Origin of the sequence: Leisingera daeponensis DSM 23529 (assembly GCF_000473145.1) — a bacterium.
In the GTDB taxonomy this organism is placed as follows: domain Bacteria; phylum Pseudomonadota; class Alphaproteobacteria; order Rhodobacterales; family Rhodobacteraceae; genus Leisingera; species Leisingera daeponensis.
In genome coordinates this window covers 1,114,313-1,338,631 of record NZ_KI421500.1, presented here as the reverse complement: position 1 = coordinate 1,338,631, position 224,319 = coordinate 1,114,313, and the positions used below count along the sequence as shown (strand labels likewise).

Annotated in this window: 204 protein-coding genes, 1 tRNA gene and 1 pseudogene (2 of these 206 only partly in view); 120 read left to right on the top strand and 86 right to left on the bottom strand. The window is 64.0% G+C overall.

What is annotated here, in order from left to right; genetic code table 11:
• Nucleotides 1–1,140 carry the 5' portion of a substrate-binding protein gene (locus DAEP_RS0106845; protein ID WP_027244142.1) on the bottom strand. It extends 207 nt beyond the left edge of the window, so only the first 1,140 of its 1,347 coding nucleotides appear in the window; it begins with the start codon at nt 1,138–1,140; its stop codon lies off the left edge, out of view.
• A 231-nt stretch (nt 1,141–1,371) separates the two neighbouring features.
• On the opposite strand from DAEP_RS0106845, the gene DAEP_RS0106840 reads away from it, so the two are divergent.
• The 5 genes from DAEP_RS0106840 to DAEP_RS0106820 all read left to right on the top strand — a co-directional run bounded on the left by DAEP_RS0106840 (nt 1,372) and on the right by DAEP_RS0106820 (nt 7,527).
• On the top strand, nt 1,372–2,670 hold the full coding sequence (locus DAEP_RS0106840; RefSeq protein ID WP_027244141.1) for a helix-turn-helix transcriptional regulator: 1,299 nt from the start codon (nt 1,372–1,374) through the stop codon (nt 2,668–2,670).
• 92 nt (nt 2,671–2,762) lie between these two features.
• Nucleotides 2,763–3,143 (top strand): response regulator transcription factor, encoded by a 381-nt coding sequence (locus DAEP_RS0106835; RefSeq protein ID WP_008555574.1) that lies wholly within the window; start codon nt 2,763–2,765, stop codon nt 3,141–3,143.
• A complete protein-coding gene (locus tag DAEP_RS22490) occupies nt 3,140–3,484 on the top strand; it encodes a hypothetical protein (protein ID WP_051337329.1) in 345 nt (114 codons plus the stop codon). The genes DAEP_RS0106835 and DAEP_RS22490 overlap by 4 nt, the downstream gene beginning before the upstream one ends.
• A complete protein-coding gene (locus DAEP_RS0106825) occupies nt 3,484–6,162 on the top strand; it encodes an ATP-binding protein (RefSeq protein ID WP_027244140.1) in 2,679 nt (892 codons plus the stop codon). Before DAEP_RS22490 ends, DAEP_RS0106825 begins: the two co-directional genes overlap by 1 nt.
• Nucleotides 6,163–6,246: 84 nt before the next feature.
• The gene (locus DAEP_RS0106820) at nt 6,247–7,527 is read left to right on the top strand and encodes a FliM/FliN family flagellar motor switch protein (protein WP_027244139.1); all 1,281 of its coding nucleotides are present in this window, start codon (nt 6,247–6,249) and stop codon (nt 7,525–7,527) included.
• Between the two features lie 286 nt (nt 7,528–7,813).
• Here the strand turns inward: DAEP_RS0106820 and DAEP_RS0106815 are convergent, their stop codons facing one another.
• The 4 genes from DAEP_RS0106815 to DAEP_RS0106800 are packed head-to-tail and all read right to left on the bottom strand — an operon-like array spanning nt 7,814 to nt 10,009.
• Complete coding sequence (locus DAEP_RS0106815) at nt 7,814–8,239, bottom strand: protein tyrosine phosphatase family protein (RefSeq protein WP_027244138.1); 426 nt, start codon at nt 8,237–8,239, stop codon at nt 7,814–7,816.
• An 11-nt stretch (nt 8,240–8,250) separates the two neighbouring features.
• Entirely contained in the window at nt 8,251–8,685 is a 435-nt protein-coding gene (locus tag DAEP_RS0106810) for a DUF6691 family protein (RefSeq protein WP_208855444.1), read from the bottom strand.
• Entirely contained in the window at nt 8,685–9,113 is a 429-nt protein-coding gene (locus tag DAEP_RS0106805) for a YeeE/YedE family protein (protein ID WP_008554962.1), read from the bottom strand. The genes DAEP_RS0106810 and DAEP_RS0106805 overlap by 1 nt, the downstream gene beginning before the upstream one ends.
• A 32-nt stretch (nt 9,114–9,145) precedes the next feature.
• A complete protein-coding gene (locus tag DAEP_RS0106800) occupies nt 9,146–10,009 on the bottom strand; it encodes an MBL fold metallo-hydrolase (protein WP_027244136.1) in 864 nt (287 codons plus the stop codon).
• Nucleotides 10,010–10,301: 292 nt separating this feature from the next.
• On the opposite strand from DAEP_RS0106800, the gene DAEP_RS0106795 reads away from it, so the two are divergent.
• Nucleotides 10,302–10,517, top strand: coding sequence for a hypothetical protein (locus tag DAEP_RS0106795; RefSeq protein ID WP_008556452.1), 216 nt, complete (start codon nt 10,302–10,304; stop codon nt 10,515–10,517).
• A gap of 35 nt (nt 10,518–10,552) precedes the next feature.
• Here DAEP_RS0106795 and DAEP_RS0106790 read toward each other — a convergent pair whose 3' ends face one another.
• A complete protein-coding gene (locus DAEP_RS0106790) occupies nt 10,553–10,771 on the bottom strand; it encodes a hypothetical protein (protein ID WP_008557112.1) in 219 nt (72 codons plus the stop codon).
• 193 nt (nt 10,772–10,964) lie between these two features.
• Here DAEP_RS0106790 and DAEP_RS0106785 point away from each other — a divergent pair, with 193 nt between their 5' ends.
• The gene (locus DAEP_RS0106785) at nt 10,965–11,228 is read left to right on the top strand and encodes a DUF2312 domain-containing protein (RefSeq protein ID WP_008553759.1); all 264 of its coding nucleotides are present in this window, start codon (nt 10,965–10,967) and stop codon (nt 11,226–11,228) included.
• A 93-nt stretch (nt 11,229–11,321) separates the two neighbouring features.
• Here DAEP_RS0106785 and DAEP_RS0106780 read toward each other — a convergent pair whose 3' ends face one another.
• Nucleotides 11,322–12,728, bottom strand: coding sequence for a hypothetical protein (locus DAEP_RS0106780; RefSeq protein WP_027244135.1), 1,407 nt, complete (start codon nt 12,726–12,728; stop codon nt 11,322–11,324).
• 233 nt (nt 12,729–12,961) lie between these two features.
• On the opposite strand from DAEP_RS0106780, the gene DAEP_RS0106775 reads away from it, so the two are divergent.
• The 8 genes from DAEP_RS0106775 to preA all read left to right on the top strand — a co-directional run bounded on the left by DAEP_RS0106775 (nt 12,962) and on the right by preA (nt 20,944).
• Nucleotides 12,962–14,371, top strand: a complete 1,410-nt coding sequence (locus tag DAEP_RS0106775) for a UbiA family prenyltransferase (protein ID WP_036760492.1) — start codon at nt 12,962–12,964, stop codon at nt 14,369–14,371.
• A complete protein-coding gene (locus tag DAEP_RS0106770) occupies nt 14,368–14,787 on the top strand; it encodes a GtrA family protein (RefSeq protein ID WP_027244133.1) in 420 nt (139 codons plus the stop codon). Before DAEP_RS0106775 ends, DAEP_RS0106770 begins: the two co-directional genes overlap by 4 nt.
• Nucleotides 14,784–16,112, top strand: a complete 1,329-nt coding sequence (locus DAEP_RS0106765; protein WP_027244132.1) for an FAD-binding oxidoreductase — start codon at nt 14,784–14,786, stop codon at nt 16,110–16,112. Before DAEP_RS0106770 ends, DAEP_RS0106765 begins: the two co-directional genes overlap by 4 nt.
• Nucleotides 16,109–16,846: an SDR family oxidoreductase gene (locus DAEP_RS0106760; RefSeq protein ID WP_027244131.1), complete on the top strand. Its 738-nt coding sequence runs from the start codon at nt 16,109–16,111 to the stop codon at nt 16,844–16,846. Before DAEP_RS0106765 ends, DAEP_RS0106760 begins: the two co-directional genes overlap by 4 nt.
• A gap of 121 nt (nt 16,847–16,967) precedes the next feature.
• Entirely contained in the window at nt 16,968–17,366 is a 399-nt protein-coding gene (locus DAEP_RS0106755; protein WP_027244130.1) for a RidA family protein, read from the top strand.
• 89 nt (nt 17,367–17,455) lie between these two features.
• Nucleotides 17,456–18,097: a cupin domain-containing protein gene (locus DAEP_RS0106750; protein ID WP_027244129.1), complete on the top strand. Its 642-nt coding sequence runs from the start codon at nt 17,456–17,458 to the stop codon at nt 18,095–18,097.
• 155 nt (nt 18,098–18,252) lie between these two features.
• Entirely contained in the window at nt 18,253–19,587 is a 1,335-nt protein-coding gene (locus DAEP_RS0106745) for an NAD(P)-dependent oxidoreductase (protein WP_027244128.1), read from the top strand.
• 52 nt (nt 19,588–19,639) lie between these two features.
• Nucleotides 19,640–20,944: an NAD-dependent dihydropyrimidine dehydrogenase subunit PreA gene (gene preA, locus DAEP_RS0106740; RefSeq protein ID WP_008557467.1), complete on the top strand. Its 1,305-nt coding sequence runs from the start codon at nt 19,640–19,642 to the stop codon at nt 20,942–20,944.
• A gap of 209 nt (nt 20,945–21,153) precedes the next feature.
• On the opposite strand, the gene DAEP_RS0106735 is transcribed toward preA, so the two are convergent.
• Nucleotides 21,154–21,768 (bottom strand): TetR family transcriptional regulator C-terminal domain-containing protein, encoded by a 615-nt coding sequence (locus DAEP_RS0106735; RefSeq protein ID WP_027244127.1) that lies wholly within the window; start codon nt 21,766–21,768, stop codon nt 21,154–21,156.
• A 270-nt stretch (nt 21,769–22,038) separates the two neighbouring features.
• On the opposite strand from DAEP_RS0106735, the gene DAEP_RS0106730 reads away from it, so the two are divergent.
• The 7 genes from DAEP_RS0106730 (at nt 22,039) to DAEP_RS0106700 (ending at nt 29,990) form a co-directional block, all read left to right on the top strand.
• On the top strand, nt 22,039–23,289 hold the full coding sequence (locus tag DAEP_RS0106730) for a Zn-dependent hydrolase (RefSeq protein WP_027244126.1): 1,251 nt from the start codon (nt 22,039–22,041) through the stop codon (nt 23,287–23,289).
• Between the two features lie 131 nt (nt 23,290–23,420).
• Complete coding sequence (gene hydA / locus DAEP_RS0106725; RefSeq protein ID WP_027244125.1) at nt 23,421–24,875, top strand: dihydropyrimidinase; 1,455 nt, start codon at nt 23,421–23,423, stop codon at nt 24,873–24,875.
• Between the two features lie 60 nt (nt 24,876–24,935).
• A complete protein-coding gene (locus tag DAEP_RS0106720; RefSeq protein WP_027244124.1) occupies nt 24,936–25,775 on the top strand; it encodes an ABC transporter ATP-binding protein in 840 nt (279 codons plus the stop codon).
• A gap of 99 nt (nt 25,776–25,874) precedes the next feature.
• Nucleotides 25,875–26,792: an ABC transporter permease gene (locus DAEP_RS0106715; protein ID WP_027244123.1), complete on the top strand. Its 918-nt coding sequence runs from the start codon at nt 25,875–25,877 to the stop codon at nt 26,790–26,792.
• 85 nt (nt 26,793–26,877) lie between these two features.
• On the top strand, nt 26,878–27,723 hold the full coding sequence (locus tag DAEP_RS0106710; RefSeq protein WP_027244122.1) for an ABC transporter permease: 846 nt from the start codon (nt 26,878–26,880) through the stop codon (nt 27,721–27,723).
• Nucleotides 27,724–27,872: 149 nt separating this feature from the next.
• Nucleotides 27,873–28,859 (top strand): ABC transporter substrate-binding protein, encoded by a 987-nt coding sequence (locus tag DAEP_RS0106705; RefSeq protein ID WP_027244121.1) that lies wholly within the window; start codon nt 27,873–27,875, stop codon nt 28,857–28,859.
• Nucleotides 28,860–29,153: 294 nt separating this feature from the next.
• A complete protein-coding gene (locus DAEP_RS0106700; RefSeq protein ID WP_245595063.1) occupies nt 29,154–29,990 on the top strand; it encodes an ATP-binding protein in 837 nt (278 codons plus the stop codon).
• 30 nt (nt 29,991–30,020) lie between these two features.
• On the opposite strand, the gene DAEP_RS0106695 is transcribed toward DAEP_RS0106700, so the two are convergent.
• The 8 genes from DAEP_RS0106695 to acs form a co-directional block, all read right to left on the bottom strand.
• Nucleotides 30,021–30,521, bottom strand: coding sequence for a flavin reductase family protein (locus DAEP_RS0106695; protein ID WP_027244119.1), 501 nt, complete (start codon nt 30,519–30,521; stop codon nt 30,021–30,023).
• Nucleotides 30,522–30,621: 100 nt separating this feature from the next.
• Nucleotides 30,622–32,031 carry a 3'-5' exonuclease gene (locus DAEP_RS0106690; protein ID WP_027244118.1) on the bottom strand — a complete coding sequence of 470 codons (1,410 nt, stop codon included), beginning with the start codon at nt 32,029–32,031 and terminating at the stop codon, nt 30,622–30,624.
• A 2-nt stretch (nt 32,032–32,033) separates the two neighbouring features.
• Nucleotides 32,034–32,552 carry a hypothetical protein gene (locus tag DAEP_RS0106685; protein WP_008555484.1) on the bottom strand — a complete coding sequence of 173 codons (519 nt, stop codon included), beginning with the start codon at nt 32,550–32,552 and terminating at the stop codon, nt 32,034–32,036.
• Between the two features lie 85 nt (nt 32,553–32,637).
• Nucleotides 32,638–34,461 (bottom strand): DUF294 nucleotidyltransferase-like domain-containing protein, encoded by a 1,824-nt coding sequence (locus DAEP_RS0106680; protein WP_027244117.1) that lies wholly within the window; start codon nt 34,459–34,461, stop codon nt 32,638–32,640.
• A gap of 107 nt (nt 34,462–34,568) precedes the next feature.
• Nucleotides 34,569–36,353, bottom strand: coding sequence for a sodium:solute symporter family protein (locus DAEP_RS0106675; RefSeq protein ID WP_027244116.1), 1,785 nt, complete (start codon nt 36,351–36,353; stop codon nt 34,569–34,571).
• A 1-nt stretch (nt 36,354) separates the two neighbouring features.
• On the bottom strand, nt 36,355–36,639 hold the full coding sequence (locus DAEP_RS0106670) for a DUF4212 domain-containing protein (RefSeq protein WP_027244115.1): 285 nt from the start codon (nt 36,637–36,639) through the stop codon (nt 36,355–36,357).
• 183 nt (nt 36,640–36,822) lie between these two features.
• Nucleotides 36,823–37,506 (bottom strand): adenylate kinase, encoded by a 684-nt coding sequence (locus DAEP_RS0106665; RefSeq protein ID WP_027244114.1) that lies wholly within the window; start codon nt 37,504–37,506, stop codon nt 36,823–36,825.
• Nucleotides 37,507–37,513: 7 nt separating this feature from the next.
• Complete coding sequence (acs, locus tag DAEP_RS0106660; protein WP_008556639.1) at nt 37,514–39,475, bottom strand: acetate--CoA ligase; 1,962 nt, start codon at nt 39,473–39,475, stop codon at nt 37,514–37,516.
• 502 nt (nt 39,476–39,977) lie between these two features.
• Here acs and DAEP_RS0106655 point away from each other — a divergent pair.
• From DAEP_RS0106655 to DAEP_RS0106645, 3 genes are all read left to right on the top strand, one after another.
• The gene (locus DAEP_RS0106655) at nt 39,978–40,994 is read left to right on the top strand and encodes a C4-dicarboxylate TRAP transporter substrate-binding protein (protein WP_027244113.1); all 1,017 of its coding nucleotides are present in this window, start codon (nt 39,978–39,980) and stop codon (nt 40,992–40,994) included.
• 77 nt (nt 40,995–41,071) lie between these two features.
• Entirely contained in the window at nt 41,072–41,737 is a 666-nt protein-coding gene (locus DAEP_RS0106650) for a TRAP transporter small permease subunit (RefSeq protein WP_027244112.1), read from the top strand.
• 5 nt (nt 41,738–41,742) lie between these two features.
• Nucleotides 41,743–43,146 carry a TRAP transporter large permease gene (locus tag DAEP_RS0106645; RefSeq protein ID WP_027244111.1) on the top strand — a complete coding sequence of 468 codons (1,404 nt, stop codon included), beginning with the start codon at nt 41,743–41,745 and terminating at the stop codon, nt 43,144–43,146.
• A gap of 211 nt (nt 43,147–43,357) precedes the next feature.
• Here the strand turns inward: DAEP_RS0106645 and DAEP_RS0106640 are convergent, their stop codons facing one another.
• Genes DAEP_RS0106640 through DAEP_RS0106610 form a run of 7 tightly spaced genes read right to left on the bottom strand, consistent with a single transcriptional unit; the run spans nt 43,358 to nt 49,182 of the window.
• Nucleotides 43,358–44,089, bottom strand: coding sequence for a GNAT family N-acetyltransferase (locus DAEP_RS0106640; RefSeq protein WP_027244110.1), 732 nt, complete (start codon nt 44,087–44,089; stop codon nt 43,358–43,360).
• Nucleotides 44,086–45,237: an o-succinylbenzoate synthase gene (gene menC / locus DAEP_RS0106635; protein WP_245595062.1), complete on the bottom strand. Its 1,152-nt coding sequence runs from the start codon at nt 45,235–45,237 to the stop codon at nt 44,086–44,088. The genes DAEP_RS0106640 and menC overlap by 4 nt, the downstream gene beginning before the upstream one ends.
• Nucleotides 45,238–45,263: 26 nt before the next feature.
• A complete protein-coding gene (locus tag DAEP_RS0106630; protein WP_027244108.1) occupies nt 45,264–46,022 on the bottom strand; it encodes an ABC transporter ATP-binding protein in 759 nt (252 codons plus the stop codon).
• Nucleotides 46,019–46,753, bottom strand: a complete 735-nt coding sequence (locus DAEP_RS0106625; RefSeq protein ID WP_027244107.1) for an ABC transporter permease — start codon at nt 46,751–46,753, stop codon at nt 46,019–46,021. Before DAEP_RS0106625 ends, DAEP_RS0106630 begins: the two co-directional genes overlap by 4 nt.
• Nucleotide 46,754: 1 nt before the next feature.
• Nucleotides 46,755–47,462, bottom strand: a complete 708-nt coding sequence (locus DAEP_RS0106620; RefSeq protein WP_027244106.1) for an ABC transporter permease — start codon at nt 47,460–47,462, stop codon at nt 46,755–46,757.
• Between the two features lie 33 nt (nt 47,463–47,495).
• A complete protein-coding gene (locus tag DAEP_RS0106615; RefSeq protein ID WP_027244105.1) occupies nt 47,496–48,272 on the bottom strand; it encodes an ABC transporter substrate-binding protein in 777 nt (258 codons plus the stop codon).
• A gap of 31 nt (nt 48,273–48,303) precedes the next feature.
• Nucleotides 48,304–49,182, bottom strand: a complete 879-nt coding sequence (locus DAEP_RS0106610; RefSeq protein ID WP_027244104.1) for a MurR/RpiR family transcriptional regulator — start codon at nt 49,180–49,182, stop codon at nt 48,304–48,306.
• Between the two features lie 947 nt (nt 49,183–50,129).
• Here DAEP_RS0106610 and DAEP_RS0106605 point away from each other — a divergent pair.
• Nucleotides 50,130–50,972 (top strand): DUF6544 family protein, encoded by an 843-nt coding sequence (locus DAEP_RS0106605; RefSeq protein WP_036760489.1) that lies wholly within the window; start codon nt 50,130–50,132, stop codon nt 50,970–50,972.
• A 244-nt stretch (nt 50,973–51,216) separates the two neighbouring features.
• Here DAEP_RS0106605 and DAEP_RS0106600 read toward each other — a convergent pair whose 3' ends face one another.
• The 8 genes from DAEP_RS0106600 to DAEP_RS0106555 form a co-directional block, all read right to left on the bottom strand.
• The gene (locus DAEP_RS0106600) at nt 51,217–52,302 is read right to left on the bottom strand and encodes an alpha/beta fold hydrolase (protein ID WP_027244102.1); all 1,086 of its coding nucleotides are present in this window, start codon (nt 52,300–52,302) and stop codon (nt 51,217–51,219) included.
• Nucleotide 52,303: 1 nt separating this feature from the next.
• Nucleotides 52,304–53,716, bottom strand: coding sequence for an amidohydrolase family protein (locus DAEP_RS0106595; RefSeq protein WP_161787055.1), 1,413 nt, complete (start codon nt 53,714–53,716; stop codon nt 52,304–52,306).
• A gap of 153 nt (nt 53,717–53,869) precedes the next feature.
• Entirely contained in the window at nt 53,870–54,835 is a 966-nt protein-coding gene (locus DAEP_RS22485) for an alpha/beta fold hydrolase (RefSeq protein ID WP_084204404.1), read from the bottom strand.
• 9 nt (nt 54,836–54,844) lie between these two features.
• The gene (locus DAEP_RS22480; protein ID WP_036761002.1) at nt 54,845–55,345 is read right to left on the bottom strand and encodes a flavodoxin domain-containing protein; all 501 of its coding nucleotides are present in this window, start codon (nt 55,343–55,345) and stop codon (nt 54,845–54,847) included.
• A 122-nt stretch (nt 55,346–55,467) separates the two neighbouring features.
• Nucleotides 55,468–56,559, bottom strand: a complete 1,092-nt coding sequence (locus tag DAEP_RS0106575) for an Acg family FMN-binding oxidoreductase (protein WP_027244099.1) — start codon at nt 56,557–56,559, stop codon at nt 55,468–55,470.
• 39 nt (nt 56,560–56,598) lie between these two features.
• Nucleotides 56,599–57,765 carry a serine hydrolase domain-containing protein gene (locus DAEP_RS0106570; RefSeq protein ID WP_027244098.1) on the bottom strand — a complete coding sequence of 389 codons (1,167 nt, stop codon included), beginning with the start codon at nt 57,763–57,765 and terminating at the stop codon, nt 56,599–56,601.
• Entirely contained in the window at nt 57,762–58,595 is an 834-nt protein-coding gene (locus DAEP_RS0106565; protein WP_027244097.1) for a CPBP family intramembrane glutamic endopeptidase, read from the bottom strand. The genes DAEP_RS0106570 and DAEP_RS0106565 overlap by 4 nt, the downstream gene beginning before the upstream one ends.
• Nucleotides 58,596–59,459: 864 nt before the next feature.
• Nucleotides 59,460–61,901, bottom strand: a complete 2,442-nt coding sequence (locus tag DAEP_RS0106555; protein WP_027244095.1) for an alpha/beta fold hydrolase — start codon at nt 61,899–61,901, stop codon at nt 59,460–59,462.
• 173 nt (nt 61,902–62,074) lie between these two features.
• On the opposite strand from DAEP_RS0106555, the gene DAEP_RS0106550 reads away from it, so the two are divergent.
• From DAEP_RS0106550 to DAEP_RS24520, 7 genes are all read left to right on the top strand, one after another.
• Nucleotides 62,075–62,413, top strand: coding sequence for a plastocyanin/azurin family copper-binding protein (locus DAEP_RS0106550; protein WP_036760485.1), 339 nt, complete (start codon nt 62,075–62,077; stop codon nt 62,411–62,413).
• A 15-nt stretch (nt 62,414–62,428) separates the two neighbouring features.
• A complete protein-coding gene (locus tag DAEP_RS23930) occupies nt 62,429–62,566 on the top strand; it encodes a hypothetical protein (RefSeq protein ID WP_154665035.1) in 138 nt (45 codons plus the stop codon).
• 17 nt (nt 62,567–62,583) lie between these two features.
• Nucleotides 62,584–63,780 carry an ABC transporter substrate-binding protein gene (locus DAEP_RS0106540; RefSeq protein WP_027244093.1) on the top strand — a complete coding sequence of 399 codons (1,197 nt, stop codon included), beginning with the start codon at nt 62,584–62,586 and terminating at the stop codon, nt 63,778–63,780.
• Nucleotides 63,781–63,838: 58 nt separating this feature from the next.
• Nucleotides 63,839–64,399, top strand: a complete 561-nt coding sequence (locus DAEP_RS0106535; protein ID WP_036760475.1) for a GNAT family N-acetyltransferase — start codon at nt 63,839–63,841, stop codon at nt 64,397–64,399.
• A complete protein-coding gene (locus DAEP_RS24140; RefSeq protein WP_027244091.1) occupies nt 64,399–64,998 on the top strand; it encodes a DUF5946 family protein in 600 nt (199 codons plus the stop codon). The genes DAEP_RS0106535 and DAEP_RS24140 overlap by 1 nt, the downstream gene beginning before the upstream one ends.
• A complete protein-coding gene (locus DAEP_RS24525) occupies nt 64,995–65,279 on the top strand; it encodes a pyridoxal-dependent decarboxylase (protein WP_027244090.1) in 285 nt (94 codons plus the stop codon). The genes DAEP_RS24140 and DAEP_RS24525 overlap by 4 nt, the downstream gene beginning before the upstream one ends.
• 66 nt (nt 65,280–65,345) lie before the next feature.
• Entirely contained in the window at nt 65,346–65,807 is a 462-nt protein-coding gene (locus DAEP_RS24520) for a hypothetical protein (RefSeq protein ID WP_027244089.1), read from the top strand.
• A gap of 268 nt (nt 65,808–66,075) precedes the next feature.
• Here DAEP_RS24520 and DAEP_RS0106515 read toward each other — a convergent pair whose 3' ends face one another.
• Complete coding sequence (locus tag DAEP_RS0106515) at nt 66,076–67,266, bottom strand: MFS transporter (protein WP_051337326.1); 1,191 nt, start codon at nt 67,264–67,266, stop codon at nt 66,076–66,078.
• Nucleotides 67,267–67,348: 82 nt separating this feature from the next.
• Here DAEP_RS0106515 and DAEP_RS22470 point away from each other — a divergent pair, with 82 nt between their 5' ends.
• Nucleotides 67,349–68,365 (top strand): GlxA family transcriptional regulator, encoded by a 1,017-nt coding sequence (locus DAEP_RS22470; protein WP_051337325.1) that lies wholly within the window; start codon nt 67,349–67,351, stop codon nt 68,363–68,365.
• Here DAEP_RS22470 and DAEP_RS24350 read toward each other — a convergent pair.
• Together DAEP_RS24350 and DAEP_RS0106500 are read right to left on the bottom strand one after the other, a co-directional pair.
• Nucleotides 68,290–68,982 carry a hypothetical protein gene (locus tag DAEP_RS24350; RefSeq protein ID WP_027244087.1) on the bottom strand — a complete coding sequence of 231 codons (693 nt, stop codon included), beginning with the start codon at nt 68,980–68,982 and terminating at the stop codon, nt 68,290–68,292. The genes DAEP_RS22470 and DAEP_RS24350 overlap by 76 nt on opposite strands.
• 486 nt (nt 68,983–69,468) lie before the next feature.
• Nucleotides 69,469–69,726 carry a pyocin activator PrtN family protein gene (locus DAEP_RS0106500; protein ID WP_027244086.1) on the bottom strand — a complete coding sequence of 86 codons (258 nt, stop codon included), beginning with the start codon at nt 69,724–69,726 and terminating at the stop codon, nt 69,469–69,471.
• A gap of 281 nt (nt 69,727–70,007) precedes the next feature.
• Between DAEP_RS0106500 and DAEP_RS0106495 the strand changes: the two genes are divergently transcribed.
• From DAEP_RS0106495 to DAEP_RS0106470, 6 genes and pseudogenes are all read left to right on the top strand, one after another.
• Nucleotides 70,008–71,201, top strand: a complete 1,194-nt coding sequence (locus DAEP_RS0106495) for a hypothetical protein (RefSeq protein ID WP_027244085.1) — start codon at nt 70,008–70,010, stop codon at nt 71,199–71,201.
• 103 nt (nt 71,202–71,304) lie between these two features.
• Nucleotides 71,305–72,271 (top strand): annotated as a pseudogene (locus DAEP_RS22465) (IS5 family transposase).
• Nucleotides 72,272–72,673: 402 nt separating this feature from the next.
• Nucleotides 72,674–73,039: a hypothetical protein gene (locus DAEP_RS23925; protein ID WP_154665032.1), complete on the top strand. Its 366-nt coding sequence runs from the start codon at nt 72,674–72,676 to the stop codon at nt 73,037–73,039.
• A 41-nt stretch (nt 73,040–73,080) separates the two neighbouring features.
• Nucleotides 73,081–86,364, top strand: coding sequence for an RHS repeat-associated core domain-containing protein (locus DAEP_RS0106480; RefSeq protein WP_154665031.1), 13,284 nt, complete (start codon nt 73,081–73,083; stop codon nt 86,362–86,364).
• Nucleotides 86,365–86,650: 286 nt separating this feature from the next.
• The gene (locus DAEP_RS0106475) at nt 86,651–88,381 is read left to right on the top strand and encodes an ABC transporter substrate-binding protein (RefSeq protein ID WP_027244082.1); all 1,731 of its coding nucleotides are present in this window, start codon (nt 86,651–86,653) and stop codon (nt 88,379–88,381) included.
• 117 nt (nt 88,382–88,498) lie between these two features.
• Complete coding sequence (locus DAEP_RS0106470) at nt 88,499–90,229, top strand: amidohydrolase family protein (protein ID WP_027244081.1); 1,731 nt, start codon at nt 88,499–88,501, stop codon at nt 90,227–90,229.
• Nucleotides 90,230–90,315: 86 nt separating this feature from the next.
• On the opposite strand, the gene DAEP_RS22460 is transcribed toward DAEP_RS0106470, so the two are convergent.
• On the bottom strand, nt 90,316–91,302 hold the full coding sequence (locus DAEP_RS22460) for a site-specific integrase (protein WP_245595060.1): 987 nt from the start codon (nt 91,300–91,302) through the stop codon (nt 90,316–90,318).
• Between the two features lie 297 nt (nt 91,303–91,599).
• Here DAEP_RS22460 and dusA point away from each other — a divergent pair, with 297 nt between their 5' ends.
• The 3 genes from dusA to DAEP_RS0106450 all read left to right on the top strand — a co-directional run bounded on the left by dusA (nt 91,600) and on the right by DAEP_RS0106450 (nt 94,357).
• Nucleotides 91,600–92,610, top strand: coding sequence for a tRNA dihydrouridine(20/20a) synthase DusA (dusA, locus tag DAEP_RS0106460; protein WP_051337323.1), 1,011 nt, complete (start codon nt 91,600–91,602; stop codon nt 92,608–92,610).
• A gap of 85 nt (nt 92,611–92,695) precedes the next feature.
• On the top strand, nt 92,696–93,550 hold the full coding sequence (locus DAEP_RS0106455; protein WP_027244079.1) for a sulfite exporter TauE/SafE family protein: 855 nt from the start codon (nt 92,696–92,698) through the stop codon (nt 93,548–93,550).
• A 9-nt stretch (nt 93,551–93,559) separates the two neighbouring features.
• Entirely contained in the window at nt 93,560–94,357 is a 798-nt protein-coding gene (locus tag DAEP_RS0106450; protein ID WP_027244078.1) for a hypothetical protein, read from the top strand.
• Nucleotides 94,358–94,592: 235 nt separating this feature from the next.
• On the opposite strand, the gene DAEP_RS0106445 is transcribed toward DAEP_RS0106450, so the two are convergent.
• From DAEP_RS0106445 to ccmI, 3 genes are read right to left on the bottom strand one after another with little or no spacing between them, the layout of a single operon-like run.
• Nucleotides 94,593–94,826 (bottom strand): DUF1289 domain-containing protein, encoded by a 234-nt coding sequence (locus DAEP_RS0106445; RefSeq protein WP_027244077.1) that lies wholly within the window; start codon nt 94,824–94,826, stop codon nt 94,593–94,595.
• A gap of 3 nt (nt 94,827–94,829) precedes the next feature.
• The gene (gene ruvX, locus DAEP_RS0106440) at nt 94,830–95,303 is read right to left on the bottom strand and encodes a Holliday junction resolvase RuvX (protein WP_008555767.1); all 474 of its coding nucleotides are present in this window, start codon (nt 95,301–95,303) and stop codon (nt 94,830–94,832) included.
• Nucleotides 95,300–96,538 carry a c-type cytochrome biogenesis protein CcmI gene (ccmI, locus tag DAEP_RS0106435; protein WP_027244076.1) on the bottom strand — a complete coding sequence of 413 codons (1,239 nt, stop codon included), beginning with the start codon at nt 96,536–96,538 and terminating at the stop codon, nt 95,300–95,302. Before ccmI ends, ruvX begins: the two co-directional genes overlap by 4 nt.
• Before the next feature lie 188 nt (nt 96,539–96,726).
• Here ccmI and DAEP_RS0106430 point away from each other — a divergent pair, with 188 nt between their 5' ends.
• From DAEP_RS0106430 to rarD, 10 genes are all read left to right on the top strand, one after another.
• A complete protein-coding gene (locus DAEP_RS0106430; RefSeq protein ID WP_027244075.1) occupies nt 96,727–97,971 on the top strand; it encodes a sarcosine oxidase subunit beta family protein in 1,245 nt (414 codons plus the stop codon).
• A gap of 33 nt (nt 97,972–98,004) precedes the next feature.
• A complete protein-coding gene (locus DAEP_RS0106425; protein WP_008553648.1) occupies nt 98,005–98,346 on the top strand; it encodes a sarcosine oxidase subunit delta in 342 nt (113 codons plus the stop codon).
• Between the two features lie 49 nt (nt 98,347–98,395).
• Nucleotides 98,396–101,428 carry a sarcosine oxidase subunit alpha family protein gene (locus DAEP_RS0106420; protein ID WP_027244074.1) on the top strand — a complete coding sequence of 1,011 codons (3,033 nt, stop codon included), beginning with the start codon at nt 98,396–98,398 and terminating at the stop codon, nt 101,426–101,428.
• On the top strand, nt 101,421–101,987 hold the full coding sequence (locus DAEP_RS0106415) for a sarcosine oxidase subunit gamma (RefSeq protein WP_027244073.1): 567 nt from the start codon (nt 101,421–101,423) through the stop codon (nt 101,985–101,987). The genes DAEP_RS0106420 and DAEP_RS0106415 overlap by 8 nt, the downstream gene beginning before the upstream one ends.
• Nucleotides 101,988–102,180: 193 nt before the next feature.
• Nucleotides 102,181–102,624, top strand: coding sequence for a hypothetical protein (locus tag DAEP_RS0106410; protein WP_027244072.1), 444 nt, complete (start codon nt 102,181–102,183; stop codon nt 102,622–102,624).
• A gap of 137 nt (nt 102,625–102,761) precedes the next feature.
• Entirely contained in the window at nt 102,762–103,178 is a 417-nt protein-coding gene (locus DAEP_RS0106405) for a hypothetical protein (RefSeq protein WP_027244071.1), read from the top strand.
• Between the two features lie 117 nt (nt 103,179–103,295).
• Nucleotides 103,296–103,898, top strand: a complete 603-nt coding sequence (locus DAEP_RS0106400; protein ID WP_027244070.1) for a superoxide dismutase — start codon at nt 103,296–103,298, stop codon at nt 103,896–103,898.
• A 154-nt stretch (nt 103,899–104,052) separates the two neighbouring features.
• Nucleotides 104,053–104,247: a hypothetical protein gene (locus DAEP_RS0106395; protein WP_008557427.1), complete on the top strand. Its 195-nt coding sequence runs from the start codon at nt 104,053–104,055 to the stop codon at nt 104,245–104,247.
• Between the two features lie 4 nt (nt 104,248–104,251).
• A complete protein-coding gene (locus tag DAEP_RS0106390) occupies nt 104,252–104,707 on the top strand; it encodes a host attachment family protein (RefSeq protein WP_008557062.1) in 456 nt (151 codons plus the stop codon).
• 71 nt (nt 104,708–104,778) lie between these two features.
• Nucleotides 104,779–105,690, top strand: a complete 912-nt coding sequence (gene rarD / locus DAEP_RS0106385) for an EamA family transporter RarD (protein WP_027244069.1) — start codon at nt 104,779–104,781, stop codon at nt 105,688–105,690.
• On the opposite strand, the gene DAEP_RS0106380 is transcribed toward rarD, so the two are convergent.
• Nucleotides 105,627–106,178 (bottom strand): LOG family protein, encoded by a 552-nt coding sequence (locus DAEP_RS0106380; protein WP_027244068.1) that lies wholly within the window; start codon nt 106,176–106,178, stop codon nt 105,627–105,629. The genes rarD and DAEP_RS0106380 overlap by 64 nt on opposite strands.
• A 124-nt stretch (nt 106,179–106,302) precedes the next feature.
• On the opposite strand from DAEP_RS0106380, the gene DAEP_RS0106375 reads away from it, so the two are divergent.
• The gene (locus tag DAEP_RS0106375; protein ID WP_245595059.1) at nt 106,303–107,886 is read left to right on the top strand and encodes a LysM peptidoglycan-binding domain-containing protein; all 1,584 of its coding nucleotides are present in this window, start codon (nt 106,303–106,305) and stop codon (nt 107,884–107,886) included.
• A gap of 97 nt (nt 107,887–107,983) precedes the next feature.
• The gene (locus tag DAEP_RS0106370; protein WP_036760469.1) at nt 107,984–109,813 is read left to right on the top strand and encodes an ABCB family ABC transporter ATP-binding protein/permease; all 1,830 of its coding nucleotides are present in this window, start codon (nt 107,984–107,986) and stop codon (nt 109,811–109,813) included.
• An 88-nt stretch (nt 109,814–109,901) separates the two neighbouring features.
• Here the strand turns inward: DAEP_RS0106370 and DAEP_RS0106365 are convergent, their stop codons facing one another.
• From DAEP_RS0106365 to DAEP_RS0106355, 3 genes are all read right to left on the bottom strand, one after another.
• A complete protein-coding gene (locus DAEP_RS0106365; RefSeq protein ID WP_027244065.1) occupies nt 109,902–112,061 on the bottom strand; it encodes a methyl-accepting chemotaxis protein in 2,160 nt (719 codons plus the stop codon).
• A gap of 454 nt (nt 112,062–112,515) precedes the next feature.
• Nucleotides 112,516–116,352: an efflux RND transporter permease subunit gene (locus DAEP_RS0106360; RefSeq protein ID WP_027244064.1), complete on the bottom strand. Its 3,837-nt coding sequence runs from the start codon at nt 116,350–116,352 to the stop codon at nt 112,516–112,518.
• Nucleotides 116,349–117,464, bottom strand: coding sequence for an efflux RND transporter periplasmic adaptor subunit (locus DAEP_RS0106355; RefSeq protein ID WP_027244063.1), 1,116 nt, complete (start codon nt 117,462–117,464; stop codon nt 116,349–116,351). The genes DAEP_RS0106360 and DAEP_RS0106355 overlap by 4 nt, the downstream gene beginning before the upstream one ends.
• 290 nt (nt 117,465–117,754) lie before the next feature.
• On the opposite strand from DAEP_RS0106355, the gene DAEP_RS0106350 reads away from it, so the two are divergent.
• The 5 genes from DAEP_RS0106350 to DAEP_RS0106330 all read left to right on the top strand — a co-directional run bounded on the left by DAEP_RS0106350 (nt 117,755) and on the right by DAEP_RS0106330 (nt 123,244).
• Entirely contained in the window at nt 117,755–118,426 is a 672-nt protein-coding gene (locus DAEP_RS0106350; RefSeq protein WP_027244062.1) for a hypothetical protein, read from the top strand.
• 52 nt (nt 118,427–118,478) lie between these two features.
• Complete coding sequence (locus DAEP_RS0106345) at nt 118,479–119,801, top strand: PQQ-like beta-propeller repeat protein (RefSeq protein ID WP_027244061.1); 1,323 nt, start codon at nt 118,479–118,481, stop codon at nt 119,799–119,801.
• Nucleotides 119,802–119,873: 72 nt separating this feature from the next.
• On the top strand, nt 119,874–121,337 hold the full coding sequence (gene der / locus DAEP_RS0106340) for a ribosome biogenesis GTPase Der (protein WP_027244060.1): 1,464 nt from the start codon (nt 119,874–119,876) through the stop codon (nt 121,335–121,337).
• Between the two features lie 320 nt (nt 121,338–121,657).
• Nucleotides 121,658–122,611 carry a fatty acid desaturase gene (locus DAEP_RS0106335; RefSeq protein WP_027244059.1) on the top strand — a complete coding sequence of 318 codons (954 nt, stop codon included), beginning with the start codon at nt 121,658–121,660 and terminating at the stop codon, nt 122,609–122,611.
• 69 nt (nt 122,612–122,680) lie between these two features.
• Complete coding sequence (locus tag DAEP_RS0106330; RefSeq protein ID WP_027244058.1) at nt 122,681–123,244, top strand: helix-hairpin-helix domain-containing protein; 564 nt, start codon at nt 122,681–122,683, stop codon at nt 123,242–123,244.
• 70 nt (nt 123,245–123,314) lie between these two features.
• On the opposite strand, the gene serS is transcribed toward DAEP_RS0106330, so the two are convergent.
• Nucleotides 123,315–124,607, bottom strand: a complete 1,293-nt coding sequence (serS, locus tag DAEP_RS0106325; RefSeq protein ID WP_027244057.1) for a serine--tRNA ligase — start codon at nt 124,605–124,607, stop codon at nt 123,315–123,317.
• 170 nt (nt 124,608–124,777) lie between these two features.
• Complete coding sequence (locus tag DAEP_RS0106320) at nt 124,778–125,194, bottom strand: SET domain-containing protein (protein WP_008556783.1); 417 nt, start codon at nt 125,192–125,194, stop codon at nt 124,778–124,780.
• A gap of 311 nt (nt 125,195–125,505) precedes the next feature.
• Here DAEP_RS0106320 and yajC point away from each other — a divergent pair, with 311 nt between their 5' ends.
• The 10 genes from yajC (at nt 125,506) to DAEP_RS0106270 (ending at nt 132,386) form a co-directional block, all read left to right on the top strand.
• Nucleotides 125,506–125,790: a preprotein translocase subunit YajC gene (gene yajC / locus DAEP_RS0106315; protein WP_008556864.1), complete on the top strand. Its 285-nt coding sequence runs from the start codon at nt 125,506–125,508 to the stop codon at nt 125,788–125,790.
• Nucleotides 125,791–125,823: 33 nt separating this feature from the next.
• Nucleotides 125,824–127,485, top strand: a complete 1,662-nt coding sequence (gene secD / locus DAEP_RS0106310; protein WP_008557979.1) for a protein translocase subunit SecD — start codon at nt 125,824–125,826, stop codon at nt 127,483–127,485.
• Nucleotide 127,486: 1 nt separating this feature from the next.
• Complete coding sequence (gene secF, locus DAEP_RS0106305; protein WP_008553242.1) at nt 127,487–128,455, top strand: protein translocase subunit SecF; 969 nt, start codon at nt 127,487–127,489, stop codon at nt 128,453–128,455.
• On the top strand, nt 128,448–129,200 hold the full coding sequence (locus tag DAEP_RS0106300; RefSeq protein WP_027244056.1) for a TSUP family transporter: 753 nt from the start codon (nt 128,448–128,450) through the stop codon (nt 129,198–129,200). The genes secF and DAEP_RS0106300 overlap by 8 nt, the downstream gene beginning before the upstream one ends.
• 11 nt (nt 129,201–129,211) lie before the next feature.
• Nucleotides 129,212–129,565 (top strand): Mth938-like domain-containing protein, encoded by a 354-nt coding sequence (locus DAEP_RS0106295; RefSeq protein WP_027244055.1) that lies wholly within the window; start codon nt 129,212–129,214, stop codon nt 129,563–129,565.
• Nucleotides 129,566–129,653: 88 nt separating this feature from the next.
• Nucleotides 129,654–130,268 (top strand): heme ABC exporter ATP-binding protein CcmA, encoded by a 615-nt coding sequence (gene ccmA / locus DAEP_RS0106290; protein ID WP_027244054.1) that lies wholly within the window; start codon nt 129,654–129,656, stop codon nt 130,266–130,268.
• Nucleotides 130,265–130,921: a heme exporter protein CcmB gene (gene ccmB, locus DAEP_RS0106285; protein WP_008556633.1), complete on the top strand. Its 657-nt coding sequence runs from the start codon at nt 130,265–130,267 to the stop codon at nt 130,919–130,921. Before ccmA ends, ccmB begins: the two co-directional genes overlap by 4 nt.
• A gap of 46 nt (nt 130,922–130,967) precedes the next feature.
• On the top strand, nt 130,968–131,699 hold the full coding sequence (locus tag DAEP_RS0106280; protein WP_008554610.1) for a heme ABC transporter permease: 732 nt from the start codon (nt 130,968–130,970) through the stop codon (nt 131,697–131,699).
• Nucleotides 131,699–131,854, top strand: coding sequence for a heme exporter protein CcmD (gene ccmD / locus DAEP_RS0106275; protein ID WP_008556119.1), 156 nt, complete (start codon nt 131,699–131,701; stop codon nt 131,852–131,854). The genes DAEP_RS0106280 and ccmD overlap by 1 nt, the downstream gene beginning before the upstream one ends.
• Complete coding sequence (locus tag DAEP_RS0106270; protein ID WP_027244052.1) at nt 131,847–132,386, top strand: DsbE family thiol:disulfide interchange protein; 540 nt, start codon at nt 131,847–131,849, stop codon at nt 132,384–132,386. The genes ccmD and DAEP_RS0106270 overlap by 8 nt, the downstream gene beginning before the upstream one ends.
• Before the next feature lie 15 nt (nt 132,387–132,401).
• Here the strand turns inward: DAEP_RS0106270 and DAEP_RS0106265 are convergent, their stop codons facing one another.
• From DAEP_RS0106265 to DAEP_RS0106255, 3 genes are all read right to left on the bottom strand, one after another.
• The gene (locus DAEP_RS0106265; protein ID WP_027244051.1) at nt 132,402–132,695 is read right to left on the bottom strand and encodes a putative quinol monooxygenase; all 294 of its coding nucleotides are present in this window, start codon (nt 132,693–132,695) and stop codon (nt 132,402–132,404) included.
• Nucleotides 132,696–132,768: 73 nt separating this feature from the next.
• Nucleotides 132,769–133,107 (bottom strand): DOPA 4,5-dioxygenase family protein, encoded by a 339-nt coding sequence (locus DAEP_RS0106260; RefSeq protein ID WP_027244050.1) that lies wholly within the window; start codon nt 133,105–133,107, stop codon nt 132,769–132,771.
• Between the two features lie 88 nt (nt 133,108–133,195).
• A complete protein-coding gene (locus DAEP_RS0106255) occupies nt 133,196–133,480 on the bottom strand; it encodes an antibiotic biosynthesis monooxygenase (RefSeq protein WP_008556115.1) in 285 nt (94 codons plus the stop codon).
• A 263-nt stretch (nt 133,481–133,743) separates the two neighbouring features.
• Here DAEP_RS0106255 and DAEP_RS23275 point away from each other — a divergent pair, with 263 nt between their 5' ends.
• Entirely contained in the window at nt 133,744–134,529 is a 786-nt protein-coding gene (locus tag DAEP_RS23275; RefSeq protein ID WP_027244049.1) for a substrate-binding periplasmic protein, read from the top strand.
• A 98-nt stretch (nt 134,530–134,627) separates the two neighbouring features.
• Here DAEP_RS23275 and acnA read toward each other — a convergent pair whose 3' ends face one another.
• Entirely contained in the window at nt 134,628–137,402 is a 2,775-nt protein-coding gene (gene acnA / locus DAEP_RS0106245) for an aconitate hydratase AcnA (protein ID WP_027244048.1), read from the bottom strand.
• 223 nt (nt 137,403–137,625) lie between these two features.
• On the opposite strand from acnA, the gene DAEP_RS0106240 reads away from it, so the two are divergent.
• Nucleotides 137,626–138,327: a DUF1223 domain-containing protein gene (locus DAEP_RS0106240; protein WP_027244047.1), complete on the top strand. Its 702-nt coding sequence runs from the start codon at nt 137,626–137,628 to the stop codon at nt 138,325–138,327.
• Between the two features lie 39 nt (nt 138,328–138,366).
• Here the strand turns inward: DAEP_RS0106240 and DAEP_RS0106235 are convergent, their stop codons facing one another.
• The 7 genes from DAEP_RS0106235 to dddP all read right to left on the bottom strand — a co-directional run bounded on the left by DAEP_RS0106235 (nt 138,367) and on the right by dddP (nt 146,324).
• On the bottom strand, nt 138,367–139,251 hold the full coding sequence (locus tag DAEP_RS0106235; RefSeq protein ID WP_027244046.1) for a lysophospholipid acyltransferase family protein: 885 nt from the start codon (nt 139,249–139,251) through the stop codon (nt 138,367–138,369).
• Nucleotides 139,252–139,404: 153 nt separating this feature from the next.
• The gene (locus DAEP_RS0106225) at nt 139,405–140,514 is read right to left on the bottom strand and encodes a flagellar motor switch protein FliG (RefSeq protein ID WP_008555775.1); all 1,110 of its coding nucleotides are present in this window, start codon (nt 140,512–140,514) and stop codon (nt 139,405–139,407) included.
• A 75-nt stretch (nt 140,515–140,589) separates the two neighbouring features.
• Nucleotides 140,590–141,123, bottom strand: a complete 534-nt coding sequence (locus tag DAEP_RS0106220; RefSeq protein ID WP_027244045.1) for a tetratricopeptide repeat protein — start codon at nt 141,121–141,123, stop codon at nt 140,590–140,592.
• Nucleotides 141,124–141,278: 155 nt separating this feature from the next.
• Nucleotides 141,279–142,583, bottom strand: coding sequence for an adenylosuccinate lyase (purB, locus tag DAEP_RS0106215; protein ID WP_008554435.1), 1,305 nt, complete (start codon nt 142,581–142,583; stop codon nt 141,279–141,281).
• A gap of 339 nt (nt 142,584–142,922) precedes the next feature.
• Entirely contained in the window at nt 142,923–143,180 is a 258-nt protein-coding gene (locus DAEP_RS0106210; RefSeq protein ID WP_027244044.1) for a DUF6455 family protein, read from the bottom strand.
• Nucleotides 143,181–143,428: 248 nt separating this feature from the next.
• A complete protein-coding gene (locus DAEP_RS0106205; protein WP_027244043.1) occupies nt 143,429–144,661 on the bottom strand; it encodes a bifunctional alpha/beta hydrolase/OsmC family protein in 1,233 nt (410 codons plus the stop codon).
• A gap of 319 nt (nt 144,662–144,980) precedes the next feature.
• Nucleotides 144,981–146,324, bottom strand: coding sequence for a dimethylsulfonioproprionate lyase DddP (gene dddP / locus DAEP_RS0106200; RefSeq protein WP_027244042.1), 1,344 nt, complete (start codon nt 146,322–146,324; stop codon nt 144,981–144,983).
• Between the two features lie 149 nt (nt 146,325–146,473).
• Here dddP and DAEP_RS0106195 point away from each other — a divergent pair, with 149 nt between their 5' ends.
• A complete protein-coding gene (locus DAEP_RS0106195) occupies nt 146,474–147,247 on the top strand; it encodes a heme-dependent oxidative N-demethylase family protein (protein ID WP_027244041.1) in 774 nt (257 codons plus the stop codon).
• On the opposite strand, the gene DAEP_RS0106190 is transcribed toward DAEP_RS0106195, so the two are convergent.
• From DAEP_RS0106190 to DAEP_RS0106180, 3 genes are all read right to left on the bottom strand, one after another.
• Nucleotides 147,244–148,005 carry a hypothetical protein gene (locus DAEP_RS0106190; RefSeq protein ID WP_154665030.1) on the bottom strand — a complete coding sequence of 254 codons (762 nt, stop codon included), beginning with the start codon at nt 148,003–148,005 and terminating at the stop codon, nt 147,244–147,246. The genes DAEP_RS0106195 and DAEP_RS0106190 overlap by 4 nt on opposite strands.
• Before the next feature lie 444 nt (nt 148,006–148,449).
• The gene (locus DAEP_RS0106185; protein ID WP_008555842.1) at nt 148,450–149,244 is read right to left on the bottom strand and encodes a lytic murein transglycosylase; all 795 of its coding nucleotides are present in this window, start codon (nt 149,242–149,244) and stop codon (nt 148,450–148,452) included.
• A gap of 94 nt (nt 149,245–149,338) precedes the next feature.
• Entirely contained in the window at nt 149,339–150,586 is a 1,248-nt protein-coding gene (locus DAEP_RS0106180; RefSeq protein WP_027244039.1) for an Hsp70 family protein, read from the bottom strand.
• Between the two features lie 227 nt (nt 150,587–150,813).
• Between DAEP_RS0106180 and DAEP_RS0106175 the strand changes: the two genes are divergently transcribed.
• On the top strand, nt 150,814–152,286 hold the full coding sequence (locus DAEP_RS0106175; protein ID WP_027244038.1) for a globin-coupled sensor protein: 1,473 nt from the start codon (nt 150,814–150,816) through the stop codon (nt 152,284–152,286).
• Nucleotides 152,287–152,367: 81 nt separating this feature from the next.
• Here the strand turns inward: DAEP_RS0106175 and glnA are convergent, their stop codons facing one another.
• Nucleotides 152,368–153,774: a type I glutamate--ammonia ligase gene (glnA, locus tag DAEP_RS0106170; RefSeq protein ID WP_008557020.1), complete on the bottom strand. Its 1,407-nt coding sequence runs from the start codon at nt 153,772–153,774 to the stop codon at nt 152,368–152,370.
• Nucleotides 153,775–153,821: 47 nt separating this feature from the next.
• Entirely contained in the window at nt 153,822–154,160 is a 339-nt protein-coding gene (locus DAEP_RS0106165; RefSeq protein WP_008554830.1) for a P-II family nitrogen regulator, read from the bottom strand.
• Between the two features lie 171 nt (nt 154,161–154,331).
• Between DAEP_RS0106165 and DAEP_RS0106160 the strand changes: the two genes are divergently transcribed.
• Nucleotides 154,332–155,975 carry a bifunctional ADP-dependent NAD(P)H-hydrate dehydratase/NAD(P)H-hydrate epimerase gene (locus tag DAEP_RS0106160; protein WP_027244037.1) on the top strand — a complete coding sequence of 548 codons (1,644 nt, stop codon included), beginning with the start codon at nt 154,332–154,334 and terminating at the stop codon, nt 155,973–155,975.
• Between the two features lie 6 nt (nt 155,976–155,981).
• Here the strand turns inward: DAEP_RS0106160 and DAEP_RS0106155 are convergent, their stop codons facing one another.
• Nucleotides 155,982–156,509, bottom strand: a complete 528-nt coding sequence (locus DAEP_RS0106155; RefSeq protein ID WP_027244036.1) for a Hint domain-containing protein — start codon at nt 156,507–156,509, stop codon at nt 155,982–155,984.
• Nucleotides 156,510–156,729: 220 nt separating this feature from the next.
• On the opposite strand from DAEP_RS0106155, the gene DAEP_RS0106150 reads away from it, so the two are divergent.
• From DAEP_RS0106150 to tig, 4 genes are all read left to right on the top strand, one after another.
• A tRNA-Leu gene (locus tag DAEP_RS0106150) sits at nt 156,730–156,814 on the top strand.
• 172 nt (nt 156,815–156,986) lie between these two features.
• Nucleotides 156,987–158,111 carry a porin gene (locus tag DAEP_RS0106145; RefSeq protein ID WP_027244035.1) on the top strand — a complete coding sequence of 375 codons (1,125 nt, stop codon included), beginning with the start codon at nt 156,987–156,989 and terminating at the stop codon, nt 158,109–158,111.
• A gap of 349 nt (nt 158,112–158,460) precedes the next feature.
• Nucleotides 158,461–159,579: a porin gene (locus DAEP_RS0106140; RefSeq protein WP_027244034.1), complete on the top strand. Its 1,119-nt coding sequence runs from the start codon at nt 158,461–158,463 to the stop codon at nt 159,577–159,579.
• Between the two features lie 198 nt (nt 159,580–159,777).
• Nucleotides 159,778–161,109, top strand: coding sequence for a trigger factor (gene tig / locus DAEP_RS0106135; RefSeq protein WP_008557069.1), 1,332 nt, complete (start codon nt 159,778–159,780; stop codon nt 161,107–161,109).
• 66 nt (nt 161,110–161,175) lie between these two features.
• Here the strand turns inward: tig and DAEP_RS0106130 are convergent, their stop codons facing one another.
• The 7 genes from DAEP_RS0106130 to rpsF form a co-directional block, all read right to left on the bottom strand.
• Nucleotides 161,176–161,859, bottom strand: coding sequence for an HTTM domain-containing protein (locus DAEP_RS0106130; protein WP_027244033.1), 684 nt, complete (start codon nt 161,857–161,859; stop codon nt 161,176–161,178).
• Nucleotides 161,856–162,329, bottom strand: coding sequence for a hypothetical protein (locus tag DAEP_RS22450; RefSeq protein ID WP_051337322.1), 474 nt, complete (start codon nt 162,327–162,329; stop codon nt 161,856–161,858). The genes DAEP_RS0106130 and DAEP_RS22450 overlap by 4 nt, the downstream gene beginning before the upstream one ends.
• A 163-nt stretch (nt 162,330–162,492) precedes the next feature.
• The gene (locus tag DAEP_RS0106120; protein WP_008557369.1) at nt 162,493–162,963 is read right to left on the bottom strand and encodes a lytic transglycosylase domain-containing protein; all 471 of its coding nucleotides are present in this window, start codon (nt 162,961–162,963) and stop codon (nt 162,493–162,495) included.
• Between the two features lie 403 nt (nt 162,964–163,366).
• Nucleotides 163,367–163,570: a hypothetical protein gene (locus DAEP_RS0106115; RefSeq protein WP_027244032.1), complete on the bottom strand. Its 204-nt coding sequence runs from the start codon at nt 163,568–163,570 to the stop codon at nt 163,367–163,369.
• A gap of 175 nt (nt 163,571–163,745) precedes the next feature.
• Nucleotides 163,746–164,360 (bottom strand): 50S ribosomal protein L9, encoded by a 615-nt coding sequence (gene rplI, locus DAEP_RS0106110; protein ID WP_008557548.1) that lies wholly within the window; start codon nt 164,358–164,360, stop codon nt 163,746–163,748.
• Nucleotides 164,361–164,372: 12 nt separating this feature from the next.
• Nucleotides 164,373–164,600, bottom strand: a complete 228-nt coding sequence (gene rpsR, locus DAEP_RS0106105; protein WP_005982441.1) for a 30S ribosomal protein S18 — start codon at nt 164,598–164,600, stop codon at nt 164,373–164,375.
• Between the two features lie 28 nt (nt 164,601–164,628).
• Nucleotides 164,629–164,982, bottom strand: a complete 354-nt coding sequence (gene rpsF / locus DAEP_RS0106100) for a 30S ribosomal protein S6 (protein ID WP_008554352.1) — start codon at nt 164,980–164,982, stop codon at nt 164,629–164,631.
• A gap of 334 nt (nt 164,983–165,316) precedes the next feature.
• Here rpsF and DAEP_RS0106095 point away from each other — a divergent pair, with 334 nt between their 5' ends.
• From DAEP_RS0106095 to DAEP_RS0106085, 3 genes are all read left to right on the top strand, one after another.
• Nucleotides 165,317–165,823, top strand: a complete 507-nt coding sequence (locus DAEP_RS0106095; RefSeq protein WP_027244031.1) for a hypothetical protein — start codon at nt 165,317–165,319, stop codon at nt 165,821–165,823.
• A gap of 155 nt (nt 165,824–165,978) precedes the next feature.
• Nucleotides 165,979–166,557, top strand: coding sequence for a YceI family protein (locus DAEP_RS0106090; protein WP_027244030.1), 579 nt, complete (start codon nt 165,979–165,981; stop codon nt 166,555–166,557).
• A 173-nt stretch (nt 166,558–166,730) separates the two neighbouring features.
• A complete protein-coding gene (locus tag DAEP_RS0106085; protein WP_027244029.1) occupies nt 166,731–167,060 on the top strand; it encodes a hypothetical protein in 330 nt (109 codons plus the stop codon).
• A gap of 130 nt (nt 167,061–167,190) precedes the next feature.
• Here the strand turns inward: DAEP_RS0106085 and DAEP_RS0106080 are convergent, their stop codons facing one another.
• Nucleotides 167,191–168,441, bottom strand: coding sequence for a cytochrome b/b6 domain-containing protein (locus DAEP_RS0106080; protein WP_027244028.1), 1,251 nt, complete (start codon nt 168,439–168,441; stop codon nt 167,191–167,193).
• Nucleotides 168,442–168,619: 178 nt separating this feature from the next.
• Between DAEP_RS0106080 and fabD the strand changes: the two genes are divergently transcribed.
• The 4 genes from fabD (at nt 168,620) to DAEP_RS0106060 (ending at nt 171,994) form a co-directional block, all read left to right on the top strand.
• Nucleotides 168,620–169,552 carry an ACP S-malonyltransferase gene (gene fabD / locus DAEP_RS0106075; protein WP_027244027.1) on the top strand — a complete coding sequence of 311 codons (933 nt, stop codon included), beginning with the start codon at nt 168,620–168,622 and terminating at the stop codon, nt 169,550–169,552.
• Between the two features lie 56 nt (nt 169,553–169,608).
• Nucleotides 169,609–170,346: a 3-oxoacyl-ACP reductase FabG gene (gene fabG, locus DAEP_RS0106070; RefSeq protein WP_008555001.1), complete on the top strand. Its 738-nt coding sequence runs from the start codon at nt 169,609–169,611 to the stop codon at nt 170,344–170,346.
• A gap of 416 nt (nt 170,347–170,762) precedes the next feature.
• Nucleotides 170,763–170,996, top strand: coding sequence for an acyl carrier protein (locus tag DAEP_RS0106065; RefSeq protein ID WP_005982462.1), 234 nt, complete (start codon nt 170,763–170,765; stop codon nt 170,994–170,996).
• A 254-nt stretch (nt 170,997–171,250) separates the two neighbouring features.
• On the top strand, nt 171,251–171,994 hold the full coding sequence (locus DAEP_RS0106060) for a 1-(5-phosphoribosyl)-5-[(5-phosphoribosylamino)methylideneamino]imidazole-4-carboxamide isomerase (RefSeq protein ID WP_008553362.1): 744 nt from the start codon (nt 171,251–171,253) through the stop codon (nt 171,992–171,994).
• Nucleotides 171,995–172,058: 64 nt separating this feature from the next.
• On the opposite strand, the gene DAEP_RS0106055 is transcribed toward DAEP_RS0106060, so the two are convergent.
• A complete protein-coding gene (locus tag DAEP_RS0106055) occupies nt 172,059–172,973 on the bottom strand; it encodes a PilZ domain-containing protein (RefSeq protein ID WP_154665029.1) in 915 nt (304 codons plus the stop codon).
• Nucleotides 172,974–173,215: 242 nt separating this feature from the next.
• Nucleotides 173,216–174,103 (bottom strand): PilZ domain-containing protein, encoded by an 888-nt coding sequence (locus DAEP_RS0106050; protein WP_027244025.1) that lies wholly within the window; start codon nt 174,101–174,103, stop codon nt 173,216–173,218.
• 477 nt (nt 174,104–174,580) lie between these two features.
• Between DAEP_RS0106050 and fabF the strand changes: the two genes are divergently transcribed.
• Nucleotides 174,581–175,846: a beta-ketoacyl-ACP synthase II gene (gene fabF / locus DAEP_RS0106045; protein ID WP_008553268.1), complete on the top strand. Its 1,266-nt coding sequence runs from the start codon at nt 174,581–174,583 to the stop codon at nt 175,844–175,846.
• A complete protein-coding gene (gene mltG, locus DAEP_RS0106040) occupies nt 175,846–177,003 on the top strand; it encodes an endolytic transglycosylase MltG (RefSeq protein ID WP_008557237.1) in 1,158 nt (385 codons plus the stop codon). The genes fabF and mltG overlap by 1 nt, the downstream gene beginning before the upstream one ends.
• 87 nt (nt 177,004–177,090) lie before the next feature.
• Here mltG and DAEP_RS23920 read toward each other — a convergent pair whose 3' ends face one another.
• Nucleotides 177,091–177,609, bottom strand: a complete 519-nt coding sequence (locus tag DAEP_RS23920; protein ID WP_281171947.1) for a HEPN domain-containing protein — start codon at nt 177,607–177,609, stop codon at nt 177,091–177,093.
• Nucleotides 177,610–178,674, bottom strand: a complete 1,065-nt coding sequence (locus DAEP_RS0106035; RefSeq protein WP_027244024.1) for a DUF262 domain-containing protein — start codon at nt 178,672–178,674, stop codon at nt 177,610–177,612.
• A gap of 341 nt (nt 178,675–179,015) precedes the next feature.
• Between DAEP_RS0106035 and DAEP_RS0106030 the strand changes: the two genes are divergently transcribed.
• The 20 genes from DAEP_RS0106030 to DAEP_RS0105935 all read left to right on the top strand — a co-directional run bounded on the left by DAEP_RS0106030 (nt 179,016) and on the right by DAEP_RS0105935 (nt 195,994).
• Nucleotides 179,016–179,384: a hypothetical protein gene (locus DAEP_RS0106030; RefSeq protein WP_051337321.1), complete on the top strand. Its 369-nt coding sequence runs from the start codon at nt 179,016–179,018 to the stop codon at nt 179,382–179,384.
• On the top strand, nt 179,377–180,663 hold the full coding sequence (locus tag DAEP_RS0106025; RefSeq protein WP_027244022.1) for a terminase large subunit domain-containing protein: 1,287 nt from the start codon (nt 179,377–179,379) through the stop codon (nt 180,661–180,663). Before DAEP_RS0106030 ends, DAEP_RS0106025 begins: the two co-directional genes overlap by 8 nt.
• Before the next feature lie 268 nt (nt 180,664–180,931).
• Nucleotides 180,932–182,176, top strand: coding sequence for a phage portal protein (locus tag DAEP_RS0106020; RefSeq protein ID WP_027244021.1), 1,245 nt, complete (start codon nt 180,932–180,934; stop codon nt 182,174–182,176).
• Nucleotides 182,169–182,393 (top strand): GTA head formation protein, RCAP_rcc01685 family, encoded by a 225-nt coding sequence (locus DAEP_RS0106015; protein WP_008553588.1) that lies wholly within the window; start codon nt 182,169–182,171, stop codon nt 182,391–182,393. Before DAEP_RS0106020 ends, DAEP_RS0106015 begins: the two co-directional genes overlap by 8 nt.
• A 27-nt stretch (nt 182,394–182,420) precedes the next feature.
• Entirely contained in the window at nt 182,421–182,984 is a 564-nt protein-coding gene (locus DAEP_RS0106010) for an HK97 family phage prohead protease (protein ID WP_008554214.1), read from the top strand.
• Nucleotides 182,985–182,986: 2 nt separating this feature from the next.
• Nucleotides 182,987–184,168 carry a phage major capsid protein gene (locus DAEP_RS0106005; RefSeq protein WP_027244019.1) on the top strand — a complete coding sequence of 394 codons (1,182 nt, stop codon included), beginning with the start codon at nt 182,987–182,989 and terminating at the stop codon, nt 184,166–184,168.
• A gap of 183 nt (nt 184,169–184,351) precedes the next feature.
• Nucleotides 184,352–184,951, top strand: coding sequence for a head-tail connector protein (locus tag DAEP_RS0106000; RefSeq protein ID WP_027244018.1), 600 nt, complete (start codon nt 184,352–184,354; stop codon nt 184,949–184,951).
• Entirely contained in the window at nt 184,948–185,280 is a 333-nt protein-coding gene (locus tag DAEP_RS0105995; RefSeq protein ID WP_027244017.1) for a head-tail adaptor protein, read from the top strand. Before DAEP_RS0106000 ends, DAEP_RS0105995 begins: the two co-directional genes overlap by 4 nt.
• A complete protein-coding gene (locus DAEP_RS0105990; RefSeq protein ID WP_027244016.1) occupies nt 185,277–185,684 on the top strand; it encodes a DUF3168 domain-containing protein in 408 nt (135 codons plus the stop codon). The genes DAEP_RS0105995 and DAEP_RS0105990 overlap by 4 nt, the downstream gene beginning before the upstream one ends.
• Nucleotides 185,685–185,730: 46 nt before the next feature.
• Nucleotides 185,731–186,144, top strand: a complete 414-nt coding sequence (locus DAEP_RS0105985; protein WP_027244015.1) for a phage major tail protein, TP901-1 family — start codon at nt 185,731–185,733, stop codon at nt 186,142–186,144.
• A 3-nt stretch (nt 186,145–186,147) separates the two neighbouring features.
• Nucleotides 186,148–186,468: a gene transfer agent family protein gene (locus DAEP_RS0105980; RefSeq protein WP_027244014.1), complete on the top strand. Its 321-nt coding sequence runs from the start codon at nt 186,148–186,150 to the stop codon at nt 186,466–186,468.
• The gene (locus DAEP_RS0105975; protein ID WP_027244013.1) at nt 186,465–186,680 is read left to right on the top strand and encodes a rcc01693 family protein; all 216 of its coding nucleotides are present in this window, start codon (nt 186,465–186,467) and stop codon (nt 186,678–186,680) included. The genes DAEP_RS0105980 and DAEP_RS0105975 overlap by 4 nt, the downstream gene beginning before the upstream one ends.
• Entirely contained in the window at nt 186,673–187,332 is a 660-nt protein-coding gene (locus DAEP_RS0105970) for a phage tail tape measure protein (protein WP_027244012.1), read from the top strand. Before DAEP_RS0105975 ends, DAEP_RS0105970 begins: the two co-directional genes overlap by 8 nt.
• 17 nt (nt 187,333–187,349) lie before the next feature.
• Entirely contained in the window at nt 187,350–187,982 is a 633-nt protein-coding gene (locus DAEP_RS0105965; RefSeq protein WP_027244011.1) for a DUF2460 domain-containing protein, read from the top strand.
• The gene (locus DAEP_RS0105960) at nt 187,979–188,866 is read left to right on the top strand and encodes a DUF2163 domain-containing protein (protein WP_027244010.1); all 888 of its coding nucleotides are present in this window, start codon (nt 187,979–187,981) and stop codon (nt 188,864–188,866) included. The genes DAEP_RS0105965 and DAEP_RS0105960 overlap by 4 nt, the downstream gene beginning before the upstream one ends.
• Nucleotides 188,863–189,429 (top strand): C40 family peptidase, encoded by a 567-nt coding sequence (locus tag DAEP_RS0105955; RefSeq protein WP_027244009.1) that lies wholly within the window; start codon nt 188,863–188,865, stop codon nt 189,427–189,429. The genes DAEP_RS0105960 and DAEP_RS0105955 overlap by 4 nt, the downstream gene beginning before the upstream one ends.
• Complete coding sequence (locus DAEP_RS0105950; protein ID WP_027244008.1) at nt 189,429–193,340, top strand: baseplate multidomain protein megatron; 3,912 nt, start codon at nt 189,429–189,431, stop codon at nt 193,338–193,340. Before DAEP_RS0105955 ends, DAEP_RS0105950 begins: the two co-directional genes overlap by 1 nt.
• Complete coding sequence (locus DAEP_RS0105945) at nt 193,337–193,645, top strand: DUF7742 family protein (RefSeq protein WP_027244007.1); 309 nt, start codon at nt 193,337–193,339, stop codon at nt 193,643–193,645. Before DAEP_RS0105950 ends, DAEP_RS0105945 begins: the two co-directional genes overlap by 4 nt.
• Before the next feature lie 168 nt (nt 193,646–193,813).
• Nucleotides 193,814–194,626 (top strand): serine O-acetyltransferase, encoded by an 813-nt coding sequence (gene cysE, locus DAEP_RS0105940; protein ID WP_008556177.1) that lies wholly within the window; start codon nt 193,814–193,816, stop codon nt 194,624–194,626.
• A gap of 303 nt (nt 194,627–194,929) precedes the next feature.
• The gene (locus DAEP_RS0105935; protein ID WP_027244006.1) at nt 194,930–195,994 is read left to right on the top strand and encodes a PLP-dependent cysteine synthase family protein; all 1,065 of its coding nucleotides are present in this window, start codon (nt 194,930–194,932) and stop codon (nt 195,992–195,994) included.
• Between the two features lie 367 nt (nt 195,995–196,361).
• Here DAEP_RS0105935 and DAEP_RS23515 read toward each other — a convergent pair whose 3' ends face one another.
• Entirely contained in the window at nt 196,362–196,889 is a 528-nt protein-coding gene (locus DAEP_RS23515) for a lysozyme inhibitor LprI family protein (protein ID WP_161787054.1), read from the bottom strand.
• Nucleotides 196,890–197,213: 324 nt separating this feature from the next.
• Here DAEP_RS23515 and DAEP_RS0105925 point away from each other — a divergent pair, with 324 nt between their 5' ends.
• A complete protein-coding gene (locus tag DAEP_RS0105925) occupies nt 197,214–197,846 on the top strand; it encodes a LysE family translocator (protein WP_027244005.1) in 633 nt (210 codons plus the stop codon).
• A gap of 114 nt (nt 197,847–197,960) precedes the next feature.
• On the opposite strand, the gene DAEP_RS0105920 is transcribed toward DAEP_RS0105925, so the two are convergent.
• The 4 genes from DAEP_RS0105920 to DAEP_RS0105905 all read right to left on the bottom strand — a co-directional run bounded on the left by DAEP_RS0105920 (nt 197,961) and on the right by DAEP_RS0105905 (nt 202,330).
• On the bottom strand, nt 197,961–199,292 hold the full coding sequence (locus tag DAEP_RS0105920) for a pyruvate dehydrogenase complex dihydrolipoamide acetyltransferase (RefSeq protein WP_027244004.1): 1,332 nt from the start codon (nt 199,290–199,292) through the stop codon (nt 197,961–197,963).
• A gap of 15 nt (nt 199,293–199,307) precedes the next feature.
• Nucleotides 199,308–200,681 (bottom strand): pyruvate dehydrogenase complex E1 component subunit beta, encoded by a 1,374-nt coding sequence (locus tag DAEP_RS0105915; protein WP_027244003.1) that lies wholly within the window; start codon nt 200,679–200,681, stop codon nt 199,308–199,310.
• 16 nt (nt 200,682–200,697) lie between these two features.
• A complete protein-coding gene (gene pdhA / locus DAEP_RS0105910; RefSeq protein WP_008554412.1) occupies nt 200,698–201,711 on the bottom strand; it encodes a pyruvate dehydrogenase (acetyl-transferring) E1 component subunit alpha in 1,014 nt (337 codons plus the stop codon).
• A gap of 319 nt (nt 201,712–202,030) precedes the next feature.
• The gene (locus tag DAEP_RS0105905; protein WP_008553375.1) at nt 202,031–202,330 is read right to left on the bottom strand and encodes an FtsB family cell division protein; all 300 of its coding nucleotides are present in this window, start codon (nt 202,328–202,330) and stop codon (nt 202,031–202,033) included.
• A gap of 231 nt (nt 202,331–202,561) precedes the next feature.
• On the opposite strand from DAEP_RS0105905, the gene DAEP_RS0105900 reads away from it, so the two are divergent.
• The gene (locus DAEP_RS0105900) at nt 202,562–204,196 is read left to right on the top strand and encodes an acyl-CoA dehydrogenase family protein (RefSeq protein WP_027244002.1); all 1,635 of its coding nucleotides are present in this window, start codon (nt 202,562–202,564) and stop codon (nt 204,194–204,196) included.
• Nucleotides 204,197–204,263: 67 nt separating this feature from the next.
• Here the strand turns inward: DAEP_RS0105900 and DAEP_RS0105895 are convergent, their stop codons facing one another.
• Nucleotides 204,264–205,454 (bottom strand): phosphoglycerate kinase, encoded by a 1,191-nt coding sequence (locus DAEP_RS0105895; RefSeq protein ID WP_027244001.1) that lies wholly within the window; start codon nt 205,452–205,454, stop codon nt 204,264–204,266.
• Between the two features lie 140 nt (nt 205,455–205,594).
• Here DAEP_RS0105895 and DAEP_RS0105890 point away from each other — a divergent pair, with 140 nt between their 5' ends.
• Together DAEP_RS0105890 and DAEP_RS0105885 are read left to right on the top strand one after the other, a co-directional pair.
• Complete coding sequence (locus DAEP_RS0105890; RefSeq protein ID WP_008555083.1) at nt 205,595–206,101, top strand: peptidylprolyl isomerase; 507 nt, start codon at nt 205,595–205,597, stop codon at nt 206,099–206,101.
• On the top strand, nt 206,094–206,642 hold the full coding sequence (locus DAEP_RS0105885; protein ID WP_008553450.1) for a peptidylprolyl isomerase: 549 nt from the start codon (nt 206,094–206,096) through the stop codon (nt 206,640–206,642). The genes DAEP_RS0105890 and DAEP_RS0105885 overlap by 8 nt, the downstream gene beginning before the upstream one ends.
• 141 nt (nt 206,643–206,783) lie before the next feature.
• On the opposite strand, the gene DAEP_RS0105880 is transcribed toward DAEP_RS0105885, so the two are convergent.
• From DAEP_RS0105880 to DAEP_RS0105855, 6 genes are all read right to left on the bottom strand, one after another.
• Nucleotides 206,784–208,154 carry a calcium-binding protein gene (locus DAEP_RS0105880; RefSeq protein ID WP_027244000.1) on the bottom strand — a complete coding sequence of 457 codons (1,371 nt, stop codon included), beginning with the start codon at nt 208,152–208,154 and terminating at the stop codon, nt 206,784–206,786.
• A 252-nt stretch (nt 208,155–208,406) separates the two neighbouring features.
• Nucleotides 208,407–208,943, bottom strand: a complete 537-nt coding sequence (locus tag DAEP_RS0105875; RefSeq protein WP_027243999.1) for a bactofilin family protein — start codon at nt 208,941–208,943, stop codon at nt 208,407–208,409.
• On the bottom strand, nt 208,933–210,264 hold the full coding sequence (locus tag DAEP_RS0105870) for a M23 family metallopeptidase (RefSeq protein ID WP_027243998.1): 1,332 nt from the start codon (nt 210,262–210,264) through the stop codon (nt 208,933–208,935). The genes DAEP_RS0105875 and DAEP_RS0105870 overlap by 11 nt, the downstream gene beginning before the upstream one ends.
• 221 nt (nt 210,265–210,485) lie before the next feature.
• A complete protein-coding gene (locus DAEP_RS0105865) occupies nt 210,486–211,022 on the bottom strand; it encodes a ribosome modulation factor (RefSeq protein ID WP_008556893.1) in 537 nt (178 codons plus the stop codon).
• Between the two features lie 90 nt (nt 211,023–211,112).
• A complete protein-coding gene (locus tag DAEP_RS0105860) occupies nt 211,113–211,955 on the bottom strand; it encodes a ferritin-like domain-containing protein (RefSeq protein WP_027243997.1) in 843 nt (280 codons plus the stop codon).
• 258 nt (nt 211,956–212,213) lie between these two features.
• On the bottom strand, nt 212,214–212,675 hold the full coding sequence (locus DAEP_RS0105855) for a peroxiredoxin (protein WP_027243996.1): 462 nt from the start codon (nt 212,673–212,675) through the stop codon (nt 212,214–212,216).
• A gap of 50 nt (nt 212,676–212,725) precedes the next feature.
• On the opposite strand from DAEP_RS0105855, the gene DAEP_RS0105850 reads away from it, so the two are divergent.
• The 5 genes from DAEP_RS0105850 to DAEP_RS0105830 all read left to right on the top strand — a co-directional run bounded on the left by DAEP_RS0105850 (nt 212,726) and on the right by DAEP_RS0105830 (nt 220,095).
• Complete coding sequence (locus DAEP_RS0105850; protein WP_027243995.1) at nt 212,726–216,199, top strand: YhdP family protein; 3,474 nt, start codon at nt 212,726–212,728, stop codon at nt 216,197–216,199.
• 60 nt (nt 216,200–216,259) lie between these two features.
• Nucleotides 216,260–217,324 (top strand): tRNA preQ1(34) S-adenosylmethionine ribosyltransferase-isomerase QueA, encoded by a 1,065-nt coding sequence (gene queA, locus DAEP_RS0105845; protein WP_027243994.1) that lies wholly within the window; start codon nt 216,260–216,262, stop codon nt 217,322–217,324.
• A gap of 187 nt (nt 217,325–217,511) precedes the next feature.
• Nucleotides 217,512–218,786, top strand: a complete 1,275-nt coding sequence (locus DAEP_RS0105840; RefSeq protein ID WP_008554004.1) for an MFS transporter — start codon at nt 217,512–217,514, stop codon at nt 218,784–218,786.
• Nucleotides 218,787–218,924: 138 nt separating this feature from the next.
• Nucleotides 218,925–219,503, top strand: a complete 579-nt coding sequence (locus DAEP_RS0105835; protein ID WP_008557764.1) for a DUF924 family protein — start codon at nt 218,925–218,927, stop codon at nt 219,501–219,503.
• Nucleotides 219,504–219,639: 136 nt separating this feature from the next.
• Nucleotides 219,640–220,095 (top strand): GFA family protein, encoded by a 456-nt coding sequence (locus tag DAEP_RS0105830; RefSeq protein ID WP_027243993.1) that lies wholly within the window; start codon nt 219,640–219,642, stop codon nt 220,093–220,095.
• A gap of 7 nt (nt 220,096–220,102) precedes the next feature.
• On the opposite strand, the gene DAEP_RS0105825 is transcribed toward DAEP_RS0105830, so the two are convergent.
• The gene (locus tag DAEP_RS0105825) at nt 220,103–220,537 is read right to left on the bottom strand and encodes a hypothetical protein (RefSeq protein ID WP_027243992.1); all 435 of its coding nucleotides are present in this window, start codon (nt 220,535–220,537) and stop codon (nt 220,103–220,105) included.
• Nucleotides 220,538–220,731: 194 nt separating this feature from the next.
• On the opposite strand from DAEP_RS0105825, the gene lpdA reads away from it, so the two are divergent.
• The 3 genes from lpdA to uvrA all read left to right on the top strand — a co-directional run.
• Entirely contained in the window at nt 220,732–222,126 is a 1,395-nt protein-coding gene (gene lpdA, locus DAEP_RS0105820) for a dihydrolipoyl dehydrogenase (protein WP_008556138.1), read from the top strand.
• Between the two features lie 106 nt (nt 222,127–222,232).
• Nucleotides 222,233–223,402: an MFS transporter gene (locus DAEP_RS0105815; RefSeq protein ID WP_036760466.1), complete on the top strand. Its 1,170-nt coding sequence runs from the start codon at nt 222,233–222,235 to the stop codon at nt 223,400–223,402.
• Between the two features lie 261 nt (nt 223,403–223,663).
• Nucleotides 223,664–224,319 carry the 5' portion of an excinuclease ABC subunit UvrA gene (uvrA, locus tag DAEP_RS0105810; RefSeq protein ID WP_027243990.1) on the top strand. It continues 2,203 nt past the right edge of the window, so only the first 656 of its 2,859 coding nucleotides appear in the window; it begins with the start codon at nt 223,664–223,666; the stop codon falls past the right edge of the window.

Here is a 224,319-nt window from a genome sequence, read left to right as displayed (position 1 = left end):
GTCGAACTCATAGCCTTCCAGGGCTTCCACAACCGCACAGGGGTTGAAGCTGCCGGCCCGTTCCACAGCATCCGCATAGAGCAGGGTCTGCACATAACAGGTGTGCGCCGCCTGGCTCGGCGGGAAGCCGTACTTGGTGCCAAAGGATTTCACGAAGGCTTTGGAGCCTTCATCCTGCAGCGTCCAGTGCCAGTTGGTGGAGCCGTGGATTCCCTTGACGTTCTCGCCTGCGCCCTTGGCCATCAGGCGGGAGTAGAGCGGCACCACGATCTCGAAGTTCTTGCCGTTCACCACCTTGTCGCGCAGGCCGAACTGCACCGCGTTGGTGAGCGAGTTCACCATGTTGCCGCCATAGTGGTTCAGCACCAGAACGTCGGCGCCCGAGTTCAGCACCGGCGCGATGTAGGAAGAGAAATCGGTGGCCGCCAGCGGGGTGCGGACCTTGTTCACGGTCTGCCAGCCCATGGCTTCGGTGGCGGCTGCAATCGACTCTTCCTGGGTCCAGCCCCAGGTGTAGTCCGCGGTCAGGTGATAGGCGGTGCGGTCGGTGCCATAGAGGTTCTTGAGCACCGGTGCCAGCGCCGCGCCCGACATGTAGCCGTTGAAGAAGTGGCGGAAGCCGTTGGCCTTCTTGTCCTTGCCGGTGGTGTCGTTGGAATGGGTGAGACCGGCCATGAAGATCACGCCCGCCTCCTGGCAGAGGCCCTGCACCGCGATGGCCACGCCGGAGGAGGAGCCGCCGGTGATCATCACCGCGCCGTCTTTTTCGATCATCGACTTGGCGGAGGCGCGGGCGGCATCGGATTTGGTCTGGGTGTCGCCGGTGACGTATTCCACCTTCTTGCCCAGGATGCCGTTGCCCTGCAGCGCCTTGGAGCTGAAGGTGTTCATCATGCCGCCGTCGCCGCCGCCGTTCAGATGCTCGACAGCCAGTTCGTAGGCGCGCAGCTCGTCGGCGCCTTCATCGGCATAGGGGCCGGTCTGCGGCACGTTGAAGCCCAGGGTGACGGTGCCGCCGGTCGGCTCATTGGTGAAGGCCGCGGCGGAAGAAGCGGTGAAGATGGTCGGCAGCGCCACGCCAGCGCCTGCCATTGCGCCGGTCCTCAGGACACCACGGCGCGAAACCTCAAATTTGGACATGTATTCCTCCCTAATATGATTGGTGCCTTGCAGCTCCTCACTTCTGCGCGGTACCAGCACGATGAGTGCAAAATCAGTATGAGAGCGTCATGTAAACCCAAGCAATAAAACCCTTTTGCAGCTTGAAAATTCTGTAAATAAATGAACAATATTCCGGGCTGCGCTGTAAACAAACTTATATTGCGTTGCAGAAAGCCCTTGAATTGAAAGTGTTTTGGGAGGCCTGTCCGCATGGCACGCGACACCTTGACCGGCAGCCGGATCCGCGAACGCAGGCTCATCCTGGGGTTGCGCCAGGCTGAATTGGCGCGGGAGGCCGGGATTTCAGCCTCTTACCTCAACCTGATCGAGCACAACCGGCGCAGAATCGGCGGCAAGCTGCTGGTCGGCATCGCAGGGGTTTTGGGGGTGGAGCCGTCGATGCTGAGCGAGGGGGCGGAGGCGGCGCTGATCTCCACCCTGCGGGAGGCGGCGGCTGACAGCGGCGTGCCGGTGGCGGAGCTGGACCGGGTGGACGAGTTTGCCGGACGCTTTCCGGGCTGGGCAGAGGTGCTGGCTTCCGGCCACCGCCGCATCGCCACGCTGGAGCGCACGGTCGAGACGCTCTCGGACCGGCTGACCCACGACCCCAACCTGGCGGCCTCGGTGCATGAGGTGCTGTCGACCGCCGCTGCGATCCGTTCCACCGCGTCGATCCTGGCGGAAACCGGCGAGCTGGAACCGGAGTGGCGCGACCGTTTCCACAAGAACCTCAACCAGGATTCACTGCGCCTGTCCGAAAGCAGCCGGGCGCTGGTCAGCCTTCTGGATGAGGGCGACACCGGCGAGGACCGCCGCGGCATGCCGCAAGAGGAGGCCGAGGCCTTCCTGCAGGCCAGCGGCTTCCATTTTCCGGCGCTGGAGGAGGGGACAGCGGAGCCGCAAGGGCTGGTGCAGGACGCCCCGGAACTGGTAAGCGAGGCGGCCCGCAGCCTGGCCCGCGCAGCGCTGGAGCAATACCAGGCGGATGCCCGCGCCATGCCGCTGCCGGCGCTGGCGCGCGAGATCCGCTCCGGCGGGCTTGATCCGGTGGCGCTGGCACGGCAGTTCGGCTGCGGCCTGCCTGCGGTGCTGCGCCGTCTGGCTGCGCTGCCGGAAGAGGTGCTGGGCCGCGAGACCGGGCTGGTGATCTGCGATGCCTCCGGCACGCTTTTGTTCCGCAAGCCGGTCACCGGCTTTGCCATGCCGCGGTTCGGGGCGTCCTGTCCGTTGTGGCCGCTCTACACCGCGCTGGTGCGCCCGCAGGTTCCGGTGCGGCGCAACGTCGTGCAGCAGGGGCGCAACGCGGCGGCCTTTGACTGTATGGCGGTGGCCTGGCCGCTGGAGATGCCGGATTTCGGGGCTGACCCGCTGTACCGGGCGGTGATGCTGATCCTGCCCGGCGGGCAGGACGCGCAGGATCCGCAGCCGGTCGGCGCCAGCTGCCGGATCTGCCCGCGCCGCGGCTGTCCGGCCCGGCGCGAGCCGTCGATCCTGAAGGAAGAGTTTTGACAGCAACATGGCCGCAGGGCTAACCTGCGCCAAAAGGAATGCGTGCCCGCACCGGCTTGTGCGGCAGGGGGCGCCGGGAGGAAATTCTGCTGATGGGCAGGCATGTTGTACTGATCGAAGATGAGCCGAATATCACCGAGGCCATCCGGTTTCTGCTGACCCGGGACGGGTGGAGCGTGGATGCCCACACCGATGGCGCCACCGCGGTGGAGGTGATCCGGGATGCCAATCCCGACCTGGTGATTCTGGATCTGATGCTGCCGGGCAAAAGCGGGCTGGAGATCGTGCGCGAGCTGCGCGCCGAAGCGGGGATGCAGGCGCTGCCGGTGCTGATGCTGACCGCCCGCGGCCAGATGCGCGACCGCGAGATGGCGGAGAAAGCCGGCGTCACCCGGTTCATGACCAAGCCCTTTTCCAACGCCGAGGTGCTGACAGCCGTGCGGGACCTGCACGCCCAGGCCGGGCAGGGATGACCCGCGACGTCAGCCCCAGAGAGCAAACGGGCACCCGCGCGGAACGCCAGACCTACCGCCGCCGCCGCCTGATGGACATCGCCCGGCTGCTGCCGGTGCTGGGAGTGCTGCTGCTGGCGCTGCCGCTGCTCTGGCCTGAGGCCTCGACCCACCCGGCGGCCCGCGGCGGGGTCAGCATGTCATCGGCGATCATCTATGTCTTTGCGGTCTGGATCGGTCTGATCGGCGCCTGTTTCGCCTTCAGCCTGACCGTGCAGCGGTGGGCCGACCACTGGACCGGCGGCGGGCCGGACGGGGCAGAGCTTCCCGGTGACGGCTCCTCCGGTGCGGAGGACGCCTGATGGCCTCCCTGAATGTGCTGGCCTTTGTCTGCCTCGCCTATGTGGCTTTCCTGTTCTTCATCGCCTTCTGGGCCGACCGGATGGCCGCCCGCGGCCGCAGCGCCGCCTGGATGCGTTCGCCGCTGATCTACACGCTGTCACTGTCGGTCTATTGCACCGCCTGGACGTTTTACGGCGCGGTCGGCTATGCGGCGCGGTCGGGCCTGGAGTTCGTGACGATCTACCTTGGCCCGTCGCTGGTGATGATCGGCTGGTGGTGGGGCCTGCGCAAGCTGGTGCGGATCGGGCGCAGCCAGCGGATCACTTCGATCGCTGACCTGATCTCCTCGCGCTACGGCAAGTCGAACCTGCTGGCCACCGGGGTAACGATCCTCGCGGTCATCGGTGTTACCCCCTATATCTCGCTGCAGCTGCAGTCGGTTACTTTGTCCTTCGCAATCTTCGCCGAGGCTGATCCTATCCGCGGCTACAATGAAACGTCGACCGTGTTCTGGGTGGCCGCCGGGCTGGCGGTGTTTGCAATCCTGTTCGGCACCCGCAACCTCAACGCCAATGAGCGCCACCACGGGGTTGTGACCGCCATTGCGCTGGAGGCGATCGTCAAGCTGGCGGCGCTGCTGGCGGTCGGGGTGTTTGTCGTCTGGGGTGTGGCGGGCGGCGTTGGCGAGACCCTGCAGCGCATTGATGCCTCTCAGATCGGCCACTGGAACGTCGATGGCAGCCGCTGGGCCACAATCACCTTTCTTGCCGCTGCCGCCTTTGTCTGCCTGCCGCGGATGTTTCAGGTGATGGTGGTGGAAAATGAGGACGAACGCCACCTGCGCATCGCCTCCTGGGCCTTTCCGCTCTACCTGCTGCTGATTTCGATGTTCGTGGTGCCGATTGCCGTGGTCGGGCTGGAACTGCTGCCCGCGGGCGCCAATCCGGACATGTTCGTTCTGACGGTGCCCTTGCAGCAGGGGCAGCAGGGGCTGGCGGTGCTGTCATTCTTGGGCGGCTTCTCCTCCGCGACCTCGATGGTGATCGTGGCGGCCATGGCGCTGTCGACGATGGTGTCTAACCATATCGTGATGCCGGTCTGGCTGCGGCTGCAAAGCCGCCAGGCCTCGGTCTCGGGCGATGTGCGCGATGTGGTGCTGTTTTCCCGCCGGGTGTCGATCGCGGTGATCATGGCGCTGGGGTATTTCTATTATCACCTGTCCGGCGGCGCCGCCGCGCTGGCGGCCATCGGTCTGATCTCCTTTGCCGGGGTGGCGCAGATCCTGCCCGCTCTGGTTGGCGGGCTGTTCTGGCGCGGCGCCACCCGCTCTGGCGCCCTGGCCGGGCTCACCGTGGGCTTTGCCATCTGGCTTTATACCATGCTGCTGCCGGCGCTGGGCGGCGGGCTGCTGCCGGAGCACATCCTGCGCGAGGGCCTGTTTGGCCTGGCCTGGCTGCGGCCGGAGGCGCTGTTCGGGATCGAAGGGCTGGACCCGACGGTACATGCGGTGATGTGGTCGATGAGCCTCAATGCCCTGGCCTTCTGCCTGGTGTCTCTGATGAGCTTCCCCAGCCCGCTGGAGCGGCTGCAGGGGGCGCAATTCGTAAATGTGTTCGACCATTCCGCGGGCCCGCGCGGCTGGACCGGATCCGTGGCGCAATCCGAAGACCTGATGATCATGTCGCAGCGGATCCTCGGCGCACCCGAGGCGCAGGCCTTCTTCCAGCGCGAGCGGTTGCGCCAGGGCGGCCGCGGCCCCTTGCCAGAGCCGACGCCGGCCTTCCTGGAGCGGCTGGAGCGCGAGCTCAGCGCTTCCATCGGGGCGGCGGCGGCGCATGCGATGATCGGCCAGATTGTCGGCGGCTCGTCGGTCTCTGTTCAGGATCTGCTGGCGGTGGCGGATGAGACGGCGCAGATGCTGGAATATTCCAGCCGCCTTGAGGCGCAATCGGCAGAGCTGTCGGCAACGGCGCGCAAGTTGCGGGAAACAAACGAAAAGCTGACCCAGATTTCTGAGCAGAAAGATGCCTTCCTCAGCCAGGTGAGCCATGAACTGCGCACGCCGATGACCTCGATCCGGGCGTTCTCGGAAATCCTGCGCGATGACGGCCAGCTCAACCCCAAGGAGCAGCGCCACTATGCCGGTATCATCCATGACGAGACGCTGCGGCTGACCCGGCTGCTCAACGATCTTCTGGACCTGAGCGTGCTGGAAAACGGCCAGGTGAGCCTCAACATGACGGCGGGCACCCTGCCGGAAGTTCTGGACCATGCGCTCGCGGCGGCGCTGGCGGGGTCGGACCGGCCGCTGAAGGTGATCCGCACCCCGGAGACGGAAACTTTCCGCCTCTCCTCGGACCTCGACCGGCTGGCGCAGGTGTTCATCAACCTGATCGCAAATGCCCAGAAATACTGCGATGCGGAGGAGCCGGAGCTGACCATCTCCGCCACTGCCGCCGGCGGCCGCCTGCATATTGATTTCACGGATAACGGCAGCGGCGTGCCCGCGGAGTTCCGGCAAATGATTTTCGAGAAATTCTCCCGCGTCAGCCCTGAGCGCGCGGGCGGTGCCGGGCTTGGGCTGGCAATCTGCCGCGAGGTCATGCAGCGGCTTGGTGGCGATATCTGCTACCTGCCGGGCCACAGTGGCGGCGCTTTCCGGGTTTCCTTACCCGCTGCGGGCGAAAAGGCGGCGTAACCTGTTGTGAGGTACAGGAGTTGTTAACCTCCTTTCGGGTAAAACCGGGGAAACGGGACGCGTATGGGGCAGGTTAAACAGCCTATGTCTGAGACAGAAGCAGCACAGGCGGGCAGCGGTAAGCAAAGTGTGCTTGCACGCAAGCTGGCAGCAACCAAGGAAGGCTCAGGGGCGATCAGCAGCTCCCTGACGCTGAAGGCGTTGCGCCGTTCCCTCGCGCGCGCGGCGGCTGATCTGTGCGAACTGCCGCTGGCAGTGCTGGCGGCCCGCCAGTGCAACCGCGTTTCCGAGGATCTGGCCCGGAACCTGTCCGACAAAGACCTGCTTGTGGTGCTGGACTGCCCGAACGGGCGGGTCGGTGCGGCCAGCATGGACGCGGCCACGGTGACGGCGCTGATTCAGCAGCAGACCATCGGCGCGGTTATCGGCAAGGCGCCGAATGAACGGCTCTACACCCCCACCGACGCCGCAATGACCGCGGAATTCCTGGAACGCTCCTTTGCCAAGGTGGTGTCGATGCTGGAGGGCCAGGCGGATCAGGCCATCTTTGCCGGCTACCGCTTTGGCGCCCAGGTCGAAAACGTGCGCAGCCTGGTGCTGGGGATGGAGGCTGACGACTACCGGGTGATCGAGCTGAACCTGGATCTGGCCTGCGGCGCCATGCAGGGCGTGATGAAACTGATCCTGCCGGAACCCACTGCTGAGGAACTGCAGGAGAGCCAGGGCGGCGGCGCCCAGGGTCCGTCGCTGGGCCGCAACCTCGATTCTATCCGCGCAGAGCTGACCGCGGTCCTGTGCAAGATGCGGGTTCCGCTGCGCGACTTCACGAGCCTCAAGATCGGCGACACGCTGCCGCTGGATCAGGCGTTCCTGTATGAAACCGACCTGCTGACCATCGGCGGCAAGCCGGTGGCGCAGGGGCGGCTGGGACAAATGAACGGGTCCCGCGCGGTCCGGCTGAACCGGTCGGGCGCGAGGCTGGCGGGTGATGGCGGCGGCGACGGCATGGGTTTTTCCGACGGGGGCGGCCTGGATGCGCTGCCGGACGCGCCGCCGGCCCTTGGCATGGGCATTGCCGACCAGGGTCTGCAGGATCCGATGGACGACGGCGGCCTGCCCGCACTGGAGGCCGCACCGGCGCTGAATGGCGGTGCCATGGGCGGACTGGGCGGAATGGACGCCGGCCTGGATGGTCTGGACCTGTCTGATCTCGACGGTGATGGCGGGTTTGGCATGGGGGGCCTCGACGGCGGGCTGCCGGATCTCCCCGATCTGCCGGATCTGCCCGATTTTCCCGCCGCCGACCTCGGCGATTTCGAGGCCGGCGATGCGGCAGAAATCTCGCAATTGGCCGGGCTGGACTGAGCCTTGACGGAGAACGGCTGAAGCCGGTTCAGGAGGTCCCTGGTTAAACGCGGCCTGTCCGCAGCCGCTCTCTGCTCGGTCAGCGGTCAGGCGGAAGCTGGCGGTCAGCTGTATCCGCAGTGCCGCGCCACTGTATCCGCCGCCATTGCCGCGAGGCAGCTTTAGCCGCCCGCCGGCACCGGCAGCGATTTGCTATCAAGCCATCTTTTGTTTTTGGAGAGGGTGCGGGTTTCAATCCGGAAGCAGCCGCTTGGGGGTGCAGGCCGCACCCCCTGCCGTTACGGCCTCAGCGGTTTGCCAGCGAGTCCAGCGCCGGGCGCAGCCCGTCCAGCTGATAGCCCGCCGCAGCGGTCTTTTGCAGGATGTCATCCGCGCTCATTTCGCTGGCCTGGCCCAGCGCCCAGACTACGGAACTGCGCGTGCCGGAAGCGCAATAGGCCAGCACCGGGCCTTCGCTGTTTTCATAGAACTCGCGCTGCGCCGCCACGTTTTCCGGCGTCATGGTCTGGTGGGTCAGGGGCAGAGCCTCAAACCGCAGACCGGCTGCTTCAGCCGCGGCGCGGATCGCGTCAGCCTGATGGCTGGGCGGCACTTCCTCGTCCGGGCGGTTGCAGATCACCATCGTATAGCCGGCTGCGGCAATGGCGGGCAGGTCCTCAGCCGAGATCTGCGGCGAGACCGAATAGCGGGGGGTGATTACACTTGCATCCATGGGCCGACTCCTTACGCGCTTGCGGCGCCGCGGTCCAGATGCCGGCTGACGGCCGGGGCGGCTATCATGCCGCAGGCCATTGCCGCCAGGAACAGCGCGCCTTGCCAGCTGTTGTAGCTGAGCGAGGCCATCGCCGGGCCGGGGCACAGGCCCACCAGCCCCCAGCCGATGCCGAACAGCACCGACCCAAGAACAAGCCGACGGTCCAGCTCGGCAGAGGGCGGGGCGGGAAAGCTGCCGCCGGCAGCCGGTTTGCGCCCTTCCGTAAGCCGCCAGGCAAGCGCCATCGGCAGCAGCGCGCCGCCCATCACGAAGGCCAGGGTCGGATCCCAGTTGCCAAAGATATCCAGGAACCCCTGCACCTTGGCGGTGTCGGTCATCCCCGAAAGCATCAGGCCGGCCCCGAACAGGCTGCCTGCGGCCAGTGCCAGAAAAATCCGCAGCATCAGATCACCCCCAGCAGCTGGCGCAGCACCGCCAGCGTCAGAATGCCCGCCAGCATGAAGACGGCGGTCGCCGCAATCCCGCGCAGGGACAGGCGGGAAATGCCGCAGACCCCGTGACCGGACGTGCAGCCGTTGGCAACGCGGGTGCCCACACCCACCAGCAGCCCGGCAAGCACCAGAACCGCTGCATTGCTGGTGACATGGGTATTGGGCGTGCCCCCTGTCAGCAGCCCGATCAGCAGCGGCATGCCAATCACCCCGGCGATAAAAGCGATCCGCTCCGCCGCGGTGTTGCGGCCGCTGCCATCCAGAAGACCGCCCAGGATGCCGCTAGCCCCCATGATCCGGCCGTTTCCGAGCAGGTAAACCGCGCCGCCAAGCCCGATCAGCAGGCCGCCGCCCAATCCCCAAATCCAGTCTGCTTGCATTGTCTTTCCCTGGTCCTTTCCCGTGCGTCCGGTCAGATCTTGTTCACCGGGATCTTCAGGAACACATCGCCCTGCTCATCCGGCTCCGGCATCTGGCCAGCGCGCATATTCACTTGCAGCGACGGCAGGATCAGCCGCGGCATCCCCAGCGTCGCGTCGCGGGCGTCGCGCATCTTGACGAATTCCTCGATGCTGCGGCCTTGGCCTACATGCACGTTCAGCGCCTTCTGCTCGCCCACCGTGGTTTCCCAGGCGTAATCGTCGCGGCCCGGCGCCTTGTAATCGTGGCCGACAAAGATGCGGGTCTCGTCCGGCAGTGCCAGGATCTTCTGGATCGAGTTGTACAGATCGGCAGAGGAGCCGCCCGGGAAATCGCAGCGGGCGGTGCCGAAATCGGGCATGAACAGCGTGTCCCCGACAAACGCCGCATCGCCGATCACATAGGTCAGGCAAGCAGGCGTGTGGCCGGGCGTGTGCAGCACCTCGCCACGCAACTGGCCGATCATGAAACTGTCGCCTTCGCGGAACAACTGATCGAATTGGCTGCCGTCGCGCTGGAATTCGGTGCCTTCGTTGAAAATCTTGCCAAAGGTGTCCTGGACCACGGTGATCCGGTCGCCGATGCCGATCTTGCCGCCAAGATGCTCTTGCAGATAGGGGGCGGCGGACAGGTGGTCGGCATGGACATGGCTCTCCAGGATCCACTCCACCCGCAGGCCTTCGGCCTTGACCCAGGCGATGATGGCGTCGGCAGAGGCGGTGCTGGTGCGCCCGGCGGCGTGGTCAAAGTCCAGAACCGAGTCGATGATGGCGCAGGCTGTGCCCTCGGGCTCGCGCACCACGTAGGACACGGTGTTGGTGGCTTCGTCGAAAAAGGCTTTGACGGCGGGGGTCATCTGTCAGTCTCCCTGGATGCTGGGAAATCATATATTGATTTGAGAATATGTTTCAAGAGAGCCGGCGGGCTTTGCTGCAGGCTTCGGCAAAAATCATCGCAGCTGTCTGATGTGTGTCAAGGCGCGGCCCAAACCGGCCCCGTTAGAATCATATGGTGCTGAGTAAAGCCGCAAAAGCGTCAGGAAGCCGTAAAAAAAGCGTGAAATTGCGGCGCAAAGGTAACATTCTGCGGGATTTCGTATTCCTGTTGCGAAATACTGTCACAATCGCAGGACGTAGGGAGGACTGCTTATGACAATGGAAGATCTGTTTCACACCGTCGAACAGCTGGAAACCAGAATTCAGAAAGAGACCGGCGCGGCCCGCTTGGCCATGCGGCCCGAATTCATCCGGCTGCTGGATCACATGCGCAAGAAAGGGGCAGAGGTTCCGCGCCGGTTCCGCCGTCTTGAGGCTGCGCTGTGCGAAGAAGCGGTGGAAGAGATGTTCGATAATATGCCCGTCTGACGCAGACTGGTTTTCAGACAGGGGCGGGCCGGGCGTCAGCCCAGAAAGATGCCCGTCATCACCAGCATAAGGCCCAGAACCGACAGCAGAAGGGCGCCCAGGTTGTAGGGCAGCACCGATTGAACAACGGCACGCAGCGCGTCGTCATCCAGTTTCTGGCGGCGGGCGCGTGCGACCTTGATGATGCACCAGACCAGCCCCAGCAGCCCGGCAACGGACAAGGCGGCTCCGGTCCAAACGATAAGATCGAACATGGGTGTGCTCCTGCAGGGGTTGCGTCGTGCCGCGCCTAGCCGATCCGTTCGCGGCGCGCAAGCCGCGCAGGCACGGGTGCCGGTTTTTGCCGCTTGGCGCAGCTCCGCCGCTTTCCCTTCTTGCGGCGCGGCGGGCGGGGCGCTATCCCCTTGCTCCGACAGCAACTGACAGCATGTGCCGACGGAGCCGCAGATGGATATCACCGAAGACGAAAAAAGCGAAAACTACCGTGTGACCGCTGGCGAACTGCGCCAGTTTATCGAGCGGTTCGAGCGTCTGGACGAAGAGAAAAAGACGATCGCCGAGCAGCAGAAAGAGGTGATGGCCGAAGCCAAGGGGCGCGGCTACGACACCAAGGTGATGCGCAAGATCATCGCCCTGCGCAAGCGCGACGAAAACGACATCGCCGAAGAAGAGGCGGTGCTGGAAATGTACAAGGAAGCCCTGGGCATGTAAGCCGCTCGGGGCTTCGGCCCTGGCAGGGAAATTGCTGGCGCCGGGCGGGCAGCAGTGCCGCCGGCGCCAGTTTTGTATCTGCGTTACGGACGTTTAGTGCGAACTGCCCGGTGACGGCAGGTTTTCTGCCCCGGCGCGTCCCGCCATCCGCCTGAGGCGGCGGCCGGCTTCCAGCAGCACCACGGCGTAAAGCCCCCAGAACAGCGGATGCAGCGTATAGCGCATGCGCTCCTGCTCCGGCCCGTTCACGGCGTGCGCCACCCCCAGGAACAGCACGACCGACAGCAGCATCACCTGATAGAACGCCCGGCGTGCCGGATCCCTGTCCCGGCGCGCAAGCTCCGCCAGGGCGATCAGCGCGAACAGGTTCAGCGCCAGCGTCAGGAACCGCGACAGGCTGGGGTCAATCACGATCTTGTTGTCTTCGGTCAGCACCCGCTTGGTGTCCGGCAGTTTGGGGAAGCGGTCCCAGTTCAGCGGCGGGAACAGGTATTCGTTCGGCCACAGCGACAGGCTGGTGAAGGCGCGCACCACCACCCCGGCGGCATACTGCAACGGTCTGGCGGAAATCACCTCCAAGGACTTCTTCAGGCAGGTTTTGGAATAATCGATCATCCGGGGATCGTTCAGGGCGCTGCCAATATGCTGGCCGATCAGCCCATGCGTTTCCGCAAAGGTCTTGAAGGAACAGCCCTCGATCCGCTCGGGAGCCACTTGCGAGACATTGAGGCCCAGCCAGCTGCCGGAGCTGAAGATGCCGAACACCGCCTTGTTTTTGACCGACGGCAGCAGCGACACCGCCAGCGTCAGGGCCAGGATGGCGGCGCGGACCGGTCCGGCACCCGCGTTGAACAGCAGCAGGCCTCCGACCAGCAGGATGTAGACCGGGTGAAACAGCGTCCAGGTCAGCGACAGGATCGCGAGGCAGGTGCAGAACAGCAGGAAATACAGCGTGCGGCGCGTCTTCAGCAGCAGCAGGACGAAGAGGCACGACAGCGCGAAAAGCGCTGAGGTGAAATGGGCATAGAGGATGAAGTTCTCATAGTAGAACACCGCCGGCGTCAGTACATAGGCCAGCGGCAGCAGACAGGCCAGCTTTCGTGACGGCGACAGCAGCCGCAGGGCGGCATACATGCTGGCAGCGGTCACAACAGTCAGCAACAGGTGGCTTCCCCAGATCAGCTGGATCATGCAGGCCTCCTGCGCATTGCAGGCCTTGGCCGCCAGCCCCAGCAGAAAGTTCCAGAACGGCGGCTGCGAATGCAAGGCGATCAGCGCCTCCAGCAGCCCGTCATGCAGCTGCTGCACCGGCAGGTGCTGGTATGCCCCGGACAGGTGGACAGGATCGGGGCGGATCTCCAGCAGCAGCGCCGCCAGTGTTCTGCTCACCAGCACGATCGCCGCAGCGGCAAGGGTGAAAACTGCGGTATCGCGCAGCAGCGAAGCCAGCCCGGGCGCCGGAGCGCGCGCGATGCCGGAAACGTGCGGGGGAGTTGTCATGCCGGACCTCAAATGTTTTGTACCGTCATAGTGGAACTTGGGTCTCTATGAAATTCCCCCTGCCGGAGAGCGGCTCCGGCTCAGGCATCGTTGCAACAGGCGGCCCCGGCACGGCTGCGTTGGCACCTAGCCAAAAAGCCGGGCCGCTGGTACAAGCGGGGCAGGGACCAAAACCATCTTCCGGTTGATTTCATTTGACGACAGATTCATCGCTTCCGGCCGGGCAGCCCGGCATGCTTGCCGTCGACCTGGATGGCACCCTGCTGCGCAGCAATATCCTGTATGAAAGCTTCTGGTCCTCCTTCGGGCGCGACTGGAAAAGCCCCTTTTCCGCGGCGGTTGCGCTGCTGAACGGCCGGGCGGCGCTGAAGCGGCATCTGGCCGGCACCTCCCGGATTGATGCGGCCAGCCTGCCTTATGATCCGGCGGTCGTGGACTATGTCAGGGACTGGCGGCAGCGGGGCGGCCAGACCGCGCTGGTGACCGCCAGCGACCAGTCCATCGCCGATCAGATCGCCGCTCATCTGGACGTGTTTGACGAGGTCCATGGCTCCAGCGGCACCGAAAACCTGAAAGGGCCGGTCAAGGCGGAGTTCCTGCAAAGCCGGTTCGGCGCGGGCGGCTTTGCCTACATGGGGGATTCCCCGGCCGATCTGCCGGTCTGGCGGCTGGCGTCAAAGGCGGTCACCGTGAATGCCCCACCGGCGCTGCGCCAGAAGGCGGAGCAAGCTGCGTCCCGGACAGAGCATCTGGCGACGGCAGAGCCCGCGCTGACTGCGTATGTCAAGGCGCTGCGACCGCATCAGTGGCTGAAGAACATCCTCGTTTTCCTGCCGATGCTGGCCGCGCATCAGCTGGACATGGTAACTCTGGTGCAGTCGCTGCTGGCTTTCCTGTCGTTCAGCCTGATTGCCTCCAGCGTCTATGTGGTGAACGACCTCCTTGACCTGAACGCCGACCGCGCCCATCCGCGCAAGCGGTTCCGGCCCTTTGCCGCGGGAAGCATCCCGATTGAACACGGCAGCTGGATGGCGGCGGCGCTGTTTCTGGGCGGGTTGGCGGCGGCCCTGCCGCTGGGTCTGCTGTTTCTTGGGGTCATCCTGCTTTATTACGCGATGACAACTGCTTATTCGCTGCATTTCAAGCGGCTGATTGTGATGGACATCTGCCTGCTGGCGGGGCTTTATACCATCCGCATCGCAGCGGGAGGTGCCGCCACGGGCATACCGCTGTCGGTCTGGCTGCTGGCCTTTTCCATTTTCTTCTTCTTTTCGCTGGCCGCCGTGAAGCGCCAGGCAGAGCTGGTGGACAGCGCCAGGCGCCAGCAGCTGACCGCCAAGGGGCGCGGCTATCACGTGGACGATCTGCCGGTCATCTCGATGATCGCGATTGCCGCGGGCTATGTGTCGGTGCTGGTTCTGGCGCTCTACCTCAATTCGCCGGCGGTGGCCGCGCTGTACGCCACGCCGCAGGGGCTGTGGGGGATTTGCTGTGTGCTGCTCTATTGGATCACCAATACGGTGATGCTGGCCCACCGGGGCCAAATGCAGGATGACCCGGTGGTCTATGCGGCGCGCGACCGCGGCAGCCAGCTGTGCTTTTTGATCGCCCTGTCCTTTGCGGTGTGGAGCAGCGCACTATGACCCTGCAGCAGCTTCTTGTCCGCTACACCGCATTTGCGGCCGCCGCCACCGCCGTCAACCTCGCCACCCAGCGCGCGGTGTTGCAGCTGGGGGAGACCGGCGCCTATTTCACCGCTGCCATGGCTGCGGGCACTCTGGCCGGGCTGGTGGTCAAGTACATGCTGGACAAGCGCTGGATCTTCTTTGACCAGCAGGGCGGCTTGAAACACCAGGGCCGGACCTTTCTGCTGTATTCGGTGATGGGGGTGGCGACCACGGCGGTGTTCTGGATCACCGAGACGCTGTTCTGGCTCACTTGGGGCACCGATGCGGCGCGCGAGGCCGGGGCAATCCTGGGGCTGGTGATCGGCTACACGGTGAAATACCAGCTGGACCGGCAGTTCGTTTTCACCCGCCGCACGGCGGAGGCGGAATGAGGGGGCTGTCCGGCTGGGGCAACTACCCCGTGGCGCAGGCGCAGCTGCTGGCACCGCGCAGCGAGGCAGAGCTGCAGCGGCTGATCACCGATAGCCCCTCTGTCATTGCCCGCGGCAATGGCCGCGCCTACGGCGACAGCGCGGTTGGGGTGCCTGCGACCCTGCATATGCGCCATTTCAACAAGATGATCTCCTTTGATGCGGAGACCGGCCTGCTGGTGGCGGAAAGCGGCGTTCTGCTGGGCGATATCATCTCTGCCTTCCTGCCGCGGGGCTGGTTTCCGCTGGTGGTGCCGGGCACCAAGTTCGTGACCCTTGGCGGCGCCATTGCCGCGGATGTGCATGGCAAGAACCACCACAAGGATGGCAGCTTCCGCAGCGGCCTGGACTGGGTCGAGGTGATGGGGCCGGATGGAACGGTCCGCCGCTGTTCCGCTGAGGAAAACACAGAGTTGTTCAATTGGACCGCTGGCGGCATGGGGCTTACGGGTGTGATCCTGCGGGCCGCCATCCGCCTGCGGCGTGTACCCTCCGCCTGGATCCGGCAGGATACGATTCCGGCTGCAAACCTCGACGCGGCCATCGAAATCTTCGAACGCTCCGCCGCTGCAACCTATTCGGTGGCCTGGATCGACTGCCTGGCGGGCGGCGACAATCTGGGGCGGTCGCTGGTCATGCTGGGGGAACATGCCCTGCTGCAGGACCTGAGCTATGACCAGGCCGCGCGCCCCTTTGCCATTCCCCGCGCCAGCAACCGCACCGTACCGCCCGTGTTCCCGTCCTTTGCGCTGAACCGCTACAGCGTGCGGGCGTTCAATGCCGCCTATTACTGGGCAGGGGCGCGCAAGGCCGGGCGGCAGATCACCGGTTACGACAGCTTCTTCTTCCCGCTCGATGCGCTGTTGGGCTGGAACCGGATCTACGGACGCAAGGGCTTTGCCCAGTTTCAATGCGTGCTGCCGCTGGACAGCGCGCGGGCAGGCTTGCGTGCCTTGCTCGAGGCGATCTCTGCTGCCGGGCAGGGGTCGTTTCTGGCGGTGCTTAAACGGTTGGGCGCGCAGAACAGCGCGTTCTCTTTCCCGATGGAGGGTTATACCCTGGCGCTGGACTTCCCGGTCAACCGCCGCAGCCTGCAGCTGATGCAGGACCTCGACCGGATCACCATCGCCCACGGCGGCCGCTTCTATCTGGCCAAGGACAGCCGGATGAGCCGGGACACGCTGCGTGCCGCCGACCCCAGGGCCGCAGAGTACGCGGGGATGCGGCAAATGTCCGGGCTGCACCCCTCCTTTCAGTCCGCCCAGTCGCAAAGGCTTTCGCTATGAGCAAATCCCCCGTTTTGATCCTCGGCGCCCGGTCGGACATCGGCATGGCTGTGGCCCATGCCTATGCCGCGCAAGGCCGCCCGGTGCAGCTTGCCGCCCGCAATGCGGACAGTCTGGAGCCCCAGAAGACCGATCTGGAATTGCGCTACAGCGTGCCGGTCTCCCTGCATGAGTTCGACGCGCTGGCGCTGGAAGAACACGAGCGCTTTGCCGATGCGCTGCCGGAACTGCCGGGCATCGCCGTCTGCGCCGTTGGTTTTATGGGGGAGCAGGGCGAAAGCGAAACCAGCCCTGCCGCCGCGGCCCAAGTGCTGCGCAGCAACTTCGAAGGCCCGGCCAGCATTCTGTCGGAACTGGCCAGCCGGTTTGAACAGCGCGGCTCCGGCACGCTGGTGGGGATTAGCTCGGTTGCCGGTGAGCGGGGACGCGCGACCAATTATGTCTACGGCGCGGCGAAGGCCGGCTTCACCGCCTTCCTGTCCGGCCTGCGCAACCGGCTGGCCCGCAAGGGCGTGCATGTGGTTACGGTGCTGCCCGGGTTTGTCGCCACGCAGATGACCGAGGGCATGGACCTGCCGGACAAGCTGACGGCCCAGCCCGGAGAAGTCGCCCGCGCCATCACCGATGCCACCGCCAAGCAGAAAAACGTCGTCTATGTGCGGCCGGTCTGGCGGCTGATCATGCTGATCATCCGCAACATCCCGGAGGGTGTGTTCAAAAAGATGAGCATCTGAAGGGGGGAGCGACCCAGGCGGTCCCACGGGCTTGCTTCAGGCTTATAAGTTTTAAGCTTGAAATAATTCCCGCGGCGGCGCTATTGTCGGTGGCAGGCATTATCAGCAAAGGAGCCCCGCCATGCCGGCCATCAGTGTGCATCCCGAAGGGTGGAAGCCCGCCAAAGGCTACGCCAACGGAATGGTCGCAGAGGGCAAGCTGCTGTTTGTCGGCGGCCAGATCGGCTGGACCGCGGATCAGGTGTTCGAGGCGCATGACTTCATCGGCCAGATGAGCCAGGCGCTGCGCAACATCCTGGAGGTGGTGGAGGCCGCGGGCGGCACTGCAGAGGACATCACCCGGCTGACCTGGTATGTGACTGACAAGGCGGAATACCTTAGCCATCAAGCAGAGGTCGGAAAGGCCTACCGCGCGGTAATGGGCTATCACTTCCCGGCGATGACCATGGTTGTCGTCTCGGCGCTGGTCGAGGATGAGGCCAAGTTGGAAATCGAAGCCACTGCTGTGCTGCCCGGCTGACGCCGCGGATCAAGCACGGTTTCGTGAGCGCTCTTCCCCTGGTCCCGGCCAGCCGCCACATTGCTTGGCGCAGCAAAGGGGAGAGCCAGATGCGTATCAATGCCGATTTCACCAAACGCGCCGCGGTGCATTTCGAGGACACGCCCTGGGTGCCCAGCCCGGCACCGGGGGTAGAGCGCAAGATGCTCGACCGCATCGGTGAAGAAGTTGCCCGCGCCACCACCATCGTCCGCTTCGCGCCGGGCTCTGCCTTTGATGCGCATGTGCATGACGGCGGCGAGGAGTTTCTGGTGCTGGACGGCGTGTTCCAGGATGAGCACGGGGACTTTCCCGCAGGCTCCTATGTCCGCAACCCGCCCGCGACCAGCCACACGCCCGCCGCGGCGGAGGGCGCGGTGATCCTGGTCAAGCTGCACCAGTTCGACCCTGCAGACCGGACCGAGGTCAAAACCCGTGCCGAAGCGGATGCCGCGCAGCAACAGCTGTTTCAGGATGCGGTCGAAACGGTGACGCTGCAAACCTGGGCACCCCGTCAGGCGGTCAGCTTGCAGGCGTCCGGCGGGCTGGAGGTCTTTGTGGTGGACGGCAGCTACAGCGAAAACGGCGAGGATTTCACCCGCTGGGACTGGCTGCGCCTGCCGCCCGGCAGCCGGTTTGAGGCCACTGCCGGTCCGGACGGGGCAAAAGTGTGGATGAAAACCGGCCATCTTTCGCAAATGACTGCTCAATAGGCATCGCCTGATTTCGGCGTGAAATCAGGTTCTTGCACGCCGCTCCTTCGGGGGCGGCATATTTTTTGCCTGCGGGAAAAATTTTACCAGTTGATAAAAAATAGGACTGTGGCACTCTGAATAGCAAGAACAACCGAAAATCAGGGAGACACCCAATGGCGACCAGCCATCAGGCATCCGGTATTCAGGCAGCGCGGCTTGACGCTGCCGGGATCGCTGAGAACTTCTCGGACTTGCACCCGCCATATGACGCGCATGAAGCAGCCGTGGCCGCCGACCGCTGTTATTTCTGCTATGACGCGCCCTGCATGACGGCCTGTCCGACCAGCATCGACATCCCCCAGTTCATCCGGGAAATCCAGGCCGGCCACCCCGAAAGCGCGGCCCGCACGATCTTGGGGCAAAACATCCTCGGCGGCATGTGCGCCCGGGTTTGCCCGACCGAGACCCTGTGCGAAGAGGTCTGCGTGCGGGAGACGGCAGAGGGCAAGCCGGTGGAGATCGGCCGCCTGCAGCGCTATGCCACCGACACCCTGATGGCCAAGGGCGTGCATCCCTTCACCCGCGCCGCCGCGTCCGGCAAGAAGGTAGCCGTTGTGGGGGCGGGCCCTGCGGGTTTGTCTGCGGCGCACCGGCTGGCGATGCTGGGCCATGACGTGGTGGTCTATGACGCCCGCTCCAAACCCGGCGGCCTCAACGAATTCGGGATTGCCGCCTATAAGACCACCAACAACTTCGCGCAGCGCGAAGTGGACTGGCTGCTGCAAATCGGCGGCATCACCATGGATTACGGCAAGGCGCTGGGCAAGGATCTGTCGCTGGATGCGCTGAAGGAGGCGTATGACGCGGTGTTCCTTTCCATCGGTCTGGCCGGGGTCAATGCCCTGCGCGCGCCCGGCGAGGACATGGAGGGCGTCCGCGACGCGGTGGACTTCATCGCCGAACTGCGCCAGGCGGACGATCTCACTGTGCTGCCGGTGGGCCGCAACGTGGTGGTGATCGGCGGCGGCATGACCGCAGTGGATGCTGCGGTGCAGTCCAAGCTGTTGGGCGCCGAAAACGTCACAATCGCCTACCGCCGCAGCCGCGAAGAGATGGGTGCCAGCCGGTTTGAGCAGGATCTGGCGGCCTCCAAGGGCGTCAAGCTGATGTTCAACGTGATGCCGGTCGCGGTGCACGGCAGCGGTGCAGCGACAGAGATTGAATTGGAGTATACTCAGGTCACGGACGGGAAGGTCTCCGGCACGGGTGAGACCGTGCGTCTGGCAGCGGATCAGGTGTTCAAGGCGATCGGCCAGACGCTGGAGGGCCAGCCGGAGGCGCTGGCGCTGGAGGGCCGCAAGATCAAGGTCGATGCCAGCGGGCGCACGTCTGTGGCGGGCGTCTGGGCCGGGGGCGACTGCGCCTCGGGCGGCGAGGACCTGACCGTGACTGCCGTGGCCGAGGGCCGCGACGCTGCAATGGACATTCACTCCAGCCTGATGGGCTGAGCAAGCCAGGACCGGGTGACCAGTCCGGGCTAGCCTTAAGAGGAGAGATCAAATGGCTGATCTGACGACAGAATTTCTGGGGATCAAATCCCCCAACCCGTTCTGGCTGGCCTCCGCGCCGCCGACCGACAAGGAATACAACGTCCGCCGCGCCTTCGAGGCCGGCTGGGGCGGTGTGGTCTGGAAGACGCTGGGCGCCGAAGGCCCGCCGGTGGTCAATGTGAACGGCCCGCGTTATGGCGCCATCTGGGGCGCCGACCGCCGCCTGCTGGGCCTCAACAACATCGAGCTGATCACCGACCGGCCGCTGCAGACCAATTTGGAGGAAATCACCCGCGTCAAAAAGGACTACCCGGACCGCGCCGTGATCGTCTCGATCATGGTGCCTTGCGAGGAGCAGGCCTGGAAGGACATCCTGCCGCAGGTGGAGGCCACAGGCGCAGACGGGATCGAGCTGAACTTCGGCTGCCCGCACGGCATGGCCGAACGCGGCATGGGCTCTGCCGTGGGGCAGGTGCCGGAATATATTCAGATGGTCACCGAGTGGTGCAAGAAATACTACTCGAAGCCGGTGATCGTGAAGCTGACCCCGAATATCACCGACATCCGCCACCCGGCCCGGGCGGCGCACGCGGGCAACGCCGATGCGGTCAGCCTGATCAACACCATCAACTCGATCACCTCGGTGAACCTCGACAGCATGGCGCCGGAGCCGACCATCGGCGGCAAGGGCACCCACGGCGGCTATTGCGGCCCGGCGGTGAAGCCCATTGCGCTGAACATGGTCGCTGAAATCGCCCGCGATGCGCAGACCCGCGGCCTGCCGATCTCTGCCATCGGCGGCGTCACCACCTGGCGCGACGCGGCGGAATTCATGGCACTGGGCGCTGGCAACGTGCAGGTCTGCACCGCGGCGATGACCTATGGCTTCAACGTGGTGAAGGAGATGATATCGGGCCTGTCGAACTGGATGGATGAGAAGGGCTACACCTCCACCCAGGATTTCATCGGCATGGCGGTGCCGAATGTGACCGACTGGCAGTATCTGGACCTGAACTACGTCACCAAGGCCAAGATCAGCCAGGACGATTGCATCAAATGCGGCCGCTGCTATGCAGCCTGCGAGGACACCTCGCATCAGGCGATTGCGATGAGCGAAGACCGGGTGTTCACGGTGAAGGACGACGAATGCGTCGCCTGCAACCTCTGTGTGAACGTCTGTCCGGTAGAGGGCTGCATCACCATGGAGGAAGTTCCTGCGGGCCAGATCGACGAGCGCACCGGCGAGGTGGTCTCGGGCGAATACGCCAACTGGACCACGCATCCGAACAACCCGTCGGCAACGGCCGCGGAGTAGGTCTCTCCGGCGGGCGGGGCAGCACAGAAGCAAAGGCTCCCGCCCGCCGTCGGCCTCCTTTTCAGGAGACGCTCCTGCCGTTGGGCCCGGCGCCGCGCTTTGCGCGGCGCCGGGCCCAAGGCCGCCACGGGGGCATCAGCAAGGCTGATGCCACCTGAGGGCGCGGGAGAACCCGGTTGGCGTGCAAGCGGTCCGGCAAAAAGCTGAGGTCAGCTTTCGGGCGTAAGCATCCGCCGGTACAGGGTTTCCAAGTACTTCGGCGCGGCGTCGAACGGGTCTTCCTCGCCCATCAGGGTGCGCACCTGAGCGTCGAAATCCGCGTAATGCTGGGTCAGCGACCAGATCGAAAACAGCAGGTGTTTCGGGTGCGCCCGGTTGATCCGCCCGGCATCCATCCAGTCCTGCAGCAGCTGGGCCTTTTCTTCCACCAGAACCTTGAGATCGGTGGCGATCACCTCTCGCAGCCGCGGCGCACCCTGCACGATCTCATTCGCATAAAGACGGCTTTCGCGCGGGTAGTCCCGGCTCATTTGCAGTTTGCGCTGCACATAGGCAAGGATTTCCTCCAGCGGCTCGCCCTCGGGATCGAGGCCGCGCAGCGGGTCGAGCCAGGTGTCCAGCAGCCCCGCCATCAGCTCGTTGAACATCGCTTCCTTGGAGGGGAAGTAATAGAGCAGGTTCGGCTTCGACAACCCGGCCGCCTTGGCGATCTGATCCACGGTGGAGCCGCGAAAGCCGTGGCTTGAAAACACGTCCAGCGCCGCTTCGAGAATGGCAGCGCGATTCTTCTTCTGAATGCGGGTGGGCGCGCGGTCTGCGGGCATGATCGTCCTTGTCTGTTTCTGCCGCGTGCGGCGGGCGAAAGCACGGAATTTCACCTGTTTCCGGCAAAGGCGCCGTTTTTTGCAAGGGTCCTGCGGCAATTTCTTGACTGGTGGTGAACCCGTGATAGCGTGAGTTTGACCAGTTGGTCAAATCAATGTCCGGATTGCGAACAGCCCGGCATTGCAACGGACCAGCATTCGAAGCCACCTAACACGGCGCCAAGCCGGAGCCAGCCCGCAAAGACGGGCGCACAGGGAAGGAAGCTCGAGATGACGTCGCTTGGACAGAATCTGAAAATCAATGGTGACAGGCTGTGGGAGAGCCTGATGGAGATGGCCAAGATCGGCCCCGGCGTCGCGGGCGGCAACAACCGCCAGACGCTGACGGATGCGGACGGCGAAGGCCGCGCCCTGTTCCAGAAATGGTGCGAGGAGGCAGGCTGCACCATGGGGCTGGACCAGATGGGCAACATGTTTGCGATGCGCGCGGGCACCGACCCAAACGCGCTGCCGGTCTATGTGGGCTCGCATCTGGATACCCAGCCCACGGGCGGCAAATATGACGGGGTGCTGGGGGTGTTGGCGGGGCTTGAGCTGATCCGCTCGCTCAACGACATGAACATCAAGACCAAACACCCGATCGTGGCCACCAACTTCACCAACGAGGAAGGCACCCGCTATGCGCCGGCCATGCTGTCTTCGGGGGTGTTTGCCGGTGTGCATACCCAGGACTGGGCTTACGGCCGGGTAGATGCCGAGGGCAAGACGTTCGGCGATGAGCTGAAGCGCATCGGCTGGCGCGGCGAAGAGGAAACCGGTGCCCGCAAGATGCACGCTTTTTTCGAGCTGCACATCGAGCAGGGGCCGATCCTGGAGGCCGAGGGCAAGGATATCGGCGTTGTGACCCACGGCCAGGGCCTCAGCTGGACGCAGGTGACGATCACCGGCAAGGACGCCCACACCGGCTCAACCCCGATGCCGATGCGCCGCAACGCGGGCCTGGCGATGGCGCGGGTCCTGGAGGCGGTGGACGCAATCGCCTGGAGTCACGCGCCGCACGCGGTGGGCGCGGCGGGGCATATCGACGTCTACCCGAACTCGCGCAACGTGATCCCGGGCAAGGTGGTCTTCACCGTCGATTTCCGCAGCCCGGATCTCGACGTGATCACCGACATGGAAAACCAGCTGCGCGAGCAGGGGGCCAAGATTGCCGATTCCATGGGTGTGGAGATTGAATTCGAGAAGGTTGGCGGCTTTGACCCCGTGGCCTTTGACGAGGGCTGTGTCAGTGCGGTGCGCAGTGCGGCGGAGCGGCTGGGCTATTCGCATCTCGATATCATCTCCGGCGCGGGCCATGACGCCTGCTGGATCAACCGGGTGGCGCCGACCGCGATGGTGATGTGCCCTTGCGTCGACGGCCTCAGCCACAACGAGGCTGAGGAGATCAGCAAGGAATGGGCCGAGGCGGGCGCCAATGTGCTGTTCCACGCGGTGGTCGAGACAGCGGAGATTGTCGAATAGGGGGCGCTGCCCCCGCGGCCCTTCGGGCCGCTCCCCCGGAGTATTTCCGGAAAGATGAAACACGCTGCGCCAGACAGCGGAAGAGACAAGTGGAGGCGTGAAAATACGCCCCAGCTCAGGGAGTTATAAGCATGAGTAAAGTCATCAAGAACGGCACCATCGTGACCGCCGATCTGACCTATAAGGCGGATGTGCTGATCGAGAACGGAGTGATTACCGAGATCGGCCAGGGCCTCAAAGGCAGTGAGGAGCTGGACGCTACCGGCTGCTATGTGATGCCGGGCGGGATCGACCCGCATACCCATTTGGAGATGCCCTTCATGGGCACCTACAGCTCGGACGATTTCGAAAGCGGCACCCGCGCCGGTCTGGCGGGCGGCACCACCATGGTGGTGGACTTCGCGCTGCCCAATCCGGGCGAGAGCCTGCTGGACGCGTTGAAGCGCTGGGACAACAAGTCCACCCGCGCCAACTGCGACTATTCTTTCCATATGGCGGTCACCTGGTGGGGCGAGCAGGTCTTTGACGACATCAAGACCGTGATCCAGGAGCGCGGCATCAACACCTTCAAGCACTTCATGGCCTACAAGGGCGCGCTGATGGTGAATGATGACGAGCTTTATGCCTCTTTCCAACGGCTGGCGGAGCTGGGCGGCATCGCCATGGTGCATGCCGAAAACGGCGACGTGGTGGCGGAGCTTTCGGCAAAGCTGCTGGCACAAGGCAACACCGGCCCTGAGGCACACGCCTATTCCCGCCCGCCGCAGGTGGAGGGCGAAGCGACCAACCGCGCGATCATGATCGCCGATATGGCGGGCGTGCCGCTTTATGTGGTTCATACCTCCTGCGAGGACAGCCACGAGGCCATCCGCCGCGCCAGGATGCAGGGCAAGCGGGTTTGGGGCGAGCCGCTGATCCAGCATCTGACCCTGGATGAGAGCGAGTATTTCAACAAAGACTGGGATCACGCCGCCCGCCGGGTGATGTCGCCGCCGTTCCGCAACAAGCAGCATCAGGACAGCTTGTGGGCCGGTCTGCAATCGGGTTCGCTGTCGGTAGTGGCGACCGACCATTGCGCCTTTACCACTGAGCAGAAGCGCACTGGCGTTGGCGATTTCACCAAGATCCCGAACGGCACCGGCGGGCTGGAAGACCGGATGCCGATGCTGTGGACTCATGGGGTGGAAACCGGCCGTCTGACCCCGAACGAGTTTGTGGCGGTCACCTCAACAAACATCGCCAAGATCCTGAATTGCTACCCGAAAAAGGGTGCGGTTCTGGTCGGCGCGGACGCCGATCTGGTGGTCTGGGATCCAGAAAAGCGCAAGACGATTTCGGCGGATACGCAGCAGTCTTCGATCGACTACAACGTGTTCGAGGGGCATGAGGTGAAGGGCCTGCCGCGCTTTACCCTGACCCGCGGCCATGTGGCGGTGCATGACGGCGAGATCCGCTGTCAGGAGGGCCACGGCAAGTTCGTCGCCCGGGAGGCCAACACCACGGTGAACAAGGCGCTGTCGACCTGGAAGGAACTGACGGCGCCGCGCCCGGTGGAGCGCACCGGCATCCCGGCAACAGGCGTGTAAATCAGGAGCGGGCTGCCGGAAACGGCGGCCCGTTTTCCTGTGTGAAATCAAGGCGAAGATATGAATATGGAACCGACCACCCAGGCAATCCGCCCCGAGGCCGCCGCGTCCGCACCTGCCCCTGCAGACTGCGTGATCGAGGCCCGGAACCTGGACCTGACCTTTCAGACAAATGACGGGTCGGTGCATGCGTTGAAGGATGTGAGCCTGAAGATCAGCAAGGGGGATTTTGTCTCCTTCATCGGGCCGTCGGGCTGCGGCAAGACAACCTTCCTGCGCTGTATCGCGGCGCTGGAAACCCCCACCGGGGGCAGCCTGTCCGTGAACGGCATGACGCCGGATGAGGCGCGGCGGAACCGGGCTTATGGCTACGTGTTTCAGGCGGCGGGGCTGTACCCGTGGCGCACCATTGCCAAGAACATCAAGCTGCCGCTGGAGATCATGGGATATTCCAAGGCGGAGCAGGAAAAGCGCGTTAAGCAGGTCCTGGACCTTGTTGAATTGTCGGGCTTTGGCGGCAAGTTTCCCTGGCAGCTGTCAGGCGGGATGCAGCAGCGGGCAAGCATCGCGCGGGCGCTGGCCTTTGATGCGGATATCCTGTTGATGGACGAGCCTTTCGGGGCGCTGGATGAGATCGTGCGCGACCATTTGAACGAACAACTGCTGAAGCTGTGGGCGCGGACCAACAAGACCATCGGCTTTGTCACCCACTCGATCCCCGAGGCGGTTTATTTGTCCACTAAGATCGTGGTGATGTCACCGCGGCCCGGGCGCATTCACGATGTGATCGACAGCACGCTGCCCATGGAACGGCCGCTGGATATCCGCGACAGCCCGGAGTTCATCGAGATCGCCCACCGGGTGCGCGAGGGCCTTAGGGCGGGGCATGGCGATGATTGATTTTGCCAGAAAGACCCGCGGGAATTGGGGGGTGTCCCGTGTGCACCCCCTGTACACCCCCTGTGCACCGGGCGGCTGCCGGTTGCGGAGGGCACGGCCATGAAAAGCCTCGTTGCTGTGCTCACCGTTGTCGTCGCCATCATCGCGCTTTGGTATGCGGCCTGTGTGCCGATGAACATCAAGGGCGTGCTGGATCAGGCGGAGCGGGCAGGGGGGGAAGTTACCCCGGCCACCGCCAAGGCGCGCCGGGACATGAGCGAGATCGGGCTGGTGGCGAAGAACGCTTTTGCCATCAGCGAGACCTGGGGGCAGGAGCGCCCGCGGCTGCCGGCGCCGCATCAGGTGGCGGTGGAGCTGTGGGAGACCACGGTGGAGAAGAAGATCACCTCCAAACGCAGCCTGATCTATCATGCGCAGGTGACGCTGTCGGCCACTCTCCTGGGCTTTGCCATCGGCACCGGGCTTGGCATTCTGCTGGCCGTGGGGATCGTGCATTCCCGCGTCATGGATATGTCGGTGATGCCCTGGGCGATTGTCAGCCAGACCATCCCGATCATCGCCCTGGCGCCGATGATCATCGTGGTGCTCTATTCCATTGGGGTGCAGGGGATCATCCCCAAGGCGGTGATCTCGGCCTATCTCAGCTTCTTCCCGGTGGTTGTCGGCATGGTGAAAGGCCTGCGCGCACCGGATGCGATGCAGCTGGATTTGCTTAAGACCTATAATGCCAATACCTCGCAAGGGTTCTGGAAGCTGCGGCTGCCGTCCTCCATGCCCTATCTGTTTGCCTCGCTGAAGATCGGCATTGCGGCGTCGCTGGTGGGCGCCATCGTGGGGGAGCTGCCGACTGGCGCGGTTGCGGGGCTTGGCGCGCGCCTGCTGGCGGGCAGCTATTACGGGCAGACCGTGCAGATCTGGTCGGCGCTGTTTGCCGCCGCAATCCTGGCAGCGGCGCTGGTGGCGCTTTTGGGCCTTATCGAGAAGGTTGTCTTGAGCCGGATGGGGGTGCGGGCATGATCAATGGTTCGATTGAGGGCTCTGCCCTCGCCGCTTTGCGGCTCACCCGGGATATTTCTGGCCAGATGAACAGGGGGATCCTGTCATGCTGATGGTGGTGCTTGCCGTGATGGTCTGGTGCTTGGGGTGGTGGGTGAACAGCCGGCTGGCAAACAGCCCGGCGTCGAAAACCCGCGCGGTGCAGCTGCTGGTGCCCGCGATATTCGGCATTACCGTGCTGGTGGTCTGGGAGCTGCTGGTGCGCGGGCTGGAGGTGTCCCTGGTGATCCTGCCGGCACCCACGGTGATTGCCGCGCGCTTTGCATCCAGCCTGCCGGTCCTGTGGGAGGATTTCGCCCAGACCATCCTGAAGGGCGCATTGGGCGGCTATGTGATCGGCTGCGGCGCGGCGTTCCTGACCGCGATCCTGGTCGACCGCAGCGATTTCCTGCGCCGCGGGCTCTTACCGGTGGGGAACTTCGTGGCGGCGCTGCCGATTGTCGGCACCGCGCCGATCCTGGTGATGTGGTTCGGGTTCGACTGGCAGTCGAAGGCCGCGGTGGTTGTGGTCATGGTGTTCTTTCCGATGCTGGTGAACACCGTGGCTGGCCTGCGCGAGACCTCGGCCATGCAGCGGGACCTGATGCAGACTTATGCGGCGACCTACTGGCAGGCCTTCTTCAAGCTGCGGCTGCCGGCGGCGCTGCCGTTTGTGTTCAACGGCCTCAAGATCTCCACCACGCTGGCCCTCATCGGCGCGATTGTGGCGGAGTTCTTTGGCTCGCCCACCGTCGGCATGGGGTTCCGCATTTCCACCAGCGTTGGCCAGCTGGCGCTGGACATGGTCTGGGCCGAGATCGTGGTGGCGGCATTGGCGGGGTCCGCCTTTTACGGGCTGGTGGCGCTGATCGAGAAGAGCTTCACCTTCTGGCACCCGTCGCAGCGGGGCTGACAGAGAGAGGCCGTCCCGCCGGGCGCGGGGCGGCTTTGCCGAAATCTTGCGCGGGGGCCTCTCAAGGGCAGGCCATATAACAAAAAACTTTGAACGATGGGCCAAACCCGGGCAAGCTTCACATCATAATCAATAGGGAGAAATAAGACATGAAACATATTATGACTGCGGCGGCTCTGGCGCTGGGGGCAACCGGAGCGGCGCAGGCGGCGGATGATGTGACGCTGCAGCTGAAATGGGTGACCCAGGCGCAGTTCGCGGGCTATTACGTGGCGCTGGACAAGGGGTTTTACGAAGAAGAGGACCTGAATGTCACCATCCTGCCGGGCGGCCCTGATATTGCGCCGACCCAGGTGATTGCCGGCGGCGGCGCCGATGTGACGGTGGAATGGATGCCTGCGGCGCTGGCCGCGCGCGAGAAGGGCTTGCCGCTGGTCAATATCGCGCAGCCGTTCAAATCCTCCGGCATGATGCTGACCTGCTGGAAGGATGCCGGCATCGAAACCCCGGAAGATCTGAAGAACCGCACCCTGGGGGTCTGGTTCTTCGGCAACGAGTTCCCCTTCATGAGCTGGATGAGCCAGCTGGGCATCGGCACAGATGGCAAGAACGAAAACGGTGTCGAGGTGCTGAAACAGGGCTTTAACGTGGACCCGCTGCTGCAGCGCCAGGCGGACTGCATCTCGACCATGACCTATAATGAATACTGGCAGGTCATCGACGCGGGCGTCAGCCCGGAGGAGCTGGTCACCTTCAAATATGAGGATCAGGGCGTCGCGACGCTGGAAGACGGTCTCTATGTGCTGGAGGAGAACCTCGAGAACGCTGAGTTTGCGGACAAGATGGAGCGGTTCGTGCGGGCCTCGATGAAGGGCTGGAAATATGCCGAGGAGAACCCGGACGAAGCGGCCGGCATCGTGCTGGACAATGATGCATCGGGTGCGCAGACCGAAGAGCACCAGAAGCGGATGATGGGCGAGATTGCCAAGCTGACCGCAGGCAGCAACGGCGCGCTGGACCCGGCGGATTACGAGCGCACGGTGTCGACGCTGATGGGCGGCGGGTCCGATCCGGTGATCACCAAGCAGCCGGAGGGCGCCTGGACCCACGCGATCACCGATGCCGCGCTGAACTGAGCCGTCTTTGCCGGCTGCGATACGAAGGCCCGCCGGACAGGCATCCGGCGGGCCTGTTTTTGCTTTACGCAGGGTTTTGTAAAAATTTCGACAATTCTGCGCTAACGGCGAAACACACGCTGTAGGAGAAGATTTTTATGTTAACATCACTTCATGGGAGAGATGCACGCTGATATCCTTGAGGGGCAGACGGCAGATGGATACCCGCCGCATTACATATGCGTCTGCCGGCGGACCGAGACCCCTTCCTGCAACGCGCGGCATGCGCCGCGCGGGCGTCCGGCACTGCTGGATGTGGCCAGCAGGAGCTGCGAGCTGCCGCTGATGGCGCTGTGCCGGGCGGCGCATCAGCGCAAGCATGAAACCGGCCGCGCCCAGGTTCTGATCCTCTATGAGGTGGAGCCGGTTGTGCCGGCAGCGGTGGACCTTCCCCGCCAGGCAGAGGCCGCGGCGGATCTGATCCCGGTTCTGGTCTGCTGCCTGCAGAAAATCGGCCATGCCGACCTGCTTCACGCGCTGGCCTGCGGTTTCGACGTCATTCACCTGCAATCCTGCAACGGCGCGGCCGGTCTGGCGCAGCAGGAGCGGGAAGTGGAACTGGCGCATGTGCTGGGCGGGCTGGGCCGGATCCTGCTGTTCGGGGACGGCGGCACGCTGGCGCGGCGTTTGGAGGCCGGGATCTTTCCGTTTGCCTCCGTGTCGCCGGACGTTCTTGCGGTGGGCAGCCGCAGGGATACCGCACGGGCCAGCGCTGCGGCCCTGCTGCCCTCCAAGGCAGGCAATATCGCGCTGCCGGAACAGGCCCCCTATGGGGCTGTCAGCCTGGATGCCGCCCGCTGCACTCATTGCAGCAGCTGCGTCTGGGTCTGCCCATCGGACGCGCTGAGCCTGACGGAGAACGGCGGCGCGCTGAGCTTTGTGGAGTCCTTGTGCTTTCAATGCGGGCTGTGTGTCTCGATCTGCCCGCAGCGGGCGCTGCACATGGCGCCGGGGATGGACCTGTCCGCGGCAGCGGTCCTGCCGCATCGGCTGGGCGGGGCAACGGAGGATTGCGGCACTGCCGCCGCGGCAGAGGCCGGCCCCGCCGGGGCGCTGCCCGCAGACCTGCCGCCGGTTTTACCCGCCGGATGAGGATGCCCGCGCGGCCTTGCCGCAGGGTGCTCAGCTCTGTTCCAGAAAACCGCCGTACTGGCCGCGCTTGAAGATCAGTCCTTTGCCGGGCCGGGTGGTGACGCTGGCCACCTCGCCGACGACGATGGTGTGATCGCCTGCCGGATGGGCAGCAAAACGGCGGCAGTCGAAACGGGCGATCACTGCCTCCAGCGCCGGCGATCCCAGCGCATTCGGCTGCCAGGCAGCGGCAGAGAAATCCTCACCGTTGGCGGCGAAATGCTTGGCCAGGTCCAGCTGGTCCTCTGCCATCACGTGAATGGCAAAATGTTCGGCGCCGACAAAGGCGTCATGGCGCAGCGAGGCTTTGGCCGGGCACCACAACAGCAGCGGCGGCTCCAGCGAGACGGAGGTGAAGCTGTTGACGGTGATCGCCAGCGGGCCGCGCGGGGTCAGGGTGGTGACAACCGTCACCCCGGTGCCGAAGCAGCCGAGCGCATCGCGGTAGGCCCGGGCGGTCTCCGGCCCGGGGGTAAAGCTGGTGTCGGCCATGTCGCGCGCCTCTTTTTCGTTCCGGCAGTGACCTGCCATGCATGGGGGCGATTGTCCACCTTGCACCTGTATGTCCCGGATTACGCGGCAGATACAGGTGCTAATTCAAGTCCTCTAACAGGCGTCCGTGCTTGCGGGTCTCTTCAAGCACCGCGCCAAAGGTGCCGAGGCCGCGCGCCTCCAGCATCGGCAGCATCTTGCAGAACACCTCTGCCGTGGCCTGAGCATCCCCCATTGCGGTGTGGCGCAGGGCAGGCGGGATGGTCACTTCCAGCCGCTCGCACAGCGCATCCAGCGTGTGGCTCTGCGAGGCGCCGAACAGCACCGCGCTCAGCAGCACGGTGTCCAAGACCGGCTGGTCCCAGCTGACGCCCGCACGTTTGGCGTGGCGGCGCAGAAAGGCCATGTCGAACGGCGCATTATGGGCGACGATCACCGCGTCGGAGGCAAACCGGTGAAAGGCGCGGGCAGCTTTGCCGATGTCCGGCGCGCCCTGCACCATGGCATCGCTGATCCCATGCACCTTGGTGGAGGCGGCGGGGATCGGCGTGCCGGGGTCGACCAGGGTGCCGAACTGCTCGCCGGCAACTATCCTGTTTCGCACCACCCGCAGCGCGCCGATCTGGACGATCTCGTCCTTATGCGGCAGGAGGCCGGTGGTTTCGGTGTCGAACACCACATAGCTGAGGTTTGACAGCTTGCGGCTGTCCAGTTCCGCGTGCTCGGTGTCCAGCAGAGCAAAATCATAGACCAGCGGCCGCGAGTCGCCGGGGGCAAGGTCCGCATGGGCGCCTTCGAACAGGATGATATAGCCCGGCGCGCCGCCCAGCGGTTTCAGCCGCAGATCGAAAACCTGGCTGCCGCTGGCGCTTTTCACCTCGGCCAGAACTTCCAGGCCGCTGCGCACCAGCCGGCCGTAGGCGGCCTCCAGCCCGGTGCGGTCCAGGTAATCGGATAGCGGCGCGTTGAGCCGCGGCGGCGCTTCCTGCGCCAGCACCGCAGCGGCCTGGCCGTCATAGAGCACGATCTGATGCGCAGGGCTGGCCATGACCGTGGCAATCGGAATGTCGGTGAGCAGCGCCGCAAGACGGGCTTTCTCGGCTTCGAGATGCTCGGTCTCGCGGGCAATGGCCTCGGCCGCGGACAGGGCAGAGGCGCCCAGCTGGCCCGCCAGCCCCTCGGCAGCGGCCGCCAGGTCGCCCAGGTAGCGGGCGCTGTGGGTGTCCAGCTCCTTGTTCACGCCGGCGTGGGCGCGGGCGCGCATGCCTGCCGCCAGCCGTTCGATCGGCTTGGCGACGTTCTCGTCAAACAGCAGCCAGACCCCGGCGCACAGCCCGAGCATGGCAAAGCTGCTGAGCAGGCCGGAAAAAATGAAGGCATCGCTCAGTGCGGGCTGGCCCGCGCGGCTGTAGCCAAGCCACAGCGCGCCGCCGGTGACGGCAATGCCGCCAAGCGCCAGCAGGCAGAAGAACAGAAAGATCCGCAGACGCAGGCTCAGACGTGACAGCATCGCTACTCTCCGCAGACCGTGGTCAGCAGCGCGTCCTCCGGGCCGCCGGCAACCCAATCGAGCCCCGCGGGCAGGCTGTTGCCGGAAAAGACGGTGCCGCTCGCGACCAGAGCGCGGCGCCATTTGCCGCAGTCCAGCACCGCAGGCCGCTTGCTGAGCGGCGCCCAGCGGCCAAAGAAATACACCTCGGCCAGATAGACCTGCGGATGCGCCTCGTGGCTTTTCATGGTGGCGGTGTCGATGGCGGCAAACCGGTCCACATAGGGCACGGCATAGGTCCAGGGCCGGTAGAAGCTTTTGTTCTGAACCGTTTCTGCCACTTCCACCCCTTCCGGAAGGGCGGCCCTGGTGCGCCCGTACCAGCCGTATTCCGAGGCGATGGTGACGCCGATCATTGCAAGCCCCGCCGCCACCGGCGCCATCCAGCGCGGCAGCCGCCCCTTCAGCGTCCGGTTCAAGAGCATCACCACGCCCGCCGCCGCGATCCCTGCAAAAATCACCGCAATCAGTTCCAGAAACATCCCATCTCCCCGCAGGCCACCGGCCTTTTCATCTTTCTCAAAATACTCGCGCCGCAGGCTCCCGCACGCTCCGCGCGCGCAGCTGTCAGCTCAGCATTCCCTTACCGTGCCCAACTGCCGATTGCATCGTCTTTACCACAACAAAGGCATCGCGCAGATGACTTCGCTCAAAATCCGACAGGTCCGAGGGCGCCAGGTAATTGTCCGGCGCCTGGCCGCCGCGGATCTGCGCCGCCTGATGCTCCAGCCTGGTCTGGGCGATCAGGTCGTAAGCATCCGTCAGATCCCGCGCGCCGGAGGGGCTGAGCACGCCCGCGGCCTCGGCGGCCTCCAGCCGGGCGCGGGTGTTGACCTCCGCCAGTTTCCCCTGCAGCGCATAGACCCGGCCCAGGTCCACCACCGGCACCACGCCGTTGTGCTTCATGTCGAGCGTGTTGCGGTGCTCGCCCGAGCGGATGGTGGCGAGCCCGCGCAACAGGCCCAGGGGCGGCGTGTGTTTCAGCGAATTGGCGATCATATGGGCGGTGAAGATGGTATTGGCGCTGGCCGCTTGCAGGGTCTCCTGCTGCAGGTCGGCAAACAGCGCGGCGTCGCCGCCGATGGGGCGCAGGTCGAACATCACCGAGGCCAGCATCTGCGCCTCGGGGTTCGGCTTGACAATCCAGCCGCGGAAATAGTCGCGCCAGACGCGCAGCGGCTGCCGCCAGCGCGGGTTGGAGGCCATCATATCGCCAGGGCAATAGACATAGCCGCAGGTGTTGAGCCCGTCGCAGACAAACTGGGCAAGCTGTTCGAAATAGGCCTCATCGCCAGGGGCCAGCCCGTCGGAGAGGATCATGCAGTTGTCCTGGTCGGATACGCCCGTCTGCTCGCGCCGCCCTTGCGAGCCGCAGGCGAGCCACAGGTAGGGCACCGGGGCCGGGCCAAGTTTGTCTTCCGCCAATGCCAGCAGGCGGCGGGTCACGGTGTCGGCGATGTCGGTGATCAGCCGGGTCACCACCTCGTGCCGGTTGCCGCCTGCCACCAGCTGCACCAGAAGGCGGGGGATTTCGGCGGTGGCCTTGGCCATGTCTTCAGCCGACGCCGCACGGGCGATGCTCGACACCATCTCGCCGGAGCTGACGGCCTGGAACCGCGTGAGGTCGGTCTGCGTGACGATGCCTGCGAGCTTGCCAGCCTCGACCACCGGGATGTGGCCGATGCCGTGCTCCATCATCATGTGCAGCACGTCGGAGCCGATGGCGGAGGGCGCCAGAGTCAGCGGGTCCGGGGTCATCACGTTGCAGACCGGGGTGGAGATCGGCTTGCCTGCGGCAAGGATCTTGGCCGTCAGGTCGCGGGTGGTCAGGATGCCTTGCAAGCGGTCGCCGTCGGTCACGCAGACGGAGGAGATGCGGCGGTCCCGCATAAGCTGCGCGGCGCCCTGGCAGGTAAGGCCGCCGGAACAGGTGACGGGCGCGCGCGCCATGATGGCCTCAACCCGGGTGGTGGCAAGGCTGCCGGAAACCTGGCTGCCGGGACGGCGGCGGTCGAAGAATTTGGCGACCTTCGGCTGGTTCGCCATCAGGGCGTGGAAATCCGCCTTGGGCAGCAGCAGCAGGAGCGTGTCTTTGGTGGTCCGCGCAGAGGTCACCGCCCGGCCGCCGCGGGTCAGCCCGCGTTCGCCGAAAGAGTTGCGGGGACCCAGAATCGAAACGGGAATGCCGTTCTCATCGGTCACTTCCACCTCGCCGGTGTGGACCAGATAAAGCCCTTCCAGATCCTCGTTCAGCGCATAGACTGCATCGCCCGCGGCTGCATCGATCTGGCGGAACTTGGGGGCCAGCGCCTGCAGCAGTGCCGGTTCCAGGCTGTCGTAGGGGTGGACCGAAGTCAGAAAGCGGAGCAGCGCAGCGTCAGAAAGGGGCATGGGCGTACCTGCATGGAATCAGGAAAAAAATGGTCCCGCCGAGTGTGAACCGGACGGGACCATGAGGAAAGAGGCGGGCCGCTGGGAGGCAGCCCGCCCAGGGGAGGTTAGTGGTCCTGTGCGGCCCCGGCGCCGCGCGGGATGCGGACGCTTTCCACCAGCTCCTCGATCTCGGCCGGGATGGCTTCGGTCGATTTGGAGACAATGAAGGCCACTGCGAAGTTCACCATCGCGCCAACCGCACCGAAGGAGGTGGATTTGATGGTGCCTAGCAGCGGATCCGCATCAGTGAAGGAGTTGGTGTCCGGAATGAACATCCAGCCCTTGTGCAGGAAGATGTAGACCAGGGTCACGATCAGCCCTGCCAGCATACCGGCCACGGCACCTTTGTTGTTCACCTTGGTGAAGATGCCCATCATCAGCGCCGGGAAGATCGAGGCAGCAGCGAGGCCGAAGGCCAGCGCCACGGTCTGCGCGGCAAAGCCCGGCGGGTTCAGACCCAGGTAGGTTGCCACACCGATGGCCACGGCCATGGCGATACGGGCCGACAGCAGCTCGCCTTTTTCCGAGATGCTCGGGTTGATCGAGCCTTTGATCAGGTCGTGCGACACCGCCGAGGAGATCGCCAGCAGGAGGCCCGCAGCGGTGGACAGTGCAGCCGCCAGGCCGCCAGCCGCCACCAGACCGATCACCCAGCCCGGCAGGTTGGCAATCTCAGGATTGGCCAGAACCAGGATGTCGCGGTTGAAGTTGGTCAGCTCGTTGCCGGCCCAGCCGTTTGCCTCGGCAGTGGCCTGCAGATCGGCGTTCTGGTCGTTGTAGTACTGGATCGCACCATCGCCGTTCTTGTCTTCCCAGCCCAGAAGGCCGGTCTGCTGCCAGGTCGCCATCCAGTCGTACTTGGGATCTTCTTCGATCTGCTGCACAGTCACGGCGCCGCCTTCGATGCCGCCGTTGGGCCACATCATCTCGGTGATGTTGAGGCGGGCCATGGCGCCAACTGCCGGAGCGGTCAGATAGAGCAGCGCGATGAACACCAGCGCCCAGCCGGCCGACCAGCGGGCATCGGCCACGCGCGGCACGGTGAAGAAGCGCATGATCACATGCGGCAGGCCAGCGGTGCCGATCATCAGCGACAGCGTGAACAGGACCATGTTGAACGTGTCGCCATGGTGCGCTGTGTACTCATTGAAGCCCAGCTCCTTGACGATCGCATCGAGCTTCGCGAGCAGCGGCTCGCCAGAGGCGGCGTGATCGCCAAACAGGCCGAGCGCCGGGATCGGGTTGCCGGTCAGCTGCAGCGAGATGAAGATCGCAGGGATCGTATAGGCGGTGATGAGCACGACGTACTGGGCCACCTGGGTGTAGGTCACGCCCTTCATGCCGCCGAACACGGCGTAGGCAAAGACCACACAGGCGCCGATCAGCAGGCCCGCGGTGTTGGAGACCTCCAGAAAGCGGCCGAAGGCCACGCCAACGCCGGTCATCTGGCCGATCACGTAGGTGGTCGAGGCGACGATCAGACAGATCACAGCCACCACGCGCGCGGTCGGGGAGTAGAACCGGTCGCCGATGAACTCGGATACGGTGAACTTGCCGAACTTGCGCAGGTAGGGCGCAAGCAGCAGCGCCAGCAGAACGTAGCCGCCGGTCCAGCCCATCAGGAAGGTGGAGTTGTCATAGCCGGTGAAGGCGATGAGGCCCGCCATCGAGATGAAAGACGCTGCCGACATCCAGTCAGCCGCGGTTGCCATGCCGTTGGTGACAGGGTGAACACCCCGGCCTGCGGCATAGAATTCAGATGTGGAGCCCGCACGGGCCCAGATCGCGATGCCGATGTAAAGCGCGAAAGATGCGCCCACAAACAGCAGGTTGATGGTAAACTGGTCCATCTTATTCTTCCTCCACGCCGAATTCGCGGTCCAGCTTGTTCATCCGGAACGCGTAGAAAAAGATCAGCGCCAGGAAAACCAGGATCGAGCCTTGCTGGGCGAACCAGAAGCCCAGATCGCTGCCGCCGACCCTGATGCCTGCAAGCATCGGGCGCAGCAGGATGCCGAAGCCGAATGAAACAAGAGCCCAGATCACCAGGCTGATTAAAATGATGCGCACGTTTGCCGCCCAATAGCCTTTGTCGGCTTCGGCGGTTTTTGCCGCATTTGTGGTTTGATCCGCCATGGCGGCTCCTCCTTCTTCCTCCTGAGCCGCCGCGGGGGAGCGGGCGGTCTCTCTCCGTTTGCCAGCAGCCGGGTCGCGGCGCGCAGGCATGACTCCTCCGGTCTGCCAAGGCAGGTCCATCGGGTATCTCATTGTCCGGGGGGCGGGGTCCTGCCGCTCAGGGCCGGCCCCGCTTCTTATTCGTTAGCTGGTGGCCTTTGTCACAATGGCCGCCATGTCCTGGGCGATGTCGCCGATACCGCCCATGGCATCCGTGGTTTGCAGCACGCCCTTGCCGCCGTAATAGGCAATCAGCGGCGCGGTCTGCGCGTGATAGGCCTCCAGCCGGCTGGCAACGGTTTCTGCATTATCGTCAGCGCGGCGCTTCATCTCTGTGCCGCCGCATTTGTCGCATTTGCCGGCATCTGCAGGCTGCTTGAAGCTGTCGTGATAGCCCTCGCCGCAGCCGCCGCAGGTGTAGCGGCCGGAAATGCGCTCGACCATGGCCGCGTCGTCCACTTCCAGGCTGATCGCGGCATTGATCTTCTGATTGGTCTCCGCCAGCAGGCCGTCCAGCGCCTCTGCCTGCACGGTGGTGCGGGGGAAGCCATCAAGGATCACGCCCTTGGCGCAATCGGCTTTTGCCAGGCGGTCGCGCAGGATGTTGATCACGATCTCGTCGCTGACCAGCTGGCCCGCTTCCATCACTGCCTTGGCTGCGAGGCCCGCAGGGGTGCCCGCGGCAACCGCCTCGCGCAGCAGGTCGCCGGTCGACAACTGCACGTATCCGAACTTTTCCTCCAGCATCCGCGCCTGGGTGCCCTTGCCGGCGCCCGGAGGCCCCAGCAGGATCAGAACGGCGGGACGGGTCATAACTGCCATATTCATCGTTAAATCACCCCTTGTTCGCGCGGTTTTCGATCAGGTCTTCCACTACCGACGGATCGGCCAGGGTCGATGTGTCGCCCAGCGAGCCGAAGTCGTTCTCGGCAATCTTGCGCAGGATGCGGCGCATGATCTTGCCCGAGCGGGTTTTCGGCAGGCCCGGCGCCCACTGTATCACGTCCGGAGAGGCAATCGGGCCGATTTCGGTCCGCACCCAAGTGCGCAGCTCCTTCAGCAGCTCATCCGAGGGTTCGCGGTCGTTCATCAGGGTGACATAGCAATAGATGCCCTGGCCCTTGATCTCATGCGGGTAGCCGACCACGGCGGCCTCGGCCACGGCGGCGTGGGCGACCAGGGCGCTTTCGACCTCAGCCGTGCCCATGCGGTGGCCGGAGACGTTGATCACGTCGTCAACGCGGCCGGTGATCCAGTAATCGCCATCCGCGTCGCGGCGGCAGCCGTCGCCGGTGAAGTAGTACCCCTTGTAGTCAGAGAAGTAGGTCTTCTCGAACCGCTCATGGTCGCCCCAGACGGTGCGCATCTGGCCCGGCCAGCTGTCCTTGATGCACAGAACGCCTTCGACATCGTTGCCTTCGATCTCAGCGCCGGTCTGGGGGTCCAGCACCACCGGCTGGATGCCGAAGAAAGGCTTCATCGCCGCGCCCGGCTTCATCGCATGGGCACCCGGCAGCGGGGTCATCAGGTGGCCGCCGGTCTCGGTCTGCCACCAGGTGTCGACGATCGGGCATTTGCCCTTGCCGACAACCTCGTTGTACCAGGTCCAGGCTTCGGGGTTGATCGGCTCGCCCACGGTGCCCAGCACCTTGAGGCTGGAGAGATCGCATTTCTCGACCCAGGCGTTGCCCTGGCCCATCAGCGCGCGCAGGGCGGTGGGGGCGGTGTAGAACTGGTTGACCTTGTGCTTTTCGCAGACCTGCCAGAAGCGGGAGGCATCGGGGTAGGTCGGCACGCCCTCGAACATCAGGGTGGTGGCGCCATTGGCCAGCGGTCCGTAGACGATATAGCTGTGCCCGGTGACCCAGCCCACGTCCGCGGTGCACCAGTAGATGTCGCCGTCGTGGTAATCAAAGGTGATTTCGTGGGTCAGCGCCGCATAGGTCAGGTAGCCGCCGGAGGTATGCACCACCCCCTTGGGCTGGCCGGTGGAACCGGAGGTGTAGAGGATGAACAGCGGATCCTCGGCGTTCATCTCGGCCGGTTTGCAGTAGTCGTCCGCCTCCAGCGCCATCTCGTTATAGTCGTAGTCGCGCCCGTCCACCCAGGTGGTCTGGCCGCCGGTGCGCTTGACCACAAGGCATTTCACGGTGTCCTTGGTGTGCAGCAGGGCGGCGTCGGCGTTCGATTTCAGCGGGGTCTTGCGGCCGCCGCGCGGCGCCTCGTCGGCGGTGATGATCACCTTGGCGTCGCAGCCGTTGACCCGCGCCGCCAGCGCGTCGGGGGAGAAGCCGGCAAAGACGATGGAATGAATGGCGCCGATGCGGGCGCAGGCCAGCATGGCATAGGCCGCTTCGGGGATCATCGGCAGGTAGATCACCACCCGGTCGCCCTTGCGCACGCCCATCGATTCCAGGATGTTGGCCATCCGGCAGGTGCGGCGGTGCAGCTCTTTATAGGTGATGTGCTGCGCGTCCTCGTTCGGATCATCCGGTTCCCAGATGATCGCGGTCTGGTCGCCGCGGGTGTCAAGGTGGCGGTCGATACAGTTGGCGGAAACGTTCAGGGTGCCGTCCGCGTACCAGTTGATCGAAACATTGCCGAAGCCGTAATTCACGTCTTTCACTTGGGTGAACGGCTTGATCCAGTCGATGCGCTTGCCCTGTTCGCCCCAGAAGCCTTCCGGGTCGTTCAATGAGGCGTCGTACATCTCCTGGTATTTCGCGGCATTGACATGCGCGCGGGCAACAGTTTCGTCGGATGGCGGATAGACAGCGTCTGCGTGCAGCGCGTTCATTCGGTTTCCTCCCAGAAATTTTATTGGCAAGACAAACGACACCGCTGTGCCGTGGCTGTCAAACCGTTTCCTCCTAGGCACTGATAATACCGCGTGCTGAAAATTTGTGAATAAGCGACCGGTTTTTAAGCATTTCATTGTCAACGAATTTCCGATCATCTCGGGTGTCTGTAAATGTATTGACACCCGCAAACGCTGCATTCGGGAAAAACAACAGTTTAGGTGTAAACGCTTTTGCGCACATTTTGCGGCTGAGGCCGGGGCGGATTGACCAAAGGGCAGCCTGAGCGGCGGAAACAGGCCCAATCGCGCTGCGGCATATTGTGCCAGGCCGCGCGGCTGCGGCCGGACTGGGGCGCCCCGTGCCCTGAACGCGAGTCGCTGCGTAACGTTTCTGCCACGGGGGTTGGCAGGGCGCGGCCTTGCGGCTAGCCTGTCGGGCAAGCGCCCTCCTGCTGCACGTGCGGCCGGCAAAAAGGGCGCAATTCGGGAGAGTTACATCATGAACAGAATTCTGACTGCCGCCGTTGCGGCTGCTGCCGGCTTTGCAATCGCGGGAGAGGCCGCGGCGACGGAGTGGAACGTGTCCCTGTGGGGCAAGCGCCGCGCCTTCACGGAGCATGTGGAGAAACTGGCAGAGCTGGTCAGCGCGAAGACCAATGGCGAGTTCACCCTGAACATCAGCTATGGCGGCCTGTCGAAGAACAAGGAAAACCTCGACGGCATCTCCATCGGGGCGTTTGAAATGGCGCAGTTCTGCGCCGGCTACCACCGCGACAAGAACCCCTCGATCACCGTTCTGGAACTGCCGTTCCTGGGCGTGAACACGCTGGAGGAAGAGGTGGCCGTGTCCCACGCGGTTTATGCCCACCCGGCGGTGGAGGCGGATCTGGACCGCTGGAACGCCAAGCTGCTGATGACCTCGCCGATGCCGCAGTACAATATCGTCGGCACCGGCGAGCCGCGCGATGAGCTGGCAGAGTTCAAGGACATGCGGGTGCGCGCCACCGGCGGCATCGGCCAGGCGTTCTCCGCCGTGGGCGCGGTGCCGACCTCGGTGACCGCAACCGAGGCTTACAACGCGATGGAATCCGGCGTTGTCGACACTGTTGCCTTTGCCCAGCACGCGCATCTGTCCTTTGGCACCATCAACAAGGCCGACTGGTGGACCGCCAACCTGAACCCCGGCACCGTGAACTGCCCGGTGGTGGTCAACACCGACGCCTATGAGGCGCTGAGCGACGCCGAGCGCGAGGCGCTGGACAGCTCGGTGGATGAGGCGATTGCCCATTACCTGGAGAACTACGGCGCGCTGCTGACCAAGTGGGACAGCGTGCTGGAAGAAAAGGGCGTCGAGAAGGTGATGATCTCCGACGAGCAGCTGGCCGAGTTCCGCAAGGTCGCCGCCGACCCGATCCACGAACAATGGATCAAGGACATGAGCGCGCAAGGTTTGCCGGCGCAGGAGCTGTACGATCTGGTGCAGAAGACCCTCAGCGATCACCGCGCGGGCAGCTGAGCCTGACATGATACGGAAGGGTCGGCGACAGTACCGGCCCTTTCTGTCTTTGAAATACCACAAAATGGGGGCAGGGCATGGCAGCAGGAGCAGCAGTCCTGGAGGACGGCAGTCTGATCAGCAGGCTGGACCGCGGGTTATTGCAAGTGGAACGCCTGCTGGCGCTGCTGAGCGGGATCGCGGTGTTTTCGCTGATGATCCTGGCGGTGGTCTCTGTCGGCGGGCGCAACGCGATCAACGCGCCGCTGCCCGGCTATGTCGACTGGATCGAGCAGATCATGCCGCTGATCGCCTTCATGGGTATCGCCTATGTGCAGCGTCAGGGCGGCCACATCCGCATGGATATTGTCATCAGCGCGCTCAGGGGGCGGGCGCTGTGGCTGTTTGAGCTGGTCTCGGTGCTGCTGATCCTCTTGCTGATCCTGGCGATGATCTGGGGCAGCTGGGCGCATTTCCAGCGTTCCTTCGACTTTGCCGCGCCGCTGTGGAGCCGGGACAGTTCCATCGACATCGGCCTGCCGATCTGGCCCGCCAAGCTGCTGGCGCCGGTGGCTTTTGCGGTGCTGGCGCTGCGGCTGGTGCTGCAGATCTGGGGGTATGGCCGGGCGCTGGTGCTGGGGCTGGACGCGCCGGCGGCGGTGCCGCTGGTGCAAGGCGCCGCCGAACTGGCGGCGGCAGAGGCCGAGCAGATGCAAGGCCATGACAGCAGCGCAGGTGATAACGCGACTGGCGGGCAGGGGTAAGCAATATGGAACCGATTGAAATCGGCCTGTGGGTCACGGGCGGCCTGCTGGCGATGGTGGTCCTGGGGATGCGGGTGGCCTTTGCTGCCGGTTTAGCCGGGCTCATCGGCCTGATCTGGATCTTTTGGGCCAAGTTCGGCTATGACCCGGCCCGGTTCGGCAAGGCGCTGACCGTCTCGGTCAAGATCGCCGGGCAGGTGCCGCACTCCAAGGTGTCCAGCCAGGCGCTGTCGCTGATCCCCACCTTCATCCTGATCGGCTACCTGGCCTATTACGCCGGGCTGACGCGGGCGCTGTTCACCGCCGCGAAACGCTGGATCGCCTGGCTGCCGGGCGGGCTGGCGGTCTCCACCGTCTTTGCCACCGCGGGCTTCGCCGCGGTATCGGGCGCCTCGGTCGCCACCTCCGCCGTCTTTGCCCGGATCGCCATCCCGGAGATGCTGGACATCGGCTACAACAAGCGCTTCGCGGCAGGCGTTGTGGCGGCGGGCGGCACGCTCGCCTCGCTGATCCCGCCCTCGGCCATTCTGGTGATCTATGCCATCATTGTCGAACAGGACGTGGGCAAGCTGCTGCTGGCGGGGTTCATCCCCGGGGCGTTTTCGGCGGTGATCTACGGCCTGCTGATCGTCGGCATTGCGGTGGTTTTCAAATCCGTCGGCCCGCCGGTCAAGGGCTTTACCTGGGGCCAGCGCTTTGCCGCGCTGCCCGGGGCGCTGCCGATCATCCTGGTGGTCGTGATCATCATCTGTTTCGTCTACAACCCCTTCGGTGGCGACGCCTGGGGCACCCCGACCGAAGGCGGCGCCATCGGTGCCTTCATTGTCTTTCTTTATGCGCTGAAGGAAGGGATGAAATGGGCCGAGCTTAAGTCTGCGCTGCTGGAAACCGCCAAGCTGACGGTGATGATCTTCACCATCATCTGGGGTGTGCTGATCTATGTGCGTTTCCTGGGATTCGCGGATCTGCCGGGGGCGTTTTCAGACTGGATCACTTCGCTGGAGATGTCGCCGATGCTGATCCTGATCTGTATCCTGCTGGCCTATGCGGTCTTGGGGATGTTCATGGATGCGATCGGAATGCTGCTGCTGACCCTGCCGGTGGTCTACCCGGCGGTGATGGCGCTGAACGGCGGCGAAAGCGTTGCGGCGGCCGACAGCGCCTTTGGCATGAGCGGCACCATGTGCGCGATCTGGTTCGGCATCCTGGTGGTGAAGATGGCCGAGTTCTGCCTGATCACCCCGCCCATCGGGCTGAACTGTTTCGTCGTGGCCGGCGTGCGCGACGATCTGAGCGTGCAGGACGTGTTCCGCGGCGTGATGCCGTTCTTCGTGGCGGACGCGGTGACGATTGCGCTGCTTGTGGCCTTCCCGGGGATCGTGCTCTACCTGCCGTCCTTGGCCGGGTAGAAGACGGGCGCGGACAGGAAGGGCGCTCAGGGCTCACCAAAGCAGATGGAGACCGGCTTGGCAGGCGGCTGCACGGGGCCGGTTTGGCGCGGCGTGACAGAAATTAACCCTGTGCCCGGTCTCCCGATCACAAGTGCTGTCAAATTGGATGCTCAAGCACAGGGGAGCCTTCGCCATCAGCTGATTGGCGCAATCGGGATCATTCTCTGCCTTAGGACTGGGTCAACCGATAACGGCAGGTCTCCACATCGAATCCGTCAACTTTGTACCCCCTCGCGAAGGCCGAGGACATTTCTTCCCGCACGCGAAGCCGCTCGGCAACTGCTGCGTCAAGATCCGAAGCCAGCAGCCCGTCCAGGTCCTTGGGGATTTCAACTGTCATGGTGTCTGCTGCCCCCGCGGGCGCGACCGTTCTCCACCCTTTCGCCAGCGCCTCAACGCGGGGCGCCGTGAGGGACCAGTCGACCAGCAGACGGTCGGAGGGAATGCCGGCATTGATGCCGACCATTTCGCCGTAATAATCTTCGTAATACGTTCTGGCTGAACCGCCCAGACGAGCAATATTCAGTCCTGCGTTGACGCGGCGCAGCGGGTCGAATGTCCAGCGGACCAAGGTAATTCCGCGCTTCAGGCACCAGTCGCGCTGAAACCATTTCAGTTTCAGCCCCAGCCCCATGCCGCGGCTGTCGGGGTGCACTGCCAGCCGGTGCGAATGCTGGATATGCGGCTGGCTGGTGGGAAATCCGAACAGGAACCCAAGCATCCGGCCGTCCTTGAAGGCGCCCGCCACAAGGCCGCCTTCATGCTGGATTGCCAGCATCAAATCGGAATTGTCCGGCGGGTCTTCCTTGCCCCAGACCTCTTTTTGGAACCACTCCGCATGTTTAAGTTCGGCCACGCCGTTCAGTTCGCGCAGAACCAGTCCCGTGTTCACCATGTTCATGCAGTGATCTCCTCGGCGTGATCGGTGACAGAGGCGAGGTATTCCCGGTCCAGGGTCACGCCGATGCCCGGCCCGTTGGCGGGAACCGGCATTTCGCCCTTGGAGGCTTCGAGCGGTTCGTTGGTGATGTCGCGCGCGAAGTAGCGGCTGGCGCTGGATGTGTCGCCGGGCTTGGTAAAGTTGGCGAGCGTCGCAAGGTGGATGTTATGCGCCCGGCCGATGCCGCTTTCCAGCATGCCGCCGCACCAGACCGGAACCCCGAAGGCGGCGCAGGTGTCGTGGATGGCGCGCGCCTCGGCAAAGCCGCCGACGCGGCCGACCTTGATGTTGATCACCCGCGCGGCGCCGGTTTCCAGCGCCTTGCGCGCGTCGCTGGCGCTGCGGATGCTTTCATCAAGACAGATCGCGGTCTTAAGCGCGCGCTGCACCTTGGCGTGATCGTGTATGTCGTCATGGGCGAGCGGCTGTTCGATGTAATCCAGTGCGAAGGCGTCCAGCGCCTGCAGCTTCGGCAGATCCGGCAGCCCGTAATCGGTATTCGCATCGACGGTCAGCTTGATGTCCGGGAATTCGGCGCGCACCGCCTCGACGATCCGGACGTCGTGGCCCTGGGCGATCTTCAGCTTGGTGCGCTTGTAGCCCTGTTCAACCGCGGTGCTGACCCGTTCCAGCGTGGTTTCAATGGGCGCGATGCCAAGGCTCACGCCCACGCTGACATGGTCGCCCGTGCCGCCGAGGGCGGCTTTCAGCGGAAGGCCGAGGCTCTTGGCCCAGAGGTCCCAGAACGCCATCTCCACCACCGCCTTGGCCATGCGGTTGCCCCGCCAGGGCGACAGGATCGGCTGAAGCTCATAGGGCGAGGCAAAGCGCTTGCCGACGATCTGCGGCAGCAGCACCTCGCGCAGAAAGGCCATCGCGCCGGGGATGGTCTCCTCCAGGTAATCCGGGGTCGGGTCCATCACCGCTTCGGCGATGCCTTCGATGCCTTCGCCCTTCAGCACCAGCAGGGGGAAGGTCTTGGCAGTCATGGTGCCGGTTGAGATCACGAAAGGGGTGAGCAGCGGCAGGCTGACAATACGCAGCTCGGCGCTCTCGATGCGGATGCCAGGGCGCAGGAGGCCGGGGGACATGGGGGAATCGCTGGTCATTTCTGAAACCTGAATAGGGGGCAAAGTCACATCGCCTTGGCGATGAAACGGCGGAATTCTTCTGTCTTGGGGTTGGTGAACATCTCGTCGGGCTTCCCTTGTTCGGCGATGCGGCCTTCGTGCAGGAAGACCACTTCGGAGGACACCTCGCGGGCGAACCCCATCTCGTGGGTGACGACGATCATGGTGCGGCCCTCGGCGGCGAGATCCTGCATCACCTTCAGCACCTCGCCGACAAGTTCGGGGTCGAGGGCGGACGTCGGCTCGTCAAACAGGATCGCGTCGGGTTCCATCGCCAGGGCGCGGGCAATCGCGACGCGCTGCTGCTGGCCGCCGGACAGCTGCGAGGGATACATCTGCATCCGCTCTTCCAGCCCGACCCGCTTCAGGAGGTCTTCCGCCTTGCTGCGGGCTTCGGCCTTGCTTTCGCCTTTGACCTGGATCGGGCCTTCCATCACGTTTTCCAGAACCGTGCGGTGGGTCCAGAGGTTGAACTGCTGAAATACCATGCCCAGCCGGGCGCGGATCGCCTCGATGTGGCGCGCGTTCTGCGGCTTGCCGTTCTTCACCAGGATTTCTTCGCCATGCACGGTCACCTTGCCCGAGGTTGGCGTCTCCAGAAAGTTCAGACAGCGCAGAAAGGTCGATTTGCCCGAGCCCGACGATCCGAGGATGGAGATCACGTCATGGTTTCTGGCCTCAAGCGAGATACCCTTGAGAACCTCGACCGTGCCGAAGGATTTGTGGATGTCTTCAGCTTTCAGAATGATGTCCGGTGGGGTCATGCCCGTGTCTCCTTCAAAGGCTGGACGGTGGGTGGGGCTTGATGCCGGGCGCCGATATGGCGGCTGAGGCGGCGTTCAGCCTGCCGCCAGAGCAGGACAAAAACCGCGGTGATGCAGAGATAGATCAGGGCCGCCCAGAGGTAGACCGAGAAGTCGAAGGTCTTGGAAAAGATCTGCCGGGTGCGGCCCATCACGTCAAACACCGTGACCACGCTGGCCAGCGCGCTGGCCTTCATCAGCAGGATCACCTCGTTGCCGAGCGCGGGCCAGGCGATGCGGTAGGCATGCGGGAACACCACCCGGCGCAGGGCCGTGAACCTGCTCATCCCGATCGCCTTGGCGGCTTCGATTTCGCCGCGCGGAACGCCCAGGATGCCGCCGCGCAGGATCTCGGTCTGATAGGCGGTGGAGTTGAGCGCAAACGCCAGCAGCGCGCAGTTGAACGGGTCGCGGAAGAAGGACCACAGCCCCCACTCCTGAAGGAGCGGCCGGAACTGGCCCGAGCCGTAGAAGATCAGGAACAGCTGCGCCAGGATCGGCGTGCCGCGCATGAACGAGACATAAAGCCGGAGCGGCGCCTGGGCCACCGGGGACACGTGGACGCGGATCAGCGCGAAGGCCGGTGACACCAATGCGGCGATCAGCGCGCCAAGCAGTGTCAGCTTGATCGTCATCAGGGTGCCGTCAAGCAGCCGGGGCCAGTATTGCACGAGGATTTCGAGGGGGTTCATCTCAGGCCCTCCGGATGCCGCGATTGGCGCGGCGTTCCATCTGTGCCAGCACCAGTTCGGACAGAACGCACAGCGCCCAGTAGATCAGGCAGGCCAGCAGGTAGAAGGTGAAGGGCTGCTTGGTCACGCCCACGGCGACCTTGGTCATGCGCATCAGGTCATCCAGCGCAATGACCGAAACCAGCGCGGTATCTTTCAGCATATTGATCCACAGGTTGCCCAGGCCCGGCAGCGCAAAGCGCCAGACCTGCGGCAGCCGGATGCGCAGGAAGATCTGGCGCTCCGTCATGCCGATCGCCCGCCCTGCTTCGGCCTGGCCGCTGTCGAGCGACTGAAATGCCCCGCGCAGCACCTCCGCTGCAAAAGCGCCGAACACCATGCCAAGAGCCACGACCCCGGCCGCAAAGGGGCTGAAGTCCGTGGGCGCGGCCTCCGGCGCCCACCACCGCAGGACCGCGTTTATCAGAAGGCCTGCGCCATTGTAGACCACAAAGAGGGTCAGGATCTCGGGCAGGCCGCGCATGACAGTGGTGTAGCCGAACCCCAGAAGCCGCAACGGCAACAGCCGGGACATCGAGGCGGCGGCGGCCAGAAACCCGAGGAGCAGCCCGACGGGGAGAGTGACGACCGCCAGTTGCACTGTGATCGCAAGACCCCGCAGGATTTCGTCCCCCCAGCCTGCATCGCCATATGAGAACAGTTCAAACATGGATACCCTTTTCAGGCTGAAGGGACATTCCGTTTACTTCATCGTGTAGACGTCGATGTCGAAGTACTTGTCGTTGATCGCCTTGTAGGTGCCATCGGCGCGGATCTCGGCGAGGGCTGTGTTCAGCTTCTCGCGCAGCGCGTCATCCTCCTGGCGCACGGCTATGCCGACACCTTCGCCAACGAAGGCCGGATCGGTGATGGGGTCACCCGCCAGTTCGCAGCAGCTGCCGTCTTCGGACTTGGCGGTCCAGTCCAGCATCGGCAGCATGTCCCCGACCTGCAGGTCGATGCGGCCCGAGGCCATGTCGAGGTTCACCTCGTCCTGGGTCGGATAAAGGCGGATGTCGGCATCAGGGTAGGCGGCTTCGATATAATCGGCCTGGGTGGTGCCCGACTGCGCGCCGATCACCTTGCCGGCCAGCGCCTCGTTGGTGAATTCGGTGATGTCCGAACCTTTCCGCACGACATGGGTCATCGCCGCCAGATAGTAGGGATCGGTGAAATCGACCTGCTTCTTGCGCTCTTCGGTGATGAACATCGAGGCGATGATGAAGTCATACTTGCTGGCCAGCAGGCCGGGAATGATCCCGTCCCAATCCTGCGCCACCACGGTGCACTCCTCGCCGATGCGCTTGCACAGCTCCAGACCGATCTCAACGTCGAAGCCAGCAATTTTGCCATCGGATTCGATGTAGTTGAACGGCGGGTAGGCGCCCTCGGTGCCCAGCCGCAATCCGTCCGCCGAGACCGTGCCGGCGGCCATCGCCGCGGACGCCAGGGCGAGTGCCAGTGTCTTCTTCAGTGTCATGGGAGTTCCTCCTGTCGTTTCCAAATTTTGATTATTTTTCGATGGCGGCGACCGGATCGCCGACATGGCCGGTGAAGCGGCCGTAAAGCTCTGCAATCCGGTTCAGACGCTCTTCGACCTGCGGCCCTAGTTCCATGCACACGCCATTGATGATGAGATTGGACAGGCTCGCCATCTGCGCCGTGGAATCCCAGAACTGGTTGAACTGGGTCGGCACCGCAAAAACCTCGTCGGCGGTTTCGCGGCCCCAGTCGCAGAACACATCGGTGATCAGGGTCACCGGAATGCCGGCGGTCTTGGCTTCGCGCGCCAAAAGCTTGGCCAGGCGGGAATAGCGGCGGGCCTCGAAGATCACCAGACAGGCCTCCCGGCCGGAGGCCAGTATCTCGGCAAAATTTCCGCCCGCCAGGTCAACCAGGGTCACCTCGTCGCGCAGGTATTGCATCTGGTTGGCAAAATACTGGGCAAGCCCGCGCTCGGTCTGGAAACCGGCCACAAAAACGTGTTGCGTTCTGGCCAGCCTGGCAACCGCATTTTGCCACTCGGCGGACCGGGCATATTCATAGATCCGCACGACGGCCGCGATTTCCAGTTCCATACCCTGAGAAAGGTGGCCCTCGTCGTCACGGGCGGTAGTGCGCAGCTCATTCAGCCTGTCGCTCACCAGCCAGGGATGATCGCCCAAGTCGTCCTTCAGGTGCTCTTTCAGATCCTTGAAACTGGCGTATCCGTTGCTGCGGCAGAACCGGCCAACGGTGGCTTCGCTCACACCGACTTTCTCGGCGAGGCTGGCGGCGGTCTCAAACGGAACCTGCTCCAACGCGCTCAGCATATAGTTGGCAATGGCCCGCTCTGCTTTCGAACCGGTTTCGAGGGCATGGGCAAGTTTTGAGCGGACAGGGGCGGGCAATGTAGCGGACCTTGCGATGGGAATGAGCTGTTTGAGTAAGACTGCAAGAAAACTGTCATATGGTCAACATAGTTTAAAAAACTTACATATGTGCAAGGGGAGATCAGGTAAGTATCAGAAATAAATGGATATATTTTCGGGGTGGTTTCCATCGTGCTGGGCGGCGGCCCGGCACAGCGCGGATCGGGGTGCTGGAACTTGGGGTGCAAAAAGTGCCAAGCGGCGGCGTCGGCCTGCGTTTTTGCGGCAGAGCCGTCAAGAACGCAGCTGAATGAGGCCGAAACGGGGAAACCGCACAAAATGGCGAATTCAAAAAACCGCGAAATGTCAGGGTTTTCCGATGTCCGGCGGGCAGCGCGCCTGTCGGTTTCCCCTATGATGGGTGGAAGCGATTATGACGCGATTTCAGATATTTGCGTGGCGTCGTGTGCAGCTCATGTTCATGTTTCGATCACGCTGTATCGCGTCGCAGCGTGGGGCTTTCGGTTCAAGAGGCATGCGTAACTCGCAGTTCAAAGGCTAAACCGTGGGCCCGGATCGGCATGCACCTTCTCACGTGTCGATGTACAATCGGGTGTCGCCGAGAAACATTCGTCCAGACGAGCATGAACTCCGCTAGCGGGACCCAAACGTTCCGAGGACCGGTGGGGCCGCCACGGCATCCGGAACTGCCGCGGCAAGAATCTGGAACGACTGGCCAACGAAGAAGTCAAGCACGCAAAGAATTCGCGATCTCGTTTTTTTCTTCCTCGAGGTCTCATGGATATCGTGGACAATCGCGTATTAGCGGGGTTCGATTTTCCTGACTCGGATCAAGGTTTCTTCGGCCTGCACAGGGTAGGGAAGGGCTGATCGCACCCGCAGACGCATTTGAACTATCTGCGAAATCGACCTGACGGAGCTCTGAATCGCGCCGTCAATTTCTGATTAGACTGAAGAGGCTGGCTATGCGTGTCATTTTGATCCTCTTTCTCCTCGTCCTGTTTCTCGCGATCGCTGTTCTTGCACTCTGGCGTCAATCCGACCGGCGGGCCGACCGTGCCGAAATGGACCGGCTGATTGCGACCCAGCCGTCAGAGCCCGAGAGGTTCTCGCTGGACATGGTCGCCGATCTGCCCGAGCCTGCACGCCGCTTCTTCGCCTTCGCGATTGCCGAGGGTACGCCGCTCGCTACCGTCGCCTTCATCGAGATGGAGGGCCGCTTCGGGATGGGCGACAAGGCCGATCCCGGCTACTTGCCGATGCGCGCAGCCCAGGTTCTCGCCGCGCCCGAGGGGTTTGTCTGGGCGATGACCAGCGGGGGTGCGATGCGCATGGCCGGGTCGGACAGCGGAATCTGGACGCGGTTCTGGCTTTTCGGCCTCGCGCCGGTGGCTCGTTTCGGTGGCAACGCGGATCACGCGCGTTCCGCCTTCGGTCGCTACGTGGCAGAGGCGGCCTTCTGGACACCTGCGGCCGTTCTGCCCGGGCCGAACGTGATCTGGGAGCCGGTCTCCGAGAACGTCGCGCGCTTCACGATGCGGCAGGGCGAGCTGGAGCAATCGGTGGATGTGATCGTTGATGCGGACGGCCGACCGCAGCATGTCTCTTTCATGCGGTGGAGCGATGCGAACCCCGACAAGGTGCATCGCCTGCAACCCTTCGGCGGTTACTTGTCGGAATTCCGTGACTTCGGCGGATTCACTCTGCCTACCCATGTGGAGGCGGGCAACATGTTCGAAACCGATGACTATTTCCCATTCTTCATAGCCGACATCATCGACGTCAGGTTCCCGCAACTGGACCGATGACCGCTACCCTTCTGTTTGTCCAGATTGCGCTTCCCTTGGCTTCACTCTGCTGGCCGGTCTTTCTTCAGGTCGGCAGGCAGCTGGATTTGGGCATCTGCGGCATTCGGGGCCGTAGTCTCGGAATGACGCGGTCGGTCCCCACCAGGAATGGATGACCAGAATGGTCCCGCGGGTTTTGCATGTCAGCGCCGCTACTTCCATACTCTTTTCCTGGCTCGGTCGTCGAACGAATGGGACTTCCGCGTCAATTCCGCCGGACGTTGCGCATGACATCCCGCAGGAGTATTTCGATCGCACGTTCGGGTTCTCCGAACAGTGGGCTGTGCGCGGAGTTCTCGAACACGTAAAAGCGTTTAACAGGTGCCTCGATCCGGTCGAAATACGCGCGAGAAAGCTCCGGATTGGCGGTCAGGTCGTGGGCGCGGACAAAGAAGTAGACCGGCACCTCGAACTCGGTCAAACGTTCGCCGAGATCGTCCCGGATCAGATCGTCCCAGAAGAACGGCCGCGACCAGAGCTTGCCGCGCCAGATGTTGATCTTCTCGGTGATCGTATAGGCTCGGACCCGCAGCATGGGCAGGAATATGCCGGTGACGACCGAGTCCATGTCGTGCATATGCCTGGCACCGATCCCGTGCATTGCGGCATTCCTCAGCCGCAACCATTCGGGCGAGGTGCCCGCCTCCATGCTGACCTGGGCGGCCTCGAGCCTTGCCACCCTGCGCGTGTCACCACGCACCCGGTAGACTTCGATCATCGGGTCCCGGGCGATGATCTCGTAACGCAGCTGATGCGCGGTCTGGGTCATACCGACATAGGCGAGAATGCGGTCGGGCGCCTCTACCGCGACTTGGATGCCGAGATAGGCCCCCCAGGAGTGGCCGAGGAGAAGGATACGATCCTGCCCGAAGCGCGCGCGCAGATAGTCCGTCACCTCGATCGTGTCGGCGATCATCTGGTCGAGCGTCATTGTCTCGGGCGGGAAGTCGGTCGAGAACGACATGCCCGCGCCGCGCTGCTCCCACCAGACCGTGGTGAAATGGTCGGCCAGGCCCGTCGGATAGTCCTGCTCCATGAAGAACTCGACCATTCCGGGCCCGCCGTGGACGAACAGGAGCACCGGGTTCGACGGATCGGCGCTCTGGATGAACATGCCTTGGGGGATGCCGCCGATCTCGACCGTGACACGTTCGGAGAGGCTGCCGGGGATGAGCCGCCCTGCCGCGTCGCGCAACGGCGCCGGAACACCCGGGCTGACCGCCCAGAGCCAGGCGAGGCCGAAAGAAACCGCGGCCAAAAGGATGAACAGCGCGACACCCACGATGCGCACGCTACTCGCCGGCCGCGCGCAGGCCGGCCTCCATTTCGTCGAGCGCGGCGCGATCAAGGACGGTGCCGCCGGCGACCACCGCACGCGGGTGCCGCAACGTCGCTAGCCCGTCCAGCGGATTTGAGTCGAGCAGGACCAGGTCTGCCCGGCGACTCGGTGCGATTGTGCCGTCCTGGTCGGCGAGGCCGAAGAACCGGGGCGGGGCCACGGTGGCGGTGAAGAGCGCCTCGCGCGGGGTCAGACCTGCGGCGACGTAGATGTCGAGCTCGTCCAGCAGCGAGAAGCCATGGAACAGGTAGGGGTTGGCGAAAGAGGCGTCCGAAGAGGCAAGGATCGGCACGCCCGCCGCATGGGCCATCGCGAAGGTCTGCCGGTCGAGCGCGATACTGTCTCCAGCGAGCGCACGGACTTCGTCGGTCATCGCCTCCAGCCGGAAATCGGGTCGCCCCCAGGCCTCGCGAACCTCGGACGGGATCATTTGCATGCGTGGCGCGTCAGGTTCGGGCCAGTTGTCCGTGTAGAAATCGGCGACGACAAGCGTCGGGCTAACATGAATCCTCGCTTCGGCCATGCGCGTCAGCACCTCCGAGCAGAGGTCTGCATCCCACGTCTCCAGCACGATCCTGTTGCGCGCCGCCATGACACCGAAGATGGCGGCCTGATCGCCACCTGTGGCCATGACCGCACGCAGGTCGTCGAGCATCCGGGCCTCGTCGGTCGAACAGGCCATCGGAATGCGCCCGAAATGCTCCATCCCGTCCTGGTCCGCGTCGATTGCGGTGCCGAGCGCGACCCGTTCGGGGATATGGCCCACAAGTGGCAGGCCCGCATCCGCTGCGGCCTCGGCCAGCGCCATATAGATCGCCTCGTCCAGCATCGAATAGGATTTGACCGCCGCCCAACCCTCGGCGGCGATCCGGTCGACGACCGTGCGCGCCTCGGCGGGCGTGTCGGCGAGGAACATGCCGGGCCAGGACCCGGGGCTGGCATCGACCCAGGCGCCCGACAGGATCAGGCGCGGCCCCAGCACATCGCCCGCCTCGATCCGCGCCTGCAGCGCCAGTTGTTCGGTGATGGGCCAGAGCGCGCCCATGTCGCGGATGCCGGTGATCCCGTTGATAAGGTAGAGCGGCAGTGCGATGTCGGGTTCGGTGGGAGAGGAGAAAATGTGCACATGGCTGTCCCACAAACCTGGGATCAGGTATCCGCCCGCGCCGTCCAGCACCTCGGCACTGGGGGCCGACAAGTCTGGGCCGATCTCGGCGATCATCCCGTCGCGGATCAGGATTGACTGACCGGCTGCGAGCCGTCCGGTTTCAACGTCGACGATGGTAACATCGGTCAGCAGCGTATCGGCGGACGCAACGGCGCCCGCACAAAGCATGGCGGAAATCAACGCCGCGGGACGGATCATTCTGCGCATCATCTGTCTGACACCCTCCTCACCAGTTTGCCGTGATCCCAGTCTGTTTTTGCAGGGAATCGACGTCGGCCACCGCCATTGTCTTCGGGTCGCCGAGCTCAGTCAGGGATATTTGTGTGAATGGCATCTCGTCTCCTGTGCAGTTCAATTGTCTTGAACGGTCTGACGGATGAACGACGCAATCAAATCGGCCATGTCGTCGTCATGCCCCAACCAGATATGCCCGCCGGTTGGAAAGACCGTCAGCGCCGCGCCCGGCGTCCGTTCGGCCAAGCGGCGCGCGGTCGCGGCGGTGCCGAAAACGTCGTCCTCACAGGACAGGATGATCGTCGGCACGCTGATCCGGTCATACGCCGTGGGCGACGGCGTGCTGGCCCAAAACCCGTCGGTTCTGAGCCCGTCGATCTTCCGGCTGATGGGGAATATCTGGTCCAGAATGACATGGGCGCGTTGGCGCTCGTCGGCTGAAACGCTGTCCAGCAGCGCGGGATCGGTGGCCAGAAGCGTCCGGATCATCTGCCCCGGCGCCATACGCGACAGCGCCCAGAACGCGAAATCGGAGCCGAGTACCGCGCCTACGGCCAGCCGTTGCATTGTAGTGAACTCCACCGGGTCGCGGTTCATCAAATTGGCCGCCGGGACCAGGAGGCCCAGATGCGAACACCGGTCGGGATGGCGCAATGCGAATTCTGCCGCCGACAGCGCGCCCGCCGAGCCGCCCAGCACGGGGAGGCGCTCGATCCCGAGATGGTCGAGCAATTCGACCAGCACATCGGCCTGATGCATGGGCGAGGCATCGTCGGGAAAGGCGCTGCCGAGATAGCCGAAGCGTGAGGGTGCGATGATCCGGAACCCGCGTTCGCGCAGCTTTGCCGCGAACAAGAGCCCCCGATCGAAACCGCCGCCGGTGCCGTGGATCATCATCAGCGGCGGCCCGTTCCCGGCGACGGCGCATTCAAGCGCCCCGGCACTGCTGTCGATCACGCTTGCCTGCCCGAAGAGGCGCGACCCGGCCTGCCTCCGCGCCTCTCGAAACGCGCCCGCGGTAAACCCCGCTGCGGCAAGCGCCACCCCCGACAAGCCCAGAGGTACGCTGCGCCGGGTCGTCATCGTGACACCTCAGGCCAGTCGCGGCACGAGGTCGACGGCCCAGGCGTTGATCCGGTCCCAGTCGCGGCGATCCCCGACGGGGGATTTCACGAGCCGGATGGCGAGCTGGTCGAAAAGGGAAAGCCGCGCCGGGTCGATCTTGCCCTCGAAGAAGACCTCCTCCACCGGCTGCACTATCTCCCTAGCCTTCGCGGTGTATTTCGCGCGCTCGGCGATAGCCTCGGGCGTGTCCCCAAGTGCCAGCATGTGCATCGTGAAGAACGCGACGGGCCGTTCCGCCAGGCGCGCGCGGTGCGCGGCCAGGAAATCATGCATCTCGGGCAGCCACGCAGCGTATCGGACAGCGCTTCCCAGTACGACCGCTGCGTAGGCTTCGACATCCCGGACATCGGCAACCGGCAGAGCATCGGCGTCCATCCCGGCCGCGCAAAGACGCATGCCAATCGCCTCGGCGACCTCGGCGGTGGAGCCGGTGCGGGTGGCATAGGCGACGAGGATCATGCGTTCCATCGAAGGGTCTCCGGTACAGGTCGAGGCGATCAGATCAGGCGGAGGGCGCCGCGTCGCCAGCCAAGCCCCGAATCCCATGGCAGCGGCCACGCCCGCGGCCAAGAGGAACGTGCGGCGGCGCATCACACCAGAACCGCCTCGACCGGGCGCCTCAGCGACATCGGCAGCGCCGGGGCGCGCCCGAAGCGGATCACGAGGTTGGGGCGCATGCCGGGCAAGCCCAGCCAGCTGGCGAAGTCGGGGCGCACCGACAGAACCTCGACCGGCATGTTGAGGTGCGCATTTCGGATGCCGAGTGCGGTCGCCTGAAGCGAGAAGCGCTCGAAGCTGCGGCCGACCATGATCCAGTGTTCCGGGTCGTCGCGGTCTGCGACGAAGACGGCGATCCCGGCGGAGGTGTTGATGTGGGCGCGGTACTTCTCGTTCTCGGCATCCTTGGTGAAGAAGGACCGGAAAAGCCGAGAGCCGATGAAATCCGGGGCCACAGGGTTGCCCGAGCAGGCTGAGAAAAGCCCGTCGCCCATCTCGACAGCGCGGGAGGGGCTGAAGCGGAGCCAGTCCTGCAATTCCTGCACGAAGGCGGGGTCGTCCATCTGGGCGGTGTTGCCTGCGATGACGAAATCGAGGATCGCGTCGAGATCTGCACGTTCGGTAAAGAGCATCAGGTTGACGCCATCTTCGCGCGCCGCCGCCTCGAGCAGCTGCAGATCCTCGGTCGAGACCGGCTGCCCGTCGTAGACTGACCGCGTGGATTGCCTGAAGGGTATCGCTTCGTAGAGCGGGCCCTGCACGGCTGTCGAAGGAGACAGGGCGATGTCGATCTGCGCTTCCGCGCCCACCCAGATATCGACATCGGCCGCGCGGCCCTGCGCGGCCGCGGCGATCACGAGATTCTCCGCCGCGCATCCCAGGCTGACAAAGAGGTGGTGGTCGTCCGGATCGACGACTTCGGTGCGGCGGGTGAAGTCGGGAAGGATCGTCACGACGTCTTCGGCAAGCCGGAACGTCCACGGCTGGGTGTTGTGCCCGTTCGCCGCCAGTGTCGCCATGCGAACTAGGTCCCGCAGGTCGGCATCGTCGCCAAGAAGCCGCCGCTGCCGCTCGACCTCCTCGCGATACCCGTCCATGCGGGGCCAGAGGCCATAGCCCGCCGCTGCAAGCGCGGCGACTGAAGCGCCCGCGCCGACAACTGTCCGTCGTGAAATGCGTGCCATGTCAAATATCCTCCGACAAAGAGTGGGGACCTTCAGGTTTCATTGACCGGCATTCCCAATTGCAAGAGCGGCCAGCGCCGCTTCCAGCGCGGGCACCAGATCGGTGCTGTCGTCCGCAATCCCCACATCGCTGTTGATCTGGAAGGCGACCGTCACCCCGTGATCGGCGTAGTGCCGCAGGCTGGAGACATAGCCAGGGATCCAGCCGCCATGCCCGTAGACGGGACCGCGTGGCGTATCGGCATAGATCGCGACGCCGGCGCCATAGAGGATGCCCGGCGCGTCGGGGGAGACTGGGATGCCGTCGAGCAGCCGGTCGAGATAGGGCGCCTCTATCGCCGCACCCGCGAACAGCGCATGGCCCCAGGCGGCGAGATCGCGGGAGGTGGAGAGAAACCCGCCGCCGGTCCATTCCATGGCGGGGTCCCAAAGCAGACGACCCGAGACATCCGCCGTTCGCGGCGGCAACCCGAAGGGGTTGTCCTCGGCCACGTAGCCCACGGCGAGGCCTGGCAGGTCGGGCCGATCAGACGGCGCGGTGTCGTCAAGCCCCAGCGGATCCAGAAACCGCGTGTCCACGAGGTCATAAAAGCTGCGCCCGCTGACGTCCTCGATAACGAGGCCGAGGAGCAGGTACCCCGTATCCGTGTAGGCCCAGCCTGATCCGGCCGGAAACAGCGGCTCGGCATCCTGGACGAAGGCTAAGGCCTCCTCCGGTCCGATTGCCGCGCCGCCACCTGCCATGCGCGCGCCCATCTCGGTCTGGAAGGTCTCGAGGTGAACGTGGTCGGGCAAGCCCGATCCGTGGCGCAAGAGGTCGCGCACCGTAATCGTGGCATGGTTCGGAAGGCGCCCGAACCAGTCGCGGTCGCCAAGATGCCGCGCAACGGTATCGGTCGCCGAAAGCAGTCCCTCATCCTCAAGCATCAGCACGGTCATCGCCACGAAGGTCTTGCCGATGCTCGCCGCCAGCATTGGTGTGTCCGGAGTCATCGGCGCACCTGCCTCGCGATCCGCAAGACCGACGGCTGCCGTCACTACGGTGCCATCCGACAGCGCAATCGCTGCAGTTGCGCCGGGGAAGCCGTGGTCACCGTGAAACCCGGCCAGCAGGTCATGCAGACGGGTCTGGAGCGGATCGGCGGCAACAGGGGGCGCCACCGCAAGGGCCGCGGCGGCGACGACGGAAACGGCACCGCGCATCATGGCCGAAGCTCCCCTGGGATCACTTCCGTCACAGCGCCATCGCGCGAGAACATCTCGTTGCGCTTCCACCAGACGATGACTGCCGCCACAACGATGAGGATCCAGCTGTCCCACGGCTGCGCATCCGGCCAGAAGGGGTTGATGAGCTGCCAGTGGAAAAGCATTGGCAGCAGAAGGCTCCCGCGCGTTGCGTTGAAAATCGGCGTCACGAGAACCGCCAGAATGATGTTCCCGATCAGGAAGGGCAGGAAGCTCCAGTTCTCGTAAACCACGCCCGCAAGATAGAAGGCGGGCAGGTGCCAGACGCCCCAGGCCGTGCCGATCAGCGCCCCGGCCCACAAGGGGGCCATGTAGCGTTGCAGCAAGGGCTGCGCGACGCCGCGCCAGCCAAACTCTTCGACAGGCCCCAGAAACAGCATCATGACCATGAGGCCGACCATGGCGCCCGCGCCCTCGGGCGGGATTTGCGCCATGAGCGGACCGCCCTTGATTAGCGAACCGGCCATGAAGACAAGCGGAATGCCGACCAGGATGAACATCCACCACGGGGTCGGGCAGCGCCACAAAAGGAGCCGCGACAGGAACCGCTTCAGCCCGGAGATGCCGCCGTAGAGCAGCACCACCGAGAAGCCCGCGATGGCCGGAGCCCAGGTGGCGAGAAAGTAGAACGGATGAGACCCGCTGATCGCACCGAACTGGGCACTCATGGCGTCGGGCCAGAAGATGTAGCTGCCGATCACACCCCAGGTGATGGCGAAGGTCAGAACGAAGAATACAAAGACTGAAGTTGTGGGGAGACGTCTGTTTGGAAGATCTGATGCTGTGGTCATTCGAGCCACCTCACGGCATGGGGGATCTCACGATGACGCAGTCTCTCCCTTTTCCGATCCTTCTGAAATGTTCTGGATCAATCTTTCAGTCCTGTTTCTGGCCAAACCAATGGAACAGCGGGAACTTGCGTAGCGGAGGATCGGCCGGGTCCGCTAAATGCACCGCTAAGAACATCCTTTCAAACCCGCATAAGAACCGCCGATGGCCTGTCTTTGCACGGGGTAGGGTGGCGCGTTACGCATCGTGTGCGTATGGTGTGCAACACGGGTCCGTCCTAGGTTCTGGCGCGCCCGAGGAGATCGCTGAATGCCCTTGAACGCAGCCACCGAGGCAGCGCGCTTATCTTCTGCGCCTATGATGGATTGTAGCGAAATGTAAATGATTTCGGCGTTTTGCGCCATGCCCTGTGCAGTACATGTCCATGTTTCGATCTCATGATTTCGCACTGCGTCGCAGGCATTTCGGTTCGCCGTCAGGTAAGACCCAATGCGTCACGAGTGCGACGCACAAGAGAATAAGGGCTGTCGCCATGGCACCTAGCCGGTCGAGCGCGCGGTTCCGCGCCGGTGCAGCAGCATGCCAGAGCAGCAACACGCCGGGAAGCGCGATCTGCAAGAGTAATCGGTAGAGGGCCATGGCGGGTCGCCGGGCTGACCGTCTCCCTTTTCCGGGTTGAGAGAGGGACAGGCGGCTGAGTATCGGATGCGCCCGGGTTAACGCCCGCAATCCTGCAGGTCTTGTCGAACTCCTGAGGAGCTTCGGGTTTTCCCTCAGAAGGAGCGGATAGGCACTTATTGACCGTCGTGCCACAGCGCGCACTCTTAGAAAACCGGATCGGACCGGCGGCCAACAAGCGCTCTGGCTCAGGTGCCGTCGAGGAAATCCATCACCTTATCGAGCGTTTCACGCCAATGCGGTTCGGTCTGCGTGAGAATATGGTTGCTGGACGGTACCTCGAGAAACCGCGCCGCGGGGATGGCTTGTGCCACCGCCTTTCCGTGGTCCGATGGCACGGCTCGATCCCCGGAGGAATGCAATACCAAAGTCGGTATGTCGATCCGGGGGAGGAACGCGCGAAAATCGAAGTCCGCAATGGATTCGATGATCCGCACCGAAACATCCGCCCGGATGGTGTCGCGCAGATGTTCATAGAGCCAGCTGGTGTCGATGCCGGTCTTGTCCGGCAGGACGGCGTCCAGTGTGAGTTTCCGGAAAATCGGCTCTTCGGCGTCCCATCCAAGCCGCGCGATGGCCATGATGGCCTCGGTCCGCTCGGTCGTCTCGCCCCATTCCGGGTGGCGCCAGCCGGTCGATGTTGCACCATATAGTGCAAGCCGGCTGACGCGGTCCGGGTTGTGCTCCATGTAGTCGAGCGCCACTGCGCAGCCATGTGCCATGGCGAAGAGCGCAAAACGGTCCAGCTCGGCTGCTTTCGCGACCGTCTCGATATCGCGGGCGAGATCGCGCAGGGTCGTGCCGTCGATCTCGCGCTCCGACAGGCCCATGCCGCGATGGTCGAACTGGATCAGCGTGAAACGCTCGGCCAGCGCTTGCACGATGCGATTGCTGAGAGGATTGGCGTGCCCGCGTCCCAGGTGCCCGATCCAGCTGACCGATGCGATCAGGGGCGGCCCGGACCCGATGCGAGACCAGGCGATGCGGACCCCATCGGGTGCCGTGGCGTAGCGCACCGGATAGGGATCGTAGACCTCAGGTGGGGCGGCGGGGCCTCTTTCGGGCTTTCCGCTTCGCAAGCCCGCCTTTTTGAGCGCATCCGCGTAGGCGCGGCCCAGATCGGTCTTGAATGGCTGGCGCGCGACAGCGGCGGCAACGTCGTGATGCGGCAGAAGGCTCATGAGTGTCGCGGAGGCGCGCCGGGCTTCGACCAGCCGGCCCAGGCTCGCGAGAGACGCACATTTCATGCGGTGGCCGGACGGGTGGTTGGGGCTGAGCGCGATAAGGGCGCGGGCGGAGTCGAGCGCACCTTCGAAGTCGCCGAGGCCGAATTGCGAGATGCCCTTGCCCGTCAGCCACAATCCGCGCCGCCGGTCATTGGGGCTGAGCTGCATCGCCCTGTCGAAAGCGGTCAGTGCCTCCTCGTAGCGGCCGGAATAAGCAAGGACCCAGGACTGGCAGCCATAAGCCATGGCCGAGGCCGGATCGACGTCGATTGCCTTCCCCGCGCTCGCGACAGCAGCATCGAAACGGCGCAGGGAAAGCTCGCAGATCGCAAGGATCGACCAGGCCCAGCTGTCGTCGGGTGCAAGGGTCAGGGCCCTCTCCGCGTCGCGGGCGGCGGACGCCAGGGACAGCTCCGCACTCTCCGACCAGTCATATTTGTAATCCCACAGATGCGTCATCGCGAGACCTGCATGGATCCTTCCCGACCCCGGCTCGAGCGCCAGGGCGCGACGGAAATGCGATCGCGCTGCCGCGTTAGCGTCGCTGTCGGGGGCGGCGATCAGGTGCTGTCCCAGGACGAATTCCTGCCACGCGTTCCGGCTCTCGGGCGCGACGCGTTCGGCCTTGGCGCGTTCGGCTTCCAGGAGTTCGGGCTGGATCGTAGCCGTCACGATGGTGGAGACCTCGTCGAGAAGGCGAAAAAGGCCCTTGTATGACAGATCGTGGCGCGAGACGTGGATGTGCAGCGCGGGCTCGGTGTCGGTCAGTTGCAGGTGCAGGCGGATGTCATCGCCGTCGCGGAAGACGCCGCCTTCCACAAGATAGGTGGCGCCCAGTTCCCGGAAGGGATGGCGCGTCTCGGGCGGCAGTTCGAGGAACGTGCGCACGCGGTTCCGGGCGACCAGAGGGAACCACCGGGTCCGGGCGAGGGCCGCCATGACCTCTTCGGTCACGCCTTCGCCCAGGCCGTGCGCATCGCCGGTTTCGCCCACGATCTCGAAGGGCAGGACGACAATCGCGGGCGCGCCTTCGACACGCGGTCTTGCCGAAGCCTCGGCATCCTGCATGACCTCGCCGACGACTTCGGATCCTTTGCGTTCCTCGACCTCGGCGCGAAAGACGAACCCGCGGCCATAGCGCGTCGCTATGATGCGCTGTTCTTCGCCCGAGTCCCCGACCAGGCGCCTGGCATTTCGCACCAGCGTCGAGAGGGCCGCGTCGGACACGACCCGGTCGGGCCAGAAGGTTTCGTGCAGCATGTCCTTGGTCACAAGCTGCCCGCGATTTCGGATCATGTGAATCAGGAACTCCAGCGCCTGCGGCTCGGCCTCGACCAGCCCGTCGGGACCGGACAACTGGAACCGGTCCGTGTCGATCGTGAACTGTTCAAACCCGTAGATCATCGCGCGTCTTCGAAGCCCACCACGGCCGATATCCTCTTCGACCCCGAAAATATCAGAAACACCGACACATTGTTCAGATTTTACTCAGCGCTCTGCCAAGCTTCGCTGTCCCGACTGGGTTTATTCCGTTCTCGCGGCGTGCCGCAAGCTCAACCCACCAAGGAGTAACTATTATGAAGCGTATCATTGCCGGGCTTGCGGTCGCCACAAGCGCGGCCCTGCCGGTTCTTGCCGAAGAGCATCGCGTGACCATCCGGGGCATGGCCTTTGAGCCCGCCCTTCTGGAGGTCGCGGTGGGTGATACAGTGACCTTCGTCAGTACTGCACGCGTGCCCCACACGGCATCCGCGATTGTCCGAGGCCTCGATGCCGGACGGGAAGGTGCGGCGGCCTTCGACACGGGCCGAATCGAACCCGCCTCGTCGGTGAGCATCACCATCTTCCGAACCGGCGCCATCGACTACGTCTGCGAAGACCACCCGTCGATGCGGGGCCGGATCGTCGCGAACTGACGCCGGAGCCCGAACATGCAGAACCTCATGATCCTCTGGCGGGCGTGGTTTCTCGCGCCTCTTGCAGACACGCCCAAGCACGAGGCGCACCCACCCGAAAATCCCGCGCGAGAGCATCGAGCGGCCATCCTGGCCATCCTGGCCGACAAATAACGTGAAAAGGAAACGAAATGCTGAAACAATTGCTTGCAACCACCGCGGCACTGACGCTTGCGTCGGGGGCTGCCATCGCGGACAGCCATGGCGGAGCCGTGAAGATCGGTGTCCTGATGGGATTCACCGGTCCGGTCGAGTCGCTGACGCCTGACATGGCGGCCTCCGCCGAGCTTGCCTTCGATGAAGTCAACGCGTCGGGCCTGTTCCTGGGCGGTCGCCGGATCGAGGCCGTTCGCGGCGACAGCACCTGCGCCGATGCTTCCGCCGCCGTGGCGGCCGCGGAACGGCTGATCGGGGACGGCGTCGCGGCCATCCTTGGTGCCGCCTGCTCTGGGGCGACCGCGGCTGTAGCCATGAACGTGGCCGTGCCCAACGGGATGCTGGCCGTGTCGCCCTCGGCCACGAGCCCGGGCCTCAGCGACATCGAGGATCGGGGCCTGTTCTTCCGCACCGCACCCTCCGACGCCCGTCAGGGCGAGGTTCTGGCCGAACTGACCATCGCGCGCGGCATCGACGAAGTTGCCGTGACCTACACAAACAACGACTACGGTCAGGGCCTGGCCGATGCCTTCACGCGGGCCTTCGAGGCGCTCGGGGGACGCGTGACCGTGTCTGCCGCACATGAAGACGGACGCGGCGACTATACTGCCGAAGTCTCGACCCTCGCGGCCTCCGGCGCATCGGACCTGCTGGTGATCGGCTATGTGGACCAGGGCGGTCGCCAGATCATCCAGACGGCACTCGATCTTGGAGCGTTCGAACGGTTCATCCTGCCCGACGGGATGATCGGTGACACGCTTCTGGCCGATCTGGGCGATCAACTGGAAGGATCGTTCGGGTCCGTTCCAGGCTCGGACAGCGATGCCGCTGCGATCTTCGATGCGCTTGCGGCGGAGGCGCGGATCACTGGCATCGGTCCGTTCCGGGGCGAAAGCTACGACGCGGCGGCGCTGATCGCGCTGGCGATCCAGGCGGCGGGCTCTGCCGAGCGGGGCGCGATCGCCGCGCACATGGATCACGTCGCCAACGCGCCCGGCACGCCCATCGGCGTCGGGGACCTGGCCGAAGGCCTCCGCATTCTCTCGGAAGGCGGGGACATCGACTATGTCGGCGTGTCCAACGTCGAATTCGACGCGGGCGGCAACGCTTCGGGCACCTTCCGCGAAATCGAAATCACGGGCGCGGCCTTCGAGACCCGGCGCGTCTGGTAGGCCGACCGCCACGCGCCCCGTCGAGCCTATCGGCGGGGCGCTGCAAGGAAAACGTGACATGACATACCAATCAGCAATTCTCGACACACCAGTCATCGAAATCCGGCGCGCCACCCTGGCCGACCGTCCTGCCCTTGAAGACATGAAGGAGCGGTCGATTTCGGCGCTTCTCGATCCACTGATGACGCCCGAACAACGCACGGAGATGAGACGGATCACGCCCTTCGATCCGGTCCTGATCGAAGACGGCACCTACTACGTCGCGACCGTGGGCGGCTGGATCGCGGCCAGCGGTGGCTGGTCACGTCGCGCGGCATTGTTCAGTCCGACCGGGCAGGGCACGGGCGACGCCGCGTTGCTGGACCCGGAAACCGACGCTGCAGGCATTCGCGCGATGTACACGAACCCCGACTTCGCCCGCAAAGGCCTGGGCTCTCTTGTCCTGTCCACGGCGCTCGCCGCCGCGCGTCTTTCCGGGTTCCGGCGCGCACAGCTCCTGGCCACCGTGGCGGGCGAACGGCTCTACCGCGCGGCCGGGTGGCGCACCGAGGAGCAGGTCATGGTCGGGTCGGGAGACCGAGCCGTCGTGCCTGGTTATCGTATGCGGCGGGATATCTGATGAAGGCGTTCTACACACCGTTTCCACGGAGCCCCCAGCCGTCCAGCCAGTGCCCCGAGGATGGGGTTTTCCCCCGGCCATGGCGCAGGTCCCGCTATAGCAGGAGGCGTGCAGACACGGAGCGAACAAGTGTCTGCGAGGGATGCGCTGGTCGCTTTCCTGATATCGACGGACCGGTCCATGATACCCTCACCGTTTCTAAGGGCTGTTGGGCGCGGTTCGGACAGGCCCTCGCGCTGCACTACTCCGATCACCGCTTCTGGCCCGCGCATCAGCTCCTGACCGATTCCTACGTCCTCCAGCACAGCCGGGGCGACGACCGGCGCAGCCTCCGCTCGGCGCATGTGCATCTCGCCGCGCTCTATGCCCAGCTGTGTCTCGGCCAAACGGAGGCAAGGGTCATCGCCCTGCGCAGGGCGCTTTCGGAGTTTGATTTCAATTCACTTGGGCAACCATGGCCGACTCCGGGCCAATCGATCCTGGCCGTCGATCTCTCGTCGCCGGATCAACACCTGGCGACGGTCAAGGACTACGCCCGGCACGTGTTGGAGGATTGGCGAGCATTTCACGATCTCGCCGAAAGGCTTTGCACGGTGTGAGCACCGACCTGATCGAGCGTGTGCCATGCGACAGGCAGGGTGCGCTGAGGCTCGAATGCCTGCCGGATCTCGATCCGCGGACCATCGTCGTCGCGCAGGCCGGGAATGTGAATTCGGGGAGTTTCGATCCGATCGCCGCAATCTGCGCCCGGGCGCAGACCTCAGGTGCCTGGGTTCATGTGGACGGAGTCTTTGGCCTCTGGGCAGCGGCCTCCCGGTCCAGGCGACATCTGCTCGAAGGCTACGAAGCAGCAGACAGCTGGGTGGTCGACGGCCATTAATGGCTGAACACGAATTACGATTGCGGGCTTGCAATCTGCCGACATCCGACCGCCGTGCATGCGGCCATGGCGACCGAGGCTCCGTATCTCGAAACGGGGGGTGCTGCCTTGCCCAAAGACATGGTTCCGGAGTTTTCGCGGGCGGCGCGGGGGATCGAACTCTGGGCGGCGCTGCACTCTCTTGGCGGTGAGGGCATTGCTGCGTTGGCTGAGGAGTGTTGCGCGCATTCGAGGGCGTTTGCCGACGGTCTGGAAGCCCAGGGGGTTGAAGTCCTAAACGACGTTTGCCTCAATCAGGTCGTCGCCACCTTGCCAGGACACGAAAACCGGATGGCCGCGCTGGCGATCCGTGTGCAGCAATCCGGAGAGGCCTGGTTCGGACCGACGGCATGGCAGGGGCGCGAGGGGTTTCGCATCTCGGTTTCGTCGTGGGCGACGACCCAAGCGGATGTTCAGCGCACGTTGGCTGCCATCGCGACCGCGCTGACTGAAATCTGCGACGGGACTTATAGCTCCGTCATGAAATGAACCGCACGAAAGAAAGGGATTGCATCTGGGATAGCTTGAAAACCGAAGGAACACTTCCGGTCCAGCCGACGCGACGGCAGAGAACAATGCCTGCCGCAGGCTGTTTCAGCTCGGTATCGTCTGTTTCACGAACGCATCCGATGATCCGTTCTCCGAACACGGGCCGGGCTTCGGCGATACTTTTGTCAATAAACCAACCATGTCGATATGCCCCAACCAGGGGCCAGTTCGCTCCAGTCCCCAATCCATAGGCATATGTCCCCCTAGCTCAACCTGCTGCGTGCGCAGATGAGCGGATGGAAAGCAGTGCCAGGGCTGCAACCGCGATGACCGGAAACGACGCCATGGCAAGAAAGGTCCAGCCGGGTCCGGTCACGATGGCCCCCGCGGCAAGTGTGCAGATCGTGGCGGCGAGCGCGACGATCGTGTCGTTCGCGCCCTGGACCAGCGCCCGGTCACCAGATTCCACCCGTTCGGCCAGCATGGCGGTGGCACCGATGAAGCCGAAGTTCCAACCTGTGCCCAGGACGATCAGCGAGACGTAGAAATGCGGTCCGCTGAGGCCTGCGGCTGCCACGAGCGCGGCGATGGCGAGCAGGATCAAACCCGAGGCCACGACGGCCGTCGCCCCGATCCGCTTGATCACGAAGCCGGTCAGGAAGCTCGGAGCAAACATCGCAACGACGTGCCAGCGGATCACGTCGCCTGCCGTGGCTTCGGAAAACCCACACCCGATCATCGCAAGCGGCGTGGGCGCCATCATGAAGACCATGACACCTTGCGAGACAGCTCCCATCGCGATGGCGATCGCGATTCCCGGCTGTCGAAGGAGTGCGAGGGCCTGGAGGCTCGATCTGCCTCGCGCAGGCGCGATAGGCCGCGATGGACGAACGAAGGCCAGCGGCAGCAATCCGGCCAAGCTAATGCCACAGATCGCGAGGTATGCCCCCGCGAGAGGGATCGGCGCGAGGGCGTCCTTGGTCCAGATGAACAGCTGCGGTCCCACAAAGGCCGCAACCAACCCCGAGGTCAGCATGAGCGAGATCGCGACGGGGCTCCAGGCGGGGGGAACAACCTCCGCTGCGGCGAAGCGGAAATACTGGAAGCAGGCGAGCGCCGCGCCGAGGGCCGCATGTCCTGCGCAGAGCGCGGCAAAGCTGTCTTCCGCGAGGGCCCAGGCGCAGGCAATCCCGCCCGCCGCCGCCAGCAGACCTCCTGCGCAAAACCCTGCGCGGCGTCCGGCCCGCCCCATGAAGATCGAGAACGGGCCCGCCGCCACCAGACCCGCAAAGACCTGCACGGATGCAGGAAATGTCGTCAGCGCGGGACTTGGCGACAGGAACAGCCCGGCCAGCCCGCCCAGGATGATGAGCATAGGCATCGCCGATGACAGAATCGTGCTGGCTGTGAGCAGTCCGAGATAGGCACTCGCCCCTGTTGTGACCCGCGCGTCGTCCATGAGTGTTCACACTTGTCCTGTTGACATAGCGTCGTTGTAGCCGCCATTAATTGTTGTCCGATATGTCAAAAAGGTATCAATTTTGGACAAGAGGCCGAATGCAAGAACAATCGATGTTCTGATCTTCGACGGCATCAATCTGCTTGACGTCGCAGGGCCGGTGCAGGCCTTCGACACTGCACGCTTCCGCGGTGAGCGGGTCTATCGCCACCGCTATGTGTCACCCGATGGCCGCCCCGTGGCGGCGAGCTGCGGTCTGACCCTGCAGCCGGAGGATGCGCTCTCAGCGGCCTCGAAATCGAGCGACCTCCTTATTCCCGGGGGCTTGGGCGTCGACCTGGTCGCAAGAGACGCGACAGTGTTGGCGACGGTCCGGTCCTGGGCCGCCAAGACTGAGAACGCGCGCCTGATTTCGATATGCTCCGGAGCCCTGATCCTGGCGGCTGCCGGTGTATTGGATGGACAAACGGCGACAACGCATTGGTCGCGCAAGCCCGATACGGAACGCCATCCTGACGTCCAATGGGATCTTGACCGGATCTGTACCGCCGGAGCGGGCATTTACACGTCGGCAGGTGTGACGACGGGCATCGACCTGGCCTTGTCCATCATCCGCGCCGATTGCGGCAACGCCTCGGCGCTCGCCGTGGCGCGGGAACTCGTGGTCCAGCTCCGCCGGACAGGCGGACAAAGCCAATATGCCATGCATCTTGCAGGACAGTTCCAGCCGGAAGATGCACTGGCCAGACTGATCGAGACCGTGATCTCCGACCCTTGCCGAGACTGGACCATGGAGCGGCTGGCGGACGCTGCGGGTATGAACTCACGCACCCTTGCCCGGCGGTTCAGTGCCTCAATGGACACCACGCCAGCTCGCTTCGTCGAGCGGGTTCGCGTGGACCACGCTCGCGGACTGCTTGCGGACAGTCTGCCTCTCAAGCGCGTGGCTGCAGAGGCGGGTTTCCGAGACTACCAGAGAATGCGACGCGCGTTCCGGCGACAAGTGGGCGTCGATCCTGCGGACTATGCCCGGACGTTCGGATATCGTGCGCTCGGGACGAACGGCGGCACTGAACATTCTTTTGACTCTAACAGCTGATCTCGACATTCCGCGACCGCGAACTTCACGATCCGTGCCATCGGCAGGGTCAGGCGTTCGTTGTCATCGAAGCAACGGAAGAGGCGGTTCAACTCATCCGTGGTGGGGCGACGATCCCGCTCTGTGCCCTTGCCGATCAGCCCGAGACGCTTGAGCGCGACGCGCGCCAGATCAACGGGTTCCGGAGAAATGTGGAGGCCGTGAACGGCTGCCGCGTGGGTGATGATCATCTTGATCACCCCGATATCGATCCCCAGAGTCACCGGACCCGCGCCTTGCTCGGCGCGCATCTTGCCGTAGTCGATCAGCTTTTGCCGGTCGAGGTGCCCGATCTTCTCCTTGCCGAGATCGCGCTTGAGCGTTGCGGCCTTGCTGCGACGCGGCGGTTTCCCTACCTCGCACATATCGGTTATATGAAGGTCGATGAGGTGGCCAAAGGTCTGGAGGCGGGAAACGGACGCGCTTGTAGGCGCCAGCCCCTGATCGACCCGGGGCTCCGCCTGGCGGGCCCAACGGTGGGTGTCGTCGCGGCGGAGGAACGTCTCGCTCGCGTAGCGGCCCTTTCGTCTGATCTGGACCCGGTATGCACCGGAGGGGAGCTTGGTGATGGAGGCCATTTTCGTGTGCGCTGTGTGTGCAATGAGTCGTCGTAGAGGGGCAAATTCGGGGATATTGGGGCGTATTCCAGCGTAGCAGTATCCACCGCCAACAGTTTGAAGATACACAAAAAATGCAGACAAATCAACACGCTAGATTGTCCGCGGCCCCTATGATGGACTGGACAGACAGTTTGAAAAGGCTGTGATTTTTCAATTTTCTAGGGACGTGTTGTATTCCGTGTTGTAAATCATGTTGTAAGTCCGTCCCGCCTAGGCATCAGAAAAACAGGCTAGAATCCGGACAGTTGGTCGCCAGATGCCCCGGTTTTTCCACTGAATTTCAATAGACTGCGTGCAGGTTGGGTGACCATAATTCAATTTTGCGCCGAAAAGGCGCCAGCCTGCCTGATCTGCCGGTTCGATGCCGTGAAGAAACCCCAGGTGGATCACGCACAACGGGTCCTATTGACTCAGCATGGGCCTAGTCTCAGGAGGCGAAGGTCACTACTTGAAGGCGTCCCGCTCGTTCAGAGCAACCTCGCGACGCTTGTCGAGATAGGTGGCGAGATCCGAGAGGTGGACGCCCTTCGCGCTTTTCTGACTGCGCTCGGATCGCACCAGCGGCAGATCGATTTCACCTGAACTGACCTTTCTGAGAAACTTCGGCAGTGTCAGGTGGGAAAAGTAGTCCTTGCAGACCGTATCGACCGGTACAACCGCGCGGCCATCATACTGAGCCATAAGGAGAAAAAGCGTGTTCATCGGTCAGTTCGGTGTTTTTTCTACTCCGCATCCTGACCTCAGCTGTGTTGTCCATCAATGCGAGCGATAGGCAGCGTTTGGTGGGCCAAGAGACCCTGGTCGTGAAAAGGGCGGTTCGCGGCGGCGCAGGGTGGCGTAAAAATGGGACGGAATGCGATCAAATCGGCGGAACCTCCTGCGGACTTTCAACGGGTTCCAAAGAGTTAGAGGCGGGCTGGGAGGGCCGTGACGGGTTGAAGGCTGGAGGACGGGCCTCCGGCGCCTGTTGCGGAGGTTTTCCAATGAACACCGAAATGATCGATGCCGGGCGCGATATCAGCGGTGGCTACAAGGTGGATGTGTCGCGCGGCGAGAACGTGGACCGCGTGTCCTCGGAGTGGTTCGCGCGGCCGGATGACGAGCGACATCTGTCGCTCGACGACCTTTTCGCCTCGGTCAAGGGCCGGGCGGAGCGGAGCCGGACGCGCACGGTGGAGAGTGCAGCGATCCGGGTCGAGGTGCATCGCGACGACCCGGAGAAGCTCGGGCTCATCCTGCCGGGCACGGATGAAGCCGTCGCGCCGACGCATTGGAGCTTCGGCCAGCTCTCGAGCCTCGTCGGTGCGCCCGCGGCCTATCTGCGGCAGCTTCCCGCGCCGCTGGCGGGGATCAACCTGCAGAACGGCCTGACCAACCACCGGGCCGAGCAGATCAAGACCATGGAAGTTGCGGGTGGCCGCACGGAGTTGCGCGCCGTCACCGGCCCTGACTACGGCCGCATCTACGACCACGAACTGGTCTCCGCCGTGCAGCGCATCGCGGGCAACGGCACGGGTGACACGCGCTGGAAGGTGCCGGGCGTGCTCGACTGGTCGACGGGCATCTACAATCCGCGCGTGGACGTGACGAAGGAAACGACGACGCTCTACGCCTCCGACCGCGACGTGTTCCTGTTCCTCGTCGATGACCTCAACCCGATCGAGGCGGGGCTGCTGCCCGACGGCTCGCCCGACCTCTATTTCCGGGGGTTCTATTGCTGGAATTCCGAGGTAGGTGCCAAGACGCTCGGCATCGCGAGCTTCTACCTGCGCGCGGTCTGCCAGAACCGCAACCTCTGGGGCGTCGAGGACTTCCAGGAGATCACGATCCGGCACTCGAAATACGCCGCCTCGCGCTTTGCCCACGAGGCCGCTCCGGCGCTGAGCCGCTTCGCCGTCTCCTCGCCCGCGCCCTTCATCGACGGCATCCGCGCCGCGCGGGAGAAGATCGTCGCGCGGTCCGACGAGGACCGTCAGGATTTCCTCAGGAAGCGCGGGTTCTCGAAGGCGGAGACGGGGCGGATCGTCGAGACAGTGCTGGCCGAGGAAGGCCGCCCGCCGGAGAGCGTCTTCGACTTCGTCCAGGGCGTCACCGCGGTGGCCCGGTCGAAGCCGCAGCAGGATGCGCGGCTGGTGTTGGAGGGCAAGGCGAAGAGGTTGTTGGAGAAGTTGGTATAGACAGAAGACCAATTGGGTTTATCGCCGCCCAAAGGCTTTTCAAAGGCCTTGTTGCACAAATCGGGTGAGGGATTCACTGCGTGAATCCAGTATGGTAGCTGGGATGCATGAGCAGTTGGGCCCCTACAAGACCACGAACTGGTCGTCTTACAATGAAGCACTGAAGCAACGCGGATCTCTGACCATCTGGTTTGATCCGAGGATGATCTGGACGCCGCCGCCGACTGGCAAGCGAGGTCGCCGGTGCCAATTCAGCGACGCCGCGATCCAAACCTGTCTAACCCTGAAAGTACTGTTCGGCATGCCACTGAGGCAGACGACGGGCTTCGTGCAAAGCCTTCTGCGGCTGGTCGGTCTGGACTGGGCCGTGCCGGACTTCAGTACACTGTGTCGCTGCCAACGAAAGCTGAACGTGGCTATCCCGTACCGTGGCGGCGTGGGTCCGCTGAATCTGCTGATCGACAGCACCGGCATCAAGGCCGAGGGTGAGGGCGAGTGGAACGCCCGTAAGCCCCCTCTCGCACATGCCATGCATGTGCTGCCGGGCAGCGGGTGGCCCCAGGCGGCGCATTTGGCGCAAGATACACATCGGCATCGATGAGGAAACGCTGGAGGTTCGGGCCGTCGAAGTCACCGGAAGCAACATCGGTGATGCGCCCATTCTGCCTGATCTCATTGACCAAATCCCAGCAGACGAAGAGATCGGTTCCGTGACCGCCGACGGGGCCTACGACACTCGCAAATGCCACGAGGCGATCGCCGCCCGTGGCGCCACCGCTGTTATCCCGCCCCGCAAGAATGCCACGCCCTGGAAGCCAACGAGCCCGGGCGCAGCGGCACGAAACGAAGTCCTGCGCGCATCAAAGTATCTCGGCCGCGCCATCTGGCGACGGTGGAGCGGATATCACCGCCGGAGCCGGGTCGAGTCAAAGATGAACTGCATCAAGCTGCTCGGCCAATCCCTGATGGCAAAAGACTTCGAACGCCAGGTCGCCGAACTGCAAGTTCGCATCGCCGTTCTGAACGGCTACACCGCTCTCGGTATACCTGTCACAGTGCCCGTAGAGTAAATCCGTCCGGGGAAAGGGGCCCTGCGGTCAGACCCGGATTTGTGCAACAGCGCCACTGTGTGGTGAAAGAAGTGCGTTGAACGCCAGTTTTTCAGTCATTTCGCAACCAAGGCGGTTTTCCCTGAAGGGGGACGGTAGATGTCGCGCACGTACCTCCTCACAACTCAGATTGCCGTGTAACTCAGCAACTTGGAGCGCAACGCACGCAAGCGGATCGGGCATCATTCGCGCTGGATCCAAAACCATTGGTCCGAAACAATAACCAGCGCAGCGAGGGAACTCGAGTGGCCGGTGAGCAGACACTTGTGGCACTCATGGTGACTTGATTTTTTGAAACTTTTGCGCTTCGATAAACCGATGTCATGCAATCTTAAGCGGCTACTCTGCTGTACGACGTTACCATTGATCGCCTGGGCTGCAGCATTCGGCCCGGCGACAGCTCAGCAAGCTGAGCCTTTGATCGAGACCTTCGATGGCGGATGGCGTTCCGGAGACCGTGCCGTGACGTGCGACTACCGAGATCAAGCGTATCGACTCGAAGTTGAAAACGATGAAGCGCGTCTGTTGGTCGACGACGAATTTCAGTCTCCGCTACATATTCGCTTGTCGCCTGGCGGCGTGCTTTATGTGTACGGAGATGAAGAAAGCGGAATTCAAGGCGTTGCTCTTGATTTCGTCAATAATGAAATGGTGGCCCGCGACTTTGTACCGGGTGAAAGTGAATCCAACCCTTACTCAGACCGGATAAGGTGCAACGTAGTTAATTAGGAAACAAATAGGAATACAGAATAGTATTCGGGCGAGGGGGAATGAAGCCCAAACAGTTCTTTAAGATCTTAACTATTTCGGCCGCGCTCGTAACGTTTTCGGCAGGCGCCAGAGCGGAAGTTCAGACGCTCAACTTTTCCAAGCAAGATCGAGTTCTTTCGGCATTTGGTCTAGACGTTGAATACACTGGTTCGATTAATGAGGACTTGCAGTTTGAGGTGACGGTTGAATGTGTATCCGAAGAGGGTACGCCCGAACTAGTGTTTTCGGAGAAAACGGCTGCACCTGCCCGTTTGGTTAACGCGACATCCTCGGAGTTCGGTTGCGCATCTTATATCCTTTCTGTCGGCGACACCGGTGAGGTTGCCATCAATCAGTTTACGGTCGGTATCGCCATTGGCAGTATTGCGCAGCAGTACTTAGACGAAGCCGCTGTCTTTTTCTTCAATCCCGTAGAGGGAAAATGGACCAAAGCAGAAAAGTACCGACCGAACCAAAACGATCCCACGAAGTCTTACGCGAATTTATCAAGAAACCATGTTCAAGCAATTACCGGAGTCATAGCGGGCCCCAAGCTCCCATCTGCGGAACCATTCCAAGCGGATGTTCTGAATGGTGCTCTAGAAAGCGTCGACCCGCTGCAAGGACTTTTGAATATCTCACGTGTCGAGCCGGACTCAACCGGGAGCGTTTCAGTCGATCTCCCACTGCTCTTGCGTCCGAGCCGGGGGCCGGGACCAAGTTTCAGCATATCCAACTCTGCTGGTACAGGAACAGGAGTGCTTGGCCGCGGTTGGCACTTGAACGTTGGCGCAATCCAGGTGCGTGGGCCCTCTCCGATTTATCATCCTGGCTTCGAGACAGAAGACTATGTCTTGAATGGGCGAGAACTTGTCGCGTTGGATGCAAAGGGAAAAGAAATCCCCCCGCTCTACAAAGGTGGGCCAATTCTGCCTCGAGTGCACGGCGTGCGCGTCTTCCGGACACGGAATGCTACGCAACCACTGATCATACGACGGTACGGGGACGCCCCCGATAACTACTTCTGGGAAGTTTGGAATCCTGGCAGCAAGGTCACCCAGCTCTTCGGCGCGGTACTTGATGGCGACGCTCTCGTACCGGATTCGCAATCGACATTGACGACCACGATGGCACTTGGTGGCCCTTCCGCAGCCACCATAAGCCAAACCGTAAGCGGGAAGTGGGGCCTCAGTCAGGAATTTGACAATCAACCAGCCCGGTCCGGTGCGCGTTACCTTTACGAGGACGGGCTCGCCTGTGCCGATGAACTGCGTCTATTTTGCACTCAAGATCTTCGACTAAGGCGCATCATTTATAACGATGCCTTCAGCGAAACTCTTTCTGGGATCGCGGTTTCTGGCGTGACCTACGTTGATTTCACATGGAAGGAACGTGACCTAGAACGGATCACAACCAGTGCGCAGCTCGGGTTCCTAACGGCAAATCAGCACTGGTTGGAAGGCATTGACGTGCATTATCCCGCGGCAGCCCCGAACAAGTGGCTGGCTGGCGTCTCAGAACGGTTGAAAGGTCGGCTTGGCGAGGATCAAATAGACGCGAGTAATCACGTCCTGTACAGCAGCCATGTTTTTGACTTGAGTTTAGGCAACGACTTATGCCTGAACTTCGACAAAGTTCTGCGACGTGTGGTCGTCCGGGCAAACGCGAAATACAACAACGGTAGCGACGGCGATCTTACATCGCGCGACCTAGTTGGTGGCGCTCCATCCGAGCACGTAGAGCAAGTTTTTGAGTTCGCATACACGGGCGAGATCGGTGATCGTTGCCCGAAAGATGGCATCCTCGAATGGCAAGACGATACAATCGACAACCCCTATGCGGACACGAATGCAACAAGTGGGATCGGGTTTCCGGACGGGCTGCTCTCTAGGCTTGGACTGGGCACGCTTACAAGCTCCAGCCTTCTGGGCGAAAGCAACACCGACGAAACCGGTGCCTCAATATTCGTCGGGATTGGGTCGATCGGCGACACGAGCGACAAAGCCGTTACAGGCGGGATCAAAGCTGGGCACAGTTTCATGCAGACCCGCGGCGGGTCGACGCTGATCGATGTGACTGGCGACGGAATCGACGACGTGCTCATTCGGACCGGTAACGGTCTGAAATACTGTGCTGCAAGCAGGCATGCAGACGGTTCGATTACCTACAAGACCGGAGACCTCTGCGGCGACGTCTATGGACTAAACGACATTGCGATCTCTAGTGCGTCTACACGCAGCTTTGGTGTCGAAGGCTACGTTCCTTTTGGGTTCTTCGGCGTTGGGCACAACTCGGCATCGAGTGAGACTTACGTCTATCCAACGGATCGGGATGGCGACGGTTTGACTGACTTTGCGGTCTATGGGCGCGTCGTCTACGGGCAGGGCGAGACATGTCCTACCGAGCAGACCTGCTACGTACAGTTCAGTCCGGAAAGCTCACTGACACCGCCGATTCCGGGCGTCACGGGCGTCGTGGGCGCGGCGGAAGCGCTTGAACAGGAACGCAGACGGCCGCCGGGGTTCATGCAGACGATTAACCAGATGCGTGATTCATTTGCGGATCTGCAGACGCGGCTTGATGGTCTGTCTTACAGCCAAACCTCGATTTCTTGGGAGGCACCCCTTACAGGTACCCTGGCGATTGAAGGTCAGTTTCGGCTGGACGCCACGGTTTCCGGACCGCTAGGAGACGTCGTGATCGCTGACGGCTTTAGGGACTACCCCGGTTTGCGGACAGCGGCGCATGCCTTCGATCAATTTCTGAACGATTGCGAAGAGTTTCCCGATAGACCCCATTGCCCTAGCTCGGTCGCCGCGGGACATTCGATCTCGTTTCCAGCGACCCCGCCCGCTTTTATTCGGTTGGAGCTGTCAAGAATTCTCGATGGTTCTTACCAAGCTCCAGTCGACTGTGGTGTCGAGCAGCTCCCACGGGGGGATACATTTGAACTAGTAGATATCTTGGATGGGTCGGTCTGTGCGCGGGAAACGCCTGATGGTCCTGTTTTGGACGTAAGTGCCGGGGATGTCCTGTCCCTAAGCTATTCCGTTCATCCCGATCTCACTGCGTCGCTACAACCCGATGCTCGCTATGCATACAAGAGCTTTGTAATCGGCGGTGAGACGACGCGTCCTGAATTGGCTGTCAACAATCTGGACCCAGCCTATGACTTACAGTTGCGGTTTGGCGAGTTTGATATCGAGGATGTCTACAGTTGCACCTGGCGCGATCAGTTTTCACTCACGGAAGTGCAAACCGATTGCCTTCTTAACCGCCAGAACCGCTACTCGCACACCCTGGCTACGGGGCTATTGACCTCGAACGCATCAGCTGTCGCGCTTGTCCCAAAAGGGTCGGATCGGACGATAAGAGGCCAATTCTCGGTAAGCACAGAGTTGACGCAAGACTATCTTGTCACTCTCAATCTGCGGGGGCTACCGATGGCGTCGGGCAATATCCGGGCCGCGGATTTGCCGGTGATGTTTTCTCAGGATGTGACGGCCGCGTGTGTAACTTCGGCGGCCGAGGAACCCAGCCCTGTCTGCCGGGTCGACATTGATCTTATTTGTGCCGCTAACCAAGAACAGATGTGTAACGCGTTCTTGTCTGACGATGCACCGGCGTGGCGGGTTACCCTGCACCTCAATTTGAAGCATCGTGACATTCCCGATCGCCCTGTGTCCAATTTGGATGGCCGACTGAGTTCGTTGACGTGGCACTCCGCGCCCAGACTGACGACGGCGATCACCGAGATTGACGAAAACAATCCGGCTCAACCGCCTTACACGCGCCGTGACGGCGAAACCATGATTGGTAATCCCAGCGAGCCTGTTTCCAAGCTTGTCGCAATTTACCTTCCGGTTTCGATGGGCAGCGCTGATGTAGAACGGCGGCGCGTCACTTCAGGGAGGTTCGTGGCGCCAAACGAAAGCCTCAATGAAGGAAGTCCCGACACGGAAGTCATCGACTTCGCAAAGATTATTAACGACGAATTGTCAAACGTGGCCATCGCACGTTTGCGCCAGAACTCTCGGCTTTGTGGGTTCGCCGATGAGATCATCAGATTCTTATCATTACGCGACAGTGCAATAGTGGCTCCTTTCGCCCCATCGCGTGTAGCATTCTGGCGCGAAAAGTTCGAGCCATCAGAGCGCAGTTGCTATTTGGACGAGTTGTTTATCCAACAATTTGACTTCCAAGACAAAAATGACCCACCGCGTCCGCCCGAGCTTGATCCGATGGCTGAACGGTTGCGTCTGAGAGAACATCTGGAGCGCCTCCCTTTCGCTGAACAGGTGTCGAGCGCGGAGAGCCTCCTCGTGCGAGTCCTGAAGAACTTGGAGCTTCCGCGCGAGGCCCTGACCGCTCACCCTGAGCTTGGCGAGATGGGCTATCGCTTACCTGTGAAGGCCAATCCATTTGACTGCGGGACCATTCAAACCGTTCCCGTTGCCTTTGAGCAACCGATTTATGGGCCTGAAGCACCGTGCAGTTACCGCGTGCTCATGAACTTCGCGATGGAGAGCATCCTCAACCTCTTTCCGGACGACGAGGATAAGAACCCACACCCCAAGCGCGAAGCCTACGAGGCGATCCTGAAGGACCTTCTGGCCAGCGAAACGCCTGCTTTTGATCTGGAACTCGCGATTACCGTTAATGGTCGACCAACGCTGATCTCTGAACTGACCGGTTCCGCGGCTTCTAGCGTGGTGCGCAAGATTGCCGACACCGATCCCCTCAAGAGTACGTGTATCGGTAGCTATGGGGCGCATGGCGCGAAGGGCAGACCGCCGACCCATTTCTATCCCGACACCACAACCATTGGGGGTGCCCCAGGCAGCACGATCTTCCAACGCATCCTCACGAACCGTCGTCCGGGACGCGTTGTCGCCTTTTCGGACGACGTAATGCACACAGTGACCAGAGGGGCGGGTTCTGGCGACGGGCTGGGGCACTACAACTCTCTCTATGAGATGGAGGCCAAGCAGGATTGCGACGACATGGCCGGGATCGGCGGCCCAACCGCGAAGTACTTCGGCCAGCCCACGCCTACGGTCTCGATCCAGATCCTCGAAAACAACACGGTTTCTGGGCGCAACCGTGTGTTCGAGTTCGAAGCTCGTCCCTTGGACATCGTGGCGTTCCACGTCCGGCTTAAACCACGGCAGCGGATCTTTTCGACGGTCTCAACCACGAATGTTGCCTTTGAACTCGACGGGAAATTCTCGATCCTCGACAACGAACCACAGAATGGACCAGGTTCGATTCCGCGTGAGGAATACGTCATCCCGCGCAGCCCGTCGCAGATTGTTCCGCCAAATCTGGACCCCGTTGATTGCGGAGAAGATCCAGAGATTAACCAAAGGAGACTGCCTAGAACATGTCGTCCTTGGACGAGGATCGCCTGGTCAGAACTCCTTCTGGGGGCCGAGTACCGGACGTATTCGGACGCGCACAAGACGACTACGGATAAGGAATACTCGATCAAACGCCGACGCGACCTCTTGCGCATCTTCCCGGAGATCGAGATCGCGTCAGACGAGTTCCGGCTGGAGACAGAAAGGAACGTCAGCCAATTCGCTCCGATCGCTGGGAAGCAATATACTGAACCGGCCACCGCCTATTCCTTAGGTATCGCCGAGCGCGTCATCGCCGCGCCAGACTTTGTGAAAGAGGATACCAGCGCAATTGCAGAGATCGATGGCTTGGGACAGTTTATTTCTGACTTCAACGTTAGCGTGCTTGACCCGCTGACCGAAGAGGCATTGCGGCAGTCTAACTTCGAAGAGGCGTTGCGACTCTCTTACTTCAAGGTCCGCGAGCCGAACATCGCGCAAATCGCCGACGCATGGGCATTTTGGGCGCAAAAGAGCGACACGAATGGATCGCTGAGGGAGTCCCCCGCATTCGGCGACCTTCGATATTTGCGAGACACAGCCGCGCGGCCCGTCGGTGATCCCAAAGCCCGATACGAACAGGCCAAGGATGCTTGTTTAATTGGCGCCGGAACAGAAGATGAATCCCCGAAATTCGACAAACGTGAATTCGACACATGTGAAGAAGACACATCCAAGGACGGCGCTGCGACACTGAACCTTGAAATCGTGGATGTGTTCCCGCTGTTGCACCGTTTTGTGGGGCCAACGCACGAAGAACAGTCTAAGGTTTACGTGAACCAATTGATCGCTTCGACCGACATTTGCGCCATCCCGACGCCGAACACCTTTGCAAGCTGTTGGGCTGGGCTTGACGACACTGTGTTTCTTCACCAGCCCGTGACGAGTGATCCGTCAGATAGCGACGGGAGCGGCGAGCACCGGGTCAATCATCCAACGCGATCCGTGTCCGCGTTCATTGGATTTGAACAACCTCTAATTGAGGAGTTCAAGTTTGATCTCGACGCTTTAATGCGTGTTGCCTGTAATGGCAGCCCTAGCGCCCCTAGCAGTTATTGCGACGAACTCAATAACACATCGCCTGCGACAATTGACCCGGAGAAGTTCAGCGATTTTTTTGGAGCAGAAGACTCGGTTGGACCTTTCAAGTCCTCTCCTAGTGGGCCGGAACAAGGTGAGCCGGAACAAGAACCCTTGCTTGTCGCGCCGAAGCCATTGGAAGCGGGCGCGCTGGTGCGTGCACCTCCCGCTGTTCCGAACCGTCCCTATCCGCCCAATCCCGAGACCGCCCTCCATGTATTCGCGCCGATACAGAAAACTCAAAGCAATGCCGTCTCGAGGAACAAGGGCGTAGACATCGGTGGACTCTCCTTTAATACCAACAAGGTCTACAACTCAACGCGGACCCAATCTCTGTTTGTCGATATAAACGGGGACGGCTTTCCCGAACATCTGACCGGAGACGGAAGTCTCAGCGGCGCCCTGTCCTCACCCGTCGGTCTTCTGCGGTCGGATTGGTGGCGGTACTTCCGAGCACCGAACTATGCCAGCAATCTTGACCGAGGGGCGCATGGTTCGGGGTACATTCAAACCAGTAGAAGCGACAGCGCTGGGGCTGGAGTCGGCCTTACCCCTCCGACTTTCGCCAGGATCCACCAAGCGTCCATGGATGCCGCTGTGTCCCCCTCATTCAACCTGAGTTTTGAGAGTGGGAAACAGCAGACCTTTTCCGATCTGAAGGACTTCAATGGCGATGGGATACTTGATGTCTTAAGCGGCGAGACCGTCAACGGCGGGGTTCGTGTTCAACTCAACCACGGGAATACTGTCGCTTCTGCCTCTCAGAACGTAGCGATCGGCAGAGGTGGCGATGTGATTGTCGGGGGCGATCTTCCCGGGCACCAACCATATCGCACGACCTACTCTAGTGGATTTGGGATTCGCCTAGGGTTCGACATCAACAGTGGAAGTATAAGGGCCGGAATGGGCCTTGGAACTCGCGTCCAGGGATCCGACGGCGTGCTTATGGATTTCACTGGGGATGGTCGGGTTGATATTGTCGTGCCGATCCGCCAGAGCGGCAAGAGCTATTTGGCGGTGTTCCCGAACCTAGGCAACGGCTACCTTTACGGGCGCCTTCATGATGTCGCCGCCTGGAACGGCTCGGAAACATCGGCCGGGGAGACGACGCTAGTTGACGCCGGCGGCGCGTTCACCTTTGGGTTCAATGCTCTTTACGTCAGAGTCGTCTTCAACCCGGCAGTCAAAAAGGCCAGCAATCAGTTCCGGGAACTTTTGAGCGTCCGTGATGTCAATGGCGACGGCTTCCCGGATCTCGCGCGCGTTAGCGGTGCTTTCAAAGGGGCAACTAATGATGGCGGTTTCGTTCCAAACTTTGCGTTGCCAGACGAAATCGAGACCGTCTTCAACTATAGCCCGGATGCAGCGTACCACATGCTTGCACGGGTCACGAGCCCGACTCGTACCACGCAAGAGATCACTTACGACTTGCATGGGAACACCGGCCCGGAACTTGGGCGCACGATATGGGTCGTGGATAAGGTAAGCGAGTTCGACGGCTATGCGCCCGCGCATGGTGCTGGTTTCTATGCTGACGGGCAGGACATTCGGGTCGATACCTATTCCTACAACGACGGTTACTTCAACCGGGCGGAGAAGCGCTTTTATGGCTTCGCGGATGTGACGCAAACCACCTTCGGATGTGACCGCGACCCAAGCAGGCCCAACGAATGCTTGAGTCTGTTCGAGCAACAGCAAAGCGACGCGCCCCTGGCGGGCTATGTGCTTTTGCAAGAGCGTTTGAAGCAGTTCAACAATCGGGACTACCTAACCAAGGGTACGGTGGTCGCCGAGCTGATCACAGCGCCAAAAACGACATCGGTCGCGAACCCGAGCGAAACAGCTCCGAGACTGGAAAGCAAAGGTCCTCTTGAGATCTCAGCCGCCAAACGGTTTGCCTACGCCATCGAGCATCTTTCGACACTGGGGCAGATTGACAGCTCGGACTGCACATTGCCAGCTACCGTCGCTCAGGCGCGATGGAACCACGGCGCGTTTCTCGAGGGCTCAATCCTTCCACAAAAGTGGGTATCCGCCGGTGAACAGAACAAGGAACTGGACGGCGGAGTGATCCTTGGAAGCGAATCCATTTGTTCCTCCCTTGTTCGAGATTGTCATGAGGTTGTCACGGCTCGGGCCTGCGAATCTGGCTATCTTTTAGAGCAAACCCAGTTCTGGGCGCAGCAGAGTGGATCGGTTAGAAATCGGTTCTCGGATCTTCATGTCTTGGCTCCTGGCATCGCATTAGAGGAGGGCATGGACCTATCTTCGAAGGAACTCATCCCCGAAGAAGTGCTCTATTCGGCATCTGCCGCCGATTTTGACCAGTGGGGTCAACAGATCAATACCTACAGTATCGGGGACTTCGATATTAGCGCGAGCCCGATCCCTCACTCCTCTATTCATACGTACACGTCTTACGCTGACCGGAACGGGCTGAGTGCGAAATTGAGAACGGGCGCAGATAAGCCAAGGAAATACCCTATACTTTCCCTTGCCCAGGCAGAGATGGTCTTTGAAGGACCTTGGCCAACGGATGCCGTCGACCGTCCTATCAGAATGCGTGAGGCCTTGTATCAAGGAGGAAAAGACGGTGCGGTCTCAGAGGCGAACGTCACTGACATCTGTCAGTACCCCGTTGCGCTGGATGATCCTCATTTTAGCTTCCGCCAAGGCATCTGCAGAGAATTCAAATTCGAGATGCAGCGCGTGCTGGGCGATGGCCTGAGTAGTTTGGTTGATGCACAAGAAATCGCATACCGAGTGCCAGGCTTGCCAGCCGGGACGGACCGATACGCAGCTATTCAGCACACGCGGGTCGTCAGCTACGATTCATTTGGCAACCCGACCAGAACAATTGGCCCCCTTAATGACCGCTCTGAATGGGTGGATCAACGCTATAGCCATTCAGCCGATGCCTTCCTGCGAACCCCCACTGAGATCCGCACCACTCGTTGCGTAGAGGACGGCATTGGCGTTGGCTCCGACAGCCCAGGCGTCCCGCCATATGAGTGCGACTTCGGCGTAGGTTACGCCTCCGCATCTGAGGCCAGAGTCGCGATTACGCATTCGCAAGTTCAGCGGGTTGATCCTCACCACGGTGTTCTGGGTGGAACAAAGGATGCGAACGGCAACCGCATCCTACTCGATTTCGATCAGTGGGGTCGGTTCCGTCTTTTAGCTAGAGATTGGGGTACGGCACCACGACAGAACAGAGCATTTGCGGGCAATCTGGAGGCGGCCCTTGCCAAGAATGCAGGCTTTGAGGGTGGCCGGTCCTGGAACATCCTGGCCGCCGTAAATTACGGCTGGCCCTCAGCCAGTGTCGGTGGGTTCAGCAGCCACACCCAAAAGTTTTCGAGCTCGAATGCCTACGAAGGTGCAAGCGGCCTATTAGACACGGCTCGAAATGTCGCCACGTTCAAGGACGGTCTCGGCCGCTTGATCCAGTCCAGCGTCGAGGCAGAGGTCTGCGACGAGGTAAACCAAAATCTAAAAAGGTCGATCAACCCGAAGGTCCAAGGCAACCTGCTGAACCTCTGCGGTGCAGCACCAGGAAGCCGGGTGACGGTCGGTGGCTACACGGATGTCTTGGAACGTGAATTCGCGACCTTCGAAGGCTATGGCGGCGGCCCGGCGAGCGACAAGATCGGCCCTTCATTCGAGGAACTTGTAGCGCCAAGCGTGCGAGAGATCCCTGTTATCACGCGAAACCTCGATAGTGGCAGCCGACAGAGCTCCGAGCAGCACAGGCTCTCCACCCTTCCGGAGTTCGACTCGAGTCCTGGTGTTTTGGCCACGACGCAGTTTGCCTATAGGATCGTGCAGGACGTACTTGGCGAGACACTAACCCGGCGCTTCCAAACCCTTGCTTTGTCGCCCCGATGTGCGCTGACGGTATCGCGGTCAGACCCTCGCGGTCTGCCGACAGCGTCGATTGAAAGCCAAGAGACTATCTATCGCGTCAACTTGGGCGAGAACGATAAACCAAAGGCCATAAGCGCAACTGGGGACTACGACCGCGACTACTCCGCAACGCTTGGTCATTGTCGCCCGATCGAAGAGGCCAGCCAGGAATGGGCGGAAGACACAAGTGATGAAGCAAAGGCGAAGGTGGCGTATGCATACGACGCCCTCCTGCAGCTTGTTGGTGTCGAGTATCCCCTGTCCGGCGACGATCGCGCGGCTGTCATCGTTGAGTATGATCGCCTCGGTCGCATGATAGGGCTCAAGGACCCGGATTCTGGGTGCACTGAGTACGTCTTTGACAATCTCAACAATCTCGTGGAGCGGCGCTCTAGCGCATACGACGGCCCCGAGAAAACCGGTTGTGTCGCCTCGAACAGTCCGCACGAGTTGCGAACGTTCAAATACTCCGCGGATCGGGTCATCGCGATGACCTATCGCTCGTTCGGCGGGAAAGGTGGCGAAAACGACCAATCTGATACAGTCTCATTCTTCTATGATCGACTGCCCCATACGACGGCCTTCGGAGAAATCCTTGAGGCGCCGCGGATCATTCCCAACGAGCACGCAAATCAGAGGTTCTTCGACGTCACCGGCAAGATCTGCGAGAACTGCATTGGTCAGGTTACTGTGGTCGCGGACCGAACCGGAGCCCGAAGCTACAATTTCAACCCTCTTGGCCAAGTCACGAAAGAGACGCGGTCAATCGTAGCGCCGCTCACCGATGCTGATGTCAGCGACGGTGAGCCTGAGACCTTTTTGCCCGAGGTTGCCTTCTACGAGCTTGAGAACTCCTATTCGTCGTTCGGCGACATCACGTTGCAAGAGTTCAACGAAAGCGTTCCGACAAATCCATCCTCGGCCTGCATAGAGGCAGGTCCGCAAACATGCGTTTCGCGCTTTTCCATCGGCACACGCTATGCGCCGGATGGGACGGTTGCGACACTTCTGTTCAATGATCAGCCCATGGTGCGCGCGGTCAATGACCGTCTGAACCGGCCGTCGGTGCGGCTGATGTCCGACGGCACGGTCAGCGGCCTATTCTACGATGACGTTGATCTAAAGCTGAACCAGATGGCGACGATCACTGCGGCGACCGTGGGCGACAAGCACAAGCCCGTTCAGATCACGGGATACCAATACGACGGGGGCGGTAATATTCACGGATACCGGAATGTTGCGGACATTGGCGACCCGTATCGGAGCCATTTCAATTTCGGCTACGACGGTGCGAACCGACTGATCGCGTTTGATGCCCACGCAGCGACTAATGCAGGGGTGATGAACGCCGATGGGGCCTACGGGTTTGATCTCGGTCACCGGCTCTCCAGCCGAAGTTTGACGATCAGTGGCGATCCCGGCGCCGTGTTCGCACGGGAGTGGGCTTACAGATACTCGAATACCCCTTCAAAGGGGCAACCGGTGCACGCGCCGAATGCGGTCACCTTCGGTGTCTCAACAAGCGATCTTCGCCGGGAAAGCCTCTTCGAATATGACGACATCGGACGGCTGGCGAAGGTCAGAAGCGGCGAAAACGGATCTGCACCGGGCGTCCTGTCTGATCGCCGCTTGGACTGGGACGCAGCAGGGCGACTGACCCGTGTGCTTGGCGGCCCGGACGATTATTGGCGCGACAATGTGGATTTCTTGCGCGAGGAGTACGTCTACGACTTCGCAGGGAATAGGGTTCTAAAAATCCATCGTCCCATCCTGGCGGACGATGGCGAACGGACGGAGCAAGAGGTCACTTCGATCTATCTAACGCCGTTCTATTCCCGACCGGCGGATGGACGGGGAACCGTGCAGCTATCGCGGGGAAGCCTGCCTGTAGCGAGTATGACGCCGCCAGTCAGCGAGACAGCCGAGCCAAGGATCACCTTCCTCTATCCCGATCTCGCCGTGGGCACGATCACAGCAAGCGTCCTCGCCACGGGCGAAGTGACAAACGCAGAGCATACGCTGATCGCACGGCGCGAGTTCAGTCCGTTCGGTATAGAGCTGACCGGCACCGCTCTGGCCAAGCCGGATGGCGCACCGGGGGCGCTTCCGCCGGTGTTCCACGGTAAGGAGCTTGATCGCACCACCGGGTTCTCGTCTTTCGGAGCGCGATACTATAGCCGCGACCTTGGTATCTGGGCCTCGCCTGACCCGATGCAGGCGGACTACCTCTTCGGCGGCCCGGCGCTCGGCGTCTATGCCCCGCGTAACCTGAGCACCTACGCCTTTGCGGGGCAGAACCCTGTCAATCTGACTGATTTGGACGGGAACGCAGCGGTGGCGCCCTTGTTGCTCATTGGGCTAGGAGCGTACACAGCTTATGAGGGCTACAAAGCTTACAGCGAGGGTGGAATCGAAGGTTTTGCGGTCTTCGCTGGTATCGAAGGGGCTGCTACAGTTGTGGCCGGGCCCATCGGTAAGGCAGGCTCCAAATTCGGTCGAGCCGCATTTGCTCAAAGCCTCCCATACTTGGAAGGCTTGCTCAAAGCAGCCCGCTCCGCCAGCGCCCCCCAATGGGTAGTAAATCGCCTTTCTGGGCGGGTCGCTGAAGTCCAAGCTGCCATCGAACTTATCGACAAAGGGCACACTGTAATTGGAACTCAAATGCATGCTCGCCTCAGAAATGGTAATACAGTTGTTCTGGATTTGGTCACTGTGAAAGAGGGTAAAATATTTGCTGCTGAAGTAAAGTCAGGCGGCGCATTGTTGCGCGGTGGTCAAAATCAGTTCTTTCATGAGGGAGTGAATGTAGAGGAGTTTTTTGGCAGGGGCACAATACAAAACCTTATTGAGGGTGGTTTAGACCCGAGTAAAACACCAGATATGCTAAGGCGCCTGTATCACGGCCGTCCAACACCATAGCAGAATTGAGTTTCATATGAAAAAGATCAGTGAGGTCGTTGCCTTTACAAAACTTTCTCGTTGGGGCCATCGTACGCGCAGTGATGATGCAACAGGGCTGAAGTTCGTTAACACCAAACCGACAGCTTTTACGGGACGAAGCATGTTGTTTGAATCCTCAAACACAAGGACAGCGTTGACGATATGCCACCAAGGGTCCGATGGAAAAGTAAAGCACTCAGCAAGAGAACATGGAACAGCGCCGCCTTGGCCACAATTTCTTGAAACGAAAAGGGGGCATATGTAAATGTGGACCAAAGTCGTTCTTTCGCTCCTAGTTCTTCAATCGCTGTGTTTTCCGAAGGCAATTGAAGCGCAAGAATCGAAATCTCTGGTAATTCCAGCGGTGGACACATTCAATTTGCCGCTTCATTACTCATCGGATGGAAATGCAGGTGGCCTGCTGAGTATCACAAGCGAGCCGCTAATTCACCTTGCACCCCAAGATGAACGTTTCGTTCCTTGGCTGGCTAGTTCCGTTACTACAAATGACGGTGGAAAGACTTGGCGGATCGCACTCCGCGAGAATGTTTATTGGTCAGACGGCGAACCGCTGGATACTTCCGACATTGATTTCACGTTCGACCTGATTTTGACCTCAAAGACATTCGTTGCCCCGATCGCGGTTGAGCTCCGTGCGCGGGTTGAATCAGTGGCGGCCGTCGATGATCAAGAATTTATAATTACGCTCCGCAAGGCGGATATGAGGTTTCCGCACAGCTTCCTGACCACTCGCCGCGAGGGCACTTTTTTTGTCATTCCTGAGCATGTCTGGGACGGGAAGATGGCCACGTTTTCGACGGCGGCCGTCGGCGGCGGCTTGCTCGACCCGCTTCTCGGTTCAGGACCATACGTCGCTGACTCGATCACCGCAGCCGAAGCAACGTTCATTCGAAATGAAGATTGGTGGGGCGCAAAGACAGGCCTTAGCGAGCTTCCGGAACCAGAACAGGTCGTAGTTCGCTTCTTCGAAGCTGACGAGGACGCCGTCGAGGCGCTGAAGGCGGATGAGATCGATATCGGGATTGAAGTTGACTTCGCGACGTTCGAGGAAATCCGAGTTGAAAACCAAAATGTCATTGCGTGGAGCGAAGCCGATCCCATTCCTTGGCCCGGCCATTGCCCGCGTCAGCTCGACTTCAACACGATCAGCCCGCCTTGGGATAATCCGGCCCTGCGCCGGGCTGTCGCGCATTTCGTCGATCAGACCAGGATTGTGGATGAGGCATTCTCAGGTCAGAACCTTCCATCGCCGACCTTGTTCCCGTTACTGCCCGGTCTTAAAGTTTACGTGGATGACCTTGTGTCCGCCGGTTTCGCAATGCCTTCCGCAGCCAACCCTGCTCAAGGGGACGCGGAACTGATAGCAGCCGGCTATGCCAAGGGCGACGACGAAATCTACGAAAAAGATGGCGAAGACCTGAGCCTTGTCATCCATGTGGCCGATGAACCTGCAATTGATGCTGCAGCAGCAGGAGTTCTCGCGCAAATCCTCACAGACTCTGGAATAGCTACCAGTATAGATGTCGTTTCGGGGGCTGAGCTTTGGGCTTGGATTTTACCGCCAGGCAAGTTCGATGCGGCATACTCTTGGCTTAGCTGCGGCTCGGTGGTGGACCCATTTGCCTCCTTAGTAAGATATCACCCCAAAAACGCAGTAGAAATTGGTGTCAGAAGCCCTGGCTATGACAACATAGCTCGCTGGAACACGCCTGCGGCTCAGCAGTACGGGCGAATTGTGGATGAGATCGCGACGAGGGCTCCAAGCGACGAAGAAATGCTGACCTTGACGCGCCAGGCCTACGATCTGATTTCGCAGGAGGCCCCGTTTATTCCGCTCGTTCAGGAGGCACGGATCGTGCCGTTTAGTACCGGCCGATGGAAAGGGTGGCCGACATCAGACAATCCGTACGCGATGCCAATTATCCAATGGGGTCAGTTTCACAGCATGATCCATAGTCTCACGAGTTCGAACTAGAGAGTAACGTTCCTTTGCTCAGTCGACGGACACAATCCAGAAAAGGAGACTATTCGCCGGCGCTTCGGCCGATGAGTTATCAATTCGATTCTGACAATTTCTATCAGGGCAGACCCGGTGCGTAGACGCGATTTCATCAAGCAGGTAACGATATCAAGTGCGGCCTTGGCGTCAGGCTGCGGGCAGGGCCAATTAAATTCCGGGACACCCGGCGCAGGACAGGCGTTTGTCGATGCCCATTGCCATGTCTTTAACGCCTCGGATCTGCCGACAGTTCGCTTTCTTCGGCAGGTCGTGTTTAAGCGATACCCTAAACAGGCGCTGATGCGCAGCGGTGTCAGAGACCCGGACGCGTTGGACGTCATGATTGAGTTCATGGTCGAGCTTTTGGGCGCAGGAGCCGCGCCAAGTGCAGACCAGGAGATCGCAGTGCTGGAGGGCCGAGAGTCGCCCAAGCCTTCGGCGACAACGGCGCAAGCCGCTCGAGCTTCGGCAATCGAGGACATGGCACAGTTCCTTCGAACGGTCGATGCAAGACGGCGTGCGCGTGGCCCAGAGATCGCGAGTGCGCCGACCGAGCAGCTGGAACGCAAACAAGTTGGGGACACCGCCTTCCTAAACTTTTTCCTCGATGGTCAGTCACGGGAAAGGGTGCTCACTAATGGCGAGCCACTTACCCTTCAGGAAGCCCGGGCCGCGAGCCGTAGAGCCTTTAAGCGGAGCGGAGGTATTGCGACATATCTCAATTGGTTCAGCCTCTTCAGGATGTATCGGCATGCGCTGGCGGACGAGTTGATCGCCGACGCGGAGCGGCAAGAATTCGAGATGAAGGTGATGACGCCGCTCTTGGTCGATTTCGACGAATGGCTCTATCAAGACGTTGAATCATCCATGGCGAAGCAGGTAAGGGTCATGGAGCTTGTGGCGCAGCGAGCTGCGCTTGCTTCCGACAAAGTGCCGGTGGTCTTGAATTTCGTAGGCTACGATCCTTTGCGAGAGGTTGCCTTCAGGGCTGGTACCAAGGGTTCATTTAGTTCGCTAGAAATTGCACGGAAGGCATTGACCGAAAGTGGATTTGCCGGGGTCAAGCTTTATCCGCCAATGGGTTTTCGAGCGTCTGGCAACCGTGGTCCGTATCCAAGACGCACTTTGAAAAAGCTTGGATTCGAGCCAAGCCATAGGCTAGATGAGACGCTGGACGATCTCTATAGTCTTTGCGCAGAGCTTGACGCTCCGATTATGGCGCATGGAGCGGCCTCAAACGGAGCCGGCGAACAGTACGATATCAGGGCCGATCCAGCTTACTGGATTCCTGTTTTCGAGAAGCATCCGGAACTCCGTGTCTGCCTTGCCCATTTCGGAGGGTTCGACAAGAAGTCTTACGGCCAGCTTGGTCCTTTGCCCGATTCGAGTTGGGAATGGGTTCTAGGAAGATACATCAAGGCACATCCACAACAGCCGGTCTTCGTTGATATTAGCTATATGTCTGAGGCACTTGGTTCTGAGATCGAGCGCACAAACCTTGCGACTAATCTCAAAGCATGGGTCCAAAGATATGACCCGAAAATCCGTCACATAATCTACGGTTCTGACTGGATCATGGTAGGAAAGGAACGCGGATACGAAAACTATCTTTCTGCTGTAGCCTCGTTCCTTAAGGACGAATGCGGCTTCGATGAAGGTGCCCGCGAAAGAGTATTGTATCTAAATGCGTTGCGCTTCTTGCCCTTTCAACGACTTTCTACAGGGCGGCAGAGACTTTCTTCTTGGTATCGTGCCAATGGGCTTGACCCACGAAAACTGCCAACAGTTCCGCCTTCGTTACTTCAGAATTTTTTTGGAGAATGAATTATCTCATTTGGAAGACGTGTCGTGTTGACCGATTGGTAGTACTAGACCCCCTTGCGTCTTTCTCTCTGCTATGAGTTTTCTAGCTAGCCTAAGTGTCGGACCCGCTTCGTTCTAATCTTGGCCGTGGAGCTTGGCCGCGCGGGTCGTCTCTTGCGCTGCCTTGGGTCTGTGGTGGTGACTTCCGCAACCCATGTCCAAGCCCCGAATTTGTCTCCGGCCTGGCGCAGAGGGGTGTAGCGCTTCAGAGACGTCCATGACCGGTGGCCGGAAACGGCAGCCGCGCGTGGGACGTTGTACCCGATCTCGAACAGGCGTGAAACGCCTTCGTGCCGCATGTCATGGAATCGAAGATCCTCTATGCCGAGAAACTGCGTGGCCCGCGTAAAGGCTGCGCTGATCGCGTCGGACGAGTAGGGGAAGATCTGGCTCGCGTGTTTGGTCATCGCCTCGATGATCGCCAACGCCGGATCGGGCAGGTCGCACCAGACGTCGTTGCCTATCTTCTCTCCGGGGTTCTTCATGTCGCGTACGAGGACCCGTTTGCCGTCCTTGTCGAGATCCGCCCACGTGATTCGGGTGATCTCTTCCTGCCGCCGGGTCGAGAAGATCGCAAAGGCGATAACGCGATGCATCGGGACGGAGGAGGGGCGGCGGATTGAGCGGTCGAGGAAATGCGCCATCAACTGGTCGAGTTCGTCCAGCGTAGGTCGCCGGTCGCGGTGGCGGCTCTTCTGCGTCAGTCCTAGCTTCTTGGCGACGATCATCGCATTACGCATGGTGCGTTCCTCCAGCGGATAGTTCCAGGCCGGACCGGCCACCGTGAAGACCGCGCTAAGATGGGAGAGGTAGTTGGCCACGGTTTGCGGTGAGACACCCGACTTTAGCTTCTCCTGAGCGAAGGCCACGATGTCGGCGCTGTCGATCTGGGCACAAAGCTTGTCCGCGATGTCGAACTCCTTGATGCTCTTGAGAACCTGCGCCTTAGTCCGACCGATTGCCTTCGCACTGTCTTCGCCATATTTGTCGATTGCGTCGCTTAGGGTCACTTCGCGGCGGCGGGTCTCTCCCATGGGCAGGTTTTCGAGTGCGCCGGGCTTTGCCAGGTCCTTCTCGTGCTTCTCGATCCAGGCCGCGGCGGTCGAGCGCAGTTCGAAGGTCCGGTTCTCGCGCCAGACAGTTTTTCCAGCCCGCCGAACGGCGATTTGGGCAAGCCACGCGGCAGAGCCGTCTTAGCGCTATCGCTTGATAATGGTACCCATGGGGTTACAACATTTGGCCCAAGTTACAACATTTGTTGTAAACCATGCCAAAAATGGGCGAGAATTACAACATATGAGACAGTAACGGGGCGGATAGATGAGCGGTAAATGGCTGATAAAAATATAAAATATAATGTTCTCAATGCGTCCCGCCTATCGGTCGCACCCATGATGGACTGGACCGACCGGCACTGCCGTTATCTGCACCGGCTGCTGAGCCGGGAAACGCTGCTGTATACCGAGATGGTGACCGCGCCGGCTCTGGTGCGCGGCGGGGCGCTGCATTTGCTGGAGTTCAATGCCGAGGAGCATCCGGTGGCGCTGCAGCTGGGCGGCTCGGATCCGGGGGAACTGGCAGAGGCCGCCCGGCTGGGCGCGGAGGCCGGTTATGATGAGATCAATCTCAACTGCGGCTGCCCCAGCGACCGGGTGCAATCCGGCGCTTTCGGGGCGGTGCTGATGCAGACGCCGGAGCTGGTGGCCGATTGCGTCGCGGCGATGCGGGAAACGGTGGATGTGGACGTCACCGTCAAATGCCGTATCGGTGTGGATGAGCAGGAGCCGGAAGAGGTGCTGCCGGAGTTCCTCGAGAAGATCCGCGCCGCGGGCTGCGGCCGGGTGACCATTCATGCGCGCAAGGCCTGGCTGCAGGGGCTGTCTCCGAAAGAGAACCGGGACATCCCGCCGCTGGACTATGAGCTGGTGCACCGGATGAAGGCGGCGTTCCCGGACCTGCATGTCTCGATCAACGGCGGCATTGCCACGCTGGCGGAGGCCAAGGCGCATCTGGACCGCGGCCTGGACGGGGTGATGGTGGGGCGTGCGGCCTATCACCAGCCGGCCGATGTGTTGTGTGCGGCGGACCCGGAGATCTATGGCACAGGCACTGTCAGCGACCCGGCAGAGGCGGTGCGGCAGATGCTGCCCTATATCGAGGCGCGGCTGAGCGAGGGTGCGAGGCTCAACCAGATCACCCGGCACATGCTGGGGCTGTTTGCGGGCAAGCCGGGGGCGCGGCAGTGGCGGCGGATGCTGTCCGAGGGCGCCTGCCGGGCGGGGGCCGGGCCGGAGCTGGTGCAGGAGGCGCTGGCGCAGGTGGAGACCCGCGCCGCAGCGTGACGGTACGCCTCACGCGCTGGTGCCTTGTGCAAGCGGGGAGCGGCGGCTAACCCTTTGCGGTGAACCAAAGCCAGAGGTGCCCCGCATGACCGATCCCGCCCTGACCGCCGCCCTGTGGCCGGAGCCCGCCTTGCTGATGCAAATGGGGGCGCTTCTGGTGGTGATCGGCGCCTTTGCGGGGGTGCTGGCCGGGCTTCTGGGCGTCGGCGGCGGCATCGTGCTGGTGCCTGCGTTTTTCTATGCGTTTCAAACGCTGGGGTATGGCGGCGATCAGCTGATGCAGATTTGTCTGGCGACGTCGCTGGCGACAATCATCGTGACCTCGCTGCGCTCTGTCATGAGCCACAACAAGAAGGGCGCGGTGGATTGGGAGATCCTGCGCGGCTGGGGGATCGGCATTGCCATTGGCGCCGTTGTGGGCGTCTTGGCGGCGTCTTCCTTGCGCTCCACCGTGCTGCAGGGGGTGTTTGGCGGGCTGGCGCTGGTCATCGGCTGCTACCTGGGGCTGGGCCGGTCGGAGTGGCGGCTGGCGGAAGCGATGCCCAAGGGCGTCAAGCGGATGGTCCTGTCGCCTGCGGTCGGCTTCCTGTCGGTGCTGATGGGCATTGGCGGCGGCAGCTTCGGGGTGCCGCTGATGACCCTTCACGGAGTGGCGGTGCACCGGGCGGTGGCCACCGCTGCGGGTTTTGGCGTGATCATTGCGGTGCCTTCGGTTGCCGGGTTTCTGCTCTTGGAGGTGGACCCCGCAACCCGGCCGCCGTTCACCATCGGCGCGGTCAATCTGGTGGCGTTCTTCATCGTGATTGCCATGACCCTGATCACCGCGCCATGGGGCGTGAAGCTGGCCCATGCGATGGATCCCAAACCGCTGAAGCGGGTGTTCGGGGCCTTCCTGGTGCTGGTGGCGCTGAACATGCTGCGCAAGGCTTTCGGGTACTGAGAGGGCGTCATGCCGGAACAGATCAAGAAGTTTCAGGACAAGGGGTGGGTGCGGTTCGGCCATGATTCGCATGTGGCCGCCTGGGCGGCGGATGCCTTGCGGCAGGGAGTGAAAGCGCTGCACGACCCGTCAAACGCCGATTGGTTCCAGTGCGAGCGGACCTGGTTCATCGGCGTCGATGCGCTGCCAAACGACGCCGCAGGACGCGTGCCCGGCGGCCCGCCGCTGGCGGGGGCGCCAATTGATTTCATCACGCAGCACCTCGGGCCCATTCCGGACCTGCACCGGGCGCAGGTGTCCTCGGTCTTTCCCGGCTACCCGCGCCCGCGTCCGGGTGAGGGCGAGGCTGCCTTCCGCTACCGCGTCAAACGCGATGCGGCGCATGTGGACGGGGTGAAGATGTATGGCGGGCACCGCCGCCGCAAGGTGGAGGAGCCGCATGCCTGGGTGCTGGGCATCCCGCTGAATGAAAGCAGCCCCGATGCCGCGCCGCTGGTGATCTGGGAAGGCAGCCACAGGATCATGCGCCGCGCCTTTGCCGCCGCGTTTGAGGGCGTGCCGCCGAAGGACTGGGCAGACGTGGATGTGACCGACATCTACACGGCTGCCCGCGCTGAGGTGTTCGAAACCTGCCCGCGGATCACGGTGCCTGCCAGGCCCGGCGAAAGTTACTTGATGCACCGGCTGTGCCTGCACGGGGTTGCGCCCTGGGGCGAGGGGGCAAGTGCACCGGAAGAGGGCCGGATGATCGCCTATTTTCGTCCGGAGCTGGCGGATTGGACCAAGGGGTGGCTGGCGGAGGGGTAGCCCTACCTCAGCCGAGCAGAGACCGTCCGGTGTAATGCCCACGTAGGTCTTGGCTGAGTTGCGCCTTATGAACGCCGGTCCGCTAGGAGGTTGCAAGGTATCTGATCACCCTCGCTATGGCCATCGGCACCTTGGCGAATAGGTCAGCAGTTCTGCCTGAATGTTTCGCGCGCGAAACATTGGGTCAGTGCTTATTCCGCATGATTTCCAAGCGGTTACCCCGCCGCGCGCCGCGTTAGCCGCGCTTTAACCTTGCGCCGCGGCCGCCGCGGCGTTTGACCAGTTTGCCGGCGCGGGCGGGCAGGTCGTTCATGATGCCGGCGCGCTCGTCGTTGGTCATCTTGGACCAGTCGCGGATCTCGTCGATGGAGCGGTAGCAGCCGGTGCAGATGCGGGCCTCCGGGTGGACGACGCAGATCTTGATGCAGGGGGACTGGATTTCGTCCCGTTTCCATACGTCGTCCGTCATCATTCACCCGTTCTTCAAATGCCGCATCCGGTCCAATGCGCCTTGCAAGATATAGGAGGCCGCGACGTGGTCGATAACCTCTGCGCGGCGTTTGCGTGTCGTATCCGCCTCAAGCAGCGCTTTTTCGGCTGCCACGGTGCTGAGGCGTTCGTCCCAGAAGCTGATCGGCAGGTCGGTCAGTTGCATCAGGTTGCGGGCAAAGGCGCGGGTGGACTGGCAGCGGGGGCCCTCCGTGCCGTCCATGTTGCGGGGCAGGCCCAGGAGGATGCCGCTGATGTCGCGGGCCTGGATGATCTCCAGGAGGCGCGCGGCGTCAGTTGAGAACTTCTTGCGCTTCACGGTTTCCAGGGGCGTGGCCACCGCGCCGATACGGTCGGAGACCGCGACGCCAATGGTCTTGGTGCCGAGGTCCAGCCCCATCAGCGCGCTCATCGGCGGCAGGGCGGCGGCGAAGTCTTCAAAGACGTCGTGGATCATTCGGTAATTCCGGACTGGGCGGCGATGGTTTCCAAAAGGGCCAGTGCCTCGGCGTCAGCCTCAAACGCACCGCGGGCCTCGGCATAGACGGTGCGCGCGCGTTCGGTTTCGCCAAGAACCGACAGGGCGCCGATCAGCCTTGCCCATTCCTCGGCGCTGCCGCCTTCGCTCGCCAGCCGGTCCGACAGGCGCGTGACCATGCCGCGGATCATTTCCTGCTGCTCTTCGGCGGAGAGTTCGCTGGCGGAGGACATATCCTCGGCGCTGGGGCCGGGCAGGGCGGGGGCGGTGGCGCCGCCGGGCGTGATCGGGCGGTATTCCACACCGGCGCGGAAGGCCATCTCCTCGATCTGGCCCTGGATGCCCTTGACCCACGGCGCCTCCGCCGGGCCGTCCCGCAGGGTTGCAGCCCATTCGCGGTAGGCGAGGTCCGGGCGGCCGATCTGGCCCAGCATCAGGCCCCAGTAATAGCGGGCCGGGCCGTGGGCGGGGTCAATCGCGCGGGCCTTCTGCAGGTCGGTTTGCGCCTCGGGGGAGACATAGCCGCCGGCCGCCATGATCTTGAGCTCGGCCAGTTCGGTGAAATCGCGGGCGTTGACCTTGCCTTCGGCCAGGCGGATGTAATTGGCCTTGGCTTCATAGGCGGCTTTGAAGTTGCCGAGGTTGGCCTCGTGCTGGGCCAGCAGTGCCTGGCCGCGGGCGTCACCTTCTCGCTCGCCTGCGGTCTTGCGAAGCTGTTCGACCAGTTTGATGTAGCCTTCCTCCACCTGCGGTTCCGGCAGGGCGGGAATCCCGGCCTCTGCCTCTGCCTGCGAGGGGCGGTTCTCGGCGCGCTCGCCCGCCATGCGGATGCGGTCCTTGAGGCCGAAATCGCCATACCCCGGCGCGCCGAGCTGCCAGTAGAGGCCCAGGGTGCCGCCGGTGATCAGCAGCGCGATGGCCACGGCAGAGACCAGCGACAGGGATTTGGGCTGGGCGTGGCCGGATTTGCGATTTTGCAGCTGGGCGTCGGCTGCCAGAATGCGGCGCGAGATTTCGGTGCGGATGCGCTCTGCGTCGCCTTCATTGATGACGCCGCGCGCCAGGTCCTTGTCGACCTCGCGCAGCTGCTGGCGGTAGACCCGCAGGTCATAGGCCGCAGCAGGTTCGCCTTGCTCGCGGGCGCGAATGATGATCATTGCCAGCAGCAGCGCTGCCGAGAATGCGATAAGGGCGGTGACTGTCCAGAAAACCATGCCGTCTCCGAAGTTTGGTTTTCATCTATATGCGGGGCGGGCCGAACAAAAGGGCCAAACTGCCGCGGGATGCCGCAATGCGTCATGTGCTTATGTCGCAATAACGCAGAAACAGGGCGATAAACGGCACTGGCCGGCCATGCGTTTCGGGCATACCCGCTAACAGACACGAACCATCGGATTCGCTCATGAAACGCTATTCAGTCTTTGCTGTCGCGCGGGAAGCCCTGCGCTATCACACCGGATGGGAGCGCGCCTGGCGCTCGCCGGAACCCAAACGCCACTACGATGTGATCATCGTGGGCGCGGGCGGGCACGGCCTCGCCACCGCCTATTATCTGGGCAAGAATTTCGGCATCACCAATGTCGCGATTATCGAGAAAGGCTGGCTCGGCGGCGGCAATACGGGCCGGAACACCACCATCATCCGCTCGAACTACCTGCAGGATCCGTCTGCTGCGATCTATGAAAAGGCCCGCAGCCTGTACGAGACCATGTCGCAGGACCTGAACTACAACGTGATGTTCAGCCCGCGCGGCGTGATCATGCTGGCGCAGACCGAGCATGAGATCCGCGGCTACAAGCGCACCGCCCATGCCAACCAGCAGCAGGGCGTTCAGACCGAGTGGATCACGCCGGAGCGCGTCAAGGAAATCGTGCCGATCATCAACCTGCACGGCCCCCGATACCCGGTGCTGGGCGGCCTGTACCAGGAACGCGGCGGCACCGCCCGCCACGATGCGGTGGCCTGGGGCTACGCCCGCGCATGTTCCGACATGGGCATGGACATCATCCAGAAATGCGAAGTCACCGGCGTGCGCGTTGAGAACGGCCGCACCGTTGGCGTCGACACTACCAAAGGCCCGATTGATTGCGACAAGCTGGGCATGGTTGTGGCGGGCAATGCGTCTGTGCTGGCCGAAATGGCGGGCTTCCGCCTGCCGATGGAATCCGTGGCGCTGCAGGCGATGGTGTCCGAGCCGATCAAACCCTGCATGGACGTGGTTGTGATGGCCAACACCGTGCACGGCTACATGTCCCAGTCCGACAAGGGCGAGATGGTCATTGGCGGCGGCACCGACGGGTTCAACAACTATACCCAGCGCGGCAGCTTCCACCATATCGAGGAAACCGTGCGCGCGCTGGTCGAAACCTTCCCGATGGTGTCGCGCCTCAAGATGCTGCGCCAGTGGGGCGGCATCGTGGATGTGACCGGCGACCGCTCGCCGCTGATCTCGAAAACGCCGGTCCAGAACTGCTTCATCAACGCAGGCTGGGGCACCGGCGGCTTCAAGGCGATCCCGGGCTCCGGCTGGGCGATGGCGGAGCTGATGGCCACCGGCCATTCGCCGCTGACCGAGGAGTTCTCGATGATGCGCTTCAAGGAAGGCAAGTTCATCGACGAGAGCGTCGCCGCCGGTGTGGCGCACTAACGCTGCAGAATTCAATTTTACGGAGCAAGCACCATGCTGATCCTTGAATGCCCCTATTGCGGCGTCAAAGCCGAAGAAACCGAACTGGCCGCGGGCGGCGAAGCGCATCTGAAGCGCTTTGGCCCCGGCTCCTCGGATGACGAGTTCCACGACTACCTGTTCATGCGCGAAAACCCCAAAGGCGTTCACTTTGAGCGCTGGCGCCATGCCAACGGCTGCGGAAAGTGGTTCCACGCCGCCCGCTGCACCATGACGCTGGAGGTCTTTGGCACTTACACCGCACAGACCAGCGTGCCGCCGCAGGAGATCCAGGACAAGATCTCTGCCAAACGCCCGGGCTGGACCTGGCGCGAATTTTCGGACGGTCAGAAATGATCCGCCGCCTGACTGAAACACCCGCTTTTCTCTTGAAAGGTCTGCGCACATGAGCACGCGTCTTGCCAAGCACGGCCGGCTGATCGACCGCTCCAAACAGATCGCCTTCACTTTCAACGGCAAGTCCATGAAGGGTTATGCCGGCGATACGCTCGCATCCGCCCTGCTGGCCAACGGCCAGGTGATGATGGGCCGCTCGTTCAAATACCACCGCCCGCGCGGCGTTGTCGCTTCCGGTTCGGAGGAACCCAATGCGCTGATGCAGCTGGGGGTGGGCGACCGTTATGAGCCCAACCAGCGCGCTACCACCACCGAACTGTTCTCAGGCCTTACCGCGCAGTCGCAGAACCACTGGCCGAGCCTGGAGTTCGACGTCCTGTCGATCAACAACAAGCTGTCCCGGTTCCTGACCGCCGGCTTCTATTACAAGATGTTCATCCACCCGCGTCCGCTGTGGAAGCACGTCTATGAGCCGATCATCCGCAAGTCTGCCGGTCTTGGCGCAGCCCCCGACAAGGAGCTGAAGGACGCCGACATCTACGAGCACTTCTACTTCTTCGCGGATGTGCTGGTCATCGGCGGCGGCGTTGCCGGTCTGCAGGCCGCCAAGGCGGCGGCGGCGTCCGGCGCCAAGGTTCTGGTGCTGGAGCAGAACAACTACTGGGGCGGCCGCGCTCCGGTTGACGGCGGCACCATTGACGGCGAAGCACCCGAGGCCTGGATCGAGAAGACCCTGGCAGAGCTGCGCGGGATGGACAACGTTACGCTCCGCGACCGCTGCATGGGCTCCGGCATCTATGATCACGGCTATGCCCTGGGCTATGAGCGCCTGACCGACCACGCGCCGGGCCAGGGCGGCCCGCGCCATCGCCTGTGGCGCATCCGTGCGTCGCAGATCGTCACCGCAACCGGTGCCATCGAGCGTCCGCTGTCCTTTGCCGGCAACGACGTGCCGGGCGTGATGCTGGCTGCCTCGATGCGCGACTATGTGGTGAACTGGGGCATCAACCCGGGCCAGAAGGTTGTGGTTGCCACCAACAACGACGACGCCTACCGCACAGCACTTGTGCTGCATGACGCGGGCATCGAAGTGGTCCGCGTGGTCGACACCCGCGAAACCGGCGGCGGCGCGCTGATGGAAGCGGTCCGCGAGAAAGGCATCCGGGTCGAGCTGGGCCGCGCCATCGCCAAGGTGAAGGACGGCAAATGCGTGACCGAGGTTGCCATTTGCGCACAGAATGGCGAGGGCGGCGCGCGTGAGGTCGTGCAGGCTGACGCGGTTGCGATGTCCGGCGGCTGGTCGCCGGTTGTCCACCTGTGGTCCCACTGCGGCGGCAAGCTGATCTGGGATGAGGCGAACGCCAACTTCCGCCCCGATGCCTCCCGTCCGCCGCTGAGCCATGACGGCAACGGCTTTGTGGTTCCGGCAGGCGCCGCGAACGGCGAATTCGGCCTGGGCGCCATCCTGGAAGATGCAGCCGCAGCAGGTGCTAAGGCGGCTGAGGCGGCTGGCTTCCCGGCGAAATCCGTGGCGGCTGCCAAGGGTGAGTCCGAGGCGGAAGCACAGATGGAAGCGGTCTGGCTGATGCCCGCCAAGGCAGACATCAAGCTGCGCATGAAATCCTGGCTGGATTACCAGAACGACGTGAAAGTGTCGGACGTGCAGCTGGCGGCGCGTGAAGGCTATGAGAGCGTTGAGCACACCAAGCGCTACACCACGCTGGGCATGGCCACCGACCAGGGCAAGCTGTCCAACATCAACGGTCTGGCCATTCTGGCCGACAGCCTGAACTCGGAAATCCCGCAGGTGGGGACCACCACCTTCCGTCCTCCGTACCACCCGATTTCGCTGGGCGCGATCGCTGGCGAGGCACGGGGCGAGATCTTCCAGCCGGTGCGCAAGACGCCGATCTACGACTGGTTCGACAAGAACGGCGCGGATTGGGAGCCGGTGGGCCAGTGGCGCCGTCCGTTTGCGATCACCCGCCCGGGCGAGGACCGTCATGCCGCGGTGAACCGCGAGGTGAAGAACACCCGCGAAAACCTCGGCCTGCTGGACGCCTCGACCCTGGGTAAGCTGATCGTCAAGGGCCCCGATGCAGGCAAGTTCCTGGACATGCTGTACACCAACATGATGTCCACGCTGAAGCCGGGCAAATGCCGCTATGGCCTGATGTGCACCGAGAACGGCTTCCTGATGGACGACGGCGTGGTGGCCCGCATCGACGAGGACACCTTCCTGTGCCACACCACCACCGGCGGCGCCGAGCGCATCCATGGCCACATGGAAGAATGGCTGCAAACCGAATGGTGGGACTGGAAAGTCTACGTTGCCAACGTGACCGAGCAGTACGCGCAGATCGCCGTGGTCGGCCCCAAGGCCCGCAAGGTGCTGGAGAAGCTGAACGCGGCAGCGGGCGGCGGCATGGATGTCAGCAAAGAAGCGCTGCCCTTCATGGAATGGCGTGACGGTAAGATCGGCGGCTTCGACGCCCGCGCTTACCGGATCTCCTTCTCGGGCGAGCTGTCCTATGAGATCGCGGTTGCGGCCTCTGAGGGCCAGGCGTTCTGGGATGCGCTGATGGACGCAGGCAAGGAATTCGGCGTCATGCCCTATGGCACCGAGACCCTGCACATCCTGCGCGCCGAGAAGGGCTTCATCATGATCGGCGACGAGACCGACGGCACCGTGATCCCGCAGGATCTGGGGCTGCATTGGGCGCTGTCCAAGAAGAAGGACGACTACCTGGGCAAGCGTGCTCAAGCGCGGTCGCACATGACGGATCCGGACCGCTGGCAGCTTGTTGGCCTGGAAACGGTCGACGGTTCGGTGCTGCCGGACGGCGCCTATGCGGTGGGCGAGGGCATCAACGCCAACGGTCAGCGCAACATGATCGGCCGGGTGACCTCGACCTATTACTCCGCAACCCTGGGCCGCGGCATCGCCATGGGCCTGGTCAAGCACGGTCCCAAGCGGATGGGTGAAGTGATCGAGTTCCCGGGCACCGACGGTCAGACCTACAAAGCCAAGATCGTTGACCCGGTCTTCTACGACAAGGATGGAGAGAAGCAGAATGTCTAAGGCTGTTTCCGTACTGAACGGCGCCCGGTATTCCGGGCTGGCCAAGGTCGAGGATGCCGGTCTGCAGGGGATGATCACCCTGCGCGGCGATCTGGAGTCCGCAGCGCTGAAGGCGGCCGTCCAGGCCGCCACCGGCGCCGGGGTTCCGGCACAGGGCGCCATCTCGGTTGCCGAAAACGGCGCTGCCGCCTGGATGTCGCCGGATGAGCTGCTGCTGCTGGTGCCTTACGAGGATGCGGTTGCCAAGACCGCCGAAGTGGCCGAGGCGCTGAAGGGCGAGCACGCGCTGGCGGTGAACGTCTCCGACGCCCGTGCCTTCTTCCGCCTGTCGGGCGAGGGCGCGCGCGAGGTGCTGGGCAAGGTGAGCCCGGTGGACTTTGACGCCGCCGCCTTCACCCCCGGAAAGTTCCGCCGCTCGCGCCTGGCGCAGGTGGCCGGCGCCTTCTGGATGAACGAGGACGGCAGCTTCTGCATCGTCTGCTTCCGCTCTGTGGGGGAGTATGTGTTCAAACTGCTGAGCGCAGCCGCTCACCCGCAAAGTAAAGTGGGTGTTTATTAAAATTACAACTCGCTTTTTGCTTGTGACGCCATGGCGCGTCATTTACGGTGCCCCGGAGATGATCCTGGGCACCATTTTATTTTGAGCTGATGCCCCTGGACACGTTCCTTCACAGGGATTGAAATTTGTATATTTATCAGCTGGTTCCTGGGCTTTGGGGGCTGCTGCGTAAAGATGTTTCGGGGGGCGGCTGATGGGTCTGCTGAATTGCGGCTATGTTGCGCTATTATTAACGTTCGCCGGGGCGGCTTCCGCAGCGGATTCCAGTTTCCGCTGCAACCTGGAACCGATCTCCGGCGACGCCTGGGTGCCCAGTAAAATCGCAATTGATTTCTTTGATGATTTCAACACGGCGCAGATCACCGATGCCGCCTTCGGCGTCTCTGTGCCCGCGAAAGTGGTCAAGCGCAGCGGATCTTCATATGTGCTCAGCTGGTCGCTGCCGGGCCTTGCCGTGCTGATGGAAAGCGGCGAGGCTGAACCGCGGTTTCGGGCCGTGCTGAACATGTCCAACTTGAAAATGAGCATTCAGTCGATCCGCCTGGAAGAGGGCACCACGCTGCCGCGCGGCTCCGGCAGCTGCGAACGGGTGGACTCGCTGTCGCTGCTGGCGCAGTACCAGGTCTATTTGCAGTAGCCAGCGGCCCGCTCCGCCAGGCGCTGTGCAGCGGTGCCGGAATGCAGCAGGTGTCTCTTTGGCCCGTGCATCAAACCCCTTGCGCCGGCACGCTGGTTGCATTCATCTCTCCCCAACGGATTTGAGGTTTTTAGAATATGAAGCGATTTCTTCTGGCGGGCTGTCTTTCGGCCGCGGCCGTTATTGCGCAGCCGGTCCTGGCTGAGACGGTCTATGACTGCGACATCAAGATGTTTACCAGCAACGGCTGGATTGCACCGCGGGTTCTGGTGCTGTGGGAGGACAGCAGCAAGACTGCAAAGATCTATGACGGCTACATTCAGGAACTGGTTGGTGAACCCCTGGACGCGACGGTCACGCATCGCAAGAACAATGCATATGACCTGTCCTGGCGGGTGAATGACATTCCGGTCAGCAACGCCCGGACCAAGGCGGACGGGCTCTACTCTGCCGTCTTTGACATGGATAAGAACACCCTGTCGATCCGGGGCGTCATCACCGGCTTTGCGAACGCGCCGCGCGGGCGCGGCAGGTGCAACGTTCAGCAGGACTGAGCGGGGGCATTGACCGGAGACCTTGCACGGATTTCGTGCCCTGGCCTCTTGACCTGCAACCCGCCGCACCGCATGTATCTGCGCAGGAACGCAAACAATTTTGACAGGGGGCCCAAAATGGCTTTTGAACTTCCCGATCTTCCTTATGCACATGACGCACTGGCCGCCAAAGGCATGTCGGCAGAAACCCTGGAATACCACCACGACCTGCACCACAAGGCCTATGTCGACAACGGCAACAAGCTGATCGCCGGCACCGAGTGGGAAGGCAAGTCGCTGGAAGAAATCATCAAAGGCACCTACGACGCCAATGCGGTTGCTCAGAGCGGCATTTTCAACAACATCTCCCAGCTGTGGAACCACAACCAGTTCTGGGAAATGATGGGTCCTGGCGAAAACAAGATGCCGGGTGAGCTGGAAAAGGCGCTGACCGAAAGCTTCGGGTCGGTCGACAAGTTCAAGGAAGAATTCTCTGCCGCTGGCGCAGGCCAGTTCGGCTCCGGCTGGGCGTGGCTGGTGAAGAAGGCAGACGGCTCGCTGGCGGTGACCAAGACCGAAAACGGCGTCAACCCGCTGTGCTTTGACCAGACCGCGCTGCTGGGCTGCGACGTGTGGGAGCACTCCTACTACATCGACTTCCGCAACAAGCGTCCGGCCTACCTGACCAATTTCCTGGACAACCTGGTGAACTGGGAAAACGTCGCCTCCCGCCTCGGGTAAGACAGCAGGAGCGGAAGCCGCTTTCCAGGCTGGCACCGCATCAGAAGATTCCGCCCGCGCAGCGTTGCTGTGCGGGCTTTTTCGTGGTTGTCTCAGGAACAAGTGCCTGCTGCTGCGCGTTGAAACACTACATGTGCAATACAAGGAGGCTCCCATGGCTGAACGCAAACGATCGACGGACGGACGCCGCGAAACGGACGAGATTCCCGGCGCGAAAGGGAGCGTCTCGCAGCAAGGCCGGGCTGGCGGCGGACTGCAGCGCGACATCGCCTCTGAAGACGAGCTGAAACGGGCCAAGGAACGTCCGGCGGGAACAACACGCGTGACGAAATCCAAGGAGGAGGAGTGACACTATGACCTTTCTGACGCAGGGCACCTGGGTGCTGGTTGCGGACAGCGAAAAAGCGCTGTTCCTGGAAAACACCACGGACGCGCAGAACCCGAACCTGAAGGTGCGGCGCAAGGACGAGCAGGAAAACCCCTCCAATCGCGAACAGTCGGCAAACCGGCCCGGGCGGTTCAACGACGGCCCCAGCGTTCACCGTTCGGCGGTGGATGACACCGATTGGCACCAGCTGGCCAAGGAACGGTTCGCGTCGGATCTGGCGGACCGGCTGTACAAGATGGCCCACAAGGGCCAGTTTGAGCGCCTGGTTCTGGTGGCAGCCCCAGAGGTGCTGGGCGAATTGCGCAAGAACCTTCACAAGGAGGTCGCCGACCGCGTGGTGGCCGAGGTCGCGAAGAACCTGACCAACCATGAGACCAGCAAGATCGAGTCCATGGTGAAAGAGGCGCTTGAGAACGGCTGACGGTTGAGCCGGGGGCTTGACCCTTGCCCCTGTCCGGTGTCTGTCAAAGGGCGCAGGGGCAGGGGCAAATCATGCGGGACACACAGTTAGGCGTCATGGCGATGATCGCGGCCTGCGTGGTTTGGGGGCTGTCGGGCATCTACTACAAGGCGCTGTCGCATGTGCCGCCGGAACAGGTGCTGTCGCACCGGGTGCTGTGGTCCTTCCTGTTCTTTGCGGGCGTTCTGCTGGTGCAAGGGCGGATCGGCGCCTTGCGCGCTGCTTTCTCGGACCGTCGCGGTGCGCTGCTGCTGGCCCTTTCCACCGCGATGATCTCCCTCAACTGGTTCGTGTTCATTTCCTCCGTCCAGAACGGCCATGCGACTGAGGCCAGCCTGGGCTATTACATCTTTCCCTTGCTGAGCGTGCTGCTGGGGCGTCTGGTGTTCGGCGAGCGGCTGGCCCGGGCGCAGTTGCTGGCGGTGCTGCTGGCCGCGGCCGCGGTAGCGGTGCTGTCCTTCGGATTGGGGGCCGCGCCGCTGATCCCGTTGGTGCTGAGTGTGAGCTTCGCGCTCTACGGCGTTGCCAAGAAACGGCTTTCCCTGGGGCCAGTGGTGTCGGTCACCGCCGAGGTCCTTCTGGTCCTGCCGGTGGCGCTGGCGGTGATCTGGATGACCGGCGGCGCGGGTTTCTTCGGCAGCCCTGCAGACGCGGCCATGCTGGCGTTTTCCGGCATCCTGACAGGTCTGCCGCTGATCCTGTTCAGCTTTGCCGCCAAACGGGTGCGGCTGGGCACCGTCGGGGTCTTGCAGTATCTGAACCCGACCTTGCAGTTCCTGGTGGCGGTGCTGCTGTTTGCGGAGCCCTTCACCCCCTGGCACGGCGCAGCATTCGCGCTGATCTGGAGCGCTGTTGCGGTCTTCTCCTTCTCGGCCTTGCGTCAGGAGCGGGCGTCGCGCAGGGCGGCGATGGCGGCCACCGGGGTGTCGGCCCAGATCAGGTAATCCGCCAGGTCCTGGCCGGCAAAGCCCTCCCCGATGACCTGTTCCACCAAGGCGCGCAGCTTGTCCCAATAACCGGCTGTGTTCAGGATCACGATCGGCTTGGAATGCAGGCCAAGCTGGCGCCAGGTGAGCGCCTCGAACAGCTCATCCAGGGATCCCGCGCCGCCGGGCAGCACGATCACCGCATCGGCGTTCCACAGCATCACCTTCTTGCGCTCGTGCATGGTCTCGGTCACCACATAGGTGGTGAGATCCGACTTGCCGACTTCGCGCCGTTCCAGGTGGCTGGGGATCACCCCAAAGGTCTCGCCGCCGGCCTGCTGGGCCGCGCGGGCAACCTCGCCCATCAGCCCGACATCACCGGCGCCATAGACCAGCCGCATGCCGTTGCCGGCAAGCGCGGCCCCCAGGGCGCGGGCGGCTTCTGCATAGGCGGGCTGCGCGCCTGCGCGCGATCCGCAATAGACGCAGACGGATTTGATGCTCATCGGCCAGCCTTTCCGTGGAATTTCAAGATGAAACGCAATTGCTGTTTTGACCCGTGATAGCTGGATTGCTAGGTTTGCTCAACTAAGCGGAAGGGAACATTCCGCAAACGTCGAAGGGGAAGACATGGCGGATGCATCTGGAAGCGGGGGGCTGGGGGCTCTCACACTTGGCGCTATTGCCGGGGTAGCCGTGGTGCTGGGCGGAGTGGTGCTGTACCAGCTGGGCGTGTCCGGCACCGGCCAGCCGGGGCGCGACGCCGCGGACGGGCAGGCTGAAGGGCAGGCCGTACGCGGCAGCGAAGAGTTCACGGGCGACGGCGAAGAATCGGGCCAGCCGTTGCAGAACCGCGCAGCAAACGCGCCGGTGGACGCGGAGGATGACCGCGCGGCAGCGGAGGCGGAGCCGGTGGAAAGCCCAGCGGTTTCGAAGGAGCCTGCGGCGGAAACCTTGGCAGCAGACACGCCGGCAGCGGCTGAGGAAGCGCCGGCAACTGCCTATGAAGAAACGGAAATCCCACCGGTTGAAGGCCCCGCGGAGGGTGAGGAGATTGCTCTGGCCGCGCCCTCTGATCCTGCAGCGGACGATCGCAAGGAAGACCTTTTCGTTCTGCAAGCGCCGGAGCTGGATCTGGTGCGGGTGGACCGCGACGGCGCGGTGGTGATTGCCGGGCGCGCGCAGGCGGGTGTCCGGATTTCGGTAATGCTGGATGGCAAGGTGCTGGAGCAGCTGGAGGTTCCGGCTGGCGGCGAATTTGTCTCGCTGACCACCATTGCCCCAAGTGCCGATGCGCGGGTGGTGTCGCTGCTGGCAGAGCACGGCGGCCAGCAGAGCGCCTCAGGCGACACCTTCATTCTGGCGCCGGTCAGCCCGGCGGAGGAAATCGCCTCTGGCGCGGGCGCCAGCGCACCGGCAGAGGCGGCAGCAGCGCCAGAAGAGCAGGTTGCAATGCTGGACCCGGCGGCCGGAGCAGAGATAGCGCAGCCCGCTGAGACCGCAGCAGGGGCGGAGCCGGACGGCGCCGCAGACGATGCAACCGGGGAGGCCGGGACGATAGCGGCAACCGGCGGCCAGCAGAATACTGCATCCCCCGCACCGGCAGCGCCGACCCCGGCGGTTGCCGCTGACCCTGCCGCGCCGCAGCTGCAGGGCCAGGCTGTTGCGGTGCTGCGCGCCGGGCAGGACGGGATCGAAGTGGTGCAGCCGGCGGTCCCGGACGACCCCGAGCTGAGCGATGAAGTGGCGCTGGATGCGATCAGCTATAACGGTGCCGGCGCGGTGCAGCTGACGGGCCGGGCGCGGCCCAAGTCGCGGGTGCGGGTTTATGTCGATAATGCGCAGGTTGCCGAAATTGACACGGCTGAGGACGGCCGTTGGAATGGTGAGCTGGAGAATGTGCCGCCCGGTCTCTACACGCTGCGCGTCGATGAAATCGAGCCGGGCAGCGGCAAGGTCGTGAGCCGCCTGGAAACCCCATTCAAGCGCGAGGCGCCCGATGCGCTGCCGCAGCCTGCGGGCGATGCCGCGCCGGATCAGCCGGCGCCGCTGGTGCGGGCGGTGACGGTGCAGAAGGGCGACACGCTCTGGGCAATCTCGCAAGAGAAATTCGGCAGCGGCTTCCTGTATGTGCGGGTGTTTGAGGCCAACAAGGGCGCGATCCGCAATCCGGACCTGATCTATCCGGGGCAGGTCTTTACCATCCCCGAATAACCCCGGGAAAACGCGCCCTTGCGGCGCGTTTTTTCTGCCTGCCCCTCGCAAATCCGTGAACAGGTGAATATCTGAAGCGGTCTAGCCAGGAAACGCCATGACCCAGACAGACCAGGCGGCCGTGCCGTCCCAAGCAGACATCGCCAAGGAAGAGCGCCGCTCCGGCCTGCGTACCCTGCGCAAAGTGGGGCCGTATCTGTGGCCCGAGGGTAACCGTGCGGTGAAGGTGCGCGTGGTGCTGGCGCTGGCGGTGCTGGTGCTGGCCAAGCTGATCGCGGTCTATACGCCGATGCTTTACAAGGGCGCGGTGGACAGCCTGGCGGGCGAGGGCGTGCCTCCGCTGGCGCTGGGGGCAGTCGGCCTCACCGTCGCCTATGGCGTGTCGCGGATTCTGACCACCGGCTTTCAGCAGCTGCGCGATGCCGTCTTTGCCCCGGTGGGCCAGCGGGCGCTGCGCCGTCTGGCGCTGGAGACCTTCACCCACATCCACCGCCTGTCCATGCGCTACCACATCACCCGCAAGACCGGCGGTCTCAGCCGGATCATCGAGCGCGGGGTGAAGGGCGTCGAGTTCCTCTTGCGTTTCATGCTGTTTTCCATCGGGCCGCTGATCCTGGAGCTGACGCTGGTCGCGGTGATCCTGACGGTGCTGTTTGACGCCTGGTATCTGGTCGTGGTGACCGTGACCATCGGGCTGTATGTCTGGTTCACCTTTGCGGTTACCGAATGGCGGGTGAAACTGCGCAGGGAGATGAACCAGCAGGACACGGACGCCAATCAGAAGGCCATCGACAGCCTGCTGAATTTCGAGACGGTCAAGTATTTCGTCGCCGAGGAGCGGGAAGCCGAGCGTTATGACAGCGCCATGCGCGGCTATGCCCGCGCGGCCCTGAAAACCGCCTATTCGCTGGCGGCGCTGAATTTCGGCCAAAGCCTGATCATCACCGCGGGCCTCATCGGGGTGATGGTGATGGCGGCCATCGGCGTGGAGCAGGGCAGGCTGACAGTCGGTGATTTTGTCATGGTCAACGCCTACATGATCCAGATCACCGTGCCGCTGAATTTCCTTGGCACCGTCTACCGCGAAATCCGCCAGAGCCTGGTGGACATGGGGGAGATGTTCGACCTTTTGGAACAGCCCGCGGATGTGAGCGACCGGCCCGGCGCCGGGAAGCTGAAGGTCAATGGCGGCCGGATCACGCTGGAGGATGTGCGGTTTTCCTATGATGCCGGGCGCGAGATCCTGAAGGGGATTTCGCTGCAGGCGGAGCCGGGCCAGACCGTGGCGATTGTCGGCTCCACCGGGTCGGGCAAATCGACCATCGGGCGGCTCTTGTTCCGGTTCTACGACGTCACCGGCGGGGCGCTGAAGATCGACGGTCAGGACGTGCGCGACGTGACCCAGAAAAGCCTGCATGAGGCGATCGGGGTGGTGCCGCAGGACACGGTGCTGTTCAACGACACGATCCGCTACAACATTGCCTATGGCCGCGACGGGGCCACCCAGGAAGAGGTGGAGCAGGCGGCGCGTGACGCGCAGATCCATGACTTTATCGTGACGCTGCCGGAGGGCTATGACACCCAGGTGGGCGAGCGCGGCCTGAAGCTGTCGGGCGGGGAGAAGCAGCGGGTGGGGATTGCCCGGACGCTGCTCAAGAATCCGCCGGTGCTGCTGCTGGATGAGGCGACCTCTGCGCTGGACACCGATACCGAGCAGGAGATCAAGGAGGCGCTGGCCCGCGCCGGGCAGGGGCGCACGGTGCTGACCATCGCGCACCGGCTGTCGACCATCGCCGAGGCGGACAGGATCGTGGTGCTGGAACAGGGCGAGATCGCCGAGACCGGCACCCATGAGGAGTTGCTGGCCCGGGACGGCCGCTATGCCCGGCTGTGGCAGCGCCAGCAGGCGGATCAGGACGCGGCCTGAGCAGGGGTTTGGACCGCGCCCGATACGGTCAAAAGGAAAGGCCGGTCAAACGAAAGGCCTTCCTGCATTTTCAGATGTGCCGCAGGGGTCAGAAATCGCTCCAAGCGGCGTTTGCGGCCCGGGCGGGCATCGGAACGGCGGCGCCGAATGCGATGTCTTCGCCGTGGGCGCTTGGCGCTGCAGGCGTCGCTGCGGGCGTTGCAGCGCCGGACGCGCCGTTTATCCTGAACTGCCCCATCAGCTCCGCAAGTTTGCTGGCATCGGTGTGCAGCATGTGGCCCGCGGCGGTGGCTTCCTCGACCATGGCGGCGTTCTGCTGGGTGACCTGATCCAGCTGGCCGACGCCGGTGTTGATCTCGCCAAGGCCGGTGGACTGTTCGGCAGCGCCCTCGGCGATGTTGGAGACCAGTTCCGCAATGGTGTTGACGCGGGCGGCGATGCTGGTCAGCGCGTCGCCGGTCTTGCCGACCAGATCGACCCCCTGCTTCACATGCGCCGAACTGTCCGTGATCAGCGCCTTGATTTCGGTCGCGGCATCGGCAGAGCGCTGCGCCAGCGCCCGCACCTCTGAGGCGACAACGGCAAAGCCCTTGCCGGCCTCGCCCGCCCGCGCCGCTTCGACCCCTGCGTTCAGCGCCAGCAGGTTGGTCTGGAAGGCGATGTCGTCGATTACGGAGATGATCTGGGCGATCCGCACAGAGGACTGTTCGATCCCGGTCATGGCTGAGACCGCGTTGCGCACCACCTCGCCGCTGGCTTCGGCCTCCTGACGGGCTTCCTGCATGGTGCGCTCGACATCGCGGGCGCCATTGGCGGAGGATTTGACCGAGGCAGTCATCTCCTCCAGCGCTGCGGCGGTCTGTTCCAGCGTTGCGGCCTGGCTCTCGGTGCGGCTGGACAGATCGTCCGAGGCGGAGCTGATTTCGGTAGCCCCGTTGTGGATGCTGCGCGTTGCCGCGATCACCTGTTGAATGGTGTCCTTCAGCGTTTCCACGGTTGTGTTGAAGCTGTGCCGAAGCTGTTCGTATTCCTCCGGAAAGGCCTCTTCGATGATGCAGTCCAGATCGCGGCGGGACAGGCGCGAGAGACGGTCGTCCAGCGTGCCCACAACGGCGCCGCGGTTGGCGATGCGGCTGGCCTCGATGGAGGCAAGCCGGTCCTCGGCCTCGGCCAGGGCGGCGCGGGTTTTTTCCATCGCCCGGCTCAGGCCGCCGGCTTCGGTCCGGTCGTTCAGATGGGCCGGTTCAAAGTCGAACTCCTTGCGGGCCAGCCGGTCCAGGTCCGCTTGCAGGCTGCCGAACTGCCGGGTGAAGGACAGGATCAGGCGCAGGCCCGTCAAACCGCTGAGGATCAGGGCAAGCGCAACCGCCGCCAAGGTCGCGATCAGCGCCTGGCGGGCTTGCGAAGCCTCCTGCTGCGCGCGGGCCGTCATCGCGTCCGTGACGGTGGTTTCCGCCGCCCGCAGGGAGCTGACCCAGCGGGTCGCCCGCTCAAACCAGTCTGTGACGGCAACCTCAGGGGCCGGGGCGCCGGGGCCTGCGCTCAGAACCTGCCCGCGGATGCCGGGCAGGCCGCTGGGGGCCAGGCCTGCGCGCAGATCCAGCGCCGGGAGGCTTTGGCCAAAGGCATGCGCGGCGATGTCAAGAAGCTGGCCCTCAACCGCGCCCGTGCGGGTGAACCAGCGGTAGGTTTCCAGGGAAAAGCTGCCCTGACCGAAACCGGAGGCCCCCGCAGCGCGCTGCTGGCCTGCGGCTTCCTTGGCGTAGGCGAGGCTCACCAGCCCGGTGCCAAGCTGCGCCAGTTCGGCATTCTTGGGGTGCAGCAGCCGGATGCTGACATCGCGCAGGACACTGGCGATTGCCTCCGAGTAGCGCGCGCCCATCTGGCCGGGCTGGAGCTGGCGGCCGCTCACCGCTTCCCGCAAGGCGGCCAGCCCCTCCAGATGCTTCAAGGAGGCGGCAGCGGCCGGCGGCACCTGACGGATGGCGTTGTCGGATCTGGCACGGGCTTCTGTGAGCGCCCGGGAGGCCGCCGTGCCGCCGGAGGACAAAAAGACGGCAGACAGGCCGCGTTCGACCTGAAGGTCGTGAATGACTTTCATCAAAGCCACAGATTCCCCCGTCTCGGCCTCAGTAAGTTGCGCGTCCTGAAAGCGGTCCCAGTCCGAAAGCGCCTTGAGGCCGCCGACCCCGGCCAATGCCAATAGCGGGATTATGATCAGCGCCAGAATTTGCGAGCGTAGTGACATTTTTCTTTGTCCCAACCAGTAAGTAAATGCGGAGCGGCAGTATCCCGGTTCCTGCCGCTCCGTTGCACGCAGGGGCTAACAAACTGTGAACGTTTGAATTGGCCTGAAACCCCATGAAATCATGCGGAAATTTTGGATGCTTTGTTTGCGTCACCTGGCGGCGCGTGCTGCCGCAAACCGCTGAAAAGGTATGATCGGGAGTCATTATTAGCCAAGGCCGGCGTGTTGGGCCGTTTTGAAATATTCAGGTTTTTCAGATGGTTGCAAGTGTGTGCTCGGAAACCCGAAAGCGATGCGAAATTTTTCAGGGTAGGCACAATTGTCGGGAAATTTCACCCCTGCAGCTCGGCAAGCCGCCGGCAGGCAGTGCATTTGCCGGGACTATGCGGGGCTGCGGCGCAAGGCAGGTCTAGCGGCAGATATGAAAACGCCCCGCCAGCCGGCGGGGCGCTGATTATTCGGCGGCGCGCAGCCTGCCTTCGGAGGGCGGCGAGGGTTCATCGCCGTCTTCTGCCTGCGGCTCCGGTTTTGCCGGGGCGGGGGGCACATCACCCTCCCACAGGATTTCCGTGGTCGGCAGGGCGCGGGCCTTCTTGAACAGGCGCGAGTCCTGCGCGATCCGGCTGGAGCGGCCGCGGGTGATCCGCGACAGCATCCGCCCCAGGGCCCGCATGTAGGTGGAGAACCACACCCGGATGGCCAGCAGCGACGGGGTGACGACCAGTGTCAGAACGGTGGCGATGCCCAGGCCAAAGACCACGGCGGTTGCCAGCTGTTTCCACCACAGCGCGGTGGGGCTGTCGATCGAATAGCCGCCGTTGATGAAGTCGAGGCTGACGCCGAACATCATCGGCGTCAGGCCCGCCATCGTGGTGATGGTGGTCAGCAGCACCGGGCGGATACGCGCCTCGGCGGTGCGGATGATCGCCTCGATCCGCGGCATCTGCTGGCTGAACTCCTGATAGGTGTCGATCAGCACGATGTTGTTGTTCACCACGATCCCCGCCAGCGCCACGATGCCGGTGCCGGTCATGATGATCGAGAAAGGCTGCTGCATCACCATCATGCCGATCAGCACGCCGGTGGTGGAGAGCACCACGGCCAGCAGCACGAGCACAGAGTTGTAGAAGCTGTTGAACTGGGCCAGCAGGATCACGAACATCAGGGCCAGCGCGCCGGCAAAGGCTTTGGACAGGAAGGCGCCGGATTCCTCCTGCTCCTCCTGGTCGCCTGTCCATTCCCAGTTGATGCTGCGCGGCAGCGGGTCGGTTTCCAGCCATTCGGTGAGAACGGCAATCCGCTCGTTCGAGTTCACAGGGCTGATCTTGGCGCCATCGTCCAGCGCTGCCAGTACCGCGTCAAAGCTTTCGGCGCCTGTCAGCGTCACCAGCTCCATCACCCGGCCGTTCGGCGCGGTGAGGCTGTCGCCGTTGGCCGCCGTGCCTTCCGGCACTTCCTTCAGCAGGGCGAGCCGGGTCATTTCACCGCTGTCCGGATCTTCCACGATGACTTTGTTCAGGCCGGCCTCGACGTCGGCCTTGACGTCATAGAAGCGTTCCTGGCCGATGCGGTTGATCTTGGCCAGTTTCGGCACCGGCTGGCGGGTGACGAAGTTCGACAGCGGCACCAGCCCGTCGGTGGTGCGGACCTTGAGGTTGTCGAGCGTCGACAGCACCCGGTCCTGTTCCGGCAGGCGGACGCGGATCTCGATCTCCTCGTCGGAGCTGTCGACCCGCATGGTGTCCAATAGGATGCCGCGGGTGACCAGCTGCACCATCGCGCCGACAGTCGCCACATCGGCGCCGTAGCGGCCGGCTTTCTCGACGTCCACGTCGATCTGCCAGTCGATGCCGGGCAGCGGCAGGCTGTCTTCGATCAGGATCAGGCCGGGGGTGTTCTCGAACTTCTCCCGTGCGGTCAGGGTGGCGGCGGTCAGGTCCTCCCAGCCGTCGCCGCGCAGGCGCAGGTGCACCGGCTTGCCGGAGGCGGGGCCCTGGGCCAGGGCGCGGACCTCAACCTCGAATCCGGGCAGCTTGGCGAGCTGCGCGTTCAACTGGTCGATCACGGTGTTGCCGTCATATTCCTCGGCGATGATTTCTTTCTCAAAGCCCAGGTATTTGCTCAGCAGCCCGCCGAACCAGCCGTCCAGCGGCTCGCTTTCGGTGGGGCGTTCTTCCCACGGGATGATCTCGAACTGGACCTGGCCGATGGTGTCCGGCGGCAGCTGCGCGCCGGAGCTGTCGGTGTTCAGGCCGCCGTCGCCTGCGAAGGAGAAGACGTTGATCACCGCCTGGTGCTCCAGAATGACCTCCTCGGCGGCGCGGACCATGTCGTCCTTTTCCTGAAGGGAGATGTTGCCTCGGGCGCGGACATAGGCAGTGGCCTGCTCCGGTTCCGAGTCGACGAAGAATTCAACGCCGTAGTTGTTCTCGCTGAACATCGAGAAGACGGTCACGATGGCGAAACCCACCGCGGCAATGGTCACCACCGGCATCACCGGGTTGCCTGCGATAAACTTGATCGCGTGACCGAACGGCGTGTGGTGGTAGCCGGGGGCGACCTCCTTTTCCTCGCGCTCGATCTTCACGGCGCTGAGGGTGATGGAGGCGGCGAAAGCGGCAAGGGTAAAGACCAGACCGCCGAACAGGACGCCTGCCATCGGCTCGGTTCCTGCGGCCAGCAGGTAGGAGGGGTTCAGCATCTGCATGGCGCCTGCAAACATGCCCCACATGGAAACCGGCACCAAAGCCGCGCGCAGCCACCAGGGCGCCAGCGTCCGCAGCCCGTGGGAAGCACCCTCGAACGTGCGGCTGATGCGGCCGGTGACGCCGCCCATCACGGGCAGGTAGATCAGCGCCACGACCAGCGAGGCGGACAGAACAAAGATCAGTGTGACCGGCAGCATGCCCATGAACTCACCCGGCACGCCGGGCCAGAACAGCATCGGCAGGAAGGCGCAGAGCGTCGTCGCAGTGGAGGAAACGATCGGCCAGAACATCCGCTGCGCCGCCTCGACATAGGCGTGCATCGGGCCGGTGCCTTCCTTGATCCGCTTGTCGGCGTATTCCACCACCACGATGGCGCCATCGACGAGCATCCCCACAGCGAGAATCAGGCCGAACATCACGATGTTGGAAATCGAGATGCCCATCAGCGCCAGCAGGGCAAAGCACAGCAGGAAGGAGGTCGGGATTGCAAAGCCCACCAGCAGCGCCGCGCGGCTGCCAAGCGCCGACAGCACCACGATCATCACCAGCGCAATCGCGGTCAGGACCGAGCCTTCCAGCTGGCTGACCATGGAGCCGACCACGCGGCTCTGGTCGTTGGAGGTGCCGACCTCAACCGCGGCCTGCAGCTCCGCCGGCCATTTGGACTTGGACTCCTCCAGAGTCGCCTTCACCAGGTTCACGGTGTCGATCAGGTTGTAGCCCTTGCGCTTCACCACCTGCAGAGCAACCGTGTCCTCGCCGTTGAAGCGGGCGGTGCCTTCGCGGTCCTCGAACGTGAAGTTGATCTGTGCCAGCTCGCCCAGCTTGACCACGCGGTCGCCGTTGGTCTTGACCGGCAGCTGGTAGATGTCCTGCACATCGTCAAAGGAGGAGGGGATCTTGACCGAAAACGCGCCCTGGCTGGTTTCAATCTCACCCGCCGCAATGAGCTGGTTGTTGTTCTGCACAACATTGATCAGCTCCAGCGCCGTGACGTTGTAGGCCTCCAGCCGCAGCGGGTCGATCAGCACCTCGACCATCTCGTCGCGGTTGCCCGCGATCCCGGCTTCCAGCACTGCATCCAGCGCCTCAAGGTCGTCCTGCAAGTCTTTGGCGATGCGCGCCATGGTGCGTTCCGGCACGGCGCCGGTGAGGTTCACGATGACAATCGGAAACTCTGAGAAGTTGATCTCGGTGATCGAGTATTTCTCGGCCCCTTCCGGAAACTCCGCCTCAGCCTTGTCCATGGCGTCGCGCACGTCGGCCATGATGGCAGTCTTGTCCCAGCCGAACTCGAACTCCAGCGCCACCCCGGCATAGCCTTCGGCGGCGGTGGAGGTCATCTTGTCGAGCCCGTCGAGGTCGGCAAGCTCGGTCTCCATCACCTTGACCATCAGGGATTCGGCGTCCTCGGCGGAGATGCCGGGGAAGGGGACCGAGATAAACAGGGCCGGGATCTCGATGTCCGGCTCGCCTTCCTTGGGCAGCATCGAATAGGCGAAGCCGCCGACAAGCAGCGAGATTGCGATGAAGGCGAGGACCATCCGGGCGCGGCCGGCGGCCCAATCGACGATGCCAATCACTGTTCAGTCTCCCGGTAGGTGGCCGCCACGGCGACGCCTTCGGTCACAAAGTCCTGCCCCACGATGATCACATCCGCGGTTTCGGGCAGGCCGCCCAGCCAGACGCCGTCGGCCTCATCCCGCAGCAGCTGCACGGGGTAGAATACCACGGTGCTGTCAGATCCGACAACGCGCACGCCCAGCTGGCCCTCGTTGTTCAGCGTCAGCGCCGATTGCGGCAGCTTGTGCGCCAGCGAGCCGGCCGAGGAAATCGCGATGTCCGCGGTCTGGCCGTCGCGGATGCTGAGGTCCGGGTTCGGCACGGTAATCTCGACCTCAAAGGTGCGGGTCGTGGGATCGGCGGAGCGGCTGAGGAAGGTGACCTTGCCCTGAACCGTCTGGCCGGTGGACAACTCGGCACCTGCGGTAGCGCCCAGTTCCACCTTGTTGACCTCAGCCTCCGGCACGTAACCCACCAGCTTGATGGTATCGAGCTGGATCACGGTGCCGCAGAGGCTGCCGGGCTGCAGCAGGCTGCCAAGCTCCGCGGTGTCGCTTTCCAGCAGTCCTGCGAAGGGGGCGGTGATGGTCAGCCGTTCCAATTCCTTTTGCGCCGCGGCAACCGCGGCCATGGCGGTGCGTTCCGCAGCTTCGGAGGCGGCCAGACGGGTTTCGGAGGCATAGCCGCCTTCGGACAGTTTCGAGGCGGCGGTGAGGTTGATTTCGGCTTCTTTCAGCCGCGCCTGAGCCTCCTGCAGTGCGGCGTCGCGGGTGCCCGGATCCAGCTGGCACAAGACGTCGCCCCGTTCAACATGGGTGCCCTTGCGCAGCGGCTCGGAAACCACGGTGGACGTGGTTTCGGCCCGCACCTCCACTTGGCGGATGGCCTGGGTCTGGCCGCGCAGGATCACCGCGCTGCCGATGGTGCGCGCCTTGCTTTTAAGCGCAACGACCCCCACGCGCGTTTCCTCCGCCTGGGCCAGGGCTTGGCCTTCGCCCTCTGCTATTTCGGACTGAGCGGCATCCGGGGCATCTTCGCCGCGGGCAAAGGCCATCAGTTCGTCACGCTGAATGACCACCATATAGAGGCTGGCTGTCACCACCACCGCGGTCAGCATCGGAATGATACGCATGTCGGGCCTTTCCTTGTTCCTGTCAGCTCCCTGTGTGCTGTGCTCTGGTGCCGCCGGGCGGCAGGGCCTGATTACAAGGAGAGTCGCGCGTATGTGATAGGCCTGATATAGGATATGTCCATTCTAAACTAAGTGGTTTAGTTCACATTTCTTGCGTTTGCGGCGTGAATACGGATGTTTCTGATGCAAACGGGCCACTTGGCTTGGCGTTTGAGCCGGGGTAAGAGGGGCGCGACGCATTCAATACCGGCAGGGGCGCAGGTCCGGGCCGCGCATACCAGGGGCTTTTCATGAGCGACACCGACAGCTTTATCGACGAGGTGACCGAAGAGGTCCGCCGTGACCGGCTCTTCCTGATGCTGAAGCGCTATGGCTGGATCGGCGGCGTGGCAGTGGCGCTGATCGTCGGCGGCGCGGCGTTTCGCGAATACAACAAGGCGCAGGAGCGTGCGGCGGCAGAGGATCTGGGCGACCAGATCACAGCGGCGCTGAAGGTTGAGGGCAGCGAAGATCAGGCCGCGGCGCTGGCGGCGGTGACAGCCCCTGGTGCCGGCGGCCACGCGATCGCTGCGATGCTGGAAGCGGCCGCGCTGGCCGAAGCAGGCAAGACCGCCGAGGCGGCCGCCCGGCTGGAGGCCGTGGCCATTGATGGCGAGCTGCCGCTGATCTACCGCCATATTGCCAGCTTCAAGGCGCTGTCGCTGCAGGCGGAGACCCTCAGCGTGGCGGACCGCCGCCTGCAATATGAAGCCCTTGCGCAGCCCGGCGCGCCGCTGGCGCTGCTGGCGTCCGAGCAGCTGGCGCTGCTGGACATCGAAGACGGCAACAACGACGCCGCGATTGCCCGGCTGCGGGAGATCGCGGCCGATGCCGCCGTAAGCGGAGACTTGAAAGACCGGGCATCTCAGGTGATTGTGGCGCTCGGCGGCTCCCTCGAGGGGGACGCTGCGCCAGAGGGGTAGGGCGCTCCGCGGATGGGAACTTGCGGAAGACTACGGCAGACAGGGCAGGGCAATGACAATAACCAAGACTTTCTCCCGGGCACGGGGTCTTCTGTGCACAACCGCAGCTTTGGCCGTGCTGGCCGCCTGCGGGGAAGAGGAAATCATTCTGCGCGGCGAGCGCGAGGATATCCGGCCCGGCGCCTCCGTGGAGGTGGTCAACCAGGCCCGTCCCATTTCGCTGCCCGCGCAGACCGCCAATGCGGAGTGGGCCCAGGGCCATGGCGCCGAGGCGGGCCGCACTGCGCATCCGGCGCTTTCTGCCGCGCCGCAGCGCATCTGGTCTGCCCCGATCGGTGAGGGCGACAGCCGCCGCCAGCGCATCACCGCGACGCCCGTGGCCGGCGGCGGCCGCATCTTCACCCTGGACAGCGGCGCGCGGGTGTCCGCGGTTTCGCCGCAGGGCCAGGTGCTGTGGCAAAGCGACCTGATCCCGGCGGCGGATGACGAGGGGCAGGCGACAGGCGGCGGGTTGGCCTATGACAACGGCGTTTTGTATGTCTCTTCCGGCTTCGGGGTGCTGACGGCGCTGAACGCCGCGGACGGCCGCCTGATCTGGCGGCAGGAACTGGAGGCCACCGGCTCCGGCCAGCCGCGGGTCAGCGGCGGGCTGGTCTATCTGGTGGCGGGCGATGACACCGGCTGGGCGGTCAACGCCAAGGACGGCCGCATCGCCTGGCAAATCGAAGCCTCGCCCTCCGCCGCCAACGTCCTGGGCGCGCCGGCGCCCGTGGTCACAAATGATCTTGCCATCTTTGCCTTTGGCTCCGGCGATCTGATCGCCACCTTCCGCCGCGGCGGCCTGCGCCGCTGGAGCGCGTCGGTGGCCGGCCAGCGCGTCGGCCAGACCCTGTCGCGGATCAGCGATGTGACCGGCGCGCCGGTGGTTGCGGGCAAACGTCTGTATGCAGGCAACAACTCGGGCCGCACCGTTGCCATCGACCTGGACACCGGCGACCGCCTGTGGACCGCGCGCGAAGGCGCGTCCGGTCCCGCCTGGCCCGCGGGCGGCAGCCTGTTTCAGGTGAGCGACCTCAACCAGCTGCTGCGTCTGGACGCGGGCACGGGCGAGGTGATCTGGGCCGTGGACCTGCCGGGCTATGTTAAGGACAAGCCGGGCAAGCGCGGCAAGATCTATGTGCATCACGGCCCGGTTCTGGCAGGCGGGCAGATCGTGCTGGCCTCCAATGACGGGCTGCTGCGGTTCTTCAACCCGGTGAACGGCAGCCTGACCCGGACCGCGGAAGTGCCGGGCGGCGCCACCACCGCGCCGGTGGTTGCGGGACGCACGCTCTATGTGGTTTCCTCCAACGGTGATTTGCTGGCATACCGCTGATCCGTGTTTGCGGGTGGCGGATGCCGCGCGAATGCGCTATGAGCCGCGTCTGAATCGCAGAAAGCTGGTCCGATGTCTTTTACCCTCGCCATCGTGGGCCGTCCCAATGTGGGCAAGTCCACCCTGTTCAACCGCCTTGTGGGCAAGAAGCTGGCCCTGGTCGACGACCAGCCGGGCGTGACGCGCGATCTGCGCGAGGGCGAGGCGCGGCTGGGGGATCTGCGCTTTACCGTGATCGACACTGCCGGTCTGGAAGACGCCACCGACAACTCGCTGGAGGGCCGCATGCGCCGCCTGACAGAGCGGGCGGTGGATATGGCCGACATCTGCCTGTTCATGATTGACGCCCGCACCGGGATCACCCCGACCGACGAGATCTTCGCCGACATCCTGCGCCGCAAGTCCGCGCATGTGATCCTGGCCGCCAACAAGGCCGAGGGCAACGCCGCCGAGGCCGGCGTGCTGGAGGCCTATGGCCTGGGCCTGGGCGAGCCGCTGCGCCTGTCGGGCGAGCACGGCGAGGGTATGCCGGACCTTTACGGCATCCTGCAGCCGCTGGCGGAGAAGTTCGAGGCGGAGGCCGTGGATCATTCGCCGGACACCGATGTCGAGGTCTATGAAGAGATCGGCGAGGATGAGGAAGAGGTGGTTCCGGTTCCGACCGACGCCAAGCCGCTTCAGGTCGCCGTGGTGGGCCGCCCGAACGCGGGCAAATCGACCCTGATCAACAAGATCCTGGGCGAGGAGCGGCTGCTGACCGGGCCTGAGGCCGGGATCACCCGCGATGCGATCTCGCTCAAGATCAATTGGAACGGCGTGCCGATGCGGGTGTTTGACACCGCCGGCATGCGCAAGAAGGCCAAGGTGCAGGAGAAGCTGGAAAAGCTCTCGGTTTCCGACGGCCTGCGCGCGGTCAAGTTCGCCGAGGTCGTGGTGGTGCTGCTGGACGCGAGCATCCCGTTTGAACAGCAGGACCTGCGGATTGCCGACCTGGCCGAGCGCGAGGGGCGCGCGGTTGTGGTGGCGGTGAACAAATGGGACGCCGAAGAGCACAAGCAGGACAAGCTGCGCGACCTCAAGGAAGCCTTCGGGCGCCTGCTGCCGCAGCTGCGCGGCGCGCCGCTGGTGACGGTCTCGGCCAAGACCGGCAAGGGGCTGGACCGGCTGCAAGACGCGATCATGCGCGCCTACGCAACCTGGAACCGGCGTGTCCCCACCGCGGCGCTGAACCGCTGGCTGGTTGGCATGCTGGAGCAGCACCCGCCGCCAGCGCCGCAGGGCAAGCGGATCAAGCTGCGCTACATCACCCAGGCCAAGAGCCGCCCGCCGGGGTTTGTGGTGATGTGCTCGCATCCCGACAAGCTGCCGGAAAGCTATACCCGCTATCTGGTCAACGGCTTGCGCGAAGATTTCGACATGCCGGGCACGCCGATCCGCCTCTATATGCGCGGGCAGGGGGACAAGAACCCCTATAAAGGCAAGCGGGCCAAGAACGCCGGAGCCCTGGCCAAGCACCTGAACAAGCGCGGCAACTGACGCGGCGGACGCGGGCGGCTCCCGCCCGGCCTCGCGGCATTCATAGAATACCTTGGCCCGTTGGGCCCGGCGCCGCCCTCACGGGCGGCGCTTTTCCGTTGCGCCCGGTTCGGCTGCCGCGGCTTCGGCGGCGCTCCGCCGTGCCGCGCTGACCGCGACAGGCTTGTTTCATCACGCGCGGCAGAGTGATACCCTTAGGGTTGAGGCGTCTGGACGCGGCCATCTTGCTTTTGAAACGGCCGGGATTATCTCAGTTTAATCTTCGGCGGGCTGCGCCGTTCTTCGCATGCCTGTCACATCGCGCATTTATGGAAGAATTCATGGATCTGAGGGCACACACGCGCAAGTTCACCGAAAAGGACAACTGTCTGGCATCGCTCAGCTATTTCGGGACATTTGCAGTCTATTTCCTGTCGCTTTATCTGGCCGTCGCCCATGCGGACCGCTGGTATGTAATGCTGCCTGCGGGGGTGGTTTTCGCCTTTGCCGCGGTGCGGCTCTACGTGCTGCAGCATGACACCGGGCACCACTCGCTGTTTGAGACACGCCTGCAGAATGAGATCGCGGGCCATGTGCTGTCGCCCTTCACCTTTGCGCCTTTTGAAGTGATGAAGCAGAACCACAACCTGCATCACTCCAACATCGGCAATCTGGAGCACCGAGAAACCGGCGAGATTCACACCATGACGGTGCGGGAGTGGAAGGCAGCCGGGGTCTGGGAGCGGCTGGGCTACCGGCTCTACCGCAACCCGTTTGTGCTGGTGCCGCTGGGCTCGGCCTTCACCTATTTCATCCGCTACCGCTGGCCCAAGAACACCGTGCGTTTCGGGGTCTGGGGCGTGCTCCTGCACAATCTGGTGATCGTGGCAATGCTGGCGCTGCTTTACTGGGCGGCGGGGATGACCGGCATCTGGGTGTGGCTGGCGTTTTCCTTCCTCGGCGGCATGATCGGGGTGTTCCTGGTCTACCTGCAGCACAATTTCGAGGACACCTACTGGGACCGCCGCCCGGATCTGAACCCGCAAGTGGCGGCGCTGCAGGGATCGTCCTGCCTGGATTTCGGCTGGTTCTTCGACATGGCGGTGGCGAATATCACCCTGCACGACATCCACCATTACAACGCGCGCATTCCGTCCTACCGGCTGCGGCAGTGCCATTACAGCCTGCCGCCGGAGCTGGGTCTGCGCCGGATCAAGTTCCCGGAAGCGGTGCGGGCGCTGACGCTCAAGCTTTGGGATGAAGACAAAAAATGCCTGGTGCCCTTTCCTGCCTAGGCGGAGCCGTGCCATTCCTGCGCCGGGATTTGGAAATTAAAGCGATGAACAGAAGGGAATAGATCAGGCATGACACCAATTCAAAAGCTGCGCGGAGTCGGGCCGGTGCTGGCCAAGCTGCTGAAGGACCATGGCGTGCGTTCCGTCGAAGACCTGGCCGGGATGGATGACGCTGGCCTGCGCGGCATTCCGGGTATCGGCGCAAGCCGCGCGGCAGCGTTGACGGCCTTGGCCGGCGAAGCTGCGGACACCGGACCGCAGGACCGTGCGGGGCAGGATGCCGCCGTCAAGCCGGTGAATGGCAATGCTGCCCCCGGCACGGGCGGCGGTCAGGCGGATGCCTCGCAGGCGCAGTCCTCGCAGGATGAGATGGACAGGAAGCTTGCCGAAGCCGAAGCGGCCCGCGAGGCAGCGGAGGAGAAGGCGGCAAAAGCCAAGGCCAAGGCCGCCAAGGCCAAGCGCAAGGCCGCCAATCTGTCGGAGGAGTTTGCGGCCGCAAAGATCAAGGCCAAGCTGAAGGCCAAGAAGGTGAAGGCCAAGGCCAAGAAGGCCATCGAAAAGGAGAAGGCCAAGGCGCAGGCGATCCTGGAGGGGAAGACCGGCGAGAAGAAAAAGAAGAAGGCGAAGAAGTAACGTCTGGCCTTAGATCCAAAAAAAACCGGCGCCAGATGGCGCCGGTATTCTTGTTTCCGGCTGGGTTGGGTCAGACCAGCTCGCCCTCGGCGCTCAGAGTCAGCTTGCCGCCAAGGTAGGGCGCCAGAACCTCGGGCAGCTTGACCGAACCGTCGGCCTGCTGGCCGTTTTCCAGCACGGCGATCAGGCAGCGCCCGACGGCCAGGCCGGAGCCGTTCAGCGTGTGCACGAACTGCGGCTTGCCGCCATCCGCGGGTTTGAAGCGCGCATTCATCCGGCGGGCCTGGAAGTCACCGCAGACCGAGACCGAGGAGATCTCGCGGTAGGTGTTTTGGCCCGGCACCCAGACCTCGATGTCGTGGGTCTTGCGGGCGCCAAAGCCCATGTCGCCAGTGCACAGGACGATGGTGCGGTAGGGCAGGCCCAGACGCTCCAGAATGTCCTCGGCGCAGCGGGTCATGCGCTCATGCTCCTCGATGCTCTTGTCCGGATGGGTGACAGAGACCATTTCGACCTTCTCGAACTGGTGCTGGCGCAGCATGCCGGCGGTGTCCTTGCCGGCCGAGCCAGCCTCGGAACGGAAGCACTGGGTGTGCGCCACATAGCGGCGCGGCAGGTAGCTTTCGTCAACCGTCAGGCCGTTCACGATATTGGTCAGCGTGACCTCCGCCGTCGGCACCAGCCACCAGCCGTCGGTGGTCTTGTAGCTGTCCTCGCCGAACTTGGGCAGCTGGCTGGTGCCGTACATCATTTCCTCGCGCACCAGCACCGGGGTCCAGGTTTCCGTCAGACCGTTCTCGTCCACATGGGTGTTGATCATGAACTGCGCCAGCGCCCGGTGGATGCGGGCCACCGCACCGGACAGCACCACGAAACGGCTGCCCGACAGCTTGGCCGCAACCTCGAAATCCATGCCCGGCTTCACGCCTTCGATTTCGAAATGCTCCTTGGCCTCGAACTCCAGCGCCTTCGGCTCGCCCCAGCGGCGGATTTCGACGTTGTCGTCCTCGTCCGCCCCGTCCGGCACATCGTCGAAAGGCAGGTTCGGAATGGTGGCCAGCATGTCGTTCAACTGCTGGTCCAGTTCCTTTGCCTCGGTGTTCATGGCTGCCACTTCAGCCTTTTTCTCGGCCACCAGCGCGCGCAGGCGCTCAAATTCGGCCTCATCGCCGCGGCCTTTGGCAGCACCAACTTCCTTGGAGGCCTTGTTCTGCTCAGCTTGCGCAGTTTCCGCAGCGAGGATCTTGGCGCGGCGCGCCTCGTCCAGCGCGAGAATCCCGGATGACACGCCCGCATCCCCGCGCCGCGCCACAGCGGCGTCGAAGGCGGCAGGATTTTCGCGGATAGCGCGGATGTCATGCATGAGAGTCTCTCCTAGCGTTGCAAACAATTGAATCAGTAGGCCCATCCTATGACGCAAGGGTGAACAAAGGGGAAGGGGGGCGTGCGGTCTGTCTGCAACAGGGAGCGCCGGTCACAGCCCGCTGGCTGCGGAATTGCAAAGGCCGGGTGCTGGACCCGGCCTCACTTGGCTTATTCCGCGGCCATCGGCAGCGTATGCACGTGATGCCGCGGCGGCTGCATGCGGATTTCGCCGGTCAGGAAGTCGGAATAGTCGAAAGTCAATTCCGTGCCAGCCGGAACATTGGCCAGCGCCCGGCCCCATACGCCGTCGGAGAAATCGAGGTTCGGGTACATGGAGTGGTTCAGAAAACGCCCTTCGTCGCATTGCAGGATCAGGTAGCCCGGGCGGCAGGGATCCGGGAAGCTGTAGCGTTCCAGGAACTCCTTCATGTGCGGTTCGACATTGTCCAGCTTGCTCTCGGGGAAAGTGGTGTCGAGCATTCTGTCGTAACGCCAGACAATGTCGCCCTTTGTGATGTCGTCATGGCAGAAAACGCCCAGCCCTTCGATGGACGAGGGGGCGAGATAGCAGCGCACCATCATCATGCGCCTGTTCCTTCTGTCAGGAATGGCCGGGCCGCCATCCGGACCGGAAAGAGGGAGGCAAAGCCCCGCGCCTGGCGGCTTGCGCAAGGGAAAGCAAAGCGCCGAATCATGCTGTTTTGCAATCAAAATCCGCGTACGGGCGGTGCCTGCCGGAGTTTTCCTTCGCCGCCCGCCGGAGCCGGTGCTGCCGCGGCCTGCACTCCGCCCCTGCGGGGCTGCAGCGTTCCCTTGCAAACCCCCGGTCCAGCGCATAGGTTCCGCTGCAAATTTCCGGCGTGACACCCATGCCGCTTTGACAGAAGGAATATCCCATGGACGGTGGCGCAGTCGCCCAATTTCTCCCGCTTATCCTGATCTTCGCGATCATGTACTTCCTGCTGATCCGCCCGCAGCAGAAGAAGATGAAACAGCATCAGGCGATGGTGGACGGCCTGCGCCGCGGTGACCAGGTGGTGACCCAGGGCGGCGTGATCGGCAAGGTGGCCAAGGTCAAGGAAGACGGCGAAATCGAGGTGGAGATCGCCGAGGGCGTCAAGGTGCGCGTGGTCAAGGCGACCATTGCCCAGGTTCTGAACAAGACCGAGCCGGCAGCTTAAGCGCTCCTTGCAACTATCTGAAAAGGCAGGGCAATGCTGCAAATTGATCTCTGGAAGAGGGTGCTGATCTGGCTGGTATGCGCAGCTGGATTGATGCTTGCCCTGCCAAACGGGTTTTACACCCGCGTCGAACAGGCCAACGACGCGGCAGCCGACATTATCGCCAAGGGCGAAACGCCGGAGCGGCTGGAAACAGCGGGCCAGTGGCCGTCGTTCCTGCCGTCTGGCCTGGTGAACCTGGGCCTTGACCTGCGGGGCGGTGCGCATCTGCTGGCCGAAGTGCAGGTGGAAGACGTCTATGAGGCGCGCATGGACGCGCTGTGGCCGGAGGTGCGCGATGCGCTCAGGCCCGAGCGTGATACCGTCGGCACCTTCCGCCGCCAGCCGGGGCCTTCGGATGAGATTCGCCTGAAGCTCTCCAAACCCGATGGCATGGCCCGCGCGCTGGAAATCGTGCGCGGTCTGGCCAACCCGATCACCACCCTGACCGGCGTGGGCGACAACGACATCGAGGTTTCCGCGCAGGGCGACATCCTGGTGGTTCGCCTGAGCGAGGCGGAGAAGATCGCCTCGGACGACCGCACCGTGCGCCAGTCCTTGGAAATCGTGCGCCGCCGCATCGACGAGGTCGGCACCCGCGAGCCGACCATCCAGCGCCAGGGTGCGGACCGGATCCTGATCCAGGTGCCCGGCATCGGGTCCGCGTCGGAGCTGAAAGCGATCATCGGCACCACCGCGCAGCTGACCTTCAACCCGGTTGTGGGCCGCGGCAGCGATCCCGATGCCGCCCCCGGCATGGGCAACAAGGTAATCCCGTCGCTGGATGAGGAAGGGGCCTATTACACCATCGAGGCCGCCGCCGTTGTGACCGGCGAGGACCTGGTGGATGCCCAGCCCTCCTATGACCAGAACGGCCGCCCGGCGGTGACCTTCCGCTTCAACACCTCCGGCGCGCGCCGCTTTGGCGACTACACGGCCGAAAACATCGGCTCGCCCTTCGCGATCGTGCTGGACGACGAGGTGGTCTCTGCCCCCGTGATCCAGTCGCACATCCCCGGCGGCTCCGGCATCATCACCGGCAACTTCACCATCGAGGAAAGCACTAACCTTGCCGTGCTGCTGCGCGCAGGCGCGCTGCCCGCCGGGCTGGAATTCCTGGAAGAGCGCACCATCGGCCCGGAACTGGGCCAGGACAGCATCGACGCCGGCAAGATTGCCACAATAGTCGCCTTTGTGGCAGTGCTGGTGTTCATGGGCCTCAGCTATGGCCTGTTCGGCCTGTTTGCCAATGTGGCGCTGATCCTGAACATCGCGCTGATCTTCGGTATGCTCAGCCTGATCGGCGGCACCCTGACGCTGCCGGGCATCGCGGGCATCGTGCTGACAGTCGGTATGGCGGTCGACGCCAACGTGCTGATCTTCGAACGTATCCGCGAGGAGCTGAAATCGGGCCGCGGCCCGGCCAAGGCCATCGACGAAGGCTACTCCAAGGCGCTGAGCGCCATTCTCGACGCCAACATCACCACTTTCATCACTGCGGTGATCCTGTTCGCCATCGGCTCCGGCCCGGTGCGCGGCTTTGCGATCACCCTGGGCTTGGGCATTCTGACCTCGGTGTTCACCGCGATCTTTGTCACCCGCCTGATGATCGTCATGTGGTTTGAACGGCGCCGTCCGAAAACGATTGAGGTGTGATATGCGGCTGAGACTTGTTCCCGAAGAAACCTCATTCGATTTCTTCAAGCGCGCCAAGCTGTGGCTGGGCATTTCCGCCCTGATGATGGTGGTGGCGATGGTCTCCTTCCTGTGGCAGGGGCTGAACTTCGGCATCGACTTCCGCGGCGGCACCACCATCCGCACCGAGGCATCCGAAGTTGTGGATGTCGGCGCCTACCGCGACGCTCTGGCGGTGCATGAGCTGGGCGATGTGTCGATCACTGAGGTGTTCGACCCGTCGTTCGAGGAAGACCAGCACGTTGCCATGATCCGCATTCAGGCACAGGGCGACGGCGAGGCGATCTCCGGCGAGATGATCGAAACGCTGAAGACCTCGCTGGACGCCGTGGCGCCAGGCATCAAATTTGTCTCGGTCGAATCCGTCGGTCCCAAGGTCTCGGGCGAGCTGATCACCACGGCGGTGATAGCGGTCGCTTTGGCGATTGCGGCGGTGCTGGTCTACATCTGGCTGCGGTTCGAGTGGCAGTTTGCGCTCGGCGCGGTGGCCGCGCTGGTGCATGACGTTGTGCTGACCATCGGCGTGTTCTCGGAGCTGCAGATCCGTTTCGACCTGGCGATCATCGCGGCGCTGCTGACGATCGTTGGTTATTCGCTGAACGACACCGTGGTTGTGTTCGACCGGGTGCGCGAGAACCTGCGCCGCTACAAGCAGAAGGATCTGGCCGAGGTGCTGAACATCTCGATCAACGAAACCCTCAGCCGGACCGTGATGACCTCTGTCACCACGCTGCTGGCGCTGATCTCGCTGTATGTGCTGGGCGGCGACGTGATCCGCGGCTTTGTCTTCGCGATGATCTGGGGCGTTGTGGTCGGGACCTATTCGTCGGTCTTCGTGGCCTCCACCATCCTGCTGAAGCTGGGGGTGAAGCGCGACTGGTCGAAGCAGGCGAACACCACCGGCAACCAGTTCTCCAACATCGATGCTTGAGGCCTTTCAGGCAGCCCTGGACACACCGGGGCTGTTCTGGCTGTTCCTGACCATTGGAGCCGCGGGTCTTGTCCGCGGCTTCACTGGTTTTGGCACCGCGATGATCTTTGTCCCTGTCGGCGCGCAGTTTCTGCCCGCGGCGGATGTGGTGTTCCTGATGGTGCTGATGGGGGTGTTTTCCACCATCACCCTGTTCCCGCAGGCCTGGAGCACAGCCGACAAGGCAGAGGTCGGCGCGCTGGCAATGGCGGCGGCGGTCACGGTGCCTGGGGGTCTGTGGGTCATGTCGCAACTGGATGCCCTGACGCTGCGCTGGCTGGCTGCCGCGGTCATCGGCGTGACGCTGGCCGCTGTGATCTCCGGCTGGCGCTGGCAGGGGCGGCTGGGCTGGCCGGGACGGTTTGCCATCGGCGGCGCGGCCGGTGCGGTCGGCGGCATGACGGGTCTGACCGGGCCGGTCATCATCGTCTTTTACCTGGCCAATGTCCGCGACGTGGCACGGGTCCGGGCCAATACCATCGTGTTCCTTGCAGCGCTCGACGTGGTGATCGCCGCAAACCTGATCTTTGGCGGCATGGCCAGCCTCAAGGCGGTGGGTCTGGCCTGTCTGCTGGGCGTGCCTTACGTGATCACCACGCTCACCGGCAAGGCGCTGTTCGATCCCGGATTTGACAAGCTCTACCGCTTTGCCTCCTATTCCGTGATCGGGTTGGCCGTGGTATCCAGCCTCCCGGTGTTTGATTGAAAGGACCGCACATGCGCCTGAACGAAGTGAGCTATAGCGACGCGCAGCCGATTGACGGCTATGGCGCGGGGTTCTTCCGCATCGGCGGGCAGGTGCATCAGGGGGCGGTTCTGACGTCTGCGGCCGGCACCGCGGCCTGGGGCGGATTTGGCGATGCGGAGCCGCTGCTGGCGCTGGCCGGGGAGATTGACGTGCTGTTCATCGGCACCGGCGAAGAGATCGCCCATATCCCGGCAGAGCTGCGCACCGCGCTGGAGCAGGCCGGTCTGGGGGTGGAGGTCATGAATTCGCCTGCCGCCTGCCGCACGTACAATGTTCTGCTGTCAGAGGGCCGGCGGATCGCCATGGCGGCGCTGCCGGTCTGATATTGTGCAGAGTCGTTTGACCTGCCGCAAAGCGGGCCGCGGCTAAATGGTCTTTTCATGCGCGGGCACAATGGGATAAGCGGGCTTCATGACATTAAATGTGACGGATCTGAGCGTGGCCCGCGGAGGTGTCCCGGTGCTGGAGGGGCTGAGTTTTTCCCTGGCCCCCGGCAAGGCGCTGATCCTGCGCGGCCCCAACGGCATCGGCAAGACAACGCTGCTGCGCACCGTCGCGGGCCTGCAGCCGCCGCTGAGGGGGCAGGTGGAGGGTGCCGAGGACCAGATCGCCTATGCCGCCCATTCCGACGGGCTGAAGCCGACGCTGACGGTGGCGGAGAACCTGACCTTCTGGGCCAGCGTCTTTGGCCGTAACGGCATCGAACGGGCGCTGGATGGCTTTGACCTGCAAACCCTGCGCGACCGGCAAGCCGGTGCGCTGTCGGCAGGACAGAAACGCCGCCTGGGACTCAGCCGGATGCTGGTCACGGGCCGCCCGGTCTGGATCATGGATGAACCCACGGTGAGCCTCGACACGACATCGGTCGCGATGTTCGCAAACGCGGTGCGGGCGCATCTGGGGCAGGGCGGTTCGGCGCTGATTGCCACTCACATCGACCTGGGGCTGGAGGCAGACGTGCTGGATGTCGGCCCCTACAAGGCCAAGCCGCCGGAGATCGACGATTTTGACGGAGATTTCCTGTGATTGCGCTTCTCCTGCGGGATCTGAAGCTCGCCCTGCGTGCGGGCGGCGGCTTTGGCCTGGGCCTTGCGTTCTTTCTGATCGTGACCGTGATGGTGCCGTTCTCCGTCGGCCCGCAATCCGAGCTTTTGGCCCGCATTGCGCCGGGCGTGCTGTGGCTGGGGGCGCTGCTGGCGTGCCTGTTGTCGCTGGACCGGCTTCTGGCCTTGGATTGGGAGGACGGCTCGCTCGACCTGCTGGCCACCGCGCCGCTGCCCTTGGAAAGCACCGTTACGATCAAGGCGCTGGCCCATTGGATCACCACCGGGCTGCCGCTGGTGATGGCGGCGCCGGTGCTGGGGGTTCTGCTGAACCTTCCGGTTGCCGGTTTCCAATGGCTGGTGGTCTCGCTGCTGCTGGGCACGCCTGCGCTGTCGGTCATCGGCACCTTCGGCGCCGCGCTGACGGTGGGGCTGAAGCGCGGCGGCCTGCTGATGTCCTTGCTGGTGATGCCGCTCTATGTGCCGACGCTGATCTTCGGCTCCGAGGTGGCCCGCCGCGGTGCCGAGGGTATGGCGGTGCAGACGCCGCTATTGCTGCTGGCCGGGATCTCGGCCGCTTCCATCGCGCTGCTGCCCTTTGCCAGTGCGGCCGTCCTGCGCGTCAATTTGCGCTAGGGTCCACCCAATTGAGAAACCCGAGAACAAGAGCTAAATAGCCACCATGTCGATCTGGGAATACGCCAACCCGAAGAAATTCCTGGCCACCACAGAAAAGGTGATGCCGGCCTTGTGGGCCGGCTCAGCGGTGCTGATCACCGTGGGGCTGGTCTGGGGCTTCTTCTTCACGCCTGATGACTACCGTCAGGGCTCTACCGTCAAGATCATCTTCCTGCACGTGCCCTCGGCGCTGATGGCGATCAACGCGTGGTTCATGATGCTGGTCACCTCGCTGGTCTGGGTGATCCGCCGCCACCATGTCAGCGCGCTGGCGGCCCGGGCTGCCGCGCCTGTGGGCGTGGTGATGACGGTGATTGCGCTGATCACCGGGGCAATCTGGGGCCAGCCGATGTGGGGCACCTGGTGGGCCTGGGATCCGCGGCTCACGTCCTTTTTGGTGCTTTTCCTGTTCTACCTTGGCTACATCGCCCTGTGGGAGGCAATCGACAACCCGGATACCGCCGCTGACCTCACCTCGATCCTGTGCCTGGTGGGCTCGGTGTTCGCGGTGCTCAGCCGCTACGCGGTGAACTTCTGGAACCAGGGGCTGCACCAGGGCGCGTCGCTGTCGCTGGACAAGAAGGAGAACGTCGCCGATGCCTTTTCCAACCCTCTGTATGTCTGCATGGCGGGGTTTGTGCTGTTGTTCATCGCGCTTGTGTTCTACCGCACCGGAACTGAAATCCGCGCCCGCCGCATCAAGGCACTGATGGCGCGCGAACGGCTGGAGGCCTGATGCCCGATCTTGGAAAATACGCCGATACGGTGCTGTCGGCCTACGCCGCATCGCTGCTTTTGCTGGTGGCGCTGGTGGTGCTGACGATCTGGCGCGGCCGCAAGGTCCGCCGGGAGATGGAAACCCTGGAAAGCCGGGTGAAGCGCAATGGCTAAGATCTCTCCCTTGATGGCGGTCCCTGGCCTGGTGTTTGCAGGCTTTGTCGGCCTGGCGCTGGTGGGCATGTTCCGCGAAGACCCCAACAGCCTGCCCTCCGCGCGCGAAGGCCAGCCCGCGCCGCCGGTTGTCCTGGAAGAATTTCCGGGCAAGGAAATGTTCAGCGACGAAACCCTGCGTGACGGCAACGTGAAACTGGTGAACTACTGGGCCAGCTGGTGCGCGCCCTGCCGGGTGGAGCATCCGAACCTTGAGGCGCTGTCCAAGGAAGGCATCCCGATTTACGGCATCAACTACAAGGACCAGCTTGCCAATGCCGAGGCGTTCCTGAAGGAGCTCGGCGATCCCTACACGGCCATCGGCCGGGACGAGAAGGGGCGGATGGCAATCGACTGGGGCCTTTACGGCGTGCCGGAAACCTATGTGGTGGATGGCGAGGGCAAGATCGTGCTGCGCTTTGCTGGGCCTGTCACGCAGCGGGTGATCGAAAACACCCTGCGCCCGGCGATGGAGAAGGCCGCAGGCCGGTAACCGGGGCAGGGCGCTTCAGGCGCCCGTGCCCAAGGCAAAGCTCTTGAATCCCGGCTCCGCCGCCAGCAGCGTGTGAAGCTGCGCAAAATCTTCCTGTTTGGAGCGCCAGATCAGATAGTCGCTGAAAGCCTCGGCGGATTCCCAGCGCTGAAAGATGGCAATTTCGTTCCGGTCCGGGGCAAGCAGCGTGTCGGCTTGCAGGCAGCCGGGATACTCCCGGACCTGTTCCACCATCTGTTTCACCAGTACAGCCAGCCGGGTGTATTGCCCCGGCAGCGGCTGCAGCTCAATAATTACTGCCTCGGTCAAGGGAAGCTCCGCGAGTCAAAAGGGGCAGCGGCCTGGCCGTCTGCCCGGAAGTTTCTGCTGGAGGCGCCGCATATCAGCTGAAAATGCTGAGATCCAGAGGCAGTCCGGCCCCCAGCCAAATACCGTGATCGCGATGGTCCGCGAGCGCGTCGCCGGTTTCCGGATGGGCAAACACGATCAGCCCCTGGCGGTTCAGGGCCAGCCAGGGCAGCAGCCTGGCGAATTGCTCCGGGCTGGCGGCCAGCTGGCAGGACCACCTTGGATGCGGGCCAACGTTTTCCCGGTGCACCCGGCCCATCTGGACGCCGAACTCCCCGGCGGCCTGCTGGCAAAGGGCGCGGGCCTGTTCAGCGGTGGTTTCGCCGAAATAGACGTGGGCGTGATAGCCGGTGATGCTGCTGGTCTGTTTCATGAGCCCACTATTGCCGCGCCCGGCGCGGCGGGGCAATCTGCGGTTTGCGAACAGAGAGTGTGCAGGCGGCTGCAGGCCCGCGCAGGTCTTACGGCACAGAGTAAGTGCGGAAGTCCTGTTCGCGCCGCATCGTGGCGCTGCGGGCGTCCAGGTCGCCGCGTTCGGCGCGCCAGGTCAGGTAGCGGTCCAGGTGATCGTTTGATTCCCAGAAGTGGAACACAGCAATTTCATGGCGCGCGCGGTTGATGCCGGCATAGGCCTCGATACAGCCGGGAAAGCTCCGGGTCTCGCAGATCATTGCCGCCACCGCCTCAGCATGGTCTTCAAAAGTGTCTATGTCCGGATAAATAACGGCAAATGCGGCTTCTTTCATGCGTTCTGCGTGCGGCCTCTGAATGCGCCCTGAAAGGGAAAAGTTATATTCTGAATTTATGTTTACACAATATTAACCTTTGGTAAAGCAGCCGGCACTGCGGGAATCAGCAGCTTTTCGTGCCGGCGGGGGCCATGAATTGGCCAGCACGGGTGGCCCGGGGGCTCTTTCAATCTGCTGCGGAATGCTGCAGGATTTTATGGTTAAGAATTTCAGGGTTCCGCGGCACTGCGTGCCGGCCAAACATATTGTCCGGGAAAGAGATGAAAGCGATTGATCCCGCAAGGTTTTTGAGAACAAGCCTGGGCTGCGTTCTGGCCGCCTGCCTTTTTGCCGCAGCCGCGCGGGCGGAAACTGTCCTGACCTTCTGCTACGATCCTTATCCGCCCTACACATTGGGAACCGGCAGCATCCCGTCCGGCGGGCTGAAGGTGAACCTTCTGGACGCGGTGATGGAGCGGATAGACGGCCTCAGCGCGGTCACCGTTCTGCTGCCCTGGCAGCGCTGCCTCGCCCAGGCAAAGTCAGGCGAGGCAGACGGCATCCTGCCGCTGTTCAAGTCCCCGGAGCGCGAGGCGTTTCTGGCCTTCAGCGAACCCGTCTTTCAGCAGACAAGCACCCTCTGGTACAACCGGGACCGCTTTCCGGACGGGCTGGCATGGGGTGCGGGCTATGCCGGTGTGTCGCATCTGAAGCTGGGCATGGTGAACGGCAGCGTCATCGACCCGGAGATGGAAGCCGCGTTCAGCGCCCGCAACCGGATCGTCAAAAGCGGCGATGCGGCCGGTCTGATGCAAATGCTTCTGTTCGGCCAGCTGGATCTGATTGCAATCGACGACGCCGTGGGGCGGTACCACATCGGCCTGAATGGCTGGCAGAACCGGATTGCCGCCGTCGGGGAACCGGTTTCCAGCCGTATGTCGCACTTCGGGCTGTCCCGGGCCAGCGGTGCAGCGGCCTATCTGGAAGAGTTCGACCGCGCAATCAGGGAGCTGAAGGCCGAAGCGGAGATCGGCCTGATCCTGCACAGCCGCAACTACAGCCACTAGCGGGGACCGCAGGGCAGTTCCTGACTGCAAGCAGACGCCGTATCCAATGGAAAAGGGCGCCCGTTCGGGCGCCCTTGACTGTCTGGCGGCGGCTGGCCTTACTGCTTGGCCAGGTTGCGCAGCACGTAGTGCAGCACGCCGCCGTGTTCGATGTATTCGATCTCAGGCGCGGTATCGATACGGCACTTCAGCGTGATGGTCTTTTGCGACCCGTCCGCAAAGGTGATTTCGCACGGCACCTCCTGCAGCGGCTTGATGCTGTCCAGTCCGCGGATCGTGACGGTTTCCTCGCCGGTCAGGCCCAGGGTCTTGCGGGTGTCGCCGCCGGTGAACTCGAACGGGATGACGCCCATGCCCACCAGGTTGGAGCGGTGGATCCGCTCAAAGTTCTCAGCGATCACCGCCCTGACGCCCAAGAGCGCGGTGCCCTTGGCCGCCCAGTCGCGCGAGGAGCCCGCGCCGTACTGCTCACCGCCGAACACCACCAGCGGGGTGCCGTTTTCCTGATGCGCCATCGCGGCCTCATAGATTGAGGTCTGCTTGCCATCGGGGCCCTTGGTATAGCCGCCCTCGACGCCATCCAGCATCTCGTTCCGGATGCGGATGTTGGCGAAGGTGCCGCGCATCATGATCTCGTGGTTGCCGCGGCGCGAGCCGTAGGAGTTGAATTCGCGCGGCTGCACCTGGCGTTCCAGCAGGTACTGGCCCGCGGGCGTGGTGGTGGCAAAGGAGCCCGCCGGCGAGATGTGGTCGGTGGTGACCATATCGCCCAGGACCGCCAGAACCTTGGCGCCTTCGATGTTTTCGATGGTGCCCGGCTCGGGGCCCATGTCCTGGAAGTAGGGCGGGTTTTGGATGTAGGTCGAACTTGCGGGCCAGTCATAGGTCTCCGCGTCGGTGACCTCCACCGCCTGCCACTTCTCGTCGCCCTTGAAGACATCGGCGTATTTCGACTGGAAGGCTTCGCGCGTCACAGTCTTTTCAACCAGGTCGGCGATTTCCTTCTGGGTCGGCCACAGGTCCTTGAGGTAGACGTCGTTGCCGTCCTGATCCTGCCCCAGCGGCGCGGTGGTGATGTCGATGTTCATGTCACCGGCCAGCGCATAGGCCACCACCAGCGGCGGCGAGGCCAGGTAGTTGGCGCGCACGTCCGGCGAAATGCGGCCCTCGAAGTTGCGGTTGCCCGACAGCACCGAGACGCCGATCAGGTCGTTGTCGTTGATGCACTTGGAGATTTCCTCGGCCAGCGGGCCGGAGTTGCCGATGCAGGTGGTGCAGCCGTAGCCGACCAGATTGAAGCCGATGGCGTCCAGATGCTCCTGCAGGCCCGCGGCCTCCAGATACTCGGACACCACCTGCGAACCCGGCGCGAGCGAGGTCTTGACCCAGGGCTTGCGGGTCAGGCCGCGCTCATGCGCCTTCTTCGCAACAAGACCCGCGCCAATCATCACATAGGGGTTCGAGGTGTTGGTGCAGGAGGTGATCGAGGCGATCACGATGGAGCCGTCGTGCAGCTGGTAGCTGCTGTCTTCGGTGGTGACAAAACCTGTTTTGTGGTGGCCTTTGTCGCCGGGAATTTTCTGCGGTTCGGGCTGCCCGCCTTCGGCCTCCCAGCGGTTTTCGGCACGTTCGCTTGCATCCTTGCTGCTGCGCTGGCCTTCGACGTAGTCGTGGAAGGTGGTGGCGGCCTTGTCCAGCGCGATGTGGTCCTGCGGCCGTTTCGGGCCGGAGATCGCGGGCACGACGGTGCCCATGTCCAGATGCAGCGTATCGGTATAGACCGGATTGTAGCTCTCGTCGCGCCACAGCCCGTTTTCCTTGGCATAGGCCTCGACCAGCGCGATGCGGTCCTCGTCGCGGCCGGTGTTGCGCAGGTAGCGCAGGGTTTCGCCGTCGATCGGGAAGAAGCCGCAGGTGGCGCCGTATTCAGGGGCCATGTTGGCGATGGTCGCCCGGTCGGCCAGCGGCAGCCGGTCCAGGCCGTCGCCGAAGAACTCGACGAATTTGCCGACCACGCCCTTGGCGCGCAGCATCTCCACCACTTTCAGCACCAGATCGGTGCCGGTGGTGCCTTCGGTCATCTCGCCGGTCAGTTCAAAGCCGACGACTTCGGGGATCAGCATGGAAATCGGCTGGCCCAGCATCGCCGCCTCGGCCTCGATGCCGCCAACACCCCAGCCCAGCACCGCAGCGCCGTTCACCATGGTGGTGTGGGAGTCGGTGCCGACGAGGGTGTCGGGGTAGGCGACTTCCTCGCCGTTCTGATCGGTGTCGGTCCAGACGGTCTGGGCCAGGTATTCCAGGTTCACCTGGTGGCAGATGCCGGTGCCCGGCGGCACCACGCGGAAGTTGTTGAACGCTTTCTGGCCCCATTTCAGGAACTGGTAGCGCTCCATGTTGCGCTCATACTCGCGGTCGACGTTCATCTGGAACGCGCGCGGGTTGCCGAATTCGTCGATCATCACCGAGTGGTCGATGACCAGATCCACCGGCACCAGCGGGTTGATCTTGGCGGCAGAGCCCTTGAGGCCGACGATGCCGTCGCGCATGGCGGCCAGGTCGACCACCGCGGGCACGCCGGTGAAATCCTGCATCAGCACGCGGGCCGGGCGGTAGGCGATCTCGCGCGGGTTCTTGCCGCCCTTGCCGGCCCATTCGCCAAAGGCCTTGATGTCATCGGTGGAGACCGAAAAGCCGCCATCCTCGAAGCGCAGCATGTTTTCCAGCACCACCTTCAGCGCTGCGGGAAGTTTGGAAAAGTCGCCAAAGCCTGCTTCGCTGGCTGCGGGAATGGAATAGTAGGAGATCGTTTTGCCGTTGACGCTGAGAGTGCGGCGCGCGCTGGCGTTGTCCTGTCCGACGGTGATAGGCATGGGTGGCCTCCCTCAAGAAATTGAAACTTGGGAATTCGCTGCTTTGTAAATGCATGAGGTAAGCGCTGCATTCAATAGTTCAAACGCCGCAGGGGCAGTTTTGTATGCGATTGTACACATTTTCCGCCGCGCTGCCGCTGCCGCCGGGCCTCAAAAATGATTGATTGGCCTTACCCCGGGCACATCTTTAGACCAGTGGGCTAAGTAGCAGAGAAGGCGATTCATGAGATTTCTGGCATCGATCATGACGGTTCTGGCCCTGGCCCTGCCGGTGCATGGCCAATCCGCAGCAGACCCCGTGGTGGTGGAGCTGTTTACCTCGCAGGGCTGTTCGTCCTGCCCGCCCGCCGATGCGCTGCTGCATGAGCTGGCCGCACGCGATGACGTGCTGCCGCTGGCGCTGCATGTGGATTACTGGGATTACATCGGCTGGAAAGACAAGTTCGCCAGGCGGGAGCACACCCGGCGGCAAAAGGGCTATGCCCAGGCCGGCGGGCGCCGGATGATCTACACGCCGCAGATGGTCATCATGGGTCAGGAGGACGTGGTCGGCGCCGATGCCGTTCAGGTGGAGAGCGCGATCCGGAAGCACCAGAAGAAGCCGCGCCCGGTGGCGCTGAAGCTGCAGCGGCAGGGCGGGGAATTGGTGATCCGTCTGAAGCCCCGGTCCCGGATGCCGAAGTCCCGGCTGCTGGTGCAGCTGGTGCGCTTTACCCCGCAACGCACCGTCAGCATCACCCGCGGCGAGCTGGCCGGGAAAACCCTGAGCTATGCCAATGTGGTGGAGGACTGGCAAGTGGCGGCAGAGTGGGACGGCGCAGAGCCGCTGGAGCTGACAGTGCCGCTGACCGGCAGCCAGCCTGCCGCGGTGCTGGTGCAGGAAGCGCCGTTCGGTCCGGTCATCGCCGCCGCGCGGGCTGACTGACCCCGGCACGGCGCGCCAGCAGGGGCGCGGCAGCGGCGGTCAGGTTTTCCAGCGCCGGTGGATCCAGAACCACTGGCCGGTGTGCTTGCGCACGATGGATTCCAGATCGGCCGTCAGCGCCTTGGTCATGGTCAGAGGGTCCGAAGGCGGGACTTCGGCGTTCATGATGATCTCGAAATCCAGGCCGTTTTCCTGGCGCACCGCATAGACCGGGATCAGCGCGGCGCCGAATTTCAGCGCCAGTTCCGCGGGCACGGTTGACGTAACCGCAGGCTTGCCGAAAAAATCGATCGGCTCGCCGCCCTGGGCATAGAGATCGGTGACGATGGCGGCGATGCCGCCCTTTTTCAGGTGCCGGACCAGCTCGACCATGCCGCGCTTGCCCTGTTCGAACATCAGTTCGCCGGTGGTTTTCATCGCGGCGACATAGTGCTCGTTGAAATAGGGGTTGGCCATCCGCCGGTACAGCGCGCCCATGTCGTGGCCGCGGGCGGTCAGCGCCGCGCGGGCGGCGTCGTAATTTCCGAAATGCGCAGTGGCCAGAAGCACCGGCCGCCCGGCGGCGCGGGCGGTCTCCAGCGCTTCCAGCCCGGGGCCGGTGATGGGAGCCGACTTGGCCTTCTCATAGAAGGTGCCGCCGTCATAAAGCTCGGCGATCATCCGGCCGGCGTTGTCGCTGACATCGCGGTAGAGCTGCTCCGGATCCAGGCCGGACAGCTCGGGGCTGACATGGCGCAGGTTGTTGCGCACCCGCTTGTCAAAGCCGGCAAGCCGCCCCATGGCGGTGACCAGGCGGCCCATCATCGGCACCCGCAGGCGGTACGGCACCAGCCCGGCGCCCAGCAGCAGCCCGCGCAGAAACAGGTTGCTGCCAAAATATTTGACATGGCTCCAGGTGGAGAGCTCGGAGGGGTCTACTGGCATGGCATCAGGATGGCTGCGGCGCGAAAATGCGGCTGGAAGGCTGCATCATAAGCAGCCGCGCCGGCGGGCACAAGCAGGTCGCACCCGGCTGCCGCCCCGTCAGAACAGGGCAGCAGCCGGTGATGCATTCCGCGCCGGAGCCGGGCGGCAAGATCAGTCCTCGCCGCCGTCTTCCTGGTCGTCGGACTTCAGCTCGATCTCGCCGGTTGCCACCAGATCGCGCATGGCCGAGATGATCATGCTGAACGCCGCTTCGCCGTCGGAGCGCTTGACCTTGCCGCGCTCCGCCACCTCCTCGCGGATGTTGTCGGCCATCCGGCTCGACATGTTCTTCAGCAGGAATTCATTGGTGGCCACGTCTTCCTCGTCCGAGGCAAAGGCCATGGCAGTGACCAGATCCGGCTGCGACAGGACGCGGATCAGCTTGGGCACGTCGATGGGCTGCATCCGCTCGCCGATCAGCGCATAGGTGAAGATCGCCTTGCGCACCTTGATGGCGAATTCCTCGTCTTCCTCGTCCAGCGCGGTCAGAACCTCGTCGCGCTTGGCGGCGGCGGCTTCGGTCAGGATACCGCCCAGCCGCTGGCCCGGCGTGTCGTTGAAGGCAAGCTCCGGCCGGGCCTCGACCTGGGCCGCCAGCGACAGGCCGATCCGGTCGACGGTATCGGGCGTGACATTGGCCGTCTGGCTCACAGCATAGGTGATGCGCCGGGCGACCGGGCCTGGAAGGTGGACCAGCATCTGCGCCGCCTTGGCGGTGTCCAGCTTGGAGAGCAGCACTGCGGCCACCTCCGTGCTTTCGGCCTCCGCCAGCGACGCCAGGTCTTCCGGCGGCAGCTGTTTCAGCCGCTGCCAGGGGTCGCCGAACTGCCGCACTCCGGCCTCCTTGCGCAGGCGGCTGTGGGTGTATCGGCTGATCTTGCCTTCCATTGCGTTCAAGGCGCCGGCCAGGCCGTTGGGGAAATGCAGGCCGACATTGTCCAGCAAGTCGGCAAATTCACCCGCCACCGCATGCAGGGTGTCGCGGTCGACAATCCGCATCTTGCCCATCTGCTTGGTCAGCTCCAGCTGCAGATCATCCGGCAGCTCCTCCAGCGGGATTTCGGCGCCTTCGTTCAGCAGCAGCCGGACAATGATCGCGGCCTTGGCCTTGCCGCTCAGGCCGCTGCTGGTCCCGCCGCCCATCGGCGCCGGGGCGGAAAACCCGCCGAAGTCCGGACCGCCGGTTGCCATTGGAAGCGCCAGCATGTTGTCGTGAGGCATTCTCGCACCCTACCAAAGATTCTTCTCGATCGTGAAGGGCAGGATAGGCCGCAAGCCGTAAAGAAAGCCTGAAGCCTAGTAGCTGTAGGACGCGCCCGTTTCCAGCGCGCTGCGCAGCGCGGCTTCGGCCCAGGTGCCGTCGCCGCCCCGTGCCCTGATCTCTTTCCACTGTATCAGGGCGGCGCCGTATTTGCCCTGTTGCACAAGGCCTTGGCCCATATACGAACGGGCAAGGATATTATCCGGATCGCGCGCCAGCGCCTGATCGTAATAGGCCTGCGCCTGTTCCAAATTGCCCAGTTTGCGGTGGGTGAAGCCCCAATAGGTCAGCACCAGGGAATCCTGCTGATCCGCCATCGCGCTCAGCACCGCCTGGGCATCCTGCTGGCGGCCCGCATAGGCCAGCTCGCGGGCTGCGCCCAGCAGTTGATCCTGGTTCAGCGAGGATTTCCGCGGCCGCACGCAGCGCTTCTTTGTTTCATCCCACACCCGCTTGCCCTTGCAGGTCTTGGTGGTCTCGGTGGGTTTGGGCGGGTTCCAGCTGTTGCCGCTGGCGGCAAGGGCGGCAACCGGCAGGGTCAGGGCGGCGGCCAGGGCAAGAAAACGCATATCGGAAACTCCAGACGCGGTATGTTTTGCCCACTGTAACCCCGGAAGACCGGTCTGGATCTGTAAATTTGTTCACAAAGGCGTTTGCCCGGCCGCAAGACGCAAAACGCCCCGCCGAGATGACGGGGCGTGATAAACTTCGCGCTCAGGCAGGCTTATTCGCCGAACACGCGCTTGAAGATCGTGTCGACATGTTTGGTGTGGTAGCCCATGTCGAATTTCTCGTTGATCGCGTCTTCGCCAAGGGCGGCAACCACATCGGCATCGGCCAGCAGCAGCTCGCGGAAATCGACGCGCTCTTCCCAGACCTTCAGGGCGTTGCGCTGCACCATGGCATAGGCATCCTCGCGGCTGACGCCTGCCTGGGTCAGGGCCAGCAGCACCCGCTGCGACATCACCAGGCCGGGGAATTTGTTCATGTTGTCCAGCATGTTCTCCGGGAACACCAGCATCTTGTCGACAACGCCGGCCAGACGGTGCAGGGCGAAATCCAGGGTGACGGTCGCATCCGGGCCGATGCCGCGCTCGACGGAGGAGTGCGAGATGTCGCGCTCATGCCACAGCGCCACGTTCTCCATCGCCGGGATCACCGCCATCCGCACCAGGCGCGCAAGGCCGGTGAGGTTCTCGGTCAGCACCGGGTTCTTCTTGTGCGGCATCGCCGAGGAGCCTTTCTGGCCCATCGAGAAGAATTCCGCGCCTTCCAGCACCTCGGTGCGCTGCATGTGGCGGATCTCAACCGCGATGTTCTCGATCGAGGACGCGATGACTCCGAGGGTGGCAAAGAACATCGCGTGGCGGTCGCGCGGGATCACCTGGGTGGAGATCGGCTCGGGGCGCAGGCCCAGCTGCTCGCAGACGTGCTCTTCGACCGCCGGGTCGATGTTGGCAAAGGTGCCGACCGCGCCGGAGATCGCGCCGGTGGCGACTTCCCAGCGGGCCTTTTCCAGACGGTTCTTGTTGCGGTCCATTTCCGCATAGAAGCGGGCAAAGGTCAGGCCCATGGTGGTCGGCTCGGCGTGGATGCCATGGCTGCGGCCGACGCGCACGGTGTTCTTGTGCTCCAGCGCGCGTTTCTTCAGCGCGGCCAGGACCTTGTCCACACCGTCCAGCAGGATGTCCGCGGCGCGCACCAGCTGCACGTTCAGGCAGGTGTCCAGCACGTCGGAGGAGGTCATGCCCTGGTGCACAAAGCGGGCTTCCTCGGAGCCCACATGCTCCGCCAGATGGGTCAGGAAGGCGATCACGTCATGCTTGGTCACCGCCTCGATCTCGTCGATGCGGGCGACGTCGAATTCCACGTCCTTGGCTTTCCACACCGCGTCGGCGTTCTCGCGCGGGATCACCCCCAGGTTGGCCATGGCTTCGCAGGCGTGGGCCTCGATCTCGTACCAGATCTTGAACTTGGTCTCGGGCGACCAGATTGCGACCATCTCGGGGCGGGAATAGCGGGGGATCATGGGCGAAGGCACCTTTATGTGATTGCGCAGCAGATGCCCGGCCTCTTAGATCAGGAGGCGCTGGACAGCAAGGCTGGGACGGGCGCATGAGGCAGTTTGCCCTGATGATTGCGGTATCATCCGGGGCGGTGCCGTTGCGGCGGGCAAACGGCGGAGGTTCAGCGGCGGGGAAGCGCAGGCGGCGCAGGAGGGGCGCAGGCCGGATTCCGGCAGCGGCGTCTGGCAGGGTGACAGCGCAAGGGGCGCTCTGCCGGACCTGCGGACCATGCGGCCGCAAGGGCATCAGCGCCGCAACAGCCCGCGGCTTGCGGCGGTCAGCAATGGCCGGGAAGGCGGGGATCAGTCCCCGCGCAAATGCGCCAGCAGCCGGGCGTTGCGGCAGTAGGAGGGTGCCTCCTCCAGTTTCGCCGCCTCACGCTGCAAGCTGCTGCAGCCGTCCTGATTGACGCAGGTGCTGCATCGCAGGACGGCGCGCATGTATTTGCGGCCCTGCGCCCGCGGGTCCGCGGCAACGATTTCGCCATAGTCCACGCCCAGACGGCTGGCCATGCCCTGCACCAGGTCGCTGCTGCGTGCGAGTTTTGCAAAAAGTCCCATGTGTCTCCTCCACCGCCCGGCTGGTGCCGGGGCTGGCCCCAGCATGTGCGCGAATGCGCGGCGGCACTTTGATTTGGCGCAAACTTCAGCTGCGGGCAGCGGCTCCCGCCTGCGCTGCGGCCTTCTGCCGAAGACCTGCCGCAGTTGGGCCCGGCGCCGCGCCTTGCGCGGCGCCGGGCCCAAGGCCGCTGGCGGTGCAGGTGTCCTGCACGGCCCGGGCGCGGGAGCACCGCCGGAGTTTTCGGCGCTCAGGTCCCGGAATGCTCGGTGGCCTCCAGCCGGGTCACCACTCTGGCGCCGCTTTCCAGCGTCCGGTGCACCGGGCATTTGTCGGCGATTTCCAAGAGCCGACTGCGCTGTTCGCCGCTCAAGGGGCCGCACAGGCGCACCACCCGGGTGAACTGGTCGATCTTGGCCGGCCCGGAGGGCAGGGCGTCCTGGGCGTGGACCTTGTCATGGCTCACATCGACGCTGATCCCCTCCAGCGGCCAGCCCTTGCGGCGCGCATACATCCTCAGCGTCATCGAGGTGCAGGCGCCCAGGCCCGCCGCCACGAAGCCATATGGAGACATGCCGCGGTTGGTGCCGCCATAGGCCAGCGGCTCGTCCGCCAGCGCGTGGTGATAGGGGCCGGATTGCACGTCCTGCAGAAACCCGTCCGGGTCCGCCTCCGTCACCCGCAGAATGCCTTCCGGCGCGCCGGGCGGCGGTGCGGGCGGGGCCATGCCGATATAGCGCCCGGCCCAGGCAGCGATGACTTCGGCGGCGTATTCCGCGTCCGCCGGGCGGGAAATCAGATGATCCGCGTCATCGAGCGTGATGAAGCTCTTGGGATGTTTGGCCGCGGTGAAGATCGACGCCGCATTGTCGATGCTCACGGTCTCATCCCTAGGCGCGTGCAGAACCAGCAGCGCCGCCTTCAGCTCTGCTATCGCAGGCGCCAGCGCCTCAGCGCTGATGTCATCGACGAATTCCTTGCTGATCACGAAAGGCCGCCCGCCCAGGCAGACCTCGGCACGCCCCTTCGCCTCGATCTCCGGCAGGGCGGCGCCAAAGTGGTGCGAAACATGGCCCGGATCGAACGGCGCGGCCAGCGTGACCACCCCCTTGACCGACGGGATGCCCGCCCGCGCCCGCAGCACCGCAGCACCGCCCAGCGAATGGCCGATCAGCAGCGCAGGCGCCATGCCCCGCGCCGCCAGATACTGCGCTGCCTTGATCAGGTCCGCCACGTTGGAGCTGAAGGTGGTGTTCCCGAACTCGCCCTCCGAATGCCCCAGCCCGGTGAAATCGAACCGCAGGACCGCAATCCCCATCGCCGCCAGCCGCCCGGCAATCCGCCGTGCGGCCGGGATGTCCTTGGAGCAGGTGAAGCAATGGGCAAACAGCGCGGTGGCCAGCACCGGCCCCTCCGGCAGGTCGAGGCGGGCAGCAAGGGTGTTTCCGGCGTGGCCGGGGAAAGAGATCCGTTCCGTGGGCATGGGCGTGGCCTTTTTTGGTGTTCCGCATAGATTGAGCGCTCAACGGGTGCTGAACAAGGCAACGGGACGGAACGTCACGGGAAGGTGAAGCCAGATGAGCAGCAGCACCCTCAGAGGCATAGTGTGTTACAGCCTGCAAAGCACGCGGGGAGCGGGAAACCCGCGCCTGGCCTGAATTCCGCTTGCCCGGCTCGCAGACGTGCAGAGACGCCCGGCGTGCCGGTGCTGCGCGATATCTGGCGCCGCTCTTAAGCGGAGGCGCCTGGCGGCGCCGCAGGCTGTCCCGGCCCCTCCTGCCGGTGGGGCCGGCCGTGCGGTTTCAGGTCTCGCCCACGAGCGCCTTGTCGAAGGGATAGCTGGTCAGGTTCTCATGGCCGTCTTCGGTGATCAGAACCTGGTCTTCCAGCTTGATCGAGAAATCACCGCCCTCGGGGCTGACCAGCGCCTCGACGCAGAGCACCATGCCCGGCTCCAGTTCATAGTCAAAGGCACCCTCGACCATATGGTCCGGATAGGCGACCAGCGGCCACTCGTCGCACAGGCCGACGCCGTGCATCATGCAGCCGTATTTCTGCTTTTGAAACTGGCTGTCCAGCACAAAGCAGCCGCGCGACAGCTCCTGAATGTTCACGCCCGGTTTCAGCATCTCCATGTTGTGGCGGATGTGCTCCAGCCCGTGCTGCATGGCATAGATCATGTCGGGCCGCGGCTTTTCATCGCCGATCCACCAGCTGCGGGAGATGTCGATGCAGATCCCGTAGGAGCCAACAAGGTCGGTGTCAAAGCTGATGATCTCGTTGTTCTGGATGATCCGGGGGCCGCATTCCTGAAACCAGGGGTTGGTGCGCGGACCGGAGGCCAGCAGCCGGGTTTCGATCCACTCGCCGCCGCGGCGGATGTTTTCCGCGTGCAGCACCGCCCAGACGTCATCCTCGGAGATGTTGCCGCCGGGGATCTGCTCGCGGGCGAATGTCTCCATTGCCGCCACCGCGGTTTCGCAGGCGTGATGGGCGCAGCGCATCGCCAGGATCTCATCCGGGCCTTTCACCGCGCGGCATTTCTCGGTCAGCTCTTCGCCGGCGAAAATTTCCAGCCCCTGTGCCTCCAGCGCGCGCAGCCCGTGCAGCATCACCTTATCCACCGCCAGCCGCTTGTTGCTGCCGCTGTGCTCCTCCAGCAGGATGCGCACTTCGTTGGAGAACTTGTCGGCGGCCACGTCGAGCTTGTCGCCGCGGTCGAAGTAGAACAGGTCGGCCCCGGCGCGCTGCTCGCGCACCAGCGGGTTGAATTCGCTGAGGAAGGGGGACTGCTTGTAATCCCATAGCACCATATAGCCGTCGGCGCAGACCAGCAGCGCCCGGAACGGGTTGTGGGTGTTCCACAGCTGCATGTTGGTGCTGTCGGTTGCATACCGGATGTTGAGCGGATCAAACACCAGCAGGCCGCCATAGCCGCGGTCGTTGATGAAGCGGGTCAGCCGCTCCCAGCGGAAGCTGCGCAGCGCCTGCAGGTCGGGCAGCTGCAGCCCTGCCTCTGCCCATTCGGCGAAGGCCAGCCGGGTCGGGCCGATCTCGACCCGGTCATTGTCGTTCGGGGTGTTGTCGCCCAGTCTCGCGCCGCGGGTGGGGTCGATCTTGCGGATGTCGCGGTAATGCTCGTTCATGCCGGGGGGTCCTTGCTGCACAGTCCTGTCCAGTGTGCGGGCGGGGGCCGGGAAAAGCGTTGCGGAAAGCGACAGGTTTTCCGGTCATTTCTGACTTGTGATGCAACGTTGCGGCTGATTCCCGCCGGTTTGGATGCTATCGCAAATGGATGACGGCGATTCTGCAGAAGACCATTCCCTACAATCCGCTGGAGGAGAAGAAGCTCCCCGGCATCCAGCCGCTCGCGCCGGAGGCCTGGCTGATGGCCGATGACGCCTATGCGGGCCAGATGGCAGAGCGGGAGCGGCTGCTGGCAGGCCGGCGGGATGAGGTCTTGCGGCTGGACGCCCGCGCGATGGCGGCGGCGCAAGAGCTGCTGCAAATGGCGCTGGACACGCTGGATCCCGGCGCGGGCGATACCGCGTTGCGGCCGGATGGCGTGCGGGTTCCGGTCGATTGGGAAGTTCCCCTGGGCACCCTCGGCCGCTTCGCGCAGCAGGATTTTTGCATTCTGCAAAAGCTGGAAGGCGCGCCGGAGCATGTTCTGACCGGCGCGGTGCTGTGCTTTCCGGCAAGCTGGACGCTGGCGGAGAAATACCTGCAGCCGCTGACCGGCATCCACGTGCCGGTGGACAGCTACGACGCTGGGATTGCAGCGCGGGTGCAGCGGCTGTTTGACGGGGTGCAGGCGGGGCGGCCGCTGTGGCGGTTCAATGCCTTGTGGTATCACGATCCGGCGCTGTTCCAGCCGCGCAGCCAGTATGCGCCGCGGGACCGGACACACGGCAGCAGGGCCGGGTATCTGCGCAGCGAGAAACAGGTGATCATGCGGCTGCCGCAGACCCGCGCGGTGGTGTTTGCCATTCACACCCGCGTGCTTGCGCGGGCAGATGTGATGCGCCAGTGGGGCGCACCGCAGGACGATGGCGCAGCGCAGCCTTAGGGGAGCAGCGGCCGCGCGGCCTGCACCATTCCGGCGCTGTCGAGGAACAGGAACAGGGCGGCCACCAGCAGCAGGTGGCTGACAAAGCGCAGGCGGCGGCGCGGTGGCAGGATGGATGCCGGCAGCACAGAGGCTTGCAACGGACCGCCCCAGCCGCCGCCCTGAGGCCCGGCTTGCAATGGCCTGCGCATCCTTGCGCGCGCCTGCGCGGCGGCCGCACTTGCGCCCGGTCCCGCAGCACGGTTGACCGCAGCCTGAAAGACTCGCTCGCAATGCGCCTCCAGCGCAGGCGCCGTTTGCTCAACCGGCTTGAAACAGGCGCGTCCGCGGGGGCGGGCGCGCGGCGGCTGGACCTGCCGGCTGGCAGCGGCCTCGCGCTCCGCCGGGGCCGGTGCGGCCCGGTGCGGTTCAAACACGCCAAGGAACTGCTCGCAGGTCAGTGTCACGTTGGACTCCAGCCACTCTACAGAGGTGGCCTCGACCAGGGGGAGCGTCCGCCGCAGCATTTCGGCCAGCAGCAGTTCGGAAATTTCCTGATCGCAATGGTCCTCGTGCAGCGGGGACAGCGCCACTTCCAGCAGGCTGACAGGCTGCAGCGTACTGCCGGTCAGCTTGCTTGAGCGCCGCAGCGGCACCCGGCGCAGGCGCACCGTGACAAGGTAGTGGTCGCATTGCAGCCGGACGGCATTCTCGGCGCGGGCCTCGATGGCATCTGCCGGGTGGCCGAAGTCATCAAGCGTTTCCACGACAGCGGACACCGCAGCCGGGAGGGTTGCCGCATTCCGGCTTTCCAGCCCAAGCCTGCCCGTATATTGCACGTTCTCTGCCACCGTCCGGATCCTCCATTCAGGGTGCCGATAAAATAAGAATAAATTTGGAACGGGTTGAAAGTTGGGCGGAAAGCGCGGCCCGGTGGCAAACTTTGCAGATTGGGCGTTAAAAATCGCGAAACTTTTTAAGTAATTGTTTTTATTGTATTTCACGTTCGCTTTGCGAAACGGATCGGCGGAATACGGCTCAACTGTGGCGCGCGCCGGTCACATTGATGCCTTAGGCATTACAATGCCGCGGGAATCGCGGCCACTGTTCCCGGGCACATGAGCAACTGCCCGCCGCAGCCGCTGTGCGGCCAGCCGCAGGTGCGGGGCAGGTCACTGACTGCGGGGCTGGCAGCAGGGTGTGAAGAGGGTGGCGGCGGGCGCTCAGCCGTCGATCTGGCGCCCCATGATCGCCAGCGACTGCTGGTAGACCGTCGCGGCGTTCCATTGCTTCAGAACGGGGTAGTTCGGCTCTCCCGGCTGATAACCCTTGCCGGGTTTCCAGCCCTTCTGGCGCAGGTAATTGGCGGTGGAGGCCAGCGCATCGCCCATGTTGTAGAAATCCACCCGGCCGTTCCCGTCCCAGTCCTGGCCGTATTGCAAGGCATTGCCCGGCAGGAACTGGGTATGGCCCAGCTCGCCGTGCTTGGCGCCGAGGGTGGCCGGGGTAATGGCGCCCTGGTCCACCAGTTTCAGCGCCCCCAGTGCGTGCGGGCGGAAGAAATCGGAGCGGCGGCAGTCATAGGTCAGCGTCACGATGGCAGAGACCACCTGGCTGTCGCCCATATAGTTGCCAAAAGCGGTCTCCATCCCGTGAATGGCAATCAGTACCCCGGCAGGCACGCCGTACTTGCGCTCAAGCGCGGCGTAGAAATCCGGGTTGCGCGCCTTTCGCTTGCGGCCCTGCGCCACGATGGTGGCAGAGCCGCGCACCTGCATGAATTTCTCCAGTGAGTATTTGAAGCTCTTCTGGTTGCGGTCTGCGGAAATGGTGCGGCTGGCGTATTGCGCATTGGCCAGCGCCTGCAGCCCGGCATTGCGCACCCCGGCGCGTTTTGCTTCGGCGCTGAAGGCCTGTTTCCAGGCATCGAACCCGGCGGAAGTATTGCCGCAGGTCGCGGCAACGGCGGGGGAGGCAAGGAGGGCGGAAATCAGGGCAGAGGCAAGCAGCCGGGGCATGAATGAAACTCTCGAAATGTGACTCGTGTCTTTGCAGCCTAGCGCGGCGGCGGACTAAGTCTAACGGGAAATCCTGCCAATGGTTCCCATTCCTTCAGGAAAACGCTGTTCCGGCGGCCAGTGCCAGCCCCGCGGCGACGGCGGTCATCGCGTTTTCGGTTTCAACACGGGCATTCGGGCACAGCAGCCGCATTTCGGCCTGAACCGACGCCAGCAGCGACGAGCCGCCGACCAGGACAATCCGGTCCACCTGCGCCGCAGCAAGTCCCGCCTGGTCCAGCGTCTCGGCTGCGCAGCGCCCGATTGCCCGGGTCTGGTCCGCCAGCGTCCGGTTCATCTCCGTCCCGGCCAGCGGCACGGATAAGCCGCGCTGCAACAGCTTGAGGTCGATTGCCGCGCTGCTGCCAGCGTCATTGGCGCGGATCTTGCCGCGCTCGACCGCAAAGGCCAGCTCGTGCCCTAGTTCGTCCTCCAGCACGGCAACCAGCCGCGCCAGCTTCTCCGGCTCCGCTGCATTGGAAGCCAGATCCTGCGCGGCCCGGCGGTTTTCGGGGCTGTACAGAAACGGGATCATCTGCCAGGTGGCCAGATCGTTGAACAGCCTGTTCGGTGCGGGCAGGGTGCCGCCGCCGAAGGTATTGCGGATCAGGCTGCCGCGGCCCAGCAGCGGCATCACATGATGGATGCTCAGCTGCCGGTCGAAATCGGTGCCGCCCAGGCGGATCCCGTGCGAGGCCAGGATGCGCGCGGCGCCGTCCGCGCCCTGCTCAAACGCGGTGAAGTCCGAGGTGCCGCCGCCGATGTCGACGATCAGCCCCAGCCCCGGCGACGGCGCAGCGGCGCGCAGCGCGGCCTCGGGCTCGTACATGAACAGAACGTCCTCGAAACCCGCTTCAAGATAGCAGGCGCGCAGATCCTTCTCCGCCTGCGCGTCGCGGCTCGGGTCGCTGGAGTGAAACCGCACCGGCCGCCCCGACAGCGCGCGGGTGAACTGCATGTGCGTGGCCTCCTCGGCGCGCCGCTTCAGTTCCGCCAGAAAGCGGGCGATGATGGTGGCAAAGCTGATCCGCTCGCCGCCCAGCCGCCGTTCCTCATGCAGAAGCGAGGTGCCGAGCAGGCTTTTCAGCGCCCGCATGAAACGGCCTTCCTCGCCGCTGATCAGGGCCCGCGACGCGCTGTGCCCGATCCGCATCCGGCGCGCGCCCTCCGCAAAGAACACCGCGGTCGGCAGCGTCTGCTCTCCGGGTTCCATCTCGACCAGCCAGGGGCGCCCGGCCACCGCGATCCCGGCGGCGGAATTGGAGGTGCCGAAGTCGATACCAAGAGTGTTGGGGGCAGTCATAGGGGGATCCTGTACGCGCAGCGGAGCGGGTCCAGCTATAGCATAAGACAATCGCGATCAAGTCGAATCACCCTTGCCAATGGCAGCGAATCGGCCCTGCGCCGATTGCCGCAGCAGGTGCAAGTGCTTCAAATATCAGCAGTAAAACCCCCGTAAAAATATTTTAATTCCTGAATATCACAGTTTAATCACCTGCTGCCCAGAGCAGGGTCTTTGGAGTTTGGAAGATGAGTAAAACGGATAACCAGCGCATCATCTCGAAATTTGCGCTTGATGGAGACCATCAAAAAGACCTGATGCGCGCAAGCTCCCTGCTGGCGCCTTACTTCGATGTGATCCTCGACAAGTTCTATGCTTTTGCCCAGTCGGACCGGGAAGCAAGCATGTTCTTTCCCAACGAGGAAATCCTCACCCACGCAAGGACGGCACAGAAGCGTCATTGGGAACTGCTGCTGAGAGGCGATTTCCCGGAAGAGTATTTCGCGTCCGCGGACCGCGTCGGCACCGTCCACTTCAAGATCCAGCTTCCGTTCGAGCTTTACCTGTCGGCCTATTCGCGGGCGACATCCCACATCCAGCAGGTCCTTGGCGAACGGTTCGGGACTGCGGTGACCCCGGGCGGGCGGCGCAAGCTGTTTGCCATGCTGGGGGCGCTGAACCGGGCGTTCGCGCTGGACACCTATTTCGTGATCGACGCCTACTTCGCGGCGCAGCGCGCGGAGCAGGACACCGCCTTTGACTACATCACCTCGGGGATCGAGCGGATGGAAGCCCGCGATCTCTCGCAGATAATCCCGGCCCCTGGCGAAAGCGACTACCCCGCGCGTTACGACGCGGTGCGGGTCACGTTCAACCGGCTGATGGGCAGCCTGGCCGGGGTGATCGGCAGCATCCAGGACTCCGCCGAGGGCCTGAACAGCACCGCCGGCGAAATCTCCGATGCCGCGCAGGAGTTGTCGCAGCGCACCGAAACCCAGGCTGCAACGCTGGAGGAAACGGCGGCGGCGGTTGAGGAAATCACCTCCAGCATGCGGTCTTCTTCGGAAGCGACCAGGGAAACCAGCACCGTTGCCGCAACCGCGCAAGCCTGCGCCGAGGACGGCTTTGCGGTGGTCACGGACGCGGTGAGCAAGATGAAGGAAATTGCCGACTCGTCCGACCGGATCTCCCAGATCATCGGCGTGATTGACGACATCTCCTTCCAGACCAACCTGCTGGCGCTGAACGCCGGGGTCGAGGCCGCGCGCGCCGGCGAAGCCGGGCGCGGCTTTGCGGTTGTCGCCTCCGAAGTGCGCGGGCTGGCCCAGCGGGCCGCCGTGTCCGCCAAGGAAATCAAGGAGCTGATCAACATCAGCTCAGGCCATGTGGACGAAGGGGTCTCGCTTGTGGACCGCGCCGGCGAAGTTCTGACGCGGATCGTGACCGATGTGAAGCGGGTGTCGGAGCTGTCGGCGTCGGTCTCCGCCTCCACAAGCGAGCAGAGCACCGGCCTGACGGAGATCAACACCGGTGTTTCGCATCTGGACGGTGTCACCCAGCAAAACGCTGCCATGGTCGAGCAGACGACAGCCGCCACGGTCACCATGCGCCAGGATGCGCAGGCGCTGGCCGATCTGGTCAAGTCGTTCAAGGTTGCCCGGACAACCGCCCCGGTTATGGCGCCCGGCGCGGAGAGAGGCGGCCTGCGGCTGGCCGGCTGACGCGCTGAACCGCCACTGCCACCGGTCGGAAAACAGAAAAAGGCGCCGCAAACGGCGCCTTTTCCTTTGGATTTCCAGCTTTTAGCAGCTGTAGTACATGCCGAACTCAACCGGGTGCGGGGTGTGCTCGTACTTGTGGACCTCTTCCATCTTCAGCGCGATGTAGCCGTCGATCTGGTCCTTGGTGAACACGTCGCCCTGCAGCAGGAAGTCGTGGTCGGCGGCCAGCGCGTCCAGGGCTTCACGCAGGGAGCCGCAGACGGTCGGGATGCCTTCCAGCTCCTCGGCCGGCAGGTCGTACAGGTTTTTGTCCATGGCTTCGCCCGGATCGATCTTGTTGCGGATGCCGTCCAGGCCGGCCATCAGCAGCGCGGCAAAGCACAGGTAGGGATTTGCGCTCGGATCGGGGAAACGGGCTTCGACGCGCTTGGCCTTCGGGCTTTCGGTCCACGGGATCCGGACGCAGCCGGAGCGGTTGCGGGCGGAGTAGGCGCGCAGAACCGGGGCCTCGAAGCCCGGGATCAGGCGCTTGTAGGAGTTGGTGCCCGGGTTGGTGAAGGCGTTCAGGGTCTTGGCGTGCTTCAGGATGCCGCCGATAAAATACAGCGCTTCCTGCGACAGGTCCGCGTATTTGTCGCCTGCAAACAGCGGCTTGCCGTCTTTCCAGATCGACATGTTGACGTGCATGCCAGAGCCGTTGTCGCCGTAGATCGGCTTCGGCATGAAGGTCGCCGACTTGCCATAGGCGTGCGCCACGTTGTGGATCACGTACTTGTACTTCTGGATCTCGTCGGCCTGTTTGGTCAGGCTGTCAAAGATCAGGCCCAGCTCGTGCTGGCAGGACGCAACCTCGTGGTGGTGCTTGTCCACCTTCATGCCCAGGCGCTTCATGGTCGACAGCATTTCGGACCGCAGGTCCTGCGCTTCGTCGATCGGGTTCACCGGGAAATAGCCGCCCTTCAGGCCCGGGCGGTGGCCCATGTTGCCCATTTCGAACTCGGCGTCGGTGTTCCAGGAGGCGTCGGTTGCGTCAACCTCATAGGACACCTTGTTGATGGTGTTGGAGTAGCGCACGTCGTCGAACAGGAAGAATTCCGCTTCCGGGCCCATATAGGCCACGTCGCCGATGCCGGAGGATTTCAGGTAGGCCTCGGCCTTCTGGGCGGTGCCGCGCGGGTCGCGCTCATAGGCTTCACCGGTGTCCGGCTCAACGATGGAGCAGTGCAGGCACAGGGTCTTTTCCGCATAGAACGGGTCGATATACGCGGATTCGGTGTCCGCCATCAGTTTCATGTCGGAGTTTTCGATCGACTTCCAGCCGGCGATCGACGAGCCGTCGAACATGAAGCCTTCTTCCAGAAAGTCTTCGTCGACCAGGTCCACGTCCACGGTCACGTGCTGCAGCTTGCCGCGCACATCGGTGAAGCGGATGTCGACATAGGCGACGTCCTCGTCCTTAAGTGTCTTGAGAACTGCGTCTACGCTCATTCCCTCGGTCCTTTTTTTGCAGAGATGTAAGGATTTTCGTTGGTGTCTTAGAGTGCGTCCGGGCCGGTCTCGCCGGTACGGATGCGGATCGCTTGCTCGACGGGCGAGACAAAGATCTTGCCGTCGCCGATCTTGTCGGTCTTGGCGGCGTCGACAATGGCCTCAATCGCCTGGTCGACCTGATCGTCGTCCAGCACAACCTCGACCTTCACCTTGGGCAGGAAGTCGACCACATATTCGGCGCCGCGGTACAGCTCGGTATGGCCCTTCTGGCGGCCAAAGCCCTTGACTTCGATGACAGAAAGACCCTGGACGCCGACGTCCTGCAACGCTTCCTTCACCTCATCCAGTTTAAAAGGCTTGATGATGGCTTCGATCTTTTTCATCGGCTTTGGCTCCTCGCAAGCTTGTTGGGGATGTCATTTCACTTCTAAATGAGGGCAGCAATGCGCGCCTGGGCCGCTGCGGCAATTGTGGGCAGGATTTGATCGTGACTGCCTAAAAATTAAGCACTGCGCCTGCAAATTGCGCAGATTTGAATCGGGGAAGGGCAAAACATGACCGAACTGCTGACCGCAGCCCAGATGCGGGCCATCGAACAGGCCGCCATCGAGTCCGGTGAAGTCACCGGGCTGGAGCTGATGGAACGGGCCGGGCAGGGGGTGGTCGAGGCCATCTTCGAGGAATGGCCGGAGCTGGCGGAGCCTGTTGAGGGCGGGCGAGGGGCCGGCCCCTCGCGCTCCCCGGAGTTTTTGGAGAAAGATGAAAAGCCGCGCCGGGCGGTGGTCCTGTGCGGGCCGGGCAACAATGGTGGCGACGGCTTTGTGGTGGCGCGTCTGCTGAAGGAGCGCGGCTGGGAGGTGGAGGTGTTCCTCTACGGCGACCCGGACAAGCTGCCGCCGGATGCGAAGGTGAACTATGAGCGGTGGCGGAAGTTGGGCAGTGTCAATGAGTGGGATGATCGAGGTGTCCGTGATTTCTACGAAAGGGATGAAGAAAGCCAGTTTCTCGTAATTGACGCATTATTCGGAACGGGGCTGACCCGCAAAATGCCTGATGACACGGATGAAGCTTGGAATGGCTTTATGCCGACTCCTCTGATTGCGGATGCGCATGAGCCGAACGAAGACCGCTTCGTCGCGATTGATTTTCCTAGCGGTGTTTGCAGCGATAGCGGGCGAGACTTTGGAGCCCTCCCAACTCATCTTACTGTAACATTCCATAGCGCAAAAATTGGCCATCATATGAGTCAGAGTTGCGGCAGCTACGGAGGAGCGAAAGGCTGCGGGAAACTCAAAGTTGTGCCACTAGGTTTGCCCAAAGTTTATCCCAAAGGCTGCGTCGAGTTGCTTGGCTACGAGAAAGGAAATCTAAGTAAGAAATATTCGGGCCACAAATACTCCCACGGCCACGCCCTCATCCTCTCTGGCGGCCACGGCAAAACCGGCGCCGCGCGCCTTGCCGCCCGCGGAGCCTTGCGGATCGGGGCAGGGCTGGTCACCGTCGGCTCGCCGCGCTCAGCGATGTTCGAAAACGCCGCCAACCTGACCGCCATCATGCTGCGCCAGATCGACGGGGCGCATGGGCTTGCGGAACTGCTGGAAGACGACCGCCTCAGCGCTCTCTGCCTTGGGCCGGGCATGGGGCGCGGGGCGGACACGCAGGCGATGGTCTTTGCGGCGCTGAAGGAACAGCGGCCAACCGTTCTGGATGCCGATGCGCTCACAAGGTTTGAACTGAAACCCGAGGCGCTGTTTGAGGCCCTGCACGAAAATTGCGTGCTCACCCCGCATGGCGGTGAATTTGCCAGGCTGTTCCCGGACCTCGCGGAGAAACTGAACGCCCCCGCGACCAGAGGCCCCGCCTATTCCAAGGTCGACGCCACCCGCGAGGCCGCCAAACGCGCGGGCTGCGTGGTGCTGTTCAAGGGGCCGGATACGGTGATCGCCGCGCCGGACGGGCGCTGCTCTGTGAATTCCGCCCATTACGACCGCTCCGCGCCCTGGCTGGCCACCGCCGGTTCGGGGGACGTGCTGGCGGGGTTCATCACCGGGCTGATGGCGCGCGGCTTCGCCCCGATGCAGGCGGCAGAGACCGCCGCCTATATCCATGTTGAATGCGCGCTGCACTTCGGCCCCGGCCTGATTGCCGAGGACCTGCCGGAGCAGCTCCCCGCGGTGTTCCGCAAGCTGGGACTGTAAGCAGGCTCAGGCCGCCGGGCGCAGGTCTTCCTGCGGTGCGGCTGCCGCGGCCAGTTCCAGTCCGCCGGCATAGATCACATGCGGGCGGGAGAACTCCAGCACCGTCAGGTCCATCATCTGCAGGCCCAGGTCGCGGATGAACTCGCCGTCCACCAGTTCATAGGCCGGCACCACCGCCTGCGGCTGGCCGAACATCGCCTTGGCGCGCCAGTCGCGCACCAGGATGCGCTGGTCCCAGGGAACGGTCAGGCCGCCCTCACCGAGGGTATCGCCCAGAGAACCGGCAGCGATGCAGACCGCCTGCAGCATCGCGCGGCGGCTGCGGACGGCCTCGACCCTGGCCATGCCCTGGGTGCGGGTGATCAGGCTGTCGCCTGCCGTGAGATCTTCTGCGGCGCGCTCCCCCTCGCGGGTCAGCACAGCGGTGCCGCGCAAGAGGGTGATGTTCTGGCTGCCCTGGAACAGCCGCCGGGGCTGTGCCTGGACGCGCATCGCCAATTGCGCGCGCAGGGCCGCATTTCCAAACGGTTTCATGTTGTTGCTCGCTTTGTCTGCCTCAGACTTTTTCCGCCAAACTACGGCACAAGCGGATTCCAGGCCCAGCCTTTTCACGCAAAAAACCGCTTATTGTTGCGATATTCCGCATGGATTGTTGCCGTTTTGCACAACGGCCGCGGCGGCGCGATTTCCGCTCGCATCCGCCGCCAAGCTTTGCTATTCAGCGCGTCACACGAGGGACGGACCTTCGTGCCGTGCGGGTGTGGCGGAATTGGTAGACGCACCAGATTTAGGTTCTGGCGCCGCAAGGCGTGGGGGTTCAAGTCCCTTCACCCGCACCATTTTTCAGCGAAGTCAATCATGCGGGCGCAAGGCCCGGCTGCGGCGGCTGGCCGGCTTGCCCTGACGGCGGGATAGGTTTTCCTCTTTCGCCGCGCCTGTGATATACTTCGCCCCGGCAGGACGCTGACAGCGGCCGGTCAAATGTTCATCAGTACATTGTTGACAAGGGGGATGGCCGTGAAACGTCTTCTGAAAACAACCACCGCGGCGGGGACTGCACTGTGCGTCCTGGCGCAGCCGGGCCTGGCTGAGCTGAAATACGAAAACAACTCCGGCGGCTATGTCGAAATCTATGGCCAGCTCAACCCCGCCATCATCTCTGTGGACGATGGCGAACAGACCGAAACCAACCTGCTCGACAATGACCTGTCCCGCTCCCGGATCGGCCTGCGGCTGATGCAGCCGTTCGGGGCCAACACCTTCGGCTTCCGGTTCGAGGCCGGTCTGGGCTTCCCGAACTCGACCGAGGTGAACCAGTTCGGCTCCGACTACAGCGGCTGGACCCGGGCGGACCTGCGCCACGTGGACTTCTGGCTGGAAGGAGGCTGGGGCAAGCTGTCGGCCGGGCAGGGCAGCATGTTGGCCGACGGCGCGGCGGAGACGGATCTGTCTTATGTCGGCACCGCGCTCTACTCCTTCAAGGTCGACTCCAATGCCGGGTTCCTGATCCGCGACACCGCGGGGGCGCTCAGCGGGCCGGTCCTGGCGGATGCGTTTGACAATCTCGACGGATCCAGACGCGGCCGCATCCGTTACGACACGCCGGATTTCAACGGCTTTTCCGCAGGCCTGGCCTGGGGGCAGAACGTCCTCTCTTCATCCGATGAAGCCGACTACTATGATATCGGCGTGTTCTACGGGCAGGAGTTCGGTCCCACCAATTTCGCCGCATCCCTGGCTTATCAGGTGCGCGAAGACGACGGCGACGAGCGGTCCGACGTGATCGGCTCTGCCTCGGTGCTGCTGGACAACGGGATCAGCTTCACCGTTGCGGGCGGCACCCGCGACAATGACGCGGCGGGCGCCAGTGACCCCAGCTATTACTACGCCAAGATCGGCTATGAAAACGAATGGCTGCCCTGGGGCAAGACCGGTCTTGGGGTGCATTACTATGAAGGCGAGGACTTCAATGTGAACGGCTCCAGCTCCAAGGGCTGGGGTATCGGTGCGGTTCAGAAGGTTGAGAATTTCAATACCGACATATACCTGACTTATCAGGAATATGACTATGAGGATGCCGCGGCGTCTTACCAGGATGTCTCGACCTGGGTTCTGGGCGCGCGCTGGAAGTTCTGACCTGCACAGCAAGCTTCGAAACGGAAAAAACGCTCCGGATCCCCGGGGCGTTTTGCAATGGGGGCTGCCCTGGTCCCCTGCGGCGGCGGGGCCGGCTGGCTCCCGGCTCAGGGTTGCGCAGAAGGCATAGCTGCTTTGCGCAAGGCGGGGCGCAAACGTAATCACCTTCACATCTCCCGGCCGGTGCCGGCGCTACGGTGCAGGTGATTTTTTGCCGCGAGCAGATTTTCACACATGCCGCAGCGGTCATCTGACCCGGAATGCACGCAGTGCGCACGGAGGCTCCCTCGGCTCCGGCGCTGGCAGGCGCCCGGACAGCGGCCGTAAGCGGCGGAACAGGAGACAGACCATGAAAACCAAGATTGCAGCCCGCGCCGGCGCGGCCTCCCTTGCGGCGGCACTTGCCGCCCCGGCATTTGCAGGCCCCACCTATACCAACGACACCGGCGGCAGCTTCCGCTGGTACGGCCAGTTCAACCCCGTCTATCAGTCCTTTGACGATGGCGGGCAGGACTTCAACCGGCTGACCGATAACGCGGCCTCCAACTCGCGCATCGGCTTCTGGCTGGAGCAGGCCTATGGCGAAAACACCCTGCGGTTCAACTTCGAAACCGCCTTCGGCTTCCGCTCGTCGGACGGGGTCAGCCAGCTTTCGACCGGCGACAACATCAGCTGGGACCGCACCAACATCCGCCACGTGGACTTCCAGTTCGACACCGCGCGCTATGGCCGCTTCTCGGCCGGTCAGGGCGCGATGGCGACCGACGGCATCACCGGCGCGGATTTCTCCGGCACCGGCCTTGGCGCCTCCAACGCCGTGGCTGACGCCGCGGGCGGCTATGCCTTCCGCACCGGCGCCGGCGCGCTCAGCTCGGTGGACATCGGCGATGTCTTCAATGACTTCGACGGCAGCCGCCTGGGCCGCATCCGCTATGACTCGCCGGAGCTGGCAGGCTTCACCTTCTCGACCTCCTGGGGCACCGATGTCCTGAAGGACGCCAACGACCGCGAAAGCTACGACGTGGCGGTGCGCTGGGTCAACGACGAGGCCGCGGGCTTTGCCATCGACACCGGCATCGGCGCCTCCTGGACCGAGGAAACCGGCAAGGAAGACTACCGCGACATCTCCGGCTCCTTTGCGGTGCTGCACAAGGCCACCGGCCTGTCGCTGAACCTCGCCGCGGGCGAGCGCGACATCGCGGGCACCTATGCCTATGCCAAGCTGGGCTATTCGGCGGATCTGATCGCGGCCGGCGCAACCTCCTTCTCGGTCGACTATTATGACGGCTCCGACATGGTCACCGCCGGCGACAGCGCCGAGTCCTGGGGCGTGGCCGCGGTTCAGAAGATCGACGCCTATAATGTCGAAACCTATCTGGCCTACCGCGACTATTCCTATGCCGACACCGGCCCCGCGGCCTACCAGGACGCAAACGTGATCCTGGCCGGCGCCCGCTGGAAATTCTGAACCGCACCTTGCTTGGTTTAAGAACGGCAGACACGCCCCCATTGCGGGGCGTGTTTTCCGTTGCGGCACCCCGGAAATCCGCGGGATTGGTCAGGAAAGGGGCAATCCCCCTTGCGCCGCCGCGCCGGGGGAAATAGAAGACCGCAAATTGTCTGGGGGCACCTTGCACTGGGGCCCCGAATCTCTATGGGGAATAGGATGCAGGTCACCGAGACGCTGAACGAAGGTCTGAAACGCGGCTACGCCATCACCGTCACCGCCGCCGAGCTGGACGAGAAGGTCAACGAAAAGCTGGTCGAAGCGCAGCCGGAAATCGAAATGAAGGGTTTCCGCAAAGGCAAGGTGCCGATGGCGCTGCTGAAAAAGCAGTTCGGCCAGCGCCTGATGGGCGAAGCGATGCAGGAATCCATCGACGGCGCCATGAACAAGCATTTCGAGGACAGCGGCGACCGTCCGGCGCTGCAGCCCGAAGTCAAGATGACCAACGAAGACTGGAAAGAAGGCGACGACGTCAACGTCGAGATGTCCTACGAGGCACTGCCGGAAATCCCCGAGGTCGACTTCTCCGGCATCGAGCTGGAAAAGCTGGTCGTGAAGGCTGAAGACGAAGCCGTCAACGAAGCGCTGGCAAACCTGGCCGAAACCGCCAAGGAATTCGAAGCCCGCGAAGAGGGCGCAGCAGCCGAAGACGGCGACCAGGTCGTGATCGACTTCGTCGGCAAGATCGACGGCGAGGCCTTCGAGGGCGGCGCAGGCGACGACTACCCGCTGGTGCTTGGCTCCAACTCCTTCATCCCCGGCTTCGAAGAGCAGCTGGTCGGCACCAAGGCCGGTGAAGAAAAAGACGTGACCGTGTCCTTCCCCGAGGAATACGGCGCAGAGCATCTGGCTGGCAAAGAGGCCGTGTTCTCCTGCACCGTCAAGGAAGTCAAAGCCCCGAAAGCGGCTGAGATCGACGATGAGCTGGCCAAGAAATTCGGCTCCGACGACCTGGACGCGCTGAAGGGCCAGATCGCTGAGCGCCTGGAAGCCGAATATGCCGGTGCCGCCCGCGCGGTGCTGAAGCGCGCGCTGCTGGACAAGCTGGATGCGCTGGTCTCCTTCGACCTGCCGCCGTCGCTGGTCGACGCCGAAGCCAAGCAGATCGCGCATCAGCTGTGGCACGAGGACAACCCGGAAGTGCACGATCACAACCACGGTGAGATCGAGCCGACCGAAGAGCACGTCAAGCTGGCAGAGCGCCGCGTGCGCCTGGGCCTGCTGCTGGCCGAGCTGGGCCAGAAAGCCGAGGTCGAAGTGACCGACGCCGAAATGACCCAGGCGATCATGAGCCAGGCCCGCCAGTACCCGGGCCAGGAGCGCCAGTTCTTCGAGTTCATCCAGAAGAACGTCCAGATGCAGCAGCAGCTGCGCGCGCCGATCTTCGAAGACAAGGTTGTCGACCACATCGTCGGCCAGGCCAAAGTCGAGGAGAAAGAAGTCTCCAAAGACGAGCTGCAAAAAGCGGTTGAGGCACTGGAAGAGGAGTAATCCTCTCCTTCCTGCAAGATTACGGAAAGGCCGCCTGATGGGCGGCCTTTTTCGTGCCCGGCGCGGTCACAGAACCACGCGATCCTGCAGCCACAGCAGCGACGGGTAGGCCGCCAGCCAGATCCAGAAAAACCGGTTCAGCCCGAACAGGCAGGCATTGGCAAGGTGGAACAGCGCCGCGGTGAACAGCGCCAGCAGCAGCGCCTCGCGGCTGAACAGCGCCAGCGGAAACAGCACCTCGAACAGCATCACCGCCCAGCCCATCGCCCACAGCAGCCGCGGACGGTCCGCCAGGCGGCGCAGTTCCTCGCTGACGGGGTAGGCGGAGAAGCGGAACACATCCTGCAGCGCCCGGCCGGACCGCCATTCGGGGTTCACGATCTTCACCTGGCCGGAGATGAAATAGCAGATCACCAGCTGCCCGGCGAGATAGGCAAAGGCGTATTCCTGCCATTGCTCGGACGGCAGCCAGCGGGCCGCGGTGAGGCAGCAGAGGATCAAGAGGCTCATCTTGTCGCTGCCGCCGTTATACGGCCCCTGAAACCGCTGCAGCAGCAACAGTCCCAGCACCAGCAGCCCCAGCAGCACCCAGGGCGCCGCGATCCCGAACAGCAGCAGCCCGGCCAGCAGCAGGCGCGGCCCGTGCAGGATCTGCTCGTCCCGGAAGCCCGCCATATGCTCGGCGCTTTGCTGCAGAAAGGCCAGCGCCAGCAGCACCTCGGTCGCGCGCAGGGCCAGCTCCAGGCTCATGCGGCGGCCCGTGCGGCCTGCGCGCCATTGGCGCTGAGGCCGGCCATCAGATGCGGTTCCGATTGATAGGTGACCGCCTTGATCAGCTGGCCGTCCTCCCCCCGGTCCAGAAAAACCAGGCGGAACTGCAGGTAGGGCAGCAGCGTGCCGGGCGGCTGCACGCGCAGCAGCTCAGCCGCGATCCGGCGCAGGATTTCCCGGCGGCTGTGGCCGGTTGGCGCCAGCGTCAGCCGCTCGGCGCAGCTGACCAGAAACAGGCTTTCGTTCCAGCGTGCGTTCCACAGCATCCGCCCGGCCACAGCAAGCGGGCTCAGCCGTTCGGGCCGCGGCCGGAATTCCTGCCAGGGCGCGGGCGGTCCGGACGCGCTGGAAAGCAGGCGCCATTCCACCCGCGGCGACGGATCCACCGATTTGAAGAAGCGCCAGGACGGCATCAGCGCCGGCAGCAGCAGTTTGAACAGGGTCAGCATCGCGCCAGTAAAGCGGGCGCCGGTTAGAATTTTGCTAAACACCCAGCCAGATGCGCAGCGCGGCGCTCCCGCCCGTCCTTGGCCGCTTCCTGCGGAAGCCGCCGGCGTCCCGTTGGGCCGGGCAGCGCCCCTGCGGGGCGCTGCGGGCGGCGGCTGTGGGCGATCAGGGCCGCAGGCCGGTTTCCCTGAGCATGCCGCGGCGTTTGGCTTCGTAGTAGTAGCCGCGGGAATAATGCTTCACCGCCATGTCCTGGCTGCCATCGGCCAGCAGCCAGGCGCCGCGCAGGTATTTGACGGAAAACTGCAGGTTGGTGTCCGCATCCAGCAGATCCTTGGGCTGCCCCTGAAAACCCATAGAGCGGGCGGTGGCGGGCAGGATCTGCAGCAGCCCGTAATAGGGCCGGTTCACCGCATGCGGGCGGTGGGTGCTTTCGCGCACTGCCAGCCGGTGGACCAGGCTGCGCGGAACCTCGTAATGGTCGGCCCAATAATTGATCTGCTGCCGCAGTTCAGGCGTTTCATTGGGATAGAGCGGCGGATTGTACCGTGTCACCTCGGGCGTGGAGGCGGTGCTTCCGCAGGCAGCCAGAACTGCGGCTGCTAAAAATAAAATAAGTGTGGTCCGGCGCGTCATGCGGCCTCCGCATATTGTTGCTCGCGGCCAGCCTAACCGCATGGCGCCGGGCTGCAATATGGTCTGTGGCACCACCCGCGGCAACCGGCAGGGAACCGCCAAACCGGAAGGGGGATCCCGCCTGAGAGGGGCCGTCCGGCTGGCGGCGGGCGGGTTCCTCAAAGTTTAAGCATTAGACATTTGTTAAATATGTCCGCCCACTACATATTGGGGGTGCGCATTGAGGCAACACGACCCTCAGGCAGATCGCCCCTCACGCCTGTGGGGCATCTGACCAAATCGGGCAGACGGGGCCGCGGGCTGTTTCCCAATTTTCCGCGGTCCCAATAACCCCTTTGTCCGGCGCTGGCGAAGCCCGCGGCTGAGGTTTCACGGCCTTGGACTGCCTGCGATGCCAGCAGTGTCAGCCCGCCACGCCGCCGCCCGGGCGGCCCGGCTTTCCGGGCGTGCCGAACAGGCTGCTGCCAGGCGCAATCAGGCCCTTGGGCACGATGTCGGCAATCGCTTCGGTTCTGAACTCCGGCCGGTCGAACCGGTGCCCGCGCAGCAGCCGGAACAGCAGCCGCCGGCGCAGCGCCAGTTCCTCACGCTCCAGGTTGTCATCCAAGGCAAACCCCTCCCTTCTGCTCCCGTTGCCATGCTGGCAAGGAACGGCAAACGGAAGGTTTATGGCAGACGCGCATGTTCCTAAAACTTAGTCCGGCTTTTAACGGTGTCCGCCGGAAACAGAAAAAGGCCGCCCGGAAGGCGGCCTTTCCCATGTCTCAGCTGACCCGAAAGGATCAGTTGGTTTCTTCGTCGCCAGCGGCTTCGGCTGCCGGGCCTTCGTCGTCGTCGGAGGCTGCGGAGCCGATATCGTCGAACAGCTCGGAAATCTCGAATTCAGCAGCGGCTTCCTCTTCGGCGGCCAGCTCCTGGATCGATTTGCCCGATGCCTGCAGCTCGGCTTCCTCTGCGGAGCGAGCCACGTTCAGCTTGATTTCGACGTCCACTTCCGGGTGCAGCTTCACAGCGACCGAATGCAGGCCCAGTTCCTTGATCGGGTGGATCAGGGCGACCTGTTTCTTGTCGACCGAGAAACCGGCGTCGGTGGCCGCATCAGCAGCGTCGCGCGGAGTGACCGAGCCGTACAGCGCGCCCGCGTCCGAAGCGGAGCGAATCACGACGAACTGCTGGCCGTCCAGCTTCGCTGCCAGAGCTTCGGCTTCTTTCTTGGTCTCCAGGTTGCGCGCTTCCAGCTGCGCTTTCTGGGCTTCGAAAGAGGCGATGTTGGCCTCGGAGGCGGTTTTTGCCTTGCCCTGCGGCAGCAGGAAGTTGCGGGCGTAACCGGGCTTCACGTCAACGACGTCGCCCATTTGGCCCAGCTTCGCAACGCGCTCAAGAAGGATAACTTGCATCTGCTTATCTCCTTACTTCACAGCGTAGGGCAGCAGGGCGAGGAAGCGGGCGCGCTTGATAGCACGGGCCAGCTCACGCTGCTTCTTCGCCGAAACGGCGGTGATGCGCGAGGGAACGATCTTGCCGCGCTCAGAGATGTAGCGCTGCAGCAGACGGGTGTCCTTGTAGTCGATCTTCGGCGCGTTGTCGCCCGAGAACGGGCAAACCTTGCGGCGGCGGAAAAACGGTTTGGCTGCCATGATTTAGCGTCCTTTTCTCAAGCGTTGATCAGCGGCGCTCACGGCGTTCGCCGCGTTCGTCGCGCTTCTGCATCTGGACCGAAGGGCCCTCGGCGTGCTCGTCGACCTTGATGGTCAGGACGCGCATCACGTCATCATGCAGACGCATCAGGCGCTCCATTTCCTGCACGGCAGACGCGGGTGCGTCGGTGCGCAGGAAGGCATAGTGGCCCTTGCGGTTCTTGTTGATCTTGTAGGCCATGGTCTTGACGCCCCAGTACTCCTGGTCGACCAGCTTACCGCCGTTGTCGGACAGAACAGCACCGAAGTGTTCGATGAGGCCTTCTGCTTGCGAGTTGGACAGGTCCTGACGCGCAATCATGACATGCTCATAGAGGGGCATGCGAACTCCTGTTTGTGTCTAGGCGCATTTCATAGACCGGGCATCACATGCTTCCGCTGCCTGGTCACGAGAGGCTGCGCGGATCGAAAGTGTCGCGGAAGCAGGGCCTCCTATACAGGCTGAGGCGCAAAGAGCAAGGCAAAACCGGCGCGGCCCGGAGGGCGCAGCGGGGTGCCGCTGCAAAACCGCAGCCGCGCCGCATTGCTGCCCCAATGCCAGCCTTGAGTGTTTAACGAAGTCTTAACGCAAAAGGCGCGCCGCCGCACGACGTTCGCGCGGGTCCGGCGCCGGCCGGGGCAGTTACAGACGGAACAGCTTTAGAAAGGGCAGTCAGATGGCCGTGACAGATCAAACCCCGCCTGCGTTTGGCGCCGCAGCAAGGGCGGTGCCGCTCAGCCTGCGGCTGGAGGCAAACTGGAAACTGCGGCTGACCCTGCTGCGCCTGCTGGGGGTGGCGATGCTCCTTGGCTCCACCGGGCTGTGGCTGGTGCCCGGGGCCGGGGCCGATCCTGCGATGAACCTGATCCGGATGGGGGTGTCGGTGGTGTTCCTGCTGACCGGGCTGGTGCTGATGACCGCGCATGGGGCCGGCAGCCGGTCCGAGGCCTGCTTCGATCCGGTGCGCCGCGAATTGCGGGTGCTTCAGCGCGACGGGCACAGCCGCCCGGCCACGGTGCTGCGCCGCAGTTACGACAGCCTCGGCGCGGTCCGGCTGACCGCCGCGTCCGTGCAGATGTATGAAACAGACGGCAGCCTGCTGATCGAGCTGCCGCTCCAGTCCGCCGCGATGCGCAGCCAGCTGCGCGACCAGTTCAGCGGCGCGGTGCGGATCCTGACCTGAACGCCATCACATTTCCGCGAGACAGGCCCGGCGGCCCTCCCGCCGGGTTTTGTGTTCGCCCGCTCACAGATACTGTTGGTTTTTGCCGGCTTCCTTTCCGGGAGCCATTCGCCGCATCTGTTCCTAACAAGATTTGTTCACACGGAGCCTTTCCCATGAAGAAGACCCTGCTTGCCGCCGCCCTGGCCGCCGCCGCTGCAACCGGCGCTGCCGCCGCCCCCGAGAAATACGTTCTGGATCCCGGCCACAGCCAGATCCTCTTCGACTACAACCACCTGGGCTATTCGACCACCTACGGACTGTTCGCCGGCTTCGAAGGCGAGATCATGTTCGACCAGGAAGACCCGGCAAACTCCTCCGTCTCCGTTTCCATGCCGCTCAGCAGCATGTTCACCGGCTGGCAGGCGCGCTTCGATCACTTCATGACCAAGGATTTCTTTGACGCCACCGAGGATGAAACCATCAGCTTCACCTCCACCGGCATCGAAGTGACCGGCGAGGAGACCGCCAAGATCACCGGCGATCTGACCCTGAACGGCGTGACCAAATCCGTGGTGCTGGATGCCAAGCTGAACCAGAAGGGCGATCATCCGATGGCCAATAAGCCCTGGGCCGGCTTCGACGCCACCACCCAGATCCTGCGCACCGACTACAACCTGGGCCAGTTCGCCCCCTTCGTCAGCGACGAGGTCAACATCAAGATTTCGGTCGAGGCGATGAAGGCCGACAGCTGACCCGGCAGAAGGTTCCGCGAAATTCCAGCCGCCGGCTCCCCTGGGGCCGGCGGTTTTCCTTTGCGCCGCCGGTGCGGACCTCCCCAAAGCGTGACCCAAGTTCACTGGCCTTTCCCTCTCCGAGGGCGCACACTGACGACGGCCCCTCCGGCCGCTTCGGAAAGGAGGCACCCATGTCCCGCTTAGGCTTTCCCGCTTCAGCCGGTGCGGCAGTGGCCCTCGCAGCCAGCCTGGCCTTTACCGCGCCCGCCGCCGCCCATGATAGAGGTCATGATGCGGCCCGCGCCATCGCCGGGCTGATTGCCCTCGGCGTCATTGTCCACAGCCTGGAAAACGACCGGGACCGCCACCGCGGCCGCGTCTACTACCACCAGCCGAAAACGCACTACGGCTACTACGGCCCCCGGCGCCACTACGCCGGACGCGACCGGCACCACTACCGCCGCCACGGCGGCCACCGGCACCACAGCCGCCATGGCGGCTACTACTGGCACAGGCACTGAAGCCGCAGCCGGGCGCCAAGACAGGCGCCTGCGCACAAGGCATGATCCTGCGGGCAGAAAAAGCCCCGGCACGATTGCCGGGGCTTGCAAGGTGGCGAAGGGCTGGCGGAAGCCGCTCCCTTAACGCCGGTTACTCCGCCCGCTTGGCCTCCAGCTCCACCGCCACATCAACGGCAAACCCCAGCGAGCTTTCGTCGGGCAGGCTCTTGCCGATGCCGAAATCCAGCCGGTTCAGGGTCAGCCCGCCAGACATCTTGGCGCTATCCCCCTCCAGCACCAGATCGAAGGGCAGGGTGACCGGCACCGTCTGATCCTTGATCGTCAGCGTGCCAACCGCCTGATACCCCTCCGCCAGCTTCTCGATCTCCGCCTTGAACAGCGCAGTGGGGAAACTGGCGCTGTCGAAGTAATCCGCGCCCATCGCCTGCTGTGTCACCGTGCCCAGCTGCAGCGACGCGATGGCGACAGTCACCTCCACATCCCCGGCCGGGCCCGGCGCCGCCGGCTCCTCGAAGTTGATGACGGCGGACCATTCCCCGAAGCTGCCGGCGACCGCGCCGCCCATCTGGGTCACGGTGATCCCCAGCGTGCCCGATTGCACAGCCCAGCCGCTTGCCGCACCGGCACCCGGATCCGCGGCCACAACGGGGGCGGCGGTGCCGGTCTCAACCGCCTGCTTGCCGCCCAAAAGGCCCAGCGCCGCGCCGCCGCCCAGCACACCGGCCCAGACCAGCAGCGCCGCCAGCAGCGGCAGCAGGCTGTGGCTCTGCGCGGGCGGCTGAGTCAGGCTGGCATCGCGGCCCGGCAGCATCCGCCGCAGGGTGGCGTCGCGGTCGATCACATGATGCTTCAGCGCGCCGGCAATATGCAGGCCCAGCGCGCCCGCCAGGGTCCAGACCAGCACCCAATGCACGCCGCCAAAGAACCCCGCCACCGCCTCGGACTTCGGCACGAACGGCAGGCTCTGCCCGAACGGCCACCAGATCGGCGCAAATCCGGTGGTGGCGGCGTGATGGATCCAGCCGCTCAGCGGCACCGCCACCAGCGAGCCGTACAACAGCCAATGCACCATCTCCGCCGCCAGCGCCTCCGCCTTGCGGTCCGGGTGCAGCAGCCCCGGCTTGGGCTGGCTCAGCGCCCACAGGATGCGCAGCAGCGCGGTAAAGAACACCGCAACCCCGATGGTCTTGTGCAGCGAAAACAACAGGGTGGCCCGCTCGATCACCGCCTGGCTGCCGTCAAACCCCGGGCTCTGGATCTCTTGCGCCAGCTCATTGGCGAAATACCCTAGCGGAAAGGCCGAGAAGATCAGCAGGGCCGTCAGCCAGTGAAAGGTCTTGGCAATGCTGCCATAGCTTTGGAAGGTGTTTTGGCCGGACATGGCGCTTCGGGTCCTTTTCAAGTCGGGGCTGACTTCAAGGTAGCAACACCGCGGCCCCGCGCAACATCCGCGCCCCCTACATCCGTGCACAGGCGCGGTGCGCAGGCTGCAGCTTTGCTTGTGCGTCGCGTCAAGGGCCGTTACATCAGGCCAAACGCTAAAACAGACGAGGTCTTCAATGACGATCGCATTCGTGTTCCCCGGCCAGGGCGCCCAGACCATCGGGATGGGCAAGGCGCTTGCCGATGCCTATCCAGCGGCCAAGGCCATCTTTGACGAGGTCGATGAGGCGCTGGGGGAAAGCCTGAGCCAGCTGATCTGGGCGGGCGACATCGAAACCCTGACCCTGACCCAAAACGCCCAGCCGGCGCTGATGGCCACCTCGATGGCCGCCATGCGGGCGCTGGAGGCCGAAGGCGTGACGATTGAGAAAGCCGCCTTTGTGGCCGGCCACTCGCTGGGCGAATACTCGGCACTGGCCGCCGCCGGGGCGATCTCGGTCACCGACACCGCCCGCCTGCTGCGCACCCGCGGTCTGGCCATGCAAAGCGCCGTGCCGGTGGGCGAGGGCGCGATGGCCGCGATCCTGGGCCTCGACCTTGACGCCGTGCGCGCAGTGGCCGAGGAAGCCGCGCAGGGCGAGGTCTGCCAGGCCGCCAACGACAACGACCCCACCCAGGTGGTGGTCTCCGGCGCCAAGGCCGCGGTCGAGCGTGCGGCTGAAATCGCCAAGGAGAAAGGCGCCAAGCGCGCTGTGATGCTGCCGGTGTCCGCCCCCTTCCACTGCGCCCTGATGCAGCCCGCCGCCGACGCCATGGCCGAAGCGCTGGCCGGTGTTGAGATCAAATCCCCCGCGGTGCCGCTGATCGCCAACGTGCGCGCCGATGCGGTGACCAGCCCGGACGAAATCCGCGCCTTGCTGGTGGAGCAGGTGACCGGCTCCGTGCGCTGGCGCGAAAGCGTGCAGGCGATGGCCGCCAAGGGCGTCACCGAATTCTGGGAGATCGGCGCGGGCAAGGCGCTTTCGGGCATGATCCGCAAGATCGACCGCAATCTGGCCTGCCGCCAGGTCGGCACCCCCGAGGACGCCAAGGCCGCCGCTGAAGCATAAAGAGATTTTCCGGCGCCAGCCCCGCGCGGCCCGGATCCGAAAGTGAAGGAAACCACATGTTTGATCTGACTGGCAAGAATGCCCTCGTCACCGGCGCCTCCGGCGGCATCGGCGGCGACATCGCCCGCGCGCTGCACGCAGCAGGCGCCACCGTGGCCCTGTCGGGCACCCGCGAGGAGCCGCTCAAGGCGCTGGCCGAGGAACTGGGCGAACGCGTCCATGTGCTGCCCTGCAACCTCTCCGACGCCGAAGCGGTCGAGGCGCTGCCGAAGCAGGCGGCCGAGGCGATGGGCTCCGTCGACATCCTGGTCAACAACGCAGGCATCACCCGCGACAACCTGTTCATGCGGATGAAGGACGAGGAATGGGACTCCGTCCTGAACGTGAACCTCACCTCCACAATGCGGCTGTGCCGCGGCGTGCTGCGCGGCATGATGAAGGCGCGCTGGGGCCGTATCATCAACATCTCCTCGGTGGTGGGCGCCACCGGCAACCCGGGCCAGGGCAACTATGCCGCCTCCAAGGCGGGCATGGTCGGCATGTCCAAATCGCTGGCCTATGAGGTCGCCAACCGCGGCATCACGGTGAACGCGGTCGCGCCGGGCTTCATCGCCACCGCGATGACCGACAAGCTGAACGACAGCCAGAAAGACGCGATTCTGAGCCAGATCCCGGCCGGGCGCATGGGGGAATCGAAGGAAATCGCCTCCGCGGTTCTGTATCTGGCCAGCCAGGAGGCCGGCTATGTCACCGGCACAACGCTGCATGTGAACGGCGGCATGGCGATGATCTGAGCAGGCGGTTTGCCAGGCCCTGCAGCCCGCCTGCAGGGCTTTTCCACGCCCGTTCCGCCCCGCGTCAGGCCGCCAGGGCCCGGCGCCGCGGCCTGACGCCGCCAACAAGCGGTTGAAAAGAGGCAGATTTGCAAAAAACTCCGCAAACCTGCTTGCAACCACTTGATTGCGGGGCCATCTGCACGGCTTGATACCCGCAGGCTGCGGGCCGCAGCACAGATCGTTACCAAGCGAAACCGTTTGCCTTGGCCGCGGTCTATGCTATAGGCGGCCCATATCCGCAGGTTTTTCCTAAGGGAAACGCCGCACTGTCCCCGTCCCGCGGGGATCACACCGCCCGCTCCGGGCAATAACCACGCCGCCCGCACGGGCAAGGGCAGAACCGGGCAGAGTGCCCTGAAATACGAGGAAGAGACATGAGCGACGTCGCAGATCGCGTTAAAAAGATCGTTGTTGAGCACCTGGGTGTTGAAGAGGACAAGGTCACTGAAAACGCCTCCTTCATCGACGATCTGGGCGCAGACAGCCTGGACACCGTGGAACTGGTGATGGCGTTTGAAGAAGAGTTCGGCATCGAGATCCCGGACGACGCAGCCGAAACCATCCAGACCTTCGGCGACGCGGTCAAGTTCATCTCCGAAGCGTCCTAAGCCACGCTTCCGGAGGACCGGAATAAACGGCGCTCTCCCGTGCGGAGGGCGCCGTTTTCTTTTGTCTTTACTGTGCCGGCCGGGGCGTGCCGAATCTGTGCCTGCGGCAATCCGGCCACGGGCCTGTTTGCGCTACCGGGCAGGCGGGGGCGGGTGCCGCAATTGTTCCTCAAAAGGTCAGGATACGGCGTATCGCCGGGGATGATCCGTGCTAATATTTCCGCGACAGTCAGAGCACAGAGGAGACTGGCACTATGATGATTTACCCCACGATGGAGATTCAGAACGGCCGCTGTGTGAGCCTCGAAAAAGGCCGCCTCGACGAGCCGCAGATCTGGCACGTGGATCCGGTGGAAACCGCCAAGGGGTTTGCCGCCGCAGGCGCGGAGTGGATGCATCTGACCGACTTCAGCGCCATTGAGGGCGACCACAGCAACGAGGCGCTGGTCACCCGCATCATCCGCGGCGCCGGTATTCCTGTTCAGCTGGGCGGCGGCATGCGCTCGCGCGAGCAGGTCGAGAAGTGGATCGACAAGGGCGCAGGGCGGATCGTGATCGGCACCCTGGCGGCGCGCGACCCGCATCTGGTGCGTGAACTGGCGGAACACCACCCGGACCAGATCGTGCTGGCGGTCGATATCTGGCAGGGCCAGGTGATGACCGACGGCTGGCGCAAATCCGGCGCCTTCACCCCCGAGGCCTATCTGGAGGCCTTTAAGGACACGCCGTTTGCCGGCATCATCATCACCGACATCGACTCCGACGTCGCCGATACCGAGGCGCAGATGGGGCTGATTTCGCATCTGGCGTCCACCGTGAAACTGCCGGTGATTGCCAATGGCGTGGTACGCAATTCGGATGATATTTCACGGCTGAAGTACATCCACAACATCGCCGGCGCTCTGGTGGGCCGGGCGCTGTTCCGCAAGACGCTGTCGGTCGAGGAAGCGCTGGCCGTGGCCCGGCCGGAACCGGAACCGGTGGCGGAATTCCAGTAACCCCGAAGGGGGCCGGCCTGCGGTCTGCGCAAGCGCACAGCAGGCCGCACCCCGGCGGGCGGCATCAGGCCGGGCTGGCCGCCGTCAGCGGCTCAGCGGTCTGCGCCGCATTGCGGTTCAGAAGCTTTTTCAGCTCCGCCCGGGCCAGCCGCCTGCTGAATTTGATCCCGACATAGTCGTGGTCCTGCCTGGAGGTCTGGGCCTCGATCGGCGGCAGGCCGGCCACAGCGGCCGTCACATCCCCCCGGATGAGCGGAACAGGCTGGCCGTCCTCCAGCCCGACGCGCACCTTGGCGCCCAGCCGGCTGATGTCCACAATCCGCGCTTCAAAGCGGTGCCCGCCGCAGTCCAGGAGGCAGGGCAGCGCGCAAGGGTGGCGGCGGGACAGCCGCAGGCGCCGCCGTGCCAGGCGCTGCATCAGGCCCGCGGCTGCCGCGCCGAGAATCAGGGTCAGCAGCGATCCGGCGATGGCCGCCTCCTGCGGCAGATCTTTCAGCCTGCCAAGACCGCTCATCGCCGCGCCGGGCGTGTCCTCGGAGGGCGCGAAGTTGCAGGGCAGGGGCAGGATGCGCGCGGCGTAGGTTTGCAGCCGCGCATCTGTGCCAAGGCGCTCTGCCTCCGCGAGCGCTTTGGCGGGGCCGTGCCTGCGGTGGATTTCCAGCAGACCCTTGTGGCGGGTCATCAGATCCAGCGTGGCGCGCTCAAAATTTTGCAGCCCGGCCCGGCGCATCCGGATGCGCAGCTCCACCTGCGGGTGGCCGTCCAGCCAGTGGCGCAGCCGGCGCGCCTCGCCGGTGCCGCTGCCGCTGCCGGATTTCAGCATGTCATGGAATTTGCGCATCTGGTACTGCATCAGCACGAGGTCCGACAGCAGCATGCATGTTGCACGGGACGAGGTGGGGGCCGCGGCGGCGGCAGGGCTGCCCGCCGCAAGCGCGAGAGCGGCGGCGGCTGAAAACACGAGAGACTTGGATACCATTCCGGGGACTCACGAAACTATGCGAAAATCTCCCTAAGATTTAGATCTGCTGTCTTAACACACGGAAAGCGGACGCAGCAATTTTCCGTCAAAACTGCGCGGCACCTGCCTTGCCGGGCCGGGCAGGTGCTGCCAGCACGGCAATCAGGCCGCCCTGATACAGCAAGGCGGCCTGGTGCGTCGCATTCGATCACAAGGGTCAGGCGCAACCGGGCCGGGGCGCCGGTGCGGGGCCGCGGCTGCTAAATGCCGAGGCCGGGCGGCATCCGCGCCGCCCGCGGCGGCCCGTCCGTGTCTTCCATCGGGAAGGCTTCCAGCAGGCGGTGCAACTGCAGGAAATTGAAGTCCCGGGAGAACTTCACGCCGAAATAATCCGCCGTCTGCCACCGCACGCTGGCGTCCAGGGTATAGCCGCCGAAGGTGAGGGTCACCCGGGCCGGGATCTCGCACGGGGCGTCGGGGCGCACCTTGGCACCGGCCCGGCTGAGGTCGACCAGATGGGCCGGCACCGTGCGGCCGCCCGCCTGCAGCACGCAAGGCACCGAGCAGGGGTAGCGTTTGGTGCGGCGGATCCTGCGGATGCCGATACGGTCCAGGAAGTACAGAACGCTGCCGCCCAGCACCAGGAAGGACACCCAGGCAATCGCGGCGTTGATGATCTGCTGGCGCTGGCGCGCGTCCGCCGCATTGACCGCTACCAGCTTGCTGCCGTCCCCGTCGTCCTTGACCTGGTCGCAGGGCAGGGCCTCAACCCGGGCGCCGAAGTCCGCCGCCAGCTCCCTGATGTCCATTTGGCGGGCGCTTTCCAGCGCCGCGGCGCGGCCCTGGGTGTCGAGAATCTGCAGCAGCACCGTCTGCCGTTTCAGCAGCTCCATCGCGCCGGGCTCAACGGACTGGATCCCCACCGCCCGCATCCGCTGCCGCAGCGGCGCCGGCGGATTTGTGCTGATCCAGCTGCGCAGATGCTGCACGCTGTAACCGCCCTCGCCGGTGCTGAGATAGGACAAAAACCCTTTGGTGGCCCGGTGCAGATCAGACAGATCGCGGTGGACGGCACAGCCGGCGCTTGCCTGCCCGGGCAGCAGGCCGATCACCAGCAGGGTTGCAGCTATGGAAAGCCATTGGCGCATGGCGGGTCGTTCCTCAAATCCTTCGAGAACAGCAGAATGCCGCAAAGAAGCGAATGCGCGGTTAACGCGGCGGCGGCACCGGACGAAAACCTTGCGCCGGCAGCGGCCATGGCGCGCCCTGCCGCGAAACGCGTTAAGTGCTGGGAAAGAAGGGAGACCGCTTTCCGGCCGCTCCGCCCGGCCTGCCTTCGGCATTTCAGGAGCGGCGGCAGGCGCGTCTCAAAAAAAATGCGGGCTGGAGACAAAATGGCCCAGAGCTCCAGCCCGCTTTGGCAATCCTTGAGGACGGACGCCGAGTTTCGCGTTTTGATAGATTCAACCTAAGCTGGAGTCGTTAATCAAACGTTCCCGCAATGTGAAATCATTGTAACAGCCTGTTTTCCGTAACGTCACGGCTGCTGCCAGCCCGCTCTTGCACCTTCTGGCCATTCCAAGCTATTTGAACGGACGGATTGCCGAGGCAAAGGAGAGCAAGGAATGCGTCGAGTAGTTGTCACCGGACTGGGCCTGGTTACCCCTCTGGCCAGCGGAGTCGAGGAAAGCTGGACCCGGTTGCTGGACGGCCAATCGGGCGCGGGCCCCATCACCCTGTTCGATGCCGAGGCAAGCGGCGTTGCCACCACCTATGCCTGCGAGGTTCCGCGCGGCGACGGCAGCGGCGGCACGTTCAACCCGGACGACTGGGTTGCCAAGAAAGACCAGAAGAAGATTGATGACTTCATCCTCTATGGCATCGCTGCCGCCGACATGGCCGTGCGCGACGCCGGCTGGACGCCCGAGGACGAGGAAAGCCGCCTGCGCACCGGCGTGATGATCGGTTCCGGCATCGGCGGCCTCAGCTCGATTGCCGACACCGCCGTGATGATCAAGGAAAAAGGCCCCCGCCGGGTGTCGCCGTTCTTCATCCCCGGCGCGCTGATCAACCTGATCTCCGGCCAGGTCTCCATCCGTTTCGGCTTCAAGGGCCCGAACCACTCCGTCGTGACCGCCTGTTCGACCGGCGCCCATGCCATCGGCGACGCGGCCCGGCTGATCAGATCCGGCGATGCCGACGTGATGATCGCGGGCGGCGCCGAGGCGGCGATCTGCGAGATCGGCATCGCGGGCTTCAACGCCTGCAAGGCGCTCTCGACCAAATACGCCGAGGACCCCAAGAAAGCCTCGCGCCCCTATGACAGCGACCGCGACGGCTTTGTGATGGGCGAGGGCGCCGGCATCGTGGTGCTGGAAGACTACGAGCACGCCAAGGCGCGCGGCGCCAAGATCTATGCCGAGGTGCTGGGCTATGGCCTGTCGGGCGACGCCTACCACATCACCGCGCCCTCCGAGGATGGCGAGGGCGGCGAACGCTCGATGCGCGCAGCCCTGAAGAACGCGGGCCTGGAGCCGTCGGCCATCGACTATATCAACGCCCACGGCACCTCGACCATGGCCGACACCATCGAACTGGGCGCAGTGGAACGCCTGCTGGGCAACCACGCCGCCAATGTCACCATGTCCTCGACCAAATCCGCCACCGGCCACCTGCTGGGCGCGGCCGGCGCGATCGAGGCGATCTTCTCGATCCTGGCGATCCGCGACCAGGTGGCGCCGCCGACCATCAACCTCGACAACCCCGCCGTGGAAACCCCGGTCGACCTGGCCCCCAACGCCAAGCGCGAGCGCGAGATCAAGGTGGCGCTGTCGAACTCCTTCGGCTTTGGCGGCACCAACGCCTCGGTGATCTTCGGGAAACCTGACTGATGTGGCGCAGCCTCGCCTCTAACATGCTGACGGTCCTGATCGCCGCCCTGTTCCTCTTGGGCGGCCTCATCCTGTGGGGCAAGTCGCAGTACACGGCCGAAGGCCCGCTGGACACCGCTATCTGCCTGCGGGTGGACCGCGGCTCCAACATGGCCCGCGTCAGCCGCGACCTGGAAGCGCAGGGCGCGGTCACCTCCGGCACCATCTTCCGCCTCGGCGCCAAATATAGCGAAAAAACCGGCCAGCTGAAGGCCGGCAGCTTCCTGGTTGAGCCGGGCAGCTCGATGGAGCGGATCGTTGACGAGATCACCCATTCCGGCGCCTCCACCTGCGGCACCGAGATCGTCTACCGCGTCGGCGTGACCCGCACCCAGACCCTGGTGCGCGAACTGGACCCGGCGACGAGCAAGTTCGAGGACATTGCCGATTTCGTCCTCGGCGAGGATGAGGTTCCGGCGGAATACACCGAGACCCGCAAGGACGCCGACACCCGCTACCGCATCGCGCTGGCCGAAGGCGTGACCAGCTGGCAGGTGGTCGAGGCGCTGAAGGCGATGGACGTGCTGGAGGGCGAGCCCGGCGAACGCCCGGCCGAGGGCCTCTTGGCGCCTGACAGCTACGAGGTCACCCCGGGCACCCAGCGTGCCGCCGTGCTGGCCGAGATGCAGGAGCGCCAGCAGCTGCGCATCAACGCCGCCTGGGAAAGCCGTGCGGACGACGCTGCCGTCAAGACGCCCGAGGAGATGCTGATCCTCGCCTCGATCATCGAAAAGGAAACCGGCGTCGCCTCCGAGCGCGGCGTGGTTGCCTCGGTCTTCACCAACCGCCTGAACCGCGGTATGCGCCTGCAGACGGACCCGACGGTGATCTACGGCGTCACCAAGGGTGAGGGCATCCTGGGCCGCGGCCTGCGCCAGAGCGAGCTGCGCAAGGCGACCCCCTGGAACACCTATGTGATCGAGGGCCTGCCGCCCACGCCCATCGCCAACCCCGGCCTTGCCAGCCTGGAGGCCGCGGTGAACCCGGAGAGCACGGACTACGTGTTCTTCGTCGCCGACGGCACCGGCGGCCATGCGTTTGCCAAGACGCTGGACGAGCACAACAGGAACGTGGCCAAATGGCGCGAGATCGAGGCTCAGCAGCAGCAGAACAACTGAGGCTGAGTCCAGGGAAAGAGGAAAGGGCGCCGCAGGGCGCCCTTTTGCATTAGGTTTCAATTTATGACGGCCACCAACATATTCTGGCTATACCTCACCATTAAAGGCATTGTGATAGGAAAGGATAACAACACTCGCTAAACGGTGTGTAGCAATAGCCTCACCTATTGTTGTTTGCCGCAACCCAGCGTGGGCAAAATCGTGACGCCAGCTTAATATCTGGTCAAGTTGCTTTATGGGATTTTTGCCCGCAAGTTTCACGGTTAATTTTCGGCGCCTATCCAGTATTGTGTCGAATTTTTCGCAGATTCTATGGTCGAAAGTTCTAGCGTAACGCCTGAGGTCATTGTGACCAATCTTACTGCTAAGTTTGCTAAAATTTCTTTCGGTAAACCCTTCAAACTCACGTCCATGCCTTGCAGCATAGGAGACCATTGTAGATTTTACGCAAGTCTCATACATCGCTGCGATAGTAACAACAAGCATCCCAGCCAAATCTGCTCGGAATTCTGTGACCCCTCTGTTCTCGGCAGGCACAAACTGGTCCATCTCGAAAACCAGTTTGTCTATCCTGGAGAAGTGGTCATAAAGATCATCAGGCCACATTTATATTGTTTGTTTGCAGATTTCAATTCTGCGCTGAACCATAAGAGTGTCAGTCGTGCCGCCAGTAATTCTCTCTAAGAAATCTGTATTTTTCAGGAGTGCCTTGTAACCCTTTTTTAAGCGAGATTCATCAATAGATGGATCCTCCAGAAGAGTGATCATTACTGCCTCTAATACAGCGGAGTTGATGACTCCGCGTGGTCTAAATGGCTTTTCCAGGGCGTTTTTTACTAGCTTTGTTACTCTGGTGAATTCTTCGGAGAAGTCTTCCGCGTCTTTTGACGAGAAATCTCTATTGTTCTTCATGAACTTATTAAGGTGCGTCAACATTGGTTTCTCATAAGACTCCCAGTTGCGATACAATGATAGCAACCTTAAAACTAATTCGACATCCTTCTGATTTTTATCAGGTTTTCTCAACCCGAGGATTCCTTGCCAGTCGGAATTCTCGTTGAGTTTCCAAAGCTTGCCAACAATTTCGCCGCGATAAACAGCGTTTCGGATCTCTTGAGGCTTGAGTTGCGTCCCGCCAGTGTTCAATCTCTCAAAAATATGAAAAACGCTTTCTCCACCACCGCTGGGTGCTAATTGTCTAATATTGATTGCTCTCAGCGTTGAGTTCCTCAGCTTTCTTTGATACTTAGCTGGGAGGTCTTCAAAAGTCTTTCCGTTGAATTCCGAGCGCTCTGAGAGACCCTTTAGTCGAAAGACTTGACGTTTTCCTTTATCATCGGCCTCGCCGAAGTAGCCCTCCATGAAATACTTGACAGACATCAGCCTCTGCTGGCCGTCGATTACTTCCATCTCTCCGTGGTCGTTTTCGTACAAAAAAACTTGAGGCACAGGCAATCCCATCAAGAATGACTCAATCAATCTTGAGGATTGCTCCATTTTCCAGACAAATTTTCTCTGATAAAAGGGGACGATAATATCGCCACGCGAAATTTGTGTAGAAAGAAGTTCAAGCGACGGATCTGAGGGTGCAACTGAGATGTCGAACTCGACATAGGGTTCTTCATCTTGTTCTTCGACAGTTTCGAGCTGATCCTCGTCTTCTGTGACCACATTCTACTCCTTTGAGTTTTAAAGAAAACCACAGATAACAGTTTTCTTAGATAGAGGCATATAGCAGTTCTCTACTGAATAATACCTTTAGTAGGTCGAGAACAGCCCTAATTACAATCAGTCTGCATTGAACCATTTGTACAACTTTTTCGCGGTCTGGTTTCCTCCTCCCGTTGCGTCCGCACCGTACGCAGCCCTCCCCATAACCCTTGACTTTTCCACCGAAATCGCGTATAGGTTGTGGTGCAGCTGGAAGAAACATGGACGGCCCCGGATCCCTCCACCGGTGGCCGTCCTGTCTTTCTCTCGTGCGGACAATAACGCATGAGGCAGAGCAACCCATGACAGACAACACACACGATCAGGACGGCGCCGCCGTTCTGACCCGGCAGGTGCACTTCACCGCCGATCTCCTGCGCTCGCTGCAGGAGAGCATACACCGCCTGCGCAACGCGGCGGAGGAGCTTCGGGAGCAGCTTGAAACCACCGGCGGCGATGAGGCCACCGGCGCAAGGGCGCAGATCAGCAGGCTCGAGGGCCTGATCCGCGATTGCCAGAAAGTGGAGAAAGTCATTGCAGAACAAAGCACCGAATTCGCCCGTATGCTCAAATCCGAACACGAGCTCGATCTCGGCGCGGCGCGCGCAGCTGTCGAGCGCGGACTTTCTCGCCTGCGTGCCGCCCTGGCTGCTGAACTGCTTCTTGGATGAGCTGGACCGCAAAACCCTCTGCGCCTTGCCGCATCTGTTCCACATCTGGGCGCTGGACCACCAGCGCCCGCCGGAGGGGGACTGGCGCGCCTGGGTGATCCTGGGCGGCCGCGGCGCGGGCAAGACGCGGGCAGGGGCCGAATGGGTGCGCTCGCTGGCCGAAGGTGCGCGCCCGCATGATCCCGGCACTGCCCGGCGCATCGCGCTGGTGGCGGAAACCTATGACCAGGTGCGCGACGTGATGATCCACGGCGACAGCGGCATCCTGGCCTGCTCGCCGCCCGACCGGCGGCCCAAGTGGAAAGCCTCGGAGCGCAAGCTGATCTGGCCCAACGGGGCCGAGGCGCAGGCTTTCTCCGCCCATGACCCCGAGGCGCTGCGCGGCCCCCAGTTCGACGCCGCCTGGGCGGATGAGCTGGCCAAGTGGCGCAAGGGGCAGGAGAGCTGGGACATGCTGCAATTCGCGCTGCGGCTGGGCCAGGATCCCCGCGTCTGCGTCACCACCACCCCGCGCAACGCGCCGGTGCTGAAGCGGCTCCTGGCTTCACCCAGCACCGTGCAGACCCACGCCGCGACCGAAGCCAACCGCGCCAACCTCGCGCCGTCGTTTCTGGAGGAGGTGCGGGCGCGCTATGCGGGTACCCGCCTTGGCCGGCAGGAGCTGGACGGGGTGATGCTGTCGGACATCCAGGGCGCGCTCTGGACCACCGCGGCGCTGGTGGAGGCGCAGGTGGCCGAGGCGCCGCCTTTGGACCGGGTGGTGGTCGCCGTCGATCCGGCCGTCAGCGCAGGCAAGGGCTCCGACGCCTGCGGCATCGTGGTGGCGGGGGCCGTTACCCGGGGCAAGCCGCAGGACTGGCAGGCCTATGTGCTGGCCGATTGCACGGTGCAGGGGGTCGGTCCGCTGGCCTGGGCGCAGGCGGTGATCGCCGCCCGCGACCGGTTTGGCGCCGAACGGGTGGTGGCAGAGGTGAACCAGGGCGGCGCCCTGGTCGAATCCGTGCTGCGCCAGGCCGACCCGCTGGTGCCCTTCCGCGCCCTGCACGCGCGCAAGGGCAAATCCGCCCGCGCCGAGCCGGTGGCCGCCCTCTACGAACAGGGCCGGGTGTGCCACCTGCCGGGGCTGGGAGAGCTGGAGGACCAGATGTGCCAGATGACCCCGCAAGGCTACCGCGGCGGCGGCTCGCCCGACCGGGTGGATGCGCTGGTCTGGGCGCTGCATGAGCTGATCATCCAGCCCGCCGCAAACCTGCGCAGGCCGCAGGTCAGGGTGCTGTAATGCGCTAAGGGCAGCGCCTGTCCGGGGGGCGGACGGGCGCTGCCCGGCCTTCGGCCAGGCGAAGATGCCGCAATGAAAAGGCACAGGAAGGGGCAGCGCGCAACGCTGCCTTTTTCTTTGAATACAAAGCTCTAACCCAGGGTGTTGCGTCCCCTCCGTACGCACCGCTTCCCAGATCTTCAGCCCTTTCTGCCACTAATGATCCTCAGCAAAGGCGCAACCAGCCCCAGCGGCCCGGCGCCAGACACGAGCATATGAGGAGCGGACCATGGTCTTTGACCTGCTGCGGCGCAAAACGCCGGACCCCCAGAAACCGGGCCCCAATAATCCTGGCCTGGAACAGAAGGCCAGCCAGACCGCCCGCGTGGTCTCCTGGCACGGTTCCGGGCGCATCGCCTGGAGCCCGCGCGACACCGTTTCCCTGACCCGCAGCGGCTTTGCCGGCAACCCGGTCACCCACCGGGTGATCCGCCTGATTGCCGAGGCCGCCGCCGCCGTTCCCCTGGTGCTGCAAGACAGCCGCCAGCGCTATGACAGCCACCCCTGGCTGGCGCTGCTGGCGCGTCCCAATCCGGCCCAGACCCAGGCCGAGCTGCTGGAGGCGCTCTATGGCCACCTGCTGCTGTCCGGCAACGCCTATATCGAAATGGTCACGGCGGAGGACGCCACCCCGGCAGAACTGCACGTGCTGCGCTCCGACCGGATGAACGTCGTGCCGGGGCCGGACGGCTGGCCTGCCGGGTTCGACTATGTGGCGGGCGGGCGCAAACACCGTTTCACCAACGAGCCGGGCAGTTCCCCGGTCTGCCATATCAAGAGCTTCCACCCGCAGGACGACCATTACGGCCTCTCGGCCCTGCAATCCGCGGCGATGGCGATCGACGTTCACAACGCCGCTTCCCGCTGGTCCAAGGCGCTGCTCGACAACGCGGCCCGCCCCTCCGGCGCGCTGGTCTGGACCGGATCTGACGGCCAGGGCCAGATGTCCGAAGATCAATTCCGCCACCTAAGTGAAGAGATACAAGCAAATTTCCAAGGCGCGCAGAATGCCGGCCGCCCGCTGGTGCTGGAGGGCGGGCTGGACTGGAAGCCAATGGGCTTCTCACCGTCGGACATGGAATTCCAGCAAACCAAGGACACCGCCGCCCGCGAGATTGCGCTGGCCTTCGGGGTGCCGCCGATGCTGATCGGCATCCCCGGCGATGCGACCTATGCTAACTACCAGGAGGCCAACCGCGCCTTCTACCGTCTGACCGTGCTGCCCTTGGTCTCCAAGGTCTCCGCCGCGCTGGCCGATTGGCTGGCGGGCTGGACCGGCGAGGAGCTGACCTTGAAACCCGACCTCGACCAGCTGCCCGCCCTGGCGGCCGAGCGCGAGGCGCAGTGGCGCCGCGTCGCGTCCGCGGATTTCCTCACACCCGCGGAAAAACGGCAACTGCTGGGGCTGCCCGCAGAAACCCCGCCCCCATGCCGCACTGAGGGCGGGCAGAGGGAGGGCGGACAGGATGACTGAGCACCCGATGCGCGCATTCGATTGTTCACCGGGATTGCGCCTGTCCGCCCATGAGCGGGTCGCCCAGATCCAGAACGACGCCGTGAACCGCCGCCTCGACCGGATCGAACAGATGATGGAGCGGCTGGAGAAGCGCCTCTGGCTCACGGTTTACGGCGTCGCGGCCGTCATCCTGGCGCAGGCCTTCCAATCCTTCCTGGCGGTGCAATTGCCTTAAACCCCAATGACTTGCGAGGCTCATATGATGCAGGGAACACCCCAGCTGGAACATAAATTCGCACGCTTCGGCGAGGATCTCTCGCTGCGTGACGCAACAGAGATCAAGGGCTACGCCAGCCTGTTCGGCCAGACCGATCAAGGCGGCGACGTGGTCGTGCGCGGCGCCTATGCGGCCTCCCTGAAAGCCCTCAAGGATCAGGGCCGGACCGTCAAGATGCTGTGGCAGCACGACCCCCACCAGCCCATCGGCGTCTGGGACGAGGTGCGCGAGGATGCCCGCGGCCTTTACGTAAAGGGCCGCATCCTCACCGCCACGCCGAAAGGCGCCGAGGCTGCCGCGCTGATCGCGGCGGGCGCCATCGACGGCCTCTCCATCGGCTACCGCACCCAAAAGGCCACCCGCGCCCAGGACGGCACCCGCCGCCTGACCCAGGTGGACCTGTGGGAGGTGTCGCTGGTCACCTTCCCGATGCTGCCCGCAGCCCGTGTGGCGGCCAAATCCGCCGCCGCAGATGCCCAAGCCGAAGCGCTGCGCGCCTTGGCCAAGGGGCTGCGGCAGATCACCCATGACCTCAAGGCAGGACAATGAGCATGAGCAACCAGGACCTCCCGGCAGACACCGGGGACGCAGCGCCCCTGGCGCATGAAGTGAAACAGGCCATCTCTGGCTTTCTTCATGAATTCAAGGGCTTTCAAGACGACGTGCAATCAAGGCTGAAACAGGCAGAAGAGCGAGTGAACATGCTGGACCGTAAGACAATCTCTCAGAACCGCCCCCATCTGGCAGCCAGCCAGGACGCGGGCGCGCCGCATCAGAAGGCGTTCAACGCCTACCTGCGCTGCGGCGACGACGACGGCCTGCGGGGCCTCGAACTGGAAGGCAAGGCGATGTCCACCGCCGTGGCCGGCGACGGCGGCTATCTGGTCGATCCGCAGACCTCGGAAACCGTGAAATCGGTGCTGAACGCCTCCGCCTCGATCCGCGCCGTGGCCTCCGTGGTGCATGTGGAGGCGACCTCCTATGACGTGCTGATCGACCACAGCGAAATGGGCGCCGGCTGGGCCAATGAAACCGGCCCGGCGGCGGAGACCTCCACCGGCAATATCGACCGCATCACCATCCCGCTGCATGAACTCAGCGCGCTGCCCAAGGCGTCGCAGCGGCTGCTCGATGACAGCGCCTTTGATATCGAGGGCTGGCTGGCCACCCGCATCGCCGACAAATTCGCGCGCTCCGAGGCCGATGCCTTCATCAACGGCGACGGCATCGACAAGCCCACCGGCTTCCTCAACTACCCGGTGACCGGCAACGACAGCTGGACCTGGGGCGAGATCGGCTACAAGGTCTCTGGCGTGGACGGCGATGTTGGCAACGGCGACGCGATCATCGACCTGGTCTATGCGCTGGGGGCCGAATACCGCGCCAACGCCACCTTCGTTCTGAACTCCAAGACCGCGGGAATGCTCAGGAAACTGAAGGACGCCGATGGCCGCTTCCTGTGGTCCGACGGTCTGGCCGCGGGGGAGCCCGCGCGCCTCATGGGCTACCCGGTGCTGATCGCCGAGGACATGCCGGACCCGGCCTCCAACAGCTACTCGATCGCCTTCGGCGACTTCCGCGCCGGCTACACCATTGCCGAGCGCCCGGACCTGCGCGTGTTGCGCGATCCCTTCAGCGCCAAGCCGCATGTGCTGTTCTACGCGACCAAGCGCGTCGGCGGCGACGTCAGCGACTTCGCCGCGATCAAGCTGATGAAATTCGGCCTGAGCTGACCGCTCAGCGCTGATGGCGGACCGGCAGCCCGGTCCGCCGGCCGGCACGCACCCCATATTTCCCTGCCGTCTAGCTGCTCCCCCTCCGTCCGAGCGGCAGGGAACGGTGCCTGCCGGCCGAACCCTCGAAAAACGGACAGCAGATCAGGGCCGGCTCAGGGGGAGGCCCGCAGGAGTGAGATGATGATGCTGAGCGAAGTGACCCCCGTGCCCGAGGCCGCCCTGCCGCTGGCCCCCTTCAAGGCGCATCTGCGTCTGGGCACCGGCTTTGGCGAGGACAGCCTGCAGGACGAGGTGCTGTTTGGCTTCCTGCGCGCCGCCCTGGCCGCGATTGAAGGAAGGACCGGCAAGGCACTGATAACCCGCGATTTTGAGCTGGAAATCCGCCACTGGCGCGACCGCGCCCGGATGGTGCTGCCGATCGCCCCGGTGCAGGCGGTGACAGAGGTGATGATCCGCGACGCCGCAGGGGCTGAGACGGTTCTGACCCCCTCCGCTTACCGCCTGGAGCGCGACACCCAGCGCCCGTGTTTGTGCCCGGCCGGCAGCCTGCTGCCCGCGATCCCGGCCGGCGGTCTGGCGCGGATCACCCTGCAGGCCGGCATGGCCGCCGGCTGGGGCGGCTTGCCCGCCGATCTGGCCCAGGCGGTGATGCTCCTGGCCGCGCATTACTACGAGTACCGGGCAGACACCGGCCTGCATGGCGGCTGCATGCCCTTTGGCGTCACCAGTCTGATCGAACGCTACCGCAGCCTGCGGCTGACGCTGGGAGGCCTGGCATGACACAGCCCCCGAACCTCACCCGCAAGCTGGTGCTGGAAGACCCCCAGCGCGCCCCCGACGGCGCCGGCGGCTACACCGAGACCTGGGTCGCGCTTGGCACCCTCTGGGCGGAGGTGAAATCGCTCTCGGGCCGACTGGCCGGTGACAGCGTGTCTTTGCAGAAATACCGGATCACCCTGCGCGCATCCCCAGAAGGCTTTGCATCTCGTCCGCGTCCGGACCAGCGCTTCCGCGACAATGACCGCCTCTACCGTATTGATGCGGTTGCAGAAAACGGCCCAGGCGCCCGCTACCTCACCTGTTTCGCGGTTGAGGAGGTGAGCGGATGACCTACGCCATCGCAGGCGGGCTGCAATCCGCTGTCTATACCCATCTGACCGGCGATGCGGCGCTGGCCGCGCTGGTCGGCAATGCGATCTATGACGCCATCCCCGCAGGCCCCTTGCCGCAGACCTATGTGGCGCTGGGATCGGAGGAGGTGCTGGACCGCTCCGACAAGACCGCAGGCGGGGCGGAGCACCGGTTCTTCATCACCGTCACCACCGATACCGCCGGGTTTGCCGGCGCCAAGGCTGCCGCGGCAGCCGTCTGCGACGCGCTGGTCGGTGCCGCGGTGCCGCTGCCGCGCGGCCAGCTGACGGGCCTGTGGTTCGACCGCGCCAAGGCCGAGCGGCTGACCACCGGCGGCAGGCAGATCACCCTGCGCTTCAGGGCGCGGGTGGATGATGTCTGAACCTCAGAAAGCACATGAAACCAATTGAAACACATGGAGAAACCCCATGACAGTTCAAAATGGCAAGGACCTGCTGGTCAAAGTGGACATGAACGGCGCAGGCCTGTTTGAGACCATCGCGGGCCTGCGCGCCACCCGCATCAGCTTCAACGCCGAAAGCGTCGATGTGACCAGCCTCGAAAGCCAGGGCGGCTGGCGCGAGCTGCTGGCCGGTGCCGGCGTCCGCTCTGCCAGCATTTCCGGCTCCGGCATCTTCCGGGACGAGGCAACGGACGAACGCGCCCGGCAGCTTTTCTTCGAAGGGCTGACGCCGGAGTTCCAGGTGATCATCCCCGATTTCGGCATCGTGCAGGGGCCGTTCCAGGTCAGCGCCCTTGAATACGCTGGCAGCCACAACGGCGAGGCGACCTATGAACTCTCGCTCGCTAGCGCCGGCCAGCTCAGCTTCTCGGCGGTCTGAGCGATGGTGAACCCCCACGCTGGCGAGGCAGAATTGCTTGTGAATGGAACCCCTTACGCGCTGAAGCTGACACTGGGCGCGCTGGCGGGACTGGAGACCGCGCTGGAGGAGGGCACGCTGGTCGATCTGGTGCAGCGGTTCGAACAGGGCCGGTTTTCCGCCCGCGACGTGCTGGCGCTGCTGGCGGCAGGATTGCAAGGCGGCGGCCACGGCCTCAGCCGCGAGGATCTTGCATCTGCCACCATCACCGGCGGCCCGATGCAGGCGGCGCGGGTGGCGGCAGAGCTTCTGGTGCGCAGCTTTACCGTGCCGGAGGCGCCATGAGCGGGCTGGACTGGCCCGCGCTGATGCGCGCCGGGATGGCGGGGCTGAAGCTGCTGCCGCGCGACTTCTGGCAGCTGACGCCGGCGGAGCTGCGGCTGATGCTGGGCGAGGCCGCGGCCCCGCGCCCCCTGGGGCGCGACCGGCTGGCGGCCTTGATGGCGGCCTTCCCGGATGCCGCCGGCCCGACGAACAAGGAGACAACAGATGACTGACTCATCTTCGATGGCGGAACTGGAACTGCAAGGCGAAGCTTTGGGAGAAGCGCTGGACGGTGCCTCTGGAATGGCCGCGGCCTTTGCAGAAGTGCTGGGGCGGGTGAAGGAGGGGTTCTCCGAGACCGGGCGCGATGCGCAGATCCTGGACCGAAGCCTTTCCAAGGGCTTACGGCGCGCTTTTGAGGGCCTGGCCTTTGACGGCAACAGCCTGTCGGAGGCGATGGACACCCTCGCGCGCTCAATGATCCGCACCACCTACAACGCGGCGATGAAGCCGGTGACCAACCACATCAGCGGGATGATGACCGAGGGGCTGACCGCGCTGATCGGAAACATTCTGCCCTTCGCCAATGGCGCGGCCTTCAGCCAGGGCAAGGTGATGCCCTTTGCCAAGGGCGGGATCGTGACCAGCCCCACCACCTTTCCGATGCGCGGTGCCACCGGGCTGATGGGCGAAGCGGGACCGGAGGCGATCCTGCCGCTGACCCGCGGCGCCGACGGCTCGCTGGGCGTGCGCAGCCAGGGCGGCGGGGCCGTGAATGTGGTGATGAATGTCTCCACCCCCGACGTCAAAGGCTTTGAACGCAGCCGCAGCCAGATCGCCGCACAGCTCTCGCGCGCGCTGTCCCGCGGCGGGCGCAACCGTTAAGGATGGAGGGTAACCACATGAATTTTCATGAAATCCGCTTTCCCGCCTCGCTCAGCTTCGGCTCCGTCGGCGGCCCGGAGCGGCGCACCGATGTGGTGACGCTCGCCAACGGGTTCGAGGAGCGCAACACCCCCTGGGCGCACTCCCGCCGCCGCTATGATGCGGGGCTGGGCCTGCGCGCGCTGGAGGATATCGAGACGCTCATCGCCTTCTTCGAGGCCCGCCAGGGCCAGCTCTACGGCTTCCGCTGGAAAGACTGGAGCGATTATAAATCCGCCCGCGCCAGCGCGGACGTTGCCTTTGACGATCAGGTGGTGGCGACCGGCGACGGCGCCACGGTGACCTTTCAGCTGGCCAAGACCTACCGCTCCGGCGCCTTCACCTATCAGCGCCCGATCACCAAGCCGGTGGCAGGCACGGTGCGGGTCGGGATCGGCCAGGACGAGCTGCGCGAAAGCGTCGACTACGAGCTGGACACCGCCACCGGCCTGATCACCCTGGCGCATCCGCCGGAGAAGGGCCTGAGCATCCGGGCGGGGTTCGAATTCGACGTGCCGGTGCGGTTCGACACCGGCAGCATCCAGACCAGCGTCGCGTCTTTCCAGGCGGGCGAGGCGCCGGCGGTGCCGGTGGTGGAGCTGCGGGTATGAGCGGGCTGTCCGGGGCCTTCCGGGCCCATGTGCAATCCGGCATCACCACCCTGTGCCGCTGCTGGGCGCTGGAGCGGCGCGACGGTGCGGTGCTGGGCTTCACCGACCATGACTGCGTGCTGCGGTTCGACGGGCTGGCGTTTCAGCCCGGCAGCGGGCTGACGGCGCGGGCGGTGAGCCAGGCCACCGGCCTGTCGGTCGACAACACCGAGGCGCTGGGGGTGCTGAGCGACGCCGCGGTGCGGGAGGCGGACATCGAGGCGGGCCGGTTCGACGGCGCCGGGGTGCGCTGCTGGCTGGTGAACTGGCAGGATGTTTCGATGCGCTGGCTGCAGTTCCGCGGCTCCATCGGTGAGATCCGCCGGGCCGGCGGTGCCTTTCAGGCGGAACTGCGCGGGCTGACGGAGGCGCTGAACAGGCCGCAGGGGCGGATCTACCAGAAGCCCTGCACCGCGGTGCTGGGCGATGCCGCCTGCAGGTTTGATCTGGACACGCCCGGCTATGCCGCGGAGCTGGCCGCCGCGGTGGTGGAGCGCAATGAGGTGTTCCGCTGGGACGCCTTGCCGGGGTTTGAGCCGGACTGGTTCACCGGCGGGCGGCTGACGGTCCTCAGCGGCGCGGCTGAGGGGCTGTGGGCGGCGGTCAAGGCCGATCAGTCCACGGCGGATGGCCGGAAGATCGCCCTGTGGGAACCCATCCGCGCTGCGGTGCAGCCTGGTGATACGCTCCGGCTGGCGGCGGGCTGCGGCAAGCGGCTAGAGACCTGCCGGCTGAAGTTCAACAACGTGATGAATTTCCAGGGCTTCCCGGACATTCCGGGGGAGGATTGGGTGATGGCGGTGCCGCGCCAGTCGGGCGTGAACACCGGGGGCAGCAGGCGATGAGCCGGGTGGTGCAGGCCGCCCGCGGCTGGATCGGCACGCCCTATGTGCATCAGGCCTCCTGCAAGGGGGCGGGCTGCGACTGCCTGGGCCTGATCCGGGGGCTGTGGCGGGAGCTGTGCGGGGCCGAGCCGGAGCTGCCGCCCGCCTACACGATGGACTGGTCCGAGCCGCAGGGGGCCGAGGCGCTGTGGCAGGCGGCGGCGCGGCATCTGGTGGCAAAGCCGTTGCGCGATGCTGCCCCCGGCGACGTGATCTTGTTCCGGATGCGGGAGGGATCGGTGGCCAAGCATCTGGGGGTGCAGTCCGGAACTAGCATTCAAACCGGTGAGGGCAGCGTCCGGCCACGGGTGGGCGAGAAGCGCCCTCCCGTTTTGCCGGAGGCAAACCTCCGGTTTGACGGGGCGGACGGACGCTGCCCGGCCTTCGGCCCGGCAAAACAGGCAGAAAATGTTCCGTCATTCATCCACGCATACGCCGGCCACGGGGTTGTCGAAAGCCCGCTGAGCCCGCCCTGGCAGCGCCGCATCGTGGCGCGGTTTCACTTCCCGAAGGAGCTGATCTGATGGCAACCATTCTTCTCTCAGCCGCCGGCGCGGCGGTTGGCGGCGCAATCGGCGGCACTGTGGCGGGCCTCTCGTCCGCGGTGATCGGCCGGGCGGCAGGCGCCACGCTGGGCCGCATGATCGACGAACGTCTGCTGGGCTCGGGCTCGGCCCCGGTGGAGACCGGCAAGATCGACCGCTTCCGCCTCACGCAGTCCAGCGAGGGCTCCCCCGCAGCACAGGTCTATGGCCGGATGCGGCTGGGCGGGCAGGTGATCTGGTCGTCGCGGTTCCTGGAAACCTCCACCACCAGCGGCGGCGGCAAGGGCCGGCCCAGCCAGCCGCAGGTCACCAGCTACAGCTATTCCGTGTCGCTGGCGATTGCGCTGTGCGAGGGGGAGATTGCCCATGTCTCCCGCGTCTGGGCCGATGGGGAGGAGGTGGCGCCCAAGGATCTGAACATGACCGTCTACCGCGGCACACAGGACCAGCTGCCCGACCCGGTGATGGAGGCGATCGAAGGCGCGGGCCAGGTGCCTGCCTACCGCGGCACGGCCTATGTGGTGTTCGAGAACCTGGAGCTTTCGCGCTTCGGCAACCGGGTGCCGCAGTTTTCCTTTGATGTGCTGCGGCCGGAGCAGCCGGACAGCAGCACCTATGCGCAGGATCTGGGCCAGCTGGTGCAAGGCGTGGCGCTGATGCCCGGCACCGGCGAATACGCGCTGGCCGCCGAGACGGTGCAGTATTCCGGCGGGCCGGGCGATGCGAAGGCGGCCAATGAGCATACGCCCTCGGGGCTGAGCGACCTCAAGACCTCGCTCAACGCGCTGGAGGCGGAGCTGCCGTCCTGCGGCGCGGCCTCGCTGATCGTGTCCTGGTTCGGCAATGACCTGCGCTGCGGCGAATGCACCCTGACACCCAAGGTGGAGCACAAGGACGCCGAAGGCAGTATGCCCTGGAGCGTGAGCGGGCTGACCCGCGAGACCGCGGCGCAGGTGCTGACCCAGGAGGGCACGCCGCTTTATGGCGGCACGCCCGCCGATGCCTCGGTGATCCAGGCGATCCGGGAGATGCGAGGCAGGGGCCTGCGGGTGATGTTTTACCCCTTCATCCTGATGGACCAGGCGGAGGGCAACGGCCTGCCCGATCCCTGGACCGGCGGCGCCAGCCAGCCGCATCTGCCGTGGCGGGGGCGGATCACGCTGTCGGCCGCGCCGGGGCAGCCCGGCTCGCCCGATGGCACCGCGGCGGCGGAGGCTGAGGTGGCGGCGTTCTTTGGCACCGTCACCGCGGCGGACTTCACCGTGGGCGACGGCACCGTCGCCTACAGCGGGCCGCAGGAGTGGAGCCTGTCCCGCTTCATCCTGCACAATGCCGCGCTGTGTGCAGCGGCGGGCGGGGTGGAGGCGTTTTGCATCAGCTCCGAAATGCGGGCGCTGACGCAGATCCGCGGCGCCGCGGGCTTTCCGGCGGTGGCAGCCCTGCGCGCCCTGGCGGCAGAGGTGCGGCTGTTGCTGGGGGCGGAGACCAAAATCGGCTATGCCGCCGACTGGTCCGAATACTGGGGCTATCAGTCGCCGGAGGGCGACCGGTATTTCCACCTCGACCCGCTGTGGGCGGACCCTGAGATCGACTTCATTGGCATCGACAACTACATGCCGCTCAGCGACTGGCGGGAGGGGGAGGACCACCTGGATGCGCAATCCGGCGTGCCGGCGGTCTATGACCTCGATTACCTGCGCAGCAATGTGGAGGGCGGCGAGGGGTTTGACTGGTATTACCACTCGCCCGAGGCCGCAGCGGCGCAGATCCGCACGCCGATCACCGATGGCGCGCATGATGAACCTTGGATCTGGCGGTACAAGGATATCCGCAGCTGGTGGATGCAGGAGCATCACGAGCGGATCGGCGGGGTGCGGCAGGCGGCGCCGACCGCCTGGGTGCCGCAAAGCAAACCTATCTGGTTCACCGAACTGGGCTGCGCCGCCATCGACAAAGGCACCAACCAGCCGAACAAATTCCTGGACCCGAAAAGCTCGGAGTCGAAACTTCCCAAATACTCCAACGGGTTGCGCGACGATCTGATCCAGATCCACTACTTGCGTGCGATCCTTGGGTATTGGGGCGAGGACGCCAACAATCCGGTCTCCGAGGAATACGGCGATCGGATGCTGGATATGTCCAACGCCTATGTCTGGGCCTGGGACGCGCGGCCGTTTCCGGCCTTCCCCAGCCGCGCGGACATCTGGACCGACGGCGAAAACTACCTGCGCGGCCATTGGCTGAACGGGCGGGCCGGGCAGCGCACGCTGGCCTCGGTGGTGGCGGAGGTGTGCCGCCGTGCGGGGCTGGAGGATTTTGATGTCTCGCGGCTTTACGGCGTGGTGCATGGCTATGTGAACCCGGATGTGAGCGACGCCCGTGCGGTATTGCAGCCCCTGATGCTGCGGCACGGGTTCGACGCGGTGGAGCGCGACGGGACGCTGCAGTTCCGGATGCGCAGCGGCACCGGGGCGGAGGCGCTGGCGCTGGAGCATCTGGCGGAAAGCGAGGAACTGGAGGGCACGCTGGAACTTGGCCGCGCCGGCGATGCGGAGCTGGCGGGGCGGGTGCGGCTGCGGTTCACCGAATGGGGCGGCGACCATGCCGCCGGGTCGGTGGAGGCGGTCCTGCCCGATGAGGCCACCCATTCCGTCAGCCAGACCGAGCTGCCGATGGCGCTGACCGGTGCCGAGGCGCGTCAGGTCGCCGGGCGCTGGCTGGCGGAGGCGCGGATCTCGCGCGATACGCTGCGGTTCCAGCTGCCGCCTTCGCTGCTGCATCTGGGGGCGGGGGATGTGGTGTCGCTGCCGCTGGAGGGCGGCGATCAGCTCTACCGCATCGACCGGCTCGAACAGGGGGAGGCGCAGCTGGCGGAGGCGGTGCGGATCGAGCCCGGCACCTATGACCTGGCCGCGGTGGCGGAAGAGCTGCCGGGCGTCAATGCCTTTGCAGCACCTGGGCCGGTGCTGCCGATGTTCCTGGATCTGCCCCTGATGCGCGGCGACGAGGTGCCCCATGCGCCGCATCTGGCGCTGACGGCGCAGGCCTGGCCCGGCAGCGTGGCGGCCTATGGCTCCGAGGCGGATGAGAATTACGCGCTGGAGCAGGTGATTGCCGCGCGGCAGGTGATCGGGGTCACGGAGACACCGCTGTTGGCCGCCGCCGCGGGGCGCTGGGATCTGGGGGCGGATCTGCAGGTGAAGCTGATCTCCGGTTCGCTGGAAAGCCGCACCGTTGAGGCGGTGCTGAACGGTGCCAATGCGGCCGCCATCGGCGATGGCACATCCGGCAACTGGGAGCTGTTCCAGTTCCGCGAGGCGGAGCTGATCGCGCCGCAGACCTATCTTTTGCGCGGGCGCTTGCGCGGCCAGCTGGGGACGGATGCCGTGATGCCGGAGGTCTGGCCTGCCGGGTCTTACCTCGTGCTGCTGGACGGCACGCCAGTGCAGATGGAGCTGGCGCCGGAACAGCGCCGCCGGGTGCGGCATTACCGGATCGGTCCTGCGCGCCGTGGGCTGGAGGATCCGTCATATGCGCACCGGCAGGAGAGCTTTGAGGGCGTTGGCCTGAGGCCTTATGCGCCGGTGCATCTGCGGCTGAGCGGCGCGCTGAGCGAGGACATCGCCGCCGCCTGGGTGCGCCGCACCCGGATCGAGGGTGACAGCTGGGACCTGGACGAGGTGCCGTTGGGCGAAGAGACGGAATCCTACCGCATCCGGGTGATGCGCGGGGCCACGGTGCTGCGGGAGGAAACCGCGGCCGCGCCGGGCTGGGCCTATCCGGCAGCGGCGCAGGCGGCGGACGGGGTGCAGGCGGGCGATGTGCTGGAGGTGGCGCAGCGGTCGGCGCGGTATGGTGCCGGGCCTGCGGCGCGGGCCGTTCTGCAATGATCCGCCCGGTGCTGCCCGGCGATGTCTCCGCGGTGGCGCGGGCGCTGCTGGCGGTGCCGGAGAGCGGCCGCCTGCGCCTTTGCCGCCGCATTTTCGGCGGCGCGGCAGAGGCGGCGGCGCATTGCCGGATGCTCGGGCAGCTGCATCCGCGCTGGGGCGACGGCTCGCTGAATGCGGCGGCCCGGAGGTTCGCGCTGGCGGATGAACCGTTTCTGGATGACGCGGCGTATCTCAGCTGCACCCGGCTGGTGCTGCAGGAACTGGCGCTGGTGCTCGGCGCGGAGGCGGAGGCCCCCGCCCGCTGAACCCGGCAGGGAGCCTGCCCGGCCAGCCGTTGGGCGTGGCTCCGCCTGCCTGCGGCGGCGGCGGCGCGGCGGCGTTTCATCGATAACGAAAATGTACCCCATCACGGGTTTGCGTTTGCCGAAAAAGCCCTTAGATGGCTATCTTGAGCGGAGAAAGGATGCATCGCCATGTTCAAAACTCAGCACGCCGTCGCCTCGCTGGATCCCGTCTGGGACCGGATCACCAAGGAAGCTCAGGACGCTGTCGACTCGCAGCCGCTGATGGGCGGGCTGATCCATGCCTGTATCCTGCACCACAAATCGCTGCAGAAGGCGCTGTCCTACCGGATTTCCGCCAAGCTGTGCTCCAACGAGATGTCGATGACCATCCTGCGGGAGATCGTCGATGCTGCCTATGAGGCCGACCCCGGCATCGTTGAAGCTGCGCGCGCTGACCTGATGGCGGTTTATGAGCGCGATCCGGCCTGCCACCGGCTGCTGCAGCCGATCCTCTATTTCAAGGGGTACCAGGCGGTGCAGGCCTACCGGATCGGCCATTGGCTGTGGCAGCAGGGCGACTGGGATCTGGCCTATTTCTTCCAGATGCGGATTTCCGAGATTTTCGGCGTCGATATCCATCCGGCGGCGGTGATCGGCAAGGGGATCATGATCGACCATGCCCATTCCATCGTCATCGGCGAAACCGCGGTGGTGGGCGACAACGTGTCGATGCTGCATTCGGTGACGCTGGGCGGCACCGGCAAGGAGGAAGAGGACCGGCATCCGAAGATCGGCGACGGGGTGCTGATCGGTGCCGGCGCCAAGGTGCTGGGCAACATCAAGGTCGGCCATTGCAGCCGGATTGCTGCCGGGTCGGTGGTGCTGGCGGAGGTGCCGCCGTGCAAGACCGTGGCGGGCATCCCGGCGCGCATCGTGGGCGAAGCGGGCTGCGATCAGCCCTCGGTCAGCATGGACCAGCGGTTTCCGAACGGTTCCGACTGAGGGATGCGCCGCAGGCCGCGCCGCATTTTGAGTATTTTTGGAAAGATGAAGGGGCGCGGGATGCGCCCCTTTTTCAATCGCGTCTCCGGAAGGAAATAGTGTTTTAGAGTAGAGGGTTGCGGGAGGCTGTTGGTCCTCTTCCCGAGGGCGGGGCAGCCTGCGGTTCCGCAAACCGGCGCGCCGGGCGGAGGGCGGTCTTATTTGGCGGCAGCCACGGCGGGCTGGCTTGAACCCGGTTGCGCCGGGGCGCATAGTCCGGTGCAACAGCTTCTTTTTCCGCAGTTTCGATTTGGGGGACAGATCATGATTTACACGACCGAAGGCCGCGGGCGGCTCTATGGCTCGATCCTGGAGACGGTGGGCAACACGCCCGCGATCCGCCTGAACCGCATCGCGCCGGATCATGTGACCATGTACGTGAAGGCCGAGGCGTTCAACCCGGCGGGATCGGTGAAGGACCGGCTGGCGCTGAACATCATCGAGGCCGCCGAGCGCGAGGGGCGGCTGGCGCCCGGTCAGACCGTGGTGGAGGCGACCAGCGGCAACACCGGCATTGGCCTAGCGATGGTGTGCGCCGCCAAGGGCTATCCGCTGGTGATCACCATGCACGACGGGTTCTCGGTCGAGCGGCGGCGGCTGATGCGGATGCTGGGCGCCAGGGTGGTGCTGACCCGCAAGGAGGACAAGGCGGTTGGCATGGTGGTGAAGGCCAAGGAACTGGCAGAGGCCAACGGCTGGTTCCTGGCGCATCAGTTCGAGACCAAGGACAACGCCGACATTCACGAGGCCACCACGGCGCGGGAGATCCTGGGGGATTTCGAGGGCGCACGGCTGGATCATGTGGTGCTGGGCTATGGCACCGGCGGCACGGTTGCGGGGCTTGGGCGGGTGCTGAAGGGCGCGCGGCCGGATCTGAAGATCACCCTCAGCGAGCCGTCCAACGCGGCGCTGGTGCAGTCCGGGCAGGGGCAGGCGCGCAATGCGGAGGGCGAGCCGGCGGCGACCCATCCGGCCTTCAACCCGCATCCCATCCAGGGCTGGACCCCGGATTTCATCCCGCTGGTGCTGCAGGAGGCGCTGGACAACGGCTATTTCGACGCGCTGGAGCCGGTGAGCGGCGAGGAGAGCATTGCCTGGTCGAAGCGGCTGGCGGCGGAGGAAGGCATCCTGGCCGGGATTTCCAGCGGCGGCAGCCTGGCGGCGGCGATGAAGGTCGCGGAGAGCGCGCCGGAAGGATCGGTGCTGCTGGCGGTGCTGCCGGATACCGGCGAGCGGTATCTGTCGACGCCGCTGTTTGAGGAGATCCCGGCGGAGATGGATGAGGCGGAGCAGGCGCTGTCGGCCTCGACCCCCGGGTTTCAGTACTGAGCGGCGCGCCGCCGCTGGCCGGGTGCCGCCGCTGGCGGGGTGCTGGCGGCTGCGGTTGCGCAGATGAGTATTTGGGGAAAGATGAAGGGGGCGGGGGCGCTCCCTTTCTTGGCGGTCCGATGGCGCTTTCGGGGGAACTCTGGCGCGCGTTTCAGCGTCCACTACGCGGGACTTAGTGAGCTTTCGCTGCAAATGCAAAAATGGCCGCTAATGAGAAAAAGTCTTACAATAGGACTGCAATTCCGACTGTTCAAAAAACTGTCGTTTGGGGGCGGCTATGAATTTGCCTTCGGGTCCCAGTTCTGCGAAACAAGCCCAAGCCTCTGAGTTGGAGATTATTTCGCAGCCGATTAATGAGCGGCCAACCTCAGTAAAAATACCGTTCCAAGTTCTGAGCTTGCTGGATTGAAAGGCGCATAGCGCATTCAGCGGTTACCGCTCCCCAGCCCGAACCTCCCGCGTGCCAACCAACAATATTCTCTTCGGAACACATTTCATTCTTGAATTGAAGCCAGAGCCGCTGAGCAGCGCGCAGATTAGCGATGCCCTCTTGGTTGCTAGGTTGCAGCGGTCCTTGCTCCAGTGTGCGTTGATAAACAGCATTCAGATGTTCGTCCGCGCGTTCCAAGCCGATGTAGTTACAATACTCGTGAGGTGACACTGCGGCTCCGCCGGGAACGCCAAATCCTTTGCTTTCGAGAACTGTTTCCAAGTCTTTCACGCACTGTTGGATGCCTACTATGACGCAAGCCGCCTGATCGATAGACTCATTCGCAAAACACGCTTCAACCTGAAGATAGGATTTGTCGTATTCAGCGGCAGCTGCCTCCCAGTCATCTGCTTGCGCACTAGCTCCTACAATCGCCAAACCAAAAGCCAATATCTGTTTCAGCATGAGTATTTCCTTATGGTAAATCACTTGAGATAAAAAATGGCCAAGCGTTGCCCAAGTGGCCTGCGGTTTGATGGGCAAATGGCAGGACGAGGCCATGCGGTCAAGCGCTTCTTCGGTTGACGGCTATCACGTGGCAGACATTCGTGCCGCACGCAGCATCGGTCAGAGTGGGCTCTCCCGACACCTTCGCCGCGAGATCCATGAATGACCGTTCCGGGATGGAGCGCCTTTCGCAGCGCGGCGCACGAACTGGCAAGACGCGGAACTTAGCTGCCATTTGCTTTTGGGCGTAATAGTGTAAGGTCACAAAAAACGGAGTCGGCCATGATCGCCCCTTATCTCACTGGCATCTTGCTCGCTTACGGAGTCTTCATGATTGGCATGTTTACGCCGGGGCCAAATATCTTGGCGGTGATCGGCACATCAATGTCTATCGGTAGATCAGAGGGGAAAGCTCTGGCACTTGGTGTGGCGACGGGTACTTTCTGCTGGTCCATGTTGACCGCGTTGGGCCTCACCGCACTCGTCTCGACGTATGCTTCGATCATGGTTGTTTTGAAAGTGATTGGCGCGGCGTACCTGCTTTGGTTGGCGTTCAAAGCCTTCAAATCGGCCCTGACCGTCAAAAAGTTAGAGGTACGGCCCGTGCATCTGAACGGTGGACCACTAGCGTTCTACCGGCGCGGCCTTTTGATCCAGATGACGAACGCGAAGGCGGCTTTGGTTTGGATTGCGATCATGTCTCTCGCGATGGATGGGCAAGCACCTATCTGGGTGGCTGCTCTGGTCGTTGTCGGCACTAGCATCATCTCCGCAGTCGGGCATGTGATTTACGCAGTGGCCTTCTCCACATCGCCGGTCGTCGCGGTCTATGCGAAAGCCCGCCGGTGGATCGAAGGAGTGCTTGGCGTATATTTCTGCTTCGCCAGTTACAAACTCGTCACCTACCGCCCGTAGCTCACGCGGTAGGTTTGGACTCCAAGCGGCCAATCGGAACCAGCAGCTGCACAGCAAACGAAAAGCCCCGGCGCTGAGGCCGGGGCTTTGGTGTTTCGCACTAGCGGCAGCCCCTCAGGCCAGCATCACCATCGGGTTTTCCAGGTTCTCGACGATGGCCTTCAACAGGTCCGCGCCGAGGGCGCCGTCGATGACGCGGTGGTCGACCGACATGGTGACGCTCATCACCGTGGCGACCTTCAGCTCGCCGTCGGCGCCCACCACAGGCTTCTTGACGCCGGAGCCGACCGCCAGGATGCCCGCGTGCGGCGGGTTCACGATGGCGTCGAAGTTGTCGATGCCGAACATGCCGAGGTTGGAGATCGCGAAGCTGCCGCCCTGGTATTCATGCGGCGCGAGCTTGCGGTCGCGGGCGCGCTTGGCGAGGTCCTTCATCTGCGCGGACAGGGCGGAGAGCGACTTGCTGTCGGCGTCTTGCAGCACCGGGGTGAACAACCCGCCCTCGATGGCGACGGCAACCGCCACGTCGGAGGCTTTCATCTTGAGCACCCGGTCGCCGGCCCAGACCGCGTTGGCGTCCGGCACCGCTTGCAGCGCCAGCGCCACCGCCTTGATAATGAAGTCGTTGACCGAGAGCTTGACGCCGCGGCCTTCGAGCTGCTTGTTCAGCTCACCGCGGAATTTCAGCAGCGCGTCGAGCTGGATGTCGCGGCGCAGGTAGAAATGCGGGATGGTCTGCTTGGCTTCGGTGAGGCGGGCGGCAATGGTCTTGCGCATGCCGTCCAGCTTGACCTCCTCAAAGTCGCGGCTCTCGTACATGCGGGCGACCATGTCGGCGGAGGGGCCGGAAGGGGCTGCGGCAGCAGGCGCGGGCGCGGCGGAAGCTTCAGCCTTGGGCGCGGCGGCTGCCTGCGGCTTGGCGTCGATCACGTCGGCCTTGACGATGCGGCCCTTGGGGCCGGAGCCGGTGATCCGGGCCAGATCCAGGCCCTTGTCCGCAGCGATGCGGCGCGCGAGCGGCGAGGCGAAGATACGGTTGCCGTCGGCGCCCTGCGGTGCGGCGGGGGCGGCTTTGGCCTCTTCCTTGGGGGCCTCGGCTTTGGCTTCGGACTTGGCTTCGGCAGGCGCCTCTTCCTTGGCTTCCTGGGCCGGAGCTGCATCCGCGCTGGAGCTGCCGGAGGTGCCGATGTCATCGGCGCTTTCGCCGTCTTCCAGCAGCACCGCGATGGGGGTGTTGACCTTCACGCCCTCGGAGCCTTCGGCGATCAGGATCTTGCCGATCACGCCTTCGTCCACGGCTTCGAATTCCATGGTGGCCTTGTCGGTTTCGATCTCTGCGATCAGGTCGCCGGAGGAGACGGTGTCGCCCTCCTTGACCAGCCATTTGGCGAGGGTGCCTTCCTCCATGGTGGGAGAAAGCGCGGGCATCAGGATTTCAGTAGGCATGCTATTCGCGCTCCCTTACCGGTAGGTCACTTGTTTCACCGCTTCGACCACCTCATCCGTGGTGATCAGCGCGTGGCGTTCCAGGTTGGCGGCATAAGGCATGGGCACGTCCTTGCCGGTGCAGGTGATGATGGGCGCGTCCAGATAGTCGAACGCCTCCCGCTGCACCTCGGAGGCGATGTAGCTGCCGACGGAGCCCTGCGGCCAGCCTTCCTCGACGGTGACCAGGCGGTTGGTCTTCTTGACCGATTCAATCACCGTGGGCAGATCCATCGGGCGCAGGGTGCGCAGGTCGATGACTTCGGCGCTGGTGCCGTCCTGGGCCAGCTTTTCAGCGGCCTCCAGTGCGTATTGCATGCCGATGCCGAAGGAGACGATGGTCACGTCAGAGCCTTCGCGCCAGATCCGGGCCTTGCCGAAGGGGATGGTGAAATCGTCCAGTTTCGGCACGTCGAAGGCGCGGCCGTAGAGGATTTCGTTCTCCAGGAAGATCACCGGGTTGGGATCGCGGATCGCGGTTTTCATCAGGCCTTTGGCGTCGGCGGCGGAGTAGGGCATCACCACCTTCAGCCCCGGGATCTGCATGTACCAGGCGGCGTAGTCCTGCGAGTGCTGAGCACCGACGCGGGCGGCGGCGCCGTTGGGGCCGCGGAACACCATCGGGGCGCCCATCTGGCCGCCGGACATGTAGAGCGTCTTGGCCGCGGAGTTGATGATGTGGTCAATCGCCTGCATGGCGAAGTTGAAGGTCATGAACTCGACAATCGGGCGCAGGCCGCCGAAGGCCGCGCCGGTGGCGATGCCGGCAAAACCGTGCTCGGTGATCGGGGTGTCGATCACGCGCTTGGCGCCGAACTCGTCCAGCAGGCCCTGGGAGACCTTGTAGGCACCCTGATACTCGGCGACTTCCTCGCCCATCAGGAACACGTCCTCGTCGCGGCGCATTTCCTCGGCCATGGCGTCGCGCAGGGCTTCGCGCACGGTGGTCTGCACCATCTCGGTGCCTTCCGGATAGTCGGGCTCCAGCATCTTGGCAGGCATCGCGGGGGCCTTCTGCGGCGCGGCGGCAGCAGGTTCGTCAGAGGGCGCTTTTTCGGCCGGGGCCTCTTCCTTGGTGCTGGAGGCCTCGTAGTCATCGGCGCTTTCGCCGTCTTCCAGCAGCACCGCGATGGGGGTGTTCACCTTGACGCCTTCGGTGCCTTCGGAGATCAGGATCTTGCCGACGGTGCCTTCGTCGACGGCTTCAAACTCCATCGTCGCCTTGTCGGTTTCGATTTCCGCCAGGATGTCGCCGGAGCTTACGGTATCGCCTTCCTTGACCAGCCATTTGGCCAGGGTGCCTTCCTCCATGGTCGGCGACAGGGCGGGCATCAGAATTTCAGTTGCCATGTCTTGTTCTTCCCTCTCAGGCGTTTTCCTGCGGCACTTCATCCGCGTAGATGTCGGTCCAGAGCTCGTCCAGGGCCGGCTCCGGGCTTTCCTTGGCGAAGTCGGCGGATTTGGAAACGATGTCCTTGATTTCCTTGTCGATCGCCTTGAGGTCTTCTTCGGTGGCGTGCTTGCCGGTCAGGAGCATGTCGCGGACCTGCTCGATCGGGTCGCGCTCCTCGCGCATTTTCTGGACCTCTTCGCGGGTGCGGTACTTGGCCGGATCCGACATCGAGTGGCCGCGGTAGCGGTAGGTCTTGACCTCGAGGATATAGGGGCCGTCGCCGCTGCGGCAGTGGGCCACGGCGCGTTCGCCCGCTTCCTTGACGGAGAGGACGTTCATGCCGTCCACCGCTTCGCCCGGGATGCCGAAGGCTTTGCCGCGTTCCCAGATCTCCGCGCTGGAGGTGGAGCGCTGCTGCGAGGTGCCCATGGCGTACTGGTTGTTCTCGATCACGAAGATCACCGGCAGTTTCCACAGGGCGGCCATGTTGAAGGTCTCGTAGACCTGGCCCTGGTTGGCGGCGCCGTCACCGAAATAGGTGAAGGTGACGCGGCCGTTGCCCTTGTACTTGTCGGCAAAGGCGAGGCCCGCGCCGATCGGCACCTGGGCGCCGACGATGCCGTGGCCGCCGTAGAAATGCTTCTCTTTCGAGAACATGTGCATCGAGCCGCCCTTGCCCTTGGAGTAGCCGCCCTCGCGGCCCGTGAGCTCAGCCATGACGCCATCGGGGTCCATGCCGCAGGCCAGCATGTGGCCGTGGTCGCGGTAGGAGGTGATGCGTTTGTCGCCTTCCTCGGCGGCGGCCTCGAGGCCCACGACAACGGCTTCCTGTCCGATGTAGAGGTGGCAGAAGCCCCCGATCAGACCCATGCCGTAGAGCTGTCCCGATTTCTCTTCGAATCGGCGGATCAGCAGCATCTCGCGATAGTAGTGGGTGAGTTCTTCGGCAGAAACGTTTGGTTTCTTTGTAGTTTTTCTAGCGGCCATGGTGGTCGGCTCCCCCTGCAGGCTAGATAGTTTAGCATTAAACAAATTCATAACCGGTTTTGATGCGGCTGAATAGTGTTATTCTGCCGCGGGGTTTCCGCCGCGTAAAAAACCGCCGAGAGCGCGCAAAAATGCCACGCCGGCGGGGCCGCGGCAGGTGCCGTATCATGGCCGCTTGCGCCCGCCAGGGGAAGGCCCTTTTGCAGCGGCGCGGGCCATTGCCGGCATTGCCGGGGGCGATCATTGTCCGGGAGGCGGATGAGGGGGTGCGGGGCGGACCGGCTGCCGGGCGCGCTACGCCAGGGGCGTCAAGCGGGGGTCAGCGGATCACGATCTCGTCGGCGCGGACCAGGCCCAGCACCGAGCGGGCCTGCTCATCCAGCAGGTCGAGATCGAGGTAATCGTCGGACAGCCGCCGGGTCAGGTTTTCCATGTCGCCGATATTGGAGTGGAGACGGCCGAGATCCAGCCGCAGTTCTTCTGCTTCGGCTTGGATCTCGACCCTCCGGAATAGACCGAAGTCGCCTTGCACCGCCGCAAAAGTGAAATACGCGCTGAGCGCGAAGGCGATTGCAAAGAAGGCGATGGCGCCAAAAGACGGCCGGGGGCTTCGGGTCACGTTGGGAGTGCCTGTATGTTACTGCTGTAGTGTTTTGATTTTGCGCCGTTTCCCGGCGTCTGCCTTATGTATGCCACAACCGAATCGGCTTGTGAATCCCAAAACTGTCCACAGGGGGAATTTTTTGCGGTTTGGCCCCGGCGCTGCCGCAACGGCAGCCCGGCGGTGACGCGGCGCTGTGCTGGCCACAGCGCGGCGGCTTGCGCAGGCTGGGGCCAGGGAGGATCAGCGATGCAAGACAGGGCAGCCTGCGCCGGGCGCGGCGATTTGGGAACTCATGAGGTGCAGAACCAGCCGCAGCCGCGCGGCGGGCGCGATCTGTGGGCCGAGGACGCGGCGCTGCGGTCCTATTCGGCGCATCACGGCGGCCGCATGGATGCGCTGGCCCTTGCCGGGGCGGAATACGGCAGCGAAACGCTGCTGGAGGTTGCCGCCGAAGCCCGGCGCGATCCGCCGCGGCTGGAACTGTTCAGCCGCTCCGGCCGGCGGCTGGACGAGGTGCGGTTCAACGCGGGCTATCATCAGGTGATGGCGGCGGCGCAGCGGCTGGGCTATGCCCATGCCGCCTGGGACGGCGCGCCGGGCGGCCATGTCACCCATGCGGCGCATGTCTACATGCTCAACCAGGTGGAGCCGGGCGTGTGCTGCCCGATGACCATGACCTATGCCGCCATTCCCGCCCTGCGCCATGCGCCGGATCTGGCGGCGCTGTGGCACCCGAAGCTGCTGAGCGCGGAGTATGACCCGGCGGTGCGGCCCGTCGCGCACAAGCGCGGCGCGACGCTGGGCATGGCGATGACCGAGAAGCAGGGCGGCTCTGACGTGCGGGCCAATACCACCCGGGCGGTGCGGGACGGCGCGCACTACCGGCTGACCGGGCACAAGTGGTTCTGCTCGGCGCCGATGTCGGACGGCTTTCTGACGCTGGCATATGCGGAGGGCGGGCTGACCTGCTTTCTGGTGCCGCGCTGGCTGGAGGAGGGGCGCAACGGCATCCGGCTGCAGCGGCTGAAGGACAAGCTGGGCAATCGCGCCAATGCCAGTTCCGAGGTCGAATATGCGGAGGCGCTGGCGTACCGGGTGGGCGAAGAGGGCGCGGGCGTGCGCACCATCATCGAAATGGTCCACCACACAAGGCTGGACACCGCGCTGGCGCCCGCCGGGCTGATGCGGGCGGCGCTGGCGGAGGCGTTCTGGTGGGCCGAAGGGCGTGCGGCGTTCCAGAGGAAGCTGATCGGCCAGCCGCTGATGCGGGCGGTGCTGGCCGATCTGGTGCTGGATGCCGAGGGCGCGCTGGCGGCGGGCATGGCGATGGCCGCGGCCTTTGACCGGACGGATGCGGACAGCCGGGCGCTGGCGCGGATCGGGGTGGCTCTGGCGAAATACCTGGGCAACAAGCGCTGCATCCCGGTGATCGGCGAGGCGATGGAGGTGCTGGGCGGCATGGGCTACGTCGAGGAGACGCCGATGCCGATGCTGTACCGCGAGGCGCCCCTGAACGGGATCTGGGAGGGGTCGGGCAATGTGATCTGTCTCGATATCCTGCGCACGCTGGCCAGGGAGCCGCGGGCCGCGGCGGCGCTGAACGCGCTGCTGGACGGGGCCAGGGGCGGCGACCGGCGTTATGATGCGGGGCTGGCGGCGCACCGGGCGCGCTGGCCCGGGCTGCCGGACGAGGCGGAAGCGCGCTGGTTCGCCGAAAGCCTGGCCACGCTAATGACGGCGGCCTGCCTGATGGACGCGGCGCCTGCTGCGGTGGCGGAGGGTTATGTCACCAGCCGGATTGCAGGGGAGCGCGGTTCGCTGCCGGGATCGGTGGCCGGGCTGGATGTGAACGCGATCCTGGCGCGGTTCCGCGGCGCATAGGTCCGCCGCCGGACAAGAAAAAGGCCCAGCTTTGCAGCTGGGCCGGACAGGGCTGGCTGTTGGCGGCTTACTGCACCAGCGCCGCGACGCCGGGCAGGGTCTTGCCTTCCATCCACTCCAGGAAGGCGCCGCCGGCTGTGGAGATGTACGTGAAGTCGCCCGCCGCGCCGGAGGCGTTCAGGGCCGCCACGGTGTCGCCGCCGCCGGCAACCGAGATCAGCTGGCCGGAGCGGGTCATTGCCGCGGCCTTGAGCGCGGCGGCGTTGGTGGCGGCGTCGAACGGTTCCAGCTCAAACGCGCCGAGGGGGCCGTTCCAGATCAGTGTCTTGCTTTTCGAGAAGACCTCGATGATGCGGGCGAGGCTCTCCGGGCCTGCGTCCAGGATCATGCCGTCTTCGGGGCATTGATCGGCGGGCAGGACTTCGTGCGGCGCGTGGGCTTCGAATTTCTTGGCGACCACGATGTCGGTGGGCAGGATGATCTCGCAGCCCGCGGCCTCGGCCTTGGCGAGGATCTCGGCTGCGGTGTCCTTCATGATGCGTTCGGCCAGCGAAATGCCGACCGGCAGCCCCTTGGCCACCAGGAAGGTGTTGGCCATGCCGCCGCCGATCACCAGGTGGTCGACCTTCTCGATCAGGTTGCCCAGGAGTTCCAGCTTGGTAGAGACCTTGGCGCCGCCGACCACTGCGGTCACCGGGCGCTTCGGCTTGCCCAGGGCGCTTTCCAGCGCTTCCAGCTCTGCCTGCATCAGGCGGCCCGCACAGGCGGGCAGCAGGCGGGCGATCGCCTCGGTGGAGGAATGCGCGCGGTGGGCGGCGGAGAAGGCGTCGTTGCAGTAGACCTCGCCCAGCCGCGCCATGCCGGCGGCCAGGTCGGGGTCGTTCTTGGTTTCGGCCGCGTGGAAGCGGGTGTTTTCCAGCAGCAGCACTTCGCCCGGCTGCAGCGCGTCGGCAGCGGCCTCGGCGCCGGCGCCGACGCAATCGGCAGCAAACAGAACCCTGGTTTCAAAGGCGCGCTCCAGCGTCGGCACCAGCTGGTTCAGCGACAGGTTCTCGCGGCGCTCGCCGCCGGGGCGGCCGAAGTGGGCCAAGAGGATCGGCTTGCCGCCGGCCGCCAGAATGTCGCGCACGGTGGGGGCGATGCGGCGGATGCGGGTGGAGTCGGTCACCACGCCGTCGACGATCGGCACGTTGATGTCCACGCGCACCAGCACGCGCTTGCCGTTCAGATCCATGTCGTCGAGTGTTTTCCAGCCCATCTCAAGAGACCCCTTATGGTGAAAGTGCAGTCAAATCCGCGGGCTGTTTCGGGGGTTTTTGCGCATCAGTCAATGCTCCCTTGGCATTTCCCGGCGCTGGCCTTAACTATCGTTGCAAATTTCGACGACAGGAGGGCCACATGGCCGAGATCAAAGATCCCGAAAACACCATCATCATCGAGCTGAAAGACGGCAATGTGGTGATCGAGCTGCTGCCCGACGTGGCGCCGAAGCATTCCGAGCGGATGAAGGAACTGGCCCGTGCCGGCGAGTATGACAACGTCTGCTTCCACCGGGTGATCGACGGCTTCATGGCGCAGACCGGCGATGTGGCCAATGGCGACATGGAAGACGGCTTCAACCTGCGCATGGCGGGCACCGGCGGCTCCAGCCTGCCGAATGTTCCGGCCGAGTTCTCCAAGCTGCCGCATGACCGCGGCACCCTGGGCGCGGCCCGTTCGGCCAACCCGGATTCCGCAAATTCGCAGTTCTTCATCAACTTCAAGGACAACCACTTCCTGAACGGCCAGTACACCGTTTATGGCCGTGTCATCGAAGGCATGGAGCACGTGGATGCGATCACCCGCGGCGAGCCGCCTGCGAACCCGGACCGGATGATCTCCGTCAAGGTGGCTGCGGATGCGTAAGGCGCTTTCGCTGGTGGCCCTGCTGGCGGCAGGGCCTGCCTTCGCGACCGGCCTGGAAATCCAGGTCGAGGGCGAAGCCAACGGCACCATCCAGATCGACCTGTTCGAGGATGTGGCGCCCAAGCATGTGGAGCAGATCACCGCGCTGGCCGAAGCGGGCCAGTATGACGGCGTGGTGTTCCATCGCGTGATCGAGGGCTTCATGGCGCAGACCGGCGATGTCGAGTTCGGCAAGGCCGGCGGCGATATGCGCCGGGCCGGGCAGGGCGGCTCTGACCGTCCGGATCTGGCGGCGGAGTTCTCCGACATCACCTATGACCGCGGTGTGGTCGGCATGGCCCGGTCGCAGAGCCCGGACAGCGCCAATTCGCAGTTCTTCATCATGTTCGCCCCGGGCCCGTTCCTGGACGGCCAGTACACGGTTGTCGGCAAGGTGACCGGGGGCATGGATGTGGTCGACGCGATCAAGCGCGGCGAAGGCCCCAATGGCGCGGTGATCGGCCAGCCCGACACCATGGCCAAGGTGACCGTGACCGAATAACCGGCGGTGCCCGCACCGCGGCGGAACCCGCGCCGGAGGCTTTCCGGCGCGGTTTTTTTGTGCCGGGGGGGGGGCGGGTGCAAAAAAAAGGCGCGCCGGGGCGGGCGCGCCTTTGCGGGGGAAGCGGCCGGGCCGCCCCGGTCAGAACAGGAAGTTATCCGCGTCCTGCAGCTGCGCCACGCTGATGTCCTCCACCAGGATGGTCACATCGGCAAAGGAGACCAGCACGTCCGCGCCCTGCTGTTCAAAGTCCAGCTGGCCCAGGCGGGAGGCGCCGCGGCCGATCTGGATGTGGTCCTGGCCTGCGGCGAAGTCGGTGATGGTGTCGTTGCCGTGGCCCTTGTGGAACACGAAGGTGTCGGCGCGGCCGCCGCCGGTCAGCAGGTCGTCGCCCTTGTGGCCCAGCAGCACATCGCGGCCCTTGCCGCCGCTGAGGCGGTCGCCGCCGGTGCCGCCGGACAGGGTGTCATTGCCGCCGCCGCCGGACAGGGTGTCGGCGCCATTGCCGCCGTACAAGGTGTCGATGCCCGTGCCGCCCAAGAGCTTGTCGCTTCCGCGGCCGCCATCCAAGAGGTCGTTGCCGGAGTGGCCGCTGAGGACGTCCTTGCCGTCGTCGCCACTCAGCGTGTCGTCTCCGCTCTCTCCGAGCAGCGTATCCTGCGCGTCGCCGCCGAACAGGTTGTCGTTGCCGCCTTCGCCGAACAGGCGGTCGGAATCGAAACCGCCCAGCAGCGTGTCGTTGCCGTTTCCGCCGCGCAGGGTATCATTGCCGCTGTGGCCGGAAATCTTGTCATTGCCGTCTTCCCCCAGAAGCAGGTCGTGGCCGGAGTATCCGTTAAGGCTGTCGTTGCCGCTGCCGCCGAGCAGCACATCGTTGGATGTTGCCGTTCTGTTATCCCCATTCAGCGTGTTGTCATAAGAGGACCCGGCCGTCAGACTGACAGTGCGGTCGCTGAATTGAACAAACTCGATGGAGTTCAGGGTGTCGCGGCCGTCCGGTCCGTCGAGGATGATGCGGCTGAAGCTGGAGGAAAAGCTGGCCTCAGAGAGGGCGCCATCGACAATCAGCCTGTCTGTTCCGCTGCCGCCGTAGATGTAGTCCCAGCCGCTTCCCGCATTGATTGTGTCATTGCCATCCCCCAGCTTCCAGGTGCTGCTGCGGGTCGAATTGATGGTGAAGAGGTCGTTGCCCTTGGTGGCCTCTTCCTCGAAGGAGGAGGGGTAATACGTACTGGAGTATGTGGTGAACGACACGTCCAGACCGCTGGCCGTGAAAACGGTTGATCCGTTAATCCGGAATGTGATGCCGGTGATCGTTCCGTAAACGGATGAGCCGAAGGCACTGAAACTGCCTGTGTAGCTGGCGAAAAAACTGTCGCCGCTGTAAGTGGTGCCGTTGATTTCCAGAAGGTGGTTGTTGATGGTTCCAGGTGTCGGGGTGAGGACCCGGAAGGTTTGAAGATCCCCGACATCCCAACTGTTGCTGGAATCATTCACGGTAAACGTAGCCATTGGGAACAGCTCCTTGGACTTGGCAAAATTCTGGTTGAAACCCGGCTGGTCAACTCAATTCAAAGGTCTATTGCCCTGGAAAAGGCGGAATGTTCAAGGCAAGGAAATCTTTACCGTCGCGTAACTGTAACGTTTTTGCAGCTTTTGCGAGTGTTCCCGGCAAAGCAAAAAAAAACGCCGCAAGCGGAGGCTTGCGGCGATTTGTTAGTGTCTGTCAGGCCCGGCAGCGCTGAAGGTCTGCCGTCCGGCAGTTCAGCCTTCGGCCTTGTGCGCCGCGGTGGCGGCCTGAACCGCTGCCGAGGGGGCGGGCGCTGCGGCCGGGGCGGATTTGCGGCCGCCCGGGTTCAGCGGGTCGTCCTGGCGCTGCACGGAGCCTTCGAAATGGGCGCCGCTTTCGATCGCGATGGTCTTGTGGATGATGTCGCCTTCGACCCGCGCGGTGGAGGTCAGGCGCACCTTCAGGCCGCGCACGCGGCCGACGATGCGGCCGTTGATCACCACGTCATCGGCGGTGATTTCGCCCTTGATGGTGGCGGTCTCGCCGACGGTCAGCAGATGCGCGCGGATGTCGCCCTCGACGGTGCCTTCGACCTGGATGTCGCCGGTGGTCTTGACGTTGCCGGTGATGTGCAGATCCGAGCTGAGCAGCGATGCGGCGGGCTTGGCCTTGGGCATGCTGGAGGTGTAGTCGCTTGCCGCCGGTGCAGCCGGAGCCGCAGAGGCGGGGGCAGCCGGGGTTGCGTCGGCCTGCTTCGGCCCGGGCTCGTTGATTTTGCTCTTAGAAAACATTTCTCGCAGCCTTGATGTAGATCATGGGGTTTACAGGTTGCCCGTTGACCCGCACCTCGTAGTGGAGGTGGGTCCCGGTGGACCGTCCGGTGTTACCCATATCAGCAATGTGATCCCCGCGCGAGACCCTTTGGCCGGCCGTAACGCGGAGTTTCGAATTATGGGCGTATCTTGTTTCGATGCCGAATGCATGGCGGATGGTGACCAGCTTGCCATAGCCGGATTGCCAGCCTGCGTGGGTCACCACGCCGTCGGCGGTGGCAAAGATGTCGGTGCCGGTGCTGCCTGCAAAATCAGATCCCTTGTGCAGGCGGCGGCCGCCGGTCTTGGGGTCGCGGCGGTAGCCGTAGCCGGAGGTCTGGCGCACATGGCCCAGATTGACCGGAGTGGCAAACGGCGCCTTTTGCGCCGCCAGGCGGTACAGGTTCAGCTGGTCCAGCCGGGCCAGAATGCTGTTGGCGCGCAGTTCTTCCGGGGCGGGTTCCTCGCCCCGGGTCGAGATCGCCAGCGGCGCAAGCGGGCCGCCCTGGCCGTTGTAGCCGCGCCGCACCTGCTCAAGAATCCGGTCGGGCGGCATGCCGGCGCTGCGGAACATCTTGTCCAGCGGGGTGATCGACACCGCGACCGCCTCTTCCAGCTGGCGGAAGATCTGGCCGTTGCGCTCCTCCATCAGCTGCAGTTCCAGCTCCAGCTCCTGGCGCTGGCCGATGGCGTCCTGCGCGTCGGCCATGATCCGGTCGCGTTCCGCCGCGGTATCGTGCAGGACGCCCGCCAGCATGTCCATCTGCTCCGTGGCGCTGGCCACGACCGCCGGGGCGGCGTTCTCGCCCTGGGTTTCTGCCTCCAGCTCTGCCAGCGCTTTGCGGGCGCCGTCACGGTCGCTCATGGTGTCGCGCAGGGTGGTCTGGATCACCTCGATGCCGGTTTCCAGCTCGCGGCGGCGGGTCTCCGAGGCCAGCAGCTCGGATTGCATCATCGAGATCTGGGCCAGCACGGCGTTGAACCGCTCCTGCGCCGCCAGGGCTTCTTCGGCGCGGGCGTCGCGCTCAGCGGAGATTGAATTCAGGCGTTCGCGGTAGGTCTGCTGGTCGCGTTTTGCCAGCTCGCGGAAATTGCCGGCGCCGATGCTGTCCATCAGCACGATGGCGGTGGCGACAATGGTCCAGGCGACAAACAGGGTGACGCCGGCAACCACGGCCAGCTGGGTCTCCGACCGCAGCCGGATGAAACGCGTGTCGGTGTCGGATTTGAGGAACACGCGCCGCTCGGGGAAGCGGCGTTCCAGAAAGGCGTGAATTCTGATCGCGAGCCGTGTGCGCAAAGTCCGATCCCTGTTCCGTCCCTGTCCCGATACGCGCCGGTGCCGCTGGGCGGTTCCGGTGCCTTGGGCGAAGTGAATAGACAGGGCGGACCGATTGGGCAAGCCTGTTGACCCATCGGGCCCGGATCGTGCCGGCAGGGCGGGCAGATAGGCGGAAACCTGCCGAGGCGGCGGCAAAGGCCCGGCGCGGCCCGCGGACGTGCCGGGCGGAAGGGGGCCGGTCAGCCCGGCTGGCCTGTCTGCTGTTCCTCCTGCGCTTCGGTCCAGCCGCTTTCCCAGGCCTGGTGGTCGGCGGTGTCGAAGGCGTAGGGATTGCCGGTGAAGGGCTGGCCGTCCATGCAGGCGCGGTAGCCCTCGTCATAGCTTTGCGTGCGCGGGTCCATGCCGCAGGGCTTGTGGGCGGTGGCGCGCAGGTGGGCGGCAAATTCGGGGTAGCGGGCGAGGTCGGTCTGATCGAGCCCCTCGGGGTGCCGCATGAGGGCCTGGTGGCCGCGGCTGGTCATCCGCCAGTTGGGAGGCTCGCCCGGCCGCGGCTCGCCCGGGACCAGGATGCCTGCAATCTCCAGCTCGGACAGGCGGGCGGCCAGCCGGCCGCGCAGCTCTTCGGGAGGCAGGCCGGGGGTCTCGCCGGCCTGGCGGAACAGAGCGTCCAGCGCCTGTTCGCAGCGGTCCAGCGTCACCGGGCCGGAGCGTGCGGTGTGCAGGATCAGGGCCGAGAGGCTGGCCGTGCTCAGCAATGGGAAGTCGTTTTCGAACATGGGATCACCCGGCTGTCCAGAGGTCCCAGTCTAGGCGGCGGCGGCGGTTTGGTAAAGGCGGCTGCACCCGGCAAAGCGCGCCGCTCGGCCTCAGCCGCCCGGCAGGTCCCGCGCCTGATCGGCCAGCGGCCAGTAGAAATCCGGCGGCAGGCCGGCATCGGCGCGCTTTTCCTCGTTGAACGGCGGTTTCAGGGCGCCGTGGAAATACTTCCGCACCAGCGCGTGAAACACTTCCTTGGGGTCGAGGTTGTCCCGGCCGCACAGGAAATTGAACCATTTGGAGCCATAGGCGACATGGCCGACCTCCTCGGCATAGATCACCTCCAGCGCGTCGACGGCCTGGCTGAGCCGCGCCTTGCGGAAGATTTCGATCATGCCGGGGGTGACATCCAGCCCGCGGGCCTCCAGCACCATCGGCACCACTGCCAGGCGCCCCATCAGGTCTTCTGCCGTGTCCTCGGCGGCGCGCCACATGCCGGCGTGGGCCGGCAGGGCGCCGTAGTGGCTGCCGAGGGCTTCAAGGCAGTCGCACATCAAGTTGAAATGCTTAGATTCCTCATCCGCGGCTTTGACCCAGTCATCGAAGAAGCCCATCGGCATCGGCACATGGGAGAAGCGGGCGATTATGTCCCAGTGCAGGTCGACGGCGTTCAGCTCGATATGGGCGACGGCATGCAGCAGCGCGAGGCGGCCTGCCTCCGATCCCGGCTTGCGCTTGGGCACGTCGCGGGGGTGCAGCAGCTCCGGCTTGTCCGGCCGGGCCGGGTGCATTGGCGGGGAGGCGGTGCCGATGGCGATCTCCGGGCCGGTGCCGCTGCGGGAGGCGAGCCATGCGGCGGCGTGGCGGCGCGACAGTGCGGTCTTCCGCCGCCCGTCCGCGGTGGTCAGCACCTCGGCGGCGCGTTCGGCGAGCGATAGGGGATGATCGGTCATGCGGGTCTCCTGTTGCGGCGGCTGGCCCGGGTTCACCTGATTTGGGCGGTGGAGTCCAGAGCGGAAACGGCAGCGCTCCCGCGCCCGCGGGCGATCCGCGGGCGGATCTCCCTGGCGGCCTTGGGCGTGGCACCGCGCGTCCCGCGCGGCGCGCGCCGCCCGCAGGGGCGGCGCCGGGCCCAACAGCGGGGCCTGCGCCCGTCAGGGCGCGGGCAGAGCTGGCGGGAGCGCCCCGCCGTGCCTCAGCGCCGGGATGCCTTAAAGCGCGCGGACGGCTGCCAGCACCTCGTCCGCGTGGCCGTCGACCTTGACCTTGCGCCAGACCTGCGCGATGCGGCCATCGGCATCAATCAGGAAGGTGGAGCGTTCGATCCCCCAGAATTTCTTGCCGTACATGCTCTTCTCTTTCCAGACCCCGTAATCCTCGCACACCGTGCCGTCCGCATCGGACAGAAGCGGCGTCGCCAGCCCGTGTTTGGCGGTGAATTTGTCGTGCTTGGCGACGGTATCCTTGGAGATCCCGAAAACCTGCGCCCCGGCATCGGCAAAGGCCTGCAAAGCCTCTGAAAAGGCGATGGATTCTTTGGTGCAGCCGGGAGTATCATCGCGGGGATAGAAGAACAGCACCACGGGGGACCCCTGGAGGCTGGACAAAGTGACCTCTCCGCCGCCGCTGCGGGGCAGGGTAAAGGAAGGGGCGGGATCTGAAACGTCGGGCATAGGCCTGTCTCCGGTAATTTGCGCAACTCATTGCGCGGCAACCATAACCCATGAGCAGCAAAGGGAAAGCTGAGATCAAACCTGCCGGCGAGAATAACCGCGCTGCGGCCGAGGCCGTGCCTGTGCGCGGGCCTGGGACGGGCCCGGACGCCGGCCTGGCGGCGCCGGCGCGGCGCCGCTGGCACTGGCGGCTGCTGCGCGGTGCGGTCTGGATGCTGGCGCTGCTGAGCTTTCTGGGGGCCGGCGCCATCTATTTCGGCCTTGGCACCCGGCTGGATGCGCCGGACTGGCTGCGCCAGCGGGTGGAGACCCGGATCGAGCGGCACCTGAACGGGCTGCAGATCGAATTCGGCGCCATCCATGTGGTCGTCAGCAAGGGCTGGCGGCCGCGGGTCAGCCTCAAGGACGTGGTGCTGCGCCATCCGGACGGCGCGGTGTTTGCCCAGCTGGCGGATGCCCAGGCCAGCCTGGCGATGCGGCCGCTGCTGCGCGGCAGGATCCAGCCCAAGCAGATCTCGCTCAGCGGCTTGTTCGCGGTCTTGCGGCGCAATCCGGACGGCACCCTGGCGCTGAGCTTTGCCAGCGGCGGCCTGCCGGCACGGCAGGCGGGCAACCTGGTGCAGCTGATCAAGCAATGGGACAGCCAGCTGGACAAACCCGTGCTGGCGGCGCTGCGGGGCGTGGAGACCAGCGAGCTGACGCTGTCTTACACCGATGACCGCCTGGGCCGCGCCTGGACCCTGGACGGCGGCCAGATCCGGCTGCAGAAAAGCGGCAGCGAAGTGTCGGCCTCGGCGGTGTTTTCGGTGCTGAGCGGGCGCGGCGACGTGGGCACGGTCGAGGCCAGCTATATCTCCGAGATCGGCAGCCCGGAGGCGGAGTTCGGGGTTCTCGTCTCGGACATCGCCAGCGAGGACATCGCGCTGCAAAGCCCGGCGCTTGGCTGGCTGGGGGTGCTGCGGGCGCCGATTTCCGGCTCCTTGCGCGGCGGAGTGCGCGGCGACGGCACGCTGGAGCCGGTGCAGGCCAGCCTGCGGATCGGCGAAGGGGTGATCCAGCCGGAGGCGCAGACCCGGCCGGTGCCGATCACCGGCGCGCGCAGCTACTTCACCTATGACCCGGCGGCCCAGATGCTGGAGTTCTCCGAACTCAGCGTGCAAAGCGGCTGGGGCTCGGGGGTGATGCAGGGGCAGGCCAGCCTGGCGGGGATCCAGAACGGGCAGCTGAGCGGGCTGACCGGGCAGTTGCGCTTTGCCGATTTGGAGCTGAATCCGCGCCGCCTGTTCGAGACGCCGGTGAAATTCCCGGCGGTGGACGCGGATTTCGATCTGCGGCTGAAGCCCTTCCGGCTGCGGCTGGGAGAGATGCTGGTGCGTGACGGCGCCAGCCGGATCCATCTGGACGGCGAGATCGGGGCCGGGCCCGAGGGCTGGGACTACGACCTGAACGGGCGGGTCGATCAGGTCGGGGCGGACCGGATCAAGCAGCTTTGGCCCGAGGCGCTGGCCTCCAAACCGCGCGAGTGGGTGCGCGACAACCTGCGTGCGGGGCTGGTGCGCGACGCCGGTTTCCACATGCGCGGGCGCGGCAGCGGCAAGCCTTTCGTCAGCCTGGACCTGGCCTTTGAGGAGGCTGAGGTGCTGTTTCAGAAGTTCATGCCGCCGGTGCGGCAGGCGGCGGGCCAGCTCAGCCTGTACGGCAACCGCTTTGTCGTGACCGCCTCCAAGGGGGTGGTCACGCCGGAGCAGGGCGGTGACGTGGATGTGACGGGCACCTCCTTCATCATCCCGGACACCACGGTGCGCGACGGCACCCCCGGCATTGCCCGGATTGCTGCGCGCGGCTCGGTCACGGCGGCGCTGTCGCTGCTGAACCGCGAGCCGCTTGGGGTGATGGACAAGGCCTCGCTGCCGGTCGATCTGGCGGCGGGGCAGGTGGAGGCCACCGGCACGCTGTCGCTGCCGCTGCGCAAGGACGTGCAGCCGGAGGAAATCCTCTACCACTACAGCGGCGAGGCGCGGGCGGTGGAGACCAGCAAGCTGGTGCCGGGCCATACCGCGGCGGCGCCGCTGCTGAAGATCGAAGGCAACCAGGGCGAGGTGCGCATCAGCGGCAGCGGCAGCCTGTCGGGCGTGCCAGTGACCGTCAGCTGGGCGCAAAAGACCGGCAAGGACGCCCCCCGGGGCAGCCGGGCCGAGGGCACCATCGAACTGTCGGCAGAAGCGGTTTCGGCCTTCAACCTGGGCCTGCCGCGCGGATCTGTCTTTGGCAAGGGGCGGGGCCGTTACACGGTGGATTTGCAGCCCGGCGCGCCGCCTGAGCTGGAGCTGGAGTCCGACCTTGCGGGGGTCGGCCTGAGGATTGCGGAGATTGGCTGGCAAAAGAGCGAGGCGGCGTCCGGCAAGCTGTCGCTGTCGGCGGAACTGGGACGGACCGCCACGGTGGAGCGGCTGGAGCTGGAGGCGCCCGGGCTGGCGGCCGCAGGCCGGGTGACCACCCGCGAGGGCGGCGGGCTGGACCAGGCGGTGTTTTCCTCGGCGCGGGCGGGCGACTGGTTCCAGGGCGCGGTGACCTTCCGCGGGCGCGGCAGCGGCGCGCCGCCCGCCATTGACGTGACCGGCGGCAGGCTGGACCTGAACCGCTCGCCGTTTTCGGCAGCCTCCGGCAGCGGCGGCGGCAGCAGCAGCGGCGGCGGAGGGCCGGTTCCGATCAGCCTGCGTTTGCAGAACCTGCAGGTCACCGACAGCATCGCCCTGCAAGGCTTTCAGGGGCGGTTCTCGACCCAGGGCGGCATGAACGGGGAGTTCACCGCCCGCCTGAACGGCCAGACACCGGTGGCGGGCACCGTGGTGCCGCAGAACAACGGCACCGCGGCGCGCATCCGCGCCAATGATGCCGGCGGCGTGTTCCGCTCTGCCGGGGTGTTCCAGCATGGCCGCGGCGGCAGTTTTGACATGACGCTGGTCCCGGCGGACAGGCCGGGCGAATACGACGGGCGGGTCAGCGTGCGCAACATCCGGGTGCGCAACGCGCCGTCAATGGCGGCGATCCTGAATGCGATCAGCCTGGTCGGGCTGCTGGACGAGATGACCGGGCAGGGCATTCTGTTCACCAGCATGGACGCGCGGTTCCGGCTGGGCGGCTCGCATCTGATACTGCACCAGAGCAGCGCGGTGGGGCCGTCGATGGGGCTGTCGCTGGACGGCAATTTCGATCTGAGCAGCAGCCGCCTGAACATGCGCGGCGTGATCTCGCCGGTGTATCTGCTCAACGCCATCGGGCGGGTGCTGTCGCCGCGGGACGGCGAGGGGCTGTTCGGCTTTACCTTCACCCTGCGCGGCACCGCGGATGACCCGTCGGTCTCGGTCAACCCGCTGGCCGGGCTGGCGCCGGGGTTCCTGCGCGAGATCTTCCGCGGCCCGCCGCCGACAGTTCCGGGGGACGACAGGGCGTTCTCCGCCGACGGCGAAGTGCTGGAGGAGGGCGAAGAGCAGGTCCAAACCCCGCGAGGGGCCAACAAGTAAACTGGCTGGGAGTGAAAATCGCCATAGATTTTCCCTGCAGCACATCCTATAGCGCGCGCCATGAAACTCAGCGATTTCGACTTCGACCTGCCCGACACTCTGATTGCCACCCGGCCTGCCAATCCGCGCAGCTCGGCGCGGCTGCTGGTGGCTGCGGGCGGCACTTTGCACGACGGGCGGGTGACCGATCTGGTGGACTGGCTGCAGCCCGGCGACCGGCTGGTGCTGAACGACACCAAGGTGATCCCGGCGCGCCTGAGCGGGCTGCGCCGCCGCGACAGCGCGCAAGGGCCGGTGGCGGCGAAGATCGAGGCTACCCTGCTGGAGCCGCGCGCCGACGGTAGCTGGGCGGCGCTGCTGAAGCCCTTGAAGAAGATCCGCGAGGGCGAGGAGATCGTCTTCTCCGGCGATCTGAGCGCGGCACTGGAAGCCATCGAGGACGGCCAGGGGCATCTGCGCTTCAACCTCAGCGGCACCGATTTCGACGCTGCGCTGGCCGAGGCGGGCGCGATGCCGCTGCCGCCCTATATCGCCGCCAAGCGCGCCGCCGATGAGCAGGACAAGACCGATTACCAGACCGTCTGGGCCAGGAATTCGGGCGCGGTGGCGGCACCGACCGCTTCGCTTCATTTCGACGCCCCGCTGCTGGAGGCGCTGAAGGCGCGCGGGGTGGAGATTTCCTATGTCACCCTGCATGTCGGCGCGGGCACGTTCCTGCCGGTCAAGGTGGAGGATGTGACCACCCACCGGATGCACGCGGAATGGGGCAAGGTCAGCGGCGAAGCGGCGTCGGAGATCGCGGCCACCAAGGCAGCGGGCGGCCGGGTCATTCCGGTCGGCACCACCGCGCTGCGGCTGATCGAGAGCGCTGCCAAGGACGGGCAGATCCACGCCTGGGAAGGCGACACCGACATCTTTATCTATCCGGGGTTCAAGTTTCAGGTGGCGGACGCGCTGATGACCAATTTCCACCTGCCGAAATCGACCCTGCTGATGCTGGTCTCCGCCCTGATGGGGCAGGAGGAGATCCGCCGGATCTATGACCATGCGGTGCGCAGCGGCTACCGGTTCTTTTCCTATGGCGATGCGTCGCTTTTGATCCCGGCGAAGGCGGATACACCTTAGAAAAACCGCGCGAAACCATCGACAAGCGCCGTGATGACGATCATCAGCACGCGCGCAGGGTCATCAATCCGCAATCAGAATCGGCGATACCGGCCACGCGAGCCTTGATCGCCCGGACATAACAATCAAATGTGATGGCAGCCCGACCCTTGTGGAGGGCTGCTTTGCTTTCAAAGGAGGCATCGGAATGCTTCAGGTACTTTCGAGCGCTTGGGCGCTGCTGTTGGGCGTTTGCCTGCTGATGGTGGGCAACGGTCTGCAGGGCACCATGCTGGGGGTCCGGGGCGATCTGGAGGGGTTCTCCTCGTTCGAGATGTCTCTGGTGATGGCGGCCTATTTCGTGGGCTTTCTGGGCGGCTCGCGGCTGGCGCCGGAGATGATCCGGCGTGTCGGCCACGTGCGCGTCTTTGCGGCGCTGGCGTCCTTCATCTCGGCGGTGATGATCCTTTATCCGCTGCTGCCCAACACCGTCGCCTGGGCGCTGGGACGGATCCTCATCGGGTTCTGCTTCTCGGGCGTGTATGTGACCGCCGAAAGCTGGCTGAACAACGCCGCCGACAACACCAACCGCGGCAAGGCGCTGTCGCTTTACATGATCGTGCAAACCATCGGCATCATCACGGCGCAGGGGCTGATCCAGGTCGGCGACCCGGCCGGCTATGAGGCGTTTATCATCGCTTCGATCCTGGTTTCGATCTCTTTCGCGCCGATCTTGCTGTCGATCTCGCCGACCCCGGCCTTTGACACCACCAAGCCGATGACTCTGCGCAAGCTGTTTGAGACCTCGCCCCTGGGCTGTGTCGGCATGTTCCTTCTGGGCGGCGTGTTCTCGGCCCAGTTCGGGATGAGCGCGGTGTACGGTTCCGCCGCCGGGCTGACCCTGACGCAGCTGTCGATCTTTGTTTCCGCCTTCTATGTGGGGGCGCTGCTGCTGCAGTATCCGCTGGGCTGGCTGTCGGACCGCATGGACCGCCGCTTCCTGATCCTGATCGCGGCCCTGGCGGGCGGCGGCGGCGCTGTGGCGGGCTTCCTGTTCGGCACGGATTTCAAGATGCTGCTGGTGGCGGCCTTCTTTATCGGCGGCCTGTCGAACCCGCTCTATTCGCTGCTGATCGCCTATACCAACGACTATCTGGAGCATGACGACATGGCGGCGGCCTCGGGCGGGCTGATCTTCATCAACGGGCTGGGCGCCATCGCCGGGCCGCTGATCACCGGCTGGCTGATGGGGGATGCGGTGTTCGGGCCTCCGGGCTTTTTCACCTTCATCGCCGCGCTGATGTTCGCGATGGCGGGCTATGCGCTGTACCGCGCGACCCAGCGTGCCTCGATCCCGGTGGAGGAGACCGGCAGCTATGCCGCTATGTCGCCGACGGCAACACCGGTGGCGGTCGAGTTTGCGCAGGAATACGCGATCGAGACCGAACTGGAGGAGCAGGAATCCGCCGCTGCGGAGAAGTGATTGCGCTAACCAGCCGTTTTCGTGAGGATTATTTCATCCCCAGGTCTTGCCTGTCGCAATTTGTGACCCAAGGTTACTTGTAATGGCAACGCAAAATGGCCTGAAATCAGGGTCAGGAAAAACTTGGAGTTAAGACCGATGGCTGGTCCCAACGAGATACTTGCATTCTGGCTCGACGAGGTCGGGGAGAAGGGATGGTATCTGCAGGATGAGGCGCTGGATCAGGAGATCCGCACGAAGTTTCAGAAAACCTGGCAGGAGGCTTGCGAGGGCAAGTTCTCCTTCTGGCTTACCTACCCGAGCGGGACGCTGGCCTATGTCATCCTGATGGACCAGTTTCCGCGCAACATGTTCCGCGGCAAGGGCAAGGCGTTTGCCTCTGACCAGGCGGCGCTGTCGGCGGCCAAGGTGGCCATCAACAAGAAGTGGGACATGAAGATCGACGAGCCGGCGCGGCAGTTCTTCTATCTGCCGCTGATGCATTCGGAGAACCTGTGCGATCAGGAACGCTGCATCCGGCTGATGATGGAGCGGATGCCGCAGACCGGCACCAGCAACCTGCTGCACGCCCGCGCCCACCGCGAAGTGATCCGCCAGTTCGGCCGCTTCCCCTACCGCAACGAGGCGCTGCACCGCGCCAGCACCGCACCCGAGCGCGACTATGTCATGTCGGGCGGCTACGGCGAGACCGTGCGGCAGATGCAAGCGGCTGGCTGACGCCGGCCCTGCTGGAAGAGTTCAACGCCGCGCCCCGAACCGGGCGCGGCGTTTTCTTTCGGGGGTCCCTTGTGCCAACGGCCTGCCTGCGGCAGGGAGGGGCTCTGTTTTCAGGCAAGGCTTTGAGGGCGTTCCCATGACCACAGCAGATTTTCAGATGTCCGGCAGCTGCCGCTGCGGTGCTGCGGTGATTGAGGTCTCCGCCGCGCCGGTGCTGACCGCGGCCTGTCATTGCCGCGGCTGCCAGAAGATGAGCGCCAGCGCGTTCTCCCTGACCGCGATGTTTCCGGCGGAGGCCTTCCGGGTGGTGCAGGGCAATCCTGCCGTTGGCGGTGCCAAGGGGCAGGAGCTGGCGCATTATTTTTGCCCGGATTGCATGACCTGGATGTTCACCCGCATCACCGGCGTTGAGGCGTTTGTGAACGTGCGCCCGGTGATGTTCGACGATACCAGCTGGTTCCGGCCCTTTATCGAGACCTGGACCGGTGCGCGGCTGCCGTTTGCGGACGTTGCGGCCGAACACAGTTTTGCGCAGTTCCCCTCGATGGAGAAGTTTGGCGCGCTGCTGGAGGCCTACGCCGCCAAGGTTTGACCCCGTGTCAGCCTTCGGGCTGGGCGCACGCGCGGCTATCGCGCAGCAGCGGGACGGCGCTGATGATACGGCTGGAAAGCTCCGCCGCACCGGCGCGGGCGGCCTGTTCCGCGGCCTGCAGCGGCAGCTGCCGAATCCCGGCAACATTGGCCTGCAGCTGGTTCAGGCGCTCCTCGACACGGTCGAGGCGGGCCGCTGAGAGCGCCTCCGCTCCATCCCGGGCTGGCCGGTCCTGAAGGGCGGCGCGCAGGCTGGCCAGTTCCCCTTGCAGCCCGGTCACGGCGGTGTGCAGCGGTTCGACGCGGCTGGCGATCTGGCTGGCATTGGCGGTGACGGCAGAGGCGGCGGCCATCAGCTTCCACCCCAGGAACAGGCACAGCGCCAGCAGGATCAGGGTGGCGTTGAGAAGGGCCTTGGCAAGATCGGCAACCGTCCGTTTCATGTTCTTCCGCTCCTGGCTGTGGATTGCAGCGCCTGTTTCAGCTTATGCTGGCCCGGAACCGGCCTCTCTGCCAAGCGGAAAACTGCCGGACAGCGCAGGGCCGCAATGCCGCAGCAGAGGACGATTGCAGTGCAGACAGAAATAGTTTAACGGTAAACTAGTTTTATGGATCCTGTTCAAGGCGAGGGGACAGCATGGCCGCACAATCCTATGACGTGATCGTAATCGGCGCCGGGCCGGGGGGCTATGTTGCCGCCATCCGCGCAGCGCAGCTGGGGCTGAAGACCTGTGTGGTCGAGCGCGAGCATCTGGGCGGCATCTGCCTGAATTGGGGCTGCATCCCGACCAAGGCGCTGCTGCGCTCTTCGGAAGTGTTCCACCTGATGGAGCGGGCCAAGGATTTCGGCCTGAAGGCGGAAAACATCGGCTATGACCTGGACGCGGTGGTGAAGCGCTCGCGCGGGGTGGCCAAGCAGCTGTCCTCCGGCATCGGCCACCTGATGAAGAAGAACAAGATCACCGTGGTGATGGGCGAGGCGTCGATCCCGGCCAAGGGCAAGGTCTCGGTCAAGACGGACAAGGGCACCGAGGAGCTGACCGCCAAGAACATCGTGCTGGCCACCGGCGCCCGCGCCCGCGAGCTGCCGGGGCTGGAAGCGGATGGCGATCTGGTCTGGACCTACAAGCACGCGCTGCAGCCCGTCCGGATGCCGAAAAAGCTGCTGGTGATCGGCTCCGGCGCGATCGGCATCGAATTTGCCAGCTTCTACAACACGCTGGGTGCAGAGACGACCGTGGTTGAGGTGATGGACCGGGTGCTGCCGGTCGAGGACGCGGAGATCTCTGCCTTTGCCAAGAAAGCCTTTGTCAAACAGGGCATGAAGATCATGGAGAAAGCCATGGTCAAGCAGCTCGACCGCGGCAAAGGGAAAGTCACCGCCCATATCGAGGTCGGCGGCAAGGTGGAGAAACAGGAGTTCGACACCGTGATCTCTGCCGTGGGCATCGTCGGCAACGTCGAGGGGCTGGGGCTGGAAGAGCTGGGCGTCAAGGTCGACCGCACCCATGTTGTGACGGACGAATTCTGCCGCACCGGTGTGGACGGGCTTTATGCCATCGGCGACATCGCCGGCGCGCCCTGGCTGGCGCATAAGGCGTCCCATGAGGGCGTTATGGTCGCCGAGCTGATCGCGGGCAAGCACGCGCATCCGGTGAAGCCCGAAAGCATTGCCGGCTGCACCTACTGCCAGCCGCAGGTCGCCTCCGTCGGCTATACCGAGGCCAAGGCCAAGGAACTGGGCTACGAGATCAAGGTCGGCCGCTTCCCCTTCATCGGCAATGGCAAGGCGATTGCGCTTGGAGAGGCCGAGGGCATGGTCAAGACCATCTTTGACGCCAAGACCGGCGAGCTCTTGGGCGCGCATATGGTCGGCGCCGAGGTGACCGAGCTGATCCAGGGTTACGTGGTGGGCCGCCAGCTGGAGACCACCGAGGAAGACCTGATGAACACCGTCTTCCCGCATCCGACGCTGAGCGAGATGATGCATGAATCGGTGCTCGACGCCTATGGCCGGGTCATCCACATGTGACGCAGCATTCCCGCGCCGCAGCTCTTGCCGCGGCCGGGATTAGCGGGCAGGACAGAAAAAGCAGGCGCGGGTGCGTGCCTGCTTTTTCTGTTTGAGGGCAGATATTTTGACGGATGGCGGAAATTCCCGCTGGGGGCTGATCCTGGCGGTCTGGGCGGCGGGGCTGGGGGCGGCTGCGCAATACGGCAAGATTTCGGTGATCTTCGGCCGCATGGGCGAGCTGTACCCGCAGGCGGGAACGGCGCTCAGCTTCTCGGTGTCGCTGGTCGGGATGCTGGGCATTCTGCTGGGCGCGGTGGCGGGCCCCTATGTTGCGGCCTTCGGCTACCGGCGCACACTGGTCTGGGCCTTGGGGGCCGGGGCGGCGGTGTCGGCCTTGCAGGCGCTGCATCTGCCGTTCGGGCTGTTCCTTGCCACAAGGGTGGCTGAGGGGCTGTCGCATCTGGGCATTGTGGTGGCAGGTCCGGTGCTGATTGCGCAGCTGAGTTCCGACCGCGGCCGGGGGCTGGCGATGACCCTGTGGAGCACGTTTTTCGCCGTGGCCTTTACCTTGCTGGCCTGGTTCGGCCTGCCGCTGGTGCGGGCCTGGGGCCTGCTGGCGCTGTTTGCCGCCCATGCGGCGGTGATGGCGGGGCTGGCGGTGCTGCTGGGCTTTGCCCTGCGCGCGGTGCCGGTGCCGCCGCGGGCGCCGCTGCCGCGGCTGGCGGAGTTGCCGGGCCTGCATCTGCCGATCTACCGCTCCCCCTGGATCGCGGCGCCGGCTGCGGGCTGGCTGTTTTACACCTGCTGCTTTGTGGCGGTGCTGACGGTGATCCCGCCCTATATCGCGGACAATGCGCGCGGGCTGGTGCTGGGGATGATGCCGCTGGCCAGCATTACGGTGTCGATGACCCTGGGGGTCTGCCTGCTGCGGTATGTGCCCGGGGTGCGGCTGGCGCAGCTTGGGTTTTTGGCCTGCGCGGCGGCGGCGCTGTGGCTGTGGGCGGTGCCCGGCGCGCCGCTGGCCTGCATCGCCATGGCGGGCGCGATGGGGCTGGTGCAGGGCGGTTCCTTTGCCGCGGTGCCGCAGCTGAATGAAACCACCGTGGCGCGGGCGCAGGCCAGCGGCGCGATGGCGCAGATGGGCAACCTCGGCAACACCATCGGCACGCCGCTGATGGTGCTGTCGCTGTCCGCGGCGGGGTTCGGCGGCATGATGGCGGCGCTGCTGGTGCTGTTCCTGAGCGGCGCCGCGGTGCACATGCTGCTGGCCGCCCGGCGCCGCGGCATGGTGTGACGGCAAGCGCTCCCGCCCGCCGCCGGCCCCTTGCGGGGACCGCCGCCCGTTGGGCCTGGCGCCGCGCGGGGCGCGGCGCGCCGGACTCCGGGGAAATCCGGACCGGCAAACGCAGGCGGAGCGGCTGCTGCCAGCTGCTGTCAGCAAACTTCCTCTTGTTCGCGATATGTTCTTTATGGGGGCTTGGCGTTTCCAAACGCATTCCCTATCTGTAGGGCTGGCGTCCGCCAAGAGGTCGGCGGGCGCGTGTACGGGGGCATTATGGCTGAGCTGAAATCCATCGAGGTGCGCGGCGCGCGCGAGCACAATCTGAAAAGCATCGACGTGGACATTCCGCGCGATGAGCTGGTGGTGATCACCGGCCTCTCCGGCTCGGGCAAGTCCTCGCTGGCGTTCGACACCATCTATGCCGAGGGCCAGCGCCGCTATGTCGAGTCGCTCAGCGCCTATGCGCGCCAGTTCCTCGACATGATGGAAAAGCCGGATGTGGACCACATCAGCGGCCTGTCGCCTGCGATTTCGATCGAGCAGAAGACAACCTCGAAGAACCCCCGCTCCACTGTGGGCACGGTGACGGAAATCTATGACTATCTGCGTCTGCTGTTCGCCCGTGCGGGCACGCCCTATTCGCCGGCCACCGGGCTGCCGATCGAGGCGCAGCAGGTGCAGGACATGGTTGACCGGATCATGGAGATGGAGGAAGGCACCCGCGGCTTCCTGCTGGCGCCGATCGTCCGCGACCGCAAGGGCGAGTACAAGAAGGAATTCCTGGAGCTGCGCAAGCAGGGCTTCCAGCGGGTGAAGGTGAACGGGGAGTTCTATGAGCTCGACGAGCCGCCGGTGCTGGACAAGAAGTTCCGCCATGACATCGACGTGGTGGTCGACCGGCTGGTGGTGCGCGAGGGCATGGAGACGCG

Excerpts from the sequence above, each read along its gene's own strand:
- DAEP_RS0106840 (WP_027244141.1), top strand. The coding sequence starts at position 1,372 with ATGGCACGCGACACCTTGACCGGCAGCCGGATCCGCGAACGCAGGCTC.
- DAEP_RS0106835 (WP_008555574.1), top strand. The coding sequence starts at position 2,763 with ATGGGCAGGCATGTTGTACTGATCGAAGATGAGCCGAATATCACCGAG.
- DAEP_RS22490 (WP_051337329.1), top strand. The coding sequence starts at position 3,140 with ATGACCCGCGACGTCAGCCCCAGAGAGCAAACGGGCACCCGCGCGGAA.
- DAEP_RS0106825 (WP_027244140.1), top strand. The coding sequence starts at position 3,484 with ATGGCCTCCCTGAATGTGCTGGCCTTTGTCTGCCTCGCCTATGTGGCT.
- DAEP_RS0106820 (WP_027244139.1), top strand. The coding sequence starts at position 6,247 with ATGTCTGAGACAGAAGCAGCACAGGCGGGCAGCGGTAAGCAAAGTGTG.
- DAEP_RS0106815 (WP_027244138.1), bottom strand. The coding sequence starts at position 8,239 with ATGGATGCAAGTGTAATCACCCCCCGCTATTCGGTCTCGCCGCAGATC.
- DAEP_RS0106810 (WP_208855444.1), bottom strand. The coding sequence starts at position 8,685 with ATGCTGCGGATTTTTCTGGCACTGGCCGCAGGCAGCCTGTTCGGGGCC.
- DAEP_RS0106805 (WP_008554962.1), bottom strand. The coding sequence starts at position 9,113 with ATGCAAGCAGACTGGATTTGGGGATTGGGCGGCGGCCTGCTGATCGGG.
- DAEP_RS0106800 (WP_027244136.1), bottom strand. The coding sequence starts at position 10,009 with ATGACCCCCGCCGTCAAAGCCTTTTTCGACGAAGCCACCAACACCGTG.
- DAEP_RS0106795 (WP_008556452.1), top strand. The coding sequence starts at position 10,302 with ATGACAATGGAAGATCTGTTTCACACCGTCGAACAGCTGGAAACCAGA.
- DAEP_RS0106790 (WP_008557112.1), bottom strand. The coding sequence starts at position 10,771 with ATGTTCGATCTTATCGTTTGGACCGGAGCCGCCTTGTCCGTTGCCGGG.
- DAEP_RS0106785 (WP_008553759.1), top strand. The coding sequence starts at position 10,965 with ATGGATATCACCGAAGACGAAAAAAGCGAAAACTACCGTGTGACCGCT.
- DAEP_RS0106780 (WP_027244135.1), bottom strand. The coding sequence starts at position 12,728 with ATGACAACTCCCCCGCACGTTTCCGGCATCGCGCGCGCTCCGGCGCCC.
- DAEP_RS0106775 (WP_036760492.1), top strand. The coding sequence starts at position 12,962 with ATGCTTGCCGTCGACCTGGATGGCACCCTGCTGCGCAGCAATATCCTG.
- DAEP_RS0106770 (WP_027244133.1), top strand. The coding sequence starts at position 14,368 with ATGACCCTGCAGCAGCTTCTTGTCCGCTACACCGCATTTGCGGCCGCC.
- DAEP_RS0106765 (WP_027244132.1), top strand. The coding sequence starts at position 14,784 with ATGAGGGGGCTGTCCGGCTGGGGCAACTACCCCGTGGCGCAGGCGCAG.
- DAEP_RS0106760 (WP_027244131.1), top strand. The coding sequence starts at position 16,109 with ATGAGCAAATCCCCCGTTTTGATCCTCGGCGCCCGGTCGGACATCGGC.
- DAEP_RS0106755 (WP_027244130.1), top strand. The coding sequence starts at position 16,968 with ATGCCGGCCATCAGTGTGCATCCCGAAGGGTGGAAGCCCGCCAAAGGC.
- DAEP_RS0106750 (WP_027244129.1), top strand. The coding sequence starts at position 17,456 with ATGCGTATCAATGCCGATTTCACCAAACGCGCCGCGGTGCATTTCGAG.
- DAEP_RS0106745 (WP_027244128.1), top strand. The coding sequence starts at position 18,253 with ATGGCGACCAGCCATCAGGCATCCGGTATTCAGGCAGCGCGGCTTGAC.
- preA (WP_008557467.1), top strand. The coding sequence starts at position 19,640 with ATGGCTGATCTGACGACAGAATTTCTGGGGATCAAATCCCCCAACCCG.
- DAEP_RS0106735 (WP_027244127.1), bottom strand. The coding sequence starts at position 21,768 with ATGCCCGCAGACCGCGCGCCCACCCGCATTCAGAAGAAGAATCGCGCT.
- DAEP_RS0106730 (WP_027244126.1), top strand. The coding sequence starts at position 22,039 with ATGACGTCGCTTGGACAGAATCTGAAAATCAATGGTGACAGGCTGTGG.
- hydA (WP_027244125.1), top strand. The coding sequence starts at position 23,421 with ATGAGTAAAGTCATCAAGAACGGCACCATCGTGACCGCCGATCTGACC.
- DAEP_RS0106720 (WP_027244124.1), top strand. The coding sequence starts at position 24,936 with ATGAATATGGAACCGACCACCCAGGCAATCCGCCCCGAGGCCGCCGCG.
- DAEP_RS0106715 (WP_027244123.1), top strand. The coding sequence starts at position 25,875 with ATGAAAAGCCTCGTTGCTGTGCTCACCGTTGTCGTCGCCATCATCGCG.
- DAEP_RS0106710 (WP_027244122.1), top strand. The coding sequence starts at position 26,878 with ATGCTGATGGTGGTGCTTGCCGTGATGGTCTGGTGCTTGGGGTGGTGG.
- DAEP_RS0106705 (WP_027244121.1), top strand. The coding sequence starts at position 27,873 with ATGAAACATATTATGACTGCGGCGGCTCTGGCGCTGGGGGCAACCGGA.
- DAEP_RS0106695 (WP_027244119.1), bottom strand. The coding sequence starts at position 30,521 with ATGGCCGACACCAGCTTTACCCCCGGGCCGGAGACCGCCCGGGCCTAC.
- DAEP_RS0106690 (WP_027244118.1), bottom strand. The coding sequence starts at position 32,031 with ATGCTGTCACGTCTGAGCCTGCGTCTGCGGATCTTTCTGTTCTTCTGC.
- DAEP_RS0106685 (WP_008555484.1), bottom strand. The coding sequence starts at position 32,552 with ATGTTTCTGGAACTGATTGCGGTGATTTTTGCAGGGATCGCGGCGGCG.
- DAEP_RS0106680 (WP_027244117.1), bottom strand. The coding sequence starts at position 34,461 with ATGCCCCTTTCTGACGCTGCGCTGCTCCGCTTTCTGACTTCGGTCCAC.
- DAEP_RS0106675 (WP_027244116.1), bottom strand. The coding sequence starts at position 36,353 with ATGGACCAGTTTACCATCAACCTGCTGTTTGTGGGCGCATCTTTCGCG.
- DAEP_RS0106670 (WP_027244115.1), bottom strand. The coding sequence starts at position 36,639 with ATGGCGGATCAAACCACAAATGCGGCAAAAACCGCCGAAGCCGACAAA.
- DAEP_RS0106665 (WP_027244114.1), bottom strand. The coding sequence starts at position 37,506 with ATGAATATGGCAGTTATGACCCGTCCCGCCGTTCTGATCCTGCTGGGG.
- acs (WP_008556639.1), bottom strand. The coding sequence starts at position 39,475 with ATGAACGCGCTGCACGCAGACGCTGTCTATCCGCCATCCGACGAAACT.
- DAEP_RS0106655 (WP_027244113.1), top strand. The coding sequence starts at position 39,978 with ATGAACAGAATTCTGACTGCCGCCGTTGCGGCTGCTGCCGGCTTTGCA.
- DAEP_RS0106650 (WP_027244112.1), top strand. The coding sequence starts at position 41,072 with ATGGCAGCAGGAGCAGCAGTCCTGGAGGACGGCAGTCTGATCAGCAGG.
- DAEP_RS0106645 (WP_027244111.1), top strand. The coding sequence starts at position 41,743 with ATGGAACCGATTGAAATCGGCCTGTGGGTCACGGGCGGCCTGCTGGCG.
- DAEP_RS0106640 (WP_027244110.1), bottom strand. The coding sequence starts at position 44,089 with ATGAACATGGTGAACACGGGACTGGTTCTGCGCGAACTGAACGGCGTG.
- menC (WP_245595062.1), bottom strand. The coding sequence starts at position 45,237 with ATGACCAGCGATTCCCCCATGTCCCCCGGCCTCCTGCGCCCTGGCATC.
- DAEP_RS0106630 (WP_027244108.1), bottom strand. The coding sequence starts at position 46,022 with ATGACCCCACCGGACATCATTCTGAAAGCTGAAGACATCCACAAATCC.
- DAEP_RS0106625 (WP_027244107.1), bottom strand. The coding sequence starts at position 46,753 with ATGAACCCCCTCGAAATCCTCGTGCAATACTGGCCCCGGCTGCTTGAC.
- DAEP_RS0106620 (WP_027244106.1), bottom strand. The coding sequence starts at position 47,462 with ATGTTTGAACTGTTCTCATATGGCGATGCAGGCTGGGGGGACGAAATC.
- DAEP_RS0106615 (WP_027244105.1), bottom strand. The coding sequence starts at position 48,272 with ATGACACTGAAGAAGACACTGGCACTCGCCCTGGCGTCCGCGGCGATG.
- DAEP_RS0106605 (WP_036760489.1), top strand. The coding sequence starts at position 50,130 with ATGCGTGTCATTTTGATCCTCTTTCTCCTCGTCCTGTTTCTCGCGATC.
- DAEP_RS0106595 (WP_161787055.1), bottom strand. The coding sequence starts at position 53,716 with ATGATCCGTCCCGCGGCGTTGATTTCCGCCATGCTTTGTGCGGGCGCC.
- DAEP_RS22485 (WP_084204404.1), bottom strand. The coding sequence starts at position 54,835 with ATGACGACCCGGCGCAGCGTACCTCTGGGCTTGTCGGGGGTGGCGCTT.
- DAEP_RS22480 (WP_036761002.1), bottom strand. The coding sequence starts at position 55,345 with ATGGAACGCATGATCCTCGTCGCCTATGCCACCCGCACCGGCTCCACC.
- DAEP_RS0106575 (WP_027244099.1), bottom strand. The coding sequence starts at position 56,559 with ATGGCACGCATTTCACGACGGACAGTTGTCGGCGCGGGCGCTTCAGTC.
- DAEP_RS0106570 (WP_027244098.1), bottom strand. The coding sequence starts at position 57,765 with ATGATGCGCGGTGCCGTTTCCGTCGTCGCCGCCGCGGCCCTTGCGGTG.
- DAEP_RS0106565 (WP_027244097.1), bottom strand. The coding sequence starts at position 58,595 with ATGACCACAGCATCAGATCTTCCAAACAGACGTCTCCCCACAACTTCA.
- DAEP_RS0106555 (WP_027244095.1), bottom strand. The coding sequence starts at position 61,901 with ATGATCTACGGGTTTGAACAGTTCACGATCGACACGGACCGGTTCCAG.
- DAEP_RS0106550 (WP_036760485.1), top strand. The coding sequence starts at position 62,075 with ATGAAGCGTATCATTGCCGGGCTTGCGGTCGCCACAAGCGCGGCCCTG.
- DAEP_RS23930 (WP_154665035.1), top strand. The coding sequence starts at position 62,429 with ATGCAGAACCTCATGATCCTCTGGCGGGCGTGGTTTCTCGCGCCTCTT.
- DAEP_RS0106540 (WP_027244093.1), top strand. The coding sequence starts at position 62,584 with ATGCTGAAACAATTGCTTGCAACCACCGCGGCACTGACGCTTGCGTCG.
- DAEP_RS0106535 (WP_036760475.1), top strand. The coding sequence starts at position 63,839 with ATGACATACCAATCAGCAATTCTCGACACACCAGTCATCGAAATCCGG.
- DAEP_RS24140 (WP_027244091.1), top strand. The coding sequence starts at position 64,399 with ATGAAGGCGTTCTACACACCGTTTCCACGGAGCCCCCAGCCGTCCAGC.
- DAEP_RS24520 (WP_027244089.1), top strand. The coding sequence starts at position 65,346 with ATGGCGACCGAGGCTCCGTATCTCGAAACGGGGGGTGCTGCCTTGCCC.
- DAEP_RS0106515 (WP_051337326.1), bottom strand. The coding sequence starts at position 67,266 with ATGGACGACGCGCGGGTCACAACAGGGGCGAGTGCCTATCTCGGACTG.
- DAEP_RS24350 (WP_027244087.1), bottom strand. The coding sequence starts at position 68,982 with ATGGCCTCCATCACCAAGCTCCCCTCCGGTGCATACCGGGTCCAGATC.
- DAEP_RS0106500 (WP_027244086.1), bottom strand. The coding sequence starts at position 69,726 with ATGAACACGCTTTTTCTCCTTATGGCTCAGTATGATGGCCGCGCGGTT.
- DAEP_RS0106495 (WP_027244085.1), top strand. The coding sequence starts at position 70,008 with ATGAACACCGAAATGATCGATGCCGGGCGCGATATCAGCGGTGGCTAC.
- DAEP_RS0106480 (WP_154665031.1), top strand. The coding sequence starts at position 73,081 with ATGAAGCCCAAACAGTTCTTTAAGATCTTAACTATTTCGGCCGCGCTC.
- DAEP_RS0106475 (WP_027244082.1), top strand. The coding sequence starts at position 86,651 with ATGTGGACCAAAGTCGTTCTTTCGCTCCTAGTTCTTCAATCGCTGTGT.
- DAEP_RS22460 (WP_245595060.1), bottom strand. The coding sequence starts at position 91,302 with ATGGGAGAGACCCGCCGCCGCGAAGTGACCCTAAGCGACGCAATCGAC.
- dusA (WP_051337323.1), top strand. The coding sequence starts at position 91,600 with ATGGCTGATAAAAATATAAAATATAATGTTCTCAATGCGTCCCGCCTA.
- DAEP_RS0106455 (WP_027244079.1), top strand. The coding sequence starts at position 92,696 with ATGACCGATCCCGCCCTGACCGCCGCCCTGTGGCCGGAGCCCGCCTTG.
- DAEP_RS0106450 (WP_027244078.1), top strand. The coding sequence starts at position 93,560 with ATGCCGGAACAGATCAAGAAGTTTCAGGACAAGGGGTGGGTGCGGTTC.
- DAEP_RS0106445 (WP_027244077.1), bottom strand. The coding sequence starts at position 94,826 with ATGACGGACGACGTATGGAAACGGGACGAAATCCAGTCCCCCTGCATC.
- ruvX (WP_008555767.1), bottom strand. The coding sequence starts at position 95,303 with ATGATCCACGACGTCTTTGAAGACTTCGCCGCCGCCCTGCCGCCGATG.
- ccmI (WP_027244076.1), bottom strand. The coding sequence starts at position 96,538 with ATGGTTTTCTGGACAGTCACCGCCCTTATCGCATTCTCGGCAGCGCTG.
- DAEP_RS0106430 (WP_027244075.1), top strand. The coding sequence starts at position 96,727 with ATGAAACGCTATTCAGTCTTTGCTGTCGCGCGGGAAGCCCTGCGCTAT.
- DAEP_RS0106425 (WP_008553648.1), top strand. The coding sequence starts at position 98,005 with ATGCTGATCCTTGAATGCCCCTATTGCGGCGTCAAAGCCGAAGAAACC.
- DAEP_RS0106420 (WP_027244074.1), top strand. The coding sequence starts at position 98,396 with ATGAGCACGCGTCTTGCCAAGCACGGCCGGCTGATCGACCGCTCCAAA.
- DAEP_RS0106415 (WP_027244073.1), top strand. The coding sequence starts at position 101,421 with ATGTCTAAGGCTGTTTCCGTACTGAACGGCGCCCGGTATTCCGGGCTG.
- DAEP_RS0106410 (WP_027244072.1), top strand. The coding sequence starts at position 102,181 with ATGGGTCTGCTGAATTGCGGCTATGTTGCGCTATTATTAACGTTCGCC.
- DAEP_RS0106405 (WP_027244071.1), top strand. The coding sequence starts at position 102,762 with ATGAAGCGATTTCTTCTGGCGGGCTGTCTTTCGGCCGCGGCCGTTATT.
- DAEP_RS0106400 (WP_027244070.1), top strand. The coding sequence starts at position 103,296 with ATGGCTTTTGAACTTCCCGATCTTCCTTATGCACATGACGCACTGGCC.
- DAEP_RS0106395 (WP_008557427.1), top strand. The coding sequence starts at position 104,053 with ATGGCTGAACGCAAACGATCGACGGACGGACGCCGCGAAACGGACGAG.
- DAEP_RS0106390 (WP_008557062.1), top strand. The coding sequence starts at position 104,252 with ATGACCTTTCTGACGCAGGGCACCTGGGTGCTGGTTGCGGACAGCGAA.
- rarD (WP_027244069.1), top strand. The coding sequence starts at position 104,779 with ATGCGGGACACACAGTTAGGCGTCATGGCGATGATCGCGGCCTGCGTG.
- DAEP_RS0106380 (WP_027244068.1), bottom strand. The coding sequence starts at position 106,178 with ATGAGCATCAAATCCGTCTGCGTCTATTGCGGATCGCGCGCAGGCGCG.
- DAEP_RS0106375 (WP_245595059.1), top strand. The coding sequence starts at position 106,303 with ATGGCGGATGCATCTGGAAGCGGGGGGCTGGGGGCTCTCACACTTGGC.
- DAEP_RS0106370 (WP_036760469.1), top strand. The coding sequence starts at position 107,984 with ATGACCCAGACAGACCAGGCGGCCGTGCCGTCCCAAGCAGACATCGCC.
- DAEP_RS0106365 (WP_027244065.1), bottom strand. The coding sequence starts at position 112,061 with ATGTCACTACGCTCGCAAATTCTGGCGCTGATCATAATCCCGCTATTG.
- DAEP_RS0106355 (WP_027244063.1), bottom strand. The coding sequence starts at position 117,464 with ATGCGTATCATTCCGATGCTGACCGCGGTGGTGGTGACAGCCAGCCTC.
- DAEP_RS0106350 (WP_027244062.1), top strand. The coding sequence starts at position 117,755 with ATGAGCGACACCGACAGCTTTATCGACGAGGTGACCGAAGAGGTCCGC.
- DAEP_RS0106345 (WP_027244061.1), top strand. The coding sequence starts at position 118,479 with ATGACAATAACCAAGACTTTCTCCCGGGCACGGGGTCTTCTGTGCACA.
- der (WP_027244060.1), top strand. The coding sequence starts at position 119,874 with ATGTCTTTTACCCTCGCCATCGTGGGCCGTCCCAATGTGGGCAAGTCC.
- DAEP_RS0106335 (WP_027244059.1), top strand. The coding sequence starts at position 121,658 with ATGGATCTGAGGGCACACACGCGCAAGTTCACCGAAAAGGACAACTGT.
- DAEP_RS0106330 (WP_027244058.1), top strand. The coding sequence starts at position 122,681 with ATGACACCAATTCAAAAGCTGCGCGGAGTCGGGCCGGTGCTGGCCAAG.
- serS (WP_027244057.1), bottom strand. The coding sequence starts at position 124,607 with ATGCATGACATCCGCGCTATCCGCGAAAATCCTGCCGCCTTCGACGCC.
- DAEP_RS0106320 (WP_008556783.1), bottom strand. The coding sequence starts at position 125,194 with ATGATGATGGTGCGCTGCTATCTCGCCCCCTCGTCCATCGAAGGGCTG.
- yajC (WP_008556864.1), top strand. The coding sequence starts at position 125,506 with ATGGACGGTGGCGCAGTCGCCCAATTTCTCCCGCTTATCCTGATCTTC.
- secD (WP_008557979.1), top strand. The coding sequence starts at position 125,824 with ATGCTGCAAATTGATCTCTGGAAGAGGGTGCTGATCTGGCTGGTATGC.
- secF (WP_008553242.1), top strand. The coding sequence starts at position 127,487 with ATGCGGCTGAGACTTGTTCCCGAAGAAACCTCATTCGATTTCTTCAAG.
- DAEP_RS0106300 (WP_027244056.1), top strand. The coding sequence starts at position 128,448 with ATGCTTGAGGCCTTTCAGGCAGCCCTGGACACACCGGGGCTGTTCTGG.
- DAEP_RS0106295 (WP_027244055.1), top strand. The coding sequence starts at position 129,212 with ATGCGCCTGAACGAAGTGAGCTATAGCGACGCGCAGCCGATTGACGGC.
- ccmA (WP_027244054.1), top strand. The coding sequence starts at position 129,654 with ATGACATTAAATGTGACGGATCTGAGCGTGGCCCGCGGAGGTGTCCCG.
- DAEP_RS0106280 (WP_008554610.1), top strand. The coding sequence starts at position 130,968 with ATGTCGATCTGGGAATACGCCAACCCGAAGAAATTCCTGGCCACCACA.
- ccmD (WP_008556119.1), top strand. The coding sequence starts at position 131,699 with ATGCCCGATCTTGGAAAATACGCCGATACGGTGCTGTCGGCCTACGCC.
- DAEP_RS0106270 (WP_027244052.1), top strand. The coding sequence starts at position 131,847 with ATGGCTAAGATCTCTCCCTTGATGGCGGTCCCTGGCCTGGTGTTTGCA.
- DAEP_RS0106260 (WP_027244050.1), bottom strand. The coding sequence starts at position 133,107 with ATGAAACAGACCAGCAGCATCACCGGCTATCACGCCCACGTCTATTTC.
- DAEP_RS0106255 (WP_008556115.1), bottom strand. The coding sequence starts at position 133,480 with ATGAAAGAAGCCGCATTTGCCGTTATTTATCCGGACATAGACACTTTT.
- DAEP_RS23275 (WP_027244049.1), top strand. The coding sequence starts at position 133,744 with ATGAAAGCGATTGATCCCGCAAGGTTTTTGAGAACAAGCCTGGGCTGC.
- acnA (WP_027244048.1), bottom strand. The coding sequence starts at position 137,402 with ATGCCTATCACCGTCGGACAGGACAACGCCAGCGCGCGCCGCACTCTC.
- DAEP_RS0106240 (WP_027244047.1), top strand. The coding sequence starts at position 137,626 with ATGAGATTTCTGGCATCGATCATGACGGTTCTGGCCCTGGCCCTGCCG.
- DAEP_RS0106235 (WP_027244046.1), bottom strand. The coding sequence starts at position 139,251 with ATGCCAGTAGACCCCTCCGAGCTCTCCACCTGGAGCCATGTCAAATAT.
- DAEP_RS0106225 (WP_008555775.1), bottom strand. The coding sequence starts at position 140,514 with ATGCCTCACGACAACATGCTGGCGCTTCCAATGGCAACCGGCGGTCCG.
- DAEP_RS0106220 (WP_027244045.1), bottom strand. The coding sequence starts at position 141,123 with ATGCGTTTTCTTGCCCTGGCCGCCGCCCTGACCCTGCCGGTTGCCGCC.
- purB (WP_008554435.1), bottom strand. The coding sequence starts at position 142,583 with ATGATCCCCCGCTATTCCCGCCCCGAGATGGTCGCAATCTGGTCGCCC.
- DAEP_RS0106210 (WP_027244044.1), bottom strand. The coding sequence starts at position 143,180 with ATGGGACTTTTTGCAAAACTCGCACGCAGCAGCGACCTGGTGCAGGGC.
- DAEP_RS0106205 (WP_027244043.1), bottom strand. The coding sequence starts at position 144,661 with ATGCCCACGGAACGGATCTCTTTCCCCGGCCACGCCGGAAACACCCTT.
- dddP (WP_027244042.1), bottom strand. The coding sequence starts at position 146,324 with ATGAACGAGCATTACCGCGACATCCGCAAGATCGACCCCACCCGCGGC.
- DAEP_RS0106195 (WP_027244041.1), top strand. The coding sequence starts at position 146,474 with ATGACGGCGATTCTGCAGAAGACCATTCCCTACAATCCGCTGGAGGAG.
- DAEP_RS0106185 (WP_008555842.1), bottom strand. The coding sequence starts at position 149,244 with ATGCCCCGGCTGCTTGCCTCTGCCCTGATTTCCGCCCTCCTTGCCTCC.
- DAEP_RS0106180 (WP_027244039.1), bottom strand. The coding sequence starts at position 150,586 with ATGACTGCCCCCAACACTCTTGGTATCGACTTCGGCACCTCCAATTCC.
- DAEP_RS0106175 (WP_027244038.1), top strand. The coding sequence starts at position 150,814 with ATGAGTAAAACGGATAACCAGCGCATCATCTCGAAATTTGCGCTTGAT.
- glnA (WP_008557020.1), bottom strand. The coding sequence starts at position 153,774 with ATGAGCGTAGACGCAGTTCTCAAGACACTTAAGGACGAGGACGTCGCC.
- DAEP_RS0106165 (WP_008554830.1), bottom strand. The coding sequence starts at position 154,160 with ATGAAAAAGATCGAAGCCATCATCAAGCCTTTTAAACTGGATGAGGTG.
- DAEP_RS0106160 (WP_027244037.1), top strand. The coding sequence starts at position 154,332 with ATGACCGAACTGCTGACCGCAGCCCAGATGCGGGCCATCGAACAGGCC.
- DAEP_RS0106155 (WP_027244036.1), bottom strand. The coding sequence starts at position 156,509 with ATGAAACCGTTTGGAAATGCGGCCCTGCGCGCGCAATTGGCGATGCGC.
- DAEP_RS0106145 (WP_027244035.1), top strand. The coding sequence starts at position 156,987 with ATGGCCGTGAAACGTCTTCTGAAAACAACCACCGCGGCGGGGACTGCA.
- DAEP_RS0106140 (WP_027244034.1), top strand. The coding sequence starts at position 158,461 with ATGAAAACCAAGATTGCAGCCCGCGCCGGCGCGGCCTCCCTTGCGGCG.
- tig (WP_008557069.1), top strand. The coding sequence starts at position 159,778 with ATGCAGGTCACCGAGACGCTGAACGAAGGTCTGAAACGCGGCTACGCC.
- DAEP_RS0106130 (WP_027244033.1), bottom strand. The coding sequence starts at position 161,859 with ATGAGCCTGGAGCTGGCCCTGCGCGCGACCGAGGTGCTGCTGGCGCTG.
- DAEP_RS22450 (WP_051337322.1), bottom strand. The coding sequence starts at position 162,329 with ATGCTGACCCTGTTCAAACTGCTGCTGCCGGCGCTGATGCCGTCCTGG.
- DAEP_RS0106120 (WP_008557369.1), bottom strand. The coding sequence starts at position 162,963 with ATGACGCGCCGGACCACACTTATTTTATTTTTAGCAGCCGCAGTTCTG.
- rplI (WP_008557548.1), bottom strand. The coding sequence starts at position 164,360 with ATGCAAGTTATCCTTCTTGAGCGCGTTGCGAAGCTGGGCCAAATGGGC.
- rpsR (WP_005982441.1), bottom strand. The coding sequence starts at position 164,600 with ATGGCAGCCAAACCGTTTTTCCGCCGCCGCAAGGTTTGCCCGTTCTCG.
- rpsF (WP_008554352.1), bottom strand. The coding sequence starts at position 164,982 with ATGCCCCTCTATGAGCATGTCATGATTGCGCGTCAGGACCTGTCCAAC.
- DAEP_RS0106095 (WP_027244031.1), top strand. The coding sequence starts at position 165,317 with ATGGCCGTGACAGATCAAACCCCGCCTGCGTTTGGCGCCGCAGCAAGG.
- DAEP_RS0106090 (WP_027244030.1), top strand. The coding sequence starts at position 165,979 with ATGAAGAAGACCCTGCTTGCCGCCGCCCTGGCCGCCGCCGCTGCAACC.
- DAEP_RS0106085 (WP_027244029.1), top strand. The coding sequence starts at position 166,731 with ATGTCCCGCTTAGGCTTTCCCGCTTCAGCCGGTGCGGCAGTGGCCCTC.
- DAEP_RS0106080 (WP_027244028.1), bottom strand. The coding sequence starts at position 168,441 with ATGTCCGGCCAAAACACCTTCCAAAGCTATGGCAGCATTGCCAAGACC.
- fabD (WP_027244027.1), top strand. The coding sequence starts at position 168,620 with ATGACGATCGCATTCGTGTTCCCCGGCCAGGGCGCCCAGACCATCGGG.
- fabG (WP_008555001.1), top strand. The coding sequence starts at position 169,609 with ATGTTTGATCTGACTGGCAAGAATGCCCTCGTCACCGGCGCCTCCGGC.
- DAEP_RS0106065 (WP_005982462.1), top strand. The coding sequence starts at position 170,763 with ATGAGCGACGTCGCAGATCGCGTTAAAAAGATCGTTGTTGAGCACCTG.
- DAEP_RS0106060 (WP_008553362.1), top strand. The coding sequence starts at position 171,251 with ATGATGATTTACCCCACGATGGAGATTCAGAACGGCCGCTGTGTGAGC.
- DAEP_RS0106055 (WP_154665029.1), bottom strand. The coding sequence starts at position 172,973 with ATGGTATCCAAGTCTCTCGTGTTTTCAGCCGCCGCCGCTCTCGCGCTT.
- DAEP_RS0106050 (WP_027244025.1), bottom strand. The coding sequence starts at position 174,103 with ATGCGCCAATGGCTTTCCATAGCTGCAACCCTGCTGGTGATCGGCCTG.
- fabF (WP_008553268.1), top strand. The coding sequence starts at position 174,581 with ATGCGTCGAGTAGTTGTCACCGGACTGGGCCTGGTTACCCCTCTGGCC.
- mltG (WP_008557237.1), top strand. The coding sequence starts at position 175,846 with ATGTGGCGCAGCCTCGCCTCTAACATGCTGACGGTCCTGATCGCCGCC.
- DAEP_RS23920 (WP_281171947.1), bottom strand. The coding sequence starts at position 177,609 with ATGTGGCCTGATGATCTTTATGACCACTTCTCCAGGATAGACAAACTG.
- DAEP_RS0106030 (WP_051337321.1), top strand. The coding sequence starts at position 179,016 with ATGACAGACAACACACACGATCAGGACGGCGCCGCCGTTCTGACCCGG.
- DAEP_RS0106020 (WP_027244021.1), top strand. The coding sequence starts at position 180,932 with ATGGTCTTTGACCTGCTGCGGCGCAAAACGCCGGACCCCCAGAAACCG.
- DAEP_RS0106015 (WP_008553588.1), top strand. The coding sequence starts at position 182,169 with ATGACTGAGCACCCGATGCGCGCATTCGATTGTTCACCGGGATTGCGC.
- DAEP_RS0106010 (WP_008554214.1), top strand. The coding sequence starts at position 182,421 with ATGCAGGGAACACCCCAGCTGGAACATAAATTCGCACGCTTCGGCGAG.
- DAEP_RS0106005 (WP_027244019.1), top strand. The coding sequence starts at position 182,987 with ATGAGCAACCAGGACCTCCCGGCAGACACCGGGGACGCAGCGCCCCTG.
- DAEP_RS0106000 (WP_027244018.1), top strand. The coding sequence starts at position 184,352 with ATGATGCTGAGCGAAGTGACCCCCGTGCCCGAGGCCGCCCTGCCGCTG.
- DAEP_RS0105995 (WP_027244017.1), top strand. The coding sequence starts at position 184,948 with ATGACACAGCCCCCGAACCTCACCCGCAAGCTGGTGCTGGAAGACCCC.
- DAEP_RS0105990 (WP_027244016.1), top strand. The coding sequence starts at position 185,277 with ATGACCTACGCCATCGCAGGCGGGCTGCAATCCGCTGTCTATACCCAT.
- DAEP_RS0105985 (WP_027244015.1), top strand. The coding sequence starts at position 185,731 with ATGACAGTTCAAAATGGCAAGGACCTGCTGGTCAAAGTGGACATGAAC.
- DAEP_RS0105980 (WP_027244014.1), top strand. The coding sequence starts at position 186,148 with ATGGTGAACCCCCACGCTGGCGAGGCAGAATTGCTTGTGAATGGAACC.
- DAEP_RS0105975 (WP_027244013.1), top strand. The coding sequence starts at position 186,465 with ATGAGCGGGCTGGACTGGCCCGCGCTGATGCGCGCCGGGATGGCGGGG.
- DAEP_RS0105970 (WP_027244012.1), top strand. The coding sequence starts at position 186,673 with ATGACTGACTCATCTTCGATGGCGGAACTGGAACTGCAAGGCGAAGCT.
- DAEP_RS0105965 (WP_027244011.1), top strand. The coding sequence starts at position 187,350 with ATGAATTTTCATGAAATCCGCTTTCCCGCCTCGCTCAGCTTCGGCTCC.
- DAEP_RS0105960 (WP_027244010.1), top strand. The coding sequence starts at position 187,979 with ATGAGCGGGCTGTCCGGGGCCTTCCGGGCCCATGTGCAATCCGGCATC.
- DAEP_RS0105955 (WP_027244009.1), top strand. The coding sequence starts at position 188,863 with ATGAGCCGGGTGGTGCAGGCCGCCCGCGGCTGGATCGGCACGCCCTAT.
- DAEP_RS0105950 (WP_027244008.1), top strand. The coding sequence starts at position 189,429 with ATGGCAACCATTCTTCTCTCAGCCGCCGGCGCGGCGGTTGGCGGCGCA.
- DAEP_RS0105945 (WP_027244007.1), top strand. The coding sequence starts at position 193,337 with ATGATCCGCCCGGTGCTGCCCGGCGATGTCTCCGCGGTGGCGCGGGCG.
- cysE (WP_008556177.1), top strand. The coding sequence starts at position 193,814 with ATGTTCAAAACTCAGCACGCCGTCGCCTCGCTGGATCCCGTCTGGGAC.
- DAEP_RS0105935 (WP_027244006.1), top strand. The coding sequence starts at position 194,930 with ATGATTTACACGACCGAAGGCCGCGGGCGGCTCTATGGCTCGATCCTG.
- DAEP_RS23515 (WP_161787054.1), bottom strand. The coding sequence starts at position 196,889 with ATGCTGAAACAGATATTGGCTTTTGGTTTGGCGATTGTAGGAGCTAGT.
- DAEP_RS0105925 (WP_027244005.1), top strand. The coding sequence starts at position 197,214 with ATGATCGCCCCTTATCTCACTGGCATCTTGCTCGCTTACGGAGTCTTC.
- DAEP_RS0105920 (WP_027244004.1), bottom strand. The coding sequence starts at position 199,292 with ATGCCTACTGAAATCCTGATGCCCGCGCTTTCTCCCACCATGGAGGAA.
- DAEP_RS0105915 (WP_027244003.1), bottom strand. The coding sequence starts at position 200,681 with ATGGCAACTGAAATTCTGATGCCCGCCCTGTCGCCGACCATGGAGGAA.
- pdhA (WP_008554412.1), bottom strand. The coding sequence starts at position 201,711 with ATGGCCGCTAGAAAAACTACAAAGAAACCAAACGTTTCTGCCGAAGAA.
- DAEP_RS0105900 (WP_027244002.1), top strand. The coding sequence starts at position 202,562 with ATGCAAGACAGGGCAGCCTGCGCCGGGCGCGGCGATTTGGGAACTCAT.
- DAEP_RS0105895 (WP_027244001.1), bottom strand. The coding sequence starts at position 205,454 with ATGGGCTGGAAAACACTCGACGACATGGATCTGAACGGCAAGCGCGTG.
- DAEP_RS0105890 (WP_008555083.1), top strand. The coding sequence starts at position 205,595 with ATGGCCGAGATCAAAGATCCCGAAAACACCATCATCATCGAGCTGAAA.
- DAEP_RS0105885 (WP_008553450.1), top strand. The coding sequence starts at position 206,094 with ATGCGTAAGGCGCTTTCGCTGGTGGCCCTGCTGGCGGCAGGGCCTGCC.
- DAEP_RS0105880 (WP_027244000.1), bottom strand. The coding sequence starts at position 208,154 with ATGGCTACGTTTACCGTGAATGATTCCAGCAACAGTTGGGATGTCGGG.
- DAEP_RS0105875 (WP_027243999.1), bottom strand. The coding sequence starts at position 208,943 with ATGTTTTCTAAGAGCAAAATCAACGAGCCCGGGCCGAAGCAGGCCGAC.
- DAEP_RS0105865 (WP_008556893.1), bottom strand. The coding sequence starts at position 211,022 with ATGTTCGAAAACGACTTCCCATTGCTGAGCACGGCCAGCCTCTCGGCC.
- DAEP_RS0105860 (WP_027243997.1), bottom strand. The coding sequence starts at position 211,955 with ATGACCGATCATCCCCTATCGCTCGCCGAACGCGCCGCCGAGGTGCTG.
- DAEP_RS0105855 (WP_027243996.1), bottom strand. The coding sequence starts at position 212,675 with ATGCCCGACGTTTCAGATCCCGCCCCTTCCTTTACCCTGCCCCGCAGC.
- DAEP_RS0105850 (WP_027243995.1), top strand. The coding sequence starts at position 212,726 with ATGAGCAGCAAAGGGAAAGCTGAGATCAAACCTGCCGGCGAGAATAAC.
- queA (WP_027243994.1), top strand. The coding sequence starts at position 216,260 with ATGAAACTCAGCGATTTCGACTTCGACCTGCCCGACACTCTGATTGCC.
- DAEP_RS0105840 (WP_008554004.1), top strand. The coding sequence starts at position 217,512 with ATGCTTCAGGTACTTTCGAGCGCTTGGGCGCTGCTGTTGGGCGTTTGC.
- DAEP_RS0105835 (WP_008557764.1), top strand. The coding sequence starts at position 218,925 with ATGGCTGGTCCCAACGAGATACTTGCATTCTGGCTCGACGAGGTCGGG.
- DAEP_RS0105830 (WP_027243993.1), top strand. The coding sequence starts at position 219,640 with ATGACCACAGCAGATTTTCAGATGTCCGGCAGCTGCCGCTGCGGTGCT.
- DAEP_RS0105825 (WP_027243992.1), bottom strand. The coding sequence starts at position 220,537 with ATGAAACGGACGGTTGCCGATCTTGCCAAGGCCCTTCTCAACGCCACC.
- lpdA (WP_008556138.1), top strand. The coding sequence starts at position 220,732 with ATGGCCGCACAATCCTATGACGTGATCGTAATCGGCGCCGGGCCGGGG.